Origin of the sequence: Hydrogenophaga sp., assembly GCF_018780385.1 — a bacterium.
Taxonomy (GTDB): domain Bacteria; phylum Pseudomonadota; class Gammaproteobacteria; order Burkholderiales; family Burkholderiaceae_C; genus Hydrogenophaga.
Genome location: NZ_JADMJO010000003.1, coordinates 394245 through 622626 on the forward strand (window position 1 = coordinate 394245; position 228382 = coordinate 622626).

Here is a 228382-nt window from a genome sequence, read left to right on the forward strand (position 1 = left end):
CGTTGTGCGTCCAGCACATCCAGGAAACTCGCCACCCCATTGCGGTAACGCAGCTCAGCCAGGCGGAAGCGTTCGGCCTCGGCCGTGGCCTGGATCTGCTGGGCCGTGAGCTGGTCGCCCAGCGTTGCGCTGCCGGCCAGTGCGTCAGCCACTTCACGAAACGCGGTCTGAATGGCTTTTTCGTACTGCGCCACGGCGATGCTGCGCGCGGCATTGGCGGAGTCGAGGTTGGCGTTGTTGCGCCCGGCATCGAAGATCGGCAGCAAGGCCTGCGGTGCCAGCGTGAATCCCCAAGAACCATCCTTGAACAGGCCCGAGAGGCTGCTGCTGGCCGTGCCCGCACTTGCCGTGAGCGAAATGCGCGGGAAGAAGGCCGCACGCGCGGCACCGATGTTGGCGTTGGCGGCGATCAGCTGCTGCTCGGCCTGACGGATGTCCGCGCGGCGCGTGAGCAGATCGGATGGCAAACCGGCCGGCACATCGCGCAACATGGGCGCGGCGGGCACGGGCGCGGTCGGCACCTTGACACCGCTGGCATTGGCCGAGACGACCTCGGGCAGGGTGGGCGGCGCTGGCAGCAACGCAGCCGGTGGTGACTGCCCCACCAGCAGCGTGAGTGCGTTCAGATCCAGCGCGCGCAGGCGGCGCTGCTGGGCCAATGCCGACTGCGCCGCCGCGGTCAGCGACTCGGCCTGGCGCAGGTCCAGCGCGGAGGTGGCTCCGTTGTCGAAGCGCAGCTTGCTCAGGCGAAGGGAATCTTCGCGTGTGGCCAGGGTGCGCTGGGTCAGGGCCAGCAGTTCGTCGTTGGTCTGCAAGCTCAACCAGGTGCTCGCCACGGAGGCCACCAGGCTGGTCTGCGCAGCGTGGCGCGCTTCCTCGCTGGCGAGGTACTGCGCCAGCGCCGCTTCTTTCAGGCTGCCCAGGCGACCGAAGAAATCGATCTCCCAGCTGCTCAGGGCCAAGCCCACGCTGTAGGTGCTCGCAATGCCACCGTCGGCGTCGGGCTGGCGGTTGCCGGCTGCTGCCAGCCCGATGGCGGGGAACTGGTCGGCACGGCGGATCTGGTATTGCGCGCGCACCTGTTCGATGTTGAGCGTTGCCACACGCAGATCGCGGTTGTTGGCCAACGCCAGCGCGATCAGATCGCGCAGCCGCGCATCGCCCACAAACTCGCGCCAGGCCATGTTGTCGGCCTGGGCTGCTGCGGCGGCGGTCTGATCAGGGAAGGTGCTGGCTACCGGGGCGGCCGGGCGCTCGTACTTCGGCGTGAAAGAACATCCGGAAAGCGCAAGCACCGTCAGGCCCAGGGCTCCCATGCGAAAGTGGGTCATCTCAATGCACTCCGTGTTGTTGCGCCTGTTCGGCATCACGGCGGTGTTGTCGTTCGCTGCCTTTGAACAGCGTGCGCACCACCACAAAAAAGATCGGCACAAACACGACCGCCAGCACGGTGCCGGTGAGCATGCCGCCGATCACGCCGGTGCCGATGGCGCGCTGGCTGGCCGAGCCTGCGCCCGAAGCCAGTGCCAGCGGCAACACGCCCAGCGTGAACGCCAGCGAGGTCATGACGATGGGGCGGAACCGCAGGTGGGCGGCGGCCAGCGCGGACTCGATCACGCCTTTGCCCTGCGCCTGCAAGTCCTTGGCGAACTCGATGATCAGGATCGCGTTCTTCGCCGACAAACCGATGATGGTGATCAGCCCGACCTGGAAGTACACATCGTTGGAATACCCCCTGAACAAGGTGCCGAGCAGCACACCCAACACGCCCAGCGGCACCACCAGGATCACCGAGAGCGGAATCGTCCAGCTCTCGTAGAGCGCGGCCAGGCACAGGAACACGGCCAGGATGGCGAAGGCGTACAAGATGATGGCCTGCGAACCCGCGAGCTTTTCCTCACGCGTCTGGCCGGTCCACTCGTAGCCAATGCCTTGCGGCAGCTGGGCAGCGAATCGCTCCATCTCGGCGATGGCTGCACCCGTGCTGGAGCCGGGCGCCGCGCTGCCGCTGATGCGCATCGACGGGTAACCGTTGTAGCGCACGGTCTGCATCGGGCCGGTGATCCAGCGCGTGGTGGCGAAGGCCGAGAGCGGCACGGCCTGGGCCTTGTTGTTCACCACGTTCAGGCGCAACAGATCCTCGGGCTGCATGCGCGCGGGGGCATCAGCCTGCACGACCACGCGTTGCAGGCGACCGGCATTGGGGAAGTCGTTCACATAGGTCGACCCCAGCGCGGTGCCGATCGCGGTGTTGATCGCATCAAACCCAACACCCAGCGCATTCGCCTTGTCGCGGTCGATGTCGATCTGCAATTGCGGCGCGTCTTCCAGGCCGTCGGGACGCACCTGCGTGATCACCTTGCTTTGCGACGCCATGCCCAGCAGCTGGTTGCGCGCGCTGAGCAGGGCATCCCGACCCAGACCGCCACGGTCCTGCAGACGGAAGCTGAAGCCGGACGATGAACCCAGCTCGGGAATGGGTGGCGGGCTCAGCGGGAAGATGAACGCATCGCGCACGCCCGAGAGCGCGCCGAAGGCCCGGCCAGCCACGGCTTCAGCAGAACTGCCGGGTGCGGTGCGTTCGTCCCAATCCTTGAGCGTGATGAACGCGAGCGCCGCGTTCTGGCCCTGGCCCGAGAAGCTGAAGCCCAGCACGCCGACCATGCTCTGCACTTCGGGTTGCTTGAGGATGAAGTCTTCCACCTGCTTGATCACCTCCAGCGTGCGCTCTTGTGTGGCGCCGGGGGGCAACTGCACGTTGACCAGCATCGTGCCCTGGTCTTCACCGGGCAGGAACGAGGTGGGCAGACGCATGTAGACCACCACCGCCGCGGCGACGATGGCCAGGTAAACCACGAGGGTGCGACCGGCGCGCGGCAGCAGTTTGGCCACGCCACCTTCGTAGCCCTTGGCGGTGCGCGCAAAGCCGCGGTTGAACCAGCCGAAGAAGCCCTTCTTCTCGTGGTGGTGACCGGCTTCCACCGGCTTGAGCAAGGTGGCGCACAGCGCGGGTGTGAGCGAGAGCGCGAGAAACGCCGAGAACGCGATCGACACACCCATCACGGCGGAGAACTGGCGGTAGATGTTGCCCACCGAACCGGCAAAGAAGGCCAGCGGCACGAACACCGAAATCAACACCACGGTGATGCCGATGATGGCGCCCGAGATCTGCGTCATCGCCTTGCGCGTGGCCTCCAGCGGCGGCAGACCTTCTTCGCTCATGATGCGTTCAACGTTCTCCACCACGACGATCGCATCGTCCACCACGATGCCGATCACCAGCACCATGCCGAACATGGTGAGCACGTTGATGGAAAAGCCCATGGCCAGCAACACGGCAAACGTACCCAGCAGCGCCACCGGCACCACGATGGTGGGAATGATGGTGTAACGAATGTTCTGCAGAAACAGGAACATCACCAGGAACACCAGCAGCATGGCTTCGCCCAGCGTGATGGCCACTTGCTGGATGGAAATCTTCACGAAGCGCGAACTGTCGTAAGGAATCGACCAGGTCATGCCTTTGGGGAAGAAGCGCTCGAGTTCGGTCATCTTCGCGCGCACTGCGGTCGCAGTGGCCAGCGCGTTGCCGCTGGGCGAAAGCTGCACACCGATACCGGTCGACGGTTTGCCGTTCAGGCGCGCCGAGGTGGCGTAGGCCTGCGCACCGAGTTCGATGCGGGCCACGTCTTTCAGGCGCACAGTGGCGCCATCAGCGCTCGCACGCAGCACCACGTTGCCGAACTGCTCGACGTTCGCAAGCTGGCCATTGACCACCACGGTGGCTGCGATGCTCTGCCCGCCCACGTTGGGCAAGGCACCGATTTCACCGGCAGAGACCTGCGCGTTCTGTGCGCGGATCGCGTTGGTGACGTCGGCCGCGCTGAGGTTGTAGCCCAGCAGCTTGGCCGGGTCGATCCAGATGCGCATGGCGCGTTCGGTACCGAACAGCTGCGCCTGGCCCACACCGGGCAGGCGTTGCAACTCGGGCACCACGCTGCGCGAGGCGTAGTCGCCCAGGGCCACCGGGTTCCAGGCCGGGTCGTCGCTGGAGAGGATGGCGAACAACAAAAAGTTGCTGCGCGACTTGTCCACGCGCACGCCCTGCTGCGTCACCGCCGAGGGCAGGCGCGGCGAGGCGCGCGAGAGGCGGTTCTGCACGTCCACCTGTGCCAGGTCGGCGTTGGTCCCGGTCTCGAAGCTCAGCGTGATGCTGCCGGTGCCGTTGGCCTGCGCCACCGACTCCATGTAGATCAGACCGGGCGAGCCGTTCATTTCCTGCTCGATCACCGACAGCACGCTGTTCTCCAGCGTGGCAGCAGATGCGCCGGGATAGGTGGCGTTGATGATGATGGCCGGTGGGGCCACGGGTGGGTACTGCGCGATCGGCAACTGCGTGATGGACACACCGCCCATCACCATGATGAAGAGCGCAATCACCCACGCGAAGATGGGCCGGTCAATGAAGAATTTCGCCATGTCGGGCGCTCCTTACTTCGTTGCCTCGGGCGCCGGCGCAGCGGCCGCGGGCGCGGCTGGTGCGCTGCCAGGCGCCTGCCACGGCACGGCCTTCACGGCGGTGCCCGGCGGCATCATCTGCAGCTTCTGGAAGCCGTCGACCATGACCTGCTCGCCCGCCTTCAAGCCGTCGAGGATCACCCAGCGACCGTTCTGCTGGCCGCCCACCTTCACGGTGCGTTTTGCAATCTTGCCCTCGGCATCCACCACCGAGACGGAATCACCCTGTGCCGAGCGCGTCACGGCTTGCTGGGGCAGCGTGATCGCATTGCCCGCCGTGGCCTGCTCCAGGCGCACGCGCACATACAGACCCGGCAGCAGCGTACCCTGGGGGTTGGGCACCTCGGCGCGCAGTGTCACCTGGCCGGTGGTGCTGTCCACGGTCAGGTCGGAAAACAGCAGGCGGCCCGGCTGCTCGTACACGCTGCCGTCTTCCATCACCACCTGCACGGCAGCGGCTTGCGCCCCCGCGCCCTTGAGCTGGCCACTGTCCATGGCCTTGCGCAGCTTGTAGACCTCGGAGGCGGACTGGGTGAAGTTCACGTACATCGGGTTGATCTGCTGGATCACCGCCAACTGGGTGGCCTCGCCCTGCCCGACCAGAGCGCCTTCGGTCACCAGCGCGCGGCCAATGCGCCCGGAGATGGGCGCTGTCACGCGCGCGTAGTTCAGGTTGATGTTGGCGGTCTGCACCGACGCCCTGCCTGCAGCCACATCGGCCTCGGCCTGCTTCTGGGCCGCCACGGCGCTGGCGTACTCCTGCTGGCTGATCGCGTTTTCCTTCACCAGGGGCGCATAGCGTTCTGCCAGCGCGGTGGCCTGCGTGAGGTTGGCCTGCGAACGGGCCAGCCCCGCCTGTGCGCTTTGCACAGCCGCCGCATAAGGCGACGCGTCGATGCGGAACAGCGCCTGGCCCGCTTTCACGTCGCTGCCTTCGCGGAACAACCGCTCTTGCAGGATGCCCGCCGCGCGCGCCCGCACCTGGGCCACCCTCGAGGCCTCCAGCCGGCCCGGCAGCTCCGTCATGAGACCCACGTCACCCGGTGCGACCGTGACCACACCCACTTCTGGCGCCGGCATGCCGCCACCGGCCGCAGCAGCGGGGGCTGCGGGCTTGTCGCAAGCGCTCAACACCACGGCAAGCGCCAGCACGGACAGTCCTCGCAACAAGTGGGTCGGTTGCATGGAAACAAACCGGGTGCGCGAAACGGGCGCAGACTTGATGGGGCTCAAGGCGGGCATGGGAGTCCTTGGGATGAAAGATGAGCGAGGCAAAAAGGCAGGGAATACCCTGACCACTTGCTCCCTCGCAAAACGGCGAAGTATACATACATACAAGAATGTATGTATAGTCCTGCAATCCCTCAAGGGGATGCAATCTGGAGACACAACCATGGTTCGACGCACCAAAGCCGATGCGCTGGTGACACGCAACACCCTGCTGGATGCTGCAGAGCATTTGTTTCAGGCCCATGGCGTTTCACGCACGTCACTCAACGACATTGCCACGGCCGCCGGCACCACGCGCGGCGCGATCTACTGGCACTTCAAGGACAAAGCCGACTTGTTCAACGCCATGATGGAGCGTGTGACCATGCCGCTGGAAGGCGCGCTGGCCAGCACGGCGCGCACGGCTGAAACCGCTGCCAATCCCCTGCTCTCGCTGCGCGACTTGATGATGAACGCGCTCAGGCAGACCGCCACGGATGAACAGACCCGCCGCGTGTTCGAGGTGGCCACGCACAAGGTGGAGTACGTGCCTGAAATGCAGGCGGTGCGCGACCGCCACCTGCAGGTGCGCAACGAGTGCGTAGCCATGACCGAGGAAGCCCTGCGCGAAGCGGTGCGCCGTGAAGACATCAAGTTGGCCATGCCGCTGTCCACCGCAGCGCTGGGTCTGCATGTGATCGTGGACGGCCTGATCCAGAACTGGCTGCTGGACCCTTCGGCGTTTGACCTGGAAAAGAGCGGGCGCCACACGGTGGACACCTACCTCGCCGGGCTGGGCTTCAACCTGCCGGCCACCCGCGCTGTGCGCCGCTCGGCGCCCAAGGACGCCAGGCAGTCCGCCCCCGTGGACTGACGTTACAACTCGCGCTGCGGCGGCTCGCCCGCGGGCGTGTGCAGGCTCCAGGCCAGTGGCGAGCCCGCACCCACGACGGCGCCCACGATCCAGAACACGGCGCCCACCCCCACCAGCGCACCCACCGAGCCAAACAGCAGCGGCATCACCACGCTCGATCCGTTGATGGCCATGGCCCGCAGGCCCAGCGCTTCACCATGGCGGTGGTGCGGGGTCATCTGATGCAATGAACTCATGATCATGGGCTGAACCGAACCCAGCGCCAGACCCAGCAGGATGGACAGCGCCCCCATGGCCCAGGCCGCGTGCACCAGCGGGTACACGGCAAACAGCAGCGCGGTGGCGCCCATGGCCGAGCCGATCACCACGGATTCGCGCAGGTGCGCGGCCAACCAGGGCATGAGCACGCGGATGGCGGTGGCGGCCAGCGCAAACGCGCCCAGGATGGAGCCGATCACGGTGGCGCTCAGACCGCGCTCGTGGCCCAGAACCGGCACGAGGAAGGTGTGCACGTCCCAGCAAGAAGACAGCATCCAGTTGATCATCATCAGCTTGCGAAAGCCTGCATCCTTCAGCAGGTTCCATGACGAGCCGCTCGACTGGCGCAGCTCGGGCGCCATCGGCTCGTGCTCGACCGTGTGGCGCACCCAGAACCAGGTCAGGGACGGCAGCAAAGCCAGCAGCAGGAAGGCTGCGCGAAAACCGAAGCTGTCGATCATCACGCCTGCGGCAAACGGGCCCAGGAAGTTGGAGATGGATGGGCCGATGGCCATCCAGCTGAACACCTGCTTGAGCTCGGTGGCGTTGTTCGCCAGACGCCCCACATGGCGCTGCAGCGCGATCATGGCCAGGCCGGTGGCCGCGCCGCAGGTGAGCGCGGTGACACACAGCACACCGAACACCGGGAAGACCACCGAGATCGCCGCGCCGGCGGAGGCGATTCCCACCGCCATGGCCACGGGCTTCTTGAGCCCGCGCCGATCGGCGTAGCGCCCGGCCGGCAATGCCATGAACACTGGCGCCAACGCAAACAAGGCCAGCAACATCCCCACCGCCGCCGGGCTGTAACCCTCGCGCAGCGCCATCAAGGGCGCGGCCATGCGAAAGCCGGTCATGCAGGCATGCAGACAGATCTGCGCCGCAATCAAGCGCGCCAGATCGGAGCGCAGCGTTGGGTTCAAGCGTCTCCGGGATCGTTGGGGTCCAGCGGCAGCAGCGCACTGGCCTGTTCCTGCGGCAGCGCCTCCACTGCCTTGAGCGCACGGCCCATGGCGCGGCTGCGCGTCTCGGCGCTGTCCAGGGTGTTGAGCACGGTTTGGGTCTGGCTCTTCACCCGCGCCAGCACATCGCCGAACTTGCCGAACTCGGTCTTGACCGCACCGAGCACCTGCCAGACCTCACTCGATCGCTTCTCCAGCGCGAGTGTGCGAAAGCCCATCTGCAACGAGTTGAGCATGGCCATGAGCGTGGTGGGCCCGGCCAGCGTGACCCGGTACTCGCGCTGCAGCACCTCCATGAGGCCCGGACGGCGCAGCACCTCGGCGTACAGCCCTTCGGTGGGCAGGAACAGGATGGCGAAGTCGGTGGTGTGCGGCGGCTCCAGGTACTTGTCGGCCATGGACTTGGCCTCCAGCTTGATGCGCTGCTCGAGACCGCGCGCCGCGATCTCGGCGCCTTCAGCGTCGGCGCGCTGCTGCGCGTCCAGCAGGCGCTCGTAGTCTTCGTTCGGAAACTTGGCATCGATCGGAAGCCAACACGGCACGCCCGCGTCGCCGCGACCGGGCAGCTTGATCGCGAAGTCCACCGTGAAGCGGCTGCCCGGTTTGGTCATGACCTGCGTGGCGTACTGATCGGGCGCAAACACCTGCTCCAGCAACGCGGAGAGTTGCGCTTCGCCGAACATGCCGCGCGTCTTCACGTTGGTCAGCAAGTGCTTCAAGTCGCCCACGCCTTGGGCCAGCGTCTGCATCTCGCCCAGGCCCTTGTGCACCTGCTCCAACCGGTCGGCCACCTGCTTGAAGCTCTCGCCCAGGCGTGCCTGCAGCGTGCTCTGCAATTTTTCGTCGACCGTGGCGCGCATCTCGTCAAGCTTGGCGGCGTTGCCTTGCTGCAGTTGCATCAACTGCGCTTCCAGCGTGGCGCGCACCTCGGCCAGGCGACGCGAGTTGGCCTCGCTCAGGTCCTGCAACTGGCGCGTGAGCGTGTCGCCCAGCGTGCCGCGCAGTTGCACCAGTTGCTGCGCAAAAGCGTCGATCTGCGCGTTCTGCGTGCGCGTGGCCTCTGCCCCCTGGCTGGTGAGGGCCTCCTGAAACGTGGCCAGGGTCTGCTGCAGTTCCTGGCGCGCCGTGCGTGAGCCATCGGCCATCTCGCGGCGCAGTTCGCTCTCGACGCGCTCCACGCGCGAGGTGGTCTGTTGCAGTTGCGCCAGCAGGGTCTGGCGGTGCGCCAGTTCGTCGGCATCCACCGCTGGCTTGCGCAGCCACAGCGCCACCTGCATCAGCACCCCGACGGCGGCGAGCACGAGCAGCGCGATGAGAAGCGCCGAGTCGGTCATCCCCGTGCGCCTTTGCCCAGGATGTCGGCGTTGATGGGTGTCAGCGGCTTGCCCTGAGTGAGGTAACCGATCAAGTTGTCGGCGGCCAGTCGGGCCATGGCGCGGCGCGTGGCGATGGTCGCACTGGCGATGTGCGGCGTGAGCACCACGTTGGGCACGGTCAACAGATCGGGGTGCACCTTGGGTTCGCCCTCGTACACATCCAGGCCGGCGGCGGCGATCACGCGGTTGCGCAAAGCCTGAGCGAGCGCTGCGTCATCCACGATGCCGCCGCGCGCGATGTTGACCAGCGTGGCGGTGGGCTTCATCTGCGCGATCTCGGCTGCGCCGATGGTGTGGTGGTTTTCCGGGCTGTAGGGCAGCACCAGGATGAGGTGATCGGCCGACTTGAGCAGCGTGGTCTTGTCCACGTAGGAGGCTTTGCATTCGGCCTCCAGCGCAGCATCCAGCCGCGAGCGGTTGTGATAGATCACCTTCATCCCGAAGCCGTGGGCGCCACGGCGCGCAATGGCCTGACCAATGCGGCCCATGCCCAGGATGCCCAGTGTGCTGCCGTGCACCTCGGCTCCAGCGAACATGTCGAGCGCCCAGCGGTTCCACTCTCCGGCGCGCAGGAAATGCTCGCTCTCGGTCAGGCGCCGGGCCGTGGCCATGAGCAGCGCGAAGCCAAAGTCGGCGGTGGTCTCGGTCAGCACGTCGGGCGTGTTGGTGGCCAGCACGCCGGCCGCACTCAGGGCGGGCACATCGAAGTTGTTGAAGCCCACAGCGATGTTGGCCACCATGCGCAGCTGCGGGCAGGCCGCCGCCACCGCGCCGTCTATGCGCTCGCTGCCGGTGGTGAGCGCGCCCACCTTGCCCTGCAGGCGTGCAATCAGCTCGGTGGGGGTCAACACGCTGTCGGTGTCGTTGGTGTCAACCTCGAAATGCTGACGCAGATGGTCAACAACGTCGGGGAAAATCTTGCGACTGACGAGGATGGAAGGCTTTTGTGCCATGGATGCGTCTCCAGAAAATCAGGTGAACCAGAACCAGGTCATGAGGGCGAACAGCGGCAGCAGAATGCCGACCGACCAGGCCATGTAGCCGAAAAAGCTCGGCATCTTCACCCCACGGTCTTCGGCGATGGCCTTGACCATGAGGTTGGGTGCGTTGCCGATGTAGGTGTTGGCGCCCATGAACACAGCGCCGGCCGAGATGGCCACCAGTGTGGACGCCATGGTCGTCATCAGCATCTGCGGATCTCCACCTGCGGTGTTGAAGAACACCAGGTAAGTCGGCGCGTTGTCGAGGAACGAACTGAGCGCACCCGTGGCCCAGAAGTACATGCCCGGATTCGGGGTGCCGTCTTGGTTGGTGACGGCGCCGACCACCGCGCCAAACGGACCGTTCACGCCCGCCTTGAGCATGGCGATCACCGGGATGATGGTCAGGAAGATCGCGGCAAACAGCTTGGCCACTTCCTGCATCGGGCCCCAGCCGAACTGGTTGCCGTCGTGCGCGCTGGCCGGCGTGATCTTCAGCGAAACGAGTGTCACAACGATCAGGCCGATGTCGCGCACGATGCCCGGCAGGCCGACATCGGTACCGGCGATGGTGAACATCACCGACGACTTCCACAAACCGCTGAGCAACACCAGAAAGACCACCACACCCAACAAAGCGAAATTGACCGAGCCATCGAACCCGAGGCGTTGCGTGTCTGGCGTGGGATCCGTCGGTTGGAACTCCTCGCGCCGGTGGTAGAACCACCAGTCGATGGCGTAAAACAGCGCGAGCAGCACACCGATGAGGAACAGCGTGTGGCCCCAGAGGTGCGTCACCGTCCAGAAAAAATCCACGCCTTTGAGGAAACCCAGGAACAGCGGCGGATCGCCCAGCGGGGTGAGCGCACCACCGGCATTGGAGACGATGAAGATGAAGAAGACCACCACATGCACCTGATGCTTTCGGTTGTCGTTGGCACGGATCAGTGGCCGTATCAGCAGCATCGACGCACCGGTGGTGCCCATGAAACTCGCCAGCAATGCGCCCAGGGCCAGCAAGCCGGTGTTGAGCAGCGGGCTGCCATGCAGGTTGCCCCGCACGAAGATGCCGCCGGCCACGGTGAACAGGGCAGTCAGCAGGATGATGAAAGGGATGTACTCGGCGAAAGCCGCGTGCACCACGGCCACCCCGGTTGCCGCCGGGCCGAAGGTGATCGCAAACGGCACCAGAAAGGCGAGACCCCAAGCGGCGGCCACCTTGCCGAAGTGGTGGTGCCAGAAGAGGGGCGCCACCAACGGCATCAGGGCGATGGACAGCAGCACGCCCGCGAACGGCACCCCCCACAACACCGACAACTGCGCACCATCGAGTTCGGCCGCGTGCGCAAGGCCGGGCAGCAGCGCACCGGCCAGGGCCAGCGCCTGCACGCTTTTCTTGTTCATGGGTTTCTCCGGATGGGAATCGCTCAGACCGCGAGCAGGTCCACTTCGAACAGCAGCGTGGCGTTGGGAGGAATCACACCACCGGCACCGCGCGCACCGTAGCCCAGCGCGGCTGGAATCACCAGACGGCGCGTGCCACCCACCGCCATACCCTGCACGCCTTCGTCCCAACCCTTGATCACATGACCCGCACCCAGCGGAAACTCAAACGGCTGACCACGGTCCTTGCTGGAATCGAACTTGGAACCCTGCACACCGTCGTTGAAGAGCCAGCCGGTGTAGTGCACCTGCACCGGGCGCCCGGCCTGGGCGACCTCGCCATTGCCGACCACGGTGTCTTCGTACTGCAGGCCGCTGGGGGTGGTGATCATGGTGTCTCCTGTGATTGAAAAGAAAAGGGAAAGAGGCGCGATTATTCCAGCCAGGTCGTGAACGACTCGACGGTCTCGCGCGGCGTGTGAAATCCGTTGACCTTGTCGCTTGGGTCGGCATAGCCCAGGGCCATGCCGCAGACCAGCATTTCGCTGTCGCCGGCACCGATGTGCGGCAGGATGATCTTGGCGAAACCATTCCACGCTGCCTGCGGGCAGGTATGCAGCCCATGACCGCGCGCGGCCACCATGATGTTCTGCAGGAACATGCCGTAGTCCACCAGCGAGCCGCGGCCCATGACGCGGTCCAGCGTGAACATCAGGCCCACTGGCGCGTCGAAGAAGCGGTAGTTGCGCTGGTGCTGCGCGTGCATCTTGTCCTTGTCGCCCTTGGTGATGCCCAGCAGGCCGTACAGGCTCCAGCCGTTTTCACGCCGGCGGTCGATGTAGGGGCTGACCCATTTCTCGGGGTAGTAGTCGTATTCCTCCCGGTACTCGGCGGCCAGCGACGGGTCGGCGCGCAGCGCGTCGTGCGCGGCACAGACCTTGTCTGCCAATGCGTCGCGGCTCTGGCCCTGCAACACATAGACCTTCCAGGGCTGCGTGTTGGTGCCCGACGGCGCACGGCTGGCTACCTGCAGCAAATGCTCGATGGTGGCGCGCGACACAGGTCGCGGCAGAAAGGCGCGCGCCGACATGCGGCTGGTGATCGCCGCGTCGACGCTGACGGCGTCGATCACGGTCGCGGTGGGGTTGTGGCTCATAGCAAGGTCTCCAGGGTTGTCTTCAAAGCGTCGGGCAAGGCCACAGGCCGGCGAGTCTGCCGGTCAACGTAGACATGCACGAAGTGGCCACAAGCGGCAGCCAGGTCTTCACCATCGGCGAACAGGCCCACCTCGTAGCGAACACTCGACTTGCCCAGGTGCGCCACGCGCAGACCGGCCCACACGGTTTGTGGAAAGGCCAGCGGCGCGAAGTAGTTGCACTGGGTTTCGATCACCAGCCCGATCACCGGGCCGCCGTGGATGTCGAGCGCGCCCTGCTCGATCAGGTGAGCGTTGACCACGGTGTCGAACCAGCTGTAGTACACCACGTTGTTCACGTGGCCATAGACATCGTTGTCGGCCCAGCGGGTGGTGATGGAACGCAGCACACGGTAAGCGCTGCGGGGCAAAGGTTGGGGGCGTGCGACCGGCGCTGGACTGCTCATGGCGCGGAATTGTGCCAGCGCGTGGCGCCCGCAACTGTCGCAGCCGTCATCGCGAACGGGGATGACCCTTGCCAGCGCCCGTGGTACTGCACCGCCGTGCGGTAGGTGTTCATCTGCACCTGCACGGTGGCCTCCATGTCGGTGCCATAGCCACCGGCCATCACGAAAGCCAGCGGCAGGCGGCGGGTCCAGGCCCAGTCCATCACGCGCCGGTCGCGCGCCTCCATGCCGTCGAACGTGAGCTTCAAGCGTCCCAGCCGGTCTCCTTCGTGTGGATCGGCTCCTGCAAGGTAGATCACCAGCCCAGGCTCGAAGCGTCGCTCCATTTCCTCCAGCGCACGCTCCAGCGCTTCGAGGTACTCTGCATCGCCACAACCATCGGGCAGCTCCACGTCCAGATCGCTCGGCTCCTTGCGAAAAGGAAAGTTCCTGGCACCGTGCAGCGACAGCGTGAACACCGAATCGTCGTTAGCAAAAATCCGCGCTGTGCCGTTGCCCTGGTGCACATCAAGATCGACGATGGCCACGCGCAGCATGCCGCGCGCACGGTTTTCGCGTGCGTGCTCGGCCTGCATCAGGCGAGCAGCCACGGCGGCATCGTTGAAGACGCAGAAGCCGCTGCCCTTGTCGGGGTAAGCGTGGTGGGTGCCTCCGGCCAGATTGGCGGCCAGGCCGCTGCCACTCAAGGCGCGACGGCAGGCCTGCACCGTGGCCCCCACCGAACGGCGCGCCCGCTCGGCCATGGCCGGGCTCCAGGGAAAACCGATCTCCCGCTGCGCGGCCGGCGCCAAGGTACCGGTGTGAACGGCTTTTATATAGAGCGGCGTGTGCACCAGTGCCAGCTCGCCGTCGCTGGCCGGATTGGCTTCCAGCAGCTCGACCTGCGGCAGCTCCCTGGCCAGGCGTTCGCGCAAGCGGCCATATTTGGCCATGGGAAAACGGTGTCCCGCCGGCAGCGGCAAGATGAAGTGGTCGGCGTAGAAGGCTTGCAAGTCGGTACGTGCTGTGGTCAGAAGGACCAAGGATTGTGTCCGCCATGGGTATTCGGTGGGCGTGTGCGTCTTTTAGGCCATGACATCTAGAATGGTGCAGCGCAGCAAAAACCGCTTGCGCTGTTGAGGGTTATCCCTATAATCGCGGTTATGTTGCAGTGCAGCAATGTGAACAAAAAGCAAAAGCGTCCAGACAGCGCCGTGTTCCCAGCAGCCTTCAACTAAACCCTGTTTTACCCAAGTTTAGGAGTACGAATAATGCTGACCGCCGAACAAATGATTGCCGCCCAGAAAGCCAACATCGAGACCATTTTTGGTCTGACCCAGAAAGCCTTCGAAGGCGTGGAAAAGCTGGTTGAACTCAACGTGCAAGCCACCAAGGCCGCACTGTCCGAGTCCGCCAACAGCACCCAGGCTCTCCTCAGCGTCAAGGACGCTCAGGAACTGCTGACGCTGCAAGCCAGCCTGATGCAGCCTCTGGCTGAAAAGACCGTGGCTTACAGCCGCCACCTGTACGACATCGCCCAAGGCACGACCGCCGAATTCGGCAAGGCCGCTGAAGCCCAGGCCAGCGACACCCAGAAGAAATTCATGGCTGTCGTTGACAACGCTTCCAAGAACGCACCTGCCGGTTCCGAAACCGCCGTGGCCGTGATGAAACAAGCCGTCTCCGCCGCCACCAATGCCGTGGAATCGGTGCAGAAAGCTGTCAAGCAAGCCACCGAAATGGCAGAAGCCAACTTCAATACCGTGACGACCTCGGCCGTCAACGCTTCGAAGTCGGTCGCCAAAAAGCGCTGAACAACCGGTTGATCGTGCCGTTGATCGGCCGCTTGAAGTTTTCATCCAGGCCGCAAACTAGCATCACTGCACGATCTGCCTGACTCTCATGGGAACAGGTTTCAGATCAAACCCGTTCTTCTGGTTGTCTCCTCGGGTCCTTTTCGAAATTCGATTTCATCGGACCCCTTAAGCCCCCGCCGCAAGGCAGGGGCTTTTTTTATGGTCGAGCGCCATTGACCGGTTTCAACCGGGCCAGCTGGGTCTTGAGTTGCGGCAGCGCTGCAAGCATCGCCGCCCTGCCCGCGTCGATGGAGCGTTTGCGCGAGGCGAAGTCGGCACTGCCCACGCCCGCCAGTGCCGGGCGCACCACCACGTCGGCGGTGGCCAGTTCGTGGCGGTTGATGCTCTGGCCCATGATCGCGAAGGTCTGCAGAAGCACGCGGATGTTGCCCACCGCCAGATTGCCTTCGGGGGCGCTGGAGATGTCCACCGCCAACACCACCTCGGCCCCCATGTCGCGCGCCTGCTGCACGGGCACGGGCGCCACCAGACCACCGTCCACATACTCTCGTCCGGCAATGCCCACGGGTGCGAACAGACCGGGCACTGCGCTGGAGGCGCGCACGGCCTGCGCCACGTCGCCCCGGCGGAACAGCACACCCTGCCCGGTGCCCAGATCGGTGGCCAGCACGCCCAGGGGCAACGCCATCTTCTCGATCACACGGCCGTCCACCGCCTGACTCACGTAGCGAGCCAGCGCCTCGCCCCGCAGCAGACCGCGCCCCAGAATGGGCAAGGCCCAGTCGGTCAGGGTCACCTCGTCCATGCGCATGGCCACGCGTTCGAGCTCGGTGGCAGTCTTGCCACTCGCGTAGAGCGCCGCCACCAGGCTGCCCGCCGAAGTGCCCGTCACCAGATCAGGCCGGATGCCGCTTTCCTCCAGCACCTGGATCACGCCCACATGGGCGAAACCCCGCGCTGCCCCACCGCCCAGCGCCAGACCCAGCCGGGGCGCCCGCATGACCGGCACCACCACGGGCTCCTGAATCCGCGGCGGTGACACGGGCGGCACGACCACAGGCCCCTGCACCGTCGAGCAAGCTGTCAGAAGAGCCGCGCCGAACACAAATCCCCAGGATTTGCAATACTTATTGAGAACAATTCGCGTTAGTGTTAGCATCATTCCCATTATCCGGCAAGCCCTGAGCGCGCGCGCCGGGCGAACAGCTCTTGTTTCCTTCATTTCAACTCCCGAGGATCCCCATGACTTCGTTCCGCAAACTCTCGATTGCCCTGGCCGCGGTGGCCGCCACGCTCGGCCTGCACGGCCAGGCGCTGGCACAGGACAAGGTGCTCAACCTTTACTCGGCTCGCCACTACCAGACCGACGAGGTGATGTACGACACCTTCACCAAAACCACCGGTATCAAGATCAACCGCGTGGACGCCGACGACGCCGGCATCGTGGCCCGCCTGCGCGCCGAAGGTGCCGCTTCGCCAGCCGACGTGATCCTGTTGGTGGATGCTGCCCGCATGGCCTCGGCGGATAGCCAGGGCCTGTTCCAACCGATCCAGTCTGCCAAGCTCGATGCAGCCATTCCCGCCAACCTGCGTGCCACCCCCGGCGAAGGCGGCGTGACCTGGACCGGCTTCTCAACGCGTGCCCGCGTGATCGTGTACGACCCGATGCGCGTGAAAGCCGCTGACGTGGCGACCTATGAACAACTCGCCGACCCCAAGCTCAAGGGCCTGGTCTGCACGCGCTCTGGCTCACATCCGTACAACCTCTCGCTGTTCGCCACCGTGGTGGAGCGCCTGGGCGACCAGAAGGGTGAAGCCTGGCTCAAGGGCGTGGTGGACAACATGGCCCGCGCGCCCAAAGGTGGCGACACAGACCAGATCAAGGCCGTGGCCTCCGGCGAATGCGGTGTGGCGCTGAGCAACACCTACTACATCGCCCGCCTGATCAAGTCGGACAAGCCGGAAGACCGCGCGACGATGGAAAAAGTGCGCGTGATGTTCCCCAACCAGGCCACCACCGGCACACACGTGAACATCGCTGGCGCGGCCGTGGCCAAGCACGCCAAGAACCGCGACAACGCCGTGCAGTTCATGGAGTTCCTGGCCAGCCCGTTCGCGCAGGACTACTTTGCCAACGGCAACAACGAGTTCCCGGCCGCCAAGGGCTTGAAGATCGCCAATCCAGCCATCAAGGCCATGGGCGGTGACAACTTCAAGGCCGAAACCGTGCCCTTGGGCGTGGTCGCCAAAAACATGACCAAGGTGCAACAGATGCTGGATCGCGTGGGCTACAAGTAAGCCCACTGACTCAACAAAAAGCCCGCAGTCGCGGGCTTTTTGTTTGGTGGTCAGTACACCTGGGGCACGTGAATTTCACCGGGTACCTGGTGGCGCCGGTAACCTTCGTGTCGCACGCGCTCGGGCAGCGTGATCGTGGCGCGCTCCACCTCGCCATAGGGCATCTGCTCCAGCAGATGGTGAATGCAGTTCAGGCGCGCCTTCTTCTTGTCGTCGGCCTGCACCACCCACCAAGGTGATTCCGGAATGTGGGTGCGCTCCAGCATCACCTCTTTGGCCTTGGTGTAAAGCTCCCAGCGACGGCGGCTTTCCAGGTCCATGGGGCTGAGCTTCCATTGCTTGAGCGGATCGTGTATGCGACCCAGAAAACGAAGATGTTGCTCTTCGTCGGAGATGGAAAACCAGTACTTGATGAGCTGGATGCCCGAACGCACCAGCATCTTTTCGAACTCGGGCACCGAGCGGAAAAACTCTTCGTACTGCTCGTCGTTGCAAAAGCCCATGACACGCTCAACGCCGGCGCGGTTGTACCAGCTGCGATCGAACAGCACCATCTCACCGGCGGCCGGCAGGTGGGCCGCGTAGCGCTGGAAATACCACTGCGTGCGCTCGCGGTCGTTGGGCGCGGGCAGCGCGGCCACGCGGCACACGCGCGGATTCAGGCGCTGGGTGATGCGTTTGATCACGCCGCCCTTGCCCGCCGCGTCACGCCCCTCGAAGATGATCACCACCTTGTGCCCGGTGGCCACCACCCAGTCTTGCAGCTTCACCAGCTCGGCCTGCAGCCGGAACAGCTCACGAAAGTACTGTTGCCGGGCCGCTTTGTGCTGCATCAGAGCCTCGGCATCCTGCGGTTCCTCCACCCGGTCCTCCATCTCCATTTCCAGCTCTTCGTCGTAGCCGTCCATCAAGTCGGTGTGGATGCGGCGCAGCAGCTCTTCCTGGCTGTCGAACATGGGGACTCCATTCGTGGCAAAAGATGTCCAGACTAGATCTACCCGATGACAATGCCGTGACAACAGCCTGCCGCATAATCGCCACCTGATTGACGTTTACGTCAACGTCAAACACCCTCAACGACACAGGAGCACAACATGGACATTCAAGGCAAGGTATTCATCGTCACCGGCGGCGCATCGGGCCTGGGCGAAGGCACGGCGCGCATGCTGGCGGCCAACGGCGGACGGGTCGTGATTGCCGACATGCAGGCTGAAAAAGGCGAAGCCGTGGCCAAGGAAATCGGTGGCACCTTCGTGAAATGCGACGTGAGCAGCGAAACCGACGGCCAGGCTGTGGTGGCCCAGGCGTTGTCGATGGGCAAGCTCATGGGCCTGGTGAACTGCGCGGGTATTGCCCCCGCTGAGAAGACCGTGGGCAAGAAGGGCCCGCACAACCTGGGCGTCTACACCAAGACCATCATGGTCAACCTGGTGGGCAGCTTCAACATGATCCGCCTCGCGGCCGACGCCATGTGCAAGAACGAACCCGAAGCCACGGGTGAGCGCGGCGTGATGATCAGCACCGCCAGCGTGGCGGCGTACGACGGGCAGATCGGCCAGGCGGCCTATGCGGCCAGCAAGGGTGGCATCGTCGGCATGACGCTGCCGATCGCGCGCGACCTCTCGCGCAACGGCATCCGCAACATGACGATTGCGCCCGGCATCTTCGGCACACCCATGTTGTTCGGCATGCCGCAAGAGGTGCAGGACGCGCTCGCCGCCAGTGTGCCCTTCCCCAGCCGCCTGGGCACGCCGGCCGACTACGCCAAGCTGGCCAAGCACATCATCGAGAACGACATGCTCAATGGCGAAGTGATTCGACTGGACGGGGCGATCCGGCTGGCGCCAAAATGAGCTCCCGCGCGCCGCACCTGCGGCGCGTCGCCCCCCAAGGGGACAAACACCTGCGGCCTGGCAAGCCAGTTCCACGGGGTTCTGGGTGGACTTCCCTTCGTTGACATGGATGGGGACTTGACATGAAACGTCTTGCATGGATCCTCGCCTTGGCACTGTTGAGCGCTTGCGCTGCGCCTCCCTCAGTGCAACAACCCGAAGGCGCTTCGGGCCTCACCGCCAAACCGGGCTGGACCTTCCAGCGCCAGGCCGTGGCCGCTGCCAATCCGCTGGCAGCTGAGACCGGTGCGCGTATCCTGCGCGCTGGTGGCAGCGCGGTCGACGCGGCGATCGCGGTGCAGATGGTGCTCACGCTGGTGGAGCCACAGTCCAGCGGCATCGGCGGGGGCGCATTCTTGCTGCACCACGACGGCAAACGCATCCAGGCCTTCGACGGCCGCGAAACCGCGCCCGCCGAGGCCGGTGAACAGTTGTTCCTCGACGCACAGGGCAAGCCCATGCCCTTCCTGGACGCCGTGACGAGCGGCCGCTCGGTGGGCGTACCGGGCGCGGTGATGATGCTCGCGCAGGCCCACCGCCAACACGGCAAGCTGCCCTGGGCGCGCCTGTTCGAGCCCGCCATCGCACTGGCCGAGCAAGGCTTCGGCATCAGCCCGCGCCTGCACACCCTGCTCCTGACCGAAACCGCGCTCAAGTCCGATCCAGTGGCCGCCGCCTACTTCTACCGGCCAGACGGCCAGCCGCATCCGATAGGGCACGTGTTGCGCAACCCCGAGCTCGCGCAGGTGCTGCGCAACATTGCCGCGCAAGGGCCGAGCGCGCTGCACGACGGACCCGTGGCCCGCGCCATCGTCGACAAGGTGCAGCAGCATCCCCTGCGACCCGGCCGCCTCGGCCTCGACGATCTCAAGCGCTACCAGCCGCGCGAGCGCGAAGCCCTGTGCCACGAGCACACGGCCGCGCGGCGCGCCTTGCGCATCTGCGGCTTTCCCCCACCAAGTTCGGGCGCGATCGCGGTGGGCCAGATCCTCGGGCTGCTCGCGCGCACACCGCAGGCGCAAGAGCCTCTGGTGCAGCTCAATGGCGCCGACCCAGTGCCCTCGGCCAACTGGCTGCACAGCTATGCCGAGGCATCCCGGCTGACCTTTGCCGACCGTGCACAGTACGTGGCCGACCCCGATTTCGTGGCCGCGCCCGGCGCTCGCTGGAGCAGCTTGCTCGACGCGCGCTACCTCGACGAACGCGCCCGCCTCATCACCCCGGCCCGCATGCCACAGGCGCCAGCTGGCCAACCAGGCGGCGCGCAGGTTGCCTGGGCACCCATGGTGGACCAACCCGAAGACGGCACCAGCCACATCAGCATCGTCGACTCATTCGGCAACGCACTGGCCATGACCACAACCATCGAGTCGGCGTTCGGCTCGCGCCTGATGGTCACCACCGACCCGAAGCGATCGGGCGGCTTCCTGCTCAACAACGAACTCACCGACTTCAGCTTTGCGCCGCGCGATGCCCAGGGCCAACCCGTGGCCAACCGGGTCGAGCCCGGCAAGCGGCCGCGCTCGTCCATGTCGCCCACACTGGTGTTCGACAAGGCTTCTGGTGAGTTGCTCATGAGCACCGGCAGCCCGGGCGGCGCCCTCATCATTCACTACACGGCCAAGGTGTTGCATGGCGTGCTGCAGTGGGGGCTGTCGCCGCAGGCCGCCATCAACCTGCCCAATTTCGGCACCACCGGCGGTCCGCTGCTGCTCGAGCAGAATCGATTCCCCGCCCTCAGCGTGCAGGCGCTGCGCGACCGCGGCCACACCGTGCAGGAAGTGGAGATGACGAGCGGTCTGCAGGCCATCCAGCGGGGCCAGCGCGCGTGGCTGGGTGGCGCCGATCCGCGGCGCGAGGGCATCGTGGCGGGTGACTAGATGTCAATCGCGGCGGCCGAGCCCGCCAGCTTGCGCAACTCGAACTTCTGAATCTTGCCCGTGCTGGTCTTGGGCAGTTCTCCGAACACCACCGCACGCGGCACCTTGAAGCCGGCCAGGTGTTGCTTGCAGTGCGCCACGATGGCCTCGGCCGTGGTGTCTGCACCGGCCTTCAGCTCGATGAAGGCGCACGGTGTCTCGCCCCACTTGGCGTCGGCCTTGGCCACCACCGCGGCTGCCAGCACCGCGGGATGGCGGTAGAGCACGTCTTCCACCTCGATCGACGAGATGTTCTCACCGCCCGAGATGATGATGTCCTTGCTGCGGTCCTTGATCTTGAAGTAACCGTCGGCGTATTGCACCGCCAGGTCGCCGCTGTGGAACCAGCCGCCCTCAAAGGCCTCCGCGGTGGCCTTGGGGTTCTTGAGGTAACCCTTCATCGCGATGTTGCCCTTGAACATGATTTCCCCCATGGTCTCGCCGTCCTGCGGCACAGGCTGCAAGGTCTCGGGATCGAGCACGCGCACGTCGCGCTGCAGGTGGTAGCGCACACCCTGGCGCGCGTTGAGCCGCGCACGCTCGCCGATCTCCAGCGCATCCCAGCTCTCGTGCTTCGCACACACCGTGGCCGGGCCATAGACCTCGGTCAGACCGTACACATGGGTGAGGTCAAAGCCCATCTGCTCCATGCCTTCGATCATCGAGGCCGGGGGCGCCGCGCCCGCCACCATGGCCTTCACGCCAGCCGGCAGCCCCACCTTCATCGCGGCTGGCGAATTGACCAACATGCCGTGCACGATGGGCGCGCCGCAGTAGTGCGTCACCCCGTGGTTGCGCATGGCATCGAAGATCGCCTGCGCTTCCACGCGGCGCAGGCACACGTTGACGCCTGCGCGCGCGGCCACCGTCCACGGAAAGCACCAGCCGTTGCAGTGAAACATGGGCAATGTCCACAGGTACACCGCGTGCTTGGGCATGTCCCACTCCATCACGTTGGACACGGCGTTCATGGCAGCACCCCGGTGGTGGTAGACCACGCCCTTGGGGTTGCCGGTGGTGCCGCTGGTGTAGTTGAGCGCGATGGCATCCCACTCATCGGCCGGCAGACTCCAGGCAAACGCCGGGTCGCCGCTGGCGAGGAAGGCTTCATAGGTGCTGCTGCCGATGCGCTCTGCTGCGCCGTTGAAGAGCACATCCTCCACGTCGATCACCAGCAAGGGCGTGGTCGCCTGGCGCATCGCCAGCGCCTTCTGCAGCGTGAGCGAGAACTCGGGATCCACGATCACCGCCTTGGCCTCGCCGTGGTCGAGCATGAAGGCAATGGCCTCCGGGTCCAACCGCGTGTTGAGCGCGTTGAGCACCGCACCCGCCATGGGCACCCCGAAATGCGCCTCCACCATGGGCGGGGTGTTGGGCAACATCACGGCCACGGTGTCGTTCTTGCCGATACCGGCGCGCTGCAAGGCGCTGGCCAGGCGCCGGCAGCGGGCGTAGGTCTCACCCCAAGTCTGGCGCAGCTCACCATGCACGACGGCCAGCCGCTGCGGGTAGACCTCGGCCGTGCGCTCGATGAACGAAAGCGGAGAAAAAGGCGCGAAGTTGGCCGCGGTGCGCGGGAGGTCCTCGTCAAAGATGCTGGTCATGGCGGTTGTCTCCTGGTGTTCTGGGGCCTTGCGAGAGAATACCCCCGTGGCCATCCCCCAGACCTTCATCCAGGAACTGCTCAACCGCGTGGACGTGGTCGACGTGGTGGGTCGCTATGTGCAGCTCAAGAAGGGCGGCGCGAACCTGATGGGCCTGTGCCCGTTCCATGGCGAGAAGTCGCCGTCGTTCAGCGTCAGCCCCACCAAACAGTTCTATCACTGCTTCGGCTGCGGAGCCAACGGCAACGCCATCGGCTTCCTGATGGAGCACGCCGGCATGAGCTTCATTGAGGCGGTGAAAGACCTGGCCCAGCAAACCGGCATGCAGATCCCTGAAGATGACGCGTCGCCGCAGGACCGCGAACGCGCAGCCCAACAGCGCCAGAAACAAGTCACGCTGACCGACGTGCTGGAAAAAGCCGCGCAGGCCTACGCCAAACACCTCAAGGCCGCGCCGCGCGCAGTGGACTACCTCAAAGGCCGGGGACTGTCGGGCCAGATCGCCAAGACCTTCGGCCTGGGCTACGCGCCCGAAGGCTGGCGGGCACTCGCCAGCGTGCTCCCGGATTACCAGGATCCGCTGCTGGTCGAGTCCGGCATGGTGATCGAGCACGAGGATGAAAGAGGAGCTGACGGGCAGTCCAAACGCTACGACCGCTTCCGCGACCGCATCATGTTCCCGATCCGCAACGTCAAGGGCGAGTGCATCGGCTTTGGCGGGCGCGTGCTCGACAAGGGCGAACCCAAGTACCTGAACTCACCCGAAACGCCTGTGTTCAGCAAGGGCCGCGAACTCTACGGCCTGTTCGAAGGCCGAACCGCCATCCGCGTGGCCGGCTACGCCCTCGTCACCGAGGGCTACATGGATGTGGTCGCCCTGGCGCAACTCGGCTTTGCCAACGCCGTGGCCACGTTGGGTACGGCGTGCACGGCCGATCACGTGCAAAAGCTCTTCCGCTTCACCGACTCGGTGGTCTTCAGCTTCGACGGCGACGGCGCCGGACGGCGCGCCGCGCGCAAGGCGCTCGACGCCGCCCTGCCCCTGGCCACCGACACGCGCAGCGTCAAGTTTCTGTTCCTGCCCGCCGAGCACGACCCCGACAGCTTCATCCGCGCCAACGGCGAGGCGGCGTTCGCCCAGTGCGTGAAAGAAGCCGTGCCGCTCTCGCGCTTCCTGATCGAAGCCGCCGGCGCCGACTGCGACCTCTCCACGGCTGAAGGCCGCGCGCGCATGGCCAGCCAGGCCCGCCCGCTCTGGGGAGCCCTGCCCGACGGCGCCCTGAAGCGCCAGTTGATCGGCGAGCTGTCCACCGGCATCGGCATCGGCAGTGCGGACCTGCTGCAGCTCTGGCAGCAAACCGGAGGCGGCTCGCGTGCGCCTCGCGCGTCTGGACATGCGCCAGCGCAACAGTCGCGCGACCCGGGTTACGACGGCGGCGCGGCATACGAATCATCTGGAAACGCATACGAGTCCAGTGGAGGCAGCAGCTTCCGCAGCGACAGCGGCAGCACCTACGGCAAGAAGGGCTACAGCAAGTGGCGCAAGGGCCCTCCCCCGCCGCCACGCATGCTGGGCACACGCCGCGCAGGTGGCAGTCGAGCTGACCGCGCCGTGGGCTTGCTGCTGGCCAATGCCCAGGCTTGGGACGGCCTCTCTGCGGACGACCACAGTCTGCTGGCCCACCTGCCCGCTCCCCACGGCGCGCTTTTCGCCTGGCTGGAGGCACAACTGCACGAGCACGGCCCGCAGCCCTGGGCCGCCCTGCGCGAAGCCCTGCGGGGACACGAGCACGAGGCGTTTGGCTGCACGCAGGTGGAACAGGTCCCGCCCAGCGACGATCCTGCCTCTGAACTCTCCGAGCTGACCGATGTGATGAACCGCCTGCGCCGGGACGGTCTGGAAGCGCAGGCACGCCAGTTGGCCGACCGTGTGGCCGCAGGCGACCCAAGCGCCCTGGAAGACTACAAGCGCGTGAGCACACAGCTGGCTGCCCTGAAAGCCAGCGCCTGAGACTGGCGAAATACGGGCAGCGCGGTATAATCCACGGTTTTGCACCGCAAGCGCGACAGCAGCACCTCCGGCATCGGCCCGGCCCTTCGACAAGGGCTACATGGACACTTCTCCTGGCCACCTCAGCGACCCGACCCGGGCCTGACGGAACCCCGCAAGGACTGCACACCAAATGTTCGCCCCAACAGCTTGCAGGCCCGCCCTTTCCGGCGAAAGGCGGGCGTTGTGCCCAACAAAATCACCGGGGTGGACCGCGTTGCGCGGCCTTCAGGCGTTTTTTGTGTGTTCTGCCGGTTCCAGTTCGACATTTTTCTGAGGTCCTCATGCCCGCGAAGAAATCCAGCACGCCCGTCTCGTCCAGCACAAAACCCGCCCAAAAGGCCGTTGCTCGCGCCACCGCCCCGGCTTTGCCCCCGAAGAAAGCTCCTGCTGTGACCGACAAGACCCCCGCCAAAGCCGCCGCCAAGGCCGCGCCCGCCAAAAAGACCGTTGCCAAGGCACTCGACACCGAGTTGCTGGACGACGCGCCAGCGAAAAAGAAGGCCGGTCGCCCGGCCAAGGCCGCCGCAGGCGACGACAAGCCCGCCGCCAAACGCGGCCGCAAGCCCAAGGTCGATGCCAAGGGCAAGTCGTCCAGCAGCGACATCGACGACGCCGACCTGAGCGACATCGAAGACGACCTGACGGGTGAAGTCGAAGTCGAAGCGGTCGACACCTCGTCGACCACGACCGAGAAGGTCAAGCCGCTGCGCATGAAGATCAGCAAGGCGAAAGAGCGCGCGCTGATGAAGGAATTCGGCCTGGACGAGACCGTCCTCTCCGAAGAGGAAGCGCGCAACCGCCGCGAACGCCTCAAGACCCTGATCAAGCTGGGCAAGACCCGCGGCTACCTCACGCACGGCGAAATCAACGACCACCTTCCCGACAAGCTGGTCGAGGCCGAGACGCTGGAAGTGGTGGTCTCGCTGCTCAACGACATGGGTGTGGCCGTCTACGAACAGACACCCGACGCCGAGACTCTGCTGCTGAACAACACCGGTCCCACCGCCGCCACCGAAGAAGAAGCCGAAGAAGAAGCCGAAGCCGCCCTGTCCACCGTGGACAGCGAGTTCGGCCGCACCACCGACCCGGTTCGCATGTACATGCGCGAGATGGGTACGGTGGAGCTGCTCACGCGTGAAGGCGAAATCGAAATCGCCAAGCGCATCGAAGGCGGCCTGAACGACATGATGGCCGCCATCAGCGAGAGCCCGGCCACCATCGCCGAGATCCTGGTGATGGCCGAAGACATCCGCAGCGGCAAGGTTGTCATCTCCACCGTGGTCGACGGCTTTGCCGACGCCGACGCCGCCGATGACTACGTGGCCGAAGAAGACTTCGACGATTACGACGAAGCCGATGACGACGATGGCAAAGGCGGCTCCAAGGCGCTGACCCGCAAGCTCGAAGAACTCAAGCGCGAAGCCCTCACCCGCTTCGACACCATGCGCGCGCTGTTCGAGAAGCTGCACAAGACCTACGACAAGGAAGGCTACGGCACGCCGAGCTACCTCAAGACGCAGAAGTCCATCACCGAGACGCTGATGTCGATCCGCTTCACCGCCAAGGCCATCGAGAAGCTGTCCAGCACCATGCGCAGCCAGGTCGACGACGTGCGCAAGAAAGAGCGCGAGCTGCGCCGGATCATCGTGGACAAGTGCGGCATGCCGCAGGAGAAGTTCATCGCCGACTTCCCGGCCAACCTGCTCAACCTGAAATGGGTGGAGAAGCAAGCCGCCGCCGGCAAGCCCTGGAGCGTGGTGATGGAACGCAACATCCCGCCGGTGCAGGAACTGCAGACCGGTTTGATGAACATCCAGAGCAGCGTGGTCGTGCCCCTGGCCCATCTCAAGGACATCCACAAGCGGATGAACTCGGGTGAATCCACCTCGCGCGACGCGAAGAAGGAGATGATCGAGGCCAACCTGCGCCTCGTGATCTCGATCGCCAAGAAGTACACCAACCGCGGTCTGCAGTTCCTGGATCTGATCCAGGAAGGCAACATCGGCCTGATGAAGGCGGTGGACAAGTTCGAATACCGCCGCGGCTACAAGTTCTCGACCTACGCCACCTGGTGGATCCGCCAGGCCATCACCCGCTCGATCGCCGACCAGGCGCGCACCATCCGCATCCCGGTGCACATGATCGAAACCATCAACAAGATGAACCGCATCAGCCGTCAGCACTTGCAAGAGTTTGGTTTCGAGCCCGATGCGTCCATCCTGGCCGAGAAGATGGAGATGCCCGAAGACAAGATCCGCAAGATCATGAAGATCGCGAAAGAGCCGATCTCGATGGAAACCCCCATCGGCGACGACGACGATTCGCACCTGGGCGACTTCATCGAAGACCAGGCCAACACCGCGCCCATCGAGGCCGCGATGCAGGCCGGCCTGCGCGAAGTGGTCAAGGAAATCCTCGACAGCCTCACGCCGCGCGAAGCCAAGGTGCTGCGCATGCGCTTCGGCATCGAGATGTCCACCGACCACACACTGGAAGAAGTCGGCAAACAGTTCGACGTGACCCGCGAACGCATCCGCCAGATCGAAAGCAAGGCGGTGCGCAAGCTCAAGCATCCGAGCCGCTCGGACAAGCTGCGCAGCTTCATCGACACGCTGTAAGGCGCGTCAGACAAACAACAAAAAGGGGAGCCAGCGGCTCCCCTTTTTGCTGGGTGCATCACGACGGCCAACGCCCGCCATCAACAAAAGATGCCAACCTGCACCGTGATCCAAATCCCACTGGGGGCATCCAACGAGCGCCAATGACTCACCACTTTCAGTGAAAATGCCTACATGAAACAACAGACTCAGCGCTCAATCGCCCACTCCTGCGGTCTCCATTCACTGGTGCTCGCGGCGGTGCTGTGTGCCACCAATGGCTTGGTATTTGCCCAGGGCAACACCGCGGCGTCACGCTTTTACGAAGACGCGCTGCAACGTTTCGAGAAAAAGGACTACGCCGGCTCCATCATCCAGCTCAAGAACGCGGTGAAGGACAACCCGAACAACTTGCCGGTGCAACTGCTGCTGGGCAAAGCCCTGCTCGAAAACGGCGATGTGGTGGCGGCCGAAGTTGCGTTCAACGAGGCCCTGAGGCTGGGCGTCAACCGGGCCGAGGTGGTGGAGCGACTGGGCCGGTCGATGGTTGCCCAGGGCAAGCAGCTGGACATGCTCGCCCACCCAGCCTTGCAACCAGCCGGACTGTCCAACGGACTTCAACTCCAGATGCACGTGCTGCGCGCAGGCGCTCAGGCCGACTTGGGACAAATCGCGCCCGCCCTGAAGTCCATCGATGAAGCACGAAGGCTGGACAGTCGCTCGCCCGAGGTGTGGCTGGCCGAAGTGCCCATCCGCATCCGCAGCAAGAAGTTCACCGAAGCCCTGGAGGCGGTGAATCACGCGCTGAGCATCGCACCCAACATGGCCGAGGCCCACTATCAGAAGGGCTCGATCCTGCATGTGCAGGGCGACCTGACCGGTGCGACGGCTTCCTACACCCGGGCGCTGCAGCTGGATGCCAACCATGCCGAAGCGCTGATTGCACAGATCGGCCTCCAACTGGATGCCAACCGGTTGGACGACGCGGCACGGGATGTGGTCACCTTGCAGCGTGTGGCACCCAAGGATCCCCGCGGCTCCTACTTCAAAGCCTTGCTCGCCGAACGACAGGGTCGGGTACCGGAGGCACAGACGGCTTTGCGAGAAGTGACCTCACTGCTCGATCCGGTCCCCATGTCCTTCATGCGGTACCGCTCTCAGCTGCTCATGCTCAACGGCCTGTCCCACCACGGGCTCAACGAACCCGAAAAGGCCCGGCAGTACCTCGAGGCGTACCTGCGCACCCAGCCCAACAGCCCGGTCACCCGACTGCTGGCGCGCATTTACCTGAGCACGGGGAGCGTGACCGAAGCGGCCAACCTGCTGGAGAACTACCTGAAAAACCAGCCTGGCGACGGTCTGGCCAGCAACCTGCTGGGTTCGGTGTACATCGCACAGGGCAAACACGCACGGGCGGCCACCCTCATGCAGCACACCCTCAAGTCGCAGGATTTGCCCGAGTACCGGACCACCCTCGGCATGGGTCTGCTGGGCTCGGGACAGACCGCCGGGGCTCTGACCGAACTGGAAGCCGCCTACAAGAAGGACCCCAAACAGCTGGCCGCAGCCATTGTGTTGTCGCAGCTCTACCTGCGCGAGGGCCAGCAGGCCAGGGGGCTGGCTTTGATCCAGACCCTGGTGAAGCAGCAGCCCGCCAACGCCGGCTTGCACAACCTGCTCGGCCTGGCCCAGGCTCAGAATGGCGAGGCCACGGCCGCGCGCGTCTCTTTCGAAAAAGCCGCCCAACTGTCGCCGGACTTGATCCAGGCCCAGCTCAACCTGGTGCGGCTCGACCTGGACGCCCGCGCACTTGATGCGGCAGAACAGCGACTCACCAACCTGCTCAAGACCAACCCGCGCAACACCGACGCCCTGGCTTCCATGGCCAGAGTGGCCGATCTGCGCGGCAAGGCCACCGAAGCGCAGACCTGGCTGGAGAAGGCTCGGGACAACTCCGGCCCGCGCGAACTTCGCTGGAACCTGGCACTGGTGGACCTACACCTGCGCGCCGGCCGGCCTGAGCAGGCGCTGGCCGAAGCCAAGATTGCGCAAGGAAAATCGTCCGACAACATCACGGGCCTGCTGTTCTACAGCCGCGCACAGTTGGCCATGGGTGACGCACAAGGCGCGCGAGGCACCCTCAGCAGAGCCACCCGCCTGGCCGACTTTGACGCCGATCTGCAGGTAGAGATCGCGTCCCAGCAACTCGCGGCTCAGAATCTCGATGGCGCGTACTACAGCCTGGACAAGGCACTCACAGGTCAACCCGACTCGATGCCCGCGCAAGTGCTCATGGCGCGGGTGGAGTTCCAACGGGGCGAGGTGGCCAAGGCCGAGCAGCGCGCGCGCAGCATCGTGCAAAAGTACCCGCGTCGCGCCATCGGCCACACGCTGATGGGCGATCTCGCCATGGCCCAGACCCGCCCAGGCCCCGCACTGGAGGCGTTTCGCAAGGCACATGCCGTGGAGCCTTCGAGCGGCACTACCCTGCGGCTCATGCAGGCGCTGGAAACGCAGGGCGGCGACAAGGGTGCACAAGAAGCCGCCGCACAGAGGCTCCGTCAGGCGCCCAAAGACACGGTCGTTCTCAACGCCTTGGCCAATCTGCATGCGCGGGCTGGGCGGTACGCCGATGCGGGGAGAACCTACGAGGCACTGCTGCTCCAGCAGCCACAGGACGTGGCAGCACTCAACAACCTGGCCAACGTCCAGCTGAAGCAGGGTGACAAGAGCGCCTTGCAAACCGCCGAAAAGGCCCATGGCCTGGCGCCCGCCAACGCCCTGGTGATCGACACGTTGGGATGGGCGCATCACCATTTTGGCCAGCAGGACAAGGCATTGAGCTTGCTGCGCGACGCCCGCCTGAGGGAGCCTGCCAACCCGGAGATCCGCTACCACCTGGCCAAGGTGCTGGCGCAGACCGGTCGACAGTCCGAGGCCCAGGACGAACTGCGTGAGGCGATGAAAACCGGGCGACCCTTCGAAGGCTCCAAGGAAGCGGAGCAGTTGCTGAAGACCCTGAACTGACGTCGGGTTTTTTTACAGCTACTCGTAGAAAAATCTTGCAAGACGATGTAACTGTTTGATTGTCCTTGTACTTGTTTGTCTGGCCCGATTAATGCTTTATCAAATCCAAAGTACTCCTTGAGTCTGCAAAAGGTCTTTGACATGAAACAACAAATTGCTTTTCCCTCCCCCTTTCGCGCCTTGGCTGCGGCTTGTCTGCTGACCGCAGGAGCGTCTGCGCAAGCCGCCACGAACTGGACGGCCTCGTACAGCGGGTGCGGTGACAGCGGCAACATTGTGGCTGCGGCCGGCAGTTTCGGCACCTGCGGCGGCAGTGGGGTGGACGTGCGCGCCACCTCGGTAATCGGCGGCAGCGTCACTGACGCCACCGTGAGGGCCTGGGGCGGCGGACTGGGTGTTCAAAACCAAAACGAATCCAACACGAATGGCCCGCACGCCCTGGACAATTACAACGGCTTGGACGCACTGATCTTCAAGTTCACCGAGTCAGTGTCCCTCACCAGCCTCACACTGGGATGGAACGGCTCTGACAACGCCACCAGTCACTACAACGATTCCGACGTGTCCATCTATGCGTGGACTGGTGCATCCGCCACGCCAACGAGTTATGCATCGTCTGTTGCCGGCTGGGTGTTGATTGGTGACTATCTCAACGTCGGCACAAAAACCGGAAACACCCAAGGTGTTGCCACCCCCGTCTTTTCGAGCTACTGGCTCGTGAGCGCGTACGGATCCAGCAACGGCAGCAGCACCGATGCATTCAAGGTCCTGTCGCTCGCCGGCACGTACTGCGGCGCCCTGTGCGCTCCTCCCGGTGGCGGAGTGCCCGAGCCCGGCTCGCTCGCTCTCATGGCGATGGGTGCCTTTGGTTTGATGGCTGCTCGTCGCCGCCAGAAGAACCAGGCGATCTGACTCCACTGGCCTTGAGCCGGTACATGAGAGGGAGCCCGAGTGGCTCCCTTCTTTTTTGTCTGTCGTTCGGGTGCGGCGATCACGCCTGCGGCAATGTCACCGTGACAGACAGCCCCGGCCTTGCATTGCGCACCGCAAATGTGCCGCCGTGGGCCTGCGCCACCAACCGGCACAGGTAGAGGCCCAGGCCCACACCGCCGGCGTTGCGCGTGCGGGCGGTGTCGGGCCGAAAGAATGCCTGGGCCAGATGCGGCAACTGATCGTCCGGCACGCCGGGGCCATGGTCGCGCACTTCCACCTCGATGCCCTGCCCTGCTTCGCCCATGCGGCGGATGTGCAGTTCGGGCGGCAGCGGGGCGCCGGCGCTGTGGCGCAATGCGTTGTCGAGCAGGTTGCGCAGCAGCAACCGGATGCGGATGCGGTCCAGTGGCAAGGTGGGCAGGTGCGGCGCGGCGTGCAAGTGGATGTGGATGGCCGCGGGCTGGGTGCTGGCGAGTTCGTCAATCAGCTCGCGAGCGAGCACTGCCACGTCGGTGGGCTCCCGGTGCAAGGCCTTGTGGCGACCGGCCAGGCGCTCGCTTTCCAGTAGATCACTGATGAGCCGGGCCATTTCCGCCAGATCGCGCAGCAGGGCATCGCGCTGCGGCGTGACGTCTGCGGTGTCGGGCAACAGTTCGGTGTTGAGGCGCGCGCGGGTGAGCGGGCTGCGCAGTTCGTGGCTGATGGCCAGCAGCAACGAGCGCTGGGCCTCCAGCATCTGGTGGATGTCGTGACCCATGGTGTTGATCGTGGCGGCGAGTTCACCCAGTTCGTCGGGTCCTTTGGGATGGCGCACCGGGATCGGTTGCCCGAACTCACCGGCGCCAAAACGCAGTGCGCCCTGGCGGATGTCGTCCAGCGGACGCAGCAGGCGGCGCACGTACAGAAATGCCAGCAGCGTGAGCAGCAGCAACACCGCAAGCGTGAAGCCAAACAGGCGCGGGCGGCGCTCGAACGCCGCTTCGTTCAAGCCGAATTCGAGGCGGTGCCCGTCGGCAGTGGTTCGTTGCAACAACTGCTGCCAGTCCTTGTCGTCGCCCCAGTCTTCAGGATCTCGGCCCTTCGCCCGGGGCGGTCCGTGCCGCCGCCAGTCCATCCGGGATTGCTCTGGATGGGAACGCCAGTTCACCACCGGGCCGGAGATGTCGATGGTGAGGGGAAGGCGCTGAATGATCGCCTGGGCGCGCTCGGTGCTGGGCGCACTGCCGGCGGGAGCAATGTCGGCGGCCAGTCGGTCCACGTAGTCCATGAGCAATGGGCGCGCCGCGTCGCGCCAGCCCACCGAAAACGCCTTCTGTGCACCGCCGATGAAAGCGAACGCGACGCCCAGCGCGAGCAACATGAACACCATCATCAAGCGCAGTTTCAGGGAACAACGCAGGGCGCTGAGCGCGCGGCGGAACCAGGGCTGACGCTGTGCGGCGGCGGCGGGGACTTTCATGGCGTCAGCTTGCGCAGTGCCAGCGAGTAGCCGGCGTTGCGCAGGGTTTTGATGCAGTCCAGAGGCTCGAGCTTCTTGCGCAGGCGGCTCACCACGATGTCCACCGCACGGGTGTAGAGATCGGCTTCGTGCCCACGCAGCTGGTTCAGGATGTCGTCTCGGGTGAACACGCGACCGCTCTCGCGTGCCAGCAGGTGCAGCAGTTCGAACTCGGTGCCGGTGAGTTCCACCGCAATTCCCTGGCGCGTCACGCTGCGGCGCGCCGGGTCGATGGTGAGGCCCTCGAAGGCCAGCAAGTCCGGCGCCGGGGCGCCGCTGGCCGGCCCGTTGTGACCGTTTCGACGCCGCAGCATGGTCTGAATGTGCGCCACCAGTTCGCGCGGCTCGAAGGGCTTGGGCAGGTAGGCGTCGGCGCCAAGTTCGAGGCCAACCACGCGGTCCATCACGTCGCCGCGTGCGGTGAGCATCACGATGGGAATGTCGCTTTCCTTGCGGATGGTGCGACAGAGCTCGAAACCGTCCATCTCGGGGAGCATCACATCGAGGATGGCCGCGTCGAACACGCCGCTGCGCAAACGCGCCAGACCCTCGCTGGGCTTGAGCGCATGGGTGAGTTCGAGCTCGAACCGCAGGAAGTACGTCGCCAGCGGTGGGCCGAGCTGTTCGTCGTCGTCAATCAACAATACGCGGTGCATGAGGCATTGTCACATTGCGCTCAGCGCGCGGTGGCGCACGATGAGGCGGCGCAGACGTTGCTGCGCGCCGTTGTCCAACCCGTCGAAGCGGTCCGCCACCGAGAGGATGGCCGGCAGCGTGAGCACCGCCTCGTGGGGCTGACGCCGCGACAGGCTGGCCCACAGGCCGAGCGCGTGCTCGCGGTCGAAACGCGGACCCCAGACCAGGGCCAGCAACTCATCGTGCGGGTCTTCCACGCCGGCCAGCAGCGCCGGACCGTGGTCGCGCAGCCGCTGGGCGATCGTTTGCAACGCGGGCGACATGGCGCTCACCCGGTTCAACCGCGCGAGAACCAACCCTTGCGCTTCTGCATGCGCTCGCGCACCTCGGCCTGCTGCGTCGGGTTGAGGCTGTCGTAGAAATCGGCCATGGCGTTGATCACCTCGGGGCTGCTCACCTGCACCACGCGGGTTTTCTCATCCAGCAGGCTCAGGGCGCGTGCGCGGTCGAACTTGTCACCCGCCACGAGCGCGCGCACCTCGGCGCGCGGGTCGGTGGTCTGGCCGATGAAAGCGGTGCGCTGGGCCTGCAGTTTGTCGGCCAGTACGCCGAGCTTCTGCTGCTGCTCGGCGTTGAGGTCAAGCTTCTTGGTCACGCGCTCGATGACCTTGCCGCGCATTTCCGTCATGCGCTCGGCGCTCATCGGGCCGCGTTCGTGGTGACCTTGCGTGCCGCAGGCGGTGAGGCCGCCCACAGCAATGGTGACGCCGGTCAGGGCAATGAGGGAGCGTTTGATCCAGGGTTTCATGACGGGGTCCTTTTGGAGGATGGGTTGAACATGACCGTGATGGTGCCGGCCTGCTCCCCTCCCGTCGTCTCGCGGCGGTTTCGGTTTGTTTCGTTTCATTTCAGACGGGGCCACTGCACAATCCGACCACCACGCCCCCCCGGCGCAGCGGAGCCCCTACATGCATGCCCCCTTGCTGAAAAGTCTGTTCATCCTGGGCCTGACGAGCCACTGCCTGCTGTCGTTGGCCACAGCCACTGGCACCAAAACCGAAGCAGTCGATTGCTCTCAGGTGCCACAGACGCAGTCGACGCTCAACGCCTGCGCCTACCAGGACTTCGAGAACGCCACCGCCGCCTACAGCGCGACCTACAGGACGCTCTCGCAGAGCGTGGGCAACAAGCAGCGCCAGTTGTTGCGCCAGGTGCAGACGGAGTGGATCCAGTACCGTGTGAAAGCCTGTGAATTCGAGAAAAGCGGCGTCGAAGGCGGCAGCGCCGCGCCGATGATCACCTGGCAGTGCCAGGCGCGCATGACACGCGAGCGCACCGCTGAACTGCAGCGGTTTCTGGACTGCAAGGAAGGCGACTTGAGCTGCGTGCGCCAGCCCAAATGAGCCTTCAATACGCTTCCGTATCGACTTCCCGGTTGGCCTGCTCGTTGTAGCGGTTGCCGCGCACGGTCTGCTGGTTGATCAGCGCTTCCAGCTTCGCCATCGTGGCTGCATCCAGCTTCACGTCCGCCGCGCCCAGGTTGTCGCGCAGATGGTCTTCGCGCGCCGTGCCTGGAATCGGCAGGATGTCGTTGCCCAGGTGCAGCAGCCAGGCGATGGCCAGTTGGGCCGGACTGCAACCCACGTCCCGCGCGATGGCCTGGAACGGCGCCAGCAGCTTCAGGTTGATCGAGTAGTTGTCAGCGGAAAAACGGGGCATGCTGCGGCGGATGTCCTTGGCGTCCAGTGTGCCCACATCGATCTCGCCGCAGAGGAAGCCGCGCGCCACCGGACTGAAGGCCACAAAGGCCACGCCCAGTTCGCGGCAAGCCTCAAGCACTGCGATCTCGGGATTGCGCGTCCACAGCGAGTACTCGGTCTGCAGCGCGGTGATCGGGTGCACCGCGTGTGCCTTGCGCAGTGTGGTGGCGGACACTTCACTCAAACCGATGGTCTGGATCTTGCCCGCGCGCACCAGATCGCTGAGCGCGCCCACGCTCTCCTCGATAGCAACCTGCTTGTCCCAGCGGTGCAGGTAGTAGAGATCGATCACGTCGGTCTTCAGGCGACGCAGGCTGTCTTCGCAGTTCGTGCGGATGGACTCTGGCCGACCGTCGATCACGCGCTTGATGCCGTCGTCGAACTGCACGCCGGCCATGCCGCCCTTGCTGGCCAGCGTGAAGCGGCTGCGGTGCCGGGCGAGCACGTTGCCCACATGGGTCTCGCTGGCGCCAAAACCATACAGTGCCGCGGTGTCGAAATGGGTCACGCCCTGGTCCAGCGCGGAGAGCAGCACCCGCTCGGCCTGCTCCTTCGACACGGCAGCACCATAGGCGTGGCAGATGTTCATGCAGCCCAGGCCGAGGGCCGAGACCTTGAAGGGACCGAGTTGGCGTTGTTGCATGGATTCAGCCGTTGGCGTTCAACTGCTGTTCAAGTTTGTGAAGGACTTCGTAGCAGGCGAACACCTTGGCCACGCTCGAATTGGGCTCACGGCCCTCTTTGATCGCAGCGAAAAACTCGCGGTCCTGCAGCTCAATGCCGTTCATGCTCACCGCCACCGTCGACACGTCGATCTTTTCTTCCTTGCCGGTGAACAGGTCGTCGTAGCGCGCGAGGTAAGTCGCGGTGTCACCGATGTACCGGAAGTAGGTGCCGAGCGGACCGTCGTTGTTGAAGCTCAGGCTCAACGTGCAGATCGCGCCGTTGGCCGCCTTGAGCTGGATGCTCATGTCCATGGCGATACCGAGCGCCGGGTGGATCGGGCCCTGGATGGCGTTGGCCTGCACGATCGGGCTGCCGCACTGGTAGGCGAACAAATCGACCGTGTGCGCGGCGTGGTGCCACAGCAGGTGGTCGGTCCAGCTGCGCGCCTGGCCCAGCGCGTTGGTGTTGGTGCGGCGGAAGAAATAGGTCTGCACATCCATCTGCTGGATGTTGAACCGGCCGGCCGTGATCTCGTTGTGCACGTACTGGTGGCTGGGGTTGAAGCGGCGCGTGTGGCCACACATGGCCACCAGCCCGGTCTTCTTCTGCTCTTCCACCACGGCCCGCGCGCCTGCCAGGCTGTCGGCCAGCGGAATTTCCACCTGCACGTGCTTGCCCGCCCTGAGGCAGGCCAGGGTCTGCTCGGCGTGCATCTGCGTGGGCGTGCAGAGGATGACGGCGTCCAGCTCCTTGAGCGCGAGCGATTCGGACAGCTCGGTGGTAACGTGGCCGATGCCGTATTTGGCCGCCACTTCCTTCGTCTTGTCGAGGTCGCGGCTGATCAACGAGATCACTTCCACGCCGTCGATGTTCTTGATGCCGTCCAGGTGCTTGATGCCGAAGGCGCCGGCACCCGCGAGGGCGACTTTGATGGTTTTGCTCATGTCAGGTGTTCTCCAGAATCAGGTGGCCCACGGCCGTGTTCGACGCAGGCACATGGTAGAAGCGGCGCACCGCTTTCGGCTTGGCACCGCCAGCCGCATCGGCCATGGCGCCACGGGCGATCAGCCACATCACGAGTTCGATGCCTTCGCTGCCGGCCTCGCGCACGTAGTCGATGTGCGAGATGTCGGCGGCGGCATCGGGGTCGTTGATGAGCCTGTCGAGGAAGGCGTTGTCGAAGTCCTTGTTGATCAGGCCCGCGCGCGGACCCTGCAACTGGTGGCTCATGCCACCCGTGCCCCAGATCTGCACGTTGAGGTCTTCGTCAAAGCTCGCCACCGCCTTGGCAATCGCCTTGCCCAGGTTGTAGCAGCGCCTGCCACTGGGCACCGGGTACTGCACCACGTTGACCGCGAACGGGATCACCGGGCAGGGCCAGGCCCCCTGGACCGGGTCCTGCTGACCACACATCAGTGAGAGCGGCACGGTCAGGCCGTGGTCCACGTCCATCTTGTTGACGATGGTGAGGTCGAAGTCCTGCTGGATCACCGACTGCGCGATGTGCGCCGACAGCTCCGGGTGGCCGATGACCTTGGGCACCGGGCGCGGACCCCAGCCCTCGTCGGCAGGCTGGTACTCGGCTGCGGTGCCGATGGCGAAGGTCGGAATCATGTCCAGGCTGAAGGCCGTGGCGTGGTCGTTGAAGACCAGAAAGATCACGTCGGGCTTGTTGTCCTTCAACCACTGCTGGCCGAACTCATAGCCCTGGAAGACCGGCTGCCAGTAAGGCTCGTGGGTCTTGCCCAGGTCGAGCGCCGCGCCGATCGCGGGCACGTGGGAGGTGTAAACGGATGCGGTGATGCGTGCCATGTCAGTTCACTTTCTGGCCAGCGGAGCCTTGCGGTTGGCGGTGTGCCTGGGCGCTGCCGTCTTCGCCGACCACGCGGTTGCCCTCTACCGATCGGCCGCCACCAATCATCATGTTGCGGTACTCCTCTTCGGTCATGCCGGTCATGGAGCCCGCCATCTGCTGGAAGCTCTTGCCGTCGGTGGCGCCGATCTTGGCCAGGAAGTAGATGTTGCCGCCCAGGCGGATGCACCAGTTGAGGTCGCGCGCAAGCACGGCCTGCTTCTGCTCTTCCGTCATGGCCCACTCGTCGAGGTAGGCGCGCTCGTCCTTCTTGAAGCGTTCGCGGTTCTCGGCTTTCATGAGGCTCATGCAGAACTGGTTGAGCCAGTAGCCTTTGCGGCTCTGCTCGGCGTCAAAGATGGTCGTGCCGGGCACGTCCAGGTAGGGTTTGTCCAGAGACATTGCGCGCTCCTTAACGGCTGCATTCAAAACTGGCGGCCGCGGCCGCGTCGCCACCCTTGTAGCGCGGCCACAGCGGCCACTCGCACAACGGACGGGCACGGGTCACGGCAAACGGGGGCTTGGCGGACTGTTCGACGAGTTGCAGGCCGGCGGGGGAACGACCTTGTTCGACCCAGGCCACCAGAGCACCCAGAAAATCGGCATTGGCCGGGCCGCCGGTGCCGACATGGTCCACCCCTGGCGCCGTGTACAAGCGCGCAAAGCCGGCCGTGCGATCGACGCCCAGGCGGCGCTGCACCGATTCGAAGTACTGGATGCCGGCGTACGGGCTTTGCGCGTAGTCGCCCATGTTCTCCAACAGGATCAGCTTGCCGCCACGTGCAGCAAAGGCCGACAGGTCGGGGTTGGTGCTGTCCATCAGCGCGGAGACTTCGCGGATCCGCGTCAGGTGGTCCTGCGGCCGGTAGGTCTTCAGGTCGGCGTTGGGGTTCTTCGCGTAGAAGTACTGGATGGCGCCGCCACCGTAGAGCCAGGCGATGCCGTTGGTGGGCACCGCCGGGAAGGCCGGTGCAGCCGTGCCGGTCCACCAGGACTGCCAGCCGCCGGTTGGGCCGGAGGATGCCAGGCCCTCGCCGCTGGGGCCGCGGCCAGGGTACTCGCGCAAGCCGTTGGCCAGGCCCACGTCGAGCTGCAGCGGGCTGTGCAACGTGCGCACGGCGTTCACCTGCGGCGGGGTCAGGCACTCCGGTGTGTCGGCACCCGCGCATTGCAGGCGACCCATGTCAAAACGCTGCCGGCAGCCCACGGGGTCGGACACCAACTGGTCTGCCAGACCGTCGGCGGCGTCGCAGGCGGCCAGCACGGCGCGGTGCACCAGCTGCACCTTGGCGGGTGGAATCCAGCCGTCGCCCACCAGGGCCAGGCCGTCGCGCAGGCCGGCGTGTTGCAGCCCGGTCCAATGCAGCACGGGCACGCGGCTGAAGATGCCGTCGAAATCGGTCGGGTAGCGCTGCGCCATCGTCACGCCTTCGCGGCCGCCTTCGGAGCTGCCTGCAAAGTACAGCTTGTCGGGCTGGCGGCCGTAGGCACGCTGCATCAGCACCACCGACACATCGCGCACCTTCTTGTAGGAAGCGTGGGCGAAATTGACCAGCGCTTCGTCGTTGAGCGCAAAGGCCTGGGGCGGCACACCGGGCTGGTTCTGGTGGCCGGAGTCGGTGCCCACGGTCACGAAACCCTGGGCCAACGGCGCCGGCTGCTCGAAGCGGGCGGCGGGCAGCAAGCCCACACCGGTGATCAACACGCCGTTGAAACCACCGCCGCCGTACTGCAGGGAGCGGCCGTTCCACTGCGTGGGCAGGTTGACCTGAAACTGGATGGCCGGCGCCGCCGGGTCCAGCGGTGCGATGCGGCCCAGCACCTGGCAGTGCTCGGGCGTGGCCGGCGTGATGGTGGCTGCGGGCGTGGGGCCGCGCTCGGCCACCGCCAGCGGCGCGGCGGGCATCAGCTTGGCCGAGGTGATGGTGGCTCCACCCGTGGCCAGGCCGATGGCCGCGGCGGCCACAGGACCGGTCAGCGCGGCGCAGCCGGCGGCTGCGTTGTCGGGGCGCAGCGGTGCCTGGCTGCAACCAGCGACTGCGGCGGCGGCTGCGAGCAGCAGCAGGGTGGTTGTGTTCATGCTGTCTCCTCGGGCCAATACAAACGCATGGGGTTGGTCACCAGCAGCTTCTTCTGCACTTCGGCCGTCGGCGCAATCTGCGGAATGAAGTCCACCAGCAGGCCGTCGTCGGGCATGTGGTCCTTCAGGTTGGGGTGCGGCCAGTCGGTGCCCCAGAGCACGCGGTCGGGGAACTCGTCCACCACACGGCGCGCGAACGGCACCACGTCCTGGTACGCGGCCTGCTCACCGTTCAAGGCCTTGGGGCCGGTGACGCTCAAGCGCTCGGGGCAGCTCACCTTGCTCCACACATTGGGGTGCTGGCGCATGAATTTGAGGAACAGCTCGAACTCGGGGCCGTCGACCGGTTTGCTCACATCAGGCCGGCCCATGTGGTCCACCACCACGGTGGTCGGCAGCGCCGTGAAGAAGTCCCACAGCTCGGGCAGGTCCACCGCCTCGAAATAGATGACCACGTGCCAACCCAGCTTCTGGATGCGCGCGGCAATTTCCATCAGTTCGTCCTTGGGCGTGAAGTCCACCAGGCGCTTGACGAAGTTGAAGCGCACGCCACGCACACCGGCGGCATGCAGGGCCTGCAGCTCGTCGTCGGTGACGCTGCGCTTGACGGTGGCCACACCGCGCGCCTTGCCGTCGCTGTGCACCAGCGCATCGACCAGGGCCCGGTTGTCGGCGCCATGGCAAGTGGCCTGCACCACCACGTTGCGCGCGAAGCCGAGATGGTCGCGCAGTGCAAACAGCTGCGCCTTGCTCGCGTCGCAGGGCGTGTACTTGCGCTCCGGGGCGTAGGGAAATTCGGCGCCGGGGCCGAACACGTGGCAGTGCGCGTCCACGCTGCCAGCAGGCAGTTGGAAGCGCGGCTTGCTCGGGCCCGCGTACCAGTCGAGCCAGCCAGGGGATTTTTCGAAATTCATGGGTGAGTTCTCTACAAAGCCCGTTCACCCTGAGCTTGTCGAAGGGTTCACCAACATGTGGGTGAGGGCTTCGACAGGCTCAGCCCGAACGGAGGTGGTTGGGTCAATCGATGTAGCGCAGTCCGGCCTTCTCAAGCGGTTCACGCATCTTGTACATGTCCAGCCCCAGCACCCCGCTGGCCAGTTTGGCGCGCTTCTCGCCCTCAAAGCTCTCGCGGTGCTGCGCAGCCTCCAGCGTGGTCACCGCACGCGCGACGGGCACACACACCACGCCATCGTCGTCGGCCACGATCACATCCCCCGGCGTCACCAGCATGCCGGCACACACCACCGGAATGTTCACCGAGCCGATGGTGGCCTTGATGCAGCCCTTGCTGCTGATGGCCTTGCTCCACACAGGAAAGCCCATCTTCTGCAGCTCCTTCACGTCGCGCACACCGGCGTCGATGATGAGAGCGCGCGCGCCACGCGCCTGAAAGCTGGTGGCCAACAGGTCGCCAAAGTAGCCATCGGTGCATTCGGCCGTGATGGCCGCCACCACGATGTCGCCGGGTTGGATCTGTTCGGCGGCCACGTGCAGCATCCAGTTGTCGCCCGGGTGCAGCAACACGGTGACGGCGGTGCCGCTGACCTGCTGACCCGCATAGATCGGGCGCATGTAAGGCTTGAGCAGACCCACGCGGCCCATGGCCTCGTGCACCGTGGCCGAGCCCAGCGCGGCCAGGCCGTCGGCGGCCGCGCGGTCGGCGCGCTGGATGTTGCGGTAAACAACGCCGAGTTCGTACATGTCAGATCCCCTTCGCCTTCAGGCGTGAATCGAGCCGTGAAAACACCCGTCGCACATTGCCTTCATAGATCTGGTGCTTGTCCTGCGCACTCAGGATCTTCGAGCCTTCGATGTAGCGCTTGGTGTCGTCGTAATAATTGCCCGTGGTCGGGTCGATGCCGCGCACCGCGCCAATCATCTCGCTGGCAAACAGCACGTTCTTCACCGGGATCACCGTGTTGAGCAGGTCGATGCCGGGCTGGTGGTAGACGCAGGTGTCGAAGAACACGTTGTTCATCACGTGCGTGTCCAGCAGCGGCTTCTTCATCTCCTGCGCCAGGCCACGGAAACGGCCCCAGTGGTAGGGCACAGCGCCGCCGCCGTGTGGAATCAGGAACTTCAACGTCGGGAAGTCCTTGAACAGATCACCCTGGATGAGCTGCATGAAAGCCGTGGTGTCGGCGTTGAGGTAGTGCGCGCCGGTGGTGTGGAAACAGGCGTTGCAGCTGGTGCTCACGTGGATCATGGCCGGCAGGTCGTGCTCCACCATCTTCTCGTAGATGGGGTACCAGTGTTTGTCGGTCAGCGGTGGGCTGGTCCAGTGCCCGCCCGAAGGATCGGGGTTGAGGTTGATACCGACCGCGCCGTATTCCTTGACGCATTTCTCCAGCTCGGGGATGCAGGTCTTCGGGTCGACACCTGGGCTCTGCGGCAGCATGGCCACGGGCACGAAGTGGTCCGGGAACAGTTCGCTCACGCGAAAGCAGAGCTCGTTGCAGATCGCCGCCCAGGTGCTTGACACGTTGAAGTCGCCGATGTGGTGCGCCATGAAACTTGCGCGAGGGCTGAACAGCGTGATGTCGCTGCCGCGCTCCTTCATCAGCTTGAGCTGGTTGGTCTCGATGGACTCGCGCAACTCGTCGTCGCTGATCTTGAGGTCCGCCACTTTGGGCATCACCGACGCGTCCTGGATGCCGGCGATCTGCTGGTTGCGCCAGGTCTCCAGCGCCTTGGGCGCCGTGGTGTAGTGACCGTGGCAGTCGATGATGAGGCTCATGTTGTCTCCTGGGTTTCTTGTTGTGGTGTGAAAGGGCTCACGCAGGCTCCATGCCCTGTCGTCGCTTGGCCTCGATGGCCTGCGGCGCGGTCATGTGGGCGAGCATCGCGCGCACCGCATCGGCCTGGGCAGCCTGCACGGGGATGCCGGCGGAAAAGGTGGTGATGATCTGGATGGCCGGGGGCAAAGGGCCGGCGATGGTGATGCCGGCCACGCCCAGCAGTTCGCTGAGCTGCTGAAAGCCCAGTTCCACTTCGCCGCTGGCCACCAGTGAAGCCACCGGCACGCCGGGTGGGGCTTGGACGATGCGCCCCTGGATCTGCTCGGCGATGCCCCAGCGTTCGAAGAGCTTGATCAGCGCCACGCCGCTGGGTCCGGTGGAATAGCTGATGCTGCGCGCGGCCAGCACGGCGCTGCGCACCGCGTCTTCCGATCCCAGGTCGGGCACCGGTGCGCCTTCGCGCACGGCCGCGGCCACCCCCGAGCGCACCAGGTCCACCCGGCTGCCGGGAAGCAGGTGCCCGCTGGCGATCAGCTTGTCGATCGCATCCAGCGACAGGATCACCACGTCGAAGGCTTCGCCGGCCTGCACCCGCTTCGCAGCGTCCACACCCCCCACCGATTCGATCACCACCGACACGCCGCTGACTGCCTCGAAGCCCGTCACCAGCTCGGCCAGCACCTGGCGCGTCGCCATGGACGAGATGCCTTTGAGGCGGGCGTTGATCGAGGTGGTGGCGGAGGTGTTCGGCATGGGCTTGGAAGAGAGTCGATGGATTGTGAACCGTGCCTCTGCGCGAGAAAAGTCATCGACCAGCTAGCAGCTAGAACGAAATTACATAACTATGATCAACACCTGTCTCCACCTTTCGTTCCCACGCCAGCACATGGACCTCAAGCAACTCGAATACTTTGTCCGCGTGGCCGAGCTCGGGAGCTTCACCCGGGCCTCGATGGCGCTGAACGTGGCGCAGCCCGCGCTGTCGCGCCAGGTGCGTCTGCTCGAGGTGGAGCTGCGGCAGAACCTGCTGGTGCGCAACGGCCGGGGCGCCACGCCCACGGAAGCGGGCAAGCTGCTGCTGGCGCACGGCCGCGGCATCCTGCACCAGGTGGAGCGCGCGCGCGAAGAGCTGGGCCGGGTGCGCGGCGCGCTCGCCGGGCGCGTGGCCATCGGCCTGCCACCCAGCCTTGCACGGGTGCTCACCGTGCCACTCACGCGCGCTTTCCGCGCGCAACTGCCCGAGGCCAGCCTGTCCATCAGCGAAGGCCTGTCGGTCACCATGCAGGAATGGCTGACCACCGGAAGGCTGGACATCGCGGTGCTCTACAACGCACAGCCCGCCGCCGAGATCGAGATCCACCCGCTGCGCGACGAAGAGTTGCTGCTGGTCGAGCCCCGCCCACCGGGCCTGAGCGAAGACCCGCCCACCGCCATCAGCCTGCGCGAGGTGGCCGACATGCCGCTGGTGATTCCGAGCCGGCCCAACGCGATTCGCATGCAGGTGGAAACCGAGATGGCCAACATCGGCTGCCGCCCCACGGTGGCATTGGAGATTGACGGTGTGTCCGCCATCCTTGATCTGGTGGCCGATGGCGCGGGTGCTGCCCTGCTCTCGCGCAACGCCGTGGCCAGCTCGATCCGCCCCTCGGCCTACCGCATCCGGACCGTCAACCCACCCCTGAAAACGCGGCTGTGCCTGGCCACCAGTTCGCAGCGCCCGGCCACGCTCACGCAGCAAAAGACGCTGGAGCTGATCCGCCAGACGCTGGAGGCACTGAACGCGCGCTGAGGGCCCCCCCCCCCCGCGCTGCGGCAGCGCTCATTGCTTCGGGATACCCGCGCGATCGATCACGGCACCCCAACGGCGGATGTCGGAGGCCAGCAGCGCAGCGGTCTGCTCGGGGGTGGATGAACGCGCGTCGATGTTCAGGCCACGCAATTTCTCGCGCACGGCCGGGTCGGCCAGGGCCGTGGCAATCTCGCGCTGCAGGCGGTCAACCACCGGGCGCGGAGTCTTGGAGGGCACGGCCAATGCGTTCCATGAGGAGGCGACGAAGTCCTTCACGCCGGACTCCACCGCGGTGGGCACCTCGGGCAACACGATGGAGCGCTTCTCGCCGGTCACGGCCAGGGCACGCACCGCGCCGCTCTTGATCTGCGTCAGCACCGGAGCCAGGATCTCGACCGCCACATCGACCTGCTTGCCGCGGATCGCGCCGATCAGCGCCGGCGAGCCGTTGAAGGGCACGACCTGCACGTTGATGTCGGCGGTGCTCTTGAACAGCTCGGCCGCCAGGTTCTGCGTGCTGCCGATGTTGATGCTGCCGACGTTGAGCTTGCCCGGGTTGGCCTTGGCATGGGCGACCAGTTCACCGAGGTTCTTGAACGGTGAGTCCGAGGGCACGACCACGACAATGTCGAAATAGCCGAGTGTGGAGACGGGCGTGAAGTCCTTGACCGTGTCGAACGGCAGGCTCTTGAACAGACCGGCGGTGACCGCCGTGCCGTTGGACATGAGGAACATGGTGTGACCGTCGGGTTCGGAGCGCGCCACCGTATCGGCCGCCACCACGCCACCAGCGCCAGGCCGGTTGTCGATCACCACCGACTGCGCGAGCAGCTCCGAGAGCTTCTGCGCCACGATGCGCGCGGTGAGGTCGCCCACGCCACCGGCGGCAAAGGGCACGACGATACGCAGCGTCTTCGACGGGAAAGCGGCTTGGGCGTGAACGGGCCCGGCCGCCAGAGCGGCCAGGGACAGGGCGACACCCAGCAGGGTGCGGCGATTCAGGTTTCGAATGTTCATCGTTTGTCTACCCCACAAATTGGACCAACCACAGGGAAATTCCCGGAAAACTCAGCAGCAGGAGCGTGCGGAACACATCGCTGATCAGGAAGGGCATCACGCCCTTGTAGCTCTCACTGATCGGCACGTCCCTGGCCATGCCGTTGACCACATACACGTTCAGGCCCACAGGCGGTGCCAGCAAACCGAAGCCCACCGTCATGAGCACCATGATGCCGAACCAGATCGCCACCGATTCCTGCGACATGCCGAAGTCCAGCCCGATGACCACGGGGAAGAAGATAGGAATGGTGAGCAGGATCATGGAGAGCTCGTCCATCACGGCACCGAGCACCACGTAGAACAGCATGATCCCGGCCACCACCATCACTGGCGAGACGTCCAGGCCCTGCACCACCTCGGCCAGCTGTGCCGGTACCTGGGTGAGCGCCAGCGAGGTGTTCATCATGTCCGCGCCGATGAAGATCAGGAAGATCATGGCGCTGGCCGCGGCGGTGGAATAGAAACACTGCCGCACCTTGGCCAGCGTCAGTTCGCGCTTGAACAGCGCGGCGATGAAGGTCGCCGCAGCACCGACACCCGCGCCTTCGGTGGGAGTGAACAAACCGCCGTAGATGCCGCCGAACACGATCAGGAACACGATGGCGATGGGCGCCACGGCAATGATTGCAGCCAGGGTCATGCGGGGATGGTCATCGTGCTCGGGCGCATGGCCCGGAACAACGCGCACGTAGACCGCGATGGCGATCATGTAGCCGATCATCGCGATGATGCCGGGCACCATGGCCGCGGCGAACAGCTTGGCGATGTTCTGCTCGGTCAGGATGGCGTAGATCACCAGCGGCACCGAGGGTGGAATCAGGATGCCCAACGTGCCGCCCGCGGCCAGTGTGCCCGTGGAGAGGCGACCGGAGTAACCGTGGCGCTTCATCTCGGGCAGCGCCACCGAGGTGATGGTGGCGGCCGTGGCCACAGACGAGCCGCAGATGGCGCCGAAGCCCGCACTGGCCAGCACCGCCGCCATGGCCAGACCGCCCTTGAACCGGCCCATGACCACACTGGCGAACTGAAACAGGGCCTTGGAGATGCCGCCCTGGGTGGCGAAGTTGCCCATCAGGATGAACAGCGGTATGACCGAGAGGTCGTAACTGGCGAAGCGCGCGAAGGTCGCACCGTTGAGGTTGTTGAAGAACGGCGGCCAACCGACCTGGAAGATGTAGCCGAAACAACCGGCGCAGAACATGGCGATGGCGATCGGCACACGGATGGCCATCAAGGCCAGCATGGAGGCGAAGATCATCCCCGCCAGTGACAAAGAACTCATGCGCCCTGCTCCGAAAAATTGCCAAAGATGGTTTGTGTCCAGGCAATCACGCCGGTCAGGATGAGGGGGGGCACCATGAGGGCGTAGACGATCCACTCGGGAAAGGCCAACATCATCGTGGTGGTTTGTGCGGTGTAGGCGCTCAGACCACCCACGGCGGTGCGCCAGGCCAGCAGCAGCATGGCGCCACCCAGCAGGAAGCTGCCGAAGCGGTCCAGCTGGGCGTTCGTGCTGTCAGACAACCTGGAGGTGAAGAAATCCACAATGATGTTCTCGCGCTTGAGCTGGCACCACGGCAGGAACATGGCGATGGCCGCGCCCGCCGTCACGGCGGTGAGCTCGTAGTCACCGACCAGCGTGACGCCGATGGTGTTTCGCCCGATCAGACTCACGCAGGTGATCAGGGTGATCACGGTCAGCAGAATGCCCGCCAGAATCGCGCTGGCCCGGGCCAGCAAGGACAGTAGCTTCAATTTTTCACCTTCAACAAAAAAGAAACCGGCCGCCATCCGCCTGCATCGGCAATGGAAAGCCGGTCATGCGGGCCCGGGTTCGGGCCGGCCGGAATTATCGCCGTCCGTTACTTCTGGTTTTTGGCGATCAGGGCGCGGGCTTCGGACACCAGCTTGGCGCCGTCGATGTTCTTGGCCTTCATCTCGTTGATCCAGTCGGTCTCCACCGTGGCGGCGGTGCGCCTCCAGCGCTGGGTTTCGGCCAGGTCGAGCGCCACGATGTTGTTGCCGGCTTTCTCGGCGATGGCGCGGCCGGCCTTGTCGCCGTCGTCCATGGCACGGCCGAACATGGCAGCCGTCTCGACCCCCGAGTTTTTGTCGATCACCGCCTTGAGGTCGGGTGGCAGCTTGTCGTACGATGCCTTGTTCATCGAGAACGCGAAGGTCTGCGTGTACAGGCCCTGAGCACCGGCGAAGGTGGTGTGGTTCTTCACCAGCTCACTCACCTTGAGGGCCGGCGTCACTTCCCACGGAATGGTCGTGCCGTCGATCGTGCCCTTGGAGAGCGCATCAGTCACCGCCGGCACGGGCATGCCCACGGGTGTGGCACCCAGCTTGGTCAACATGTTGCTGATGATGCGCGAGCCGCCGCGCACCTTCATGCCGCGCAGGCTCTCCAGGCCGGTCACCGGCGTCTTGGTGTGGAACAGTCCTGGGCCATGGGTGTGCACCGCAATCAGCTTGACGTCCTTGAATTCGTCGGCGGCGAACTTCTCCACGTATTCCTGCAGCGCGCGCGAAGATTGTTCGGCCGAACCGCTCATGAAGGGCAGCTCGAACACCTCGGTCTTGTTGAAGCGGCCCGGGGTGTAGCCCAGCACCGTCCAAGTCAGGTCCACCACGCCGTCGCGGGCCTGGTCAAACAGTTGCGGCGGCGCGCCGCCCAGTTGCATGGCATGGAACAGCTGCACCTTGATCTTGCCACCCGACTCGGCCTCGACCTTCTGGGCCCAGGGGATCAGCGCCTTGGCGGGAATGGTGGCTTGCTGCGGCAGCATCTGGTGCAGGCGCAGGGTCACGGTCTGGGCCATGGCCGAGCCGGCCAAGGTGGCAGCGGCGATCGCGCCCAGGGCCAGCAGGGTGGTGCGGCGTTTGAAAGAGGTCATGGTTTGTCTCCAGCTGATGGGATGGTTGAGCCCGGGTGACGGCAGAACATGGGTGAGAAGTCCCCGGCCCCGGATCGCTTCTGTATTCGAACACCCGGACTGTGCATGGGCCAGAGTGTTAACGCCAGTGTGTGAAGAGACTTTCAGTTATGCCGTTATTTTATGAAACGACCTCCTCTCGCCAGGCCGTGTCGAGCGTGATCCGCCCCACCACGCGTGACACACAGACGCAGATGCGCTTGTTTTCCTGCTTCTCGTGGGCACTGAGGAACACATCGCGGTGGTCGATCTCGCCGTCCAGTGCCAGCACGTCCAGCGCGCACAGGCCACATTCGCCCCGGCGGCAGTCGTTCATCACTTCGATGCCGGCGGCCTCCAGCACCTCGATGAGCGACTGGTCGGGTGCCACATGCAGTTCGGTCTGGTGGCGCGGCACGGCAACGTCGAACCCGGCGGGGGGCAGTTGACCACCGCTGCCGAAGGTCTCGAAGCGCAGGCTGGGTTCCGCTCGCCCGGCGTCGAGCCAGCGCCGGCGCACGGCGTCGAGCAGGCGCGAGGGACCGCACACGTACACCTGAGCGCCCAACGGCAGTTCATCGATGGCCCGCCCCAGGTCGAGCACTTCGCCCTGCTCCGAGACGCAGGTAACCAGGGCATCGCCCAGCAGGCTGCGCAGCGCTTCGGCGAACGCCAGCTCGGCGGTGGACCGGGCGGCATACAGCAGCTTGACCGGCAGACCGCGTTTGACCAGGGCATGCGCCATGGAGACCATGGGCGTGATGCCGATGCCGCCGGCCACCAGCAGCGTGGCCGGCGCCAGATAGGCCAACGGGAAATGGTTTTGTGGCGCACTCACTTCGATGCTGTCGCCCACCGCCAGTTGCCACATGGCACGCGAGCCACCGTGGCCGTCCATCAGACACTTCACGGCGATGCGGTAGCCCGCTGCGTCCTCGGGCAGCCCGACCAGCGAATACGACCGCGTCTGCGGTTGGCCCGCCACGTTCACCTGGACCATCAGGTGGGCTCCCGGCGCCCAGCGCTCGGCCGACCCTGCAGCCGGGGTGATGATGAATTCGCGCACGGTGGGGGTCACGTCGCGCAGGGCCGCGATGCGGGCGGTCTGCCAGTTGGGGTTGCTTTTCATGGATGGTCGTTCAGCGTCGTCGGATGAGTTTGATCGCAGGCATGGAGGCAGGCGTGTGGCCCAGGGCATGGCCGGCCAGCACCTCGCGCAGGTTGCGCTGGGCCAGGCGGGAGTGCTCGCGCATGATGGCTTCGGCCCGCGCGCCTTCGCGGCGTTCGATGGCGTCGAGCACCTGGCGGTGCTGGTCCTGCGCCACCACCAGCATGTCGCGCGCCTGCGGCGAATGCGCCTGCATCACCACGAAGCCCGAGGGCGAGGCAAACGGCAGGCTGGTCACGCGCTCGAGCTGGCGGGCGATGGTGGGGCTGTCGGCGAGTTCGTACACGAGGGTGTGGAAATGGCTGTTGAGCGCCACGTAGTCCGCAAAGCCTTCTTCGTTGAGGGCGGAGGCGGCGAGCACGGCGTCGATGCGGTCCAGGCACTGTTTGGCCTCGGCCAGCACCACGCCCGGGGCACCGCGTTCGGCGGCCAGCCTGGCGAGCAGGCCTTCGAGCGTGCCACGCAACTCGATGGCGTCCGCAATGTCGCGTTCGGAAAACGTCTGCACCACGTAGCCGCCGTTGGGCAGCGCCTGCAGCAAGCCCTCCTGTTCCAGGCGCATCAAGGCAGCGCGAATCGGCGTGCGTGAAACACCGAGGCGCTCCACGATGGCGAGTTCGGCGATGCGCGAGCCACCCGGCAATTCGCCCGAGAGGATGAGTTCGCGCATCTGCAGCAGCGCGCGGACCTGGGCGCTTTCGGTTGCGGGTTCAAGGGTCACGTTTGAAGTCATTGATTGCCTGCTTGGTCTGGTGTGTCAGCGGTGGGTGTGCGGCTGAGGCGGCTTCACTGCAGCGCCCCTCGCTGTGCGAGGGGTCCCCTGCGGTGCTCGGTGCCTCAGCCGCACACCCACCCCTGACGAGTGAGGCTTCTGGCACGCCAGCACGCCAATTGCCAACGGCGCGCCCCAAACCCTTGGCGCACTCAGGCAGGCCTGAGACCTTGGGGCCCATCAACCCGCCCGCCGAATCGGAATGACAGTGGAACCACCCCGCTCCGCATCCACCATGCGGTCGATCAAGCGCCGCGCCCACATCGCACCTGCGTCGATGTTGAGGTTGTAGAACTTGTGGTCCGGGTGCTCTTCAATGGCCTTTTGCTGGGCTTCAAGCACGAACTCGTCCTCTCGGAAGATGTTGGCCACGCCTTCGCGCAGCTGGTGCGTGAGGCGTTGCTCGCCCAATGAGTAGTTGCGAGCGAAGGCCCAGAAGTACAGGCAGGTGCCGTCGGTCTCGGGCGTGATCGTGTTGAGCACATAGCCGTTCACGCCTTTGCTGCGGTCACCCCCGTCCTGGGGAAGCGCGCCGCTGCCCGCAGGCGCCACGCCCACGTCGATGGTCACGGTGCACGGTGCCTCGAAGCGCACGATCTGCCAGCGGTCCACCAAGCCTTCATAGCCGCGCGCGTCCTTGATCTGACCGGCCCAAAACGGTGGCGCTTCGATGTTCTCCATCCAGCGTGTCACGGTGGCAAAGCGCTCGCCGTGCGTGGCCACGAACGGGGCTTCGGCCACCGCGCGGTTGCCGATGCTGCTGCCGTGCACGAAGGTCTCGTGCGTGAGGTCCATCAGGTTGTCGACCACCAGGCGGTAGTCGCACTGCACGCGGATCATCTTGCCGTCGCCAGCCCACGCGGGGTCGTCGTTCCACTGAAGGTCGGGCACGAGCGCCGGGTCGGCGAGCGCGGGGTCCCCTGGCCACACCCACACGAAGCGGTGCTTCTCCACCACCGGGTACGAGCGCACGCAGGCCGAGGGGTTGAGCGTTTCCTGGCTGGGCATGTGGGTGCAGCGGCCTTCGGCGTTGTAGACGAGGCCGTGGTAACCACACACCACCTCGTCGCCTTCCAGCCGACCCATGGACAGGGGCAGCAGGCGGTGCCAGCAGGCGTCTTCGAGCGCGGCCGCCACGCCCGTGGTCTGGCGGTAAAGCACCAGTTTCTGGTTGCAGAGGGTGCGCGCGAGCAGGTTGCGCCCGACCTCGACGTCATAAGCGGCGGCGTACCAAGCGTTCAATGGGAAATGGGACTTTTCAGTGTTCATGGATACGCAATGTATACAGAACAAGCGATTTTCGGAAGAAAAATCTCACTACAGGGCACTTTTCCCGATTGATGTATTCAATGAGGCTGGTCGTATTCGCTGTAAAGTCACCGCTCCACCCCAAAAACGAGGACGACACATGACATCGCGCAGCCACCCTCCCTTCCGCGCCGACCACGTCGGCAGCTTTTTGCGCCCGGCCTACCTGCTCGAAGCGCGCGACCAGTTCTTCAACCAGAAAAGCATCACCGCCGAGCAACTGCGCAAGGTGGAAGACCGCGCCATCACCGAGATCGTGAAGTTCCAGGCCGACGTGGGCCTCTCCTCGATCACCGATGGTGAATTCCGCCGCACCTACTTCCACATCGACTTCCTGGAACAACTCGGTGGCGTGAAGACCGACATCCCGGTCACCATCGTCAAACCCGACGGCACCGAGGAACTCGCGCCACCGGTGATCCGCGTGATCGACAAGGTGCGCCACGCCAAGAACATCCAGCTCGCAGACTTCCAGTACCTCAAGGCGCAGGTGGAAGCGCTGGGCCAACCGGGCCTCACGCCGAAGGTGACGATTCCTTCGCCAACCATGCTGCACTTTCGCGGCGGTCGCGCCGGCATCAGCAAAGAGGCTTACCCAGAGCTGGACCCGGTGTTCTACGACGACGTGGCCAAGGCCTACGGCGAAGAGCTGCAAAGCCTGGCCGACGCCGGCTGCACCTATGTGCAGATGGACGACACCAACATGGCGTACCTGTGCGACGAGCGCATGCGCGAAGCCGCGCGCAGCCGTGGTGACGACCCGAACGAACTGCCGCACCGCTACGCCCAGTTCATCAACAAGGTGGTGGCGCACAAGCCCGCCGGCATGACGCTGGCCATGCATCTGTGCCGCGGCAACTTCAAGAGCACGCACGCGGCGGCCGGCAACTACGAGCCGGTGGCCGAAGCCCTGCTCTCCGAGATGAAGCTGGACGCCTTCTTCCTCGAATACGACGACGAGCGCTCGGGCGACTTCCGCCCTCTGCGCTATCTGTCGAAGGACAAGATCGTGGTGCTGGGACTGGTGACCACCAAGTTCGGCCAGCTGGAGACCAAGGACGCGCTCAAGCGCCGCATCGAAGAAGCCGCGAAATACGCGCCGCTGGACCAGATGTGCCTCTCGCCGCAGTGCGGCTTCTCCAGCACGGTGCACGGCAACAACATCGCCATGGAAGATCAGCGCAAGAAGCTGGCGCTGGTGGTGGAAACGGCGAATGAGGTCTGGGGTTCTGTTTGAAGGCACCCCTGAAGTTCCACTTCGACTTCATCTCGCCCTTCGGCTACTTCGCTTCGCTGCGCATCGAAGACCTCGCCGCGCGGCACGGGCGAGGTGTGGAGTGGCATCCCATGCTGCTGGGCGTGTCGGTGCTGAAGGTGATGGGCATCAAGCCCTTGATGGAGACACCGCTCAAGGGCCCGTACACCGAGCGCGATGTGCTGCGCTACGCGCGTGAGCACAGCGTCCCATTGCAGCGGCACCCGAACGACACGGTGATGAACCCGCTGGCCAGCGGACGTGCCATGGCCTGGGTGAACCGCCACCAGCCGCAGCGCGCGGCCGAGGTGGCGCACGCCATCTACGGTGCCTACTGGGGCCAGGGGCTGGACCTGTCCACCCCCGCCTCACTGATCCCCGTGGTGGGCGAAGAGCTTGCCCAAGCTGCCGCCAGCGACGAGGCCGCAGCACTGCTGCGCGCCGAGGTCGACGCCGCGTTGCAGGCTGGCGTGTTCGGCTCGCCCACGGTGGTGGTGGACGGCGAGCCCTTCTGGGGCATCGACAAGTTCGAGCAGATTCACCGCTGGCTACAGCGCGGTGGCTGGTGAGCTTCAGCCGAAGCGGATATCGACCGGGACCGCGATGGCGGCCAGTGCCGCGCGCAACCGCTGCGACAAGCCCTCATCGGGAGCACCACCGAGCGTGATCAGCGCGCGCTGGCGGCCACCCTCGTCGCGGGCCTCGACGCGCGCCGCACGATCGGGCGCCAGCTCCTGCGCGATCTCGCTCAGGCGGATCTCGATGGCCCGCAGTCGCAGCGTGGGTTTGAACACCTTGCCGATGGCGGTGAGCGGCAAGGCCTCGACCAGCACCACGCGCTTCGGGCAGGCGGGCCGCTCGTACACGTGCGGCGCCACTTCGCGCAAGAGCACCTCGGCGTCCAGGCCCACACCGGCGCGCAGCACCACAAAAGCCACCGGCACTTCGCCCGCGTAGGCATCGGGCTCGGCCACCACCGCGCACTGCAGCACGGCTGGGTGCGCCATGAAGGCGTCTTCCACCAGGCCGGGGTCGATGTTGTGCGAGCCACGGATGATCACGTCCTTGGCGCGGCCGGTGATGTGGACGCGGCCGGCCTCGTCGAGATGGCCAAGGTCACCGGTGACGATCCAGCCCTGCTCGAACATGCCTGCATTGCGCTTCGCGTTCAGGTAGCCCGGGCTCACGTGCGGCCCGCGCAGCACGAGCACGCCGGTCTCGCCCGCGGCACAGCGCTCTTCCAGTTGGGTCTCGCCATCGCGCCAGGGCACGGCATGCACCTCGGTGAAGGGCAGGCGCAGACCGGCTGAGCCGGGCGTGCGTGGCCCGAGAAGCGGCTCGATGCTCACCAGCCCGGCGCATTCGGTCATGCCCAGGATGTTGCGCACGGGGATGCCGGTGGTGGCTTCAAAGCGCTGGGCCAGCTCGGCCGGCAGCGGTGAGCCGCCGGTGAAGGCCGCGCGCACGCTCGAGATGGTCGCGTTCAGCGGCACGCCCAGCAGGCTGGCCAGCACGGTGGGCACGCAGGCCAGGTGCGTCACGCGCTCGCGTTCGCAGAATTGCCAGTAGCGCTGCACGAAGCCGGTGTTGCGCATGCCGCCGAGCGTGGGCAATACCTGGCGCGCGCCGATGGCCAGCAGGGCCAGGCCATACACAAAGGCACCGGCCACGTGGAACAGCGGAAAACCGTTGACCTCCACCGACGTCTCGTCCATGTCGTAGAACGCATGCGCGAACCAGGCGGTGTGCGCTTCGTTGCCAGCGGTGTGCTGCGCGAGCTTGGGCGCGCCGGTGGTGCCGCCGGTGTGGAACAGCGCCACCACACGGTCGGGGTGCAGGTCGGGCTCGAAGGTGAGCACCTCTGGCTGCGCGGCCATGAGGTCCTGCATCGATGGTCTGTTGGCCACCGCCGCATCCACCTCGATGGGCACGAGCACGGTGGCGTGCAGCGCCTGCACAGCCAGTGCCGTGGGCCACACCGCCAGCTCCGCGTTCGGCCCCAGGGCCACCAGCACCTTGGCGTTCGAGGCCTGCAGCAACGCGGCGATGTGATCGGGCTGCAGCAGGAAGTTGATCGGGCACACGCGGCCCGCCAGTTGCGCGCCCCAGAGCACGGCGTGTGCCTCTGGCGTGTTGGGCGCGAGCATGGCCACGGCATCGGCTTCGTGCACACCGAGCGCACGAAAGGCGTTGGCCGCGCGGTGGATGTTGGCCAGCAACTCGCGGTAGGTGACGCGCTTCGGCGGTGTGTCCAGCGACGCGTCGGGCAGAAAAGTGAAAGCCTCGCGCTCGGGGAAACGCTCAGCGGTAGCGCGGATGAGCGCGTAAGGGCTTCGGTGCGGTGCCACCGTTGCCAGCGGCGCACGCTCCAACACTTGAATGTCCGCAAGTGTTGCAAACGCCTTCATGCCAGACCTAGAAGACGCACCGCGTTGCCTTTCAAGATGCCGGGCATCACCTCGGGTTTGAAGCCCGCGACCTCAAAGTCCTTCATCCAGCGCTCGGGCGTGATCAGCGGGTAGTCGCTGCCGAACAGGATGCGGTCCTTGAGCAGCGTGTTCGCGTACTGCACGAGTTGCTTCGGAAAGTACTTCGGGCTCCAGCCGCTGAGGTCGATCCACACATTGGGCTTGTGCGTTGCCACACTCAGCGCCTCGTCCTGCCACGGAAAGCTCGGGTGCGCCATGACGATCTGCATGTCGGGGAAATCGATCGCCACGTCGTCCAGGTGCATGGGGTTGCTGTACTCCAGCCGCAGGCCACCGCCGCAGCGCATGCCCGAGCCGATGCCGCTGTGGCCGGTGTGGAAGATGGCCGGGAGTTTGTGGGCGTTGATCACCTCGTAGATCGGCCAGGCCATCTTGTCGTAGGGGTGGTAGCCCTGCACCGTGGGGTGGAACTTGAAGCCCTTGATGCCCTCTTCCTTGATCAGCCGCTCGGCCTCGCGCGCGCCCATCTTGCCCTTGTGCGGGTCGATGCTGGCGAAGGCAATCATCATGTCGCTGTTCTCGCGCGCGGCCTGTGCAATCTCTTCGTTCGGAATGCGCCGGCGGCCCAGTTGCGACTCGCTGTCCACGGTGAACATCACCAGGCCGATCTTCTGCTCGCGGTAGTAGGTCACCGTCTCGGCGATGGTGGGTCGGCGGTTGCTGCCGAAGAACTTGTCGGCTGCGCGGTCGTACTCCTCGCCGTAGTTGTCGAAGGGGTTGCGACAGCTCACTTCGGCGTGCGTGTGGATGTCGATGGCGATGAGGTTTTTGTGGTCCATGGTTGTCTCTCGATGGTGGGTCAGACCTAGGGAAAACACGGGGGTTGGTCGGACGGGTTTGGCTTGTTTTGGTTATTGTTTATAACCATAATCGACCTTCGATTCAAGCGCAAAAACCCCGAACAGACGGCCGACGCCGACACCCGACATGCCCATCCATTCCACCGACATCAGCCTCAGCCTGCAAGGCGCTTCGTCAGAAATCGCCGTCATCACGCTCAACCGCCCGGCCAAGCGCAACGCTCTCAATGATGGACTGATCCTCGCGCTGCGCGACATCTTTCAGGCCATGCCGCACGGCGTGCGTGCCGCGGTCATCCACGGCAGTGGCGACCATTTCTGCGCCGGCCTGGACCTCTCCGAACTCAGCGAACGCGACGCCGGCCAGGGCCTGCACCACTCGCGCATGTGGCACAGCGCGCTGGAGTGCGTGCAGTACGGCCCGGTGCCGGTGGTGGCCGCGCTGCACGGCGCGGTGGTCGGTGGTGGCCTGGAGCTGGCCAGCACCTGCCACATCCGCGTGGCCGACGAGTCCGCCTTCTTCGCGCTGCCCGAGGGCTCGCGCGGCATCTTCGTGGGGGGTGGTGGCTCGGTGCGCATCCCGCGCCTGATCGGCGCCGCGCGCATGGCCGACATGATGTTCACCGGCCGCGTCTACAAGGCGCCCGAGGCCGAGCGCATCGGCCTCACACAGTACCTCGTACCGCAGGGCACGGCGCTGGAGAAGGCCATGGAGCTGGCCGCTCGCATCGCGCAGAACGCGCCATTGACCAACTACGCGCTGATGCACGCGCTGCCGCGCATCGCCGAACAACCGGCCGACCAGGGCTACCTCACCGAAGCCATGATGGCCGCCATTGCACAGAGCGACCCCGAGGCCAAATCGCGCGTGCGCGCTTTCCTGGAAGGCCGCGCGGCCAAAGTGAACAAAGAGTGAGAGCGCCATGAGCCAGAACCCGACCACGGCCCGCTACCGCCCCCTCACCTTCGGCGTCACGCGCGCCACCTTGCGCGACGGCGCGCAAGGCACGCACTACCTGCGCGCCGACCAGGACCTGCCTCCTTTCCCCGAGCGCATCACCGACCGGCTGGTGCACTGGGCAAAAACGCGCCCCGACCAGACCGTGTTTGCCCGCCGCGAGAAGAACACCGACGGCAGCACCGGCGACTGGCGCCACATCACGTTTGCGCAGGCACTCGACGCCGCGCGCCGCATCGGCCAGGGCCTGCTGAACCGTGGCCTCTCGACCGAGCGCCCGGTGCTGATCCTGAGCGAGAACGACATTGAACACGCGCTGCTCGCGCTGGGCTGTGTGTACGCCGGCATCGCGTATTGCCCCACCTCGCCCGCCTACTCGCTGGTGAGCCAGGACTTCGACAAGCTGCACCACGTGGTGAAGACGCTCACACCCGGCCTGGTGTTCGCCAGCGACGCGCAGCGATACAGCCGCGCCATGCTGGCCACGCTGGGTGAAGGCGTGGAGCTGGTGACGACCGAGGGCACCGTGCCCGGCCGCGCCACCACGTCTTTTGCTTCGCTGCTCGCCACCGAGGCCACGCCGGCCGTGGACGCAGCGATGGCCGCCACCGGCCCGGACACGATCACCAAGTTCCTCTTCACCTCGGGCTCGACCAAGATGCCCAAGGCCGTGATCAACACGCAGCGCATGTGGTGCGCCAACCAACAGCAGATGATGGCGTCGATGCCGGTGCTGGCCGAGAGCCCGCTGGTGCTGGTGGACTGGCTGCCCTGGAACCACACCTTCGGCGGCAACCACAACTTCGGCATGGTGATGTACCACGGCGGCACGCTCTACATCGACGACGGCAAGCCCACGCCCGCGCTGATGGGCGAGACGCTGCGCAACCTGCGCGAAATCGCGCCCACGGTGTACTTCAACGTGCCCACCGGCTTCGAGGCGATCGCCAACGCCATGAAGACCGACGACGCATTGCGCAAGATGCTGCTCTCGCGCGTGCGGATGTTCTTCTACGCCGGCGCCTCGCTGGCGCAACCGGTGTGGGACGCACTGCACGCCGCGCAGGAAAGCGAGATCGGCGAGCGCATCGTCATGGGCACGGGTCTGGGCATGACCGAGTCCGGCCCCTTCGGCATCTTCGTGACCAGCCCCAACGTGAAGGCCGGCGACCTTGGCCTGCCCACACCGGGCCTGGAACTCAAGCTGGTGGATGCCGGCGGCAAGACCGAGGTGCGCTACAAGGGCCCCAACATCACGCCTGGCTACTGGCGCATGCCGGCCGAGACCGCCGAGGCATTCGACGAAGAAGGCTTCTTCAAGACCGGCGACGCGGTGAAGTGGATCGACGAGACCGACATCCACCTGGGCCTGAAGTTCGACGGCCGCATCGCCGAAGACTTCAAGCTCGCCACCGGCACCTTCGTGAGCGTGGGCCCGCTGCGCGCGAAGATCATCGCGGCCGGCGCGCCCTACATCCAGGACGTGGTGATCACCGGTCTGGACATGAAGGAAGTTGGCGCCATGGTGTTCCCCACGCCGTTGGTGCGCACACTCGCCGGCCTGCCGGCAGAAGCGCCGATGCACGACGTGCTCAACAGCGCACCGGTGCTGGCGCACTTCCAACGCGTGGTGACCGAACTCGCCAAGACATCCACCGGCAGCGCCAGCCGCATCGCGCGCCTGTGCCTGCTGGCCGACCCACCCACCATCGACCGTGGCGAAGTCACCGACAAGGGCTCGATCAACCAGCGCGCCGTGCTGGCCCACCGCGCCGAGACCGTTGAACGCCTGCACGCGGACACGCTGCACGCGATCCTGAAACCCCAGTAAAGACAAGACATGGCATCCCGCGGATTCTTCAACGCCTTCGACGACGTCTGGCTGCTGGCCGGCGTGCGCACGCCCATGGTCGACTACTGTGGCGCGCTCGGCCACATCTCGCCGACCGACCTCGGCATCAAGGCCGCGCGAGAAGCGCTGGCCCGCGCCGGCGTGCCGGGCGAGCACATCGGTTCGGTGGTCACGGGCAACATGGCGCCCGGCGACTTCGACCAGTTCTTCCTGCCGCGCCACATCGGCCTGTACGCGGGCGTTCCCGTGGAGGTGCCGGCCATCATGGCGCAGCGCATCTGCGGCACCGGCTTCGAGCTGTTCCGCCAGGCCGGCGAACACATCCAGGGCGGCGCGTGTGATGCCGCGCTGGTGGTGGGCACCGAGAACATGACGCGCAACCCCATTGCCGCCTTCGACCACCGCACCGGCTTCAAGCTCGGCGCGCCGGTGGGCTTCAAGGATTACATGTGGGAGGCGCTGAAGGACCCGGCGGCCGGCATCAACATGATCCAGACCGCCGAGAACCTGGCGAAGCAATACGGCATCACGCGCGAAGAGGTGGATGCGTTTGCCTCCGCCTCGTTCTCCAGGGCCGTGGCCGCGCAGGAAAGCGGTTTCCTCGCTGGCGAGATCGTGTCCGTGATCAGCGAAAAGTTCGAACTCGCCGGCTACAAGGCGCGTGGCATCAAGCTGCAGGGCAAAGCCACCGAGGTGACCACCGACACCCACCCGCGCATCTCGCCGGTGGAGGTGCTGGCCAAGCTGCGCGCGGTGTTTGAAGGCGGCGTGCAGACCGGTGGCAACAGCTCGGCGCTGGTGGACGCGGCCGCGGCCTGCGTGGTCGCCTCAGGCACGTATTCGAAAGGATGGGCCAAGGCGAACGGCAAGCAGCCGCTGGCCCGTGTGGTGGCTGCCTCGGCCGTGGGCGTGCCACCCGAGACCATGGGCATCGGCCCCGCGCCCGCCATCCGCCTGCTGCTGGAGCGCACCAGCCTGACGCTGGCCGACATCGCCCGCTTTGAAGTGAACGAAGCGCAGGGCGCACAAACACTCGCCGTGGCGCGTGAACTGGGCATGGACCTGGACCGCCTTAACGTCAACGGCGGCGCCATCGCACTCGGCCACCCGCTGGCCGCCACCGGCGTGCGCCTCACGCTCACGCTGGCGCGCGAACTGCAGCGCAGCGGCCAACGCTACGGCATCGCCAGCGCCTGCGTGGGCGGCGGCCAGGGCATGGCCCTGCTGATTGAAAACACAACAGCCTGAAACAGAAGGACAACACCATGAACATTCAAGGACACGCCGCCCTCGTCACCGGTGGTGGCTCGGGCCTCGGCGAAGCCACGGCGCGCGAACTCGCGCGCCTGGGCGCCAAGGTTGCGGTGCTCGATGTGAACCTGGACAACGCCAAGCGCGTGGCCGGCGAGATCAACGGCATCGCGTACCACTGCGACATCACCAACACCGAGAGCCTGCAATCCGCCATGGACGCGGCAGCCGCCGCCCACGGCCCGGCGCGCATTCTCATGAACATTGCCGGCATCGGCAGCGCCAAACGCGTGGTCGGCAAGGACGGCACGGCCGCCCCGCTGGAAGATTTCGCCAAGGTGGTCACGGTCAACCTGATCGGCACCTACAACGCGAGTCGCCTGTTTGCCGCCGCCTGCGCCAAGCTCGATCCACTCGAAGACGGCGAGCGCGGCGTGATGGTGTTCACCGCCAGCGTGGCGGCGTTTGACGGCCAGGTGGGACAGCAGGCCTACAGCGCCTCCAAGGGTGGCCTGGTGGGCATGACGCTGCCGATGGCACGAGACCTCGCGCAGCACGGCATTCGCGTCTGCACCATCGCACCGGGCCTGTTTTCCACACCGCTCATGCGCACCCTGCCCGAGCCGGTGCAGGCGTCGCTCGCGGCCAGCATCCCGTTCCCACCGCGCCTGGGCAAGCCCGAGGAGTTCGCCGCGCTTGCCGCGCACATCGTCACCAACACACACCTGAATGGCGAAGTGATCCGCCTGGACGGTGCCCTGCGGATGGCGCCCCGATGAGCAAAGTTGTCGTTTACGAAGTGGAAGTGATGTTCGGCGACTGCGACCCGGCCGGCATCGTCTTCTTCCCCAACTTCTCGAAGTGGATGGACGCGTCCTCGCTGAACTTCTTCGTCAAGTGCGGCGTGCCGCCCTGGCGCGAACTGGTGAAGACGCGCGGCATTGTCGGTACGCCGCTGCTGGAGATCCACACCAAGTTCATGCGCCCCGCCACCTACGGCGAACGCCTGCAGATCCACACCAGCGTGACCGAGTGGCGCGAGAAGGTGTTCATGCACAAACACGTGGTGAAACGCGGCGACGACCTGCTGTGCGAAGGCACCGAGACGCGCGCCTTCGTGATCCACCCGCCCGAAGCGCCCGAGCGCATCAAGGCCATTCCCGTGCCCGAGGACATCAAGGCCCTCTGTTCCTGATCCCGTTCCCCAACTCACCACCACCCCAGAAGGAGACAACACATGAAAGCCGTCAAAACCCTCGTTGCCCTGGCCATCACGGCCCTGAGCAGCACCGCCGCCCTGGCCGACATCAACATCGGTGTGAGCCTGGCGCTCACCGGACCCGGCTCCGGCCTGGGCATCCCGATGCAGAACCAGTTCAAGCTGTTCCCGCAAACCATCGGCGGTGAGAAGGTCAACCTGATCATCCTGGACGACGCGACCGACCCGGGCAAGGGCGCGGCCAACGCGCGCCGCTTCGTGACCGAAGACAAGGTCGACATGATCATCGGCTCGTGCATCACGGCCGTGGCCGCCGCCATGAGCGACATCGCGACCGAAGCTGGCACGGTGCAGCTCACCGGCTCGCCGGTCGGCCTGCCTCCGGGCAAGGACAAGTGGGTGTTCCGCCTGCCGCAGTCCAACACCGTGATGGGCCACGCCGTGGTCGAGCACATGAAGAAGCAGGGCATCAAGACCATCGGCTTCCTCGGCTACACCGACGCCTACGGCGAGCAGTGGCTGAAGGAAAGCGCGCCGCTGCTGGAGAAAGCCGGCATCAAGGTGGTGGCCACCGAACGCTTCGCGCGCACCGACACCGGCGTGACCCCGCAGGCGCTCAAGATCACCTCCGCCAACCCCGACGCGGTGCTCATCGTGGCCTCCGGCAGTGGCGCGGCCATGCCGCACATGGCCATGATCGAGCGCGGCTACAAGGGCAAGATCTACCAGACACACGCTGCAGCCACGCAAGACCTGATGCGCGTGGGCGGCAAGTCTGTTGAAGGCGCGTTCGTGGTCTCCGGCCCGGCCGTGATCGCCGAGCAGTTGCCCGACAGCCACCCGTCCAAAGCGGTCGCAATCGACTTCGTGCAGAAGTATGAGAAGTCGGTCGGTGCCGGCCTGCGCAACCAGTTCGCCGGCCACGCCTACGACGCACAGATCGTGCTCGAGAAGGTGATCCCGATGGCGTTGAAGAAGGGCAAGCCTGGAACCCCTGAGTTCCGCGCCGCGCTGCGCGACAGCATGGAGACCATGGGCCGCACCATCTTCTCGCACGGCGTGATGAACTGGACGCCATCGGACCACTGGGGCTTCACCAACGAAACCGGTGTGATGCTCAAGGTTGTCGACGGCAAGTTCCGAGTGGAGTAAGCACCCCCCGCGTCGCCTTCGGCGCCTCCCCCCTCTCTCGCCTTCGGCGGGAGGGGGGCGACACCTCGGGCCGGCGGAGCCGGACCCTTGGTGTCCCTGGCTTTGGCGCGTCGCGCTCCGAGGGCGCTTCTTTTTATCGTTGAGGGTTTTATGGACTTTTCGATTGCCAGCATTCTTTTGCTGGACGGTCTCACCAACGGCGCGGTGTACGCGCTCTTGGGCCTGGCCACCGTGCTGGTGTTCACCGTCACGCGGGTCATCTTCATTCCCCAGGGCGAGTTCGTCGCGTACGGCGCGCTCACCCTGGCCATCTTTCAAACCGGCAAGGTGCCCGGCACCGTGTGGCTGCTGCTGATCCTCGCCGGTGTGGCCGCGCTCATGGAGCTGTCGGGCCGCTGGCAGCACCACCGCAATGCGCTGGTGGCCGCCAAGGCCGCGGGCCGCATGTTGATCGCACCCATCGTGGTCTCGGCCGTGGCCATCTGGGCCGCACCGCAGCAGTTTCCGCTCGCCGTGCAGGCCGCGCTCAGCGTGGCCATCGTCACCGTGTACGGACCGCTGGTCTACCGCGTGGCCTACCAGTCGCTGGAGAGCGCCACGCCGCTGGTGTTGCTGATCGTCTCGGTCGGCGTGCACTTCGCCATGACCGGTCTGGGCTTGCTGTTCTTCGGCGCCGAGGGCTTCCGCAACCCGGCGTTCTGGGACGTGCGTTTCACCCTCGGCCCGGTCATGCTCTCGGGTCAGGCCATCATCACCGCGCTGGCCACGGTGGCGCTGATCGTGCTGCTGTGGCTGTACTTCGAGCGCTCGCTGCGCGGCAAGGCGCTGCGCGCCACCGCCGTCAACCGCACCGGCGCGCGCCTGATGGGCATTTCGTCGCAGGCCTCGGGCCAGCTCACCTTCACCATGGCGGCCTTCATCGGCGCGCTCTCGGGCCTGCTGATCGGCCCGACCACCACCGTGTTCTACGACTCGGGTTTCCTGATCGGCCTGAAGGGCTTCGTGGCTGCTGTGGCCGCGGGCCTGGCCAGCTACCCCGGTGCGCTGATCGCCGCGCTGTTCGTCGGCGTGATCGAGGCCTTCGGCTCGTTCTGGGCCAGCGCGTTCAAGGAAGTGATCGTGTTCACCCTGATCCTTCCCGTGTTGTTGTTCAGATCCCTGCGCAGCAAACATTCCGACGAGGACCATTGAGATGCCGAAGCTGCAAAACATCGGCCTGCTGATCCTGGCCCTCGCGATCCCGCTGATCGTCGCACTGCCCCTGCCCGACTTCTGGATCGCGCAACTCAACTACATCGGCATGTACAGCATGACGGTGCTTGGTCTGATCCTGCTCACCGGCGTGGGAGGCCTCACCTCCTTCGGACAGGCGGCGTTCGTCGGCATCGGCGCCTATACCACCGCCTGGCTCACGCTCAACACCGGTCTGTCGCCCTGGGTCACGCTGTTCATCGGCATGGGCCTCACCGCCGGCAGCGCGCTGCTGGTCGGGCTGATCACGCTGCGCATGTCGGGTCACTACCTGCCGCTGGCCACCATTGCTTGGGGCCTGTCGCTCTACTACCTCATGGGCAACCTGGACGCGCTGGGCAAGTACGACGGGCTGCTCGGCATCCAGAGCCTCTCCATCGCCGGTTTCGACATCGGTCAGGGGCGCGCCTTCTTCGTGCTGACCTGGGTCATCCTGCTGGCCTTTGCCGCCGCCCTGCTCCACCTGCTGGACTCGCGCCCGGGTCGCGCCATCCGTTCGCTCAAAGGTGGTTCGCAGATGGCCGAGGCCATGGGCATCAGCACCTTCCGCTACAAGGTCACCATCTTCGTGCTGGCCGCGCTGTTCGCCTCCGTCGCCGGCTGGCTGCTCGCGCACTTCCAGCGCACGGTGAATCCGTCTGCGTTTGGCCTGAAGATGGGCATCGAGTACCTGTTCATGGCGGTGATCGGGGGCGTGGGCCACGTGTGGGGCGCCATCGTCGGCGCCGGCCTCATCCGCGTGCTCGAGGACCAGTTGCAGGTGCTGCTGCCCAAGCTCATCGGCACCAGCGGCAGCTACGAGGTGATCGTGTTCGGCATCGCGCTGGTGGTGGTGCTCAAGTACCTGCCCGACGGTCTGTGGTCGCTGGTCGGGCGCAACCTGCCCAAGCCACCGCGCAAGGTGGATTGGGCCGATGCCGCCGCCCTGCCCGAACGCGCCAGGCCCGCCACCGGTGCACTGGTGCTCGACGTGCAGAAAGCGCGCATGCAGTTCGGCGGCCTGGTGGCCGTGAACGACATCAGCTTCCAGATCCACGCTGGCCAGATCGTGGGCCTGATCGGCCCCAACGGCGCGGGCAAGTCCACCACCTTCAACCTCATCACCGGCGTGCTGCCGGCCACCAGCGGCGAGGTGCTGTTCCAGGGCGGCAACGTGATTGGCAAGCCCTCGCGCGAGATCGCGCAACTGGGCATGGCGCGCACCTTCCAGCACGTGAAGATGATCCCGGACATGACGGTGCTGGAAAACGTGGCGCTGGGCGCGCACACGCGGGGTCGCAAAGGCGTGTTGCCGGCCATGCTGCGCGCCAACCGCACCGAAGAGAAACAACTCTTCCGCGAAGCGCAACGCCAGCTGGAGCGGATCGGCATGGGCGCGTATCTGCACGAGCAGGCCGGCAACCTGGCCATGGGTCCGCAGCGGCTGATGGAGATCGCGCGCGCGCTCTGCGCAGACCCCACCCTGCTGCTGCTCGACGAGCCCGCCGCCGGCCTGCGCCACCAGGAGAAGCAGGCCCTGGGCGGCGTGTTGCGCCAGCTCAAGGGTGAAGGCATGAGCATCCTGCTGGTGGAACACGACATGGATCTGGTGATGCAGATCTGCGACCACCTGGTGGTGATGGAGTTCGGCACGCTGCTCACGCAAGGACCGCCCGAGCAGATCCAGCAAGACCCGAAAGTGCGGGCGGCCTACCTCGGCACGGAGCATTGACATGAGCACGACAACCCCCATTCTTCAAGTCAAGGGCCTGCGCGCCGGCTACGGCCGCGCCGAGGTGCTGCACGGCATCGACATCCAGGCCCAGCCCGGCGGCGTGATCACCGTCATCGGCCCCAACGGCGCGGGCAAGTCCACGCTGCTCAACACCCTCATGGGCATCCTGCCCGGCCAGGGAAAGATCGAATTCCGCGGCCAGGACATCACCACGCTCACCCTCGAAGAGCGCGTGATGAACGGCATGGCGCTGGTGCCCGAGAAACGCGAACTCTTCGGCACCATGCCGGTGGAAGACAACCTGCTGCTCGGTGGTTTCCGCCAGATGCGCCTGGGCAACGCGAAATGGCGCAGCAAGCTCGACGACGTCTACACCATCTTCCCGCGCCTGCAGGAGCGCCGCACCCAGCTGGCCGGCACGCTTTCGGGCGGTGAGCGCCAGATGCTCGCGGTGGGGCGCGCCCTCATGTCCAGCCCCGACCTGCTCATGCTCGACGAGCCCAGCCTGGGCCTGGCGCCGCTGATCGTGCGCGAGATCTTCACCATCATCGAACGGCTGCGCCAGACCGGCGTGACCATCGTGCTGGTGGAGCAGAACGCCCGCGCCGCGCTGCAGGTGGCCGACCACGGCTATGTGCTGGAGATGGGCGAACTCAGCGCGCAGGGCCCGGCCCGCGAACTCGCCAGCGATCCACGCGTGATCGAGACCTACCTGGGAAGTGCGCGCAAGGCTACAACCGTATGAGCGCCGCGCCGGGCCGCCCCAAGCCAGCTCGCACCGCGGTGCGAAGCACGAAGGTTTCCGAATGAATGCCTACCAGCCCCACGCCGCCGACCACGCCTTCGTGCTGTTCGACGTGCTGCGCGCGCATGAGCGCCTGGCAGAACTGCCGGCGATGGCGGAGCACGCCGACACCGCCTTGCTCACCCAGGTGATCGACGAAGCCGGCAAGTTCGTTGGCGAGGTGGTGGCGCCCCTCAACCGCAGCGGCGACGAGACCGGCGCGCAGTGGAAGGCCGGCGTCGTCACCATGCCGCCGGGGTTCCGAGATGCCTACCAGGCCTTCTGGCAGGCGGGCTGGCCGTCGCTGGCGTGCGCGGTGGACGATGGTGGCCAGGGCTTGCCCACGGTGGTGGAGGCCGTGCTGCACGAAATGCTGAACGCCGCCAACCACGGCTGGACCATGGCGCCCGGCCTGCTGCACGGCGCCTACGAATGCATCCGCCACCACGGCAGCGTTGAGCTGAAGGCGCGCTACCTGGAGAAGCTGGCCACGGGCGAGTGGCTGGCCACCATGTGCCTGACCGAACCCCACGCCGGCAGCGACCTGGGCCTGGTGCAGACCAAGGGCGTGCCGCTGGCCGATGGGCGTTTTGCGCTGTCAGGCACCAAGATCTTCATCTCCGGCGGTGAACACGATCTGAGCGACAACATCGTGCACCTGGTGTTGGCCCGCCTGCCCGATGCACCGCCTGGCCCCAAGGGTTTGTCGCTGTTCCTGGTGCCCAAGTTTCACGAAGACGGCGAGCGCAGTGCGGTTCATTGCGAGCGCATCGAAGAGAAGATGGGCATCCACGCCAGTCCCACTTGCGTGATGCGTTTCGACCAGGCCGCGGCCTCGATCGTCGGCGAGCCTGGCAAGGGCTTGAACGCCATGTTCGTGATGATGAACGCGGCGCGGCTGCTGGTGGGCCTGCAAGGCATCGGCCTGCTCGACGCGGCGTGGCAGAAGGCCAATGCCTATGCGCAGGAGCGCCGCCAGATGCGCGCACCCGGCAGCACCAGCAAGGCCGGTGCTGCCGACTTGATCGCGCTGCACCCCGCCATCCAGCGCATCCTGGGCACCCAGCGCGCCTGGATTGACGCCGGGCGCGTGATCGCCTACCGCACCGCGCTCGAAATCGACACCCAGAAACACCACCCCGATGCCACCCGCCGCGAAGCCGCTGCGCGCTGGTGCAGCCTGGTCACACCGGTGCTCAAGTCGGCCTGGACCGACCAGGCCTTTGTGGGCGCGAGCGCCTGTCTGCAAGTGTTCGGCGGTCACGGCTATGTGCGCGAGTGGGGCATCGAGCAGCATGTGCGCGACGCGCGCGTGGCCATGATCTACGAGGGCACGAACGAGATCCAGGCGATCGACCTGCTGGTGCGCAAGACCCTGCCCGACGGGGCCGCCGCGCTGCAGGCACTGCGGGGCGAACTGGCGGCAGACAGCGCGCAAAGCCCCCGCACCCGGCAGGCGCTGCAAGCCTTCAGCGCCTTCGTGCGCGAGCAGGTCGTGCCGCACACCAGCGCGGGTGACACAGCGCCCGACCAGCCGTTCTGGCTGGCCGACGATTTCCTGCGCGCCCTGGCCTTGCTGCTCATGGCCTGGGCCTGGGACCGCCTGGCCGCCGCACCCGACGTGGATGCCACCGCCCATGCGGCCTTCTGGCGCTGGGTGTGGCCCGAGTTCGACATGCGCATGGCCATGATGAACACCACCTTGTCGGTCGGGCAGCAACGCCCGGCTATGCTCTGACGATGCCTGAAACCTCCACCGCCAACGCCATGCGCCGCCCCCGCGGGCCGCGCAAAAACGCCGCGGGCGACAGCCTGCAACTCGACGCCGGAGCAGGCAACAATGCAACGGGCGATGCGCCCGAGGTCGACACCTCGTACCTGGAGACCCTGCTGGGCTACAACGCCCGGCGCGCGGCGCTCACCATCATTGCGCTCTTCCTGCGCCGCATGGAGCCCTACGACCTGCGACCCGTGGACTTCTCGGTGCTGACCGTGGTGGCGCACAACCCCGGCGTGACCTCGCGCCAGATCTGCGCGGCTCTCGACATCCTGCCGCCCAACCTGGTGGGCATGGTCAAGGCGCTGCACAAGCGCGGCCTGATCGAACGCCAGCCCCACCCCACCGACCGGCGTGCCCAGGGCCTGCACCTCACCCCGGCCGGGCAGCGCCTGCACGCCCAGGCCAAGACCACGGCGACCAACCTGGAACAGGAAGCCACACACGCCCTGAGCGCGGCCGAACTGCAGACCCTGACCGCCCTGCTGCGCAAGGTCTACCGCCGCTAGACCCTGGCAATCAGGGTAAATCCGTAGCGTGGGCCTTTGCGCCACATTTGCGCCGCACGCAGCTAGCAAACTGGTAGCACCCCGGCTTCGTGTCTATAGTTCTCATTCGGGCTTTCGCCAGGCCTCCCAGGAGAATCCGCATGAGTGCCAAAGACAACGCTGCCGTGATCCAGCTCTTCGACCTGCTCGAATCACGCTACGCCATGCGGGTGATCTGGGCCCTCTCCGACGGCCACCCCCAGACCTTCCGCCTGCTGCAGGACAGCGTGGGCGGCGTGACGCCCAACACCCTGAACACCCGCATCAAGGAACTGCGAGCGGCGCGGCTGGTGGACCACAGCGGCCACGGCTACCGCCTCACCACGCAGGGCGCTGAACTGGCTCGCCGTCTGAGCGATGTGCAGCAGTTCGCCACCAAGTGGTCGCACCAGCAGGCGCGGGTCGCGGCCAGCGCCACGCTGCACCAGCAGGGCGCCTGATCAGGCGGCGGGGCTGGTTACGACGGTCTGGCGCTGCTCGCCAAGCCCTCTCGCACCAAGCGTCATCACATCCCCGGCCTTCAGGTACTGCGGCGGCTTGTGGCCCATGCCCACGCCCGGTGGCGTGCCGGTGGGAATCACATCACCGGGCTGCAGCGCCATGAAGCGGCTCAGATAACTCACGATGGTCTTCACGCCGAAGATCATGGTGCGCGTGTTCCCGGTCTGGCGGCGCTCGCTGTTCACATCCAGCCAGAGATCCACGTCCTGCGGGTCGCCCAGCTCGTCCGGTGTCACCAGCCACGGGCCCAGGGGGCAGTGGGTGGGGTAGCTCTTGCCCTTGGCCCACTGGCCTTCGTATTCCATCTGGTAGGCGCGCTCGGACACGTCGTTGACCAGGCAGAAGCCAGCCACGAAGTCCATGGCCTCGTTTTCACTCACATGGAAGGCCCGGCGGCCGATCACGATGCCCAGCTCCACTTCCCAGTCGAGCTTCTGCGCGCCCGGCGGCAGCCACACGTCGTCGTTGGGACCACAGACTGCGCCGCTGTGTTTGTTGAACACGATGGGCTGGCCCGGCGGCTTCAGGCCGGCCTCGGCCGCGTGGTCGGCGTAGTTCAGGCCGATGCCGATCACGTTGCCCACACCACCCACGCAAGGGCCGAAACGGGTGCCGGGCGGCACAGCGGGCAGACCGGTCGGATCGAGCGCGGCCAGCCGGGCCATAGAATCACGCCCCAGGGTGGCTGGATGGATGTCGGCCACCACCCCCGAGAGATCGCGCAGCGTACCGCTTGCATCGATCAGACCGGGTTTTTCGGCACCCGCGGGTCCATGGCGAAAGAGTTTCATGGGTTCAACCTGTTGAGTCGTCTGTTGGAAAGGGGCCGATTGTGACCCCCGACCCCGTCAAACGCCTGTCGCCTCCTTGAAACCGGGCCACGTGCCCCCATGTGCCTGCCTGCGGCCAGCGTTGCCCACCCTTTTTCAGAAACTTTTCCATTCACTTCCATGAGCCACGACAACCAGCCCGCTGACAACGCCTTCCCGGACCCCAGTGCGCCTGTGAGCGCCGAAGAAGCGATGGCAGCCGCCTCGGCCAACGAGGCCGATGCCCTGACCGCTCTGACCCAGGAGGTGTCCACACTCAAGGCGCAGAACGCCGACCTGGCCGAGCAGTTCCTGCGCGCCAAGGCCGAGGCCGAGAACACCCGCCGCCGCGCTGAAGAAGAAATCAGCAAATCGCGCAAGTTCGCGGTCGAAAGCTTCGCCGAGAGCCTGCTGCCCGTGGCAGACAGCCTGGAAGCCGGGCTGGCGATCTCCGAGGCCACGCGCGAGCAGCTGCGCGAGGGCTCCGAGGCCACGCTCAAGCAGCTCAAGAGCGCGCTGGAGCGCCACCGCGTGATGGAGATCAACCCGGCGGGTTCGACGAAGTTCGACCCGCACCAGCACCAGGCCATCAGCATGGTGCCGGCCGAGCAGGAGCCCAACACCGTGGTGAGCGTCCTGCAAAAGGGCTACTCCATTGCCGACCGCGTGCTGCGCCCGGCCCTGGTCACGGTCACCGCGCCCAAATAAGCATCCGGTGCGGTCGCGCTCTTGAAAAGAGCCCGACTTATCCACACCTCATCCACATCGTTTTCAACAATTTTTTCTAGACGGAGTCACAACATGGGACGAATCATCGGCATTGACCTGGGCACCACCAACTCTTGCGTGTCCATCATGGAAGGCAACACCACCAAGGTGATCGAGAACTCGGAAGGTGCACGCACCACGCCCTCGATCGTGGCTTACCAGGAAGACGGTGAAGTGCTGGTGGGCGCCTCCGCCAAGCGCCAGGCCGTGACCAACCCGCGCAACACGCTGTACGCGATCAAGCGCCTGATCGGCCGCAAGTTCACCGAAAAGGAAGTGCAGAAGGACATCAACCTGATGCCCTATTCCATCGTGGCGGCCGACAACGGCGACGCCTGGGTGGAAGTGCGCGGCAAGCAGATCTCGGCCCAGCAGGTCAGCGCGGACATCCTGCGCAAGATGAAGAAGACCGCCGAGGACTACCTGGGCGAGCCGGTCACTGAAGCCGTGATCACCGTGCCCGCGTACTTCAACGACGCGCAGCGCCAGGCCACGAAAGACGCTGGCCGCATCGCCGGCCTCGATGTGAAGCGCATCATCAACGAGCCCACCGCCGCGGCCCTGGCCTTCGGCCTGGACAAGCAGGAAAAGGGCGACCGCAAGATTGCTGTGTATGACCTGGGTGGTGGCACGTTCGACGTGTCCATCATCGAGATCGCCGACGTCGATGGCGAGAAGCAGTTTGAAGTGCTGTCCACCAACGGCGACACCTTCCTGGGCGGCGAAGACTTCGACCAGCGCATCATCGACTACATCATTGGCGAGTTCAAAAAGGACCAGGGCGTCGATCTGTCGAAAGACGTGCTCGCGCTGCAGCGCCTGAAAGAAGCCGCGGAAAAGGCCAAGATCGAGCTCTCCAGCTCGGCCGCGACCGACCTGAACCTGCCCTACATCACCGCCGATGCCTCGGGCCCCAAGCACCTGAACATCAAGCTCACGCGCGCCAAGCTCGAAGCCCTGGTGGAAGAGCTGATCGAACGCACCATCGCGCCTTGCCGCATGGCCATCAAGGACGCCGGCATCAGCGTCTCCGACATCCACGACGTGATCCTGGTCGGCGGCATGACCCGCATGCCCAAGGTGCAGGAGAAGGTCAAGGAGTTCTTCGGCAAGGAGCCGCGCAAGGACGTGAACCCCGACGAAGCCGTGGCCGTGGGCGCCGCCATCCAGGGCCAGGTGCTCTCGGGTGACCGCAAGGACGTGCTGCTGCTCGACGTGACCCCGCTGTCCCTGGGCATCGAGACCATGGGCGGCGTCATGACCAAGATGATCCAGAAGAACACCACGATCCCGACGAAGTTCGCTCAGACCTTCTCGACCGCCGAAGACAACCAGCCGGCCGTGACCATCAAGGTGTTCCAGGGCGAGCGTGAGATCGCCTCCGGCAACAAGCTGCTGGGCGAGTTCAACCTCGAAGGCATCCCTGCTTCGCCGCGCGGCATGCCTCAGATCGAGGTGTCGTTCGACATCGACGCCAACGGCATCCTGCACGTGGGCGCCAAGGACAAGGGCACCGGCAAGGAAAACAAGATCACCATCAAGGCGAACACCGGCCTCTCCGAAGCCGAGATCCAGCAGATGGTGAAGGACGCCGAGCTCAACGCCGCCGACGACAAGAAGAAGGTCGAACTCGTGCAGGCGCGCAACCAGGCCGAGGCCATGGTGCACAGCGTGAAGAAGAGCCTGGGCGAACACGGGGACAAGCTCGACGCCGCCGAGAAGGAAGCCATCGAGACGGCCCTGAAGGACGCGGAAGAAGCGGCCAAAGGCGAGGACAAGGAAGCCATCGAGGCCAAGACCGAAGCGCTGATGACCGCCAGCCAGAAGCTCGGCGAGAAGGTGTACGCCGCCTCGCAAGCCGAGCAGGCGGCCACCGCCGAGAGCGCGCCGCAAGGCAACAGCAAGGCGAACGACGACGATGTCGTCGACGCCGAAGTCAAGGAAGTGAAGAAGTCCTGATTCGCTGAAGCTTCGATCATCCGCCGCGTCAGGGAAGCCTGTCGCGGCGTTTGTGTTCCAACCGAACCCCCAGGGGCTGTTCCCTAAAGACCATGGCTAAACGCGATTTTTACGAAGTGCTGGGCGTGCCCAAGAACGCCGCAGACGAAGAAATCAAAAAGGCGTATCGCAAGCTTGCGATGAAGCACCACCCCGACCGCAACCAGGGCGATGCATCCAAGGCGGCGGAAGAGCGGTTCAAGGAGGCCAAAGAAGCCTACGAGATGCTGTCGGACCCGCAGAAAAAAGCGGCTTACGACCAGTATGGCCACGCCGGCGTGGACCCCAACCTGCGCGGTGGCGCGGCCGGCGCCGAGGGCTTCGGTGGCTTCTCGGAGTCGTTCGGCGACATCTTTGGCGACATCTTCGGTGGTGCGCGCGGCCAGCGCAGCGGCCGCCAGGTCTACCGCGGCGCCGATCTGTCGTACGCCATGGAAATCTCGCTCGAAGAGGCTGCCGGCGGCAAGGAAACGCAGATCCGCATTCCGAGCTGGGACGACTGCGAAACCTGCACCGGCACCGGCGCCAAGCCCGGCACCAGCGTGAAGACCTGCAGCACCTGCCACGGCCAAGGCTCGGTGCAGATGCGCCAGGGTTTCTTCAGCGTACAGCAGACCTGTCCGCAGTGCAGCGGTACCGGCAAGATCATTCCCGAGCCCTGCCCCACCTGCCACGGCCAGGGCAAGATCAAGAAGCAGAAAACGCTGGAGATCAAGATCCCCGCCGGCATCGACGACGGTCAGCGCATCCGCAGCACCGGCAACGGTGAGCCCGGTCAGAACGGCGGCCCCTCAGGCGACCTCTACATTGAAGTGCGGCTGCGCAAGCACGACATCTTCGAACGCGAAGGCGACGACCTGCACTGCCAGGTGCCGGTGAGCATGACGGTGGCCGCCCTGGGCGGCGAGATCGACGTGCCCACGCTCGCGGGCAAGGCCACCATCGACCTGCCCGAAGGCACACAAAGCGGCAAGACCTTCCGCCTGCGCGGCAAGGGTGTCAAGGGCGTGCGCAGCAGCTACCCCGGCGACCTGTACTGCCACGTGGCGGTGGAAACCCCCATCAAGCTCACCGAGCACCAGCGCAAGCTGCTCAAGGAACTCGACGAGTCGTTCAAGAAGGGTGGTCACAAGCACAGCCCGAACGACAAGGGGTGGTTCGAGAAGGCGAAGTCGTTCTTCAGTTGATCTGAAGCCCGCTCCAAGAAAAAAGCGACGCTGGGGCGTCGCTTTTTTCATTGGGGTGAAGGGACGGCGCTTCAAGTGATTCGGACCAGCGAATGGGCACGGCGCGTCAACCTTTGAATTCTTGATCGCTTCGCTGCGCATTCGGAAGCTGCTCGTCCAGAGATTGGCGGTACTTGATACAGCCTCTCATGAACTGCGGCCAGGCCGGGACTTCCAGCGACGGAGCCACTTCCTCCGGCAACAGCGCCCACAGATCGGGATGGTGCCAACACAGATCATGGCCGCTGGCGTCTCGATGGGATCGAATGGCGCCGCGCAGTTTTTTGACCTCTGCAACAAGTTGGTCGCGCGACCGGGATTCAAGATCCTCGTCCATGGGGACCTCCAGACTGAGCAGAACGATACCGAGCTTGTACAAGGCTTTGGGTCCCCCCGCTATCTCGATCATTGCCAACATCGATTGGTCTTGCTTGATAGTTTTCGCCAAACTGCCAACTCCTTTCGATTCCAGCAGGAGCCCTCCATGGCCGAACTGATCCGCCAAGTCCGCCCCGTCTGGGCCCAGGTGCAGCAACTGGAGCTGCCGGTGCCGCCGCACGCCTTGCGCAACGCCCTGCTCGCCCTGGGCACGGGTTTGTTGTTGATGGCGGGCCTGGCCTCGCTCAGCACCTTCTGGGCGCCCACACGCGCCTGGTGGGATGCCGCCGAACACGGCAGCGCCATGGCAGCAGGTGTGCAGGCCTCGCTGCTGGCGGCCGTGGCCACGGCCGTGGGTGCCTTGCCGGTTTTCCTGGTGCAGCGCGTGAGCAAGTTGCAAGAGGCAGCGCTGATGTCGTTCTCGGCCGGCATCATGCTGGCCGCTGCGATCTTCGCGCTCTTGCTGCCCTCGCTCGACGCGGGGCAGGCGCTGTTCGGTGGAGGCACCAGCGCCGCTGCGCTCAGCGGGGTGGGCCTGGCGCTGGGCATGGGGCTCATGCTGGCTGTGGACCGCTTCACGCCGCACGAAAACGCCGTGCTCCCACCCGCCGCGCCAGGCCACGCCGTTGCCCACACCGCCAGCGCAGTGCAGGGCGCGAAGCTGATGGTGCTCGCCATCCTGATCCACAACGTGCCCGAAGGCCTGGCGGTGGGCGCGGCCTATGCAGGGCCGCAGGACGCAACGGGGGCGCAAGCGGGCGCCTCGGTGGCCCTGGCCATCGGCCTGCAGAACATGCCCGAGGGCCTGATCGTCGCGATGGCACTGCGCACGCTGGGACGCAGCGCGGCGCAGGCCTGGGGCGTGGCCGCGCTCACCGGCCTGGCCGAGCCGCTGGGCGCCATCGTGGGCCTTGCGGTGCTGGGCAGCGTGCCGGTGTTCTTCCCGCTCGGCCTGGCTCTGGCGGCCGGTGCCATGCTGTTCGTGGTAAGCCACGAGATCATTCCCGAGACGCACCGCAACGGCTTCGAGACCATGGCCACCGGCACCTTGCTGGCGGGCTTCATCTTCATGCTTCTGCTGAACGCAGCACTGGCCTGAGCAACGTCAGCGGCTCGGGCATGCGTTGAGCGCATGTTCGATCTTGAAGGCCTTGTCGGCGCCTGGATCGGGCATCAACGGCCCGTTCAGCTCAAGCCAGTAGCTCAGGGCCAGCTGGCGCAGTTGGGGGCTGTGGATCGCGAATGCCCCTTGACGTTCAAGTTCAAGAATCATCACTCGCATCGCGTCGAAGGCCTCTGTGCCCATCTGTTGAAAGCGCAACCGACCGCCACCGTGCTGCTCGTAGATGTGACGCTGCAGCTTGAGGTTCGACACCATCCATTCTGCAAACGACGGGTCTTCTGGTTCGTCGGCCTCCCCCCGGCACTTGCGGTACTCGCGGTCAATCTGCATGAACCGCTGGATCTCCTGCTTGGTCGGCTTCAGGCGCTGCTGATGTGGCTGCAAGTGGGCCCTGACGGCGGGAACCACGACGAGGTCGTGGAGGTGGGCGGCCCGCGTCTTATCGTCCGTTCCTTTCAATTGGCTCTCCAGCACGGGTTGGTGGCCCACGTGTCCGATGACGCGGTCCTGGGCAAGCGCACTGGTGAGCAGGAACAGAGACAGGCAAACAATGATGTGTTTCATGACAAGACTCCAAAAAGGTATCGGATCTGCATTCACGCATGGGGTCAGGGTCGGTACTCCCCCCGGTCTGCGGCGGTGACGGTGCGCTCGCCCGAGGTGCGCCGAGGTGCGGCGTAAGATGGCTCGCATGAGCGTTCACATCCGATTTATCGGCGGTGCCGTTACCGTCACCGGCTCGAAGCACCAGCACCTGGCGGCCTGAAACACCCGCACACACGGCCGAGGGAACGCGGCCGATCTTCACCACTCCCACACCGATGAAACCTCAAACCTCCCTGCTCCTGTGCGCAGCCTTGCTGGCCGCACCCGCATGGGCCCAGTCGCCCCCACCCGCCCCCACATCGGCCCCCAACCCCGAATTCGACAACTGCCTGAACACGCTGCGCGCACCGGCGCGCGCGGCCGGCGTGCGCGACGAGACCTTTGCGATGCACACGCAGAACCTCGCGCCCGACATGAGCGTCATCGACAAACTCAACTTCCAGCCCGAGTTCCGCACGGCCATCTGGGACTACCTGGCCGGCCTGGTGGACGAAGAACGTGTGGCAGAAGGCCGTGCCCTGCTGGAGCGCCACGCCGAGACACTGGCGCGGGTCAGCGACAAGTACGGCGTGGATCCGGCCACGGTGGTGGCGGTCTGGGGCGTGGAGAGCAACTTCGGCCAGACCTTTGGCAAATCGCCGCTGGTGCAATCGCTGGGCACGCTCTCGTGCTTCGGGCGGCGGCAGGCCTATTTCCGCACCGAGCTGTTTTCGGCGTTGCGCATCCTGCAGGCCGGCCACATTGCGCCCGAGCGTTTTGTCGGTTCGTGGGCCGGCGCCTTTGGCCACACGCAGTTCATGCCCAGCACCTTCGAGCGGCTGGCGGTGGACTTCGACGGCGACGGCAAGGCCGATCTGATGGACAGCACGAGCGACGCGCTGGCCTCGACCGCGAACTTCCTGGCCAAGGCGGGCTGGCAGACCGGCCAGCCCTGGGGTTTTGAAGTGAAGCTGCCCGAGGGCTTCAGCGCCGCGGGCGAAGGCCGCCGCACCAAACGCGGCATGAGCGAATGGGCCGCGCGCGGCCTCAAACGGGTTGACGGATCGCCCCTGCCCGCCACGGGCAGCGCCGGCCTCATGACCCCCGCCGGCCCGCAAGGCCCGGCCTTCCTGGTGCTGCGCAACTTCGACGCGATCTACGGTTACAACGCCGCAGAAAGCTACGGCCTGGCCATCGCGCACCTGTCGGACCGGCTGCGTGGTGGCGGCCCCTTCGCCACACCGTGGCCCACCGACGACCCGGGCATCTCACGCGCCGAGCGCCGCGAGGTGCAGACCCTGCTGATCGCGCGCGGCCACGACATCGGCGCGGTGGACGGCATGCTCGGCGACAAGAGCCGCGTGGCGATCCGCGCCGAGCAGGAACGACTGGGCCACGAGGCCAGCGGGCGCGCGGGGCAGAAGCTGCTGAAGGCCTTGCGCGGCGGTTGAGGTTCAGGCCCCGCCGCCATCGGCGCGCGCCAGGTTGCGGGCCAGGCGAACGTTCGCCGCGCGCATCCGTTCCTTGAGCGCGGGCGGCTCCAGCACATCGAAGTCCACGTCCAACGCCATGAGCCAGTAGACCAAGGCGTCCAACTGGTGGGCACCGCACAGCATGAGGCAGCGCGTGTCGTCGATGGGTTCAAGCGTGGCGGCCGAGTGCGCGATGCTGCGCGCCATCTCGGCGTGTGGCCGGTGCAGCACCACCCGCGCCTGCTCACCCGGCACGCCCAGGACCGAACGCGAGACGTAGGCGCGCAGGTCACCCGCCGGCGCGGCGCGCGGTGCGAAATGCGCACCGTTGCTCGGCGCGCCCTCCACGCGGTCGATGCGAAAAGTGCGCCAGTCGTCGCGCGCCGGGTCCCAGGCCACGAGGTACCAGCGGCTGCCGGTGTGCACCAGACCCTGCGGCTCCACCGTGCGCACCGAGCTCTGGCCGTGCATGTCGCGGTAGGCAAAGCCCACCTGCAACTGGTCGCGGCAGGCCGTGGCCAGCGTGGCCAGCACACCGGCGTCGATGGTGGGCCCCATGCGCTGCATCGGCAGGATGGCCGAGCGCAGCGCATGGGTGCGGCGGCGCAAGCGGGTGGGCATCACCTGTTCGAGCTTCACCAGCGCGCGCAGCGAGCTTTCTTCGACTCCGCTCACGGTGCCTGCGGCCGCAATTTGCAACGCGATGGCCACCGCCAGCGCCTCTTCGTCGTCGAGCATCAGAGGCGGCAACGATTGCCCCGCGCGGAACGCGTAGCCCCCCGCCACGCCACTGCTCGCGTGAACCGGGTAGCCGAGTTGGCGCAGCCGGTCGATGTCGCGGCGCAGGGTGCGTGGGTGCACCTCCAGCCGCTCGGCCAGTTCGGGGCCCGCCCAATGGCTGCGGGTCTGCAGCAGCGACAGCACCCGCAGCAAGCGTGAAGATGAAGAAAGCATGGTCGGACTCTACCCCTTGTCGAGGGCAGAATGTGTCCGCAATGAGCGCGACATTGCAGACACGGGATCGACGCGGTGTCGAACCGGCCTTCAACCCTTTCAAGGAGCCCCTCATGTCCAGCATCGTTCTCTACTGGCACCCCATGTCCAGCGCCACACCCGTCGCCTGCGCCCTCGCCGAACTCGGCGTACCGCACGAACGCGTCAAGGTCGACATCACCACCGGCGAACAGCGCCGGCCCGACTTCCTCGCGCTCAACCCCAACGGCAAGGTGCCCACGCTGACGGTGGACGGCGCGCCGATGTTCGAGGCGCTGGCGATCGAGATCTGGCTGGGCGAGCAGTACGGCGTGAAGAGTGGCCTGTGGCCGGCAACCGGCACGCCCGCACACCTGCAGGCGGTCTCGTGGAGCACCTGGTCATACGTGACCTACGGCGCACAGCTCGTGCGCCTACAGGCCGCGAGCGACCTGGGCACACCCGACGATGCCCACGGCACCGCGGCGCGCAAGAGCCTTGATGAACTGCTGGCCCTGCTCGATGCCCGCCTGAGCCAGCAGCCCTGGATGCTGGGCGAAGCGTACTCGCTGGTGGACCTGATCGTGGGCTCGGTGATCGGCTACAGCGCCTACATCGGCGCGCCGGTGGCTGCGCACCCGACGACGCTGGCCTGGCTGCAAAAGGTGCAGGCGCGCCCCTCGATGCAAATTCAGGCGTGACGCCCTACCGCCGAACAACGCCCCCGGAGCGAAGCGCCTTCGACCAGAGCACTCACGGAACCGGCTTCGCCGGGCCGTAGAGAGCGCCCCCCTTGAGGGGGGACGCGCGCAGCGCGGCGGGGGTGCTCACAACCTCACCGCTGTGCCGCTCACGGCAACCATCATCATCCCGTTGGTCTCGCCAAGCACTTCGTAATCGAAGTCGATGCCGATCACGCCGTTGGCGCCCATCTCGCGGGCGGCTTCGATGAGGTCTTCCACCGCCGCGTCGCGCGCACCCGAGAGTGCCCGCTCGTAGCCACCAGCACGCCCGCCCACCACGTCGCGCACGGACGAGAACATGTCTCGAAAAATGTTGGCACCGATGATCGCTTCGCCATTGACCACGCCCACGTACTGCGAGCGCTCAATGCCCTCGGGCGTGGTGGTGCTGAGGAAGAAGCCGTCTTTCGCTTTGGAGAACCAGCCCATGTGAACACTCCCGCTGACGCACCGCCCGGCGGGTGCCCGGGCATTGTGCCTGCTGCCCCGCGCGACGGTGTGCAACTCCAGAACAGGGGAGCAAGCGCATGGCTCAGGCGCCGCAGCGACAAGCACGACATCAGACCGGCAACGACGGGCCAGCACAACCACAGGAACCGCGCATCCCACTCGCCGAATGCCGATGCCGTCATGACAACCATGCCCGCCAGGGCAATGTTCAGGCCCAGGGCTGTTGCCAGCAGTTCGAAACGGGCGGCTCTGGAAGGGTTCCTGCGGGTGTGCATCAGCGCCTCACTTCCAGAACCATGTTGAAGGGTGTCTCGGCGGCACGCCGAAAGCGCGTGAACCCCGCCCGGCGAAACACCTCCGCCAGACGCGATTCGCCAGCTTGTGCCCCGAGCACGAGCTTGCCGCCCTCGGAGATGGCGTGGGCGCAGCACAGCACCGAGGAAGCGGCGTAGTAGAGGCGCCCCACCGGCGAGATGTTGTCCTCCACCCGGTCGCTGGCGAGCGGCTCGATCAGCATCACCGTGCCGTCGGGTGCCAGCACCTCGGCCGCATGCCGCGCCGCCGCGACCGGGTCCCCCATGTCGTGCAGCGTGTCGAAGAAGCAGATGAGGCCGTACTGCCTGTCCGGGTAGTTGACGGCACTCGCCACGTCAAAGCTCACTTGCTGCGACAGGCCAGCCTCCGTCACGTGGCGCCTGGCCTCGGCGATCGACAACGCATGCGTGTCGATGCCGTGAAAACGCGACTTGGGAAAAGCCTGTGCCATCAGCACCGTCGAGTGACCGTGGCCACAGCCCACGTCGGCGACCTCGATGCCGGCCTCGAGCCTGGCCACCACGCCGTCCAGAGCGGGCAGCCACTCCGGCACAAGGCTGGCCCGGTAGCCGTTGCGGTAGAAAGCCGCCACGCCGCAAACCATGCGCTCGGCGTGATCGCCCCAGGCAACACCCTCGCCGGTGCGAAAAGCGTGGATGGCCTTGTTCTCGTCAGCCCACATCGATGCCGGCACGTTCCACGCGTAGGGGATGTAGGCAGGGCTGTCCTCGTCGGCCAGCACCATCGCCTGCTCGGGCGTGAGCTCGTAGGTTTCGCTCCTGGCGTGGTATTCAACGTAGCCGCCCGCGGCTTGCGCATTCAGCCACTCACGCACGTAGCGCTCGGCACAACCGGCGCGCGCCGCCAGTTCCTTGGGGCTGATCGGGCCTGCCCCGGCCATGGCCTTGTACAGGCCGAGCCTGGTGCCCAGGCTGACCATCACACCGGCGTAGCCAGCCGACAGGTCGCCGACGGCGCGCATGAAGAAGGCTTCGAGCTTCACTGAATCGATCACGGGTGTGTCCATGGCTTTCGTCGGCAGGTGCGCGTGCGACGCGGCGCTCATCGAGCGGCTCCCACCGGGCCGAGCATGTCCCGAGCCGCCTGCTGGCCGATCTGCTCGCCCAGCTGCAGCCCCGCGGTGGTGGCGAAACGGAAATGCAGGCCGGCACGCACCCGCGAGTCAGCGTTTTCCTTCGCGGCCTCGCTGAAGCTCGCGAATGTGCGCGCGGGGGCATCGGGCAGCGCGCTGGGTGAAGCCATCGTGAACGTCACACGGTCTCCTCCAAACGCGTGCGCCAGCGCCACGGCGGCCGCCGCACCGAGCGCGCTGTGCGTGGACGGATGGTCCTGGACCGGTGGCGTGGTCAGCATGGGCACCCAGTGGGCGGCGGCGGTGGTGGCCGGGTTGCCGTCGGCGTCCGCCTGCTGGATCGCCGTGACCGGGCGCCACAGGTTGTAGTGCATCTTGGAGTCCCATCCCGCGATGTAGGCATCGGCCATCACGGCGTTGAGCAGCGCGAAGGTGCGTGCGCGCTGCCACAGATCCTGCGGTTTGTCACGGGCCACAGCGCGGGCAATGCGGTTCCAGCCGCTGTCGGAGAACTCGTACCAGTAGGCGGCGTACTGCGTCTGATCGGTGCTGCGCCGGGCATTGGCGGCCTTGCTGCCGGTGGCCTTCACTTCGTTGAAATCGGTGGCGTAGGCCGCGCTGGCCAAGGCCGGTGGTGCGGCCACGCGGAACTGTTGCGGCGAGCGCATCGTGAAAGGTTTGACGGCGCGCCAATGCGGTGCCGCCACAAAATCGAAGCCGGGCACAAACCGGTATTCGCCGGGGCGCGTGCCCGGCCGGTAGGCTTCGTCGGCCTGGCTGCCGTCGTCGGCGCGCCGGACGAGCATCGCGGCCGCGGCTTCGGCGCCCAGCCTCTTGCCTTCACCGACGGCGGCACCGATGCCCGCGTCGTGCAGCGAGGCGTCGAGCGTGGCGCGCAGCATCTCCTTCTGCTTGGGGAACAGGGCGGCGAGCACGTCGTGTGCGGCCACGGCGGCGGCCACGGCCGCGTCAGCCGGGGTCTTGCCTGCGGGCGTCCGGGGCTGGTAGGCGTAGGCGCGGTAGCGCGGCTGCGTGGCGTTCACCGCGTCGTGCATTGCGAGGTGCACCATCGCCAGGATGCGCGAGGCAGCCACGGGGTCCTGGTAGCCGGTGGCTGCCTTGATGACCTGGTGGGTCTGCTGGTTCCAGTCAATGACGATCTGATCGCAACGGTCGGCGCACCAGGTCTTGGCGGGTTCGGCGGCCTGTGAGGTCGCAGCCAGCGTGGCGAAAGCGGTCGCCGTGAGCCAGCTTGCTGCGTGGAACCGGGAGGGGTGGGACATGGTGTTTCTCCAGTGAAGATGCGTTGTTGGTGAGGGGTTCATGATCGATTTGCGGCGGTGTTGGGAACAGAGCCGGAATCACCCAGGAAAGGGCTGTTCGTGCCAGTTCGGGCATTCGCTGCGGCAACGAGTACGCGACCTGCGAACAACCTCCAGAGGGTCAACACGGTGGTGAGCAAGGTGCCCGCGCTGAGGCCGATCCAGACCCCGGTGATCCCCAGGCCCTGGACCTCGCAGAGGTAGATGGCGATGGGCGCGCCCACGGCCCAGTGCCCGATCAGCCCGTACACCATCGGGGCGCGGGTGAGCTTGCGTCCGCGCAGCAGGCCCGCCGCGGCCGAGCCGGGCCCGACGATGAGCTCCATGACGCCCAGCAGGATCAGCAGCCCCGCAGCAAGACCGGCCGCGGCGATCCCCGCCGCGCTGCTGTCGAAGAAGCCGTGCGCCAACGGCCCGGCACCGATCACCAACGCGAGGCAGATGACAAGGCCGAAGCCAAGCGACAGCACGAGGCTGCTCAAGGTGACGGCGCGCTGCATGGCCAGGTCGCCCAGCGTGTGCGCCCGCGCCATGCGCACCATCGAGGCCTGCAGCAGCGCCGCCGGCACGGCATAGGCCACGCCCGCTGTCCTCAGCGTCAGCGTGTGGGCTGCCACGTCCGCTGCGCTCAGCGTCGCTGCATAGATCGTTGCGCCCAGGAAGATGCCCACCTCGGCCACCGTTGCGATGCCGATGGGCAAGCCGACGCGCAGCACGGCCGCCATGCCGGCCCAGTCGACCCATGGGCTCGACGAAAGCAGGCTGTATCGCCCGGTGGCGTTGCGTGCGACCAGCACAAGAATCACCAGGCTGGCAGTCGCCACGATGAGCGTGGAGTAGCCCGCTCCTGCCGGCCCGAAGGCCGGGATCGGGCCCGCACCCACCATCAGCACCCAGTTCAACGCGGCGTTCAGCGGCAGCATGGCGAGCGTGACCTTCAGGAACACCTTGGGCTTCTCCGCCGCGGTCAGGATCGTGCGGTAGAGCATCACCCCCAGCATCGGCAGCAGGGTCAGGGCCATGGCGCGCGTGTAGCCACGGCCTTCGTGCAGCAGCGCGGGGTCAAGCCCGAGCAACGAGAGCCAGTCGGGCGAAGTCCAGACCAGCGGCACGAGCAGCACGCCCAGCCCCAGCACGACCATGCGGCCGATGCGCTCGACGCGCAGCCGCTCGATCAGGTCGACCCGCACCACGGCCGCGGTGTAGAAAGGCACGAGGCCACCGAGCACGCCAGCGCCCAGGTAGAAGAGGATGGAGTAGAGGTCGCTGCCGACAGCCACCGCGGCCAGCGCCTGCGCACCGAAGAGCGCAGAGACCATCGCGGTGTCGGTGATGCTCATGCCCATGTTGACCAACGCGATCAACATGATGGGCGCGGCCAGGCGCAAGAGAGATTGCCCCTCCTCGACCATGAGGCGAGGCGCGGCGCGCTGGGCAAGCGTGGCTGAATGTGCGGTGTGCGTGTGAGAGATGGACATGTTGAATTCCCTGTGTGGTGTCAGAAGCGCAGCGCCGCTCGCGGGGAGCGGCGCACGGTGAGGATTCACACGCTTATGATCAAAGTGCGGGCGCGCAGGGAACAGAGCCGGAACCGCTCGGGAACGGGTCGTTCATGCCACTTCAGGAGGACTTCGAACCATGTTGGCCAAGCCCAAGACCCACGCCGGACTGGGTCCGATTCACGTCAGCCTCGTGGCCGTGCCCGATGCGGTGGCCTCCACGCTCTTCGGCATCTTCGATGTGATGAACGCCTTCACGCTGATGCGCATGTCCAGCGAAGGCAAGCGCCCGCCGTTTCAGGTGGAGATCGTGGGCGAAGCCGCGGGGCCCCTGGCACTGGCCAGTGGCGTTCCCATCACGGTGCAACGCTCGGTTGCCGACGTCGAGACCACCGACATCGTCATCGTCCCGTCCATCCTGCTGAAGGCAGACGGCTGGCACAAGGACCGTTATCCCGCTCTGGTCGCCTGGCTGCACCGCATGAATGACCGTGGCGCGCTGCTGGGCTCGGCCTGCTCGGGCATCTTCCTGCTGGCCGAGACGGGCCTCTTCGACGGCAAGGACGCCACGGTGCACTACGGCTATGCGCCCGCGTTCACAGCGGCCTTTCCGGCCGTTTCGGTGCACCCGGAGCGGGTGCTCGTGATCTCGGGTCTGCACGACGATCTGGTGAGCTCGGGGGCATCAACCACCTGGCACGACATGGTGCTGTACCTGATCGCCCGCTACCTGGGCGCCACCGATGCGCAAGAGGTCGCGCGCATGTTTGCGCTGCAGTGGCACCAGGATGGACTCACGCCGTTCATGGTGTTCGAAGGCAAGAGCGACCACGGCGACGCCGAGATCCAGAGCGCGCAGCAGTGGTTGGCGAAACACTTCTCGACCGCCAACCCGGTCGAGGAGATGATCAAACAATCGAAGCTGGCGGAACGCACGTTCAAGCGCCGTTTCACCGGGGCCACCGGGCTTGCCCCGATCTCGTATGTGCAGCGCCTGCGCATCGAGGATGCCAAGCGCCGGCTCGAACGCACCGACGCCTCGGTGGACGACATCAGCTGGCGCGTCGGCTACGAGGATTCGGCCTTCTTCCGGCGCCTGTTCAAGCGCACGACCGGGCTGGCGCCGGGCGCCTACCGCAAGCGTTTTCGGATTCCGGAGTTTGCGCGTCGCCAGTGATGTCGGGCGCGTGGTACCGTGCCCCACAATCCCAACGAAAGCCTCCCATGCCAGGCTACCAGGTCCGAACCGAGACGCTTCGCCTCGGCGGCGAAGACTGGCACATCCGTCGGCTCGTCGACGACCAGCAGTACAGCGACACCCACCACGCCGCCGCCGACATCGGCCTGCCCTCGGCCGGCTGGTCGCACTTCGGTCAGGTGTGGCCTTCTTCGCGCGTGCTCGCGCTCGCCATGCTCACGCAACCCCTGGCGGGACTGCGCGTGCTGGAGATCGGTGCGGGCCTGGCACTGGCCAGCCTGGTGATGCACCGGCGCGGTGCCAACGTGACCGTGAGCGACTGGCACCCGCTGACCGAAGAATTCCTCCAGCACAACCTCGCCCTCAACAGCCTGGGACCCCTGCCCTACCAGGCAGGCAACTGGGAGAGCGTGGCGGCCACCGACAACCCGGCATTGGGTCTGTTCGACCTGATCGTGGGCAGCGACCTGCTGTACGAGCGCCAGCAGCCGGCGCAGCTGGCCGCCTTCATCCACCGTCACGCGGCCGTGGGCGCGCAGATCGTGATCGTCGACCCCGACCGGGGCAACCGCGCCGCCTTTGGTCGCGACATGGGCATGCTGGGCTTCGAGATGACCATGCAGGCGGCTGATCGGCAGCTGGAGGACGGCACGGCCTACAAGGGACGGTTCCTGAGCTTCGTGCGCTGAAGCGGCGCCGAAATGCAAAAAGCCCGCAGTGCGGGCTTTTTGCATTTCAGCGAGGTCGGCCGCCTGGGCCGGCCCGATCAGCCGCCCTTCTTGGAGCGCTTGCCGGGGTTTTTCTTGCTGCGGGTTGCCACGCCACGCTCCAGGCTCACGCGCTGACCACGGCCAGGGGAGGTCAGGGACACGCCTGCGACGGGCGTGGGGCGGGGGGTGGCTTTGCGGTCGGCTTCGGTGACGATTTTGTTGCCCATGACTGGATCCTGAGAAAGTTGCAAAAGTGACGGAATGCGCTATTAGGCCACAAGGCTCCGCAGGCGTCAGGTGGCGTCGACCGCGTTCCAGGTGAAGGCGGAGTCGGTGGACAAGGCCTCGGGGCGGCGCACCGGCATCTGCCAGCCATGGCCGGGGTGGGTCTGTGCCGAAATGTCGATGCGTGGGGCGTGGGCCGTGACCGGGCCGAAGATGGTGGCAAATGACGCGTCGGCCGCGTCGCGCCCGGTACCGATGCGCACGAAACCCATGGGGATGGCGGTGCCCGAGGGATCGAACAGGTACCAGCGGTGGCCGAGGTAGGCCTCCACATAGGCGTGAAAGTCCGTCGGACCCAGGGCCGGGTCGGCTCCAAAGTCGATCGCGGTGGTGAAGCGCGCCGGGATGTTGAGCGCGCGGCAGAAGGTGATCATGAGGTGGGCAAAGTCTCTGCACACCCCTTTGTGGTCGTTGAGCGTGTCCAGCGCCGAGGTCATGGAGTTGCTGGTGTTCGACTCGAACTTCACCTGGCTCTGCACCCAGTCCCGGATCGCTTCCACGCGGCGGTATCCCGGCGGCATCTGGCCAAACAGGTCGTTGGCCATGGCGGTGACGCAGTCCGACTGGCAGTAGCGGCTGGGGTAGATGTAGGTCAGCACCTCGGCCGGCAGTTGGCTGATGGGCGTTTCGAACACGCTGTCGGGCTGGGCCACGTGGTGCACGATGTCCAGCGTGGCGCGGTAGCGCAGTTGCAGCGGGCCGGGGCTCGCGGTCAGGCGCAGGATGCGCGTGCGGGTCGCGGGATCGGTGTGCATGACCATGGGCACGGGCTGACTGACTTGCAGCTCTTCCCAGACCACGGTCTGCTGCGGCGAATGCGCGGCCTGCACGTTGAAGATGAAATCGCCGCTGGGCTGGTTGACCTCGTATTGCAGGTCGATGGCGAGGTGGATGCGAACCATGGAATCACCGTGAAGAAAAGAGTGGACGGGCCTGAGGCCTGTGGGACGGTGAAAAAAACGTCGCTTGATGCTACGCGCCCGAACCGGTGGCGTCTGTGCGCCATAACACCTTGCCCCGCCTCGCTGCCGGGCAAGGGCTTCCGCGTAAGCTTGAACGCCATGCGCGCGCTGCTCTCCACGTTCTCCTTGCAAGAGTTGCGCCACCACCCCTGGCGCAACGCCACGGCCGTGGTGGCGGTGATGCTGGGCGTGGCACTGGCGTTCGCGGTGCACCTCATCAACGCCTCGGCACTCGCGGAGTTCTCCAGCGCGGTGAGTTCGATCAACGGTCAACCCGACGTGGAGCTGCGCGCCCGCCAGGGTCTGCTGCCCGACACCCTGCTGGACCAGGTGGCCGCCCATCCCGAGGTAGCGCTGGCCAGCCCGGTGCTGGAGCTGCCCACCCAGGCCGTGCTGCCCGGTGGCGAACGCGTGGCCGTCAAGCTGCTGGGCGTGGACGCGCTGGTGGTGGCGGGCCTCTCGCCCGCGCTCATGCCGGTGCCCGAGACCACCCCACAAGACACCGCAGGACGGCGCTTCGATCTGTTCGCACCCGATGCGGTGTTTCTCAACGCCGCCGCGCAGCAAGCGCTGGGCAGCGCCCACACGCTGCAGTTGCAAAGCGGCCTTTCCCTGCGCAGCGTGCGTGTGGCCGGGCGGGTGAACGCACCGGGCGCACCGCTGTTGGTGATGGACGTGGCGGCCGCTCAGGTCTTGATGGACCGCGCGGGACAGCTCAGCAGAATCGACATGCGGCTGGCACCCGGTGCGCAAGCCGACGCGGTGCTGGCCTCGCTCGCCCTGCCCGCCTCGGTGATCGCTCAGCGACCCGAGCAGTCGGGCGAGCGGGTAGACAACCTGTCGCGCGCCTACCGGGTCAATCTCACCGTGCTGGCGCTGGTGGCGTTGTTCACCGGTGCCTTCCTCGTGTTCTCGGTGCTGTCGCTCTCGGTGGCGCGGCGCCAGCCGCAGTTCGCTTTGCTCGGCGTGCTGGGGCTCTCGGGCAACGAGCGCCTGCGCCTGGTGCTGGCCGAGTCGGCGCTGCTGGGCCTGCTGGGCAGTGCCCTCGGCGTTGTTCTGGGCACGGCGCTGGCGGCGCTCGCCCTGAGACTCCTCGGTGGTGATCTGGGCGGTGGTTATTTCTCCGGCGTGACGCCGCCCCTGCAATGGAACGCCTGGGCCGCCCTCGTGTACGGTGGCCTGGGTGTGGTGGCCTCGGTGGTGGGTGGCTGGTGGCCGGCGCGAGCCACAGCCCGCATGGCGCCTGCGCTGGCCTTGAAAGGCCTGGGTGCGCCGGTGCGCCCGGGCGCGCGCCGGCACACGTTGGCCTTGGCGCTGGTGGTGCTCGCGGCGGCCCTGGCCTGGGCGCCTCCGGTGGGGGGCATTCCACTGGCCGCCTATCTCTCGGTGGGGTTGCTGCTGGTGGGCGGCATTGCGGCGCTGCCGCTGGCCGTCGGTTGGCTGCTCGACCGCATCGCACCGCACATCGCCAGGCACGCGCTGCCGGTGCTGGCGGTGGAGCGCGCGCGCCGCCTGCGCGAGACCGCCGCCGTGGCCACCAGCGGGGTGGTGGCCAGCCTGGCCTTGTCGGTGGCGCTCACGGTGATGGTGGCGAGCTTCCGCGACTCGGTCACGCAGTGGCTCGACGCGGTGCTGCCCGCCCAGCTGTATGTGCGCAGCAGCGGGAGCACCGGCAACGACACGGCCCATCTGCCGTCGAATTTTGTGGCCGCGGTGGCACGCGTGGACGGCGTGGAGCGCATGGACACGCTGCGCGCCACGCCGGTGCAGCTGGACCCGGTGCGCCCGGCCGTGGTGCTGCTCTCGCGCCCGCTCAACATGGTGCCCGGCTCGGCGTTGAGCTTGCCGCTGGTGGGGAATCCGCTGCCCGCCCCGCCGGCGGCCGAGGGAGAAAGCGTCATCACCGTGTATGTGAGTGAAGCCATGGTGGACCTCTACGGCGCGCAACCTGGCGGCTGGCTGCCGGGTCTGGCGCAGGCTTTTGCAGGGTCGAAGGTGCGCGGGGTTCGCTTCTTCGTGGCGGGCGTGTGGCGCGACTACGCGCGCCAGCACGGCAGCGTGGCGATGGACCGCGACGACTTCGTGCGACTCACGGGGGATGCGCGCGTGAACGACCTCGCGTTGCACTTGACCGCAGGCGCGGACGAGAACGCGGTGCGCGAGCGCGTCCGCGCCCTGGCCTCCAGCGAGGGCGCGGGCGGCCTGATCGAATTCGCTTCGTCGGGCCAGATCCGCGCGGTGTCGCTGCGCATCTTTGATCGAAGCTTTGCCGTCACCGTGTGGCTGCAGGCGGTGGCCATCGGCATCGGCCTGTTCGGCGTGGCAGCGAGCTTCAGTGCGCAGGTGCTGGCGCGACGGCGCGAGTTCGGCCTGCTGGCGCACCTGGGCCTCACGCGCCAGCAGATCCTGGGCGTGGTCGCGCTCGAAGGCCTGGCCTGGACGCTGCTCGGCGCCCTCGCCGGCCTGGCGCTGGGCCTGGCGGTGAGCCTGGTGCTGGTGCACGTGGTGAACCCGCAGAGCTTTCACTGGACCATGGACCTGGTGCTGCCCTGGGCGCGGCTGCTCGCGCTGTGCGCGGCCGTGGTGGTGGCGGGCACGCTCACCGCGTGGCTGGCCGGGCAGGCGGCGGCGAGCCGCGACGCGGTGCGCGCGGTGAAGGAGGACTGGTGAACATGACAAAAGCAAACCCACCCGTTCAAGCTGTGCCCACCTCCGTTCGGGCTGAGCCTGTCGAAGCCCTCACACGACGCAGCTTGCTGCTTGCAACCGCTGGCGCCCTCGCCTTCCCCGCTTCCCATGCACAGACACCGCACCGCCCGGGCGACGCACTCCAACCGCGCCCGCTCGTGTTCCCGCGCGACCACGGCACGCACAACGACACCCGCACCGAGTGGTGGTACCTGACGGGCCACGCCAAGGACGAGAAGGGTCGCGAGTTCGGTTTCCAGGTCACGTTCTTCCGCAGCCGCGTCGACGGCACACAAAGCCTGCCCAGCCGCCTGGCGGCCAGACACCTGCTGTTCGCTCACGCCGCCATCACCGACGTGCAGGGCGGCAAGCTGCTGCACGACCAGCGCATCGCACGCTGGAACGGCGAGCCGCCCATCCACGCCGAGCGCGGCGTGTTCGCCAGCGAGGCCGACACCCGCGTGGTGCTGCGCGACTGGCACATCGAGCGCACACCGGACGGCCGCTACAACACGCGCATCGACGGCGGCGCGCTGAGCATCGACCTCACCGCGCAGCCGCTGCAGGCCTGGTTGCTGCAGGGCGACGAAGGGTTTTCTCGCAAGGGTCCAGACGCCTCACAAGCGAGCTTCTACGTGTCTCAGCCGCACCTGGCGGTACAAGGCACGCTGGGCATCGGCAGACAACGGTTTGAAGTGCAGGGCACCGCCTGGCTCGACCACGAATGGAGCGAAGCGCTGCTGCACCCCGAGGCCGTGGGCTGGGACTGGATCGGCATGAACCTGTTTGACGGCCACAGCGTGACCGCGTTTCAGCTGCGCCGCGCGGACGGCAGCAAGCTCTGGGCGGGTGGTTCGTTTCGGGCTGCGGGCAGCGCACAAAGCCCTACCGACATTGACCACTTCCGGCCAGGCGAAGTCGACTTCAAACCGCAGAGGTTCTGGACCAGCCCACTCACCCGGGCGAAGTACCCGGTGGAATGGCTGATCCGCACACCGGCCGATTTCTATACCGTCAAAGCGGTGATCGATCCACAGGAACTCGACAGCCGTCAGGGCACCGGGACGGTGTACTGGGAGGGCCTGTCGGACCTGTTTGACAGCAACGGCCTGCGCGTGGGGCGTGGCTATCTGGAGATGACGGGGTACGCGCAACGGCTGGTGTTGTGAGCCGCTGCGCGGCGGATCATCGTTGCGGAACGACGATGACCGTGCCGCCTTGGGGCACCGTGGTGCTGCCAGTGGCACCCGTGGCGCCCGTGTAGCCAGTGCTGCCGGTGGCGCCTGTAGCACCGGTGTAGCCCGTGCTGCCAGTGGCGCCCGTTGCGCCAGCACCACCTGTGGCACCCGTGTCACCGGTGTAGCCCGTGGCACCAGTGGCACCGGTGGCTCCGGGGGGACCCGCTGGGCCCATGGGTGCCGAAATGCAACCGGCGAGCGCGAGCGACAGCGCGCCAGCCAACAGCAGTTTTGAATGGTTCATGGTGATTCCTTTGTTTCATCCACCGAAAGGGTGGTGTGAACAAAGCTTAAGCAAGCCCCGGACGCGCGTCGGTACGTTGACGGACATAGACCAACGGGCGCTTTCAGGGGGGCGTGGGATCGGCCTGCCATTCGCGGAAGAAGCGGATGCGCTCGCCGTGGTCGGGGTGGCTGGAGATGGCGATCGGCAATCGGGCGTTGCCCTGGCCATCGTCGTCCGGGCCGGCTTCCTCTCGCTGGATGCGCTCGAAGAACGCGACCATCACCGACGGAGAGACACCGCTTTCATCAAGCAGTCGTGCCGCGAAGGCATCGGCCTCGCGCTCGGCATCGCGTGAATAGGCCTGCGTGGCCAGCATGGCGGGCACCGTGGCCAGGAAGCCGCTGGCATCGCCCAGCACCACGCCCACCAGCGCACTGACCAGACTCGCGCGCACCATCAGGTCAAGCCCATGGCGGTGGTGCACGTGACCGAGTTCATGCGCCAGCACACCCACGATGGCGTCGGGCTGGTCGAGCAGCATTTTCACCAGATCGTCCGTGATCACGATGTAGCCACCAGGCAGGGCAAACGCGTTGGCACCCAGGGCCTTGGACCGGTGAAACGAAAGCTGCCAGACCGGTGCATCGCCCTGCGGATGGGCGCGCTCCACCACCGACTTGAATCGGGCGCGCAGCGTTTCCTGTTGCTGCGCGGGCAGCGCGCTGGGCTGCAGGAACACGCGGTCCAGCTGCTGCATGCCTTGCTCGCCCAGGCGGGCCTCCAGTGACCGTGGCACCTGGTGCGCCAGGATCTGGCTCAGCCAGGGCACGCCCCAGGTCCAGGCCGCACCCAGAAACAGCACCGTGGCGCCCATGGCCACCAGCGTGGCGCGCCAGCTCTGCATCCAGCCCACCACCGCACCGTCGCGCTGGCCGCTGGCCTGCCGCCAGGCGTCCCACTCACCGGCGTCGGCGTGCTGGATCAGGCTGCCGTCGGGCAACTCACTCTGGCGCTGGCCGTGCGAACGGCGTTCGGCCCAGCGCACCCGCCGCACCGGGTAGCGGCGCTCGCTGCCCACCAGCGTGAGCACGAGTTCATCACCCTCGATGCACAGCTCGCAGACCTGCGCGCGCGGGCTGTGGCCGTCAAACCAGATGCTGAGCAGCCGGGGCGCTTCGCTCATCACAGGCCCATGTCGATGCCGAAAAAGTCGCCCGCCGCATCACCCAGGAGGCCTTTGTCGCCGCCTTGTGCCTGCGCGAGCCAGGCGTTCACGTCACCCCTCACCGCGATCTCCATGGCCTCCAGCCGCAGGCGTGCGGTGTGTACTTTGGCAAACGGCCAGTAGAGACCCAGCGTGAGCGCAATCAACAGCCAGTTCTTCGCCGTCAGACTCATCAAGGGGGCGAATTTCAACTGGCTGTCAAAGTGGATGCGTGCGCTGCGGGTGTTGGACCACAGGAGGTTTTGCAAGCGCGACGTGGTGTACGGCACGAGCACCAGCGGGAACACCAGGTAGCCCAGGGCCAGCAGGAGCGGCAGCACAACCATGGTCGCGCCCGTGGAGCTGCCGAGCATCAAGACCACGATGCCACCCACGCCAGCGAGCACCGCCGTGCACAGCAGGGACACACCAGCCACCCGGAACGAGAAACCGTAGAAAGCACCGGCGCCGGCCTTCAGTTGCGCATGTTCCTGTGCGAACACATAGCCACCATGCTGGTACTGCTTGACGCGCGCCATCAGCCAGGGTGACATCGCGACCATCGCCATGACCAGCAGGCTCATCGCCGAGGCGATCATGGCGCCTGCCGCGCCATCCTTGGAAGCCTGCAGGTCAGGCACGATCAGTGCGACCACCAGCCCGAACGCCAGCACCGGAATGAAGAAGGGCAGCATGCACAGATAGGCGCCCTTCAGGTCGCCTTCGAACGACATGCGCACGCCACGCCAGCTGGTGTTGCGCAGTCGAAACTGCAGCGATGCGCGCCACAACGCGGGCCACAGCCCCGCCAGCACCAGCAGGGGAATCCACGACAAGGCCGGCGCGAAGTTGGACACAACCCAGTAAGAGACACCGAACAGCAGCATGAGCAGGTAGCCGCGGAACATCTTCCAGGGGTCGCCATGAAAACCCAGCGGGTCTTTTCCCACCAGGGTGTTGTTCTGGAAATAGGCCAGGCGCCGGGCCCGGGCAAACGGCCAATAGAGCGTGAGGGTGATCAGCGTCAGCAGGAGGTTGACGATCCAGATGCGGAAGTACTCGCTGCCCGAACCGGTGAAGCGGATGTCAAGCGTCTGCGTCGGTTCGCTCACGGGGGAACGCGTGTCAGACAAGAATTCCGTCGCCTCAAAATCATGTTGCTGTGCCATCCCCATCCCTCCTGGTTGTTGAAAATTTGGTCGCGATCCTAGCATCAAAAATTTGTACCAATGACCTACTGCTGCCGAGCGTGAGCACTGCGAACTGCGGTTCAAAACGGGCGCGCTCAAAACCCGGCACACTCCCCTGCATGAGCTCCCCCTCCCCCACCGACCGTCCCAAAGCCACCACCCCCACATCGCTCAGCGGCCTGCTGCCGTTTCTGCGGCCTTACCGTTTGCAGATCGGTCTGGCGATCCTGTTTCTGGTGCTCGCCGCAGCCGCCACGCTGGTGTTTCCGCTGGCATTGCGCTTCCTTGTCGACAGTGGTCTGGCCCCGGCCGGGCGCGGCGAGCAGGCGCTCGCGTTGCGCGGCCACTTCGCCGCCCTGTTCGGCGTGGCGGTGGCGCTCGGCATTTTTTCCGCGATGCGCTTCTACCTCGTGAGCTGGCTTGGTGAACGCGTCACCGCCGACCTGCGCAACGCGGTCTACAGCCATGTGCTGCGGCAGAGCCCGCAGTTCTTCGAGACCACGCAGACCGGTGAGGTGCTCTCGCGCCTGACCACCGACACCACGCTGGTGCAGACGGTGGTGGGCTCGTCGCTCTCCATGGGCCTGCGCAATGCCGTCATGGGCATCGGCGCACTGATCATGCTGGTGTGGACCAACCCCTATGTGATGCTGCAGGTGCTGCTGATCATCGTGCTGGTGGTGCTGCCGAGCATGTGGTTCGGGCGGCGCGTGCGCAAACTCTCGCGCGCCAGCCAGGACCGCGTGGCCGACTCCAGCGCCATTGCGGCCGAGGTGCTCAATGCGATTCCCGTGGTGCAGAGCTACACGGCCGAAGACCGCGAGGCGGCGCGCTTCGACGAGTCCACCCAGTTCGCCTTCGAGACCGCGATCCGGCGCACACGCGCACGCTCGGTGCTGGTGGCCTTCATCATCATCAGCACGGCCGGCCTGCTGCTGTGGGGTCTGTACCAGGGAACGCAGGCCGTGCTGGCCGGCACGATCACGCCCGGCCACCTGGGGCAGACGGTGCTCTACATCATCATCCTGGCCGGTGCGGTCGCCGTGCTCGGTGAGGTGTACGGTGACTTGTTGCGCGCCGCGGGTGCGAGCGAACGCCTGATGGAGTTGCTGGCCAGCGCCTCGCCGGTGCAGTCACCGGCGCAACCGCTGAAGGCCGCGTCCCCACAAGGCGGCAGTGCGCTGGTGTTCGACGACATCACCTTCCACTACCCCTCGCGCCCCGCGCAGGCCGCCCTCACGGGCTTCAACCTGGCGATTGAACCCGGCCAGACGGTGGCGCTGGTGGGACCGAGCGGCGCGGGCAAGACGACCGTCTTCGGCCTGCTGCTGCGCTACTACGACCCGGCGCTGGGCACGATCCGGCTGGACGGCGTGCCGATCCACCAGATGAGCCTGCACGACCTGCGCAACCGCGTGGGCATCGTGCCCCAGGACCCGGTGATCTTCTCCAGCAGCGCGATGGAAAACATCCGCTACGGCAAGCCGGGTGCGAGTGACGCCGAAGTGCGCGCAGCAGCTGCCGCGGCGTTTGCCGACGAGTTCATCGACCAGTTGCCCGAGGGCTACAACACCTTCCTGGGCGAGCGCGGTGTGCGGCTCTCAGGCGGTCAACGCCAGCGCATCGCGATCGCGCGCGCCATGCTCAAGAACCCGCCGCTGCTGCTGCTGGATGAAGCCACCAGCGCGCTGGACGCGCAGAGCGAACGCATGGTGCAGGCGGCGCTCGAGTCGGCCATGAAAGACCGCACCACCCTGGTGATTGCCCACCGGCTGGCCACCGTGCAGCAAGCCGACCTGATCGTGGTGCTGGACCACGGCAAGCTGGTGGAGCAAGGCACGCATGCCGAGCTGGTGACCCATGGCGGCGTGTACGCCGGCCTTGCGGCCTTGCAGTTTCAGGTTTGACCGGTGAGCTAGGCCAGCTGGCGCAGTTCGCGCAGCGCCACTGACACGGGGGCGAGATCCGGCGCCAGGTTGGCGATGCTCTCGTGCATGGCGTTGACGCGTTCGATCGCCTTGGCATGCTGGTCCTGCCACTCGGCCAGCGTCTGCTGGCTGCTCAGCAGCGACAGCACGAGTTGCCCGGCGATGGAATACACGTCGTCGCGCGCGCTGGCTCGAGCCTGGGTCTGCCACAGCGAGTCCGTCGGCAGCTTGCCGATGTGCTGGCGCCAGTGGCCCAGACCCAGCGTGTTCTCGATCGCGTAGTAGGTGCGCGCGGCCTGTTCCAGCGTGCTGCCGGCCTTGGCCGCCACGTCGACGAGATCGAGCACCGGGTACAGGTGGTCGAGCACGGTGAGGTCATCGGCGAGCTGCGCATCCACGCCCGCCTCCACCAGGCGGGCGCTGGCCGCTTTCCACTGCTCCAGAGCCGTGGCGGGCAGCCATTGTTCGACGTGCTGGCGCAGCGTGCGGGCCGCCGGGCGGTACTTGGCGATCAGCGTGGGCAGGTCGCCCTGGCCACGGTGGCGCAGCATCCAGCGGCTGGCGCGCTGCGCAATGGTGGCCAGCTGGGTGAGCAGGCTCAGCTGCAGCTCGGTGGTCACCTTGTTGTCCAGCGCATCGATCTGGTCCCAGATCGGCTCCAACGCAAACACCTCGCGCGCCAGCGTGTAGGCGCTGACCACATCGGCCGCCGTGCACGAGGCTTCGTTGGCCAGATAGTTGACGAAGGTCGCGCCGACGCGGTTGGCGACCGTGTTGGTCATGAAGGTCGCGATGATCTCGCGCTTGAGCGGATGCCGCTCGATGAAGTCGCCATGGCGTTCACCCAGCACCACCGGGAAATACATCTTGAGCACACGCGCGTAGAACGGATCGTCGGGCAGGCTGCTGGCGCACAGCTCGTCGAAGAGGTTCATCTTGGCGTAGGCCAGCAGCACGGCGTTTTCGGGGCGGGTGAGTCCCCGGCCTTCGCGCTTGCGTTTGCCCAGCTCTTCGTCGCTGGGCAGGAATTCGATGGGGCGTTTGAGCAGGCCGATCTGCTCCAGCCATCGCATCAGGTTTTGCTGTCCGTCCAGCAGGTAGACCGGCCGGGTGGCGGCCAGTTCGATCTGCTGCGTCTGGTAGTAGTTGTCCTGCAGCACAAGCAGGCCGACCTCGTCGGTCATGCTCGCGAGCAGGTCGTTGCGGCTCTCCAGCGTGAGCCCGCCGGCTTCCTGCACAGCACCCAGCAGGATCTTGATGTTGACCTCGTGGTCGGAGCAGTCCACGCCGGCGGAGTTGTCGATCGCGTCGGTGTAGATCAGGCCACCGGCCTGGGCGAACTCGATGCGGCCGTTCTGCGTGCAGCCGAGGTTGCCGCCTTCGCCGAACACCTTGCAGCGCAGCTCGTTGCCGTTGACGCGGAAGGCGTCGCCCGCCTTGTCGCCCACCTGCGCGTGGCTCTCGTAGCTGGCCTTCACATAGGTGCCGATGCCACCGTTGTAGAGCAAGTCCACCGGGGCCTTGAGGATGGCGTTGAGCAGTTCGTTGGGCGCCATCTGGGTGGCCTCGGTGCCGATCACGGCGCGCGCCTGCTCGCTCAACGGGATGGACTTGGCACTGCGCGGGAACACGCCGCCGCCTTCGCTGATGAGGCCCTTGTCGTAGTCGTCCCAGCTGGAGCGTGGCAGCTTGAACAGCCGATCGCGCTCGGCGTAGCTGGCAGCGAGATCGGGATTGGGGTCGATGAAGATGTGGCGGTGGTCGAACGCCAGCACCAGCCGGATCTGCGTGGACAGCAGCATGCCATTGCCGAACACGTCGCCCGACATGTCGCCGATGCCTGCCACGGTGAACGGCTGGGTCTGCGTGTCCACACCCAGGCCGCGGAAATGGCGCTTGACCGATTCCCAGGCGCCGCGCGCGGTGATGCCCATCTTCTTGTGGTCGTAGCCGACCGAGCCGCCGGAGGCGAACGCGTCGCCCAGCCAGAAGCCGTAAGCCGCGCTCACGCTGTTGGCGATGTCGCTGAAGGTGGCCGTGCCCTTGTCGGCGGCGACCACCAGGTAGGGGTCGTCCTCGTCGTGGCGCACCACGTCGGACGGAGGCACCACCGCGCCCTTGACCAGGTTGTCGGTGATGTCGAGCAGGCCTGACAGGAAGGTCTTGTAGCAGGCCACACCTTCGGCCAGGTAGGCTTCGCGCTCGCTCGCCGGCGGGGCCTTCTTCAGCACGAAACCGCCCTTGGAACCCACCGGTACGATCACCGTGTTCTTCACCATCTGCGCCTTCACCAGGCCGAGGATCTCGGTGCGGAAATCTTCGCGCCGATCGGACCAGCGCAGGCCACCGCGCGCGACCTTGCCACCGCGCAGGTGCAGGCCTTCGACGCGCGGCGAATAGACCCAGATCTCGAACAGGGGCTTGGGTTCGGGCACGTTGGGGATGTCGCGCGGGCTGAGCTTGAAGCTCATGTAGTCATGTCCGCGCTGGTAGGCATTGGTGCGCAGCGTGGCCTGGATGGTGCTGAGGAACTGGCGCAGCACGCGGTCTTCCTCCAGGCTGGCCACGTCGGCCAGCAGGGCTTCCAGGGCCTGCGCCTGGGCTTCAATGCGCTCCGCACGGCGGTCCGCTTTCGCCGGGTCGAAGCGGATCGCGAACAGCTCGGCCAGGCCCTGCGCGATGGTGGGGTTCTTGTTGAGGGTGTCTTCGATGTAGCTCTGGCTGAAGGCGAAGCCGAGCTGTTTGAAGTAGCGCACGTAGGCGCGCAGCACGGCAATGGCGCGGGCATCGAGCTCCGTAGAGAGCACCAGGCGGTTGAGCGCGTCGCTTTCCACCTCCTGGCGCCAGACCGCCTGGAACAGTTCCTCGAAGCGGAACTTGAGGCGCTCCACATCCAGCGGCTGGGCAAACTGCAGGCCCCAGTCGTGGATCCAGTAGCCCGGTGCGGCCAGGTGGTAGGGGTGCTCGTCGAGCACCCGCGCGCCCATCGACTCCATCACCGGCATGGCGTCCGACAGGGTGATCTTCTGCGTGGCGTAGGTCTTGAAGCGCACCTGTCCCTGGCGGTTGTAGAGCTTGAGCGCAAGCGGCCGCTGCTCACCCAGGCCGCTGAGCACGGCCGCGTCGCTGGCGGCGGTGTCGGCGTCGAAGTGCTCGCGGTAGGCGGTCGGGAACGCCGCCACCAGGGCCTCCAGGCCGCTGGCACTGCGGCCGTTCTGGCCCAGCAACACGGCGTTCACGCCGTCGACCCAGCGCTTGCAGGCCTGGGCCACGCGGGCCTCGAGCTGGGCGAGGTCCACCTGCGCGGGCAGCTTGTCCTTGGCGCGCACGATGTAGTGGATGCGCGCGAGCGCGCTGTCGGTGAGCATGGGCGTGAACTCGATCGATGCCGCATCGAACGCCTCGGTGAACAGGGCGCCGAGCTTCACGCGCAGCTCGGTGGTGTAGACATCGCGCGGCACATACACCAGCAGGGATGCCAGGCTGCCGTAGGCGCCACGGCGCACGAACAGGCGCACGCGCTGGCGCTCCTGCAGCCGCAGGATGCCCATGGCATGCTGCTCCAGCGTGGCGGCATCGATCTGCAGCATCTCGTCGCGCGGGTAGGTCTCAAGGATCGCCTGCAAGGCCTTGTGGGCATGGCTGCCCGTGACCACACCGGCATTGGCCATGACCTGCGCCACATGCTGGCGCACCACCGGGATCTGTTCCACCGAGGCGGCGTAGGCTGCCGACGTGTACAGCCCGAGGAACCGGCTTTCGCCCACCAGTTTGCCGGCGGCGTCCAGCCGTTTGACGCTGATGGCGTCCATCCAGGCCGGGCGGTGCACGGTGGAGCGGCTCATGGCCTTGGTGGACAGCACCAGGTCGGGGTTGGACGCGAACTGTTCCGCGGGCTGGGCCGGCAGCACCCGGGTACCCGGCGCCTTGAGCAGGCCCAGCGCGGTGCCCGGCACGGGCACCAGCACCTTGCCCTTGAGTGCGTAGTCTTCGGCCGCCAGGAAGGTGAAGTGGCCTTGTTCGAGCCAGGTCAGGAAGGCCTTGGCTTCGTCGGCGACGGACGCGTCCAGCGCGGTGAAGCTGGCGTTGAGCACCTGCACGCGCGAGAGCATGGCGCGCCAGTCCTGGACGGCCAGGCGCACGTCCTGCAAGGTGTCCTCGATCACGCGGCGCAGCATTTCGCCCTCGGGGTCGGAGGCCAGCCGGTCGCACTCGACCAGGATGCACGAAACGACCTGCCCGTCGCCTGCGCCTTGTTGCGCGGCACCAAGAATCTCGACCACATGGCCGGCAGCATCGCGTTTGACGCGCACCAGGGGATGGACGATCCAATGCAGGGTGCGCCCCGTCCGGTTGACGGCCATGCCGACCGAGTCCACCAGAAAGGGCATGTCGGGGTGCACGATCTGCAGCACGTGTGTGCCACGGTCCTGCGTCGGATCCGTGGGCAGGTCCAGGACCTGCACGATGACTTCACCCGGCGCCGATGCGCTCAGCATGGCCTGGTGCGCGGCGGCCATGGTCTTGAGCAGGGCGGGGTCGCGGTTGCGCATTTCCTCGGGGTCGGCGGCAGCGAAATACAGGTCCTGAAAGCTCGGGTTCATGGTCGGCATCCGGTCAAGGAGAGTGGTTGGCGGGGGAGAGATGTGCGCGATTCTAGGAGTGCCAAAGCGCGCACAACAGCCCCAGACAAGGATTGCATGGACCCATGCCATGCCTTCATGCGTAAAGCGCATGATGCGCTCCCGCCGCCCAACCGTGCATGAAAAAAACCCCGCCAAACGGGGTTTTGCAGGCGCCGGGGATCGCGCTACTGCAAGGTTTCCTTGACCGCCGGAAGCATCGGCAGAGCGATCACCTCGATGCCCTCTTCCAGCATCGCCAGGGCCTCCTGAGGGCTGGCTTGGCCGCGAATGTTGCGGTGTTCGGCCTCGCCGCTGTGCATGGCGCGCGCCTCGTCCGCGAAGCGCTCACCCACATCTTCGGTCTGCGCCACCACCTCGCGCAGCGCCTTGAGAACGCGGGCCTGCAAGGCGGCCAGTTCGGGATGCATCGCGTGGTTGCTCATCGCCACCACCGCACCGGCGGGCGCCGCGAAGTCGGGGGCGTCTGTGTCATTGCGCCCGCTGCGCAGGTTCAGGCGCGGAGCCGAGAGCGTCTTGTGGATGTGGGCGTCGCCGCACATCGGACACGTGAGCAACCCGCGGGCAAGCTGGCTCACGAAATCGTCTTCCGAACCGAACCAGCCTTCGAAGTCGTGCTGGTGGGCACATTGCAGGTTGAGGACCTTCATGGCAGGGATTGTCCTGCCAAAGGTGCTGCAGCGTCTCGCTTCCAGTCCAGTGTCCATTCGCCGGCCTGCACGTTCTGCAACCACATCGAGCCGACCAGGGTCTTGCAGTCGATCACCTCGCCGCTGAAACACCAGGCCCGCAGCTGGGCGGGTGTGGCGGTGAACACGTCGAGGAACTCACCGTCGTCGAGCTGCCGCTCCCCGAGCGTGAGGCCGCGTGCGAACCAGATGTCGATGGTCTCGTCGGAATACGCCACCGTGGGCGCCAGCCGCCCGGCGAACGCCCACTCGCGCGCGCTGTAACCGGTTTCCTCGAACAATTCCCGCTGGGCACACGCCAGGCTGTCTTCGCCTTCGTCGAGCTTGCCGGCCGGAAATTCGATCATCACAGCCTGCATGGGGTGGCGGAACTGACGCTCCAGCACCACCTGCCCATCGTCCAGCAATCCGATGACCATGACCGCACCCGGATGCAGCACGTACTCGCGCGTGGCCTCGGCACCGCCGGGAAGGCGCACCGTGTCGCGCACCACGTGCAGGAAGTTGCCACGCAACAGCTCGGTGCGTGACAGCGGTGTTTCGATCAGGTGAAGATCGTCGGCCATGTCAGTGCCGATGGCGATAGAGATAGCGGTACACGAAGCCGGGGAAGGCGAGCGTGATGAACAGCGCACCGGTGGTGGCATAGAACTCCCAGCCCTGGGGTGCAATCTGCCCGGCGCTCTGCTCCAGCACAAGACCGAGGGCTCCCACGAGGAAATACAGCAGCACCATCTCGGTCAACCGCATCCACAAGGTCTTGGGCAGGTTGCGCGGAATCACCGCCAGCCACCGCTCATTGATGAAGGGCAGGTTGGCGGCCACCAGCGCAGCGATCAACACCAGCCAGACGGAAAAACTGTGGTTCATGGGGAAGGGTATGAGCCAGCCACGCCGGCCAAGTTCACCGGAGACGGCCTGCAGGCTTCAGACGAACAGTGCCGCCACCGCTTGGGCGCAAAGACTCATGAGGCCGCCAGGCACGATGCCCAGCAGCAGCACCAGCGCACCGTTGATGGAGAGCACCGAGCGAGCATCCATGCCAGCCTCGATGTCGGCGGTCTGCGTGGGCGCGTCAAAGTACATCAACTTCACCAGGCGCAGGTAGTAGAAGGCGCCGATCAGCGACATGATGACCGCGAACACGGCAAGGCCTACGTAGAAAGGCCCGCCGGAGGCCAGCAGCGCCTGCAGCACCGAGAGCTTGGCGTAGAAGCCCACCAGCGGCGGGATACCAGCCAGCGAGAACATGCAGATGGCCATGACGCCGGCGTACAACGGGCTGCGCTGGTTCAGGCCAGCCAGATCGCTGATGTTCTCGGACTCAAAACCGCTGCGCGACAGCAGCAGGATCACGCCGAAGGTGCCCAGCGTGGTCAGCACATAGGTGATGACGTAGAACATGGACGAGCTGTAGGCGTTGGCCATGTTGCCCGTGTCGCCGTTCACCACGCCAGCCAGCAAGCCGAGCAGCATGAAGCCCATCTGTGCGATGGTGGAGAACGCCAGCATGCGTTTGAGGTTGGTCTGCGCGATGGCTGCGAAGTTGCCGACCAGCAGCGACATCACGGCCAGCACCGCGAGCATTTGTTGCCAGTTGAAGGCCAGCGGCTGCAGACCTTCAACCAGCAGGCGGATGACAATGGCGAAGGCCGCCAGCTTGGGCGCGCCACCGATCATGAGCGTGACGGCGGTGGGTGCACCGTGGTACACGTCGGGCACCCACATGTGGAAGGGCACCACGCCGAGCTTGAAGGCCAGACCGGCGACCACGAACACCAGACCGAGCGTGAGCACCTGGGCCGAACCCTTGAGCGTGGCCTCGCCGCCGGCGATGGACTTCATCACCTCGGACAGGTCCAGCGAACCCGTGGCACCGTACACCATGGACAGGCCATAGAGCAGAAAACCGCTGGCCAGCGCGCCCAGCACGAAATACTTCATGGCCGCCTCGGTCGCCTGCACGTCGTCGCGGCGCAATGCCACCAGCGCATAGCTGGACAGCGTGAGCAGCTCCAGGCCGAGGTAGATCACCAGGAAGTTGTGGCCCGAGATCATGACAAACATGCCCAGCAGCGCAAACATGGACAGCGTGAACATCTCACCGCCGCGCAGCATGTCGCGTTGGCTGGCGTAGTCGCGGCCATAGACCAGCGTGACCATCATGGCGATGGTGGCAAAACACTTGAGCCAGTTGCCCATGGGGTCGCTGACGATCATGCCGCCGAAGCCCGGGGTGGTGGTGCCCGAGACGGCCGCCATGCCGAGCAACGAGGCAACCGAGCCCAGCGACAGCAACGTGAGAACGTAGGTGGCGCCGCGTTGGGGCGTCTTCACCGTCAGATCGGCCAGCGCGATCACGCAGGCCATCGTCAGCAGGAGGATTTCAGGGTAGGCCGCGACCCAGCTGAGCTTGTCAATCATTGTTCGTTCTCTTGTGTCGTGTGGCGGGCCGGGCTCATTGGGGCAGCTTGGAGACGGCCACGTGGCGCAGCAACTCCGCCACGGAGGCGTCCATCACGTCGGTGAAAGGCTTGGGGTACACGCCCATGAAAAGCACCGCCACAGCCAACACCGCCATCACTAGGAATTCGCGCGGGTTGAGGTCGATCAGGGCCTTCACGTTGTCGTTGCCCACGGCGCCCAGGTACACGCGCTTGTACATCCACAGCGAATAGGCCGCGCCGAAAATCAGCGCCGATGCAGCGAGCAGACCTATCCAGAAGTTGGCCTTCACCGCAGCCAGGATCACCATCCATTCGCCCACGAAACCGGCCGTGCCCGGCAGGCCGCAGTTGGCCATGGTGAACAGCAGCGCAAAAGCCGCGAACTTCGGCATGGTGTTCACCACACCGCCGTAATCGGCAATCTCGCGCGAATGCACGCGGTCGTACAACACGCCGATGCCCAGGAACATGGCGGCCGACACAAAGCCGTGGGCAATCATCTGCACAATGCCACCCGACACACCGAGGTCGCTGAAGACGAAGAAGCCCAGCGTGACGAAGCCCATGTGGGCGACCGACGAATACGCCACCAGCTTCTTCATGTCCTGCTGCACCATGGCCACCAGACCGACGTAGATCACTGCGATCAGCGAGAGCGCGATCATGAGCCAGGCCCATTCGTGCGAGGCGTCGGGCAGGATGGGCAGCGAGAAACGCAGGAAGCCGTAAGCACCGAGCTTGAGCATGATGGCCGCCAGCACGGCGGAGCCGCCGGTGGGCGCTTCCACGTGCACGTCGGGCAGCCAGGTGTGCACCGGCCACATCGGCACCTTCACCGCGAAGGCCGCGAAGAACGCGAAGAACAGCAAGGTCTGCGCGGTGCCGCTCAGAGGCAGCTTGTACCAGTCGGCCAGCGCGAAACTGCCACCCGACACGGTGTACAGGTAGATCAGCGCGACCAGCATGAGCAGCGAGCCCAGCAGCGTGTACAGGAAGAACTTGAAGGCCGCGTAGATCTTGTTCGGGCCGCCCCAGATGCCGATGATGAGATACATCGGAATCAGTGTGGCTTCGAAAAACACGTAGAACAGCATCGCGTCTTGCGCGCTGAACACACCGATCATCAGACCCGAGAGGATCAGGAAGGCGCCCATGTACTGGTTGACGCGCGTCGTGATCGACTCCCAGCTGGCCACGACCACCACCACGTTGATGAAGGCGGTGAGCAGAATCAGCCACAACGAAATGCCGTCCACGCCGAGGTGGTAGTGGATGTTGAAGTTTTCGATCCAGGGGCTTTTTTCAACAAACTGCAGCGCGGCTGTGCCGAGCTTGAACCCGGTGTAAAGGGGCACGGTGACCGCCAGACCCGCCAGCGAACCCACCAATGCGATCCAGCGCACCATCGGTGCCTGGTCGACACGGCCCAAGGCCAGCAGCACGACGCCAAAAAAGATGGGCGTCCAGATGGCAAGGCTCAGCAAACCCATGATGTTCTTCTTCCTCTTGTTTTATTTGGCGAGCCAGACGAAGTACGTCATGAACAGCAGCACACCCACGATCATCATCAGCGCGTAGTGGTACAGGTATCCGGTCTGCGCACGGCGCACCACGCCTGAGACCACGCCCACGAGCTTCCAGCTGGCATTGACCACGCCGCCTTCGATGACACCGCGGTCACCACCCTTCCAGAGACCGATACCCAAGCCGCGTGCGCCTTTGGCCAGCACGTTCTCGTTGAACCAGTCCATGTAGTACTTGTTCTCGAGGATCACCACCAGCGGACGCAGCGCGCGGCCGATGGCGACCGGCACGGCCGGGTTGATCAGGTACATGTACCAGGCGCTCAAGGCACCGGCCAGGGCCAGGTACAGCGGCGGCGTGGACAAGGCGTGAGCCGCCATCGACAGCGGGCCATGGAAGATCTCCGCGAACTTGGCCATGGCCGGGTGGGCGGCTGCGTTGATGGCGATGGCGTCCTTCAGGAAATCACCAAACAGCATCGGCTGGATCGTCATGAAGCCGATCACCACCGAGGGAATGGCCAGCAGCACCAGCGGCACGGTGACGACCCAGGGCGATTCGTGCGGCTTGCCGTCGCCATGTCCGTGGTCATCGTGGTGACCATGGTCGTCGTGATGAGCATCGGGATTCTGGTCGTAGCGTTCCTTGCCGTGGAACACCAGGAAGTACAGACGGAACGAATAGAACGAGGTGACAAACACACCGGCAAGCACCGCGAAATAAGCGAAGCCGGAGGCCGGCAGGTTGCTGAAGTGCACCGCCTCGATGATGCTGTCCTTGGAGTAGAAGCCCGAGAACAGCGGCGTGCCGATCAGCGCCAGCGTGCCCAGCAGCGAGGTGATCCAGGTGATGGGCATGTACTTGCGCACGGCGCCCATCCAGCGGATGTCCTGGTTGTGGTGCAGGCCCATGATGACCGAGCCCGCGGCCAGGAACAGCAGCGCCTTGAAGAAGGCGTGGGTCATGAGGTGGAACACCGCCACCGAGTAGGCGGAAGCACCGAGCGCCACCGTCATGTAGCCCAGTTGCGACAGCGTGGAGTACGCGACGATGCGCTTGATGTCGTTCTGGATGACGCCCAGGAAGCCCATGAACAGCGCGGTGATGGCGCCGATCACCATGATGAAGTTCAGCGCCGTGTCGGACAACTCAAACAGCGGCGACATGCGCGCCACCATGAAGATGCCGGCCGTGACCATGGTGGCGGCGTGGATCAGCGCCGAGATGGGCGTTGGGCCTTCCATCGAATCGGGCAACCACACATGCAGCGGGAACTGCGCGCTCTTGCCCATGGCGCCAATGAAGAGGCAGATGCAGATGACGGTGATCAGCAGCCAGTCGGTGCCTGGAAAGCCCAGCGCGCCGAGCTCGGGCGCCTTGGCGAACACCTCGGCGTAGTTGAGCGTGCCGGCATAGGCCACGATCAAGCCGATGCCGAGGATGAAGCCGAAGTCGCCCACCCGGTTGACCAGGAAGGCCTTCATGTTGGCGAAGATCGCCGTGGGCTTGTTGAACCAGAAACCGATCAGCAGGTAGGACACCAGGCCCACGGCTTCCCAGCCGAAGAACAGCTGCAGCAGGTTGTTGCTCATGACCAGCATGAGCATGGAGAAGGTGAACAGCGAGATGTAGGCGAAGAAGCGGTTGTAGCCGTCGTCCTCTTCCATGTAGCCGATGGTGTAGAGGTGCACCATGAGCGAGACGAAGGTGACCACCACCATCATCATGGCGGTGAGGCCGTCGACCAGGAAACCGATCTCCATCTTCAGACCACCGACCACCATCCAGGTGTAGAGGGTTTCGTTGAAGCGGGCGCCGTCCATGGCCACGCTCTTGAGCGTCATGGCCGACAGGATGAACGCGATCAACACACCCAGGATGGTGAGCGTGTGCGAAGCACGGCGACCGATGACATTGCCACCGAAGGTCGTGCCCAGAATGCCGGCCAGGGCCGCGCCGATCAGCGGCGCCATGGGGACGGCGAGCAGGGTGCTGGCAGAAAGGGTTGTGCTCATGATGTTCTTGTCTTGGGGCTGGGACTCAGCCTTTGAGCGTGTTGAGCTCTTCGACGCTGATCGAATTCTTGTTGCGGAACAACAGCACGAGAATGGCCAGACCGATCGCAGATTCGGCGGCGGCCACGGTCAGGATGAAGAACACGAACACCTGGCCGTGCATGTCACCCAGAAAATGCGAGAAGGCCACGAAGTTCATGTTCACGGCCAGGAGCATCAGCTCGATGGCCATGAGCAGCACGATCAGGTTCTTGCGGTTCAGGAAGATGCCGACGACCGAGATCGCGAAAAGGATCGCGCCCACGGCGAGGAAATGGCCCAGGGTCACGTTCATGATGGTTTGCCCTCTTCGGCGGTCTCCGCAACGACCGCGGGTGCGGCTTTCTGCGTGGCGTTCATTGGCAGCACCACCAGCCGGTCCCGGGCGCGCACGTGCACCTGCAGACCCGGGTTGATCGCCTTGCTGTCCTTGCGCTGGCGCAGAGTGAGCGCAATGGCAGCGACCATCGCCACCAGCAAGATCACAGCCGCCACCTCAATCGGATAGAGGTACTCGGTGTAGAGCAGCAAGCCGAGTTCACGGGTGTTGGAGTAGTTGGCCGCGTTGATGCCGGCACCGGTCGCGTCGGGGTTGGCGGCCAGGCTCGGGAAGCCGGCGAACAGCACGGCAATCAGTTCAGCCGCCACAAAACCACCCAGGATGGCGGCAAGCGGGAAGTGTTTCCAGAAACCCTTGCGCACGCCGTCCATGTTGATGTCGAGCATCATCACCACGAACAGGAACAGCACCATCACCGCGCCCAGGTAGACCAGCACCAACGTGATGCCGAGAAATTCCGCCTTGAGCAACAGCCACAGCGCAGACGCCTGGGAGAACGCCAGCATCAGGAACAGCACGGCATGCACCGGGTTGCGCGCAGTGACGACGCGGAAGGCTGCAAACAGCAGCACTGCGGCGAAGAGATAAAAAAAGCCGGTCTGGTAATCCATGGCGTTGTTCTTGTGTCGTCTGTTCCGGTCGGGCTCCGGGATCAGAACGGATCAGCGATAAGGGGCGTCAGCGGCCCGGGCAGCGGCAATCTCGGTTTCGTAGCGGTCGCCCACGGCCAGCAGCATTTCCTTGGTGAAGTACAAGTCGCCGCGCTTCTCGCCGTGGTATTCGAAGATGTGTGTTTCGACGATGGAGTCGACCGGGCAACTCTCTTCGCAGAAGCCGCAGAAGATGCACTTGGTCAGGTCGATGTCGTAACGGGTCGTGCGGCGCGAGCCGTCCTCGCGAACGTCGGACTCGATGGTGATCGCCAGGGCCGGGCACACCGCTTCGCACAGCTTGCAGGCAATACAGCGCTCTTCACCGTTCTCATAGCGACGCAGGGCGTGCAGACCTCGGAAACGTGGTGACAGCGGCGTCTTTTCTTCGGGAAACTGCACCGTGATCTTGCGCTTGAAGGCGTAGCGACCGGTCAGGGCCATGCCCTTGAACAACTCCACCAGCAGGAAGCTGTTGAGGAAGTCACGGAATGAAAACGGCGCCACAACCACGGGGGATGCGACGGGATTGGCGGTGATGGTGGACATGGTCAATCGCCCTCTTATTTCCAGAGGTTCCACGACGTCTGCATCAAGCCGCCGACGAGCAGCAGGTAGATGAGCGTGACGGGAATGAAGATCTTCCAGCCCAGACGCATGATCTGGTCGTAGCGGAAGCGCGGGAAGGTGGCGCGGATCCAGATGAACATGGACACCACGACAAAAGTTTTCAGGCCCAGCCAGATCCAGCCTGGGATCCAGTTGAACAGCACGCTGTCGATGGGCGACAACCAGCCGCCCAGGAACATCAGCACCGCCAGGATCGAAATCAGCCACATGCTGGCGTACTCGGCCAGGAAGAAGATGGCGAAGCCCATGCCCGAGTACTCGACCATGTGGCCGGCCACGATCTCGGCCTCACCCTCGACCACGTCGAACGGATGGCGGTTGGTTTCGGCCACGCCGGAGATCAGGTAGACGAAGAAGATGGGCAGCAGCGGCAGCCAGTTCCACGACAGGAAGTTCAGGCCTTCGGACGCCGCCATGCCGCGTCCCTGCGAGTTCACGATGTCGACCAGATTCAGGCTGCCCGAGACCATGACAACCACCAGGAAGCAAAAGCCGATGGCGATCTCGTAGCTCACCATCTGGGCCGACGCGCGCAGTGCACCGAGGAAGGCGTACTTCGAGTTGGAAGCCCATCCCGCGATGATCACGCCGTAGACCTCGATCGAGGTGATCGCCAGGATCACCAGCAGGCCGGCGTTCACGTTGGCGAGCACGGCTTCAGGACCGAAAGGCACGCACACCCAGGCGGCCAGCGCCGGCATGATGGCCATGATCGGACCGAGGCGGAACAGGCCGTTGCTCGCAGCGCTCGGGCGGATCAGTTCCTTGGTCAGCAGCTTGAGCGCATCGGCGATCGGCTGCAGCAGACCGAAGGGGCCCACGCGGTTGGGTCCGTGGCGCACCTGGATCCAGCCGAGCAGCTTGCGCTCCCACAGCGTCAGGTAAGCCACGGCGCCCATCAGGGGCGCCAGCACGGCCACGATCTTGATCAGGTTCCAGACGACCGGCCAGGCCGCGGTGGTCCACCAGGGTGCGGCGATCAGACCCAGGCCGCCGTTGTACATCGCGTCGATCATGCGTGCACCTCGTCAGCAATGCGGCGCACGCGCGCATCGGCCGTCACTTGCAGCGCCGGGGCACGGCGCACGAGGCCATCGAGTTGGTAGATGCTGGCCACGCAGGGCTCAGTGCTGGCGGGCGCCATGTCGATCGATGCAACGCTGGTGTTGTTGAGACGGGCTGCATCCACCACGGCACCGCTGGCCACGCCGGGCAGCGCGCTGGCCAGCACGGCCTGGGAAGAATCGGCGTCGAAGCCGGCCAGACCGAGCAGGTTGCCCAGCACACGGATCACCTTCCAGGCAGGACGCGTGTCACCCAGGGGGCGAACAACGGCATGGAAGCTCTGCAGGCGGCCTTCGGCGTTCACGAAAGAGCCCGAGGTTTCGGTGAACGGCGCGATCGGCAGCAGCACGTCACTGATATCCAGGTTGGTCTTGAACGGGCTGAGCGTGACGACCATGCCGGCCGAGGCCAGGCCTCGGGCGCCCGCCGCGCTGTCGTGCGCGGGTTCGGTGTTGAGCAAGACCAGTGCCTTCAGCGCGCCACACAGCATCTGACCAGCGTTCAAACCGCCCTGCCCTGGCACGGCGTTGACGAGCTGCGCACCCACGGTGTTGGCGGCTTCGCTCAGGTAACCCACGGAAGCGCCGGTTTGTTGCGCAATCCAGCTGGCCAGCGACAGCAGGCTGGCCGCTTTCTCGTGGTGTGCGGCGCCGTTGCCGAGCAGGATGGCCTTGTGCTCACCGCCCAGAAGCGACTTGGCCACGGCGCGGTGTGCGTCGGTCACGTCAGCATGCACCGGTGCGCTCACTCCGGTATCGGCAGCAATGGCCGCGGCGATGCCGGCCAGTGCGGACACCCAGTTCGCGCTGTCGTTCAGCACGGTGTTTTTCACAGGCATGGCCCAGTCCTGCCGCTCGGCGCCGAGCACATTCACCTGGCAACCCTTGCGAGCAGCCTGACGAATGCGTTGCGCGAACAGCGGGTGGTCCTTGCGCAGGTTGGCGCCCACCACCAGCACGCGTTGCAGGGTGGAGAGCGACGCGATCGGCAGACCCAGCCAGCGCGCCGAACCCGCGGGCGCAGCGTTGGCGAAATCAGCGTGACGCAAACGGCTGTCGATGTTCTGACTGCCCAGGCCGCGCACCAGGGCGCCGGCCAAGGCCAGCTCTTCGAGCGTGCTGTGCGGGCTGGCCAGCAGACCGATGGCAGCGGCGCCGTGTTCGGCCTTGACCTGCTTGAGGCCATTGGCAACGTATTCGAGAGCGGTTTGCCAGTCAACCGTGTGCCATTCGCCGCCCTGCTTGAGCATGGGCGCGGTCAGGCGGTCTTCGCTGTTGACGGCTTCGTACGAGAAGCGGTCGCGGTCGGCGATCCAGCATTCGTTGACGGCCTCGTTCTCCAGCGGCACCACGCGCATGACCTTGTGGTTCTTGACCTGAACGATCAGGTTGGCGCCGGTGGAATCGTGCGGGCTCACGCTCTTGCGGCGCGAGAGCTCCCAGGTGCGGGCGCTGTAGCGGAACGGCTTGCTGGTGAGCGCGCCGACCGGGCAGATGTCGATCATGTTGCCCGAGAGTTCGGAGTCGACCGTGTCGCCGAGCACCGTGGTGATCTCGGAATGCTCGCCGCGGTGGATCATGCCCAGCTCCATCACGCCGGCCACTTCCTGGCCAAAGCGCACGCAGCGGGTGCAATGGATGCAGCGGCTCATCTCCGCCATGGAAATGAGCGGGCCCACGTCCTTGTGAAAGACGACGCGTTTCTCTTCTTCGTACCGCGAACCCGAGCTGCCATAGCCCACGGCCAGATCCTGCAGCTGGCATTCGCCTCCTTGGTCGCAGATGGGGCAATCCAGCGGGTGGTTGATGAGCAGAAACTCCATCACCGACTGCTGCGCCTTGATCGCCTTGTCGCTCTTGGTGCGAACGATCATGCCCTGCGTGACGGGCGTGGCGCAGGCCGGCATGGGTTTGGGCGCCTTCTCCACATCGACCAGGCACATGCGGCAGTTGGCCGCGATGGAGAGCTTCTTGTGATAGCAGAAGTGCGGGATGTAGGTGCCGGCCTTTTCGGCTGCATGCATGACCATGCTGCCCGGGGGCACTTCCACCTTTTTGCCGTCGAGTTCGATTTCGATCATGGTGTTCTTGTCTTCAGACGGCCGGTGCGTTGGCCGAGGCGATCTTGGCCTCGAACTCGTGCCGGAAGTGTTTGATCATGGCGCGCACCGGCATGGCTGCTGCATCGCCCAGGGCGCAGATGGTGCGGCCCATGATGTTCTCGGCCACGTTGTCGAGCAGCGCCATGTCGGCGGGGCGGCCCTCGCCCTGGTCGATGCGGCTGACCATGCGCCAGAGCCAACCCGTGCCTTCGCGGCACGGCGTGCACTGGCCACACGATTCGTGCATGTAGAAATACGAGAGGCGCTTGAGCGACTCGACCATGCAACGGCTGTCGTCCATCACGATCACGGCGCCCGAGCCCAGCATGGAGCCAGCCTTGGAGATCGAGTCGTAGTCCATGGTGCAGTCCATCATGATGGACGCGGGCAGGACGGGTGCGGACGAACCACCGGGGATCACGGCTTTGAGCGTGCGGCCCTTGCGCACGCCACCGGCGAGTTCGAGCAACTTGCTGAAAGGCGTGCCCATGGGCACTTCGTAGTTGCCGGGCATCTCCACATCACCACTCACCGAAAAGATCTTGGTGCCGCCGTTGTTGGGCTTGCCGCAAGCGAGGTAGGCCGCGCCACCGTTGCGAATGATCCAGGGCACCGCCGCGAAGGTTTCGGTGTTGTTGATGGTGGTGGGCTTGCCATACAGGCCGAAGCTGGCGGGGAACGGCGGCTTGAAACGCGGTTGCCCTTTTTTGCCTTCGAGTGATTCGAGCAGCGCGGTCTCTTCGCCGCAGATGTAGGCGCCGAAGCCGTGGAAGGCGTGCAATTGGAAACTGAATCCGCTGTCCAGGATGTTGTCGCCCAGAAGGCCTGCGGCGCGGGCTTCTTCCAGCGCGGCTTCGAAGCGGTCGTAGGCCTCGAAGATCTCGCCGTGGATGTAGTTGTAGCCCACGCTGATGCCCATCGCGAAGGCGGCGATGGCCATGCCTTCGATCACGATGTGCGGGTTGTACATCAGGATGTCGCGGTCCTTGCAGGTGCCCGGTTCGCCTTCATCGGAGTTGCACACCAGGTACTTCTGGCCAGGGAACTGACGCGGCATGAAGCTCCACTTCAACCCGGTGGGGAAACCCGCACCGCCGCGACCGCGCAGCGCCGATTCCTTCAGGGTGGCAATCACCTGGTCCTGCGTCATGCCGACCACCGGTGGATCCCCCGCCGGTTCGGCGCCGTCCTTGCCAAGCACCTTGCGCAAAGCCTGGTAACCCCCGCGCGCCACGTAGTCCTTGAGCGACCAGTTGCCACCGTCGAGGTCGGCATAGATCTGGGGGTTGATGTGGCGGCCGTGGAAGCAGGTCTGCACGCCGTTGGCGCGGAACTGCGAGAGGATCTGTTCGGCGTTCATGGCTGTCCTTCCGAAGCACGCAAGCCGTCGATCAGCTGATCGAGCTTGTCGTTGCTCATGAAGCTGCACATGTGGCGGTCGTTGACCAGCATCACGGGCGAGTCGGCGCAAGCGCCCAGGCATTCGCTCTGTTGCAGGGTGAACAATCCGTCGGCTGTGGTCTGCCCCATGCTGATACCGAGTTTGTGCTCCAGATGGTGCAACGCACTCTGGCCGTCGCGCAGTTGGCACGGCAGGTTGGTGCAGACGTTGAGCTTGAACTTGCCCGTCGGCTGCTGGTTGTACATGTTGTAGAAGGTCGTCACCTCGTGCACGGCGATCGGTGCCATGCCCAGGTAGGCGGCCAACGACTCTTCGGCCCCGGTGCTCACGAAGCCCATCTCCTGCTGGATGATCGCGAGACACGCCATCACAGCCGACTGCGCCTGGTCGGCCGGGTACTTGGCGACTTCGCGCGCGAAGCGCTGCTGGGTGGCGCCGCTGAATTCCACAGCGGCAACTGGGTGGCCGGTGCTCATCGGTCGATCTCCCCGAAAACAATGTCCATGGTGCCGATGATGGCCACGGCGTCGGCCAGCATGTGGCCGCGCGCCATCTCGTCCATCGTGGCGAGGTGCGCAAAACCGGGCGCGCGGATCTTCAGGCGGTAGGGCTTGTTGGCGCCATCGCTCACGAGGTAGATGCCGAACTCGCCCTTGGGGTGCTCGACCGCCGCATAGGCTTCGCCCTCAGGCACATGGAAGCCTTCAGTGAACAGCTTGAAGTGGTGAATCAGCTCTTCCATGTTGGCCTTCATGGCCTCACGGGCGGGCGCTGCCACCTTGTGGTTGTCGGTGATCACGGGGCCGGGGTTGGCGCGCAACCACTTCGAGCACTGCTCGATGATGCGATTGGACTGCTTCATCTCTTCCATGCGAACGAGGTAGCGGTCGTAGCAGTCACCGGTCTTGCCCACGGGAATGTCGAAATCCATCTGGTCGTACACGTCGTACGGCTGTTTCTTGCGCAGGTCCCATGCGATGCCGGAGCCGCGCAACATGGGGCCGGTCATGCCGAGGTTGAGCGCGCGCTCGGGCGTGACCACGCCGATGCCCACGGTGCGCTGCTTCCAGATGCGGTTGTCGGTCAGCAGCGTGTGGTATTCCGCCAGATACGTGGGGAAGCGCTTCGTGAAGTCGTCGATGAAATCGAGCAGCGAACCCTGGCGGTTGGTGTTCATCTCTGCAAGAGCGCGTGCGTTGCGGATCTTGCTGTGCCGGTACTGCGGCATGGTTTCGGGCAGGTCGCGGTAGACGCCACCCGGGCGGAAATAAGCCGCGTGCATGCGCGCACCCGACACCGCCTCGTACATGTCAAACAGGTCTTCGCGCTCGCGGAACGCGTAGATCAGGATGGTGGAACTGCCGCAGTCGTTGCCATGCGAACCCAGCCACATGAGGTGGTTGAGCAGGCGCGTGATCTCGCTGAACATCACGCGGATGTACTGCGCACGGATCGGCACTTCGATGCCGAGCAACTTCTCGATGGCCAGGCAGTAAGCGTGCTCGTTGCACATCATCGACACATAGTCGAGCCGGTCCATGTAGGGCAGCGACTGGATGTAGGTCTTGTGCTCGGCAAGCTTTTCGGTGGCGCGGTGCAGCAGCCCGATGTGTGGGTCGGCGCGTTGCACGACTTCGCCGTCGAGCTCGAGTACCAGGCGCAACACGCCGTGCGCGGCCGGATGCTGTGGACCGAAGTTGAGGGTGTAGTTCTTGATTTCAGCCATATCAGTGCAATCCGCCGTAGTTGTCTTCGCGGATGATGCGCGGCGTGATTTCGCGGGGCTCGATGCTCACCGGTTCGTAGATCACACGCTGGCGCTCGGCGTCGTAGCGCATCTCGACATGCCCCGACAGCGGGAAGTCCTTGCGGAACGGGTGGCCGATGAAACCGTAGTCGGTGAGGATGCGGCGCAGGTCGTCATGACCTTCGAAAACGATGCCGAACAGGTCGAACGCTTCGCGCTCATACCAGTTGGCCGCAGCCCACAGTGGCGTGACCGAAGCCAGCACGGGGAAGTCGTCCTCGGGGCAGAACACACGCACGCGAACGCGGTGGTTGTGGCTCACCGACAGCAGGTGCACCACAGCAGCGAAGCGTTGGCCTTCCCAACGACCGTCGCCGTATGTCTGGTAGTCCATGCCACAGAGGTCGATGAGCTGCTCAAAAGCAGCTTGAGGCGCGTCACGCAGGGTTTGCATGACGTCGAAATAGTGGGCGGCCGCAACGGTCAGCGTGAGCTCTTCGCGGACCACTTCAAGCGAGGCCACGCGGTCCCCCAGCAACTCGGCCAGGGAAAATTTCAGGGCTTCCGGCGCAACGGCGTAGTGGGTCGTTGAGGTGTCGGTCATGGATGCGTCTCGTGGGACTCGGTTCGCCGTTGTGCAGCGAGCGCTCAGGCGCGGGCAATGGTCTGGGTGCGGCGGATCTTCTGTTGCAGCTGGATGATTCCGTACAGCAAGGCCTCGGCCGTGGGCGGGCAGCCGGGTACGTACACATCCACCGGCACGATGCGGTCACAACCGCGCACCACCGAATAGCTGTAGTGGTAGTAACCGCCGCCGTTGGCGCAAGAACCCATGGAGAGCACCCAACGCGGCTCGGCCATCTGGTCGTAGACCTTGCGCAAAGCGGGTGCCATCTTGTTGCACAGCGTACCGGCCACGATCATCAGATCGGACTGGCGCGGGCTGGCGCGAAACACCTCGGAGCCGAAGCGGCCGATGTCGTAGCGCGCGGCGGCCGCATGCATCATTTCCACCGCGCAACAGGCCAGACCGAAGGTCATCGGCCAGAGCGAGCCTGTCTTGGCCCAGTTCACCACCGAGTCGTAGCTCGTGGTGACAAAACCTTCCTTGAATACGCCTTCAATCATGAACCGCTCCGGTGCATTCGTGTGTCGTTGTGTCGCTCATTCCCAGTCCAGCGCGCCCTTCTTCCACTCGTAGGCAAAACCCACGGTGAGAATGACAAGGAACACGACGCCGGCGAGGAAGCCCGTCATGCCGATGTCGGAGAAGGCCACGGCCCAAGGAATGAGGAAAGCGATTTCGAGGTCGAACAGGATGAAGAGAATGGCCACGAGGTAGTAGCGCACGTCGAACTTCATGCGGGCGTCTTCGAAGGCTTCGAAGCCGCACTCGTACGGGGAGTTTTTCTCGGCGTCCGGGAGGTTTGGACCAAGGATGTAACCCAGGACCTGCGGGATGATCCCGATGGAAATACCCACCAAGATGAACAGGAGCACAGGTAGGTATTGTTCGAGACTCATCTTGGTCTGTTCCACTGACACGGCGTGGGGCCGTGTTTGTCCAAAGATTGGTGCCGACGGCGAGACTCGAACTCGCACAGCTTTCGCCACTACCCCCTCAAGATAGCGTGTCTACCAATTTCACCACGTCGGCTGGTCTGCATTGCCGGCTCACGAGGTCTGTGTGAGCCTTGCTGACAAGCATTGGAGTTTACCCTGAAACCACCCCTCTTTTGAGGGGCAGCGGGCCTTTTTCAACTCGAATGGAAGATGAATCGGCGTGCACATGAAGCTCGCACGCCGCCATGATCATTTCACCGGGATTTGCGCCGGGCCCGTGGGGGCTGGTGTGGCGGCAGCGGGCGCCGGAGCGGTGCCCGTTGCAGGAGCTGCGCCGGGAATCTGTTGCGAAGCATCGGCAGGCTGCGCGGGCGTCACCACGCCTTCGAGCACACTGCCCGAACTCGGCGCAACAGTGCGCAGGTTGCCGAAGTAAGCCAGGCCCAAAGTGCAGCTCAGGAAAATCGCCGCCAGCACAGCGGTGGAGCGCGACAGGAAGTTGGCACCTCCCGATGCACCGAACAGGCTCGCAGAACCCGCACCGCCGCCGCCGAAGGCAGCGCCTGCATCGGCACCCTTGCCGTGCTGCATGAGGATCAGGCCGATCATGGCCAGCGCCGAAAGAATCTGCACGGCCAGCAGGATGGTCAACACAACGTTCATTTTTTACTCCGGAATCACAGTTATCGATGTGCCGATGAAGGCACGAAAAAGGTCAATGGGCCAAGGCCACGATCTGAAGGAAGTCGGCCGCCTTGAGTGACGCGCCGCCGATGAGGCCGCCGTCGATGTCGGGCTGGGCCAGCAGGCTGGCGGCATTCGCCGCGTTCATGCTGCCGCCATAGAGGATGTGCACGCGCTCGGGATGCTGCGTGGCCGCGGCAATCTGGGCGCGAAGCACCGCATGCACTTGCTGCGCCTGTTCGGGCGACGCGGTCTTGCCGGTGCCGATGGCCCAGACAGGCTCATAGGCCACCACGATCTCACTGGTGCAATGCGCCACCGCATGGATGACCGCTGCCAACTGGCGCTTGACCACCGTCTCGGTGTGCCCGGCCTCGCGTTCGGCCAGGGTCTCACCCACGCACACGATGGGCGTGATGCCGTGGGCCAACGCCACCTTGGCCTTGTCGGCCACCAACAGGTCGGACTCGCCGTGGTACTGGCGTCTCTCTGAATGACCCACGATCGCGTAGCGGCAGGCGAAGTCGTTGAGCATGGTCGCAGACACCTCACCGGTGTAGGCCCCCTGCTCATGACTGGACACGTCCTGCGCACCCCAGGCGATCGGACTGCCTGTCAACAGCGATTGCAGTTGAGCCAGAAAGGGCGCTGGCACGCACAGGGCCATGTCGGCACCCGGCGCCTGCCCGCCCAGGCCATCGAGCATGGCTTTCACCAGCGCCTCGTTGGACGCCAGCGAGCCGTTCATTTTCCAGTTGCCTGCGATCAGTGGTTTCATGTCTGTGGAGCCGTCATGCCCAGGTCAGGACGAGCTTGCCGATGTGGCGATTGGATTCCATGAGCGTGTGTGCAGCCGCAGCCTCGTTGGCGGGAAACACCTGGTGGATCACCGGCTTGATGTGCCCTTGAGCCAACAACGGCCAGACACGTTCGCGCAGCGCTTGCGCGATCGCGGCCTTGAATGCAATCGGACGCGGGCGCAGGGTCGAGCCGGTGATGGTGAGGCGTTTGCGCAGCACCATGCCGGCGTTGAACTCGGCCTTCACACCACCCTGCACCGCGATGATGACCAGGCGGCCATCTTCGGCCAGACAGTCGACTTCACGCGCCACGTAGGCACCAGCCACCATGTCGAGCACCACATTGACACCCTTTCCGCCCGTGAGGTCGGCAACAGTGGCAACAAAGTCCTGCGTCTTGTAGTTGATGGCGTGATCCGCACCCAGTGCCAGGCAGGCCGCGCATTTGTCGTCGCTGCCCGCGGTGGCGATCACGCGAGCGCCCAGCGCTTTCGCCATCTGGATCGCGGTCACACCGATGCCGCTGGTGCCACCCTGGATCAACAGGGTCTCGCCCGCTTGCAGACGCGCACGGTCGAACACATTGCTCCAGACGGTGAAGAAGGTCTCGGGCAGCGATGCAGCGGCGATGTCGTCCAGCCCTTCGGGCACCGGCAGGCACTGGCCCACGGGTGCCACGCACCACTGGGCGTAACCGCCACCCGCCACCAGGGCGCACACGCGGTCACCCACCTTCAGGCCGGCGGCGGCCATGGCCGCTGCGTCACCCGAGGCGATCACACCCGCCACTTCGAGGCCGGGAATGTCGGACGCGCCGGGCGGCACGGGGTAGTTGCCGGTGCGCTGCAGCACGTCAGGGCGATTCACGCCCGACGCGCTGACGCGGATCAGCACCTCGCCCTCGGCCGCCACCGGCACCGGGCGTTCACCCAGACGCAGCACCTCGGGCGCACCGAAGCTGCTGATCTCGACCGCTTGCATCACCGACGGGATCACGACTGGGGCTGCTGCTGCGGCTCGACCGCACTGCGATCGGCCAGCGCCTTCATGGACAGCTTGACGCGGCCTTTTTCGTCGGTCTCGAGCACCTTCACGCGAACGATCTGGCCTTCGGTCAGGTAGTCGGTGACGCGCTCGACGCGCTCGTGCGCGATCTGGCTGATGTGCAGCAGGCCGTCCTTGCCGGGCAGCAGGTTGATCAGGGCACCGAAGTCCAGGATCTTGGTGACCGGGCCTTCGTAGACCTTGCCCACTTCCACTTCGGCGGTGATCTGCTCGATACGGCGCTTGGCCTCATCGGCCTTGGCCGCGTCGGTCGAGGCGATGGTGATGGTGCCGTCTTCATCGATGTTGATCTGCGTGCCGGTCTCTTCGGTCAGCGCGCGGATGACGGCGCCGCCCTTGCCGATCACGTCGCGGATCTTCTCGGGATTGATCTTCATGGTGAAGAGTTTGGGCGCGAAGTTGGACACCTCGGTCTTGGCTTCGCCCATGGCTTCCTGCATCTTGCCCAGAATGTGCATGCGGGCTTCCTTGGCCTGGGCCAGTGCCACCTGCATGATTTCCTTGGTGATGCCCTGGATCTTGATGTCCATCTGCAGCGCCGAGATACCGTTGGTGGTGCCGGCGACCTTGAAGTCCATGTCACCCAGATGATCTTCGTCACCCAGGATGTCGGTCAGCACCGCGAAGCGGTTGCCGTCCTTGATCAGGCCCATGGCGATACCGGCCACGTGGGCTTTCATCGGCACGCCGGCGTCCATCAGCGCCAAGCAGCCGCCGCAGACGGAAGCCATCGACGAAGAACCGTTGGATTCGGTGATTTCGGACACCACACGCATGGTGTAGGGGAAGTCTTCCTTGCTCGGGAGCGCTGCGATCAGCGCGCGCTTGGCCAGACGGCCGTGGCCGATCTCGCGGCGCTTGGGCGTGCCGAAGCGGCCGGCTTCGCCGGTGGCGAAGGGAGGCATGTTGTAGTGCAGCATGAAGCGGTCTTCGAACTCGCCAGCCAGCGCGTCGATGCGCTGCGCGTCGCGGTCGGTGCCGAGCGTGGCCACGACCAGCGCCTGGGTTTCACCCCGGGTGAACAGGGCCGAGCCGTGGGTGCGGGGCAACACGCCGTTGCGGATTTCGATGGCGCGCACGGTGCGCGTGTCGCGGCCGTCGATGCGGGGCTCGCCGGCCAGGATCTGGCCACGCACGATCTTCGCTTCGATCTCGAACAGCAGGGCTTCGATGGCCACGCTGTCGAAGGCCACGCCTTCGGCTTTCAGGGCAGCGAACACGTCGGCGTAGGCAGAGCGGCAAGCTTGCGTGCGGGCCTGTTTGTTGCGGATCTGGTAAGCGGCTTCGAGCTTGGCTTTGGCCAGCTCGTCGATCTTGGCGATCAGCGGCTCGTCCTTGGCGGGCGCCTGCCAGTCCCAGGACGGCTTGCCGGCGTCGCGCACCAGTTCATTGATGGCAGCAATCGCAATGTTGCCCTGCTCATGGCCGAACACCACGGCGCCCAGCATGATCTCTTCGGACAGCTGATCGGCTTCGGACTCCACCATCAGCACGGCGGACTCGGTGCCGGCGACCACGAGGTCGAGCTGGCTGTCCTTCAACTGGGTCTGGCCCGGGTTGAGCACGTACTGGCCATTGATATAACCCACGCGGGCAGCACCGATCGGGCCGTTAAACGGGATGCCGCTGACGGACAGCGCGGCGGAGGTCGCGATCATGGCGGCGATGTCGGCCTGCACTTCAGGGTTCAGGCTCACCACGTGCACGATCACCTGGACTTCGTTGTAGAAGCCTTCGGGGAACAGCGGGCGGATCGGGCGGTCGATCAGGCGGCAGGTGAGCGTCTCGAGTTCGCTCGGGCGGCCTTCGCGCTTGAAAAAGCTGCCGGGGATCTTGCCGGCGGCGTACGACTTTTCGGTGTAGTCGACGGTGAGGGGGAAGAAGTCCTGGCCGGCCTTGGCTTCGGTCTTGGCGACCACGGTGGCGAGCACCACGGTGTCGTCGATGTTGACCAGCACGGCGCCGGTGGCCTGGCGTGCCATTTCGCCGGTTTCCATGGTGACCGTGTGGGGGCCCCACTGGAAGGTCTTGGTGACTTTGTTGAACATGCTCATGGTTTATCTCCTGGAATTTTTTCCGCCACTCGGCAGAAAACACAGCGTGCGGCAAACCCGCACAAAACCCGGAAACACAACCCAGAACACGATGCCATTCCAGATGGATTGAGTGGCCCGCTGATGGCGCTCAACCCGCTTGGAATGACACAGCTTCGCTCTGTAATCAATGCTCCGGAATCAAAAATGGGGATCAACAAGCAAAAAACGCCCGAGCCAGCGAACCAACTCAGGCGTTTTGTGTGTCAACCCGGGCTCAATTACTTGCGCAGACCCAGTTTCGCGATCAGCGCGACGTAACGCTGGGCGTCCTTGGACTTCAGGTAGTCCAGCAACTTGCGACGGCGGCTCACCATGCGAAGCAGGCCGCGACGACCGTGGTGGTCTTTGGCGTGCGTCTTGAAGTGGGGAGTCAGTTCGTTGATGCGTGCGGTCAGGATGGCGACCTGCACTTCTGGGCTGCCGGTGTCATTGGCGGCGCGGGCGTTGGCCGCGACGACTTCGGCTTTGATGGATTGGGCAATCATGGAAATTTCCTTGGGGTTACATGCGTCCCGGCGCAGCAGGTCGGCCTCTGGAGTTGCTCCAGAGCCGGCCGCCGCATCGGGCGTGGGTATGCTGTCCTTTCGAACGGCAACCGCAGATTATAGGGCAGAAGGTGTCAGACGCCGCCACCCGGCTGGGCGGCGATCCACCGGCGCAGGCGCAGGACGCCCTCTTCCAGTCGGTGGGTGTCGCGGCTGGCAAAGCACCAGCGCAACCAGCCGGCCGCTTCCAGGCTGAAGGCGCTGCCAGGCGCCAAGCCAATGCCGGCCTCGCGCACCAGCCGCTTGGCCACGGCCAGGCAATCGTCCTGCCCTTGCAGCTTGAAAAAGGCGTACATGCCGCCCAGCGGCTCGGCCAGCGTCACGCCCGGCACGGCGCGCAGCAGGGGCACCAGGGTGTCTCGGCAGGTTTTCAGGTGGGCCACCAGAGCAGGTGTGACCTCGGCGCCGCGCTGCAGCGCCACCGTGGCCCCGCGCTGCACGAACACCGGTGCGCACGAGGTGTTGAACTCGATCAGCTTGCCCATCGCTGGCGTGAGCGCAGCGGGCAGCACCAGCCAGCCCAGGCGCCAGCCGGTCATGAGGAAACTCTTGGAAAAACTGTGGGCGACGACGACCCGGTCGTCCGGCTCGGCCACGTCGAGAAAGCTGCTGGCCGCGCCGTTGGCGGTGTCGCCGGCGTAATACAGGCGCTCGTAGACCTCGTCGGCCAGGATCCAGGTACCTGTGCGGCGGCAGTGCGCCAGGATGGTGGCCTGCTCGTCGCGGGTCAGGGTCCAGCCCGTGGGGTTGTTGGGCGCGTTGACGATGAGCAGGCGCGTGGCCGGCGTGATGGCCGACAGCAAGGCGTCCATGTCCAGCGCCCAGGCGCCAGCGCGCGGGCCGGTGCTGAGCACGCGCAGCGGCACGCTTTTCACGTTCGCGCCCATGATCAGCGGCTGCGCCACGAGGTTGGGCCAGGCCGGCGTGACCACCACCACCTCGTCGCCCGCCTCCACCAGCGCCTGCGACGCCAGCATCAGCCCGTTGACACCACCCGAGGTGACGGCCAGCCGGTCCAGCCAGTGCGCAACACCCCGGCCCGGGTGCAGGCCGTCGGTGTACACCGCGAGCGCTTCGCGCAACTCGGGCAGGCCGAGGTTGTGCGCGTAGAAGGTCTCGCCGGCCTGCAGCGAGGCCATGGCGGCTTCGCGAATGAAGTCGGGCGTGACTTCGTCGCTCTCGCCAAACCAGAACTTGAGCACGTTGTCGCGGCCCAGGCCTTCGTTGGCCACCTCGCGGATGCGGGAGGCTTCAAGGTTTTCAACGACGGGGCGCATGAAGGGAGCGTGTGGGGACATCAGGGTCGGATCATGTTGCAGCGGTGAGGCTGTTCGGCTTGTTGGGGAGCCAGGTTGCGGATGACGCGAAAGCCGTAGCCCGAGCCTTCGACGTCGAATTTCGCGCCAGGCGCACCCTGACGGTCCATCACGGCCACCGCCAGCGGTTGCTGGAACTGGTGGTCGGCGGCGCGCATGCGGGCGGTCTGGCCGGCAAGGGTGACTTCGGCTTTCTCCAGCTGGGCGGCGATGGTAGCCGCATTGACCGAGCCCGCAGCGCCGGCGCGTTCGATCGCCTGCGTGAGCGACTCGATCATGAGCTGCATGCGCATGTGCACGTAGTCGTCGGCGGGGTTGGGGAAGCGTTGGCGGAACGATTGATAGAAAGCTTCGGACTCGCGCGTGGGCACGTTGGGGAACCAGTCGGCCACCGCGATCACCTTGCCGATGCCGGCCTCGCCCATGGCCGCCGGTGCACCCAGCGCGTTGCCGTAGAAGGTGTAGAACGCGCCCTCGAAACCGACCTCGCGCGCGGCCTTCACCAGCAGCGTGAGGTCGTTGCCCCAGTTGCCGGTGAGCACCGCCTGTGCCCCACTGGCCTTGATCTTGGCGGCGTAAGGGAGGAAGTCCTTCACACGCGCCATGGGATGCAGCTCTTCGCCCACGATCTTCACGTCAGGCCGCTGCGCGGCCAGCTGGCTGCGGCCCTCGCGCAGCACGGCCTGGCCAAAGCTGTAGTCCTGGCCGATCAGATAGATGCTTTTGAGCTGCTGGTCTTCCCGCAGCACGCTCATGAGCGCGGTCATTCGCATGTCGGCGTGGGCGTCAAAACGGAAATGCCAGTAGCTGCACTTCTCGTTGGTCAGAGCCGGGTCCACCGCCGAGTAGTTGAGAAACAGCATCTGGCGCGCCGGCTCGCGCTCGTTGTGCTTGTTGATGGCCTCGATCAGGGCGCTGGCCACGGCCGACGAGTTGCCCTGCGTGACGAAGGTGATGTCGCGGTCCACCGCCGAACGCAGCGCCGACAGCGCCTCTTCGGTCTGGCCCTTGCTGTCGAAACGTTCGATCAGCAGCGGGCGGTTGCCTCCGGGCAGCTTCACGCCACCGCGGGCATTCACCCGCTCGGTCGCCCAGACCAGGTTGCGGTAGACGGCCTCGCCGGTGTTGGCAATCGGGCCGGACAGACCTTCGATCATGCCGATGCGGATCGGCGCAGGCACCTGGGCCAGCGAGACGGTGGCCGAGAAAGCGCCGATCAACAGGCCCGCCAGAGCGCGGCGGCGCTGGGAAAAAACGGAATCAAGCAGGTGTTTCATGGGGGAGTGTTGTTCATGGGTATCCGAACGCGGACGCTCGGTCTTTCTGGCATCTTGGCGCCAGCGCCGGAACTCGAATGGATCAATGTCAGCTGGCGCCGACCGGCACGGCCGGCCCGAGTTCCGACAGCGGCCAGCGCGGCTTCACATCGAAGCTGTATCCGTTGCCATCGGCTCCGGCGGCCAGGTCCAGGCTGACCAGTCCGGCCTGCACGCGCATGCCGCCGGCCAGCGCGATCATGGCGCCGTTGTCGGTGCACAGGTGCAGCTCGGGATAGTGCACGCGAATGCCTGCCTTGGCGCACGCGGCACCCAGTTGCTCGCGCAACAGGGTGTTGGCTCCCACACCGCCGGCCACCACCAGGCGGCGCAAACCGGTCTGGCGCACCGCCGCCATGGACTTCTTCACCAGCACCTCGACGATCGCGGCCTGCACGCTGGCGGCCACATCGGCCTTTTGCTGCGGCGTCAGCGGATCGGCCAGGTGCAGCGTGGCCGGGCCGTCCAGGCTGGCGTGGGCCAGCCTCTTCACCTGGGTCAGCACCGCCGTCTTGAGTCCGGCAAACGAAAAATCGAGGTCACCGCTGTGCAGCAGCGGGCGGGGAAACTTGTAGGCCTGGGCGTCGCCCTGCAGCGCCAGGCGGGCCAGAGCCGGTCCGCCCGGGTAACCCAGGCCGAGCAGCTTGGCCGACTTGTCGAAGGCCTCGCCGGCCGCGTCGTCGATGGTTTCGCCGAGCAACGTGTAGCGCCCCACCCCGTCCACCCGCATCAGCTGGCTGTGGCCGCCCGACACCAGCAGCGCCACAAAAGGAAACTCGGGTGGATCGGCACTCAGGAATGGCGACAGCAGGTGGCCTTCCAGGTGGTGCACGCCGATCACCGGTTTGCCCAGTGCAAAGCCCAGCGCGCAGGCCACGCCCGAGCCCACCAGCAGCGCACCGGCCAGGCCAGGACCGCGGGTGTAGGCCACCGCGTCCACCGCCGACAGCGGCAGGCCGGCCTGGGCCAGCACCGCGTCGGTGAGCGGCAGCACGCGGCGGATGTGGTCGCGGCTGGCCAATTCGGGCACCACACCGCCATAGGCACGGTGCATCTCGATCTGGCTGTGCAGCGCATCGCCCAGCAGCCGCGGCGTGTGACCGCCACTGGCGTCGACCAAGGCCACGCCGGTTTCGTCGCAAGACGACTCGATTCCCAAAATCAGCATCGCCCAAGTGTACGGGCGGCATGTTTGTTGCTCACACTAGGCGCATGTGTGCACAACTCTCTCGAACATGAAATCGGGCCTGAACTTTCTGGTGGCGGCCAAACGCTGCGAAATCGCCGAGCTGCAGCAGCTCGCGCTCACCAGTGCGTTGGTGAATGTGACCGGGCGTCTGGTGCATGCCCTGCAGCGCGAGCGAGGCCTGTCCAACCTGTTTCTCGGCTCACAGGGCCATCAGTTTGGCGAGATGCGCACGAACCAGATCAGGGAATCCCGGCAGATTGAAACTGAACTGCGCGCCTGCTTTGACGAGCTGGACACCGAGTCGGCCCTGGTGGGCAACGGCGCTCGCCTGTTCAGTCGCATCGCCTACGTGCTGCACGGGCTGGATGCGCTCGACGGTTTGCGCTCGTGCGTGCAGGCGCTGCAATGGACGACCCAGCAGGCCACCGAAGCCTATGTGCGGCTGATCTCGGGCCTGCTGGCCGTGGTGTTCGAAGCGGCGGACACCGCCAGCGATCCCGAGATCTCACGCTTGCTGGTGGCCTTGTTCAACTTCATGCAAGGCAAGGAGTTCGCCGGCCAGGAGCGTGCGGCCGGGTCGGCGCTGTTCGCCGGGGGGCGCGCCGAGGCGGGCGACCAGCAGCGTCTGCTGCACCTGATCGAGTCGCAGGAACGCTGCCTGGAGGTGTTCATCGAGTTTTCGAAAGCCCAGGCGGTGGAGCTGTGGCATGCCACCCAGGCCAGCGCCACACTGGCCGAGCTGGAACGGCTGCGCCGCGTGCTGTGCACCGCCGCCCACGGCTCACCGCTCAATGCCCAGATGAGCCAGGCGTGGTTCGACTGCTGCAGCCGGCGCATTGACCGCATGAAAACGGTGGAGGAGCGTCTGGCGCTGGACTTGTTGCAAGCCTGCGAGCAGAAGATCGTCGCGGCCCATGCCGAGCTGAACAGTTTTCACGCGCTGCAAACAGCCCCCGCCACCGAGGCGGACGTTCTGTCGTTCTTCCGGGCGCCGAACGCTCGGGACAGCAGCGGTTTCGGCACCGGCACCCAGAGTTACGGCCTTCACCTGGAGCGCTCGATCCTGGAACTGGTGCAGGAGCAGGCGCGGCGCCTGCAGACCATGAGCGAGGAGCTCGACACCGTGCGGGCCAGCCTCAACGAGCGCAAGCTGATCGAGCGCGCCAAGGGTCTGCTGATGGCACACCGCCACCTCAGCGAGGAAGACGCCCACAAGACCATCCGCCAGATGGCCATGAACCAGAACCGCCGGCTGATCGAGGTGGCCGAGGCCGTGCTGGCCATGGCCGACGTGCTGCCCGATCGGCAACGCTGAGCGCACGGCGTGTTGCTGCAGCGCACAAATACCGTGCCAAGGCAGCATCGCGCACCAGATTGAGGCGCGCTGCGACCATGGCCAGACCGCCGTCTGGCCTCTGAGGCGACGGCGATCCTGTCGATTTCTGTTTTGAAATCAAGCCTCTTGCAACCGCTTCCCGGGTCGACCCTGATGCTGGCACACAAACTGCTGTAAGCAAGACAAAGCGATTCGAGCCAACGGCGGCCCGGGTTTCGACAGTCTCCCCGACACGAGGACAACGGCGTCCATTTCCGGCTTGCGAAGCACAGCCACGGAAATGGGCGCCGTTGTGTTTTGGGGCACCGATTTTTTAATCAGCAAGGAGTTGGACATGAACGCAGACACCACCGGCGCAACCGTTCCCCACGCCGCGACCGACACGACCACCGACACCGCAGCGGCTTCGCGGCGCGACTTCATCAAGAAAAGCACCGCCATCGGCGGCGCCGCCTTCTTCTCCACGCTGGGTCACAGTGGCGTGTGGGCGGCCGGCTCCGATGCTCCCGAAAAGACCGAAGTCAAGATTGGCTTCATCCCGCTGACCGACTGCGCCAGCGTGGTGATGGCCGCTGAGCTCGGCATCGACAAGAAGTACGGCGTGAAGATCGTGCCGACCAAGGAAGCCAGTTGGGCCGGTGTGCGCGACAAACTGGTCAATGGCGAACTCGACATGGCGCACGTGCTCTACGGCCTGATCTACGGCCTGCAGCTGGGCACCGCTGGCCCCAAGAAGGACATGGCGATCCTGATGAACCTGCAGCAGAACGGCCAGGCCATCACGCTGTCGAAGAAGCTCGCCGAAAAAGGCGCTGTGGACGGCCCCTCGCTCGCCAAATTGATGGCCAGCGAGAAGCGCGAATACACCTTCGCCCAGACCTTCCCCACCGGCACCCACGCCATGTGGCTCTACTACTGGCTGGCCGCCGCCGGCATCGATCCGATGAAGGACGCGCGCGCCATCGTGGTGCCGCCGCCGCAGATGGTGGCCAACATGCGCGTGGGCAACATGGACGGCTTCTGCGTGGGCGAGCCCTGGAACCACCGCGCCATCATGGACGGCATCGGCATCACCGCCAACACCACCCAGGACATCTGGAAGGACCACCCCGAGAAGGTGCTGGGCACGACGGCCGACTTCGTGGCCAAGAACCCCAACACGGCGCGCGCCGTGACGGCCGCCATCCTGGAAGCCGGCAAGTGGATCGACGCCGGTCTGCAGAACAAGAACAAGATGGCCGAGACGATCGCCCAGCGCGCCTATGTGAACACCGGCGTGGACGCGATCAACCAGCGCATCCTGGGCCGCTACCAGAACGGCATGGGCAAGACCTGGGACGACCCCAACCACATGAAGTTCTTCAACGACGGCCTGGCGAACTTCCCCTACCTGAGCGACGGCATGTGGTTCCTCACGCAGCACAAGCGCTGGGGCTTGCTCAAGTCGCACCCCGACTACCTGGCCGTGGCCAAACAGGTCAACCGCATCGACATCTTCAAGCAGGCCGCAGCGGCCAGCAAGACCTCGTTGCCCAAGTCCGAAATGCGCAGCGCCAAGTTCATCGACGGCGTGGTGTGGGACGGCAAGGACCCGGCGAAATACGCCGACAGCTTCAAGATCAACGCGGCCTGATCAGGCCTGCAGCACCGGAGAAACACCATGGTCAGCGCCGTCTTTCATTCGCCTCTGGAGGGGCTCGCCTCCACCAAGACCGAGCCGACGACCACCGCTGCGGCGGTGCCCCGGCCGGCGCCTGCACCGGTGGCGCAGGTCAAGCGCGGCCGGGACCTGCGCTTCCTCTGGACCAACGTCTTGCCACCCGTGCTGGGCCTGGTCTTCCTCATCGCCGTGTGGGCGGTGGTGGCTGGCACCGGTGCGAGCGGCATTCCCACACCGCTGGAGACCTGGAAACAGGCGATCGAGGTGTTCTCCGATCCGTTCTACCAGGTGGGCCCGAACGACCAGGGCGTGGGCTGGAACGTGCTCATGTCGCTGCAGCGCGTGGCCATCGGCTTCGGCCTGGCCGCAGCGGTGGGCATCCCCGCGGGCTTTGCCATCGGCCGCTTCGAGTTCTTGAGCCGCATGTTCAATCCGCTCATCAGCCTGCTGCGCCCGGTGTCCCCACTGGCCTGGCTGCCGATCGGTCTGCTGGTCTTCAAGGGCGCCAACCCGGCGGCCATCTGGACCATCTTCATCTGCTCCATCTGGCCCATGATCATCAACACCGCGGTGGGCGTACAGCGCGTGCCGCAGGACTACATGAACGTGGCGCGGGTGCTCAATCTGAGCGAATGGAAGATCTTCACCAAGATCCTGTTCCCCGCCGTGCTGCCCTACCTGCTGACCGGCGTGCGCCTGGCGGTGGGCACGGCCTGGCTGGTGATCGTGGCCGCCGAGATGCTGACCGGCGGCGTGGGCATCGGTTTCTGGATCTGGGACGAGTGGAACAACCTCAATGTGGCCAGCATCATCATCGCGATCTTCGTGATCGGCATCGTGGGCCTGGTGCTCGAATTCGGCCTCATCAAGCTGGCCACCCTGTTCACGTTTGAGGAAGTCAAATCATGAGTCATGCATCCAAATACATCGAGATTCAGGGCGTCGAACAGACCTTCAAGACCAAGAAGGGCAATTTTCCTGCGCTGCGCGACATCAACCTGGCGGTGGCCAAAGGCGAGTTCGTCACGCTGATCGGCCACTCGGGCTGCGGCAAGTCCACCTTGCTCAACCTCATCGCCGGCCTGACCGTGCCCACCAGCGGCGTGTTGATCTGCGCCGACAAGGAGATTGTCGGGCCCGGCCCAGAGCGCGCGGTGGTGTTCCAGAACCACTCACTGCTACCGTGGCTCACCTGCTTCGAAAACGTCTATCTGGCGGTCGAACGCGTGTTCTCGACCACCGAGACCAAGGCACAGCTCAAGGCCCGCACCGAGGCCGCGCTGGCCATGGTGGGCCTCACGCCCGCCGCCCAGAAACGGCCCGGTGAAATCTCTGGCGGCATGAAGCAGCGCGTGGGCATCGCCCGCGCCCTGTCGATGGAACCCAAGGTCTTGCTGATGGACGAGCCCTTCGGCGCGCTCGACGCCCTTACCCGCGCCAAACTGCAGGACGAGCTGCTCGAGATCGTGGCGCGCACGCACAGCACAGTGGTCATGGTCACGCACGACGTGGACGAAGCCGTGCTGCTGTCCGACCGCATCGTGATGCTCACCAACGGACCGGCCGCCACCATCGGCGAAGTGCTCACCGTGGACCTGCCGCGCCCGCGCAACCGCGTGGCCCTGGCCGACGAACCGCGCTACCAGCAATGCCGCAAGGCGGTGATCGACTTCCTCTACACACGCCAGGCGCACGTCGAAAAAGTCGCCTGAGCCCCAAAAGGGGGCGTGACTCCCGGCATGGAATTTGCGTGGTGAAACGTCAAGGCTAACGACGGCCTTTCAGTTGCAACAGGCTGCCGGTTCCGGCGGTCTGGTGCGCCCCATGCACCGCACCCGGCATTGCGATCCGGAGGTCTGCGGCGTGGGTTCGATCTCTTCCCCACATCCCTCTCACAAAGGTCCACGCCATGGCGGGTTTCCGTACGTTCCTGAAAGCAGGCCACAGCCCCACGCTGCTGGCCTCCTTCATCTACTTCACCTACTGCTGTGGCGTCTGGGTCACCAACGGGGCCATGGCCCCGTTCATCAAGGACTCGCTCAACCTGAGTCCGGCCCAGCTCGGCGTCATGCTCTCGGTGCCGATCTTTGCGGGCGCCCTGATGCGGTTTCCGCTGGGCATCCTCGCGCAGTACATCGGCCGCAAGAACGCCACACTGGTGGAAATGGGCGGCATCGCACTCGCGCTGCTGTTCGGCTACTTCTACGTGGAGACCTTCAACCACCTGATCGCCATGGGCGTGCTGCTGGGCATTGCCGGCGCCAGCTTCGGTGTCGCGCTCTCGCTGGGCTCGGGTTCGTTCCCGGCGCGCTACAAGGGCCTGGCCATGGGTCTGGTGGGTGCGGGCAACGTGGGCACCTCGCTGTCGGCCCTGCTGGCGCCGCAACTGGCGCAAGCCTATGGCTGGAAGGCCGTGTACGGCATCGCCGCGCTGGGCCTCATGGTGCCGGTGCTGGTGATGATCTTCCTGGCCAAGGAACCCGATGACGTGGACAAACATGCTGGCCTGCGCGAACACGTCGCCTGCCTGTTCGAGAAGGACGGCTGGGCCTTCAGCGTCATCTACGCCGTCACATTCGGCGGTTTCATCGGCCTGGCCACCTTCCTGCCGAGCTACTACTACGACCAGTTCGGCGTGAGCAAGGTGCAGGCCGGTCAGCTCACCATGCTGGCGGCCTTCATGGGCGCGGCGCTGCGCATCTTCGGCGGCTGGATCTCCGACCACTGGGGCGGCATCAACACCTTGACGACGGTGCTCGTCATCATCTCGGTCTCGCTGCTGGCCTGCGGCCTGGCCGGTGGTTCTCTGGTGATCACCACGCTGCTGATGATGTTGTGTTTCGCGGCACTGGGCGCGGGCAACGGCGCGCTGTTCCAGCTGGTGCCCCTGCGCTGGCCGCTGTCCACCGCCGTGGCCGGCTCCATGATCGGCGAGATCGGTGCCCTCGGTGGGGGCTTGGTGCCCAACGCCATGGGCCTGTCGCGCCAGTACGCCGGCACCTACTTCTGGGGCTTCGCGCTGTTTGCGGTGCTCGCGCTGCTGGTGTTGCTGATGATGCGCTCGATGCAGATGCGATGGACGCGCACCTGGGCAGAGAAAGGTGGCCGCGCGCGCAGCGTGTGAGATTGCCTTACTTCGGCAGAAACAGCAGCCAGTAGATCAACAACACATTGAACAAGGCGCTGAGACCCAGCAGCAGCTTCCACAGCATCGTCGGATCCCGCTGCAGCAGCGCCGATGCCGGCGGCATGGTCAGCGGTCGGGACGCACCGCGCTCCAGCGCCAGCAAAAACTCTTCCGCGGTCTCGAAGCGCAGCGACTGGTCGCGCGCCACGGCCTTCTGCACCACATGGTCCAGCCAGATCGGCACCTCGGGGTTGTGGCGGCTGGGCGGCGTCGGGTCGCGGTAGTAGCGGCCCACCTGGTAGGGCAGCACCTGGCCATAGGGCAAGCGGGCGGTGAGCAACTGATAGAGCGTCACGCCCAGCGCGAAAAGATCGCTCCGGGCATCGGGCAGCTCCTTCGTCTCGGCGTCGGAGGCACCGGTTGCCTGCCGCGTGTTGTAGCCCCACTGCTCGGGGTTCACATAGCTCGGCGTGCCGGCGTGCAGCCGTCGCATGCTCTCGGGCTCGCGCCCGCTCAGGGCCACACCGAGATCGAGCACGCGCAGCACGCCGTCCTCGCCCTGGTGCAGATTGGCGGGCTTGATGTCGCGGTGAATCACACCCTGGCGGTGCATGCGGCCGAGCACCCGCAGGGTCTGCATGGCAATCTGCACCGCCTGGCCGGGCGCGAAGCGCTGTGACCGGTCCAGCATCTGCTGCAGGGTCTCGCCGCTGTGCCAGTCGTACAACAGGTAGTAGGCGCTGCGCGGCCGCTGCGTGGGCAGGCTCTGGTGCAGACACACCAGGTTGTCGGCCGCGCGCGAAGACTGCATGCGCCGCGAGAGCCAGGCCTCGTGCGCGAGCATGGCGCGCTCGTCCTGGTCGTGCGCGCGCGCGGGGTGCAGGGTTTTGAGCGCATACAGCGTCTGCGTGGCGGGATCGCGCACCTGGTAGAGCAGGTTGATGCCGTTGTCGGCCACCGGCGCAGTGACGACGAAGCCGTCGATCAGGTCGCCCACCTTCAGGCGCGGCGCCATGGGCAGGGCGTGGGCCAGGCGGCTGGCGTCCTCCAGGTTGGGGTCGAGCAGGCCCAGCACACGCACCACCATGGCGGTGAGGTTGTCGTCGCTGCCCGCGGCCAGCGCCGCCTCCACCAACCGTTCGCAAGCGACCTGCGCTCGCACGGAAGGGTCGGCGCAGTCGGCGAGACGGCGCTCCGGCAACTTGCCATGGACGCCGTCGGTGAGCAGCACGAAAATGTCGCCCACCTGCAGGTCGCCCTGCACATAGTCGACCACGAGGTGGTCTTCCAGGCCCACCGCGCGCAGCAGCTGGTGCCGCAGGTCGGGGTGGTTGACCACGTGGTCGTGCGTGAGGCGCAGCGTCTGGCCCTCGCGCAGCAAGTAGCAACGCGAATCGCCCACGTGGGCCAGCGTGTAGGACTGACCGCGCAGCACCAGCGCGGTGAGCGTGGTCAGGCCCATGGCGGGCTGGCGGCTTCGGTTGAGCCCGGCCAGCCAGGCGTTCTGCGCGCCGATGATGCGGTCCAGCGCCACCGTGGTGTCCCAGGTTTCGGGCGTGCTGTGGTAGTCGCGCACCAGGCTGGTCACCGTGGTCTGGGCCGCTTCCCGCCCCATGCCGCCGGTGCTCACTCCGTCGGCAATGGCCACGATGGAGCCCATGTCCTCTTGTCCCTCGGGCGGCAGCATGGCGGCGCAGAAGTCTTCGTTGTTCTCCTTGCGGCCCGCCAGACACACAAAGCCGATGTCGATGTCAAAGGCCATGCGGCGTCACCCCATCAGCATCTGCATGCTGCGTTCGTATTCGGCCGAGAGCTGCTCGAAGGCTTCAAGCAGGCTTTCGCTGGCCGCCGCCAGGCCTTCGAGCCGCAGCAGCCGGTCGCGACCCGCGGGGCGCTGGATGTGGGCGGCACCGGCGAGCACCTGCTCCCATTCCAGGGCCGCGGCGTCGAGCGTGCGGCGGATCTCGGGTGTGGACAGGGGCAGGCCGTTGAGCAAGGCCAGACCCGACTCGAATTCCCGCTGCGCCCCGACCAGGGCAGCGTCACTGCCCGGCGCGCGCGCATCGGCCTCCACCAGCTCCATCAGCGCGCACTTGGCAAAACGCTGGGACAGCATGCGCTGGCGCCCGGCGATGTTGAGCAGCTTCAGCGGCGGGGCCGAGCCCGCGCTCTCCAGGCTCGCCGTCAGGCGCTCGGCTTCCTGCAGCAGGCGCTCGGCGAGTTCGTCCACCGGCAGCACCTGCGCTGCGGCGGGCTTGCCCTTGAGGGCTGGCTTGAGGCGTTGCCAGGTGGCTTCCACCTGGGCCAGCAGGTCGCCGAAGGTGGGGGCCGAGAGTGTCTTGCCCAAGAGCGCGATGTTGGCGTCGATGCGCTGGATCGAATCGTCCAGCAGCGCCTGCTGCTGGCGCGTCTGCACCTCGGCCAGACGCAACAGGTACAGCTTGACCAGGCGCTGCGAGAGCATGCGCAACTGCCCGGCCCGGTTCACCCCTTCGGCGAAATGGGCCGACTGGATGATGTGCTGCGACACCTGGCCCAAGCGCTGGTTGCTGTGCATGGAGGCGGTGCGCAGGATCTGGAAGGCGTCGTCGTCGGACACCTGCCGCGCGCGCATCAGGATGCCCTTGGCGCGCTCCACCATCTTGCGGTCCTCGAAACGCTGGGACACATCGCGCAGTTGCTCCTGCAGCGCCTGCTCGCGCCGAAAGCGCGCCTGCGCGAGGTGGATGAGCGGGCGCAGGCGCTGCGCTCCGTAACCGTTGACCACATAAGCGTGGATGCCGGCGGCCATGGCCTGTTCGATGTGGCCGGCATCGCTGTCGGTGGTGAACACGATCACCGGGCAGGGTGCGGTGTCGGCCAGCGCCTGCGTGGCCTTGAACAGTGCATCCGCGGGCGCCGACACCTCACCGATCACCAGATCTGGTGCATGGCGCACGACGCCCTGCACCAGTTTGCTGCAGCCCTCTTCCTGCGCCAGGACATCGATGCCCATGGCCTCCAGGTCGACTGCGAGGGGCAGCGTGGTGTGGGGACCGCTCCGAAAAACCAGCACAGATGTCATATGAATCAAGAGCTTGAGAGTGAAAACCGGGTCCGGCTCCAGCGGCGGTTGCATGCCGCGTGCCGGGTCGCGGAGCGCCGCGCGCGCGCCGCCACACGGGTTTCGATGATATGGCACACGTTTTGCATGGTTCACCTCAGACGTGACGAAGCGTCTGACCCCGACCGCAGTGTCGCGGGACTGCTCACAACGACGTGCGCAGCGAGACAACGGGGCCCGCCATGTGGCGCGCCTCAGCCCGGCTTCTCGGCCGGAACAACCGAATATCCCTGTCTTTTTTCTGGTGACCCGGCTCACGGCGCGCGTGCGCGCACCGGTCACTGGCACGGGGTATGCACCTGACCCCTAGCGAATCACAACTGGAGTAGCCGCGATGAAGAAATCAAAACTGGTGATGGTGGGCAACGGCATGGCCGGTGTGCGCACGATTGAGGAGCTGCTCAAGATCGCGCCCGACTTTTACGACATCACGGTGTTCGGCGCAGAGCCCCACCCCAACTACAACCGCATCCTGCTCTCGCCGGTGCTCGCGGGTGAGCAGACGCTGGACGAGATCGTGCTCAACGACTGGGCCTGGTACACCGAGAACGGCGTCACGCTGCACGCAGGCAAGACCGTGACCGAGGTGGACCGCATCAAGCGCATCGTGCGCGCCACGGATGCGGACGGCAGCGTGATCGAGGCACCGTACGACCGCCTCATCATGGCCACCGGCTCCAACCCCTTCATGCTGCCGCTGCCCGGCAAGGATCTGCAAGGCGTGCTGGCCTACCGCGACATCGCCGACACGCAGGCCATGATCGACGCAGCCACCAAATACAAACACGCGGTCGTCATCGGCGGCGGCCTGCTCGGCCTGGAAGCGGCCAACGGGCTGATGAAGCGCGGCATGACGGTGAGCGTGGTGCACGTGGCGCCCTGGCTCATGGAGCGCCAGCTCGACGACGTGGCGGGCAAGCTGCTGCAGCAGTCGCTGGAGACGCGCGGCATGAAATTCCTGATCGGCGCGCAGACGCAGGAGCTGGTGGGCAACGAAGAAGGCCGCGTGAAGGCGATCCGCTTCAAGGACGGCACCGAGCTGCCCGCCGACCTGGTGGTGATGGCCGTGGGCATCCGCCCCAACACCGCGCTGGCCGAGAGCATGCGCCTGCACGTGAACAAGGGCATCGTGGTCAGCGACACGCTGCAGACCGTGACCGACCCGCGCATCTACGCGGTGGGCGAATGCGCGGCGCACCGCGGCATCGCCTACGGCCTGGTGGCGCCGCTGTTCGAGCAGGGCAAAGTGCTGGCCACGCACCTGGCCGAGTTCGGCATTGGCCGCTACACCGGCTCGCTCACCTCGACCAAGCTCAAGGTCACCGGCATCGACCTGTTCTCCGCCGGCAACTTCACCGGCGGCGCCGACACCGAAGAGATCGTGATGAGCGATCCTTCGGGCGGCGTTTACAAGAAACTGGTGATCCAGGGCGACAAGCTGGTGGGCGCCTGCCTGTACGGCGACACGGTGGACGGCTCCTGGTACTTCAAGCTACTGCGCGACGGCCGCAGCGTGGCCGACATCCGCGACAAGCTGATGTTCGGCGAATCCAACATCGGCGACGTGGGCCACCAGGGCCAGAGCAAGGCCTCGGCCATGGGCGATTCCGACGAGGTGTGCGGCTGCAATGGCGTGACCAAAGGTGCGATCTGCAAGGCCATCAAGGACAAGGGCCTGTTCACGCTCGAAGAAGTGCGCAAGCAGACCAAGGCCAGCGCCTCCTGCGGCTCGTGCACCGGTCTGGTCGAGCAGATCCTGATGTTCACCGCGGGTGGCGACTACTCGGCCACGCCGAAGATGAAAGCCATGTGCGGCTGCACCGAACACGGCCACGCAGCGGTGCGCGAAGCCATCCGCACGCCGCTGCCCGACGGGGGCAAGCTGCTGACCACGGCCCAGGTGTTTGCCCACCTGAACTGGAAGACGCCCAACGGCTGCGCGAGCTGCCGCCCCGCCATCAACTACTACCTGATCAGCACCTGGCCCAAGGAGGCCAAGGACGATCCGCAATCGCGCTACATCAACGAGCGCTCGCACGCCAACATCCAGAAAGACGGCACGTATTCGGTGATCCCGCGCATGTGGGGCGGTGAGACCACGGCCGACGAGCTGCGCCGCATCGCCGACGCGGTGGACAAGTACAAGATCCCCACCGTGAAGGTCACGGGCGGCCAGCGCATCGACCTGTTGGGCGTGAAGAAGGAAGACCTGGTCAATGTCTGGAAAGACATCGGCATGCCGTCGGGTCACGCGTACGCCAAGGCCCTGCGAACGGTGAAAACCTGCGTGGGCTCCGAGTGGTGCCGCATGGGCACCCAGGACAGCACCCAGATGGGCAAGGACCTGGAGCGCGCCATGTGGCGCATGTACGCGCCGCACAAGGTGAAGTTCGCCGTCTCGGGCTGCCCGCGCAACTGCGCCGAGGCCGGCATCAAGGACGTGGGCGTCATCGGTGTCGACTCCGGCTGGGAGATGTACATCGCCGGCAACGGCGGCATCAAGACCGAGGTGGCGCACTTCTTCGTCAAGGTGAAGACGGCGGCCGAGGTGCTGGAGTACACCGGCGCATTCTGCGAGCTCTACCGCCAGGAGGGCTGGTACCTGGAGCGCACGGTGCACTACGTGAACCGCGTCGGCCTGGACTACGTGAAGAAGCGCATTCTGGAAGACCACGAAGGCCGCAAGGCCCTCTGGGAGCAGCTGCAGTTTGCGCTGGACGGCGAGCCAGACCCGTGGTTCGACTTCAAGGAAGCCGCGGTGGACACACGCCAGTTCGAACCCGTGAGCACCCTCTCGTGAACATCAGTCGCAGAACCATCATCGCCGCCGCCGCGGGGCTCCCGCTGTTGAACGCGCGGGCCCAGGTGCTGGACCTCAACGACGCCATCAACAAGGCCGGCCGCCAACGCATGCTGTCGCAACGCATGGGCAAGGGCTGGCTGGCGCTGGTGCACAAGACCGAAAGCGGCAGCGCTCAGGCGGTGCTCGACAAGTCGATGGCCTTGTTCGACCGCCAGCTCGTCGAGCTCAAGGCCTTCGCGCCCTCGACCGACATCCGCGACACCTACGTCAAGCTCGAAGCGGCCTGGAGCGACTACAAGACCGCGCTCGTGGGCGCCACGCCGGGCAAGCCGGGCGCGGCCGCCGTGCTGCAGGCCGATGCGCGGGTGCTGGCGCTGGCCCACCAGGGCACGCTGCAGTACGAAGCGGCCTCGGGTCGCCCGGTGGGCAAGCTGGTCAACGTGGCCGGGCGCCAGCGCATGCTCTCGCAGCGCATGGCCAAGTTCTACTTCGCCGCCACGCTGCCCATCGACGTGCCCACCGCCACGGCTGAAATCGGCAAGGCGCGCACCGAATTCCTGAGCGCCATGGAGCTGCTGCGCAACGCCCCCGAGGCCACCGAACGCATCCGCTCGGAACTGCAACTGGCCGATGGCCAGTGGTTCTTTTTCGACCAGGCGCTGCAGCGCATGCAAACCGCTGGCGCCGCCGCCAAAACGCTGTCCGACGTGTTCGTGACGAGTGAAAACCTGCTCAGCGTCATGGACCGGGTCACCGGTCTGTACGCCGCCATCAAAACCTGAGGACTGGAAGCATCATGAGTCAATGGAAGCCCATCTGCCGCGTCGACGACATCCCCGTGCTGGGTTCGCGCCGTGTGGCGCGCGAGCAAGGCCTGGACGTGGCCGTGTTCCGCAACGACCAGAACGAGGTGTTCGCCCTGCTCGACCGCTGCCCGCACAAGGGCGGCCCGCTCTCGCAAGGCATCGTGTTCGGCACCAGCGTGGCCTGCCCACTGCACAACTGGACCATCGGCCTGTGCACCGGCCAGGCCGCCGCGCCCGACGAAGGCTGCACGCCGAAATTCGCGGTGAAGGTGGAAGATGGCCAGGTGTTCCTGGATGCGAACGAACTGGCCACCCAGGCCACCGATCTGACCCGCCCGATCGCCGGCCCGGCACGCCGAACCGTCACCGCATGAACCCGACCACCACCCGCTCAACCTGCCCCTACTGCGGCGTGGGCTGCGGGGTGCTGATCGACAGTGTGGGCAGCCAGATCACCGACGTGCGCGGCGATCCCGATCACCCGGCCAACTTCGGCAAGCTCTGCACCAAGGGCCAGACGCTGCACCTCACCGCGTCGCCCGCGATCGCGCTGCAGACACGGCTGCTGCAACCCATGCAGCGCCTGCAACGCGGCGCACCCGCGCAGCCCCTGGCCTGGGACGCCGCGCTCGACCTCGCCACCGAGCGCTTTGCGTCGGTCATCGAAAGCCATGGCCCCGATGCGGTGGGCTTCTACATCAGCGGCCAGTTGCTCACCGAGGACTACTACGTCTTCAACAAACTGGCCAAGGGCCTGATCGGCACCAACAACGTCGACACCAACTCACGCCTGTGCATGAGCAGTGCGGTGGCCGGCTACAAGCTCACGCTGGGCGCCGACGCGCCGCCTGCCTGCTACGACGACGTGAACCACGCCAGTTGCCTGTTCATCGTCGGCAGCAACGCGGCCTTTGCGCACCCGGTGCTGTTCCGCCGCATCGAAGAAGCGAAGAAGGCCAACCCGGCCATGAAGGTGATCGTGGCCGACCCGCGCCGCACCGACACCGCCGGCTTCGCCGACCTCTACCTGCCGCTGCAACCCGGCAGCGACGTGATGCTGTTCCACGGCCTGCTGCACATCATGCTGTGGGAAGGCTGGCTGGATGCGGCCTACATCGCCGCGCACACCACCGGGTTCGATGCACTCAAGGCGCTGGTGCGCGAGTACACGCCCGAGCACGTGGCGCAGGCCTGCGGCGTGCCGAAGGAAGACCTGTTCACAGCCGCGCAATGGTTTGCGCAGTCGCCTGCCACGCTCAGTCTCTACTGCCAGGGCCTGAACCAGAGCAGCAGCGGCACCGCGAAGAACGCCACCTTGATCAACCTGCACCTGGCCACCGGCCAGATCGGCAAGCCCGGCGCCGGCCCCTTCAGCCTGACCGGCCAGCCCAACGCCATGGGCGGGCGCGAAGTGGGTGGCCTGGCCAACCTGCTCAGCGCCCACCGCGACCTGGCCAACCCGCAGCACCGCGCCGAAGTGGCCGCGCTCTGGGGCGTGCCCTCGGTGCCCGAGAAGCCGGGCAAGAGCGCGGTGGAGATGTTCCAGGCCGCGGCCGACGGCGAGATCAAGGCGCTGTGGATCGCCTGCACCAACCCGGCCCAGTCCATGCCCGACCAAGCCACCGTGCGCCGCGCGCTGCAGCGCGCCGAGTTCGTGGTGGTGCAGGAGGCCTATGCCACGGCCGCCACCTGCGACTTCGCCGACCTGCTGCTGCCCGCCACCACCTGGGGCGAGAAGGACGGCACCGTGACCAACAGCGAGCGCCGCATCAGCCGCGTGCGCCCGGCCGTGACCGCGCCAGGTGAGTCCCGCCACGACTGGCGCATCGTGGTCGACTTCGCGCAGCGGCTCGAAGCCCGCTTGCGGCCCAACGAGGCCACGCTGTTTCCCTACCCGTCACCCGAGCCCATCTGGAACGAACACCGCGAATCCACCCGCGGGCGCGACCTCGACATCACTGGCCTGAGCTACGCCATGCTGGAACAACAAGGCCCGCAACAATGGCCGATGCGCACCGGTGAGACCGTGGGCCGGGAACGCCTGTACGAAGACGGCATCTTCCCCACGCCCGACGGACGCGCCCGTTTTGCCGCCCTGCCCTTCGTGCCGCTGGCCGAGCCGCGCGAATCGCGCTACCCCTTCTCGCTCACCACCGGCCGCCTGCGCGACCAGTGGCACGGCATGACGCGCACCGGCACGCTGGGCCGCCTGTTCGGCCACGTGGCCGAGCCGGCGGTACAACTCAACCCGCAAGACATGGTCCGCCGCGGCTTGAAAGAAGGCGATCTGGTGCACGTGACCAGCAAGCGCGGATCCATCCTGGTGCCGTTGCACGGCTCGGCCGACATCGGCCTGTCGCAGGCTTTCATCGCCATGCACTGGGGCGCCGAATACCTCAGTGGTCTCAGCAGCACCGGCACGGCGCTGGCGGGCGTGAACGCGCTCACCACCTCGGCCTACTGCCCCTCGTCCAAGCAGCCTGAGCTCAAGCACGCGGCGGTGAAAGTGCTCAAGGCCGAGCTGCCCTGGACACTGCTGGCCATGGCCTGGCTGCCCGAGGCCGGCGCTTTAAGCGCCCTGCAAGGCCTGCGCGAACTCATGGCGCAGTTTCCGTTTGCCTCGTGCGTGCCGTTCGGCAGAGACCGCACCGGTGTGCTGTTCCGCGCGGCTGCGCACGATGCGCCCGACACAGCCCTCATGGAGCGCATCGAGGATCTGCTGGGCCTGAACACACCGGATGCCCTGCGCTACGCCGACAAGCGCCTGGGCCAACGCCGCGCCGCACGGCTGGTGCGGGTGGGTGAGGTCACGCAGCTCGACGGTTTCATGCTCGCTGGCGACACGCGCGCCGAGGCCTGGCTCAAGCCGCTGCTGCAGGACGAACTGCCCGCCGACGCCTACGGTCGCCGCCTGCTGATGCCGGGTGCCAAGCCGCCGGTGGCCATCGAGGCCAAAGGCCGGCAGATCTGCACTTGTTTCAACGTGACCGACCTGGCCATCACCGAGCGGCTCACCACCTGCGAGGGCAGCGAGGACGAGCGCCTGGCCACCCTGCAGGCCAGCCTGCGTTGCGGGACCAACTGCGGCTCCTGCGTGCCCGAACTCAAACGCCTCGTGCGCGCCACCCCGGCGTTGCTGGCCGCCTGAACCCTCGCTTTGGCCATATAACGCCGAGTCATCAAACTTGCCGGACAATCGCGCGCCATGGGGATCAGCCAATACATCAAGGAAATCGGCCGCGGCAAGGACGGTGCGCGTTCGCTCACGCGCGTCCAGGCCACGGACCTGCTCGGCCAGGTGCTCGACGGCACGGTGACCGATCTGGAGGTCGGTGGTTTCTGCCTGGCCATGCGCATCAAGGGCGAAACCGCGGACGAGATGGCCGGCTTCCTGGATGCGACGCACGCCCGTCTGCACAAGCTGCCCGACAACGACCACACCACCGTGGTGCTGCCCAGCTACAACGGTGCACGCAAGCTGCCGGTGCTCACGCCGCTGCTGGCCTTGCTGCTGGCGCGCCGCGGCGCGGCGGTGCTGGTGCACGGCACGGCCACCGAAGACAAGCGTGTGTTCGCGGCCAGCGTGTTCGCCGAACTGGGCGTGTTGCCTGCCACCCGCATGACTGCACTCGCGACTGGCGAAGTGGCCTTCGTGCCCACCGAGGTGCTGTCCCCCGGCCTCAAGCGCCTGCTCGACGTGCGCCGCGCGGTCGGCCTGCGCAACCCGGCGCACAGCCTGGTCAAGCTCATGAATCCGTGCGAAGGCAAAGCCTTCATCGTGGGCAGCTACACCCACCCCGAATACGCCAGCTCCATGGCCGCCACCTGGGCCCTCACCGGCGCGCACGCCCTGCTGCTGCGCGGCACCGAAGGTGAACCGGTGGCCGATGCACGTCGCACACCGCGCATGGAAATCTTTCAAGATGGCGAACGCACCGAGGTGCAGCCGCAACAAGACGGACCGCTGGCGAAGCTGCCTTCGCTGCCTCCAGTGGACGCATCGAACACAGCGCATTACATCCGCGCCGTGCTCAACGGTTCGTTACCAATTCCCACACCGATCGCATTGCAGGTGGAACACATCTTGCGAGCGGTTCAACACCATGATTCCCCAGCCCATGCACACGCCATCTGAGTTCCTGCCCGGCACCGTCGCACTCGTGGGCGCGGGCCCGGGAGACCCGGAGTTGCTCACGCTCAAAGCCGTCAAGGCGATCAGCGCGGCCACCGTGCTGCTGGTCGACGATCTGGTGAGCGATGCGGTGCTGGCCCACGCTCGCCCCAGTGCGCGCATCGTGCACGTGGGCAAGCGCGGTGGCTGCAAGAGCACGCCACAGGCCTTCATCGAAAAGCTCATGGTCATGGCCGCGAGCGAGGGCGAGGTGGTGGTGCGTCTCAAAGGGGGCGACCCGTTCATCTTCGGGCGCGGTGGTGAAGAGGTGGAGCACCTGCGCGCTGCCGGCATCGAGGTGCAGGTCATCAACGGCATCACGGCGGGCCTGGCCGGTCTCACCTCATTGGGTGTGCCGCTCACCCACCGCGAGCATGCCCACGGCGTGGTGTTCGTCACCGGCCATGCCAAGCCCGGCGACAAAGGCACCGACTGGCCTGCCCTGGCCGCCACCGCGCGCGACGCCAAGCTCACGCTGGTGATCTACATGGGTGTGAGCGGCTCGGAGCAGATCCAGACCGAGCTGCTCACCGGTCTGCCGGCCCACACGCCGGTGGCCGTGATCCAGCACGCCAGCCTGCCCCAGCAACGGCACGCCGTCACCACGCTGGGGCAATTGCGCGCCACCATCGAGCGCGAGGGACTGGGCAGCCCGGCCGTGATCGTGGTGGGCGATGTGGTCAGCGGAATCGCCGCACTCGACATGCCCCATCAGGTCGTTCGCACCGCCTGATTCCGCGCTCTCGCGCACCGCGCTGCGGGGCAGGCTGAGCGAGCCACGTTGGTGCGCACGACGTCGGCAGCCCACGAACTGCGGTGGCCCGGCGATTGCTTGGTGTCCTGCATGACATCACTCACCGCTCACTCCACCGCCCTCCATCGCAATGACACACCGGCCCACATCGCGGGTCTCTCGCTGGTCAACCTCGCGGCGCGTCAGCGCATGCTGTCGCAACGCATGATCCTGCAGACCGTGCTGGCCGCTCACGGTGACACCGGGCGGCTAGCGGCCGCGCAACGCAGCTTGCAGATGTTCACCGAAAGCCAGCAGCACCTGCTGACCACCGCCGCGCACCTGGAGCCCGCCAGCGCCCGCAAGATCACCGACACCTACCAGGGCACGCGCGGCGTCGGCACCGTGGTGCAGGCATTCATGCAGCTCGTGCGCAGCGCACTCGATCAGATCGAAGCCGCCAGTCCGCGCGCGAGTGCGTCAGCTGCCGAGCTGGTTGGCCACACCGACCGAATCCTCGAAGCCCTCAACACTGCCACCACCGCCTTCGACGATGTCGCCAGGCTGCGCTCCGACGCCATGATGAAAGAGCTGGCAGGCATCGTCGACGACATCCAGAGCGTGGCCAAGGAAGCCAAGGTGGTGAGCTTCAACGCGCAAGTGATGGCCGCGCGGGCCGGACAGCACGGCCGTGAATTCGCGGTGGTCGCCAATGTCCTGTCGGACATCACCGGCGAAATCGACAGGCTCACCAGAAAGGCCGCGGTGCTCGCGGAGCGAAGCAGAAGCAACGGCTGAACGGCGCTGCGCCTACACTGCGCGCCATGCAAAACTTCGACGCCATCGTCATCGGCGCTGGCGCCGCCGGCCTCTTCTGCGCTGGCATCGCCGGCCAACGCGGCCTGCGTGTGCTGCTGCTCGACCACAGCGACAAGGTGGCCGAGAAGATCCGCATCTCGGGAGGCAGCCGCGCCAACTTCACCAACCGCGATCTCGACCCCCACGCACCGCACAAGCACTTCATCAGCGGCAACCCCAACTTCTGCCGCTCCGCGCTCTCGCGCTACACGCCGACGGATTTCATCGAGCTCCTGCAGCGCCATGGCATTGCCTTTCACGAAAAGCACAAGGGCCAGCTGTTCTGCGATCGCTCGGCGGAAGACCTGATCCAGATGCTGCTGCGCGAGTGCGATGCCGGCGGCGTGCAGCGCTGGCAGCCGTGCGGCGTGAAGGCCATCCGGGTGGATGGCGACGGGGTGTACGAACTCGACACCGACCGCGGCCCGGTGCGCAGCCCTGCGGTGGTGGTCGCCACCGGGGGCCTGTCCATCCCCAAGATCGGTGCCACCGACTTCGGCTACCGCGTGGCCAGGCAGTTCGGCCTGCGCATGGTCGAGCCCCGCCCGGGCCTCGTGCCCATGACCTTCGACGGCGAGGGCTGGGCGCCCTATGCCGGGCTGTCCGGGCTGGCGCTGCCGGTGCGCATCGAAACCGGCGACAAGAAGGCTCGCATGGCGTTCAACGAAGACCTGCTCTTCACCCACCGCGGCCTATCCGGCCCGGCCGTCCTGCAGATCTCCAGCTACTGGCACGACAACACCCCGATCCGCCTCAACCTGGCGCCCGAGGTCGATCTGCCGGCCGCGCTCGCACGCGCCAAGGCCACCTCGCGCAAGCTGATCACCAACGAGCTCGCCAGCCTGGTGCCCAGCCGCCTGGCCGACGCCTGGGTGCAGCAGGACGCCGACTGGCAACGCCCCGTGGCCGAGGCGTCCGACAAGGCGCTGGCCCGGCTGGCCGAGCGCCTGTCGCGCTGGGACATCACCCCCACCGGCACCGAGGGCTACAAGAAGGCCGAGGTGACACTGGGGGGCGTGGACACGCGCGAGCTGTCGTCACAAAGCCTGGAATCGAAGCAGCCGGGGCTGTATTTCATTGGCGAAGTGGTGGACGTGACCGGTTGGCTGGGCGGCTACAACTTCCAGTGGGCCTGGGCCAGCGCGCACGCGTGTGCGCTGGCTCTGCCAAGCCCCTAGCCACCCACGAGGTCGCGCCAGCGTGCAGTGCCCAGCCAGTCGCGCAGTGCCAGGGCACCCGGCGGCGTGATGGTGAGGGCGCGTGTACCCTGGCCGCGCAAAAGCCAACCCTGCTCCAGGCAGTGGTGGCAGATCAGCGCTCCCAGCCGGCCGGCCAGGTGCATGCGCCGCTCGCTCCAGTCCAGACACGGGCGGCAGTGAGGACGCCCGCTCGCGCGACCCGCCACCGCTGCATCGGCATCCAGCCCCAGGCCCCGCAAAACATCCGCGACGCGGTCGGTCACATGGCCCGCGCCGGCTTCGTCGTCAAACACCACAGCCCCCGACACCACCAGATGATCCGCAATGGCCACACCGAGGCGACCAGCCAGGTGGTCGTAACAGGTGCGGGCGGCGCGCAGCGCGGCATCGCGCGGGCCCACGACCACACGCCGCGGCGCCAGCGGCGCCTGGGGTGACACCGCCAGCTGCATCAAGCCTTCGAGCACGCGCGCCACCTCGGGCGAGGCCAGGCGGTGGTATCGGTGGCGCCCTTGGCGCTCCACGCGCAGCAGCGCGGCTTCCACCAGCAGGCCCAGGTGGCGGCTGGCGGTGGCGGGCGTGACGCGGGCCGCATCGGCGAGTTCGCGTGCGGTCAGCGCGCGCCCGTCCATCAAAGCCAGCAGCATGGCCGTGCGGGCGGGCTCACCGACAAGCGCGGCCACGTGTGCGATGCGGTTGGTGTTCATGCGGCGAGTGTGCGGCAAACGCCCTTCAACATGCTTCGCTCCACAGCGAAGCATGCATGAGCACAAGCGCGGCAGCATGGCGGCTTCCAACCCATCAAAGACCTCGCATGACCATCACCTGCTTCATCCGCTACCAGCTCGATCCCTTCCAGGTCGAGGCCTTCCGCACCTACGCCGAAAACTGGGGCCGCATCATCCCGCGTTGTGGCGGGCACCTGGTGGGCTACTTCCTGCCCAGCGAAGGCACCAACGACGAAGCCTGGGGACTGATCGGCTTCGACAGCCTGGCCGCCTACGAGGCCTACCGCGCACGCCTGCGCGCCGACGACGAGGGACGGGCGAACTTCGAGATGGCGCGCCAGCGGCGCTTCATCCTGCGCGAGGAACGCACCTTCACCGAGCTGGTGGCGGGCACATATGACCGCAAGGCGGCGTCATGATCGCCGTGATCTTCGAAGTCATCCCCAGCGAAGCCGGCAGACAGGCCTACCTGGACATGGCCGCCGCGCTGCGCGCCGAACTGGAGGGGATAGACGGTTTCGTCTCCGTGGAGCGCTTCGAGAGCCTGAGTCAGCCCGGAAAGCTGCTTTCGTTGTCGTTCTGGCGGGACGAGGCCGCCGTCGCGCTCTGGCGCACCCTCCCATCCCATCGCCAGGCCCAGGCAGCCGGCCGTGCCGGCGTGTTCTCGGATTACCGATTGCGCGTGGCCCTGGTGCAACGCGACTACGGCCTGAACGCGCGAGAACAGGCACCAACCGATGCCCGGGCCTTTCACACCAGGACCGCTGGCTTGCCCGAGGTACCGAAGTGGCTATAATCCAAGGCTTTGCTGGCAAATACCCGTCTGCCAATACTAGTTAACGACGGGACATTTTGCGGAAACGACGCTTGGGCCCGATCTTCCCGAACATCCTCTTTCCGCGCATTCTGGACATCTCTCGCCCATGACGACCATCCGTGTAAAAGACAACGAACCCTTTGACGTCGCCCTGCGCCGTTTCAAGCGCACCATCGAAAAGCTCGGTTTGCTGACCGACCTGCGCGCCCGTGAGTTCTACGAAAAGCCCACCGCCGAGCGCAAGCGCAAGAAGGCTGCCGCCGTCAAGCGCCACTACAAGCGTGTGCGCTCGATGCAGTTGCCCAAGAAGCTGTACTGAGCCTGTGCCGCCGGGTTCGCCCGGTTGCCCAAAAGCCCGCTGGAAGACGTTCAGGCGGGCTTTTTTGTTGTCTGAATTTGCCTGAACCCCCGTTTCACCGCCCACAGGAGCCCCCCATGAGCCTCAAGGACCAGATCATCGAAGACATGAAAAATGCCATGCGCGCCAAGGACAGCGAGCGCCTGGGCACCATCCGCCTGCTGACCGCAGCCATGAAGCAGAAGGAAGTGGATGACCGCGTGGAGCTCGACGACACCATGGTGGTGGCCATCGTCGACAAGCTGATCAAGCAGCGCAAGGACAGCATCGAGGCCTTCACCAAGGCCGATCGGATGGACCTGGCCGACAAGGAAAGCGCTGAATTGAAGGTGTTGCAAGCCTACCTGCCCGCACGCCTGTCGGCCGATGAAGTGACCGCCGAAGTCAAAGCCATCGTGGCCGAGCTGGGCGCCACAGGCCCTGGTGACATGGGCAAGGTCATGGGCGCGGTGAAAACACGCCTGGCCGGCAAGGCGGACATGGGCATGGTGTCGGCTGCCGTGAAGGCTGTGCTTGCGGGCTGATTGAATTGTTGCAAGATGAATGCTTTGAAGCAGACAGTTCGCAACAACATGCAATCAGGGGGAAACAAAATGCCAGCATTGAACGGGCAAGCCAAGGTACGCGTGCTGCTCATGCTGGGCCTTATGACCGTATGGTCAACGCCCACATGGGCTCAGGTTTACTCGTGCACCACATCCAACGGCACCCGATACCAGTCGAGGAATCCTTGTCCGAAGGGATCCAAACCCCCTCCCTTTACCTACCACGGACCCAAGACGGCACGACCACATTACGGAAGCCCTGCTGCACCCTCAGTGCCTCGGGCTGGAGAAGAGCTGGCGTACATGGGGTCCCGTTGTGCGTCAATGCAGGAAGCAGTACGCACAGCCCCGGCTCGGGGCATCGATGCCTTGACCATCCGGGAACTGCGACGGAACTTTGAATTGGAATGCCAGGACGAGCGGCGACGGGCGCAGCAACAGCTGTCGCGCGAAAAGCGCGACAGCCGCCAACTGGCTGACGAGAGGCTCAAGACCGAGAAGCAGCATGAAGTTGAAGTGGTTGAGGCCGGTCAAAAGCTGCTCGAACAGTGCGCGGAAATGCGCCGATCCCTCCAGCAACGCAAGCAACGGCCCTCCTTGAGCGAAGGTGAGACTCGGGACCTTGCGCTGTTTCAGGATCGCTACCAACAACGTTGCGTTCAGACCGCGGCGCGCTGATTCAAAGGATCAGTGCGGTGCCCAGCACCGCCAAAACCGCGCCCAGCCAGGCTCCTGCCGCCGGCCGGCGCCGATAAACCAGCCACAGCAGCGGCAGGATCAGGATCGGCGAGACCGAGGACAGCACGGCCACGAGACCGGCCTGACCGAGCCGCATGGCGGCGAGGATCAGCGTCATGCCCAGGGCCATGGCCACGGCGGCGCTCAGGAAGGTCAGCCCGGCGTCTTTCCACTGCAAGGGCGCCTTGGCGCGTGCGCCCGGCCATCCGCTGGCCAGCAGCACGGTGTGGGCCAGCAGAGCCATGCTCATGCGCGCCGCGCTGGCCGCCACCGCATCCACGCCAGTGGTCATGAGGGGTTTGAGCATGAGCGTGGCCACCGACTGGCACAGCGCGGCCGCCAACCCCAGACCCACACCGATGATCAACGGGCCATGTGTCTGTTCCCAGCCATGAAACTCGTCTCTGCGCCGTCCCAACACGATGGCCAGCATCACGCCACCGACCAGCAACCCGCTACCAAGCAGCGCCCAGCCCCAGAGCACCTCGCCCAGAAAGGCCCAGGCGAGCACCGCCGAGAACAGCGCGTGGCACGCAAACAGCACACCCGAGCGACGGGGCCCCAGGCGGTTCATGCAGGCGAAGAGCGCGGTGTCGCCGATGAAAATGCCGATCACGCCCGAGAGCGCCAGCAGGCCGATGGCAGAGGCATCCAGGCTGCGCCAGCCACCACCCGCCAAGGCCAGCGCCCACAGCAGCAGGCTGGCGAACAACATGCGCCAGCGGCTGAAAGCAAAAGCACCCAGGCGTTGGGCAGGACCTGCAGAAAAAAGACTGGAGACCGCCCAGCAGGCTGCGGCGAGCAGCGCAAGCGCTTCCGGGCGGAAATTCATCAACTGCCAGCGATTTTCATCCTGTTGACGAGGATCGAGCCGACCGTCTTGGCGCCGAAGTTGTACGCATCCGCGCCCACGGCATCGATCCCCTGGAACATGTCCTTGAGGTTGCCGGCGATGGTGATCTCGTGCACCGGGTAGGCGATCTCGCCGTTTTCCACCCAGTAGCCCGAGGCGCCGCGCGAGTAGTCACCGGTCACGTAGTTCACGCCCTGGCCCATGAGCTCGGTGACCATCAGGCCGCGGCCAAGCTTCTTGAGCATGGCGCGCAGGTCGTCGCCGGGTTGGGTGAGGCGGCTGGTGAGTGTGAGGTTGTGCGAGCCGCCGGCGTTGCCGGTGGTGCGCATGCCCAGCTTGCGCGCCGAGTACGTGGACAGGAAATACCCCAGCACCTTGCCGGCAGAGACCACCTTGCGCTTGGCGGTGCGCACACCTTCGTCGTCAAACGGTGAGCTGCCCTTGCCGTTGCGCACGTGCGGGTCTTCCAGGATGTCGATGTGCCTGGCCAGCACGCGCTTGCCCAGGCTGTTGGGCAGGAAGGTGGTGTTGCGGTAGAGCGCACCGCCGCTGGTGGCCTGCACATAGGCGCCCAACAGGCCAGCAGCCATGGGCGACTCGAACAGCACCGGGCATTCGGTGGTGGCGATCTTGCGGCCGTTCAGGCGCGCAAGCGTGCGTTCGGCGGCGTAGCGGCCCACGGCCTGGGGCGTGGCCAGGTCTTGCGGCGAGCGCTGCGAGCTGTACCAGTAATCGCGCTGCATGTTGGCACCCCGGCCGGCGATGGGCGCCACCGACAGGCTGTGGCGCGAACTGGCGTAACCACCGCTGAAGATGCCAGCACCCGAGCGTGCGCCTTCGCGCATGTGGGCGGTGAAGAAATGCGACTGCTGGGCCGACACGCCGGCGCCTTCGCTGTTGTTGATCTTTTTGCTGGTGGCAAAGGCCGCGGCTTCGCATTCCAGCGCGATACGCATGGCCTCTTCGGAGTTCAGCACCCAGGGGTGAAAGAGGTCGAGATCGAGGTAGCTGTCGGCCACGTCGGCGGCGTCGGGCAGGCCGGCCATGGGGTCATCGGCGGTGAAACGGGCAATGTCATAGGCTGCTTGCACCGTCTGGCGCACGGCGGCGGCAGAAAAATCGGAGGTGGACGCGTTGCCGCGCTTCTGGCCCAGGTACACGGTCACGCCGAGCGACTTGTCGCGGTTGCGCTCCACATTCTCCAGCTCGCCCTTGCGCACCGACACGCTCAGGCCCGCGCCCTCGGACACCTCGGCCGCTGCATCGGCCGCGCCGAGCTGTTTCGCATGGGAAAGCGCCAGATCAACCAGCTCTTCAAACTGGCTGCGGGCGTACTGGAAACCGGGGAGCGGGGCGTTGGCCGAGACCGAAGGGGTGGGCTGGGCCGGGGTGTGGGGGGCATTTTTCATATCGACGGCTATGATACTGGCCGCCCTACCCGGGCGCTGCATCGCGCGCAGATGCCCATGCTGCCGAGCGTGCAGCCCTCCCCTTTCGAGTACCCACATGTCCCGCAAACCCACCAAAGGCTATTTCGTCCGTGGCCAGTTCGTTGCCCTCGGCAGCGAACTGGACCTGGAACTCAAGCGCGAGCTCAAAGGTTCGGACGACATGAGCAAGACCGACCTCAAGAAGTACAGCGACCGCCTGCAGGAGCTCGGCGAGAGCCTGCTCACGCTGCGCGCTGATCTGATGAAGCGGCTCGACCTGTCCGAAAAACTGGTGGATGCGGTCAACGACTGCAAGAAGATCACCAACTTCGAAGGCCGCCGCCGCCAGATGCAGTACATCGGCAAGCTCATGCGCGGCGTCAACGAGGCGACGCTGGCCGAGGTGGAAGCCGCGCTCGACGAACAGAACAAGGGCTCTGCCAAAGGCACGCTGTCCTTGCATCTGGCCGAGCAGTGGCGCGACCAGTTGATCGCCAACGATGACGCCCTCACGCGCTGGCTGGAGCAGGTGCCGGACACCGACGTGCAGCAGTTGCGCGCCCTGATCCGCCAGGCCCGCAAGGACGCACAGGCCAACGAGGCCCAGGAACGACCGGGCGAGGCCGTGCGCCACGGCAAGGCTTACCGCGAGATCTTCCAATTGGTCAAGACCGCGCTGAATCAGGGCTCGGACGAACCCGACGCGCCCGTTGAGGAAGATCCCGCATGAACGAAAAAACCCGTTTGCCTGAAGACCCGGTGCGCATCGGCATCGTGTCCATCAGCGACCGCGCCAGCACCGGCGTGTACGAAGACAAGGGCCTGCCCGCGCTGCAGGAGTGGCTCACGCGGGCGCTCAAGAATCCCATCACCTTCGAGCCCCGCCTGATCCCGGACGAAGTGGAGCGCATCAGTGCCACGCTGATCGAACTGGTGGACGCGGGCTGCTCGCTGGTGCTCACCACCGGCGGCACCGGCCCCGCGCTGCGTGACGTGACGCCCGAGGCCACGCTGGCCGTGGCGCACAAGACCATGCCAGGCTTTGGCGAGCAGATGCGCCAGATCAGCCTGACGTTTGTGCCCACCGCCATCCTCTCGCGCCAGGTGGCCGTGATCCGCGATCAGAGCCTCATCATCAATTTGCCGGGCCAGCCCAAGGCGATTGCCGAAACGCTCGAAGGCCTGAAGAATGCCGACGGCACGCAGAAGGTCAACGGCATCTTTGCCGCCGTGCCCTACTGCATCGACCTCATCGGCGGGCCCTACCTGGAAACGAACGACGAGGTCTGCAAGGCCTTCCGCCCCAAATCCGCCGTGCGCCCCGCGCGCTGACATCTCCAAGAGACACCCCATGAAGATCACCAAAGACACCATCGTCACCCTCACCTTCCGCGCCACCGATGCCCAAGGCAAGGTGCTTGAAGACGGCAAGGAGCCACGCGCCTACCTGCACGGCGGCTACGGCAACACGCTGCCGGGCATCGAGAAAGCCCTGGAAGGCCAGGAACCCGGCTTCGCCGCCACCCTGGTGTTGCCGCCCGAAGACGCGTTTGGCGTGCGCGACGAAAGCCTGGTGACCACCATGCCCAAGCGCGACTTTCCGCCGGGCGTGAAGGTGGGTGGTCAGCTCGAAGGCAGCGACGACAAGGGCCAGCAGCACGTGTTCACCGTCATGAAGATCAAGGGCGACACGGTGCACCTGGACGGCAACCACCCGATGGCCGGGCAAACGCTGAAGTTTGCGGTGAAGGTGGTGGATGTGAAAGCGGCTTCGGCCGAGGAGATTTCACACGGCCACGCTCACGGTGCGCACGGACATCATCACTGATCGCGATCTCCGTTCGCCCTGAGCCTGTCGAAGGGCTCGTGCGGTGCATCGCGTGAGGGCTTCGACAAGCTCAGCCCGAACGGCTAGAGGTTCAGTCGGAAATGGTGGAACTCACTTACCGATGAGTTGATTGAGCTTCTCGGCCTCGAAGTTTTCTTCACGCGCCGCGTCCTGCGGCACGCAATCGCGCTTCTTCGTTTCAGCCAGGGTCTCGATCGCCTGCCAGAGCAGCGCGATCTGGTGTTCCTGGCCTGCGGCGTTGTCGATCAAGCCGCGCATGGCCTGTGACAGCGGGTCGTCTTCCTGCGTGATGCCGTAGGCCTGAAATTTGGGGTCGGTCACGTCGGCGCTCTCGCCGGTCTTGCTCGGGATGATGCGGGCCGGGATGCCCACGGCAGTCGCACCAGCCGGCACCGGTTTGATCACCACCGCGTTGCTGCCGATCTTGGCGCCATCGCCCACCAGGAAGCCGCCCAGCACCTTGGCGCCCGCGCTCACCACCACGTCCTTGCCCAGGGTGGGGTGGCGCTTGGTGCCCTTGTAGAGCGAGGTGCCACCCAGCGTCACCCCCTGGTAAATCGTGCAGCCGTCGCCGATCTCGGCCGTTTCGCCCACCACCACGCCCATGGCGTGGTCGAAGAACACACGCTCACCCACCTTGGCACCGGGATGGATCTCGATGCCGGTGAAGAAGCGCGCGATGTGCGAGATGAAACGGCCAAGCCATTTGAGCCCGTGCGTCCAGCACCAGTGCGCGGGGCGGTGCAGCCAGACCGCGTGCAGGCCGGGGTAGCAGGTGACGACTTCCCAGACGCTGCGCGCAGCGGGGTCGCGGTCAAGAACGCACTGGATGTCGGAGCGGATGCGGGCAAACATGGCGGCAGTCTAGCGCCTGGCCTTGTCGGCCACCTGCAGCATCGCCTTGGCAACACCTCGCAGGATGTGGATTTCTTCCTCGCTGGGTGCAGCGCGGTTGAAAAGCTGGTTCAGGCGCGGCATCAGCTTCTTGGGTGCGGCGGGGTCGAGAAAATCCACCGCCACCAGTGCCTGTTCCAGGTGCGTCAGCATGCCGCCGATGGCCTGGGCGTCGGCATGCTGGCGCGGCGGCGCGCTCGGCAGCGGGGCGAAACCGCCGAGCGCCTGGCGCCAGTCGTAGGCAATCAGCTGCACCGCAGCGGCCAGGTTGAGCGAGCCGAAATCGGGTGCGGTGGGAATGCTGAGCGCCGCGTGGCAGCGGTACACGTCTTCGTTGCGCATGCCGAAGCGCTCGGAGCCAAACAAAAAGGCCACGCCTTCGGGCGGCTCGGGCGTATCCAGCAGGGTCTGGAAATGTTCGCGTGGCGCCAGCGTGGGCGGACCGAAGTCGCGCGGCGTCATGGCGGTGGCACACAGGTGGGTCATGCCGTCCAGGGCCTCATCGAGCGTGTCGACCACGCGCGTGTTCGCCAGCACGTCGTTGGCGCCGCTCGCGCGCTGGATGGTTTCCTCGCGGCGAAGCACGTTGGCCCAGCGCGGCTGCACCAGCACGAGGTCGTCAAAGCCCATCACTTTCATGGCGCGGGCCACGCCGCCGACGTTGCCGGCGTGGCTGGTCTGGATCAGGATAAAACGGGTGCGCATGCTGGGGTGGGTGGGGGGCGGTAAAATCACGGGTATTGTCGCCGCCCCGCATCGCCGGGGCGTTTCTGTCTGCTCTTCCACTGCCGCGCGCCGCTACCCGTGTCGCGCCGAGGTTCACAATTCATGTCGTCCACGCTCCACCCCATGCTCAACGTGGCCATCAAGGCCGCGCGCCTTGCAGGCACCATCATCAACCGCGCTGCCCTGGATGTGGAATCGGTCCGCGTTTCGGTCAAGCAGACCAACGATTTTGTGACCGAAGTCGATCAGGCCGCCGAGGCCGCGATCATCGACACCTTGCTCACCGCCTACCCCGACCACGCGATCTGGGCCGAGGAATCGGGCAAACGCGAAGGGCGGCATGGCGGCGCAGACCACGTCTGGATCATCGACCCGCTGGACGGCACCACCAACTTCATTCACGGCTTCCCGGTTTACTGCGTGAGCATCGCGCTCATGGTGGGCAACAAGCTCGAACAAGCCGTGATCTACGACCCGACCCGCAACGACCTCTTCTGCGCCACGCGCGGGCGCGGTGCGTACATGAACGACCGCCGCATCCGCGTGGCCAAGCGCACCACGCTGCGCGAGTGCCTCATGTCCACCGGTTTTCCGTTCCGCCCGGGGGACGCCTTTCAGACCTACCTGCAGATGCTCGGAGACGTGATGCCCCGTGTGGCCGGCGTGCGTCGCCCCGGTTCGGCCGCGCTCGACCTGGCCTACGTGGCCGCGGGCTTCACCGACGGATTCTTTGAAATGGGCCTCTCGCCCTGGGACGTGGCCGCGGGTGCGCTGCTGGTGACCGAGGCCGGTGGCCTGGTGGGCAACTTCACCGGTGAAGCGGATTTCCTGGAGCAGAAGGAATGCCTGGCCGCCAACCCCAAGATCTACGGCCAACTGGTCAGCGTGACCGGCAAATACAGCAAGTTCGCGAGCGCCGGCGACAAGGCCTCGGTGCGCCAGGCACGCACATTGGGCACACCCGCCGCCGATGCAGCGGCGACCGAAGCTCCGTCGCCCGACGCCGCCCCCCAAGGCGACGCGCCGTTCTGAAACTCAGGCCCGCGGCACACGAAACCAGAAGCAGGCGCCCTGCCCGGGTGCCGACTCGGCCCAGATGGTGCCGTTGTGGCGCTCGATGATGCGGGCCACGATCGCCAGCCCCACCCCCATGCCCGGAACATCGGTGCCGGCGTGCAGGCGCTGGAACAAGCCGAACAGCTTGTTGGCCCGGGCCATGTCGAAGCCCATGCCGTTGTCGCGCACGAAATAGGCCCCTGCTTCGGCATCAAAGCCCACGCTCACCACCGGCTCGGTCTGGTGGCGCGAATACTTCAAGGCGTTGTCGAGCAGGTTGCTCAGCACTTGCCGCAGCAGTGTGGCGTCTCCCAAAGCATCAGGCAGGTCGCCCACATCGATGCGGGTATTGGGCACCTGCGGTGCCAGCGCATCGGCCACCGTGCTGGCCAGCGACGCCATGGGCACCGGTTGGGCCACGAGCTCGACCTGCACTACGCGCAGCAGCTCCAGCATGTCGGTGATCATCTGGCCCATGTTGCGTGACGAGCGCGCGATGCGCTCGAACATCTGGCGCCCGTTCTCGCTCAGCCCCTCGCCCTCCTCTTCGGCGATCACCTGCGCAAAACCATTGACCGAACGCAGGGGCGCGCGCAGGTCGTGGGCAATCGAATACGAGATCGCTTCCATGTCCCGCATCGATCGTTCCAGCTCGGCCGTGCGTGCCTGCACCCGCTGCTCCAGGCTGGCATTGAGCGCATGGATCTGCTCCTGCGCGGCAACGCGCTCGCTGATGTCCAGGTGCGTGCCCGACATGTAAAGCGCGCGTTCGTCGTTGTCGAGCTGGTGCACTCGACCTCGTGTGTTGATCCAGACCCAGTGACCGTCCTTGTGGCGCATCCGCAGGTCGCAATCATAGAAAGGCAGTTCGCCGCTCAGGTGCTTCTCGCGCACCACATTGGCTTTCACCAGATCGTCGGGGTGCACGCGACTGCGCCAGGTCTCATAGTCGATCGGCTCAAGTTCCTGCAGCGTGTATCCCAGCATTTCGGCCCAGCGCTCGTTGATGGTCAACGTCGAGTTGGTGAGGTTGGTTTCCCAGATGCCGGGGCGTGTGGCGTCGAGCACCCAGGCCAGCCGCTGGCGCTCCTCCCGCAGCGCTTCCTGGGTCGAGATGTAAGACGTCACGTCGGTGAAGGTACGGACCACACCCCCATCGGGCAAGGCACGGGACCGGATCTCCAATGTGCGCCCGTCCCTCATCTTGCGCCAGTAGTGATCGGGCATGTGGATCGGATCGGGCTCTCCCAGGTAGCGACGCGCCAGGGGATCCACCAGCTGCAGCTGTGCGCCGAAATCGCCCCGATCGCGCTGGAACTGCACCACCTCCTCGTGCGTGGGTCGCCGGGCCAGCAACTCATCGGGCAAATCCAGCAGCTCCAGCACTCGCCGGTTGTAGAACAGCACCCGACCCTGGGCATCGATCTTGGTCAATCCCTGGGTGATGCTGTCCAGCGTGGCCTGCAAGGCTGCGCTCTTTTCTGCCAGCAAGGCGCTGGTGGCCTCCAACTGGCTGCGCGTGCGCGTGCGCTCCACGAAGCCGCGCCAGGCCAGCACCAGCTGACGCACGGCGCCCAGCAGAGGCTGCAGGAATTCGATGTCGGCTTCGCTGTAGCCGTCGGGCTGATTGGCCAGCCCGACCATCGCCACCAGGCGATCGCCAACGGCCAGCGGAATGCCCAGGAACGCGTCCATGGGTGGATGCCCGGAGGGCATGCCGGCGGCCCGCCGATCGCTGGAGGGATCGTTGGCAATCACCGGCTGCCCGCTCGTCATCGCGTGCCCGAACAAGGTCTTGAGATTGCTGAAGATCATGCCGGCATCGAGCTGGTCGGTGTACATGCGCCTGGATTCGGCGTCCCAGGAGATGTCGGTGATCGCGTGGGTCTTCAGATAGGGGTTGTCGTTGACGTCGTACAGCACCTCGCCCACGAATCCGTAGCCACTGTTCGTGAGCTGCAGGAACGCGTCCAGCAAGCCCTGGAAAGCCTCGCGTTTGTCTTCAGTTTCAATGAACACCGCCTGCGCCCCGCGCACCGCCTCCAGCATGCGCTGTTGCCGCTCCACGCGCTGCGCGGCCGTGCGTGCCTCGGTCACGTCGGTGGTGAATCCGTGCCAGACCACCGAGCCATCGGGCTCCAGCTGGGGCACCGCTTCCACGCTGTACCAGCGCGTTCCGCGCCGGGGAAGCACCACCCGGTAGGTCTGTCGCCACAGGACCAGATCGAGGGATGCGGCATTCAACGATGCCACCACGGTGGGCCGGTCGTCGGGGTGCACCCGATCAAACAGGATGCGCGCATTGCGCAACAATTCTTCGGGCTCCACCTCGAGCATGTCGCGGACCGCGTCGTTCACATACGAGACCGTGCTCTTGCCGCCCGGTGTCAGACGGGCCCGGTACATCATGCCGGGCACGCGAGCGGCAACGCCCTGCAGCAGATTGAGCTGCTCGGCGAGCCCTTGGGTGGCCTCGCGCTCGGGCGTGATGTCCTGCACCACGCCAAAATCGGTCTGGGGATTGCCCGCCACCATGGTCTGTCCAATGCGGGTGCGAAACCAGCGTTGCCGGCCATCCGGACGCAACCAGCGGAACTCCACCTCGCGCCCATCCATCGCGGCGCGGGCGGCTGACCAGGCGGGCTGGTCGTCCGGGTGGATGCCGGAACGCCCCTCCATCCGCCCGATGCGGTCGCTCGGCTGCAGCCCGGCGATCTCGTACAGCCCGAGAGACCAGATCACCTCGTCTTGGTTCTCGGCGTTGGTCCAGTGGCCCACTCGGGCCATCTTCTCGATCGCGGCATGGAGTTCCACCCGCTGCTGCAAAGCCACGTTCGCCAGTTTGAGAGCTTCGTTCGTTTTGACGAGCGCTGCCTCGGCTTCAAGCTCGCGCGTGGTTTCGGTGAAATAGACCAGCAGCAACTTGTCGGAGCCGGTTTCCAGCGCGGTGGCATGCATCCGCACCCGGTGCGCCAGTCCCCCTTTGAGATGCAGCACCTGCACCTCGTCCGGGCCGGGCAGATCGCGCAGATACCGGTCTCGGTGGGCCGTGTCCCGCCAGTGACCGAGCTCGATCGTGGTGCGCCCGATGGCCTCTTCCCGTGACAAGCCGGTGATGTTCAGCCAGGCCTCGTTGACCGCCAGCAGCCGGCCGTCGTGCCAACGGGACACCGACGCCGGCAGCGGTGCGGCCATGAAAATGGCATCGAATGGGAGGACGGAAGCCCCGGCCGACGCGGGAGCCGACAGTTGGACGACCTGCTCGTTGGAGGCAGGATCTGAGGCAGCTTCGGACATGCGTGCTCTGTGGTGTGAGTCAACGGGTACCGGTGTCCAGCACGATAGCTGGGTGACCATTGTCAGGCGGCAACCCCGGGCATCCGACATCCGACGCGCCCGTGGAGCACGCTGCCACCCTAATGTACGCCTCCACGCAGGCGGCGGACAGCGCCCGGTCGCGGATGCGCACAAGGCTGCCCGGGTTGCAATCTGGGTGACTCAGCGAGAACCGCGCCCCTGCGCGGCCTGCGTCAAGGGGCGTCGTTGCCCGAAATCAGCAGTTGAGCCAGTCCATCGGGCGCGCGCACCGTGGCCGCCTGCACCCGCCACACCTGCCGCACCAGCGCGGGCGTCAGCACACGTGCCGGATGCCCGCTCGCTTGCAGCACACCACCATCCAGCACCCAGACGCGATCGGCGTAGCGCAGCGCCAGGTTGAGGTCGTGCAGCACCGCAACCACACCCACGCCCCGTTCGCGCGCCCAACGCTGCACGGTGCGCAGCGTTTCGTGCTGGTGGTGCAGGTCGAGGGCTGCCGTGGGTTCGTCCAACAGCAGCCAGCGCGGCGCGCCCTCGGCATCCGTGTCCCAGATCTGCGCCATCACACGCGCCAGCTGCACGCGCGCTCGCTCGCCACCGCTGAGGCTGGCGACGGTGCGCTCGGCCATCATGGCCACGCCGGTGGTCTGCATCGCCGCCTCCACAATCCCCGCCTCGTCGCGAGAGGGCTGCTGGCGGTGTGGGTAGCGGCCCAGCGCCACCACCTCATGCACGCGAAAGTCGAAGGCCACGGCGGTCTCCTGCGGCAACACGGCGCGCTGGCGCGCCATGCGGTGCGCCAGGGCCGAATTCACGAGCTGACCATTGATCCAGACCGCGCCCGTATCTGGCGCACGCAAGCCGGCCAGCACGGACAACAGGGTCGACTTGCCCGCGCCGTTGGGGCCGAGGATCGCGCCCACCTCACCCGCCGCAAGCCGCAGGTGCACGCCTTCAAGCAGGGTGCTCGTGTCGGCACGCACACCCACGCCACTGGCCCACAGACCCGCAATGCCGCCACGCCCGGCGGGGCTGTCTTGCTCGTCGTCGTCCAGCCAGAGTGGGCGTTCGCCGGCGGGCAGCCCGTCGCAGGCGCTGCGCCAGTCCGCGTCGAGCAGGCGCGCGTTCACAGCCGCCTCCCGTGCGCACCGCGCAGCAACAGCAGGAAAAAGGGCACGCCGACCATGGCGGTGATCACGCCCAGTGGCAACTCGGCTGGCTGCAGCACGGTGCGCGCGACCGCGTCGGCCAACAGCACCAGCACCGCGCCCAGCAGCGCCGATCCCGGCAGCACCCAGCGGTGGTCGGGCCCACCCAGCAGGCGCACCATGTGCGGCGCAACCAGACCCACGAAACCGATGATGCCGGTGGTGGCCGTGACGGCGCCCACCACCAGCGCGGTGACCACGATGGCGATCAACTTCACACGCTCCACCGGCACGCCCAGCAGCACCGCCTGCGCTTCGCCCAGCGCGAGTGCGTTGAGCGCGCGCGCCAGACCCAGGCCGGCGCCACCGGCGATCAGCGTAATGGCGCCCACCAGCGCGACCGCACTCCAGCGCGCGCCGCCCAGGCTGCCGAGCAGCCAGAACTGCAGATTGCGCAATTGCTCGTCCGTCGCGAGGAAGCTGAGCAGGCCCAGGCCGGCGCCGGCCAGTGCGTTGACCGCGATGCCGGCCAGCAGCATCAGCCCCACACGAGTGCCGCCCTCGCCTCGCGAAAGCAGGTAGATCAGCACAGTGACCGACAGGCCGCCGGCAAAGGCCATGAGCACCAGCGTCCAGCTGCCCAGCGCGCGCGGCAAATCGGGGAACCACAGGCTGCCCATGACGATGCTCACGCCGGCGGCCAGCGCCGCGCCACTGCTCACACCGATGAGCCCCGGGTCGGCCAGCGGATTGCGGAACAGACCCTGCATGAGCGCGCCGGCCAGACCCAGCCCGGCGCCGGCGGCCAGGCCCAGCACCAGGCGCGGCAGGCGGATGTTGAAAAACACCAGCTCGGCGCCGCGCTCCGCGCCGTCAACGCCGAGCAACACGCCAGGCAAGGCGCTCAGCGGCAGGCTGTAGGCTCCCTGCCCGGCTGCCCACAACAGCGTGGCGAGCAACAGCAGGCCGAGCAAGGCCAGCAGGCCTGGGCCCCTGAGGCGGCGGGGCGTGCGCTGCTGCCATGCGGTGACCTCGGTCTCTGACGTGTTCATTCGGTCACCTCCGTGCCGGGCGGGTGGCGGGCAGGTGCGCCGGGGCGCCACGGTGCCCGATCGATCAGGTGCAGCACATGGCCGTCGATGTCGAGCAAGGTGCTCTCCCAGGCACACCAGTCCATCCATTGCGGTGAGTCGGAACCCAGGCGCTGCGCGTGCAGCAGCGTGCGACCGGCCAGACGCGTGCGGCAGGGTCGCAGCAAGGCGCAGCGCAGGCTGGCGTGCAAGGCGTGGAGGCCGACCACCTCGACCCGGTGGTGTTGGGGCGCGAACGTGGTCTCACCGGGCGTGGGCTGTTCCCAGCGCCCGGGCGTGGCGCCGAAGGCCCAGAGCTGCACGCACAGCGGCCCGTGCAGCAGGCGCGCGAACACACCCGGCACGTGCTGCTGGCCATCGAAACCCAGCACCTGCGTGTAGTCGGCCAGGGCGCGCTGCAAATCCGGGGTGCGCAGGTTGACGGTGGTCATGCTTTCACCATGCGCTCGTGCAGGCGCTCCACCACATCGGGCAGTCGCGGGCCGAAGCCCAACAGTTCCAGCGCGTCCAGGTGCACCATGGCGCGGCGGGCGTGGGCGGGCGTGAGCGCGAGTTCGGGCCGTTGCCAGAACTTCGCCTCTCCGCCGATGGCTTCAATGCCTTGCGTGGTGGTCAGGATGATGTCAGGCGCGGCCTGGGCCATGGCTTCGGCCGTCATGGGCCGGTAACCCTTGAAACCCGCCAGCGGATTGCGCGCACCGATGAAACGGATCAGCGCATCGGCAGCGGTCTGCTCACCCGCGACCATGGGACTGCCACTGTGCGAGAGCACGAACAACACGCGTGGCCCGGGATTCTTCGCGGCCTGCACACGCGCGATCACGGCCTGCCAGCGCGCATCCAGCCGCGCCTGCAACTCGCGTGCCGCCGCCTCACGGCCCGAGGCACGGCCCACCGCCGCCACCTTGCGCCGCACCTCGTCCCAGCTGTGGTCCGAGTTCACCAGCTCCACGCGCACGCCAGCGCTGCGCAGCTGGTCGATGACCACCGGCGGGCCGGCGTCGGTTCCGGCAATCAAGGCGTCGGGCCGCAGCGCGAGCAGGCCTTCGGCCGAGAGCTGGCGCATGTAGCCCACCTTGGGTGTGGCCTGCGCCGCGGGCGGGTAGAGGCTGGTGGTGTCCGTGCCCACCAGCTGGTCTTGCGCGCCCAGCGCATAGACCACCTCGGTGATGCCACCGCCCACGGTGACCAGGCGGGGCAGCGCTTTGCGTTCAGCGCCGGGCGCGGCGCCGCTCGGGCTGTTCGCAGCCGCAGGCGCAGCCATCAACAGCGATGGCCATCCAGCGGTTGCCGCTGCCGAGCCAGCCAGTGCGGCGCTCGACAAGGCGCGCAGCGCGCTTCTGCGCGAGGTGTTCGCGAATGTTGAGGATGGCGACAGGTGCTTCATGGGGTGTTCTGGTGAGGTTCATGGGGAGGGCCGTTCAGGGCAGGCGGCCCACAGGCTCGAAGCCGGGCGTGTTCTGTCCGATGTGCCAGCACACACCCGACGGGTCGATCACCACGAACTCGGTGATGCCCCAGGGCTGCGCCTCCAAGGGCGTGATGCGCACGCCGTAGCGCCCGGCGAGGTCTTGCGCGTCGACGTGTGCTCGCCACACCTGCACGTCGGGCACCAGCAGGTGCATGACCAGGTTTTCTGCGAGCGCCTGGTCGTAAAAGTCCTGCAGCAGGAAGGCACATCCCTCGACACAGAAGTACGCCACGCCACCGCCCTGCGAGCGCTGGGTGAAGCCGAGGTCGGCATAAAAGCGCTGTGACAGTGCGAAGTCTTTCGCCGGCACGAAAGCCTTGAGCTCGACGGCCTTGAGCGCGCTCATGCGGCCACCGTGTCGTGTGGCTGGCCTGTGGCCTGCAGGTGGCTCACGATGTGGCGCCACGCGGCGAGTTCGCTCTGGCCGGGTTTGCGCGCACCGAAAAACATGGCCATGAGTTCGCCCTGGGCATCGAAGGCTTCCACCGAGGTCACCACGCCATCGCTGGTGGGTTTCTCCACCACCCACACGTCCTGGATCAGGTCTTCGCGCAGGTGCAGGTTGAAGCCGGGGTCGAGCACGTTGAGCCAGGTCTTGCCCTGCATTTCCATGGGCTCGATGCGCAGGACCGGGCCGGTGTGAATCTGGATGCACCCCGGGCTGCCGACGAACACCATGATGGGCGTGCCGTCGAAGGCGGCCTCCATGAGCAGGCCGCGCACGGCGCTGGTCTGCACGCGGTGCGTGTAGCGGCCCTCCACTAGGTGAAAGCCTTGCTGGCGCTCGATACCGAACTGTTTGAGCAGCGGAAAGAACTGGTGCGTGTCGGTCATCGCACCCCACGCGGCGGCAAACGCCGCAGCATCGGGCGCTGGCTGAGGCGCGGCCACGGCGGGCGTGGTGCGCGGCACGAAGTCGCGCGCGGCCTGCGTGTCGGTCTGCTGCGCTATGACCTGCAGCCAGGCGACCAGGTCGGTCTGCTCGCGCACGAAGATCTTGTGTACCGCCACGCCGTGGCGGTCGAAGAACTGCAAGCTGGGCGGCGCCGTGCCCAAGCCGGACTTCAGCGCCTCGGTGACCGCGAAGCCCGCATGCCACTGGTGGAAGAACAGGCGCAGGTCGATGTGTTCACCCAGCGCCAGGCCCACATGGCCGCTGGCCGAGACCTTCTGATACACGCCGGTCTTCTCGTGCACCACGGTTTCGTTGCGCGTGAGCGCCATCAGCGGACCACAGGCTTCGAGCGACTGCAGCAGACCCAGCCAGTCGGGCTTGAGCGCGGCGGCGTGCAGGGGCGCGTTGACAGCGCCCTGGTGCGCGGCGATGGCAGCGCCTTCGCTCACGCCGATGGCTTCGGCCGCTTCCCTGGCCCGCAAGCCCCGGTTGCGTGCGGTCTGGAAAGCGGTGCGGATGTCCTGGATGCTCATGGTGGGTTCCTCGGTGATGGAAAAGTGGGTCAGAAAGTCGTGACCAGCGCCACCGACAGGCTGCGACCGGGTGCGGTGTAGCTGTCGAGCGCGATGTCGTTGGCGGAGATGCCGCGCACGTTGGTCCACTCCCAGTACTTGCGGTCGGTCAGGTTGTGGACCGCGGCGCTCAGGCGCGTGGCCCGGCTGAGCTGCCAGCTCGCGCGCAGGTCCAGCGTGGTGTAGGCCGGCGAGGCGAACTGGTTGGCCGCGCCGGTGGTGTCGATGTCGCTGGCCGCCTTCTTCGCGCTGTGCGCCAGCGAAGCGCCCACCGACCAGTCGCCCATGCGGTGATCCACGCCCAGCACCAGCTTGGCGGGGTTGACCGAGTTCAGCGGCAGGCCGCGCGCCGTGTCGGTGCCCGTGGTCTGCCCGTAGGCCGCGCGCAGTGTGGTACTGGCAGTGACGCGGGCCGAGCCCTTGAGTTCGAAACCGCGCAAGGTGACCGCCTGGCGGTTGACCGACTGGAACTGGATCCTTGGCGTGGTCTGCACCGTCACCAGGTCTTCGATGAAGTCCTTGTAGCGCCCAGTGAAGGCCACCGCCTCCCAGTCAAAACCACCGACCAGCCCGCGCGTGCCCAGCTCCAGCGTGCGGCTCTTCTCCGGGCGCAGGTTGGGGTTGGGGATGGTCTCGTAATTGCCAATCGGGTTCTGGAAGTAGTTGTTGAGTTGCAGCGGGCTGGGCGACTTGAAGCCCGCTGCAAAGTTGCCGAACAGGCTCCATTGATCGCTGCCGCGAAAGATCACGCCCAGCTTGGGGGTGACCGCATCGCTGGACAACGAGGCCGGCTGCAACGGATAGAGCGGGCTGGTGCGCGCGTCCAGCGACACGCGGTCGTAGCGCAAGGCTGGAATCACGCTCCAGCGGCCGCTGGCGTACTCGCTCTGCACGAACAGCGCCGAGGTGGTCTCGATGGTTTCGGGAAAGCGCTGCAGCGGGTAGGACTCATACGCCGGACCGTTGACGCCGGTGACGAGGTTGTCCAGGCTGGCACGCGAGAGGTCGACCCCGTACACCAGTTTCTGCGACCAGTCGCCGCCGAGCGGGCGCAGCTTTTCGGCCTGCAGCACGGCTTGCACGATGCGCTCGCTGTAGGTCACGTCGCGCACCCGGTTCCGGGTGGCCGCGGGCTGCAGCGGGCGGAACTCGTGCGTGGTCTCCTGCGATTCGGAGGACTGCAAGCCCACCATGGCGCGGATGTCGTCGGCCCAGGCCGAGACCACCGGGAAACGGCCATCCCAACTCACCCGGGTGCGCGTCATGTCGGAGGTGCCGTCCAGATCGCCCACATGGGCGGGCGCCGAGACGACGGGCGCGCGCCCGGTGTAGGCCTCCACATCGCTGCTCTTGTCCACGTGCTCGGCGGTGAACACGTGGCGCTGGCCGCCGCCCGGCGTGAACACCAGCTTGCCCATGAGCGAGGTGTTTTTGTCTTTCTGCGGATTGGGTGCGGTGCGGGTGTTGTTGGGCGCGAAGTTGCGGCCCTGGTTGTCCAGTGCTTCGCTGCGCCCCACCTGCACGCTGCCCAGCCACTGCAGGCTGTCGCTGGCCACACCGGCCAGGGTGAGCCCGAGGCGGCGCGTGTCGTCCTCCCCGTCGTAGGTCAGACCGACGCGCCCACCCAGCGTCTGGCCTGGTTTGAGCAGGTCCTTGGGCTCGGTGGTGAACATGGCGACCATACCGGCCAGACCGTCGGAGCCATACAGCGCCGAGCTCGCGCCGCGCAAGATTTCCACGCGCGAGATCAGGCCGAGGTCGTAGTAGTCGCGACCGAACGCCGCCGGGCCGAAGACGCCACTGCTGAGTTCGCGCGGCACGCGGATGCCGTCGATGGTGAGCAGCACGCGGTTGCCCTCCAGCCCGCGGATGTTGAAGCCCGCATTGCCGTCGCGCCCGACGTTGCCGGTGACACCGCCGAAACGCACCGGGGCGCGCTTCACACTCACGTTGGGCAGCTCCTGCACCAGATCGCGGATGTTCTGTACTCGCGCGGGGTCCAGGTCTTCACCATCGAGCACGTCGATGGCGGCGGGCACTTCGTCCAGCACGCGCTCGCTGCGCGCGCCACTGATCACGACCTCGCGCAGGGCGCTGGCGTGGCCGGCTTGTGCAACGGTGGTGGTGGCAGCATCGGGTGCGCTTTGCGCCTGTGCAGGCCCGGCCATGAGCACGGCGCAGGCCACGGCGAGCGGGCTGAAAGCAAAAGGAGAGGTGGGAACAGCGAAGCGGGGAACGGCAAAGCGGGTGAGGGTCACGACGGCACCTGGATCCAAGGTTGGAGGACAAGGCTGGCGTCACGACCGCGGATGCTGTGCCCGGGTGCTGGCTGGCTGGGAAGCACGCATCATATACGAACGATTCTCATTTGCGAAAAGTTCGACTCCCCGCACGCAGCCGGCACTGCGTTGAGCGCCCGGAGACCCATCGCGGTCCATCTACAATTCGCGCCCCCTTCCCCCCGAACCCCGACCCATGCACATCACCGTCAACCCGGACCTCAAAGCCTACATAGACCCCCTGACGCCAGACGAATTCGAAGCGCTGGAGCGCAGCATCCTGAGCGAGGGCTGCCGCGATGCGCTGGTGCTGTGGGGCGACGTGCTGATCGACGGGCACAACCGCTACGGCATCTGCCAGCAACACGGCCTGCCGTTTCAGACCGTGCAGAACACCCACTTCCAGTCAATGGAAGACGTGCACCTGTGGATGATCGACCAGCACCTGGGGCGGCGCAGCGTCTCGGACTTCCAGCGCGGCGTGCTGGCGCTGCGCAAGCGCGAAATCATGGCCGAACGGCGCTCGCGTTTTCTGGCGGCGGCCCCGGCGCCCGACGACGTGGCGGCCGACGAGACGATGCCCACCCCGCCACCAGACTACCCGGTGGCGCCTGCGCCCAGGCCGCTGCACAGCCGCGAAGACATTGCCAAGGCCGCGCGGCTGAGCAGCAGCCAGGTGGTGCAGATCGAAAAGATCCAGAAGCAGGCCGCGCCCGAACTGGTGGAGGCGCTCAAGGCGGGCGCGATTTCGCTCAACGCCGCAGCCGCCGTGGCCGGCCTGCCGGTGGACGAGCAGAAAGCCGCAGCCCTGGCCGGCAAGGACGAACTCAAGCTGGCGGCCAAACGCGCGCGCGAATCCCGCCGCAAGCCGCCGGAAACCGGCGACGAGGCAGCGTCGCTCTCACCCTCCGATGAACTCGCGGCCCTGCGCCTGCAGGTGGTTGAGCTGCAGGCAGACAACACCGCGCTGCGCGAAGAAGTGACTGCGCTGCGCCTGCAGCTGGACGCGCAGTCCGCCTGAGCCAGCTGGCAGCGGCGGGCGGTGCGGGCGGAGCCGCCTGGGTGAGGGTTGATTCAAATCCCGTTGGGGCCGGGAGCCTGGATGCTGGCCGCGGCAGGACGCAGCGGAAGGCGCCACAGGCGCGAGGCGCGGCCAACGAAGACGCCGGTGAATGCACCGTACAGTGCAGCAACGCACAGCACGTACGGTGTTTCCTGGACCAGTTGCGGCTCCATGGCGAGATCCACCCCGACCACATACTTCACCAGAAAGATCCCCACGATCAGCAACAGGGGGACGACGCTGCCCGGCAGGAGATACAACCCCCGCGCCGGGTCGTAACGCGCGGCGTTGCGGCCACGCGCGAGCAGGGCGAGCGCAAGAGCTGCGGCGACGAGCCAAGCCGCGATGGAAATGGCCCAATGGGGCGTTCCGCCCAAGGCCGAGATCGTGCCCGACACCGAGACGATGGTCATCAACAAGGGCAGCAGCGACACACGCGCCAGGCTGGCTGTGCGCTCGCGCAGCTGGCTGATGCCCAGCGCGAGCAGACCAGCGAGCAGGCCCCACACCCATATCGGCGTACTGCGCACGATCGGTACCAAGGCTTCGGGATGATTCACAACGAGTTGCAGCAGCATGGGGTTTCCCAGAGGAGATGGATTGAGGGGAAGGCCGAGGCCGCACTGTGCATGGCGCGACCGCTCATGGACATGGCGCTGCGACGAAACCCCGGCATCGTGCCGCGAACCGCCTCAAAACTGGAGTGAGTCGCGTTGCCCGCGCCTGAGATCGCGGGTCGTTGTCAGATGCGCCCTGCCACGCGGCGACGAAAGGCTTCCTCATCGATCAACGCACTCAGCGTGCCGGGATCGGCCGGTTTGACGAAGTGGAAATCAAAACCGGCCGACTTTGAGGCTTCTCCGGCCTCTTGCTGTCCCCAGCCAGTGAGAGCTATCAACAACAAGTCGCCGCTTGCACGCGTCTCGCGCAAGCGTTGAGCCAACTCGACGCCCGACATTCCGGGCATTCCAAGATCGAGAACTGCAACGTCAGGCTTCGCCATGCCGATAGCGTCGAGCGCCTCCGCGCCATCGAAAGCCACCAGGGTCTGATAGCCGTAGTACTCCATGGCTTCACCAAGCAGGTTCGCCGCGTCCTCATTGTCATCAACGATGAAGACCTTGATCTGCCCCCGTTCCGCCCTGCTCATGTGCCATCCCCTGCCAAGCTGTTTTGACTGACTGTCTGCGTACAAAAAATCGATGCTCGGGCGCTCATCGGTGCGGGCCCGCAATAACTCCATTTTTAGAAGCCGTGAGAGATTCACCATCGAATTCGCTCCGTTGTTCTTGAGACGCTTGTTCGAGGGGCTGCGCTCTGGCGCCTGCCTTGAAAACAGCTTCTTGCCAATGCTTCAGTTCGCCGCTTTCACGTGGACAGTGAGACCGACCAACGCAAGTCGATCGACCTCGGCGTACTCGGGCAGGGCCAGTTGGTGTGCAGAAACGTCGACCTCGAGCACCTGGTAGCGCAGGGTGGCCGGGCGGGCTGCACGTGTGCGCATGATCCGCGGCTCGACGCTGCGCAGCAGAATGTCCACCCCCCGTACGATGGGCGCCACCGCACACATCATCAGCGTACCTCCGGGCAATAGTCGGTCAAGGCATTCGTCCACAATTCGCACGGCAGGCCCGGTGCCGAGTTCACCGCCGCCGTGCTGTGAAGTGCGCCGCTGTCTATTGATCAATCCCGGCGGATTCGCGAGCACCAACAGGGGTGGTTCGGTCACAGCGCCCAGCAAATCCGATCGACGACATTCGAAGTGAGACAGGTTCGCGAGCCGGGCGTTCACTTCAGAAAAACGCAGCGCGCGAGGATTCTGGTCGATCAACAACACCCGTGTCGGACGCTCGCCAGCCATGGCCGCCCACATGCGCGCCGCAAGGATGCCTGCAGCGCCGCTGCCGCAGCCCAGGTCCACCAGCGTGAAGGGTCGTGTGGGCGAGGCCGAAGGCGCGGACGGACCCAGCAACTCACGCGCGACAAATGACCCGAATCGCTGCGTATCGGGTCCGACAACCACATCCTGATCCGCATGGGCCGGCAAGGCCGAGTGCGCGAGCAAGGTATCGGCAAAGCTGGAGAAGCGCACGCGACTGCGCACGCTTTCGCCATCGGTGATCTGCAACACGCCGGCTTCGCACAGAGACTCGATCAGCCCCGCTGGCAACTGGCGCGCCAATGTGTCGAACGTGCCGACACGGTTCCAGCCGAAGAGGTCGGTGAGACCGAGCGCGCGGCGGTTGGTGAAACGTCCGTTGACCAAGGTCTGGGTTTCTATCGAGGGACAGACCCAGGAGTAGTTCTGCCGCATCAGTTCCCGGCCCAGTTCCACCAGCGCGGCTATCGTTGTTGCTTCGTCGTGCGTTCGCGACGCGACGATCGGCATGGGGTTCAAGCTCGGGGAGAGCAATTCAGGATGAAGCGAAGAATGGGTTCCAGCGAAGGGCGCCCAGTCCGCTGTCCGCTGTCGGGGTTCTGATCTTGAAGCATCGTGAAGGGGAGACATGCAAAGGTCCAGGAAGATGGAGGGAGGTGTCAAGACACTCGCAGCGCGGGGCAAACGGTGTGCCCGCGTCTCGCACCTCCTCAGTGCATCGCCCATGTGGTTCGGAGCCAAGCCCCCTGGGCACACCCATTGCCCCGCAGTGGAGGTTCCTGGAGTTCAACTGGTGCACGTACTGCTTGCCGATGATGACCGCGACTCGGCCGAAACTTTGGCGGAGCTGCTCCTGCTTGCCGAATCGCGCCAGGTCACGATCGTCTTTGATGGTGTCGAGTTGTTGGCGGCAGCGACAGGAATCGGCACACATCCTGATGTCATCGTCACCGATATCGAAATGCCCAGGATGGATGGGTTCACGGCGGCCAAAAGAATCAGGAGCGCGCTGGGCGCTGCCACCCCGCTCCTCATCGCTGTCACGGGACACATGGGTCTGGCAAAACTTGCCGCACTCCACAAGGTCTTTGATCATGTCCTTCTCAAGCCATTCAAGATCCAAGACTTGGTAAAGCTGCTGCCAGACCTTTAGCTTCCAGGGCTTCTGTCGAGTTGGTTTCCAACGAGGCTGTTCATCCCGGAACCACTCTCGGCGCCGCGGCAGTTCGCTCAACGGGTAGAGACGTCCAGGTACGCATCAGCTGTGGCACCGGCTTGCTTCGCCCCGCCTCCGGGAACAGCACTCGCGCCGTGTGCTCCGGGTCCAACCGGAACGCCTGGGCGCATGCCGCTGCGATCAGCGAGTCCAGCGCGAGGGTCGGCTGGAGGTCGCGGCCTTCGAACAGGTTTCCCGGCGCGAGGCCCGGCCAGTCGGTGACGATCCGCCCACCCTGCACGGCGCCACCGATCACCATGGCCGCAGCCGCGGTGCCGTGGTCGGTGCCGCCGGTGCCGTTGACCGCGACAGTGCGTCCGAACTCGGTCGCGACCAGAACCACCGTTTGCGACCAGGCCGCGCCCATGCCGTCGCGCAGCGCGCCAACCAGTCCGTCCAGTCCGCGCAGCTGCGTGGCGAGGCGGGCGTCCTGCCCACTGTGCGTGTCCCAGCCTCTGGTTTCGATCATCGCAACACGCGGCCCGTCCGCACGGGCCAGGAACCCCGCTGCGATACGTCCGAGCGCCGCCGCATCCTGTCGGTTTCCGCCACCGCCCATTCTTCCGCCCGCCATGCCGCGCGCTTCGAGGGCCGACGTCCACAGGGGCCGCAGTTGCCTGTCAGGTGCATAAAGCTGCTCCACCCGCATGAGCAGGTCTTCGTTGGCCTCGGGCAATGTGGACGGTGCATAGGTCGTGACATCGACCGCACCCTGCAACGCCAGGGGTACGGCGGGTGAGAACGCGATCGCATCCTTGCCGCTGCGTGGCAGCAGGCCCAGAAGCCTGTTCATCCAGCCGTCCTTCAACTGGTAGGGCGCCTCGCCTCCGGTTTCCAGCACGTTCTGGCCATCGAAATGGGAGCGGTCACGGTACGGCGACGCGACCGCGTGGAGAAACGTGGCCTCGCCCCCCGCATAGAGTTCACGCAGCCGCGTCAGTGCCGGGTGCAGTGCAAACGTGCCGTCCAGCTTGAGGGCGGCATCCGGGTCGATGGCCAGCTTGCCGCGCAGCTTGGCATAGGCCGGCTCCGCGTAGGGGATGACGATGTTCAAACCGTCCGCCGCACCACGCTGGATGATGAAAACGAAGCGTCGCTCGGTGGCGGCCTGCGCGAAAAGCATCTGCGGTGCAGCGAGCAACGAGGCCGCTCCCAGAAAGCTGCGTCGGTCCAGATCCATCCCTATCTCCTCAAAAATTCCGGAGAAACCAGCAGCAGTGCGATCGCCGTGCCACCACTCTCTGCGCGCGCGATGGCGCCTGCAGTGGCATCGCTCAGCACACCGGGCAGCACACGCGGCGCAAGACCGCGTGCGTCCACCGTGTCGCCCGCTTCCTGCGCGAGCCGTTGTGCGACCTCCACGCGGCGCATCAACGCATCGGGCGCGGCCCAGGTTGCGGCGGCATCGTTGTAGCCCGCAGGCGAGCCAGGTCGCCATACCGGCTGGCCCAGTTGGGTCAGCAGACTCGCGGCCTGCGCCGGCGCCACCGTGCGGCGGTCAAGTGCTCGCAGGCTGGAGATCGACCAGTCCCAGGGAGACTTGAACTTGGTGGCGACCGATTGCCAGACTTCTTGCGATGCGATCAATTCGCGGTAGACACTCGCCAGATCACCGCCTGTGCGCCCGAAAGTGTCGGCCAGGCGCTGCACCAGCGCTTGTGGGGGATCGTCCGCGACGAAGTGTCGTGCGAGCTTGCGCGCGATGTGAAGCGCGGTGGCTGGTGCTGAGACCAGCTCGTGGATCACGGCGCGCGCCTGCCCTTCTCCGTCGTCGGCATACGCCTTGCCGAGGAGGGTGCGCGTGCCGGGCTCGTGCAGCGCAGGTGCAAAGCGGAAAGTGGCGCCGCCGCTGGTTCCGCCATCGCCGGGCAAGGTCCAGCCGGTGAGCGCGCGCGCGAACTCCTTCACGTCTTCCTGCGTGTAGCCGCTGCGCACGCCCAGCGTGTGCAGCTCCAGGATTTCGCGCGCGAGGTTCTCGTTCAGGCCCCGGCCGCGCGAGCCCATCATGCTGCCGGGACCGGTCGATTGCGCCTGGTCCAGGTACAGCAGCATGGCCGGGTGCCGCACAACCGCCAACAGCAGATCCTCGAACCGGCCCAGCACATTCGGGCGGATCGCATCGGCCTCGAAACATCCCGCCAGGCCCACGATCAGCAGCTTGTCGACGGACACCGCGAAGTGGTTGGCCCAGAAGTGCACCAGGCGTTCGACGAAGGGGGTGGAGGTCTGCAGCGCGCTGACGGTGCGCGCACCGACCGCCGCCTGGTAAACCCGGCTGCCCTCGCGCAGGTACTCCTCGCGGATACCGCTGCGCTGACCCTCGGGCGCCTGCCGCACCGAGCGCTGCATGTTGTTCCATACCTCCACGAGCGCGGCCGTGCGTGGCAGCGGCTTCCAGGCCGCCGGCAGTGGCTCATAGTTCTCCAACTGCGAAAACAGCCAGCGCTGCGGGTTGGCCGGTGGCGCGTCGTCAGGCCGCGCCCCGAGGCCGAAGCGGTTCAGGGCAAGTGCAGAGGGCGTCATGGCGTTGATTCTTCCAGACAACGCGGCGCCAGCGTTGTCTGGCACGTTACGAACGTGTAAAGCGACCGCTCAGACCGTGATCAGCACCAGGGTGACGCACTGTTTCCTCATGATTGAGGGAGGCGCTCAGGCTCTCCCCAGCCAGCGCGGGCTCAGCGCCGGGGCTGCCGGCGCAAGAGGCCGAGCCCGGCCATGCCCACCCCCAGCAGGGCGAGGGTGCCGGGTTCCGGCACGGGCAGGATCTGGCCGCGAATCTCGCCGGCGGGGAATCCTGCGGTGTGGAAATTGGCGTAAACCAGGCCGGCCAGCAAGCTGGGCAGCTGCGCGGTCAGCGTCGTGCCGTTGCCTTCAAGGGCGTCCCATTTACCGGTGATCGTGCCGCCGACGTCGCTGGCGAAGGGCGTGACAACGATATCGTTGGGAATGGTGTCGTTGAACGGCGCACCGAAGAAGCCGAACACCACCCCGGCGTTCGACCCGGGAGGCGCCGCAGCATGCAGATGAGCCGCGAGGAGGTTATCCGTAATGCCGGGAGTCTGCCCCCCCGTGAAGTCCAGACCGTAGATGGTGAAGCTGAAAGTCAGCGCATTCTGAGCGTCGTTGAGGACAAAGCTGCCCGTGCCGTAGGCCGTCGATGCATTCGGGATCGACTCCTGGCTGCCGCTGAGCTGGGCCGAGAAGACGATGCCCGCTTGCACGGCCGAGGCGCCGACCAGCAAACCGAGGGCGATGAGGCAGTTGTGCAACTTGGACATGGCGGAAAGCTCCCCAACAGTGGTTGGCCGACGCGCGATCGCGTGGCGAGCAAAAGTCAAGCATGGAATGCGCCAGTTCAACAACTCCGTTGCCGATCAACACCTTCGCGATGGCCACCGACGCCGGACCCCATCGGCCTGTCAAGTTCTTCGACAGCCCGCGAAGGGGCCCGGGTTCACGGGACGGGGTCTTTGGTGGCCGTCACATCCTCGATGCGCGCATCGCGCCATTCGGTACGCTCGACCTGGTGCATGGCTGCGCCGAAAGGATCGTCTGCCATCTCATGACCCTTGACGTGCCACTCATGCTGGAGCACGACAACGGGTGAGCGGAGCAGTGTCTTGTGGTGACGGTAACGGTAGCGGCCGGTCAGGGTTCCAATGGTCATGGATTCATCGAGCTGGGGTGCCCAGCCATAGGTAGGTGATTCAGAAGCGGTGCATGTGACAAAACGTTTCAGATTGTAAGCATACATCCCTTTGAGGACGCAGCCGGCAAGCTCAGTTCGCATCGTTGATGCCCCTTGACGACTCCTGGTTCCAGCGCTCGCACGTGCGTGACCCGATCAGCTCGCCCATCTGGAACAATCCCCGCATGACCGACACCCCCACTCCCGACGGCCGACCGGACGATCCGGCCGCTGCTCCCGACACACCCTACGCGCTGCAATACCCCTGTGGCGAACCACCGGCACCTGGTGAGGTGCGCGAAGTCGCGCCTGGCGTGCTGTGGCTGCGCATGCCCTTGCCGTTCGCGCTCAATCACATCAACCTCTGGGCCGTGGCCGACGAGGATGAACAGGGCCCGGGCTGGGCCGTCATCGACACCGGCACCAAGACACCCGAGGCGCTGAGCGCCTGGCGCCAGCTGATCTCACCCGAGGGCCCGCTGGCCGCCACGCCCCAGGGCGCGCGCATCACGCGCATCTTCTGCACCCACATGCACCCCGACCACGTGGGCATGGCCGGCTGGCTCACGCGCAAGTTCCAGTGCCGGCTGTGGATGACACGGCTCGAATACCTCACCTGCCGCACCCTGGTGGCCGACACCGGTCGCGAGGCGCCGGAAGAGGCCATCAGCTTCTACCGGCAGATGGGCTGGAACGAGGAGTCGCTGGACATCTACCGCACCCGCTTCGGCGGCTACGGCAAGTACATGCACGCGCTGCCCGACAGCTTTCGCCGCCTCACCGATGGCGAGACGGTGCGCATCGGCGCGCACGACTGGCGCGTGATCGTCGGGCGTGGCCATTCGCCCGAACACGCCTGCCTGGTGAACGACGAGCTGGGCGTGATGGTCTCGGGCGACCAGGTGCTGCCGCGCATCTCGTCGAACGTGAGCGTCTTCCCCACCGAACCCGACGCCGACCCGCTGGCCGACTGGATCCACAGCATCGAGCACCTGCGCGCCACGCTGGGCGATCACCTGCTGGTGCTGCCGGCGCACGGCGAGCCCTTCCGCGGTCTGCACGCGCGGCTGGACCGCCTGGCCCACGGCCACGAGCGCGGCCTGCAACGCCTGCGGCGCAGCCTGGCCGAATCGCCCAAGCGCACGGTCGACGTGTTCGGGGCGCTGTTCGCCCGCTCGATCGACGCCAACGGCGAGCTGCTGGGCATGGCCACTGGCGAAGGCGTGGCCCACCTGAACCACCTGCTGGTGCGCGGCGAGGCCGCGCGCGAGGTGGGTGCGGACGGCGTGTACCGCTATCGCATGAAATGAGGCCTTGGGCAGGAACGCCGCTTGCCCGTTATGGCCATCACGATTTCAGGAGTAGCGCCATGAGCAGTCGAACCCTGAGGCGAGGCGTGCAGGTTCTTGCCGTGCTGATCGCAGGTGCAGCGTTTGCAGACAACCTGGCGCCCCGCGATCAAGTGTTCCTTGAGCAAGCAGCGCAGCATGGGCACGCCGAACAATCGGCCAGCCGCCTGGCGCTGACGAAGACGCGCGACGCGCGGGTGCGTGCATTGGCCCAACGCATGATCGACGACAACGCCCGTGTGGTGGAGGAATTGCGCACCCTCGCCGCGTCAAAAAACTACACACCGCCCCGGGAACCTTCGATGCTGCAGAAGGGCAAGGAAATGCTGGTAGGCGGCCTCAGCGAGGACCACTTCGATCGGCGCTACGTCCATCAGATGGGCGTTGTGACGAATGAGACGACGGTTCAACTGTTTGAAGAAGCAGCCCGCGAGGCTCGAGACCCTGACGTGAAGGCCTTCGCCACAAGGCATCTGCCCACGGTGCGCGACCACCTGCAGACCGCACGGGAACTCAAGGTTGCGTTCGAGCCGGCGCGTTAACCGACAGCGCAGGCCAGGTATCCAGTAACCCGGATACCCGGCATGCAGCGCTCCCCGGAAGCTTTCGTTAAAAAGCTTCGCGGCCCTTAGCGGTAGATGTCAGCGCCACGAGCGCCGCGCCAGTGGCCCTCGAGGTGCGTGGCATCGTCATCGTTGCGTGGGCGAACGCCCATCAGGATGCCCCCCTCGCGAATCCCGGCGTCGTATTTCTTGATGCGCTCCTCCGGAATGCCCCAACCCACGAGCGCTCCCACCAGACCACCGGCGGCGCCTCCTGCGCCTGCGCCAGCCAAGGCTGCTGCAATGGGCCCGGCGATCACCAGTCCCAAACCCGGGATGGCGATGCTGGTGCCCACGGCCGCGATGGCAGCACCCACCGCGCCGATGACGCCGCCAATGCCCGCGCCGATGCCCGCGCCCTCGGACGCCTTGTTGCCGAGTTCGGTTTCACGACCGTCATCGTTGGCGAAATGGCGCTCTCGCGTCTCCTCCGACATCACGAGGTTCACTTCGTCCTTGTCGTAGCCCCGATCGAGGACGCCCTGGTATGCGATCTCGGCGCTCTCGCGGTCGGGAAAAATGCCTGTCAGATATCTGTTGTCGGTGGCCATGATTGCTCCTGTTTCAGTGTGTGGATCGGTATCGCTATGACCTCGATGGAGATCGATGAACACATGGCAATCGCCGCGCCCATGCGTCACGTTCTCGCTTCTGAAGGGCAGGCATCGGGAACGGGGCTTGCCTCGGTTCGACAGGTGATGCGGCTCCCGCCAGGACTGGTGCCTGCATGCCTGAACCGATCCATTGAAAGGACACAGGACATGTCTGAACACGACAACGCGGCTCGTCAACGTGCGCAACACGAGAGCAACTATGGTTATGAGTCCGACCACCCGTCCTACCGCGCACGCGGCGCTGGAGACTGGAGCGGACGCACGGGCAGGAGAGAACGCTTCGAGCAGGGAAGCACCGATCAAAGCGTTGATGACACCCTCAACTCCCGCGAAGCCAACCGGCGGGAGAAGGACACGAAGAAGTGACGCTGCCGAATCGTCAGGCGTCGTGCCGGCGGCGGCGGCCCACCGCTTCGATGCGAAGCATCTGCCGGTATTTGGTGACGGTGCGCCGGGCCACCACCAAACCTTGCTGAGCCAACTGGCGCTTGATCTCCGCATCAGACAGGGGCTTGTCGGTCGCCTCTTCCGTGATGAGATCCTGTATCAACCCACGGATGGCCGTGCCCGAGCAAGCCTTTCCGCTGGCACTTACCATGGCACGCGAGAAAAAGTGCTTGAGCTCGAACACGCCCAGGGGTGTGGCCATGTACTTGTTGTTGGTCACGCGCGATACGGTGGACTCGTGACTGCCGATCTCCTCGGCGATTTCCCGCAAGCCCAGCGGCTTCATGGCCATGGGTCCGAACTCCAGAAAATGGCGCTGTCGTTTCACGATGGCCCGGGCCACGTCCAGAATGGTGGAGAAGCGCTGCTCGACATTGCGCAGGGTCCACTTCGCTTCCTGCAGGTGCGCGCCCATCTCCGACGTTTCGGCCGTGTGGTGGCGCTGGTAGAGATCGGCGTACATCTGGTTCAGCCTCACCCGCGGCACGATGGCCGGATTCAACTGCACATTCCATTCGCCACGGATCTTTTTCACGATCACATCGGGCACCACGTACGCGATGTGCGACGAACCCCAGCGCCACCCCGGGCGGGGATCGAGCCGGCGAATGCGGTCACAGACACTTTCGATGAACGCGGGCGTCTTGCCCAGCTGGCGCGCCAGGCCCTGAACGTCTCTGGCGGCGAGCGCGCTGAGATGAGCGGCAACGATGGTGTGGGCCACCGCCCTCATCTCCACGCACTCGATCTCGTGCAACTGAAGCTCCAGGCATTCGGCCACGCTGCGCGCGCCGACGCCCGCGGGCTCCAGCGACTGAACCATCTTCAGCGCGATCTGCATGTCCGCCAACTCCGCAGGCGGGTCCGTGGTCACCACGTCCAGCAGATCAGCCAACGGCGTCCTGAGGTATCCATCGTCGTCCAGAGATTCGACAATCACGCGGGCCAGGCTCAGGTCGCGCTCACACAAGGGCATGGTGTTGAGCTGGCTGGTCAGGTGCATGCTGAGTGAGCTGTCGGCCGTCATCAGATCCAGCGCGGAGGTGTCGCCGTCTGACGACTGGCGGGAACCCGAGCCTGCATCGGCATGCCACAGATCACGATCGCTCTCCAGGCCGGCATCCGAAGATTCACTCTCCACCCGGGTGTACTCGTCATCCTGGTCCGATCGGTCCTGCTCTGCGGACACCTCCGCATCGGACGCGTCGAACTCTTCGGGGTCGTCGGCGCCCTCTTCAACTTCCAGAAACGGGTTGCGGCCCAGGGTGTCTCGCACCACCTGACCGAAGTCGAGAGAAGACATCTGCAACAGGCGAACTGCATGCTGCAACCGGGGAGACAGCGTCTGGCTTTGGCGCTGGTCGGCGCGAACGTCCATGTGGATCACAGGTACCTCCTCGTTGTTGGTGTTGTTTTGGTCCGCTGGCAGGCCAAGAAATCAGCACGCTTGCAACCACCATGCCGGAAAGGCCGTGTTGACACAAATTCAAACAACTGCCGACGCTCACGGGCGTGGAGTGCGAGGGGCACAAGATTCGCCAGCCACGTGGTGTTTCATTCAGATGCGAATGAGGCATCTCTTCACCGATCGGCGGCCGTTTGCCGTAAAAGATGCCGAAACGAGGCACGCCTACCCTGCTGTTTCGGGTTCAGCGCTGCGGGTAAATCGCACGCGTGATGTCAAAGCCTTGCTGGTGGGCCTGCGCGAGCAGAGCCTGGAGGCGGTCCTGCGGCATCGTGGGCTGGCGAGACAGCACCCACATGAAACGCCGCCCGGGCTCACCGACCAGCGCCTCGGTGTAGTCCCCGTCCACATGCAGGATCCAGTAGTCCGCCCAGGCCAGTGGCAACCAGCGCAACCACGCGGGCCACAGACTCACCTTGAGCCGCGCGCCTCCGCCACCCAGCATGGGCACCGCCACCCCCCGGGCCTGCCGCACCCGCCCCGAACGGTCCGTGCACCGGTTGACCACATCCATGCGCAGCCTGCCCGGCGCCTCCCCACGGCGTCGGCGGTACTCGGCCGTGGGTTGTCCCTTGCACGCACCTTCAAATGGCGCGGGGAGACGGGCCACCTCATACCAGACGCCAGCGTAACGGTCCAGATCCACCATGGGTGCCGTGGTCAGAGGTGGGAGCACCTGGCGACCACCGACCACGCGCTCCAGTGCCGGTGCGAGCAAGCCTGCGACTGCCAAGGCTGCGGTGGGATGAATGCGCGATCGCCACTGGGCGGGCAACAACGGCAACGCCAGGCCGACATAGCGCATCCAGGATGAACCAGGCTTGGATGAAGCGGTGCGTGCTTGAACCGGGGTGGAACGACGACGCGAACGCATCATCCAGAACAGACCGACCAGCGCGGCCAGTCCCACCGATGCCGGGCCGACGAGTCGCCGCGACTCCACCTCCGCACGCTGGCGCAAACTCACCATGCGCCGGTGCAGGCCCTCTTCCCGCGCGATCAGACGGTGCTCGACGTCCAGGATCTGCTGATCCAGTTCGGACAGCCCGCGCTCTGTCAGCGGGGGCGTCGCCTTGTCCGAAACCCGGATTTCACGGGATGAAGACTCGGTCATGATCGCTGCGCTCTGTTGGGAGGCCGTCGTGGGTGCGCGGTGTAGGGGTGACCGGACCGGGAGAAGATGAAAACATCAGGTGCCGCCGCGTGGCTGGCAGGCGCAGTTTGGGCAGCAGTGTCTTCACCCGCAGCACCAGCCATGTGCCGATCATCACGTGCACCGCGAGCGCCAGGGCAAAGGCGCCCATCCAGTGAAGGCCGACCAGGGTGAGTCCCGTGATGATCAGGCTCCACAGGATCAGCCAGGCCGTGATGCCCACCACCGCCAGGCCGATGCCCAGCACCACGATCTGCAACAACGCCAGGCCCGCGCGGTGCAACTCCAGCGAGAGCAATTCCACGCGATCACTGAACAAGCGGGGAATGTCATGCCAGAGGCTCCTCAAGGTGTCCATCAAGGAGTCGGGCGTTTCACCCGGTTCCTTGAAGGACGTTGGCGCGGCCCTGCTCATGGCCTCACCGCATGAGGCGCGAAAACAGGACACCTGCCGCCAGTGCCGTCGCGACCGCACCCAGCGGGTTGTCTCGAATGGACCGACGTGCTTGCGTCACCCACTCAGGAACTGCGTTCTCGTGGTCGGCCAACTCCGCATGGCGCGCTGAAGCCCGGTCGGGGCTGGCCAGACCAGCGAAGTCCCCCGGATTGGGAACTCTGAAGTACTCCGACGATTCCTGGTTCATGGGAACTCCTTGTTGAGCGGAAGTTGACTCGGCGCAACGGGATCAGCGCACGGTGCCTCGACGGAACAGGTTGACGACCGCCAGGAGAATGACCGCGCCCAGGAACGAGACGAACAGTGCGCCCAGGCTGAACGCATCCTGGTTGATCGTGCCCACGCCCACCAAGGGCGAAATGAGCAAGCCACCCAGCGCAGCTCCCACGATGCCGACCACGATGTTGAGAAAGACGCCTTGCTGCCCGTCCGTCTTCATGGCCAGGCTGGCCAGCCAGCCAATGACACCGCCCACGACAAGCCAGATGATGAGGTTGATCATGCGAGTTCTCCTAAGGTTGAAACATGAGGCAAGGGCCCCGGGGTGAAGAGACCTGACGGTGGCAAACGGCATGCCAGCATGCGCAGCACCCGCCTGCGCAACGGCTGGGCACATGGGTTGCCGCCCCTTGTGACTGCCGTTTCACGAGGGCCCATGACCATGGCTCAGCGCTTTCTCCCCCCCTCCTCACCCGCCGCCACCCGCATCCTGCGCATGGACCATGCGCACGTGCTGGCGGATTTCCACAAGCTGCGCGCTGACACACCCGCTGCTGCACGGGCTGCCATCTGCCGCAGGATCTGCACGGCCCTGGAGCTGCACACGCAGCTGGAGGAAGAACTTTTCTATCCCGCCCTGCGAGAACTCACCACCCATCTGCCCTCGCTTGACCACAGCCAGACGGTACATGCGGACATGCGGCGTCAGATGGAACGGGTGCGCCAGCTGGATGAACATGCCGCAGAACAAACCGCCGCGCTGCATGCGCTGATCACGCAGATGCTTCAACACGTGCACCTGGAGGAGACGCTGCTGCTGCCGGCAGCCGAAGAACTGCTGGGAGCCGAGCGTCTGAATGAACTGGGTGTGCGGATGACGCGTCGACGCGTCGAACTGGCCAGGCCGCATGCGGTGGACATGGCGGCTGACGCGGTCCGCGCCGCCCCCCTGAAGTCCGCCCTCTACGCCGCTGGCACCCTGCTCGCGAGTGGCCTGGTCTTTCAGCACCTCAGGCGCCGCCGCATCACGAGGCATTGACCTAGATGGCTTCGACACTTCCCGTGATCGGGAGCACGACACCGGTGATGTACCCCGAGCAGGATGGTGCGGCCAGGAACACATAGGCTGGAGACAGTTCTTCGGGCTGCGCGGGCCTTTTCATGTCGGTCTTTTGGCCGAATTCGGCGACCTTCTCCGCCGGCAGATCGGCGGGATTGAGCGGTGTCCACACGGGGCCCGGTGCCACCGCGTTGACCCGGATTCCCCGCTCCAGCAGGTTGCTCGCCAATGATTTGGTGAACGCATGGATGGCGCCTTTGGTGGAAGCGTAGTCGAGCAAATGGGCACTGCCCTTGAGGCCTGTCACCGACCCGGTGTTGATGATGCACGCGCCCGGCTTCAAATGCGGCAACGCGGCGCGCGTGAGCCGGAAGTAACCGCCCAGGTTGGTTTCCCAAGTATCGCGCAGGCGTTCGTCGTCGATCTCGTCGATGGAGTCGGCATGCTTTTGCACAGCGGCGTTGTTGATCAGAATGTCCAGGCCCCCGAGGGTCTGCACGGTCTGCTCCACCGCCTCCTCGCACCATGCCTTGTCTTTCACATCGCCTTGCAGCAACAGGCAGCGCTGCCCCTCCTCTTCCACATGGCGCCGTGTTTCCTCGGCGTCTTCGGTGGAAGAGAGATAGGCGATCGCCACATCGGCGCCTTCGCGCGCGAACAACACGGCCACCGCGCGGCCGATGCCGGAGTCACCTCCGGAAATCAATGCCACCCGGCCCAGCAGCTTCTGGCTGCCCTTGTAGTCGGGCGCCATGAACCGGGGCTTGAGCTCCAGATCGGCTTCCTGCTCCCCGTCGGAGAGATGCTGGCTCGGCATGTGGGTGGGCTCTGGACGCGGGCTGGTCTGTACGGCCTCGTCTTCAATGGTGCTGGTGGGGTCCGTCATGGTGAGCTCCTTGCAAGGGAAATGAGAAGAGACTTCACCCTTGGCATGGGGCGTGCCGGCAACCGAAACCAGGGATGACCGGCGAGTGGAAAAAATTGCCGAAGGTTTGCGCGCGCGGGCCTGACGGGGTTGGCATCATTTCACGGGATGTGGGAGCGCCGTTTGCCGCAGCCCCTGCATCAAGGAGCCCATCATGAAACAGGTCAAGGATGTGATGACGCGGGACGTTCGCTCAATGTCGCCGCACGACTCCCTGCTGGAAGCAGCAAGGGCCATGGAGGCACTCAACGTGGGCGCGCTGCCGGTGTGTGAGGGTCCACGCGTGATCGGTGTGATCACCGACCGCGACATCGTGGTGCGGGGTGTGGCGCTGGAAATGCCGATGGCCACGACCCCGATCAGCGAGGTGATGACGCAGCAGGTGCAATGCGTATTCGAAGATGAAGGGCTCGACGAGGTGATCGCCAAAATGCAGGAGTCACAGATTCGTCGTCTCCCGGTGCTGGACGACGTGGAGCGGCTCGTGGGCATGCTCTCGCTGGGTGACATGGCGGCCAAATCCGACCCTGCCGTGGCAGGCTACATGTTGGCCGACATTTCCGAACCCGCGCAACCGACGCGCAATGGTCTGTCGGATGCCAGTGGAGGTGTCGGTGCCGGCGCTTCCTGAGGCGCAACACGGCTCGGCAAGCGGTTGATGATCTGGGGTCTCCTCACCTCGACGGTGAACGCGTGGCTTGACGACTTCGCGCCCAGCATGGGTGCTGCACTGGCGTTCTACACGCTCTTTTCCGTAGCGCCACTGCTGCTGATCGTGATCTCGGTGGCGGGCCTGTTCTTTGGTGAAGCTGCCGCGCGCACGGAGATCTTTGCGCAGATTTCCCACCTGGTGGGCGACGACAGTGCCCGAACGGTGCACACCCTGCTGGAGAGCCTGGACCGGCCTGCCGCCAGCGTGGTGGGCACCTTGATCGGCCTGGTCACGATGCTGGTGGGCGCCACCACCGTGTTTGCCGAACTGCAGAACGCGATGGACCGCATCTGGCAGGTACCCGCGCGCCCGGGCTCGAGCGGTATTCTGGACTTCTTTCGGGTGCGCCTGCTCTCGCTCGGTCTGGTGCTGGGCATCGGATTTTTGCTTCTGGTCTCGCTGGTGCTCAGTGCTTCACTGGCAGCCCTGGGCAAATGGTGGGCGCCCTGGTTTGGAGAACTGGCCGTCATCGCCGACATGGTCAACTTTGCAGTGACACTGGCGTTCATCACCGCGGTGTTCGCCATGATCTACAAGTGGATGCCCAGAACATCCGTGGCCTGGCGCGATGTGTGGTTCGGCGCGTTCATCACGGCCTTGCTGTTCACGGTGGGCAAGACCTTGATCGGCTTGTACATCGGCCGCAGCGGCGTGGCCTCGGTGTTCGGGGCAGCGTCGTCCCTCGTGGTGCTGCTGCTGTGGGTGTACTACTCGGCGCAGGTGTTTCTGCTCGGGGCGGAGTTCACCTGGGTGTTCGCGCAACGCAGAAAGCCGGCTTCACCCAAGCCTGCGGCTTTGCCAGTGCAGGAACGCGCCTGAGCACTCTGCGTGCCTGTCACGGGCATCTGCCTTGCCCTCTGGCTGCCATGTCCACCCTGTCCACCCCTGCGCGCTCCTCGCCCGCCTCTCCCACACCACAGCCTCACGCGTCCGACCGAATCAACGTGAACCGTTCGTTCACCTGCCGTTGCGGGCACCCCGTGTTCTTTCGCAACAGCATCTGCCTGGCCTGCATGGCTCCGCTGGGCTACGACCCGCAGCGCGGTGTGTTGATTCCACTGAGTCCCCTGCCCGATGAGGCAGGGGACACGGAGCTTTGGCAGAGCGCCGAACCCTCGCAGCACGAGGGGCGGTACGCACGCTGTCGCAACCTCAACTCGGCCGCTGCCTGCAACTGGCTGATCCCGCTCGGTGATGCCACATCGGTGGAGCAAGACCTGTGTCTGTGCTGCCGGCTCACGCGCCGGCTGCCCGATCTCGGCATCGCCAGCAACGCGGTGTGGTGGGGTCGCATCGAGACCGCCAAAAGGCGGATGCTGTCGTCGATGCTGGGCATGCATCTGCCCGTGGTCCCGCTGGCCGACGACCCCCAGCAGGGCCTGGCGTTCGACATCCTCACGTCCACCAATGGCATGCCCGTCATCACGGGCCACGAGAACGGTGTGATCACGCTGGATGCCCAGGAAGCGGACGACCCCACCCGTGAACTGCGCCGCACCCAGTTGCTGGAGCCGTACCGCACCTTGCTCGGACACCTGCGGCACGAGGCCGGGCACTACTACTGGCACCGCCTGGTGGAGCACACCGAGTGGCTCCCGGCTTTCAGGCTTGAGTTCGGCGACGAGCGCGAAGACTACCGGGGCGCGCTTCAAAGACACTACGCGCAGGGGCCACGCACCGACTGGAGCCTGCACCACGTCAGCGCCTATGCGAGCTGCCATCCCTGGGAGGACTGGGCCGAAACATGGGCCAACTACCTCCACATGACCGACACGCTGGACACGGCCCAGAGCTTCGGCATCGATGGGGAGCGGCTGGAACTGACCTATGAGCCCTTCACCGCCGAAGCGTTCGACGACACCGGTGCCGACAGTGCCGAATTCCTGCGCCTGCTCAACCAGTGGATGCAGCTCACCGGTGTGCTCAACGAGCTCTCGCGCAGCATGGGCGTTCCCGACTTCTACCCGTTCGTGCTCTCGGCACCCGCCGTCCGAAAGCTGCATCTGGTGCACCGCATCATCGACGCGGCAGATGCGCGGTGGAACGCCGGTGAGGGATACATGGCATGACGCTTCCCGACATCACCACGATCAGGCGCCCGAGTGAGCCTCACCTGGGCCCTGTCCAGCCACCGCGGGCGCACCATCGTTGGTGGTGGCGGGGTGGGACAAGTACTGTTTGGGCAACAGGATCTGAAAGCGCGTGCCTGCACGCCCGGACTCAACCTGGATGGTGGCATCCAGCAGCTCACACAACCGCTTGACGATGGCCAGGCCGATGCCTTCGCCATGGCCGGACGGCGCACTGGTGTCGTGGCCATCCTCGGCATTGGACGCAGACAAGCCTGCATCTTCGGACGACACATGGGCCACATCACCACTGCGCGCGGCCCGGGCCATGTCGCGTGCGTTGTCGGTGGCGACTTCCAGTGCATCCAGCACGTCGGACGCCGGGCTGGGCCCCAGGCCCGGCCCCGTGTCTTCCACCTGCAGCGACCAGCGCGCACGATCATTGGGACCCGCATTCCCCCACGACACCCTCACACCCCCCACCGGGGTGTACCGGATGGCGTTGAGCACAAGGTTCTGCACGATGCGATGGAGTTTGACCATGTCGCTCTCGACCCAGAACACGGGTTCCCCGGACAGTTCCAGGGACAGTCCCTGCGCTGCGGCGAGTGGTCGAAGGTTCTCGCCCAGATCGGTCAAAAGTGCTGCAACATCTACCGTCCCCAGCCGCCGCGGCTCCTGTCCACCTTGCAGCCGAGCCAGGCAGGTGATGTCGTCCAGCAGCTTGTGCAGCGAATGGACGTTGCGTTCAAGCATGCGCACGAAGTTCTCGCGCCCCGACCCATCCAGGTTGGGATACCCCAGTCCTGCCGTGACGTTGGCCACCACGCCCAGGTTGCCTCGCAGGTCGTGGGCGGCTTGTTGCCAGAGCAATGCGCGCTGCCGTTCCAGGCTGCGCAGGTCGTTCAACGCGGCCTCGAGTTCGCTCACATAGCTGGCCGCCTCCATCTGTTGCAGTTTGAAGTACTGGGACGTGCTGCCACTCACGGCCACGCTGAAAATGGAGGCCCACAGCTGCCGTGCGCGGGCCAGGTCCTCGGGCATGGGAGCAGGCTTCAAAAGGGCGCAAGCGTCGAGCTCCCTCACCACGCATTCGTTGAGATGGCCGAGTTCGCGCGAGACTTCGGCCAACCCGAACCCTTGCTGCCATCGGTGCAAGCCGTGCGCGGCGGCGTCGCCCAGGTGGGAAACGTCGGCATCGGGCTCACGCAGCTGGGTTTCGAAACCCTCCAGCAACGACGGAATGTGGTCGACCAACTGGGCACGTGGCAAGGAGTTGCCCGTGGTCAGTGTGACGTCGGCTTCCACCGAAGCGCGCCACGCTCCCACGATGAGATCGCGGCGCAAAGCCATGTGGTCGGCCAGTGCGGGAAGTCCTGAATCGAGCGACGGCATCGGTTACTTTCGGCAAACGAAGTTATCAATTCTGCACGGCTTGACTCGTCTGAGCCGCGATTATTTGCCCGGACGCTGTCTCCCGGGATGCCGTTGATCATTCGGCATCGCGCTGCGCAGGCTCCGGGCGATCTGACGGAGTGATCACAACACTGTGGGTGCGCGCCTTGCGCACTTGCAGGCGCCTGAGCCACACGAGCACCAGGAGAATGAACGCGGTGGCCAGCATGGCCGTGCCTTCACGTCCCAGTCCGGCCGACATGCCCACGGCGGCGGTCGCCCAGATGGTCGCAGCCGTGGTCAGCCCATGAATACGCCCTTCGTTGCCCATCTTGAGCACGGCGCCAGCACCCAGGAAACCGATTCCGGACACGAGGCCCTGAACGACGCGGCTCAACGCATCGGGGCTCATGCCGGCTTCGGCAGGCACCAGCACGAAGAGCGCGGCTCCCAGCGAGACCAGCATGTGGGTGCGCAGACCCGCGTCGGCATCGCGGCGCTCGCGGTCCCAGCCGATCACCGCCCCCAGCAACAGGGCCACCGTCATGCGCGCGGTCACCCGGGTGACCTGCTCCACCTGCAGCAGATCGGAAAACTCGGCACGCAGCGTGGCTCCGATGATCTCGAGTACTGGCATGGACGACCCTTTCGCGAATGGACTTCTAGGTGTTGTTGGGGGATGACGTCCTGGCATGTTGCCAGGACGCGATGTGCTGGAGCAATCGGGCAGGGTCCACCGGTTTGGTGAAATGCTCATCGAAGCCCGCCGCGTGCGCGCGCAGCTTGTCCTCTGCCTCGCTGCGACCGGTCAGCGCGAGGATCAGCATGTGCAAACCGTCCGCGGACTGGCGGATGCGCCGGGCGACCGCGTGCCCATCCAGTCCCGGCATACCGATGTCCAGAATGCTGACGTGGGGATGGAAGCGCGCCACCTGGTCCAGTGCTTCAAGGCCATTGCGCGCAACTTCGACGGCATGGCCTTCCAGGCTTATCAGCATGGCCAGGGTTTCCACGGCGTCAGCGTGGTCGTCTGCGATCAACACCCGCAGCGGGCCACCGTCCGTGGACAGCCAAGGTGAAGGCGAATGGGGGGCGGGCATGGGGGAGACGGAAGGGGATGAAATCAAGAGGATGTCGAAAAGTTACGCTGCCGCATTCAAGCACGGCGCTCACGGGAAGGTATGGACGTAGTCGAGCTGTATGGACCCAGGCATGCCGATTGCCACACTGGTTTTTCCATCACCCCTCTGGAGGCCCTCATGAAATCCCTTCTTCTAGCCGTGGCTGTCGCCATCGGATCTCTCGTGTCGACCGGTTGCTCCGTGACCAGCGGCCAGAGCAGCGTGGGCCAGTTTGTCGACGACACCACCATCACGACCCGGGTGAAGGCCCGATTCGCCGAAGACAAGCAGGTGAGTGCCATGCGCATCGGCGTCGAGACGCTCAATGGCACGGTACAGCTCTCCGGCTTTGCCACCACACAAGTCGAAAAAGACAAGGCCGGTTCCATTGCCCGCGCGGTGCCCGACGTGCGCAATGTGCAAAACAACATCGTCGTTCGGCCCGCCAACTGAGCCTGTAACGCTGTCCTGTCCAGCAAGAAGACGGCAGAGGTGGCACACAGGACGGCCACCTCTCTTCGCTTGTCGCTCAGGCCACGTTCAAAAGCGATGCACGTAACCCAGGCTGGTGGTGGTGATGTCGCGTCGTCCGACCCCGACAAAGTTCAGGTCGTAACGATTCCATTCCAGAACCACGGACGATCTTGGCGACAGGTTGAAGCCCACGCCCACACCGTACGAGCCTTCCCATCCGCTGTCGCTGCCGGAGCCTATGCCCGCCAACGGACTGGCGTTCACCTTGGTACGACCGTAGAGCGTGCCCACTTTGGCAAACAGATTGAGACCTCCCAGAGGCAAGTGGCCCACCAGGCTGATGTTCACGCCGTGCGCGTGCGTACGACCACCGCCGCGGTCGGAACGACCGAAGTCCACATAGCCCAGCTCGGCGCCGAAGTGCTCGTTGAACATGCCGCCGGTGTAGATGTTGTACGAGGTGTTGCTCTCCGAGCATGCAAACCCGCCACCACCGCAAGGCGTGTCCCAGTCAGGTTTGCCGACATTCAGACCGATGTAGCCATTGGTCGCGTACGGAATGACCGAATAGGAGCCTGTGGACGAGTCGTACATACGTCGTTGACCAGTGGAATTCGACGTAGTAGCCTGCGCCATCGTCGCGTCGCTGCTGGACGCGCCGGGTACTGTGGAGCCCTGCATGGTCTGGGCATGGCCAGCACCCGCACATGCCAAAACAAGTGCTGCCAACGGCCATGTTCTTGAGGAATGGATTGAACGATTCATGGTGCAGTCCTGAAGTAGGTTGATGAAAACTGCGTAAAGACTGGCGCAGTCGACTTTCAGGGCAAGCCGCGTGCCCTGATGTTCGAATGCGGGACACAAGGACCATGACGACATGAAACAGTGGATGCGTTTGCGCTTGAAGCCCCAGTCGATCCGATCGCGCCTGATTCTGTTGGTGCTGGCCATCCTTTTGCCGTCCCTCGTGGCCGGGTTGTGGGTGGTGGGTCTCACCTTCAGGCTGGCGCGCGACACCAACGAGCGCCATCTTGAAGACACCGCGCGTGCGCTGTCGATGGTGCTGGACCTCGAACTCGCGAAACGATCGGGGGTGGTGCGTGGCCTGGCGCTCTCACGCATGCTGGATGCCGCACCCAACATTGCCCCCGGCACGCTGCGCGCATTCGACGAACAGGCGCGTCGCACGCTCACCGGCCTGGAGGGCTGGCTGGAGATGCGCAGCGCCGATCGCGTGTTCATCAATACCCGCTTGACTCCCGGCGAACTGCCTCGCTCCCTGGCGACAGGGGCCTTGGTGCCGTTGGTCGACACCCCCCAGATCCTGCCGTTGCGGGAAAGCGAGCAACTCGGGATCTACCACGCTGCGCTGGTGCAACCGGTGCTGCGCGAAGGTCGCGCCGTGCTCAATCTCACCTTGACCGTGATGCCGCATGAATTCCAGCGCATCATCGACCAGCAAAAGATCAACGAACAGTGGGTGGCGGCGATCCTTGACAGCGAAGGCCGTCTTGTGGCGCGGCACCCCGGCGGTGCGGCGCATGCCGGACGCTATGCGACCGAGGAACTGCGCCAGCGTTTGTCCACCGAACGGGAAGGCCTCCTGCACACGAAGTCGCTCGAGGGCAACGACATCACCATCTTCTTCAGCACGTCCGCACAAGGCTGGACGTACGTCACCGGCATGCCCACGGCGCGCTTCGAAGGTGTGGTGCCGGAGGACGTGCGCAACGCGGCGCTCGCCACCTTGCTGATGCTGACGCTGGCCATCGCCGCTGCCCTGGGGGTTTCGCGCAGCATCGTGCGCCCGATCCACGCCATCAAGCAACTCGCACTGGGCATGCGGGACGGGGGAGCCGTGCACGCGGATGCCACCGGCATCACCGAGTGCGACGACGTGGCCCAGGCCCTGGAGCGGGCCAGCGTATCGATTCGAGGTGCTCAGGTCGAGTTGGAGCAGCGCGTGGCTGAGGCCGTCGCCCTCACCCGCAACGCCGAACAGCGGATGTCGCACAGCCACCGGCTTGAGGCCCTGGGCCGGCTCACGGGTGGCGTGGCACACGACTTCAACAACCTGCTGGGCGTGATCAGCAACAGCGCGCACCTGATGCTGAGAATGACAAGCGACCCGGAGTTCATCTCGGCACTGGAGGCCTCCCTGCGGGCGGTGGGCGCCGGGAGCCGCCTGACCCAGCACCTGTCCCGGTTCGCCGGACGCCAACCAGTACGTCCTTGCGTCATCCACCTGGCGATCTTTCTGCCCGAAGCCGCCGATCTGATTCGCGCGTTGATGGGTCGCCATATCAAGCTCACGGTGGTGATCGACCCGTCGATGCCGACGTTGTTCGCCGATCCCAACGAGCTTGAACTTGCCCTGATCAACCTGGCGCTCAATGCCCGCGACGCCATCGCCGAACGTGGCCATGTCGAGCTTCGGACCTTGCGGGCCGAGCCCGACGACTGTGCGGAGCTGGATCAGGAAGACTGCGTGGTCGTGTCCGTCACCGATGACGGACACGGTATGGGCGAGGACATCATCAAGCGGGTGTTCGAGCCCTTCTTCTCCACCAAGGACCACCTGCAGGCCACTGGGCTGGGGCTCAGCCAAGTGTACGGCTTCTGCCACCAGTCGGGGGGCACCGTCCGGATCAACAGCACGCCGGGGCTGGGCACCACGGTGAGCATGGTTTTGCCGGCGTCCGGTGCCAGCGAGCCCGCTGTTCCCCCCACCGGTGCCCGCCCATCCATCATCGGCGCCCGTGTGCTGCTGGTGGACGACAACGAGGAACTTCGCGGTGTCACCGCAGCGCTGCTGGCCACCTTCGGCTGTGAAGTGATTTCCAGCCCATCGCCCCAGGAGGCACTGCGCATCCTGCAGAACAACGGAAGCATCGACGTGGTGCTCACCGACGTGCTCATGCCCGGCCCCATGGATGGCGTCGCCCTGGCCAAACAAGTGCGCGAACTCATGCCTGCGTTGCCGGTGGTGTTGATCAGCGGCCACCGGGGCAACGCCGAGGACCTGGACTTCCCTTTCATCCAGAAGCCGTGCACGCCTGAGGCCCTGGTGGCTGCGCTTGAGAAGGCGATGGCTTTGCAGCGTGAGGGATGCACACCTCCCTGACGCGTTGTTTCGGGAACGCCATGTGCCCATTGAAGGAGGGTCGAACACGACCAGACAGCCGGCTGACAGGCCCGGTTTCTACCCCAACCTTCAAAGGAATGTCATGGACAACAAAGACGTGATCAAAACACTGAACTCACTGATCGAAACTTCGAAAGATGGTGAGTATGGTTTTCGACTCTGCGCCGAGCACGCTCAAACCAGTCAGATCAAGGAGCTCTTTCTGACGAGGGCTGGCAGCTGCGCCCGGGCTGCCTCGGAACTTCAAACCCTGGTGATCCAGTACGGTGGCAAGGCGGAAACCGAAGGCTCCACGGCAGGCTCTCTGCACCGCGGCTGGGTCGCGGTCAAAGGCACCTTGGCGGGCTATTCCGATCTGAAAATGCTGGAAGAAGCAGAGCGCGGCGAAGACGCTGCATTGGACGCGTACCGCGATGCCCTGCGTGATGAGGACCTGCCTTCGGACGTTCGCGCCGTGGTGGAGCGCCAGTACCAGGGGGTCAAGGAAAACCACGATCAGATGCGCAACTTGCGCAACCGTGCGCGCGAGAGCAGCCACTGACCGATCTTGCCGGCCTTGGCCGGTTTCACCCTCTCAACGCCGTGAAGGGCCTTCGCGGGGTTGAGGTGGTCGTTCCCGCTTCGGCTGTTCGGCGGCCAGTTCCGCATCGCTGTGGCCATCGCCCACCGGGTCGGCCGATTCGTCTTCCACCCCCGGACTTGGGAGCGCCGTGCCACCCTCCTCGGGAACAACCGGGGAGGGTGGCACGGTGGCCAGAGGGGCGTGAGGATCCAGCAGCGCGCAGGGCGGGGACTCCGAACCAGGCTGATCTTTGCGGGTGGCCTGGCACACCACTTCTTCCACACTGGCGCACTCCAGAGCGCTGAGTTTCTTCTCGGTCATCTCAACGGGTCACGCGCGCCACAAGCGCACCGACAGCGAAGGCCAGCAGAACAGACGACAACGGATGCTGACGCACCGTCTCGCGCACGCTCTGCGTCCACTCATCGCCGCGTTCGCGCAAATGTTGTGCCTGTTCATGCAAGGCTTCGCTTGCGTGGGCAACGCCCGACTCCAGTTTCTGCACTGCCGGGCCGGCCTTGTCTGCGAAGCGATCCACAGCGCTGTGTGCACTATCGGTCACACGGTTCAGGATGTCCTTGCCCTGGCCTTCCACTGAGGTTTGTCCAGCGGGCCGGGAGAAATCTGATGAGCCCATCGGGGTGGGGCGAGTTGTGCTGTCAGCCATTGCGGTCTCCTAAAAGGACGTGAAGGAAAAGAATCTCGCGGGGGCGGCGCTTGGGCCATCCCCGGAGACCCTTTGTCACGGCAATCGGCATGCCGGGACCAAGCCCCGATCGAGGAAATCTCAGCCTTCGCCGCCCTCGGTACCTTTGTCGGCCGTGTACTGTTTGAGACGGTTGTAAAGCGTCTTCAAACTGATCCCCAATGCCGCCGCCGTGCGCTCCTTTTGATGCCGGTAGTGGCGAAGCGTGGCCAGAATGATGGTCTGCTCCGCCTCGGCGAGCGTCACCCCCATCGAGATGACGATCGAATCGCCCTGCGCGCGCGGCTCGGCGGGTGCGGGCTCGGGCTCGCGCGTGCTCACCTCCACGGGCACCGGTGTGGCGGCCGGGACATGGGCATGATCGTCCACCTGCCGGGGCAGCCACTGTGCGTCAATGTGTGAGTCCAGCGACATCACGTAAGCCCGGTACACCGCGTTGCGCAGCTCCCTCACATTGCCTGGCCATGGGTAGCGGGCGAGTTGCTCGAGCGCCTCGGGTGTGAAGGTCTTGCTCTTGCCCTCCTGCGTGCTGACCATGCGCAGAAAGTGCTCTGCCAGCAGACCCACGTCCGAGAGTCGCTCACGCAGCGGCGGCAACTCGATGGGAAACACATTGAGTCGATACATCAGGTCTTCGCGCAGGCGCCCGTTGGCCACCGCTTGTGCCGGAGGTCGGTTGGTGGCGGCGACGATGCGCACGTCGGTCTCCTGGGTCTGGGTGGCGCCCACCCGCATGAAACGCCCGGTCTCCAGCACACGCAAGAGCTTCACCTGCAGGTCCAGGGGCATTTCCGTTATTTCATCCAGAAACAGGGTGCCGCCCGCGGCACGTTCGAAGAAGCCCTGGTGTTGGCGCTCGGCGCCCGTGAAGCTGCCCTTCTCGTGGCCAAAGATTTCACTTTCGATCAGGTTGGGCGAGATCGCTCCGCAGTTGACCGCCAGGAACGGCATCTTGCGCCGGCGGCTCAGCTCGTGAATGGTCTGGGCAACCACTTCCTTGCCGGTTCCACTTTCCCCCGTGATGAACACGGTGACGCCGGTGCCCGCCACACGGGAAATCTGCTCATACACGCGTCTCATGTTGGGAGCGCGCCCCCAGAGCTGCCCGAAATGCCCGTCGCTGGCAAGTTTTTCCGTCAAATCTGCCACTTCGGCCTGAAGCACGGCAGGCTTCGTCACGCGCGAGAGCACGCCTTGCAGATGCTTGAGGTTGATGGGTTTGACGATGTAGTCCACCGCACCCAGACGCAGCGCAAGAATGGACGTTTCCAGACTCGCGTGGCCGGTGATGAGCACCACCTCGGAATTGGACAGGAGCTCAGGATCCTTGAACAGGTCCATGCCGCTCCCGTCGGGCAGGCGCAGATCGAGCAGCACGATGTCGGGCTGTTGAAGCGCGAGCTGTTTGCGCGCATCCAACAAGTTGGAGGCGGTGGACACCGTGAGGCCTTCGCTGGCGATCAACGCCTTGAGCGACGCGGCCGAATCCACATCGTCCTCGACGATCAAGGCGTGAGTCATGCATTCACCAATCTGGAAGTTTTCAAGGCGACCCGCCGCACAGCCGGCGGCAAAGTGGACGGGCGCGCAAGCCGCAGCTTGCAGACTGTTCCGTTGGCCCCGACCCTACCGCCCTTCAAGCGAAGCGACATGATGCCACTTTCCGCACGATTTCTGAATCCTCAGAGCGCGGCAACGAGCTCTTTGATGATAGGGCGAGCCGGCACTGGCTGATGTGCGCCAGCGCACCAACCCAGACGTTTGAAGGAGGGGGCGGCAAATATTACCGACAGTTTTTCAAGTCCATCGGGCCATTCCCACGATGATTTGCCCAGGTGTGCTGGGTGGCTCCTGAACGGGTGCATGTTCGGGTGACACCGGTGGATCGTTCACATCGGGAGGCAACTCCGTCGGCAGCTCTGGCGGTGCCTCGGGAAAAGGTGGTGTGGGAGAAGGAACACCGGGAGTGGGTGACGGCACGTCTGGTGAATGGTCCATTCGCGCGGGGAAGAACATCGCTTCCTGGTCCGTCGGTGAACCGGGCACGCGCTGGGCGTGCAAAAACCCGATGGTCATGGTGTTCTCCAGTGACCACGAACACGGAGATGTCCACGGGCACGCGGTTGAGTTGGGGAGGGGGCCCATATCGCGGCAACTTGCGTGCCCGCGCACGATCCGCTGAAAGGTCGCCGCTGTTGGCACCTCGATTGCCACACGCAGGAGCCCCTCGCGAAAAGTCAAACAAGGGCATCTCCCTACCCCACAGGAAACCCATATGTCACAACACTCCAGCCCCTTCGACAACCGCCTGCTTGCCGCCCTCGGGAAGGTTGAATGGTTGCGCTTGCAGCCCTATGTGGAACGTGTGGAGCTCCATCGACATCAACCTTTGTATGCGCCGGGCGAAACCATGTCACACGCCTATTTCCCCACCACGGCCATCGTTTCCATGATGCACGTGACAGAAAGCGGTGCCTGCGCAGAATCAGCGCTGGTGGGCAATGACGGCATGCTGGGCGTGTGCCTCTTCATGAGTGGTGGATCCACCTGCGGCAGCGCCCTGGTGATGACCGCGGGCGAGGCCTGGCGTCTGCCGGCAGGCGTGCTCAAGCATGAGTTCAATCTGGCCGGCTCGACCATGCGCATCCTGCTGCACTACACCCAGGCATTGCTCACACAGACGTCGCAGCGTGCGATTTGCACGCGGCACCACCTGATCACGCAGCAGGTTGCGGTCTGCCTGCTGCAACAGGCCGACCGCACCACCAGCGCCGAGGTGCTCATGACGCAGGAGCAGATCGCCGCTCGACTGGGCGTGCGGCGCGAAGGCGTCACGGAGGGTGCGGGGACGCTTCAGAAGCTCGGTCTGATTCGATATGCCCGCGGTCATGTCGAAGTGCTCGACCGGGAAGGCCTGGAAGAACAAGCCTGTGAGTGCTACGCCCTGCTGCGCGACGAATACCAGCGCCTGCTGCCGATGGCAGCTTGCCAGCAGTGCCTGGAGGTCGCCGCTTAGCGTCTCCCATCCACCCACTCAAGCGCGCCGCTTGTTGGCGGCCTTGGTTGCGGCGCGGCGTTTCGGCGTCGCAGCTGCACTGGGTGGTTCGGGTTTCTCCTTGCGCTGCGCCAGGCTGCGCGCCAGCAGTTGGGTGAGGTCGACGACATTGGACGGCGCGGCATTTTGCGGCGCGTCTTCCACGGGCGTGACGGATTTCGTGTCGCCTGACGCCAGCTTCTGGTCCACCAACGCCTGCACGGCGTTGACGAACCGGTTCTCGTACTGCTGCGCGTCCCAGGGCTGGATCATGTCGCTGATCAACTGGGTGGCCAGCTTCAGTTCGGCCGCCTTCACGCCCGCCGCGGTCTTGCCCGCGGGCGGCAGCTTCAGCTGGTCCACCGGGCGGATCTCGCTGGCCCAGCGGATGGTGTTGAGCACCAACGCAGACCCCATGGGAATCAGCGCCGCCAGGTGTTCCTTGGTGTGCATCACCACGCGCGAAATGCCGATCACCCCGGCTTCGAACATGGCTTCGCGCAGCAGCGCGTAAACCTTCTCGCCCTTGCCGATCGGCTCCAGGTAATACGGCTTCTCCAGCAGCAGGAAAGGAATCTCGGCCGCGGTGACGAAGGCCTCGATCTCGATGGTTTGGGTGGAGTTGGGGAGCGCGGCCTTGATCTGCTCGTCGCTGATGAGCACGTACTCGCCATCGTCCTGCTGGATGCCCTTGACCACATCGTCGCCGGTGATGGGCTTGCCGGTGCGCTTGTTGATGCGCTGGTAGCCCACCGGGTCCATCGAGCGCCGGTCGAGCCAGTCGAAGTCGATGCCGGCGTCTTGCGACGCCGGGTACACCGCCACCGGCACATGGACGAGTCCAAAGCTGATGGCGCCTTTCCAGATCACGCGTGGACTCATGGTGTGTACCCCAATTTTTTCATGGCGGATGTGAGGGCGCGCGCCGAGCGGGCGTAACCGCTCCACGGCGCATTGCCCGTGGGCAGACGCTCCTGCACGCTGCGGATGTTCCAGTGGTCCCCACCGCGCAGCGAGGCCAGCTCGCCCCACTCCACCGGCACCGAGACGCCCAGCCCAGCCCGCGCTCGCGCAGACCAGGCACTCACCGTGGTGGCGCCGCGACCGTTGCGCAGGTAGTCAACAAAAATCTTGCCCACCCGGTTCTTCGGACCGCTCCTGGCGACGAATCGCTGCGGAATGACCTGGCTCATGTGTTGCACCACCGCCTGCGAGAAACCCTTGGCCTCGTCCCAGGTGTGTTGCAGACGAATGGGCACGACCACGTGCAGGCCCTTGCCGCCGCTGGTCTTCAAAAAACACGTCAGGCCCAACTGCTCAAGGAGCGATTGCGTGAGCAGCGCCGCCTCCTGCACTTGCTCCCAGCCAACACCCTCCCCCGGGTCCAGATCGAACACCAGGCGATTGGGTTTCTCGAAGCTCTTGACCACCGCGTTCTGGGTATGGAACTCGACCACATTCCATTGCGCGGCCGACAACAGCCCTTCACGTTGGTCCACGGCGATCCAGGGTGCCTTGCCGGGTGACGACGTGAGCTCGAGTTGCGTGATGCCGGGCAGCGGGTTGGTGAGGTGCTTCTGGAAGAACATCTCACCATCGATGCCCTCGGGCGCCCGCAGCAGCGCAACCGGGCGCTGCTTGACGTGCTCGATCATCAAGGCGGCCACCGCTTCGTAGTGCTGGAACAGATCGAGTTTGGTCGCGCCGGTGGTGGCGTCGATGACGCGTTCAGGGTGGCTGATGCGCACCGGGCGCGATGAGGTGGGGGCTTTGGCAGGCACGGGAGCTTTGTCGGGTCTGGGGGTTGGCGCAGGGGGATCTGCCGGTTGCGGCAACTCCCGTTCCACGGTGTGGGCGGGTTTGTCTTCGCGCAACCCCACAAACACACCATGGCGAACGTGCCCGTCGTGGGTCCAATCGGAAAAAGTGACTTCTGCCACCAGCGTGGGCTCGATCCAGTGCGCCTTGCCGACCAAGGTCGGTCGCGTGGCGAAAGGGCTGGACGGCCGGGTGAGAGGCTCCATGCGGCGACGCAGGCTGGTGAGTGTCTTGGTGCTGAAGCCGGTGCCCACGTTGCCCACGTGGCGCAACTCACCCTGCTCATTGAAAACGCCCAGCAGCAATGCGCCAAAGCCGGTGCGGGCACCCTTGCCTTCGGTGTAGCCACCGATCACGAACTCCTGACGCTGGCCGCACTTGAGCTTCAGCCAGTCGGTGCTGCGCGTGGTGCGGTAGGTAGAGCCCTTGCGCTTGGCGATCACCCCTTCAAGCCCGAGTCGGCAGGCCGAGAGCAACACCGTGTCCGCCGCTCCGTCAAACGCGGCGCTGAACTGCACCTCACGCACCGGCGAGCGTGCCAGCACACGCTCCAGAACTTCCCGACGCTCAACCAAAGGAGCAGCCCTGAGATCGTGTCCATCCACAAAAGGCAGATCAAACAGATAAAACACCACGTCGGACGTGCGTCCGTTGTCGAACGACTGCTGCAGGGCGCCGAAATCGGGCAGGCCTTTGGCGCCGGGAACCACGATTTCGCCGTCGTACCACCCATTGGGCAAAGCCATGCCCACCAAGGCGTCGTGCAAGGGCTTCAGGCGCGAGGTCCAGTCGTGTCCGTTTCGGGTGAACAGCTTCACCGCCCCGCCGTCGATGCGGGCCAGCATGCGGTAGCCGTCGAACTTGATCTCGTACATCCAGTCGGCGTCGTCGGTCGGCGGCCGCTCGACCCGGGTGGCCAGTTGGGGCGACAACTTGTCTGGCAGTTCGCTGGCCACAGCCTTTGAGGGCAAGGTCGGCTGAGCGGAGGCATTGCCGGCCTTGCTCTTTTTCGGCTTCACGGCAGGGGTGGTGGCCGCTGCGGAAGACACGCTGTCCGGCGCAGCCTCGACAACGCTGTATTCCCGCTCGTCCCGGGCAAACGCATCACGCTCTTTCAACAGAAGCCAGGCGGGCTTGGCCTCGTTGCCCTTCATGCGCACCAATGCCCAGCGCCCTTGTAGTTTGTGGCCCACGAGATCGAACTTCAGACTTCCCTTGCGAAGCCCCTCCATCGGATCGCCCAGCGGCTGCCACAGGCCCTTGTCCCACACGATGACGCGGCCCGCGCCGTATTGACCGGCAGGAATGGTGCCTTCGAAGGCGGCATAGGCGACCGGATGGTCTTCCACCTCCACGGCCATGCGCTTGACCGACGGATCCAGGCTCGGTCCCTTGGGCACGGCCCAACTCTTCATCACGCCATCGAGCTCCAGGCGGAAGTCGTAATGCAGGTGACTGGCCCAGTGCTTCTGCACCACAAAGCCCAAGGCGTCGGACGCCGTGACCGCCTCACCCGCAGGCTCGGGTGTGACGGAGAAGTTGCGCTTGGACGTGTAGGGCTGCAGCAGCTCCTGCGATTGCAGCGGCTGGGAGGGCTTGGCGTGTGTTCGCCGGAGTGTGGGGGCCATGCCCTTGCGGGGCAAACGGCGAGCCCGGGTTTGCGACCCTCCTTACCCGTTCGTCACTGCGTTCCCGTGCCGCTTCGAGGCGGGGTAGCGGTTCCGTCCGGCGAGCTCGCCGGCGGCATCGGGGTGGCAGCGGGCGGACGAACGGTGTCATCCCCGGTGGTGGGCCTCGGTGGGTCCGAGGGGTTGCGGTCGCACGCGGTCAGCAGTGATCCGGATGCCGCGACCAGCACCGCGCAAAGACAAGCTCTGAAAGTGGCAGTGGCGTGCATAGAGAGTCCTCCTGGTTGCCCAACAACAGCGTTGGAAACACGAGGCGGGCAATTCAGGTGCCTGTCACACGACACGCCCATGCCCACCTCGCGTGCTCCGCTACGGCCTCGAAATGCCCACCAGCGCCTTGGCCGTCACCTCGAGGTCATTCACCTCCACGGCAAAGTCCCCGAGCGACACGATCCCGACCAGGCGCTTGTCGGCATTCACCACCGGCAATCGCCGGATCTGGCACATGCTCATCTTTTTGGCGCCTTCATCCACGGGTTCGTCCTCGTAGGCCCAGACCACCTCTTTGGACATCACTTCACGAACCAGGGTGTCGCAGCCCATGCCCTCGGCGACGGCACGCACCGCGATGTCGCGGTCCGTCACCGCGCCGATCATCCGGTCGTTCTCGCTCACGGGGAGCATCCCGAAGCCTTCGTCGCGCATCATCGCGGCGGCATCCCGCAGCGTCGCGTCCGGGCTGATCACCTGAACGTCGCGACTCATCACGTCTTTCATTTGCTGCATGTTCGTCTCCTTGGAACAGCTGATTGCGGCTTGGTGCCTTACACCGCCGGCGGGTCGGTTTCGCGTTCGGGGTGGCGGTGTTTCGCCATGGCCTGAATGAAGGCATCCACGCCGGCGTCCGTCACGATGCCCGGATCGGGGTCCCCCGACGGCAACACCACAGCCACGCCCGCCGCATCGAGCAAGCTCATCGACGCAGGCATCACCATGATGGCCTTGCAGTGGCGGTGCTGATCGCGGATGAACTCCATCGTATGGCCGTCGCGCGCCAAAGCGGCAACCCCAGCATCTCCGTCCGGCAGCACCAGCGAGTCGAACAGGAAGCCCGGCTCGTTTTCCAGGGACGCGTCGGCGTCGATGGCCACGCCGTCACTGGTGGTCACGGGCCCGATGCGTGGGGCCACGAAGCGCGGCACGGCACCTTGTGCGAAGAGCGCCGCGTGCACGTTCATGACGCTTTGGCCTTCGACCCCGTCGGCCACCAGAATCGCCACCTTCCTGGCTTTGATCGAACCATCGCCCGGACGGGCCAGCAGCGACAGCGTGGGCGACTTGCTCACTTCGGGCTTGGCCGGGTTGTCCAGCGCCCGGGGCATGGGCGGTGGCATCTGCGCCATGCCCAGGCCCTCGGCCACTTGGGCCGCCAACTTCTCGGAGGCATTGCGCAGTGAAGAGATCATGCGCTCCCGAATGGCAGGCACCGTCACCTTGGACAGCTCGAAGCGGAAGGCGGCAGCGATGTGCGCCTGCTCCACCGCGCTCTGGCTCTCGAAGAAGAGCGTGGCCTGGGTGTAGTGGTCGGCAAACTTCTCGGGCTTGGCGCGCACCTTCCCCTGCTCTTCCTTGGCTTGGATGCGCGCTGGAACCGACACGAAGCCTTGCTGGGCGCCGGCCTGGAACGGGCAACCACCTCCCAGCGAATTGGGTTCGTAGTTGGCGCGGCCCCGGTGAATGGCTTGACGGTGCATGCCGTCGCGCTGGTTGTTGTGCACCGGCGCCAGGGGGGAGTTGATGGGAATCTCGTGGAAGTTGGGACCACCGAGCCGGGTGATCTGCGTGTCGACATAGGAATGGATGCGCCCCGCCAACAAGGGATCGTTCGAGAAATCCAGCCCGGGCACGATGTGCGCCGTGCAGAACGCCACCTGCTCGGTCTCGGCAAAGAAGTTGTCGGGGTTGCGGTTGAGCACCATGCGCCCCACCGGCCGCACAGGGACCAGTTCTTCGGGAATGATCTTGGTTGCGTCCAGGATGTCGAAGCTGAACTCGTCGGCCTGTTCTTCGGTGAACACCTGAAGGCCCAGTTCCCACTCGGGGAATGCGCCGGATTCAATGCGCTCCCAGAGGTCGCGACGGTGGTAATCCGGATCGGCACCGGAGATCTTCACCGCCTCGTCCCACACCAGCGAGTGCGTGCCGTAGATCGGGTTCCAGTGGAACTTCACGAAAACGGAATCACCCGCCTCGTTGACCATGCGGAAGGTGTGCACGCCAAACCCCTGCATGGTGGCATAGCTGCGCGGAATCCCGCGATCGGACATCGCCCACATCAGCATGTGCGTCGACTCGGGCATGAGCGAGACGAAGTCCCAGAAGGTGTCGTGAGCGCTGGCGGCCTGAGGCATCTGGTGATGCGGCTCGGGCTTCACCGCGTGCACCAGGTCCGGGAACTTCATGGCGTCCTGGATGAAGAACACCGGCATGTTGTTGCCCACCAGATCCCAGTTGCCCTCGTCGGTGTAGAACTTCACCGCAAAGCCCCGCACATCGCGCGCGGTATCCTTCGAGCCCCGCTCGCCCTGCACGGTGGAAAACCGCACGAACACCGGCGTGACCTTGCCCGCTTCCTTGAAGGGCGCAGCCTTGGTGATGTCGGTCAGCGGTTCGTAGCACTCGAAGAAACCGTGCGCACCCGAGCCGCGTGCATGCACGATGCGCTCCGGGATGCGCTCGTGGTCAAAGTGCGTGAGCTTCTCGCGCAGGATGAAGTCTTCCAGCAGCACCGGACCCCGCACGCCGTATTTCAGCGAGTTCTGGTTGTCAGCGATGGGCACGCCCTGGTTGGTCGTGAGCATCTGCCCGGAAGAATCCACCCGCACGCGGTCGAGCGATTCGATGGTCCAGTTCACGCCTTCGGTCGCCACACCACCCGTCTTCTCGGAGTGATTCTCCTCAGACAGCGTGCTGCCCGAGGGGAGTCGCGATTCCGGCTCCACAGTGGCGCCAGGCGCGGGCGAGACACCATTCTGGAAACCATGCTCCCCAGCCTTGTTCGGGTTGAAGGGCATGGATTCGGCAAGGTGTCCGGTCTGCACGGCTTTGGCAGACGCCTGATCGCCCGCTGCCTCGACCTTGGAAGGTGCACTGTCGGTGTTGCGGGTGGCGGCTTTGGCGGCACTGTTGGCGCCCTTGGAGTCGCCACGGGAATCGGTGTTGCTGGATCTGGGCACGGTGAGGCTCCTGAAATGGGGTCTATCGACAGGCCGTCAGGCCACTTCCACGCCCATGAGCGCTTCCTTGCGTGCCATCAGTTCCTCTCGCATGGCCACCAGGTCGAGTTCACGTGCAGCCCTCGCCTTGGGGAACATCTCGTTGCGCTCTTCCTTGACGTGGTGGTCGATGTATTCACCGAGCACCTTGACCTTGGCGTCAAACATCTCGTCGGCTTGCTCCATGGACCCGATCTGCGCGATGAGGTCTTTGGCGCTGGCGTGCTCCACCTCGGCCTCGGCCAGCAGGTCGGTGTCTTTGAGCGCCGCGCGCAAGGCGGGATAGAAAATTTCTTCCTCGATGGTGGCGTGAACGGTCAGCTCATGGCAGATCTGGTGCGCCAGATCGAGCTTCTTCTGGTCCACGCCGCGGGCCTTGGAGCCCACGAGTTCTTCATAGGCTTTGAACATTTTCTTGACCGCCTTGTGGTCGGAATCGAGCAAGGTGCATGCGTCTGCTTCTTGGCGAATGGTGGCCATTGGGATCTCCTGGATCGGTGTGTGTGGTGGGGGTAAGGGAATCGGGTGATTTGCGTCGGTCGTGTTGCAACCTGGCGCACGGCTCGGTGGCAAGCCGTGTGCCTGATCACCCTCCCGGTGAGGTCCGAGCACCGGGGGCGAGCCCTGGCGTCGGCCCTTCCCTTTGCCGCAAATTTTTCTGAACGAGCCGGCACGCGGCGGGTTTTTACAATCGCCAGAATCCCCAGCCACTACGATGTAACCCCATGAAACTGCCCCACAAGCTCACCGGCATCGCGTTCGCCGCCTACATGGCCGGGATCATTGCCTTCGTGATGAGTGCTGTGCTGACGGCCATCAACACGGGCGTGGCCGCGGGGTTCTTCTCACGTGTGCTTCATGCCTACGCGGTTGCATTCCCGGTCGCCTTCACCTGCGTGGTGATCTTCAGACCCCTTGTCGTCTTGCTGGTGAAGAAGACGGTGCAGGCGCCACCCTTGCGGTGACCGATGCGCTTGGCCACGCCCCTCGGATGCGGCTGCACCTTGGGATGACAAGGATGCCTTCGTAAACACGGGGGCGTCGGACGCCCGGGTGCGCCATGGCTCACCCGGGCGACCCGCTCACTTGCGGCGACGCCGCTGTGCGGTGGCCCCCATCAAGACCAGACCGGCCAGCAACATGGCGTAGGTCTCTGGCTCCGGCACGGGCGCCGCCAGCACGAACAGCCGCGAATTCCCGGTTCCCGAGTCTTCAGCGACCAGATACAGGTTGCCCAGATCGTCCACGGTCACGCCTTCAATGGCCTGCGAGGTGATGCCCGACAAGTCCAGGCTGCTGAGCACCTGACCGCTGCGGGTCACCTCAAGCAGCTTGCGCGAGTCCAGGCTCAGGATCAGCAGGTTGTCGGCACCGTCGGTGCCGGCCAGCGCCGTGACGGGTGAGAGCGTCTGCACGTCGGACAGGCTGACCACGCCCAGCAGCGCCGGATCGAACAAGGCACCCATGGTGGACGCACCCGTGGCGAAGTTCAGCGTGCCGCCCAACACGCCTTGGGGTACAGCCTGCTTCACCGACACGAAGCTGCCGTTGCGGGGGTCGTACGAAAGGCCTTCGAGGCCGTTGTTGCCCACGCTGCCGCTGCCGATCGAGGCCGACGGCGCGGTGGCCAGGTTGATGCTGCCGCCCGCCACATAGCCGAACCTGAAAGCGTCCTGCAAGCGCTCTTCGGCCACCACCAGAACACCGTTGCCCAGGTACGTCAGGCCTTCAGAATCCCGGTTGCTGCTGGTGGTGGGCCAGCCGAGGTTGGTGCCACCACTGAACGACATGCTGCTCAACGTCTGGCCGGTGAGCGATATTTCGACCACACCGGTGCCTTCATCACCCACGAAGAACAGGGTTCCGTTCGTGCCACGGTCGCGCGCGAACGTGACGGCAGAAGCCTCAAGGCCAGAGACCCCGTTGCCCGGATTGGCGTCAAGCGTGTAGTTGCCCGTGACCTGATAAGCCGACAGATTGATGCTGCTGGCCGCGAAAGCATTGAAGCCGAGCGCGCACGTGGCGGTCAGCAGGATGGAGACGAGTTTCATGGGTGTTCCAGGTGACGTTCAAGCCTTGCGGCGGCGGGTGGCCGCACCGATCAGACCCAGGCCTGCCAACAACATCGCATAGGTCTCGGGCTCGGGTACCAGCGAGGGTGAGCCGATCTCCAGGCCGGAAGCGATCACGAATGCGCCGTTGGTGCCAGCCGTGCTGAGCGTGCCGAGCAACACATTGTTCAGGCCTGCCGAGTTGTCGAAGGTCTGGAAAGGTGACGAGGCGTCGGAGGCGCCAAAGTCCACACGGGCCTGCAGTGCGCCCGCGGCGTTGAAGATGTTCAGCGAGTCACCACCCGTGCCCAGGCCGATGCCCGCGCCGCTGTAGGTGCCCACCACCACGCCCGCGAAGGACGGGGAGCCGAACCAGTTGCTCCGGAAGCTGCTGGCGGTGGCTGCGGAACCTTCAATGAAGATCACCGACTGACCAGCGCCGATGGTGGACACGCCGGAGAGGTTGATGGCCGAGGCAAACGCGTTGGAGCTGTCGTCCACCTTCCAGCCCGCGATGTTGACGGCGGCATTGCCAAAGTTGGTCAACTCGAACCAGTCAGCGGAGACCACGGAGTTGCCGCTGCTCCAGGGCGCGACTTCGGTGATGCGGACCTGGGCGGTGGCGGCGGTGGCCGTCAGGACAAGCGCAGAAAACACGGTGGACAGGGAGAGTGCGGAACGCAGCGACATGGGGGCCTTTGCTGGGGGGATGGGATGAAATGAAATGGCGAAAAACCGCCGTGCTTGACCCCCTTAGGCTAAGCAGGGTGTGCAACGGCGGTTTGACAAGGTTCCCTCACCGGCATGGTCCGAATGGACAACGACCGGAGACCCGGAGAAGGGGCCAACGAGCCGCGAACGCGCGAGGCACCCGTGCTCCGTGTTTGAACTCAGGCCTTGCGGCGGCGGCGCGTGATCCAGCCCACCATGCCCAGGCCGCTGAGCAGCATGGCCAGGGTCTCGGGCTCCGGCACGGCCGACGTCACGGTGATGTTCAGGGTGTCGCCCACATTCAGACCCGCAATGGTCCAGTTCACACCACCATGGCCCAGCGGGTCACCGATCTCAACGTCCAGAAACTCCAGTGGCGAAAACGTCACGATGGCATCTGCGCCATTGAACGCAATGCTGCTGCTGTAACCGAACTGGCGCGTCACGGTGCCCAGGTCGCCGAAGCTGCCCGAGCTCAGGCCGAACGTGTAGCGGCCGATGCCCCCGCCCGTGTAGTTGCGCAGCACAGCGTTGAAGGACAGGCCGCCCAGCACATCGGCGTCGTCGATCGTGTAGCCCAGCGTGGCCGAGGTGAGCGAGGAGAAGTCGATGTCGAAGGAGATCAGGCCATCGGTGCTGAAGTCGGCAACGTCGGCTGAGGTGCTGCCGACAACACCGGTAAAGGTGGCAGCTTGGGCGGGAGCAAGACCAGCCAGCGAGGCCGCCGCAACCAGGGCGAGAAGGTGTTTGTTCATGGTGTTCGTTTTTCTGGTGAGAGGGTTCAAAGGGTGCCCTTGGTCCACGGGCCGGTGATGGCCAGCGTGACGCCGGTGTAGATGTTCACGAACAGCACACGGCCATCGGGGCTGAACACGCTGCCGGCCCATTCGGTGTTGAGCTGGTTGCCACTGCTGGCACCCGTCTTGCCCACCGCGTCGAGCTGGGCGCGCGTGAAGTTGTAGTTGTTCTTGGCGAAGATGTAGCTGCGGCCGTTGGGCGCCAGCACCTTGAGGTGTTGCGAGGCGATGGGGGCGCTGGTGGGGCTGCCGTCGCCACCGTCTTCGTTGAACAGCAAGCCACCGCGTGGGCTGATGCAGATGTTGTCGGGCGAGTTGCCCACGACACGATCGCGGCTCACGAAGATGGCCTTGAGCACCATGGTGGCCAGGTCCAGCGACCAGATCACGCCGGCGCGGGCAGGGGCGGTGGCGGTGGCGGAGCTGGTGGCCTTGTCGGTGAAGAACACCACGCCGTTGGCAACCCAGCAACCTTCGTTGGCGCCGAAGATGGCGCCTCCGTTGGCATAGGCGCCACGGAAAGGGCCGCTGCCCGTCACCGATCCGATGGTGGTGCTGATGGAAGCGCGGTCCGCATCGGGATCGGCCACTTCAACCCATTCGCACTGGAATTCCTGGCACAGCGTGGGATAGCGCAGATCGGCACCTGGCTGACCGGTCACGGCCAGACCTTGCATGCGGCCGCCTTCGTGCAGCGAGCCCAGACCACCCTCGATGTTGTTGGGCAAGAAGCGGTACAGGGTGTTCGCGCTGCCTTGATCTTCGGTGAGGTACCAGTAGCCGGTGTCGAGGTCGAGCGCGCTGGCCTCGTGCGCCATGCGGCCCATGGCAATGATGGGGTTCACGTTGGCCGCGTTCTCGCTGGTGTCGGCCGGAATTTCAAAGATGTAGCCGTGCTTCTTGCCGGTGGAGCTGATGCTGTTGCTGCCGATTTCCTCGTTGCTGAGCCAGCTGCCCCAGCTCGACGAACCCCCTGCGCAGGGGCGGTAGATGCCACCGAAAGATGCGTAGCTCTCCACCCAGTTGCCGTCGCGGAACACCAGGTTGGTGTTGCCACCGATCTGGTAGCTGCCGCCCGTGAGGCCGGTGTCGTACTTGGCCACGTTGGCGCGGCCGTTGCCGATGATGTTGTTCACGTTGGTGGACAGCGACTGCTCGTGGTTGCGCACGAGGATGATCTCGTTGCTGCGACCCACACGGCGCGACACCACCACACCCATGCCGTCGTGCGCACCCGGCGTTGGCAAGCCGTCGCTCATGATGTCGCCGCGCCAGCCGTAGCTCTTGTAGGTGAAGCCAGCGGGCAGCTCGATCAGGGGCAGGCCGGTGGTCAGGTCTTTCACTGGCGCCGTGGGGCCGTAGGGGCTGGTCATCAGTGAGGAAGCATCGGCCGGCGCGCAGTTGGTGTTGTAGCCTTGGTCGATGGTGCTGGCCATCGCGGTGACGGGACCGGTGAACGCTGCGGTGATGGCCGCAGCGCCTCCGCCGATCAGCAGATGGCGGCGGGAGAGTTCGGGTGTTTGGTCGGACATGGGACTGACTCTTTCTGTGGGTTGAAAACAGCCACAAGCTTGATGTGGCGTGTTGAAACCGCAGTGACATGCCCGATGTCGTTTGGACCCGCTCTTTAACAGGATTTCACACTGCATGAGCCGATCGGCTCATGCTGAAGCGCCCCTCACGTGCTCAACGGACGCTGGCGTTGAGCGCCTGTTCGATCGCTGGCGCACCCACAGCACCGTCAATCCGAACGCCACCGGCGGTGAAGAGCGTGGGTGTGCCGGCCACGCGGTATTTGCTGGCCAGTTCGCTGTTGCGATCCAGCGCGTGCAGGTCGCACTTGGACCCATCCAGCGAAGGAGGTATGTCCCTCATCACGTCGTTCCAGGCTTTGCTGCGGTCCGACGCGCACCAGATCGCTTCGTTCATCGCACGCGATTGGGGCCCCAGGAACGAGACCGGAAAGGTGTAGAGCACCAGATCGGGAACGTCACTGAGCGTTTGATGCAGCCGCTTGCAGAACCCGCAGCGCGGATCTTCAAACGTGACCAGCACACGCCCCGGCATCTCGCGGCCCTTGACGGTCTTGATGGCATCGGCCAGGTTGAGTTGGGCGATGTCCATCACCGGTGTGGTCGCAATTTCATGCTCTTGCTTGCGCCTGGCTGTCACCGATGTTCGGGTGGCCACCTCCAGCACCTGCCCGTCCACGAGGTGGGTGCCGGTGGAGTCGATGTAGAGGATGTTGCCCTTGACGATGACTTCAAAAAGTCCCGCCACCGGGGACGGCGCGATCGACTCCACCTTGGCGCCCACCAGGCGCTCGACGATGGCGGAGAGCGCCTGGGTGTCTGGCGCAACGGTCTGTGCCGTGGCGGGCGCCGCCATGAGAAGGGACGCGCAGGCCAGTGCAGCGCCGCAGAGCGCGGCCCACCGCGTTCTGCAATGGAAGGAAGAAAAGTTCATGGTGCGGATCGGGTGGGAGCTCACAAGCGAGCGGTGGCTGAATGCTGCTCCGCCGATGTGACACCCGCTCGAAGACCGCGGCAGCGCCATGGTCCAAACGGATGGTGGCCATGGGCCGAACGGCCCATGTCAAACCACCGGGCTGCGTCCGTACACGTCTTCGAACCGCACGATGTCGTCTTCGCCCAGGTACGAACCCGACTGGACTTCGATCATCTCCAGATCGAAGCGGCCCGGGTTCTCCAGCCGGTGCACCTTGCCCAGGGGAATGTAGGTGGACTCGTTCTCGGTGAGCAGGAACTGCCGCTCACCACAGGTGACCTGGGCGGTCCCCTTCACCACGATCCAGTGTTCAGCACGGTGGTGGTGCATTTGCAGCGACAAGGACGCACCGGGCTTCACCAGGATGCGTTTGACCTGGAAACGCGCTCCCGCATCCACGCTGTCGTACCAGCCCCAGGGACGGTGAACCTTGCGATGGGTCTGCCATTCGCCCCGGCCCTCGCGCTTGAGGCGGTCCACCACCTGCTTGACGTCCTGCGCGCGGTCCTTGTGCATCACCAGGACCGCATCGGCGGTTTCCACCACCACCAGATCGTCCACGCCGCAGCAACTGACCAGGCGACGCTGCGACAACACCAGTGAATTGTGCGAATCCACCATGAGCACGTCACCCGCCACCGCATTGCCTTGTGCGTCCTTGGCCATGGCCTGCCAGACCGCGTTCCACGCCCCCACATCGGACCAGCCGGCATCCAGCCTGACCACCACGCCGGCGGGCAGTGCCGGGTCACGAGGGCCGTCACCCGCCAAACGCTCCATCACCGCGTAGTCGATGGAGTCGCTCGGGCAGGCGGCAAAGAGCGCGGCGGGCACACGCACGAAATCCTGGTCGGCGCTGCGCGCGCTCCATGCGGCCTGCACCGCCGAGGCCATGTCGGGCCGGCAGATGCGCAGCGCGGACAACCACACCGAAGCGCGCACCATGAACAAGCCGGCGTTCCACAAATGATCGCCTGAGCGCAGCAGCCGCTCGGCTGTCGCACTGTCGGGCTTCTCGGTGAATCGTTGGATCGTCCAGGCGATCCCGGCCTCCCCCTGTTCCGAGGCGGTCAGCGCCTCCCCACACTGGATGTAGCCGTAAGCCGTTTCAGCGGAAGTCGGATGGACACCAAAGGTCACCATGGCGCCAGACATGGCCATCGGAACAGCCATCTGGATGGCTCGGCAGAAGGCCGCGGTGTCCTGCACGATGTGGTCGGCCGGCATCACCAGAAGCACGGGGTCTTCGTGATCCTCCATTGCCTGGAGTGCCGCCAGGGCCATGGCGGGCGCGGTGTTGCGCCCCATGGGTTCCAGCACGATCCGGCCCGGTCGCTTCATCTGCAACAGCTGTTCGGCGATCACGAAACGGTAGTCCTCACCGCAGACGATCAGCGCGGGGGCCACGTTCATGCGCGGCAGATCGTCCACCCGCCGCAGCGTGGCCTGCAACAGCGAATCGGTGCCGATGAGGGACAGCAGCTGCTTTGGAAACTGGTCGCGGGACAGCGGCCACAGGCGGGTCCCGGAGCCACCCGAGAGCACCACGGGCAAGACAGAAATGGAGGTCATGGGGAGATCCGTCGAAATCCGCCAATCTAGGACCTCCGCGTGTGTGCTTGATGACAAGGGCGTCCACAGCGGCATGGGCCGTTTGGACCAGCCCGCATGTCGCGCGACCGAATTCAAGGTGTCACATACGGCCTTCAAACTGCCTGCTCGGATTCTGCCGTCGTTGACGACAGAGACCTGGATTCCCGTCCGTTGCGAACGTCCGCTGTACCGAGGGAGCGCCCTTGAACCACACAACTTCCTCAGCCCCCCCCTCCGGCACCATTGCACGCGGCGCACAAGGCGCGTCCAGCCGGGGCAGCCTGTTGCACGCACTCGAGACATCACTGAGCCCCCTGATGGGCGTGAGCTGCCTGTGGGCGCTGGCCATGGGCATGGACGGGGGCATCCACACGGAGTACTTCCTGCTCGGCTTGGCGGTGTTCGCGCTCACCTATCCAGGACCATCGCGCCTCAACCTGTCGGCACAGGCCACGTTTGTCGACCTGCTGCTCAGCTGGATCACGACGATGGGCCTGCTGTTTGCCGCGGGCTGGGTGACCGGCTATGTGCGCATCTTCCCGCTGGACGTGATCCTCACCTGGCTGGCTGTCACGCCCGTGGTCGACTTCGCGGCCTGGATGCTGCTGCGCTGGACAGCACCGACGCTGGTGCGCCTGCAGGGTCCTGCGGAGCGTGCACTCGTGGTGGGGATGAACCACCAGGGTCTGGCACTCGCCAGCAACCTCGCGGCCACCCGATTCAACAACATCGAGGTGGTCGGCTTCGTGGACGACCGCAGTCGCGAGCGGTTGGAAGCGGGCGACCGGTTCACCCTGCTGGGCCGCTTCGATCACCTGGTCGAAGTGATCAACAGCCAACGCATCAGCCTGATCTACATCTCGCTGCCCATGGCCTCGCAGCCACGCATCCTGAAGATTCTCGATGACCTCAAGGACACCACGGCGTCGATCTATTTCGTGCCCGACATGTTCGTGACTGACCTCATTCAGAGCAAGCCCACCGTGCTGTGTGGTGTCCCCGTCATCTCGGTCTGCGACACACCCTTTCACGGCATCAACGGCGCGCTCAAACGAGGCAGCGATGTGGTGCTCTCGTCGTTCATCCTGCTGGCACTGGCGCCGGTGCTGCTGGCGATCGCAACCGCGGTCAAGCTCGGCTCGCCCGGGCCCGTGATCTTCAAGCAGCGCCGCTACGGCCAGGACGGTGAAGAGATCGTTGTCTACAAGTTCCGCTCGATGACGGTGGCCGAAGACGGCCCCGAAGTCCGCCAGGCGCAACGCGACGACAAGCGCATCACCGCCCTGGGCGCTGTCCTGCGCAAGACCTCGCTCGACGAACTGCCCCAGTTCATCAACGTGCTGCAGGGGCGCATGAGCATCGTGGGGCCGCGCCCGCACGCCGTGGCGCACAACGAGCTCTACCGCAAGCTCATCAAGGGTTACATGGTGCGTCACAAGGTCAGGCCGGGCATCACCGGCTGGGCCCAGGTCAACGGCTTTCGCGGCGAGACCGACACCCTGGAAAAGATGGAGGGGCGCATCGAGCGCGACCTCGACTACCTGCGCAACTGGTCGCTCAAGCTCGACGTGTTGATCATCCTCAAGACCATCCGCCTGGTGTTCCGCGACCAGCAGGCTTATTGAATGAAACACCCCACGCATCGCCTCCGGCCGCTCGGTGTCTGCCGGACCATCTGGGTACCCGCACTGCTGGCCTGCGGCGCCCTGGGCACGGCCACCGCCCAGGAAACCGACGGCCTGACCCTTCGGGCGGGCTATTCGCTGCAGCGCGACGACAACCTCTTTCGCTTGCCCGACGGGGTGGATCCGCAGACCGTGCTGGGACGCCCCAGCGCGGCCGAAAGCGTCGGCATCAGCACGCTGGGCATGAGCTATGCGCACAACTACAGCCTTCAGCGACTGGAACTGGATGTCAGCCTGATGGACTACCGTTACCGCACCTACAGCCGCCTGAACCTGCTCGCCACCAACTACGACGTCACCTGGCGCTGGGCCCTCACGCCGCGCTTTCGCGGGACCCTGACCGCCGAACGCGATGAAAGCGTCAACAGCTTTGATGACACCAGCGTCCTCACGCGCGGCAACCAACGCGTTCGCCGCCATGAAGGCTTCGATGCGCTCTACGAGCTGGACGGCGTCTGGCGGCTGGTCGCGGGCGTCCAGAGCACTCGCCACCAGAACGAGCAACCCCTGGTCGGGGAAGACAGCTACGTGTCCAGATCGGCCGACGTGGGGCTGCGCTTTGACGCGCGCTCGGGCAGCTCGGTCACCGCGAGGTTGCGAAACGGCAGCGGCAACACCACCACGGGCGCGGCGCTTCCCGCCCCGCTGAGCGATCCGGATTTCAATCAACGCGAGCAGGTGCTCGACGTCCGGTGGCTGCTAACCGAGAAGGCCACCGCCGACCTCAGCCTGGTGCGAATCGATCGCACACACGCACGCCTGGCCACCCGCGACTACAGCGGCACCAACTCGGCGCTCTCGCTGCGCTGGGCCGCCACCGCCAAGACCCAGTGGACGCTGCAGTGGGCTTCCGATCTCTCCAGCTACCAGACCACCAACGCCAGCCACGCACGCACCGACCGCATCACCGCTTCCCACGTCTGGCAGATCGCGGCACGAACCAGCCTGCAAGCCAGCGTGAGCGAATCGCGCCGCCGGTTCCTGGGCCCGCCTCCCGGGCAGCGCCCCGACCCTCAGCGCGACACCACCCGCGACGCGTCGCTGGGCCTGCGCTGGAACGCCACCCGCAACGTCGCACTCAACGCCTCGGTGCAGCACACGCAACGCCGCAGCAACCGGCCCGGGCTGGCGTTTTCGAGCACGCAGGCGGTGGTGGGTGTGAGTGTCTTCACGAACCAGTGACGACAGCGCGGCCTCGGGCCCCTCCAAACGGATCAATTCGGTGCCGGGCGCATGCAAGCACCCACGCAACAAAACGTAAGCAAACTTACAAGCAAGACCATGTCTTCCCGTCTTCCTGTTTGTTAGGCCGAGCCAGAAACCTACGCCATGCTGTTGGCCGGTCTGGGCTTGATGGGGGCTGTCGCACGCCGCCGCAAGAACCGGTCGGCGTGAGCGGGTACAGATAAGGGTTTACCCTGTTAGCATACAAACGGGAGACAGGAGCCCCGCTCCGCACAATGCATCCCCCTTGTTCTCAGAGGAGTCCCCATGCTTGCTGTCAAGAAAGTCCGCAAACTCATTCAAACCAACCCCGAGAGCCCCAGTGCCAAAGTGCTGTCTGCGCTGGTGATTGCGCTGGAATCCAACCAGGCATTTCCCCTGAACCAGCTCTACACCTTGAACTACTCGCAGTTCGAACTGGCGCTTGAAATTCTGTCGGAGTGGCGACTGGACCGCTACTACAGCAGCAAAGGTCGGTTGCTGGATCTGTCGGTGCATGCTGCGGAACTTCACAGCGCCTGAACCTGTGGGCCCGGTGAGTTCCATTCAGTCCCGTCGAGCTGCCACCCCTGCGTCAGAACGAAGCGGCGACAGCACCAACGGACCGAACCATGCACTGACCCGCTCACCGGTGTTGTTGGAGTCGGTCATCACCCCCACGGCCGTCACGGGGCCGGGCAGTTCGCCGAACACCAGACGGTAGTCGGCCTCGATGTCGCGTTCGTGGTCGACCCACTGGTTGAGCCGCCCCGGCCCCGAGTCGATCACCAGCTTGCGGATGCGCTGGGTGTGTGGGTTGGGAATCACGCTGCCCACGGGGTAGCGGTGGTCCCACACGTACATGAGCGTGGCGAACGGCAGAGGCTCGCCCGTGACCAGGTTCGCCAGCTCCGACAGCATGTTGTCCCGCATGCTCAGGCGATCACGGTCGCCGTCGAAGGTGACGATCACCCGCACCACCGCGTCGTCGATGTCCTGGTCCCGCAGGTCGGCCTTTTCGTTGAGCGCGGGCACGAACCACGAGAACGCCAGGCGAGCAGGTGCGGGCTGGCCATCAGCGGGCAGGCGAAGGCGCAAGGTGCTGTTGCCGGCGTCGCTGCTCGCATGCACCGCCACGCGCCCCTCGTGCACGGTGGATTGGTAGCGGGTCGGCCTGTGATTGCCGTAGCGCCGATGCACCCAGGTGCCCGTGGTCTCGTTGCCCAGGCTCTGGCTGGCTCTGGCCCAGGCCGACCCGGCCAGTTCGGCGGCCTCAGCCTCTCGCAAGGCGTGTTGCGCGGCGTCGTCGGCTTCGTCCGAATTGTCGTTCGGCAACGACGCACAACCGGCCAGCAGGGTGAGTGCCACGGCGGACACCCACCGCAGGCACCCCACGCGCATCAGGGAAGCGGGTGTGCCATGCATGGGCCTGCAGGTCTCAGGGGGCCGCGCGGCTGGCGGCCGGCGTCTTGTGCTCGTCGAGCTTGTCGCGGTGCGTCTCCAGCATGTTCTCGATGCCCACGCGGCTCATGCCGGTGAAGGGCTCCAGGCGCAGAACGGTGTCCTTGGCGCTGCGGTCGCGGCATTGTTCGATCAGCGAGCGGCCCGTGGCGTACAGCTGCGTGTTGCGAACCTCGCAGGCCGCCACCTGCTCGCGAAGCCCGGCACCCTGGGTGTCGAGCTGCTGGCCGCGTTGCCGTGCGCTGGCCAGGTCGCGATCCAGTTGCGCGAGCTTGGCGGTGAGTTCCTGCAGCTTGCGCTCCTGCTCGGCGTTGCGCGCCTGCAGCGCATCGCGTTCGCTGGTCGCGGTCTTCAGGTCGCGTTGCAAGCGCTGGGCTCTCGCCGATTCGTTTTGGGCGCGGCTCTGTGCGCCACCCACCTCCTCGGTCAGTTTGGTGCGCTCCAGTTCGGCCGCGTCAAATTTCTGCTGCAGCGCGCTCAGGTCTTGAGTGGATTTCTGCACCTGCTGCTGGGCGCGGCGCAAAGCCTCACGCTCGCGGCTGGCCCGTTTGTCTTCCTGCGCCATCGCGGGCAACGCCAGACTGGTGGAAAGCAGCGCGAACAGCAGGGCACGCATGACGGTGGGCAACATCAGAAATCCTCCTTGGGATAGGGACGGCTGGCACGCAAAACCACGCGCGGCCGATCGCCTTGGGCGCCTGCCTGCACGAGCTGCTGGGCCAGCGTTTCGCGTTTGAGCTGGTGGGCCCAATACAAAGGCGTGAGGCCATCGGCATCGGGTTGGTTCGGATCCAGCCCATGGCGGAGCAACACCGCCAGCACCTCGGGCAGGTTGTCGTTGATGGTCACCAGCAGCAGGCCGGCACCGGTGCGGTCCTTCACCCGCGTGTTCGCGCCCGCTTTGAGCAGCAGGCCGACCACCTCGGGGTGGTTGAGCTTGGCCGCGTTCATCAGGGGCGTGTGTTCGTTCAGCCCACTCGCGTCCACCCGCGCACCGGATCGCAGCAGCAGACGCGCCATGTGCGTGTGGCCGCGCAGCGCCGCTTGACCCAGCGGCGTGAGTGGTCCACCGCGTCCGTCCACATCGGCGCCCGCGCGCAGCAGCGCACGCGCGGTCTCCACATCCCCTTCACGCGCGGCCAGCAGCAAGGCGGTGTTGCCCCATTCGTCCACCGCATTCACCTGCGCGCCGTCCTTGATGAGCTGGCGCAAGGCCACCACGTCGGCCCGACCGGCTGCGCCGATGAGTTGCTGGTCGATCCCGCTGGCCAGACGGACCATGGGGTCGTTGGCGCTGGCCACGGCCGCCTGCCGCTGCCGCTCGGAGGTTGGGTAACGCTCGCTGTCTTCGGGCGTGAGGGCGCCCTGCTCGATGCGATCGCGCAGCGCGAGCTGATCGGGCGCGTGCCGCGCGCAGCCCACCAGAGCGACACACACCGCGCCGACAAGCCATGCCCGCCCGACGTGGGTCACCAGGTCAGAACTTCGCATTGAGGTACACCTGCAAGGTGTTGATCGACAACGGCAGACCCCTGATCTCGCGGCTGGAAAGCCAGCGTGCGTTGATCCAGGTGTTGCGGCTCAGACCGTACTGCGCACCCACGATGAAGCCCTTGTTGTTGGTGCCACCCAGGTGGAAGTCGGAATCGTTGAAGGCATCCAGCGTGGCATCGGCTTCCAGGTAGCGGTAGGCCAGCGAGAGCTGCCAGTCGTTCTTGAGCAGCATGGCGGGCATGCCCACCGCGACCCGCACCATGTAGCCGGTGGTCTGCGGCGTCACAGTCAGGCCGGAGCGCGCGAGCGCCTTGCTGCTGCTGAAGCCGATGTTGCGCACATAGTCGCCACTGACGATCAGGTGAACCGGGTTGTAGAGGTTGAAGTCCACCGCGCCGGTGAGGTTGAGCACCTGGTAGTCGGCAGCCAGCCCGTACAGATTGGTGTTGGGATTGCCGTCGTTGTCGATGTTGAAGAGCGTGTTGCCCTTCTGCCGGTAGTCGGGCGCGGTCTCGTTGGTGGTGGTGCTGTTGAAGGCATTGCGCACACCGCTGATGTTGCGGTAGTCGTACACGCCCAGACCCACCTTGGCACGCAGGTCGTTGCTCGGCACCCATTCCACACCGCCCTGCGCACCGATCAGCCACTTGCTCTTGGCCTCGTTGCTGAGCGAGCGCTGCACCTCCTGCAGCGGAAACAGGCCCAAGGTGGCGAACGGTCGCCATACCCGGGCCGACGCCGTGGGGTCTTCGTACTGCAGCGCCAGACCGTCCAGGTTCAGGTCGTCGTCCCACACCAGGTCGGTGCTGAAAAACGGATTGGGCATGCGCCCGGCCGTGGTGGTCAGCCACGGCAGGAAGTCCTGTGAGCGGCCTTTGAGGAAAGCGCGATCGAGCGAGAAGTTGGACTTGTTGTTGAAGTTGCCCAGTGTCTGGTTGGTCGACACCGGTTCGAACTGGCTGCCGGTGGCCAGGCGCAAGCCGGCCGTGATGTCGGGGGTGACGCGCGCGGTGAAGCCGAAGCGGGCACGCAGGCGGGCGCGGTCGCGGTCTTCAAGGGTGTTGTCGATGTCCTGGCCTTGCACCTGGAAGAACACCTCGGGCGCATTGGATTGGGAGAACATGTCGCGCTGCAGACCCAAGCGCAGGTCGCCCTCGAACTTGAACCGGTCCACCCACTCCGGCACGGCGTTCACGTCGCCCCAGCGCTCGGCCTTGGCCTGGGCCACCACCTCTTCGCGCACCTCGTCAGCGATCTGCTTGCGCACGGACTCGGGCACAAATTGCACGCGCACGGTGGACTGCTCGGTCTTCTTGGCCTCGGCCACCGAGGCCTTGGCCTTGGCCTCGGCTTGTTTGACCAGCGCATCGGCCTTGTCGGCCGGCAACACACCTTGCTGCACCAGTGCCTGGATGAGGTTGATCGTGGTCTGCTTGAGCGTCTCGAGATCTTCTCGCTCGTCGGCCTGGGCGGCACCGAGGCCAACGGTGATCAAGGCAGCCAGGGTCACTTGGCGCATGGCGTGGTGCAAAGGTCGTTTCATGGGATGTCTCGCAAGGGGCGGTGTTTGAATGGAACTCAGGACCGCGTGTGTCAGGAGCGGGTGGAGATGCGCAGTCGAATGGGTTGCGGCATGTCGCCCGGCGCGCCCTCGCGCACGGGTGGGAGGTTGCGCAGGGCAACGCGCAGCGCCTCGTCGAGTTCGGGTTTGTCGCCGGCGCCCACCAGCTCGACCCGGGTGACCAGACCGCTGCTGTTGACCCACACATTGACCACGCGCTGGTACTCGGCGGCTTCGCGCAACTTCTTGTCGCGCTGCACGGCGTCACTGATGCGGTCCTTCACGAGCGCGCCGTACCAGGCGAAGCGGTTGCCACCACCCCCGCCACCACCGCTGCCGATCAGGTCGCCACCGCCCGGTTTGCCCACCAGGCCGAAGTTGTCGCCACCACCGCTGCCGGCGGCATCCACGCCCAGGTTGGGACCCGGGGGCGGCGCCTCTGAAGGCTGGTCGGGTGCGGCTTCCGGCTTGGGCACGTCGATCTTTTCCTGCTTCTGCTCGGGTGGGGGCGGAGGCGGCGGTGTCTTGGGCGGGGGTGGTGGCGGCGGCGGCTTGAGCAGCGAGATCTCCTGCACCGTGCGCTTCTTCGTCGGCTCGGTGGGTTTGGACATCACGCCATAGAGCCACACGGCACCTGCGATCAACAGGGCCACTAGCAGCACCAGCGCCACCGCGCGGCCATGGCGCCGCAGGAACGAATCGTCCGGTTTCACTTGACCAGCCGCTGCGTGACGAGACCGATCTGGTTGAGTTCGAGCCGCCCGAGAAGATCGAGCACCTCGACCACCTTTTCGTACTGCACAGCGGAGTCGCCTTTGACCACGATGGGGAACTCGGGCGTGCCCGCCTTGAACTGCAGCAGGCGCGCCTCCAGATCGGCCAGCGTGGCCATCGGGTAGGCGTCGAGGTACAGCGCACCGGTCTCGGTGATGGTGATGGCGCGCGTGGCCGGCTTGGCGAGGCTGGGGGTGTCGCTGGCCTTGGGCAGGTTCACCTTGATGCCCTGCACCGAGGCTGTCGTCATGAGAATGAAAATGACCAGCAGCACATACGACAGGTCCAACATCGGGGTGATGTTGATGTCGTCGTAGATCGCGCCGTCTTCCTGGGCTTTGGACATGTTCGTGTTCCTCAGTCGCCGTAGGTTTCGGCCATCTTGGTCACGAACTCGTCCACGAACACATTCATGTCGTTGGAGATCGACTTGATGCGCGTCTGCAGGTAGTTGTAGCCAAACAGCGCGGGGATCGCCACGCCCAGGCCGGCCACCGTGGCCACCAGCGCGGCGGCAATGCCGGGCGCAATCGCGTTCACGTTCACGTCGCCCGCCGCGGCAATGGCGGCGAAGGTGATCATCACGCCCACCACCGTGCCCAGCAGGCCCAGGAACGGGCCGCCCGAGATGGCAATGGTGAGCATCACCATGCCCTTGTCCAGGCGCTGGCGTTCGCGCGTGAGCTGCGCGTCCAGGCTGGAGCGCACCGCGAGCATGGCGCGCTCGCCCACCGAAGGTGCCACCACGCCGTCGTGTTCCACCGTGGCGCCGTCGGCATGAAAGCGCGACTTGAGTTCGCGCGCACCGACCTGGAAGATGCGGTGCAGCGGCGAGTCTTTGTATTGATCGCCCTGCGAGGCAAGCTGGTCGAGCTGGCTGGCGTGCAGGGACGGGCCACCTTCGAGCGTGCGCAGGCGGGTGGCGAGCTGGTCAAAGGCCTCGGTGAAGCGGGGATTGCTGCGGTCCTGGCGCGTCAGCAGCACCGCCTTGGCCCACATGATGTAGATCGCGATGAAGAACATGAACACGCAGATCACCACCACCACCCAGCCGTCAACGGTGAGGTTGTTCATGGTGGCCATGAAGTAACCGGTCTGTGCGCCCTGCTTGGTGGTCTCTTCCTCACCCATGCGCACCAACTTGCCCGACTGGCCCTGGCTGTCGGCCTGCGCGGCGATCCAGGCCTCGGGGCGCTGTTCGGTGGAGATCTGCACCTCGTCAATCTCGCCCACCAGGCCTGCGCCCACGCGCAGGGCGCCCGCGGGTGCAAAGGCGGTGGCGACATTGGCGACGGCTTTGCCGTCGACGTACAGCACGGCATTGGTTCCAGAGCTCACGGCCACATGGCGCCAGGCATTCAGCGCCAGTGGCGCCCCGCCCTGGGCCACCGTGCCGCCCGCGCTCAGCACCGGAACACCGCCCCGAAGCGACAGCGTCAGGCCGCCAAAGGCCAGCAACTCGCCGTCGACCCGCTCCGGCTTGATCCAGGCCGAAAACGTGAAGCCGGTGGCCGCCTGCAATGTGGCGTCGCCGACCTGCAAACCGCCGTCGGCATTGAGCCGCGCCGATCCACCGATCAGGCCGCTGGGCACGAAGGTGGCGGTGCCACCCGACATGTGATGGCCTGCGGCGGTGGCGTCTTGCGGCAGGCCGCTGGCGTCACCGAGGTGGTACACGGCCCACTGCGCGGCGTCGTACAGGCCCGATGCCGGCACGGGTTGCGCCGATTCGTTGCCGTAGTACAGCCACACGTGCTGCACGGCGCTGCTGCCCGCCACGCGCGGCACCTGCACCCACACGAAGGCCAGTTCATTCGTGCTGTCGAAGCGCTCGATGTGGTGCGCGAGCACCGTCTTGTCGTCCTCGGCCACGAAACGCAGGTCGGAGCCGTTTTCGTTGGAGGCGAGGAAGTCGAAGTTGCCGGTGGACAAGCGCACCAGCACGGGCACGCCCGTGGCCTCGGCCGTGATGCCGGCGGCCTGCGTGTCCAGCGTGATCTTCTTGCGGATCGTCCAGCCCTCGTCCCACCAGGCGTGGGCGGAGAGCGGCAACATCAACACGCAAAGGGCGAGAGCAAAAAAGCGTTTCATGGGAAGACAGAAAAGATGGCGTGCTGCCCGCGGCGCGGGTCATGCACGAAAGGTACGAAGGAACGATGGCGGTGGCGTTACAAAAGTGGGAAGACCATCCGTTCGGACTACTCGCCAAAGCCCAGCACGTCGACCCGCACCACCGATGGACGCATCGCCGAAGCCATCTCTTGCGCCGCCTTGGCCGATTCGGCCGCCGCCTGGTTGAGCGCTTCGACCACCTTGCCGGTGTCGTCACCACCCGAGGTGGCGCCCGACGAGGCTGCCGTGACAGCACTGGTGTCGGCGATCGGCGTACCCGCCGAGGTGCCCGAGACCGATATGTTGTCGGCGCCCAGCACCACCAGCGCGGCGATGTTGAGGTTGCCGGCACGGATGCCGGCGTCGCCGGCGTTGACCGTGCCTTTGGGTGCGATCAGGTCGACGTCGCCAGCGACCACGCCGCCGGACGACAGTGCACCGATGCCGCTGCCCGACACGGCACCTTGAAGCACCTGCGTGACGTTGCCCTCGTCGTCCACCGAGATCAGCGGCGGGGGCACGGCCGTGGCCGTCTTCTTGCCCTTGCCGGCGTCGATGTCGCCTTCGCTGGACCACAGCAACACGTCGCCACCACCCACGGTGAGAATGCGCGACTGGTTGACCAGCATGTCGTCGCGCGCGAAGCCCCGCACGGTGCCTTCAGCCGCCGCCACGATGCCCAGCACGTTGCTGCCGGTCTTCACCAGGTCTGCGGGCGTGTTGGCCAGGCCGACGATCAGATTGCCGCCGGGGATGAGGAACTCGATGTTGCCGTTGCGCTCGGTCTTGATGCGGCTGGCGAACAGATCGATGTTGCCAACGTAGGCGGCACCCGCACCGCCCGCGGTGGTGTCGGAAACGCCCGGGAACAACACCTCCAGAGCCGCGTAGCCCCGGCCGTAGTCGCCCGCAAACCCGCTGCTGACCTGGTTGGAGTCGCGCCCGGTGGTGCGCAGCGCGGTGAACACCATGCTGCGCACGCGCTCGCGCTGGGCTTCGGGTGTGAGGGCTGCCACCGCCTGCACGGCGCCGGGCGCAGCGCTGGCGGACAGCGTGTCGTCACCCGCCAGCCAGCGCGCCAGCCACAGGTGGGTCGTTGAGCCGGGCTCGGCTTGAAGACGCGCCGCCAGGCGGTTGACCGCAGCGGTGTAGTCCACACCCGCCGGGCCGCTGCCGGCCAACAGTTGCAGATCGGCGCCCGAGGCGGCCAGGTTGTTGTTGTCCAGGTCGCCCCGGCTGACCACCCCACCCGACGTGCCCAGGTCGATGTTGCGCCCGGCATTCACCTCCAGCCGACCCTGGCCACCGATCCAGATCTTCGAGTTGTCGCGCCGGTTCACACCGGAGAACTTCACGTCCCGACCGGCCTCGACGCGGCTCACTTCGGAAGCGCTGCTGTGCTGCACCACCAGATTGAAGTCCTTCACGTCGCGCCCGGCGCGCACCAGCGTGGCCTTGGGCGCCGTCACACCACCATAGAGATGCTCGGACCGGCTGTCGTAGAAGCCGCTCACATCACCCTGCACGGCGTACAAGCGCGCAGGGGTGGTGTCGCCGGTGTGCACCGGCACGGATGCATGGTCGATGGCAGCCGGATCCTCGGGGTTCACGATCAAACCGGGGATCAGCAACTCGCTCGTGGTCGGGTTCACCGTGTTGGCCGGACGCAGTGGCGAAGGCACCAGCGCCGGGTCCTGATCGCCCATCGTGAGCGTGGAATTCACCTGGACCGATTGGGCGGCAAGCACCGACAGCTGACCGGTCGCCGATGGACTCATGGTCAGGTTGCGGGTGTTGGTGCCGATCGAGACACTGCCCTGGAACGCCGTGGTCGACAGACTGGATGGCAGCAGGAAGGCGAGGTTGAAGAGTCCGTCGCGTTTGCCTTCGGACGTTTGCAACAACGTGGTGCCGAAGGCCGTGGTCAGATCTTCCTCGTTCTCGCGCAACACCACCTGGCCGGTCAGGCTCGACATCGAGACCGCGCTGGCATCGCCATAGGTCGAAAACAGACTGCGAGCAGGCTGAACGCCTACGCCCGGGAGGAGGTTGCGCTGCGTCTGCACCAGCAGGTGCGGATTGAGCAGATTGCTCACGATGACATCGCCATTCGCCACCACGCGGGCTTGGGCATTGCCCAGCGCGATCAGGGGCGCCAAGGGCTGCGAGACGCTGTTCACCGTCTGGTCGCTGGTGCCGACCTTGCCCTGCGCCTTGACCACCAGTTCGTCACGCGCCGCGTAGTACTGGCCACCGAGCACATCACCGCCCGCTTCCACGCGCAGGTCACCGCCACCGGTTTCAGTGAGCTGGGCGGTCTGCGGATTCGTGCCCGACACCCTGCCCTGCGTCGGCGTGCTGGCCGACACGTCCTTGATGTCCAGTCCTGCGCGAAGCGTCACATCACCGCCGCCGAGCGCGCCCACGCCTTGCTCGAACTGGTCGTAACGCACCCACCAGGCGGGCTGGCGGGTGTAAGCACCGGTCGTGCTGTTGAGCGCGCCCTGGCGAAACAGCCACTGCGAGTACAGCTGCGCCGACGGCTTGCCCTCGATGCTGCCAAGCGCCCGCAAATCGACATCACCCCCACCCTGAGCAAACACCGGGTTCAGGTTCGTCTGTGGCGTGGTGAAACCCGCCACCGCGTCGGCCACACGGCCGGCCGTGTAGATCACCGATTTGTTGCTCTCCAGCACGATGTTGCCGCCCGCAGCGACCTGGATGTCACCGGTGCCCGTGCGCACCAGTTTGCCGCCAGCCAGTGTCACGTTGCCCGCGTCCCGGACGACCGCCAGTGGATCAGCCGCAGCCGAATCGGCGCCGGCCACCAGGCGGTACGACCACGAGTTGCCCGCCCGCAGGGCAGCCGGGGAAGGCGTGGTGGCATTGCACGGGGTCGTGGTGCACGCCGTGGCGGTGCTGAAACCGTCGGAGAGGTTGTTGTTGAGCTTGAGATCGCCCTGCGCACGCAAGGTCAACACACCCGGCTCGCCCGCGGCGCGCGCCGGGTCCAGGTTCCAGTCCTCGGCCAGGGTCAGGTCTCGGCCAACGCCCCCATCGGTGCGCACCTCCACACCGCTGAGCACGTGGAATCCGGCCTGTCCGGTCTGGCCCAGCTTGGTCTTGATGGCTGCGTGGTACTGGGCGAAACCGGTGGTGCCGGCGGCGTTGCCGTTGTCGGCACGGATCGTGTCCAGCGACAGCGTATTGGCCACGCCGCTGCCCGTCTTCGTCAGGGTGTTGATCTTGTCGTACACCCGCACCGCCTCCACCGACACCGAGCGCGCGCTGCTCATCGCACTGTCGAGCGCGCCCGGCTCTGCCGTCACCGCCACATCGGTGTACCCGGCAATGCGCGGTGCGCGCAGCAGCACGGTACCGCCCTGGCCGCCCACGCCGCCACCCACCTGAATGGTTCCGCCATTCAAGCGGACGGTGCCATCGCGGGTGCCGATCACCACGTCGCCGCCGTCCTGGCCTTTGCCGCTGGACACCGCGACCATGCGCGCGCCGGCTTCCACCGTCACGTCGTTCTTGGCAAACAGCTCGACGCGGCCCGCATCACCACCCGAAGCATCGAGCTGGCCGGCCAAGGTCAGTGCACCGTCATCCACCGACACTCGGATGTCCTTCGCTTTCGTGGTGTCGCCCGCGGCAATGTCCACACTGCCCTGGCGCACGCGCAGGGTGCGCTCGCCGTCGAAGCCGGCCGTGAAGCTGCCGCTGCTCTCGACACCGCCCTGGTTCAGCGCCCGGTTGAGGTCGCTGTAGCTGGCCAGGGTGCCGATGTCGATGTCGACCCGGGCGCCATCGCCACGCTGGCCCGATGCATCGGCCACCGCCGCCCCGCGCACCGTGCCATCGGCCAGACCGACCGTGCCGTTGACGGCACGAACGACCAGTGCGCCCGCATCACCGCCGGCCGCCGATGACACGTCCAGGCGCGCACCGCTCTCCACGGTCACGTTGCCGGCGGTGCTGTCCAGCGTGATCTGGCCCGCCTGGGCAGCCTCGCTGGCATCGAAGAAGCGGACCGTGCGCCCGGCCACGTCCACCACCGCGTTCGCGCCAACGGTGAGGTCGCCGCCAGTGGCTTTCAGGCTCACCGAACCCGAGGGCAACGTGGCCAGCGTGTTGAAGTCAACCGATGCGCCAGAGAACGCGAGCTTGGCGCCGAGCGCGGTCACGTCGGCCAGCGCGGCCGTGGCCGCGATGGGGTTGGCCACCAGGGCTCCCGTGCTGGCAATTTCCTGGCTCGACAGGCTCTCGCCGCTGAACCGGGCTACGTTGAAGGTGGTGGGTGCGCTGAAGCGGGTCTTGCCCTTGCCGGCTGTGGCCACCACCTCGTTGCTGGTCACATTGACCTGTCCGAAGCCCTGGATGTCCTTGTCGCCGGCGCCCAGCTTGAGTTTGTCGGTCACCACATTCAGCGTGCCGTTGCCCAACACACCGCCAGCGACGAAGTCGACCGGCGATGTGTTGTTCAGCGTGAGCTCCCGGGCCCGCACGGTGGCGGTGGCACCGGTGTTGTCGACGCCGGCCAGCCCGGCGCCTTGCAGGGTCAGGCTTTGCAGGGTGGCTTTGCCATCGCTGCCCACGCCACCGACCTCCACATCACCGTACAGATCGAAGGTGCTGTAGCTGGTGAGCACCAGATTTCTGGTGTTGGTCAACGCCTTCAGATCGTCCTCGCTGTAGGTGATGCCCTCGGCGGCCGCGGGTGCCGCGCCGAAATTGATCCGGGTGGCGCCCACCGACAGGTCGGCCGCCACCTCCACGCCGTTCTTGCGGAACTCGGTGTTGCCCTTGAAGGCGTTGTTGCGCGTGGCGTCGATGGTGATCGCGCCCGCCGCGCGCACCAAGCTGCCGGTTTCGACGACCTTGCCATTGCTGTCGATCACGTCGGCCTCGCCAATGAGCGTTCCCTGAGAACGGTCCGGGCTGCCGGTGCGCTGGAAGCGCGCCGAGGTGGACGCGGCACGCACCAGGGCACCATTGCCCGCCGTGGTGTAGGTGCCCGCGTCGCCCGCGTCGCCCTGGGCATCGATCACGCTGCCTTTCCTGAGCGTCAACGTGTCCTTGGCCGCCAGGATCACCTCGGGCGCCGCCAGCGCATGGCCGGCATCGTTCGCGAGGATCACGTTGTCGGCGCCCACGGTGATCACCGTGGCGTCGTTCCCCACCGAGCGCGTGCCACCAATCAGCAGACTGCCCGCGCCCAGGGCATTGAGCTTGTCCACATCGATCACCGTGGTGGTGGATGGAATGCCGCTCGGTGTGCCGCTGGTCACAGCCAGGTTGGTGGCGCTGATGTCCACCGCCGCGGCCCGCCCACCCTGGCCTGCTGCGAGATTGAAGCTGGCGTCCAGCTTCAGGCTTTCACTGCCCGCGCCGGTGGTCGCCACCGACAGCAGGCCCGCGTCTTGCGGGCGGTGCTTGGTGCCGGCGAAAAAGTTCGAGGCTGTGGAGAGCGTGAACTCCGAACGCTCCCTCACCTGGTCGCCGGTGAGCACCTGCACACCTTGCCAGCGCGCATCGCGCGGGGCGCCACCGCGGCTGTCGGTCAGGTACCCGGCGGCCACACGCACGCCGTCCTGAGCGGTGTAGGCCTGCCCAGGCATCAGGTCTTGCACACCCATGTTGACCTGCACCGCCATGGCACCGGGCAGCAGCGCGTAGTGGGCTGGCAGCAGGGTGTAGACCCCATCGGCCAGGCCCGGCACGCCCGAGAGGTACACCGCGTCGCCGGCCTTGCGGTCGAAACCCTGCCCCTCCTGAACCTCGCTCGGTGCGATGCCGCCTTTGTAGCCAGGCAGGATGGCGTAGGTGTCGGGCAGCGCGAGGATGTCGCGCAGACCGCCCGGCCCCACGGTCCATTCGTAGGCCTGCAGGTCGCCACCGCCGGCCAGATCGACCTTGGCGCCAGCCTGCAGATTGACCACGCGGCCGCTGGTTCGAATGGACTTTTCGCCCAGTGCGGTCTGTTCGAGTTGACCCGCCGGCACCCGGTCGGCATCCACGTCATACACCCAGGTGCGGCCGTTGAGCACCTTGCCGAAAGGCAGCACGGAGCCCGGCAGGGCAGACACCGCGGTGGTGCTACCGGCCGTCAGGGTCACCGTGTCGGTGGCCTGCAGGTCGATGCGCCCGAACGGCGCCCACAGGTTGCCGCCCTGGGTGATGTTGGCAGCCTGCACCGTGAGTGCGCCCAGGGCCGACATCGGTTGTACCGGCGCGTCGGTGTTGCGGCTGAACGTGACATCGCGTCCGCTGGCCACCACCGTGTAGTCGCTGTAAGTGGTGGGAGACACCACCGCACCGCTGAAGCTCAGGTCGGCCGTGGTGCGGAGTTCACCGATCGGGCGGGTGGTGCCCGCGCTCACACCCGCCAGCGCGATCTGCTCGGTGCCCTGCAGCTGCGCGCTCTGCATGCCTTCCAGGCGCAGTTTGCCGGCGAGCTCGAGTTGTTGCGCCTGCAGCGTGAGCGTGCCGGTGCCCGTGATGGCGCCGCGGTTGCTCACGCGAGACGGGTCCTGGTTGCCCACGCGCAGGGTTTCGGCCTGGATCGATGCATTGCCACCCTCGGTGCGGATCAGCGCCGCGTCGAGTGTGACTTCCCGCAACGCCTGGGCCGGGCCGGCACCCAGCGCCACGCCGTCCTTGATCTCGATCGCATCGCGGCTGACCAGGCGAATGCGGTCGAAACCGGCCGCCTCCAACGCTTGTGCGCCGAGCTTGACGCGTTCCACATCCGCATTGGGCACGGCCGAATCGGCCGTCAAGCCGGTGGCCTGGGGGCCCACACTGGCTGCCAGACTCAGCGTGATGTCGGGTTGCGGCGGTTGGCCCAGCCCGGGCGCAACGTATTGGCTGAGCGTCAGGTCAAAGTCGCCGCCCCGCTGGCTGGCGCTGCCACCCGCGGCACGGATTTCCCCATCCAGCAATGCACCCTGCTCGACGAACATCTTCACCGTGCCGGCGTCACTGCCCACCGGGCGGCCCAGGCCACCAGCGTCGTTGGTCATACCCAGCACCACCGGTGCCGCGCCGGACACATCGATGCGCGATCCGGCCTGGGTGATCACATAGCCACTGCGGGCATTGAGTTCGACGATTCCGCCGTTCACCACCTGGCCTTGCGTAAGTCCCCGGTCATCGACCGTGGTGAGGGCCCGGCCCGCCACGTCGAGCACCGCAGAACTGCCCAGGTAGATCGCATTCACATTGGTCGCGCCGTTCACCTGTCCCTGCGTGCGATCCAGCGTGGCCGTGATGCTGCCGCCTGCGGCCTTCACCGTTCCCAGGATTTCGATCTTGTTGCGCGCTGCAAATGCAACGCTGCTCAGCGGATCGGTTTCGATGCGCGCGCCCTCGCCCACCACCACCTCGCCAGTGCCCCGTGCGCTTTGCTGAGCAGTGAGGGTGAGCTGGGTGGTCTGGCGCTGCAGGTCGTCGCGCCGCACCACGTTGGCGATCTGCTCGATCGGTGTCCCCGTGACCACCACAGGGTGGTTGCCCTGCAGTTCCAGGCTTTGCACGGTGGGTCGGATCACGGCGCCGGCCTCCACGCTGAGCCGATTCAACGCATTGAGATTGACCTGGGCAAAGCCACCGGTCTGAAAGAATCCTTCGTCCAGGTTGAGCACGCCGGCCGTGGCGTCCGGCGTGCCGCCGATGCGGATGTCGTTGCTGCCGAGGGTCAGCGTGCCGCCCTTCTCCGTGCCATGGGCGCGCAGATTGCGGTCCACGCCGTTCACCTCGAAACCCGACACGCCGATGTCGCCGCCGTCACCCAGCGCCAGTTCGCCTTGAGCATTCAGGCGGGCACCCCCGGTGACATCGAGCACGGCGCCCTGCCCCAGCGACACCACGCCGCGAGACACCACGTCGGTGCCACTGGTCTGCGACTCTGCAGACAGAGCGATGCGCCCACCGTTGATCAGCGCTGCACCCGTGCCTGGCGCCTGGCCCACCGACTCGTTGATCCACGCACCACGGGCCGAGAGTTGCACTCCGTCGGCGATGTTCACGCGGGGGTCCGCCAGATTGCCCGTCAGCGCGGGTGGCACGGTGGCCACGGTGTTGCGCGCGGCCAGACTGATGCGGCCACCGTCCGCGGCAATGTTGGCCGCCACGTCCACGCCACTGCCAATGATGGAGACGCGCCCGCCCGGCGCGGCGCGCAGCGCATCCCGCACCGCCACCGCCTGGTTGCTGAACACCTCGAGCTCCGCCACTTTGTCTTTGCCCAGCAGCTGCGCGTCCAGCGTCAGCATGGCGGCCAGCTCGGCGGGCAGCGCGTCCCCGAAGCCGAATCCGCCCGGCAATGACATGGTGGCGTTCGAGATGGAAACCGCCTGGTTGATCTTGTAGTCGCGTGTGCGCACCGCCAGATCCACCGCGTTCCGGTTGGACACCACGTCGTCGTAGCCCACCGTCAACCGAGCCCCCTGGGGTTGGGTTCCCGA

At 65.7% G+C, this 228382-nt stretch carries 206 protein-coding genes, 1 tRNA gene and 1 pseudogene (2 of these 208 only partly in view); 75 read left to right on the forward strand and 133 right to left on the reverse strand.

Annotated elements, in window-relative coordinates; genetic code table 11:
- The 3 genes in view from IV113_RS02440 to IV113_RS02450 are tightly spaced (at most 12 nt apart) and all read right to left on the reverse strand, a layout consistent with a single transcriptional unit that may run on beyond the window.
- Positions 1-1331 carry the 5' portion of an efflux transporter outer membrane subunit gene (locus IV113_RS02440; protein ID WP_291080450.1) on the reverse strand. It extends 103 nt beyond the left edge of the window, so the window shows 1331 of its 1434 coding nt (coding positions 1-1331); it begins with the start codon at positions 1329-1331; its stop codon lies beyond the left edge, outside the window.
- 1 nt (position 1332) lies between these two features.
- Positions 1333-4479, reverse strand: coding sequence for an efflux RND transporter permease subunit (locus IV113_RS02445; protein WP_291080452.1), 3147 nt, complete (start codon positions 4477-4479; stop codon positions 1333-1335).
- A 12-nt stretch (positions 4480-4491) separates the two neighbouring features.
- Entirely contained in the window at positions 4492-5703 is a 1212-nt protein-coding gene (locus tag IV113_RS02450; RefSeq protein ID WP_291080454.1) for an efflux RND transporter periplasmic adaptor subunit, read from the reverse strand.
- A gap of 208 nt (positions 5704-5911) precedes the next feature.
- Here IV113_RS02450 and IV113_RS02455 point away from each other — a divergent pair, with 208 nt between their 5' ends.
- Positions 5912-6601 carry a TetR family transcriptional regulator gene (locus tag IV113_RS02455; RefSeq protein WP_291080456.1) on the forward strand — a complete coding sequence of 230 codons (690 nt, stop codon included), beginning with the start codon at positions 5912-5914 and terminating at the stop codon, positions 6599-6601.
- Between the two features lie 2 nt (positions 6602-6603).
- Here IV113_RS02455 and IV113_RS02460 read toward each other — a convergent pair whose 3' ends face one another.
- Genes IV113_RS02460 through IV113_RS02495 form a run of 8 tightly spaced genes read right to left on the reverse strand, consistent with a single transcriptional unit; the run spans position 6604 to position 14154 of the window.
- Positions 6604-7770 (reverse strand): MFS transporter, encoded by a 1167-nt coding sequence (locus tag IV113_RS02460; protein ID WP_291081166.1) that lies wholly within the window; start codon positions 7768-7770, stop codon positions 6604-6606.
- An 8-nt stretch (positions 7771-7778) separates the two neighbouring features.
- Complete coding sequence (gene rmuC, locus IV113_RS02465) at positions 7779-9155, reverse strand: DNA recombination protein RmuC (protein ID WP_291080458.1); 1377 nt, start codon at positions 9153-9155, stop codon at positions 7779-7781.
- Positions 9152-10150 carry a D-glycerate dehydrogenase gene (locus IV113_RS02470; RefSeq protein WP_291080460.1) on the reverse strand — a complete coding sequence of 333 codons (999 nt, stop codon included), beginning with the start codon at positions 10148-10150 and terminating at the stop codon, positions 9152-9154. The genes rmuC and IV113_RS02470 overlap by 4 nt, the downstream gene beginning before the upstream one ends.
- Positions 10151-10168: 18 nt before the next feature.
- Positions 10169-11581 carry a sodium:proton antiporter gene (locus tag IV113_RS02475; protein WP_291080462.1) on the reverse strand — a complete coding sequence of 471 codons (1413 nt, stop codon included), beginning with the start codon at positions 11579-11581 and terminating at the stop codon, positions 10169-10171.
- 23 nt (positions 11582-11604) lie between these two features.
- The gene (locus IV113_RS02480; protein WP_069046865.1) at positions 11605-11952 is read right to left on the reverse strand and encodes an FKBP-type peptidyl-prolyl cis-trans isomerase; all 348 of its coding nucleotides are present in this window, start codon (positions 11950-11952) and stop codon (positions 11605-11607) included.
- 41 nt (positions 11953-11993) lie between these two features.
- Positions 11994-12716 carry a nitroreductase gene (locus tag IV113_RS02485; RefSeq protein WP_291080465.1) on the reverse strand — a complete coding sequence of 241 codons (723 nt, stop codon included), beginning with the start codon at positions 12714-12716 and terminating at the stop codon, positions 11994-11996.
- On the reverse strand, positions 12713-13162 hold the full coding sequence (locus IV113_RS02490; protein WP_291080467.1) for a thioesterase family protein: 450 nt from the start codon (positions 13160-13162) through the stop codon (positions 12713-12715). Before IV113_RS02490 ends, IV113_RS02485 begins: the two co-directional genes overlap by 4 nt.
- Positions 13159-14154 (reverse strand): histone deacetylase, encoded by a 996-nt coding sequence (locus IV113_RS02495; protein ID WP_291081168.1) that lies wholly within the window; start codon positions 14152-14154, stop codon positions 13159-13161. The genes IV113_RS02490 and IV113_RS02495 overlap by 4 nt, the downstream gene beginning before the upstream one ends.
- A gap of 255 nt (positions 14155-14409) precedes the next feature.
- On the opposite strand from IV113_RS02495, the gene IV113_RS02500 reads away from it, so the two are divergent.
- Complete coding sequence (locus IV113_RS02500; protein WP_291081170.1) at positions 14410-14955, forward strand: phasin family protein; 546 nt, start codon at positions 14410-14412, stop codon at positions 14953-14955.
- Between the two features lie 199 nt (positions 14956-15154).
- On the opposite strand, the gene IV113_RS02505 is transcribed toward IV113_RS02500, so the two are convergent.
- Entirely contained in the window at positions 15155-15958 is an 804-nt protein-coding gene (locus tag IV113_RS02505; protein ID WP_291081172.1) for a patatin-like phospholipase family protein, read from the reverse strand.
- A 242-nt stretch (positions 15959-16200) separates the two neighbouring features.
- Between IV113_RS02505 and IV113_RS02510 the strand changes: the two genes are divergently transcribed.
- Entirely contained in the window at positions 16201-17256 is a 1056-nt protein-coding gene (locus IV113_RS02510) for an extracellular solute-binding protein (RefSeq protein ID WP_291080469.1), read from the forward strand.
- Between the two features lie 50 nt (positions 17257-17306).
- Here IV113_RS02510 and ppk2 read toward each other — a convergent pair whose 3' ends face one another.
- The gene (gene ppk2 / locus IV113_RS02515; RefSeq protein ID WP_291080472.1) at positions 17307-18212 is read right to left on the reverse strand and encodes a polyphosphate kinase 2; all 906 of its coding nucleotides are present in this window, start codon (positions 18210-18212) and stop codon (positions 17307-17309) included.
- Positions 18213-18350: 138 nt separating this feature from the next.
- On the opposite strand from ppk2, the gene IV113_RS02520 reads away from it, so the two are divergent.
- Entirely contained in the window at positions 18351-19109 is a 759-nt protein-coding gene (locus IV113_RS02520) for a 3-hydroxyacyl-CoA dehydrogenase (protein WP_291080474.1), read from the forward strand.
- A gap of 122 nt (positions 19110-19231) precedes the next feature.
- Positions 19232-21028: a gamma-glutamyltransferase family protein gene (locus IV113_RS02525; protein WP_291080476.1), complete on the forward strand. Its 1797-nt coding sequence runs from the start codon at positions 19232-19234 to the stop codon at positions 21026-21028.
- On the opposite strand, the gene IV113_RS02530 is transcribed toward IV113_RS02525, so the two are convergent.
- Entirely contained in the window at positions 21025-22671 is a 1647-nt protein-coding gene (locus tag IV113_RS02530) for an acyl-CoA synthetase (protein WP_291080478.1), read from the reverse strand. The two genes, IV113_RS02525 and IV113_RS02530, sit on opposite strands and share 4 nt — an antisense overlap.
- 46 nt (positions 22672-22717) lie before the next feature.
- Here IV113_RS02530 and dnaG point away from each other — a divergent pair, with 46 nt between their 5' ends.
- The 4 genes from dnaG to xdp1 all read left to right on the forward strand — a co-directional run bounded on the left by dnaG (position 22718) and on the right by xdp1 (position 31260).
- Positions 22718-24682, forward strand: coding sequence for a DNA primase (gene dnaG / locus IV113_RS02535; RefSeq protein ID WP_291080480.1), 1965 nt, complete (start codon positions 22718-22720; stop codon positions 24680-24682).
- A 323-nt stretch (positions 24683-25005) separates the two neighbouring features.
- Positions 25006-27342 carry an RNA polymerase sigma factor RpoD gene (rpoD, locus tag IV113_RS02540; protein ID WP_291080482.1) on the forward strand — a complete coding sequence of 779 codons (2337 nt, stop codon included), beginning with the start codon at positions 25006-25008 and terminating at the stop codon, positions 27340-27342.
- Between the two features lie 174 nt (positions 27343-27516).
- Positions 27517-30348, forward strand: a complete 2832-nt coding sequence (prsT, locus tag IV113_RS02545) for an XrtA/PEP-CTERM system TPR-repeat protein PrsT (protein WP_291080484.1) — start codon at positions 27517-27519, stop codon at positions 30346-30348.
- 141 nt (positions 30349-30489) lie between these two features.
- Positions 30490-31260 carry an exosortase-dependent surface protein XDP1 gene (gene xdp1 / locus IV113_RS02550; RefSeq protein WP_291080486.1) on the forward strand — a complete coding sequence of 257 codons (771 nt, stop codon included), beginning with the start codon at positions 30490-30492 and terminating at the stop codon, positions 31258-31260.
- Positions 31261-31339: 79 nt separating this feature from the next.
- On the opposite strand, the gene IV113_RS02555 is transcribed toward xdp1, so the two are convergent.
- The 4 genes from IV113_RS02555 to IV113_RS02570 are packed head-to-tail and all read right to left on the reverse strand — an operon-like array spanning position 31340 to position 34223.
- Positions 31340-32740 (reverse strand): HAMP domain-containing sensor histidine kinase, encoded by a 1401-nt coding sequence (locus IV113_RS02555; RefSeq protein ID WP_291080488.1) that lies wholly within the window; start codon positions 32738-32740, stop codon positions 31340-31342.
- Positions 32737-33435 carry a response regulator transcription factor gene (locus IV113_RS02560; RefSeq protein ID WP_291080490.1) on the reverse strand — a complete coding sequence of 233 codons (699 nt, stop codon included), beginning with the start codon at positions 33433-33435 and terminating at the stop codon, positions 32737-32739. The genes IV113_RS02555 and IV113_RS02560 overlap by 4 nt, the downstream gene beginning before the upstream one ends.
- A gap of 9 nt (positions 33436-33444) precedes the next feature.
- Positions 33445-33738, reverse strand: a complete 294-nt coding sequence (locus IV113_RS02565; protein ID WP_291080492.1) for a hypothetical protein — start codon at positions 33736-33738, stop codon at positions 33445-33447.
- A 14-nt stretch (positions 33739-33752) separates the two neighbouring features.
- Entirely contained in the window at positions 33753-34223 is a 471-nt protein-coding gene (locus IV113_RS02570; RefSeq protein WP_291080494.1) for a Spy/CpxP family protein refolding chaperone, read from the reverse strand.
- Positions 34224-34383: 160 nt separating this feature from the next.
- Between IV113_RS02570 and IV113_RS02575 the strand changes: the two genes are divergently transcribed.
- A complete protein-coding gene (locus IV113_RS02575; protein ID WP_291080496.1) occupies positions 34384-34818 on the forward strand; it encodes a lysozyme inhibitor LprI family protein in 435 nt (144 codons plus the stop codon).
- 4 nt (positions 34819-34822) lie between these two features.
- Here the strand turns inward: IV113_RS02575 and IV113_RS02580 are convergent, their stop codons facing one another.
- The 9 genes from IV113_RS02580 to IV113_RS02620 form a co-directional block, all read right to left on the reverse strand.
- Entirely contained in the window at positions 34823-35818 is a 996-nt protein-coding gene (locus tag IV113_RS02580) for an aldo/keto reductase (RefSeq protein ID WP_291080498.1), read from the reverse strand.
- A gap of 4 nt (positions 35819-35822) precedes the next feature.
- A complete protein-coding gene (locus IV113_RS02585) occupies positions 35823-36785 on the reverse strand; it encodes a Gfo/Idh/MocA family oxidoreductase (protein WP_291080500.1) in 963 nt (320 codons plus the stop codon).
- Between the two features lies 1 nt (position 36786).
- Positions 36787-37653: a class III extradiol dioxygenase subunit beta gene (locus IV113_RS02590; protein ID WP_291080502.1), complete on the reverse strand. Its 867-nt coding sequence runs from the start codon at positions 37651-37653 to the stop codon at positions 36787-36789.
- 1 nt (position 37654) lies between these two features.
- On the reverse strand, positions 37655-38095 hold the full coding sequence (ligA, locus tag IV113_RS02595) for a protocatechuate 4,5-dioxygenase subunit alpha (RefSeq protein ID WP_291080504.1): 441 nt from the start codon (positions 38093-38095) through the stop codon (positions 37655-37657).
- Positions 38096-38105: 10 nt separating this feature from the next.
- Positions 38106-39773 (reverse strand): tannase/feruloyl esterase family alpha/beta hydrolase, encoded by a 1668-nt coding sequence (locus tag IV113_RS02600; RefSeq protein ID WP_291080506.1) that lies wholly within the window; start codon positions 39771-39773, stop codon positions 38106-38108.
- Positions 39770-40687, reverse strand: coding sequence for an amidohydrolase family protein (locus IV113_RS02605; RefSeq protein WP_291080508.1), 918 nt, complete (start codon positions 40685-40687; stop codon positions 39770-39772). Before IV113_RS02605 ends, IV113_RS02600 begins: the two co-directional genes overlap by 4 nt.
- A 103-nt stretch (positions 40688-40790) precedes the next feature.
- A complete protein-coding gene (gene ligK, locus IV113_RS02610; protein WP_291080509.1) occupies positions 40791-41474 on the reverse strand; it encodes a 4-carboxy-4-hydroxy-2-oxoadipate aldolase/oxaloacetate decarboxylase in 684 nt (227 codons plus the stop codon).
- Position 41475: 1 nt separating this feature from the next.
- On the reverse strand, positions 41476-42510 hold the full coding sequence (locus tag IV113_RS02615) for an amidohydrolase family protein (protein WP_291080511.1): 1035 nt from the start codon (positions 42508-42510) through the stop codon (positions 41476-41478).
- Between the two features lie 37 nt (positions 42511-42547).
- Positions 42548-43264 (reverse strand): substrate-binding domain-containing protein, encoded by a 717-nt coding sequence (locus IV113_RS02620; protein WP_291080513.1) that lies wholly within the window; start codon positions 43262-43264, stop codon positions 42548-42550.
- A gap of 133 nt (positions 43265-43397) precedes the next feature.
- Between IV113_RS02620 and IV113_RS02625 the strand changes: the two genes are divergently transcribed.
- Positions 43398-44300, forward strand: a complete 903-nt coding sequence (locus IV113_RS02625) for a LysR substrate-binding domain-containing protein (RefSeq protein WP_291080515.1) — start codon at positions 43398-43400, stop codon at positions 44298-44300.
- 30 nt (positions 44301-44330) lie between these two features.
- Here IV113_RS02625 and IV113_RS02630 read toward each other — a convergent pair whose 3' ends face one another.
- The 7 genes from IV113_RS02630 to IV113_RS02660 all read right to left on the reverse strand — a co-directional run bounded on the left by IV113_RS02630 (position 44331) and on the right by IV113_RS02660 (position 51486).
- The gene (locus IV113_RS02630) at positions 44331-45317 is read right to left on the reverse strand and encodes a tripartite tricarboxylate transporter substrate binding protein (RefSeq protein ID WP_291080517.1); all 987 of its coding nucleotides are present in this window, start codon (positions 45315-45317) and stop codon (positions 44331-44333) included.
- Between the two features lie 7 nt (positions 45318-45324).
- Positions 45325-46641, reverse strand: a complete 1317-nt coding sequence (locus tag IV113_RS02635; protein WP_291080519.1) for a TRAP transporter large permease — start codon at positions 46639-46641, stop codon at positions 45325-45327.
- Positions 46638-47114 (reverse strand): TRAP transporter small permease subunit, encoded by a 477-nt coding sequence (locus tag IV113_RS02640; RefSeq protein WP_291080521.1) that lies wholly within the window; start codon positions 47112-47114, stop codon positions 46638-46640. Before IV113_RS02640 ends, IV113_RS02635 begins: the two co-directional genes overlap by 4 nt.
- A 107-nt stretch (positions 47115-47221) precedes the next feature.
- On the reverse strand, positions 47222-48259 hold the full coding sequence (locus tag IV113_RS02645) for a TRAP transporter substrate-binding protein (RefSeq protein WP_291080523.1): 1038 nt from the start codon (positions 48257-48259) through the stop codon (positions 47222-47224).
- Between the two features lie 160 nt (positions 48260-48419).
- Positions 48420-49406 carry a PDR/VanB family oxidoreductase gene (locus tag IV113_RS02650; protein WP_291080525.1) on the reverse strand — a complete coding sequence of 329 codons (987 nt, stop codon included), beginning with the start codon at positions 49404-49406 and terminating at the stop codon, positions 48420-48422.
- A gap of 10 nt (positions 49407-49416) precedes the next feature.
- Complete coding sequence (locus tag IV113_RS02655; protein WP_291080527.1) at positions 49417-50178, reverse strand: GntR family transcriptional regulator; 762 nt, start codon at positions 50176-50178, stop codon at positions 49417-49419.
- A gap of 219 nt (positions 50179-50397) precedes the next feature.
- Complete coding sequence (locus IV113_RS02660; RefSeq protein WP_291080528.1) at positions 50398-51486, reverse strand: aromatic ring-hydroxylating dioxygenase subunit alpha; 1089 nt, start codon at positions 51484-51486, stop codon at positions 50398-50400.
- Positions 51487-51625: 139 nt separating this feature from the next.
- Here IV113_RS02660 and IV113_RS02665 point away from each other — a divergent pair, with 139 nt between their 5' ends.
- The gene (locus IV113_RS02665; RefSeq protein ID WP_291080530.1) at positions 51626-52762 is read left to right on the forward strand and encodes a 5-methyltetrahydropteroyltriglutamate--homocysteine S-methyltransferase; all 1137 of its coding nucleotides are present in this window, start codon (positions 51626-51628) and stop codon (positions 52760-52762) included.
- The gene (locus tag IV113_RS02670; RefSeq protein WP_291080532.1) at positions 52759-53349 is read left to right on the forward strand and encodes a 2-hydroxychromene-2-carboxylate isomerase; all 591 of its coding nucleotides are present in this window, start codon (positions 52759-52761) and stop codon (positions 53347-53349) included. The genes IV113_RS02665 and IV113_RS02670 overlap by 4 nt, the downstream gene beginning before the upstream one ends.
- Before the next feature lie 3 nt (positions 53350-53352).
- Here IV113_RS02670 and IV113_RS02675 read toward each other — a convergent pair whose 3' ends face one another.
- Both IV113_RS02675 and IV113_RS02680 read right to left on the reverse strand, forming a co-directional pair.
- Complete coding sequence (locus tag IV113_RS02675; protein ID WP_291080534.1) at positions 53353-55188, reverse strand: AMP-binding protein; 1836 nt, start codon at positions 55186-55188, stop codon at positions 53353-53355.
- Complete coding sequence (locus IV113_RS02680) at positions 55185-56048, reverse strand: amidohydrolase family protein (RefSeq protein ID WP_159605169.1); 864 nt, start codon at positions 56046-56048, stop codon at positions 55185-55187. Before IV113_RS02680 ends, IV113_RS02675 begins: the two co-directional genes overlap by 4 nt.
- A 148-nt stretch (positions 56049-56196) precedes the next feature.
- On the opposite strand from IV113_RS02680, the gene IV113_RS02685 reads away from it, so the two are divergent.
- The 12 genes from IV113_RS02685 (at position 56197) to IV113_RS02740 (ending at position 69015) form a co-directional block, all read left to right on the forward strand.
- Complete coding sequence (locus tag IV113_RS02685; protein ID WP_291080538.1) at positions 56197-56985, forward strand: crotonase/enoyl-CoA hydratase family protein; 789 nt, start codon at positions 56197-56199, stop codon at positions 56983-56985.
- 7 nt (positions 56986-56992) lie between these two features.
- Complete coding sequence (locus tag IV113_RS02690; protein WP_291080540.1) at positions 56993-58858, forward strand: feruloyl-CoA synthase; 1866 nt, start codon at positions 56993-56995, stop codon at positions 58856-58858.
- A gap of 9 nt (positions 58859-58867) precedes the next feature.
- Positions 58868-60127 carry a thiolase family protein gene (locus IV113_RS02695; RefSeq protein ID WP_291080542.1) on the forward strand — a complete coding sequence of 420 codons (1260 nt, stop codon included), beginning with the start codon at positions 58868-58870 and terminating at the stop codon, positions 60125-60127.
- 17 nt (positions 60128-60144) lie between these two features.
- Positions 60145-60909: an SDR family NAD(P)-dependent oxidoreductase gene (locus tag IV113_RS02700; protein WP_291080544.1), complete on the forward strand. Its 765-nt coding sequence runs from the start codon at positions 60145-60147 to the stop codon at positions 60907-60909.
- Positions 60906-61325 carry an acyl-CoA thioesterase gene (locus IV113_RS02705; RefSeq protein WP_291080546.1) on the forward strand — a complete coding sequence of 140 codons (420 nt, stop codon included), beginning with the start codon at positions 60906-60908 and terminating at the stop codon, positions 61323-61325. Before IV113_RS02700 ends, IV113_RS02705 begins: the two co-directional genes overlap by 4 nt.
- Before the next feature lie 42 nt (positions 61326-61367).
- Complete coding sequence (locus IV113_RS02710) at positions 61368-62501, forward strand: ABC transporter substrate-binding protein (protein ID WP_291080549.1); 1134 nt, start codon at positions 61368-61370, stop codon at positions 62499-62501.
- Positions 62502-62651: 150 nt separating this feature from the next.
- The gene (locus IV113_RS02715) at positions 62652-63692 is read left to right on the forward strand and encodes a branched-chain amino acid ABC transporter permease (protein WP_291080552.1); all 1041 of its coding nucleotides are present in this window, start codon (positions 62652-62654) and stop codon (positions 63690-63692) included.
- Between the two features lies 1 nt (position 63693).
- Complete coding sequence (locus IV113_RS02720) at positions 63694-65463, forward strand: branched-chain amino acid ABC transporter ATP-binding protein/permease (protein ID WP_291080554.1); 1770 nt, start codon at positions 63694-63696, stop codon at positions 65461-65463.
- 1 nt (position 65464) lies between these two features.
- On the forward strand, positions 65465-66211 hold the full coding sequence (locus tag IV113_RS02725) for an ABC transporter ATP-binding protein (RefSeq protein WP_291080556.1): 747 nt from the start codon (positions 65465-65467) through the stop codon (positions 66209-66211).
- 61 nt (positions 66212-66272) lie between these two features.
- Positions 66273-67988 carry an acyl-CoA dehydrogenase family protein gene (locus IV113_RS02730; RefSeq protein ID WP_291080558.1) on the forward strand — a complete coding sequence of 572 codons (1716 nt, stop codon included), beginning with the start codon at positions 66273-66275 and terminating at the stop codon, positions 67986-67988.
- Between the two features lie 2 nt (positions 67989-67990).
- Positions 67991-68536 (forward strand): MarR family transcriptional regulator, encoded by a 546-nt coding sequence (locus IV113_RS02735; protein WP_291080561.1) that lies wholly within the window; start codon positions 67991-67993, stop codon positions 68534-68536.
- A 140-nt stretch (positions 68537-68676) separates the two neighbouring features.
- The gene (locus tag IV113_RS02740; RefSeq protein ID WP_291080563.1) at positions 68677-69015 is read left to right on the forward strand and encodes a winged helix-turn-helix transcriptional regulator; all 339 of its coding nucleotides are present in this window, start codon (positions 68677-68679) and stop codon (positions 69013-69015) included.
- Here IV113_RS02740 and IV113_RS02745 read toward each other — a convergent pair whose 3' ends face one another.
- Positions 69016-69867: a fumarylacetoacetate hydrolase family protein gene (locus IV113_RS02745; RefSeq protein ID WP_291080565.1), complete on the reverse strand. Its 852-nt coding sequence runs from the start codon at positions 69865-69867 to the stop codon at positions 69016-69018.
- Positions 69868-70026: 159 nt separating this feature from the next.
- On the opposite strand from IV113_RS02745, the gene grpE reads away from it, so the two are divergent.
- From grpE to dnaJ, 3 genes are all read left to right on the forward strand, one after another.
- The gene (grpE, locus tag IV113_RS02750; protein WP_291080567.1) at positions 70027-70593 is read left to right on the forward strand and encodes a nucleotide exchange factor GrpE; all 567 of its coding nucleotides are present in this window, start codon (positions 70027-70029) and stop codon (positions 70591-70593) included.
- Between the two features lie 69 nt (positions 70594-70662).
- A complete protein-coding gene (gene dnaK, locus IV113_RS02755) occupies positions 70663-72612 on the forward strand; it encodes a molecular chaperone DnaK (protein WP_291081173.1) in 1950 nt (649 codons plus the stop codon).
- Positions 72613-72704: 92 nt separating this feature from the next.
- Positions 72705-73838, forward strand: coding sequence for a molecular chaperone DnaJ (gene dnaJ / locus IV113_RS02760; RefSeq protein ID WP_291080568.1), 1134 nt, complete (start codon positions 72705-72707; stop codon positions 73836-73838).
- Positions 73839-73944: 106 nt separating this feature from the next.
- On the opposite strand, the gene IV113_RS02765 is transcribed toward dnaJ, so the two are convergent.
- Entirely contained in the window at positions 73945-74214 is a 270-nt protein-coding gene (locus IV113_RS02765; protein ID WP_291080571.1) for a hypothetical protein, read from the reverse strand.
- Between the two features lie 147 nt (positions 74215-74361).
- Here IV113_RS02765 and IV113_RS02770 point away from each other — a divergent pair, with 147 nt between their 5' ends.
- Entirely contained in the window at positions 74362-75354 is a 993-nt protein-coding gene (locus tag IV113_RS02770; protein ID WP_291080573.1) for a ZIP family metal transporter, read from the forward strand.
- Between the two features lie 6 nt (positions 75355-75360).
- Here IV113_RS02770 and IV113_RS02775 read toward each other — a convergent pair whose 3' ends face one another.
- Positions 75361-75942, reverse strand: coding sequence for a hypothetical protein (locus IV113_RS02775; RefSeq protein ID WP_291080575.1), 582 nt, complete (start codon positions 75940-75942; stop codon positions 75361-75363).
- A 257-nt stretch (positions 75943-76199) separates the two neighbouring features.
- On the opposite strand from IV113_RS02775, the gene IV113_RS02780 reads away from it, so the two are divergent.
- Positions 76200-77414, forward strand: a complete 1215-nt coding sequence (locus IV113_RS02780) for a lytic murein transglycosylase (protein ID WP_291080577.1) — start codon at positions 76200-76202, stop codon at positions 77412-77414.
- Positions 77415-77417: 3 nt separating this feature from the next.
- Here the strand turns inward: IV113_RS02780 and IV113_RS02785 are convergent, their stop codons facing one another.
- Complete coding sequence (locus IV113_RS02785; RefSeq protein WP_291080579.1) at positions 77418-78389, reverse strand: YafY family protein; 972 nt, start codon at positions 78387-78389, stop codon at positions 77418-77420.
- Between the two features lie 113 nt (positions 78390-78502).
- Between IV113_RS02785 and IV113_RS02790 the strand changes: the two genes are divergently transcribed.
- Complete coding sequence (locus tag IV113_RS02790; RefSeq protein ID WP_291080581.1) at positions 78503-79108, forward strand: glutathione S-transferase family protein; 606 nt, start codon at positions 78503-78505, stop codon at positions 79106-79108.
- A gap of 126 nt (positions 79109-79234) precedes the next feature.
- Here the strand turns inward: IV113_RS02790 and IV113_RS02795 are convergent, their stop codons facing one another.
- The 4 genes from IV113_RS02795 to IV113_RS02810 form a co-directional block, all read right to left on the reverse strand.
- The gene (locus IV113_RS02795) at positions 79235-79579 is read right to left on the reverse strand and encodes a heavy metal-binding domain-containing protein (RefSeq protein ID WP_291080583.1); all 345 of its coding nucleotides are present in this window, start codon (positions 79577-79579) and stop codon (positions 79235-79237) included.
- Positions 79580-79874: 295 nt separating this feature from the next.
- On the reverse strand, positions 79875-80981 hold the full coding sequence (locus IV113_RS02800; protein WP_291080585.1) for a class I SAM-dependent methyltransferase: 1107 nt from the start codon (positions 80979-80981) through the stop codon (positions 79875-79877).
- Entirely contained in the window at positions 80978-82291 is a 1314-nt protein-coding gene (locus IV113_RS02805; RefSeq protein ID WP_291080587.1) for a vanadium-dependent haloperoxidase, read from the reverse strand. Before IV113_RS02805 ends, IV113_RS02800 begins: the two co-directional genes overlap by 4 nt.
- Before the next feature lie 38 nt (positions 82292-82329).
- The gene (locus IV113_RS02810; protein ID WP_291080589.1) at positions 82330-83808 is read right to left on the reverse strand and encodes an MATE family efflux transporter; all 1479 of its coding nucleotides are present in this window, start codon (positions 83806-83808) and stop codon (positions 82330-82332) included.
- Positions 83809-83968: 160 nt separating this feature from the next.
- On the opposite strand from IV113_RS02810, the gene IV113_RS02815 reads away from it, so the two are divergent.
- Positions 83969-85006, forward strand: coding sequence for a helix-turn-helix domain-containing protein (locus IV113_RS02815; RefSeq protein WP_291080591.1), 1038 nt, complete (start codon positions 83969-83971; stop codon positions 85004-85006).
- A gap of 47 nt (positions 85007-85053) precedes the next feature.
- Positions 85054-85716, forward strand: a complete 663-nt coding sequence (locus IV113_RS02820) for a methyltransferase domain-containing protein (RefSeq protein ID WP_291080593.1) — start codon at positions 85054-85056, stop codon at positions 85714-85716.
- A 77-nt stretch (positions 85717-85793) separates the two neighbouring features.
- Here the strand turns inward: IV113_RS02820 and IV113_RS02825 are convergent, their stop codons facing one another.
- Both IV113_RS02825 and IV113_RS02830 read right to left on the reverse strand, forming a co-directional pair.
- Positions 85794-85964: a hypothetical protein gene (locus IV113_RS02825; protein ID WP_172823098.1), complete on the reverse strand. Its 171-nt coding sequence runs from the start codon at positions 85962-85964 to the stop codon at positions 85794-85796.
- Between the two features lie 66 nt (positions 85965-86030).
- Positions 86031-86924 (reverse strand): transglutaminase family protein, encoded by an 894-nt coding sequence (locus IV113_RS02830; RefSeq protein ID WP_291080597.1) that lies wholly within the window; start codon positions 86922-86924, stop codon positions 86031-86033.
- A 159-nt stretch (positions 86925-87083) separates the two neighbouring features.
- On the opposite strand from IV113_RS02830, the gene IV113_RS02835 reads away from it, so the two are divergent.
- Together IV113_RS02835 and IV113_RS02840 are read left to right on the forward strand one after the other, a co-directional pair.
- The gene (locus IV113_RS02835) at positions 87084-89654 is read left to right on the forward strand and encodes an ABC transporter permease (protein ID WP_291080599.1); all 2571 of its coding nucleotides are present in this window, start codon (positions 87084-87086) and stop codon (positions 89652-89654) included.
- A gap of 2 nt (positions 89655-89656) precedes the next feature.
- Positions 89657-90841: a carotenoid 1,2-hydratase gene (locus IV113_RS02840; RefSeq protein ID WP_291080601.1), complete on the forward strand. Its 1185-nt coding sequence runs from the start codon at positions 89657-89659 to the stop codon at positions 90839-90841.
- 16 nt (positions 90842-90857) lie between these two features.
- On the opposite strand, the gene IV113_RS02845 is transcribed toward IV113_RS02840, so the two are convergent.
- The 3 genes from IV113_RS02845 to IV113_RS02855 all read right to left on the reverse strand — a co-directional run bounded on the left by IV113_RS02845 (position 90858) and on the right by IV113_RS02855 (position 93452).
- Positions 90858-91154 (reverse strand): hypothetical protein, encoded by a 297-nt coding sequence (locus tag IV113_RS02845; protein WP_291080603.1) that lies wholly within the window; start codon positions 91152-91154, stop codon positions 90858-90860.
- A 103-nt stretch (positions 91155-91257) separates the two neighbouring features.
- Positions 91258-92319 carry a M48 family metallopeptidase gene (locus tag IV113_RS02850; protein ID WP_291080605.1) on the reverse strand — a complete coding sequence of 354 codons (1062 nt, stop codon included), beginning with the start codon at positions 92317-92319 and terminating at the stop codon, positions 91258-91260.
- Positions 92319-93452 (reverse strand): YjgN family protein, encoded by a 1134-nt coding sequence (locus IV113_RS02855; protein ID WP_291080607.1) that lies wholly within the window; start codon positions 93450-93452, stop codon positions 92319-92321. The genes IV113_RS02850 and IV113_RS02855 overlap by 1 nt, the downstream gene beginning before the upstream one ends.
- A gap of 197 nt (positions 93453-93649) precedes the next feature.
- On the opposite strand from IV113_RS02855, the gene IV113_RS02860 reads away from it, so the two are divergent.
- Entirely contained in the window at positions 93650-95437 is a 1788-nt protein-coding gene (locus IV113_RS02860; protein WP_291080609.1) for an ABC transporter transmembrane domain-containing protein, read from the forward strand.
- Positions 95438-95445: 8 nt separating this feature from the next.
- Here the strand turns inward: IV113_RS02860 and IV113_RS02865 are convergent, their stop codons facing one another.
- The 27 genes from IV113_RS02865 to tsaD all read right to left on the reverse strand — a co-directional run bounded on the left by IV113_RS02865 (position 95446) and on the right by tsaD (position 125303).
- Positions 95446-100062, reverse strand: a complete 4617-nt coding sequence (locus tag IV113_RS02865) for an NAD-glutamate dehydrogenase (RefSeq protein ID WP_291080611.1) — start codon at positions 100060-100062, stop codon at positions 95446-95448.
- Between the two features lie 206 nt (positions 100063-100268).
- Positions 100269-100751 (reverse strand): DUF1178 family protein, encoded by a 483-nt coding sequence (locus IV113_RS02870; protein ID WP_291080613.1) that lies wholly within the window; start codon positions 100749-100751, stop codon positions 100269-100271.
- Complete coding sequence (locus IV113_RS02875) at positions 100748-101356, reverse strand: NUDIX hydrolase (RefSeq protein ID WP_291080615.1); 609 nt, start codon at positions 101354-101356, stop codon at positions 100748-100750. Before IV113_RS02875 ends, IV113_RS02870 begins: the two co-directional genes overlap by 4 nt.
- 1 nt (position 101357) lies before the next feature.
- On the reverse strand, positions 101358-101660 hold the full coding sequence (locus IV113_RS02880) for a DUF2818 family protein (protein WP_291080617.1): 303 nt from the start codon (positions 101658-101660) through the stop codon (positions 101358-101360).
- A 57-nt stretch (positions 101661-101717) separates the two neighbouring features.
- Entirely contained in the window at positions 101718-103214 is a 1497-nt protein-coding gene (nuoN, locus tag IV113_RS02885) for an NADH-quinone oxidoreductase subunit NuoN (RefSeq protein ID WP_291080619.1), read from the reverse strand.
- 34 nt (positions 103215-103248) lie between these two features.
- Entirely contained in the window at positions 103249-104727 is a 1479-nt protein-coding gene (locus IV113_RS02890; RefSeq protein ID WP_291080621.1) for an NADH-quinone oxidoreductase subunit M, read from the reverse strand.
- Between the two features lie 21 nt (positions 104728-104748).
- Positions 104749-106776, reverse strand: coding sequence for an NADH-quinone oxidoreductase subunit L (nuoL, locus tag IV113_RS02895; RefSeq protein ID WP_291080623.1), 2028 nt, complete (start codon positions 106774-106776; stop codon positions 104749-104751).
- 25 nt (positions 106777-106801) lie between these two features.
- A complete protein-coding gene (gene nuoK / locus IV113_RS02900; RefSeq protein ID WP_056273739.1) occupies positions 106802-107110 on the reverse strand; it encodes an NADH-quinone oxidoreductase subunit NuoK in 309 nt (102 codons plus the stop codon).
- Positions 107107-107766: an NADH-quinone oxidoreductase subunit J gene (locus IV113_RS02905; protein ID WP_291080626.1), complete on the reverse strand. Its 660-nt coding sequence runs from the start codon at positions 107764-107766 to the stop codon at positions 107107-107109. The genes nuoK and IV113_RS02905 overlap by 4 nt, the downstream gene beginning before the upstream one ends.
- Before the next feature lie 51 nt (positions 107767-107817).
- Positions 107818-108354, reverse strand: coding sequence for an NADH-quinone oxidoreductase subunit NuoI (gene nuoI / locus IV113_RS02910; protein WP_291080628.1), 537 nt, complete (start codon positions 108352-108354; stop codon positions 107818-107820).
- Between the two features lie 14 nt (positions 108355-108368).
- Entirely contained in the window at positions 108369-109451 is a 1083-nt protein-coding gene (nuoH, locus tag IV113_RS02915) for an NADH-quinone oxidoreductase subunit NuoH (protein WP_291080630.1), read from the reverse strand.
- Entirely contained in the window at positions 109448-111580 is a 2133-nt protein-coding gene (nuoG, locus tag IV113_RS02920; protein WP_291080631.1) for an NADH-quinone oxidoreductase subunit NuoG, read from the reverse strand. The genes nuoH and nuoG overlap by 4 nt, the downstream gene beginning before the upstream one ends.
- Before the next feature lie 13 nt (positions 111581-111593).
- On the reverse strand, positions 111594-112961 hold the full coding sequence (nuoF, locus tag IV113_RS02925; protein WP_291080633.1) for an NADH-quinone oxidoreductase subunit NuoF: 1368 nt from the start codon (positions 112959-112961) through the stop codon (positions 111594-111596).
- Positions 112958-113479: an NAD(P)H-dependent oxidoreductase subunit E gene (locus IV113_RS02930; protein WP_291080635.1), complete on the reverse strand. Its 522-nt coding sequence runs from the start codon at positions 113477-113479 to the stop codon at positions 112958-112960. The genes nuoF and IV113_RS02930 overlap by 4 nt, the downstream gene beginning before the upstream one ends.
- Entirely contained in the window at positions 113476-114729 is a 1254-nt protein-coding gene (locus tag IV113_RS02935; protein ID WP_291080637.1) for an NADH-quinone oxidoreductase subunit D, read from the reverse strand. The genes IV113_RS02930 and IV113_RS02935 overlap by 4 nt, the downstream gene beginning before the upstream one ends.
- A gap of 1 nt (position 114730) precedes the next feature.
- Entirely contained in the window at positions 114731-115354 is a 624-nt protein-coding gene (locus IV113_RS02940; RefSeq protein ID WP_291080639.1) for an NADH-quinone oxidoreductase subunit C, read from the reverse strand.
- Positions 115355-115398: 44 nt separating this feature from the next.
- Entirely contained in the window at positions 115399-115878 is a 480-nt protein-coding gene (locus tag IV113_RS02945) for an NADH-quinone oxidoreductase subunit B (RefSeq protein WP_056273769.1), read from the reverse strand.
- A 36-nt stretch (positions 115879-115914) separates the two neighbouring features.
- A complete protein-coding gene (locus tag IV113_RS02950) occupies positions 115915-116274 on the reverse strand; it encodes an NADH-quinone oxidoreductase subunit A (protein ID WP_056274315.1) in 360 nt (119 codons plus the stop codon).
- Positions 116275-116322: 48 nt separating this feature from the next.
- Positions 116323-116407, reverse strand: a tRNA-Leu gene (locus IV113_RS02955).
- Positions 116408-116562: 155 nt separating this feature from the next.
- Positions 116563-116976, reverse strand: a complete 414-nt coding sequence (gene secG, locus IV113_RS02960; RefSeq protein WP_291080643.1) for a preprotein translocase subunit SecG — start codon at positions 116974-116976, stop codon at positions 116563-116565.
- 52 nt (positions 116977-117028) lie between these two features.
- On the reverse strand, positions 117029-117775 hold the full coding sequence (tpiA, locus tag IV113_RS02965; protein WP_291080645.1) for a triose-phosphate isomerase: 747 nt from the start codon (positions 117773-117775) through the stop codon (positions 117029-117031).
- Between the two features lie 13 nt (positions 117776-117788).
- Positions 117789-118778 carry an NAD(P)H-quinone oxidoreductase gene (locus IV113_RS02970; RefSeq protein ID WP_291081175.1) on the reverse strand — a complete coding sequence of 330 codons (990 nt, stop codon included), beginning with the start codon at positions 118776-118778 and terminating at the stop codon, positions 117789-117791.
- An 11-nt stretch (positions 118779-118789) separates the two neighbouring features.
- Positions 118790-120916 carry a polyribonucleotide nucleotidyltransferase gene (pnp, locus tag IV113_RS02975; RefSeq protein WP_291080647.1) on the reverse strand — a complete coding sequence of 709 codons (2127 nt, stop codon included), beginning with the start codon at positions 120914-120916 and terminating at the stop codon, positions 118790-118792.
- Positions 120917-121176: 260 nt separating this feature from the next.
- Entirely contained in the window at positions 121177-121443 is a 267-nt protein-coding gene (gene rpsO, locus IV113_RS02980; RefSeq protein WP_056273781.1) for a 30S ribosomal protein S15, read from the reverse strand.
- 134 nt (positions 121444-121577) lie between these two features.
- Positions 121578-122801: a pyridoxal phosphate-dependent aminotransferase gene (locus IV113_RS02985; RefSeq protein ID WP_291080650.1), complete on the reverse strand. Its 1224-nt coding sequence runs from the start codon at positions 122799-122801 to the stop codon at positions 121578-121580.
- Entirely contained in the window at positions 122801-124096 is a 1296-nt protein-coding gene (locus IV113_RS02990; protein WP_291080652.1) for a branched-chain amino acid ABC transporter substrate-binding protein, read from the reverse strand. The genes IV113_RS02985 and IV113_RS02990 overlap by 1 nt, the downstream gene beginning before the upstream one ends.
- Positions 124097-124184: 88 nt before the next feature.
- Positions 124185-125303, reverse strand: coding sequence for a tRNA (adenosine(37)-N6)-threonylcarbamoyltransferase complex transferase subunit TsaD (tsaD, locus tag IV113_RS02995; protein ID WP_291080654.1), 1119 nt, complete (start codon positions 125301-125303; stop codon positions 124185-124187).
- Positions 125304-125370: 67 nt separating this feature from the next.
- On the opposite strand from tsaD, the gene IV113_RS03000 reads away from it, so the two are divergent.
- The 5 genes from IV113_RS03000 to IV113_RS03020 all read left to right on the forward strand — a co-directional run bounded on the left by IV113_RS03000 (position 125371) and on the right by IV113_RS03020 (position 131444).
- The gene (locus IV113_RS03000) at positions 125371-126639 is read left to right on the forward strand and encodes a nitrate regulatory protein (RefSeq protein WP_291080656.1); all 1269 of its coding nucleotides are present in this window, start codon (positions 125371-125373) and stop codon (positions 126637-126639) included.
- Positions 126640-126994: 355 nt separating this feature from the next.
- Positions 126995-128293, forward strand: a complete 1299-nt coding sequence (locus IV113_RS03005) for an ABC transporter substrate-binding protein (RefSeq protein WP_291080658.1) — start codon at positions 126995-126997, stop codon at positions 128291-128293.
- A gap of 27 nt (positions 128294-128320) precedes the next feature.
- Positions 128321-129229, forward strand: coding sequence for a nitrate ABC transporter permease (ntrB, locus tag IV113_RS03010; RefSeq protein ID WP_291080660.1), 909 nt, complete (start codon positions 128321-128323; stop codon positions 129227-129229).
- A complete protein-coding gene (locus IV113_RS03015; protein WP_291080662.1) occupies positions 129226-130032 on the forward strand; it encodes an ABC transporter ATP-binding protein in 807 nt (268 codons plus the stop codon). Before ntrB ends, IV113_RS03015 begins: the two co-directional genes overlap by 4 nt.
- A gap of 197 nt (positions 130033-130229) precedes the next feature.
- Positions 130230-131444 carry an MFS transporter gene (locus IV113_RS03020; RefSeq protein WP_291080664.1) on the forward strand — a complete coding sequence of 405 codons (1215 nt, stop codon included), beginning with the start codon at positions 130230-130232 and terminating at the stop codon, positions 131442-131444.
- Between the two features lie 7 nt (positions 131445-131451).
- Here IV113_RS03020 and IV113_RS03025 read toward each other — a convergent pair whose 3' ends face one another.
- Positions 131452-133209, reverse strand: a complete 1758-nt coding sequence (locus IV113_RS03025; RefSeq protein WP_291080666.1) for a bifunctional protein-serine/threonine kinase/phosphatase — start codon at positions 133207-133209, stop codon at positions 131452-131454.
- A 6-nt stretch (positions 133210-133215) separates the two neighbouring features.
- Positions 133216-134442: a type IV pili methyl-accepting chemotaxis transducer N-terminal domain-containing protein gene (locus tag IV113_RS03030; protein ID WP_291080668.1), complete on the reverse strand. Its 1227-nt coding sequence runs from the start codon at positions 134440-134442 to the stop codon at positions 133216-133218.
- Between the two features lie 442 nt (positions 134443-134884).
- Between IV113_RS03030 and nirB the strand changes: the two genes are divergently transcribed.
- The 8 genes from nirB (at position 134885) to IV113_RS03070 (ending at position 145099) form a co-directional block, all read left to right on the forward strand.
- A complete protein-coding gene (gene nirB / locus IV113_RS03035; RefSeq protein ID WP_291080670.1) occupies positions 134885-137350 on the forward strand; it encodes a nitrite reductase large subunit NirB in 2466 nt (821 codons plus the stop codon).
- A 2-nt stretch (positions 137351-137352) separates the two neighbouring features.
- A complete protein-coding gene (locus IV113_RS03040; RefSeq protein WP_291081177.1) occupies positions 137353-138135 on the forward strand; it encodes a type IV pili methyl-accepting chemotaxis transducer N-terminal domain-containing protein in 783 nt (260 codons plus the stop codon).
- Positions 138136-138149: 14 nt separating this feature from the next.
- Positions 138150-138533, forward strand: coding sequence for a nitrite reductase small subunit NirD (gene nirD / locus IV113_RS03045; RefSeq protein WP_291080672.1), 384 nt, complete (start codon positions 138150-138152; stop codon positions 138531-138533).
- Positions 138530-141307, forward strand: a complete 2778-nt coding sequence (locus tag IV113_RS03050; protein ID WP_291080674.1) for a nitrate reductase — start codon at positions 138530-138532, stop codon at positions 141305-141307. The genes nirD and IV113_RS03050 overlap by 4 nt, the downstream gene beginning before the upstream one ends.
- Positions 141308-141364: 57 nt before the next feature.
- Positions 141365-142294 (forward strand): DNA-binding protein YbiB, encoded by a 930-nt coding sequence (gene ybiB, locus IV113_RS03055; protein ID WP_291080676.1) that lies wholly within the window; start codon positions 141365-141367, stop codon positions 142292-142294.
- On the forward strand, positions 142278-143063 hold the full coding sequence (gene cobA / locus IV113_RS03060; RefSeq protein ID WP_291080678.1) for a uroporphyrinogen-III C-methyltransferase: 786 nt from the start codon (positions 142278-142280) through the stop codon (positions 143061-143063). Before ybiB ends, cobA begins: the two co-directional genes overlap by 17 nt.
- A 111-nt stretch (positions 143064-143174) precedes the next feature.
- Positions 143175-143861 carry a type IV pili methyl-accepting chemotaxis transducer N-terminal domain-containing protein gene (locus tag IV113_RS03065; RefSeq protein WP_291080680.1) on the forward strand — a complete coding sequence of 229 codons (687 nt, stop codon included), beginning with the start codon at positions 143175-143177 and terminating at the stop codon, positions 143859-143861.
- 26 nt (positions 143862-143887) lie between these two features.
- Entirely contained in the window at positions 143888-145099 is a 1212-nt protein-coding gene (locus tag IV113_RS03070) for an NAD(P)/FAD-dependent oxidoreductase (RefSeq protein WP_291080683.1), read from the forward strand.
- Here the strand turns inward: IV113_RS03070 and IV113_RS03075 are convergent.
- On the reverse strand, positions 145096-145827 hold the full coding sequence (locus tag IV113_RS03075; RefSeq protein ID WP_291080684.1) for a helix-turn-helix transcriptional regulator: 732 nt from the start codon (positions 145825-145827) through the stop codon (positions 145096-145098). The two genes, IV113_RS03070 and IV113_RS03075, sit on opposite strands and share 4 nt — an antisense overlap.
- Before the next feature lie 107 nt (positions 145828-145934).
- On the opposite strand from IV113_RS03075, the gene IV113_RS03080 reads away from it, so the two are divergent.
- The 4 genes from IV113_RS03080 (at position 145935) to IV113_RS03095 (ending at position 147547) form a co-directional block, all read left to right on the forward strand.
- Positions 145935-146267: an NIPSNAP family protein gene (locus tag IV113_RS03080; protein WP_291080685.1), complete on the forward strand. Its 333-nt coding sequence runs from the start codon at positions 145935-145937 to the stop codon at positions 146265-146267.
- Positions 146264-146644: an antibiotic biosynthesis monooxygenase gene (locus IV113_RS03085; protein WP_291080686.1), complete on the forward strand. Its 381-nt coding sequence runs from the start codon at positions 146264-146266 to the stop codon at positions 146642-146644. Before IV113_RS03080 ends, IV113_RS03085 begins: the two co-directional genes overlap by 4 nt.
- A gap of 127 nt (positions 146645-146771) precedes the next feature.
- Positions 146772-146984, forward strand: coding sequence for a 30S ribosomal protein S21 (gene rpsU / locus IV113_RS03090; protein WP_056273869.1), 213 nt, complete (start codon positions 146772-146774; stop codon positions 146982-146984).
- A gap of 116 nt (positions 146985-147100) precedes the next feature.
- A complete protein-coding gene (locus IV113_RS03095) occupies positions 147101-147547 on the forward strand; it encodes a GatB/YqeY domain-containing protein (protein WP_291080688.1) in 447 nt (148 codons plus the stop codon).
- 342 nt (positions 147548-147889) lie between these two features.
- Here the strand turns inward: IV113_RS03095 and IV113_RS03100 are convergent, their stop codons facing one another.
- The 3 genes from IV113_RS03100 to pmbA form a co-directional block, all read right to left on the reverse strand.
- Positions 147890-148156, reverse strand: a complete 267-nt coding sequence (locus IV113_RS03100) for a hypothetical protein (protein WP_291080690.1) — start codon at positions 148154-148156, stop codon at positions 147890-147892.
- A gap of 91 nt (positions 148157-148247) precedes the next feature.
- Positions 148248-149138, reverse strand: a complete 891-nt coding sequence (locus IV113_RS03105) for a DMT family transporter (RefSeq protein ID WP_291080692.1) — start codon at positions 149136-149138, stop codon at positions 148248-148250.
- A complete protein-coding gene (pmbA, locus tag IV113_RS03110; RefSeq protein WP_291080694.1) occupies positions 149138-150568 on the reverse strand; it encodes a metalloprotease PmbA in 1431 nt (476 codons plus the stop codon). Before pmbA ends, IV113_RS03105 begins: the two co-directional genes overlap by 1 nt.
- Positions 150569-150665: 97 nt before the next feature.
- On the opposite strand from pmbA, the gene yjgA reads away from it, so the two are divergent.
- The 3 genes from yjgA to IV113_RS03125 are packed head-to-tail and all read left to right on the forward strand — an operon-like array spanning position 150666 to position 152417.
- A complete protein-coding gene (gene yjgA / locus IV113_RS03115; RefSeq protein WP_291080696.1) occupies positions 150666-151319 on the forward strand; it encodes a ribosome biogenesis factor YjgA in 654 nt (217 codons plus the stop codon).
- The gene (gene mog / locus IV113_RS03120) at positions 151316-151921 is read left to right on the forward strand and encodes a molybdopterin adenylyltransferase (RefSeq protein WP_291080698.1); all 606 of its coding nucleotides are present in this window, start codon (positions 151316-151318) and stop codon (positions 151919-151921) included. The genes yjgA and mog overlap by 4 nt, the downstream gene beginning before the upstream one ends.
- 19 nt (positions 151922-151940) lie before the next feature.
- Positions 151941-152417, forward strand: coding sequence for a peptidylprolyl isomerase (locus IV113_RS03125; RefSeq protein ID WP_056273892.1), 477 nt, complete (start codon positions 151941-151943; stop codon positions 152415-152417).
- Positions 152418-152528: 111 nt separating this feature from the next.
- Here IV113_RS03125 and cysE read toward each other — a convergent pair whose 3' ends face one another.
- Both cysE and IV113_RS03135 read right to left on the reverse strand, forming a co-directional pair.
- Positions 152529-153293 (reverse strand): serine O-acetyltransferase, encoded by a 765-nt coding sequence (gene cysE, locus IV113_RS03130; RefSeq protein WP_291080700.1) that lies wholly within the window; start codon positions 153291-153293, stop codon positions 152529-152531.
- Positions 153294-153302: 9 nt separating this feature from the next.
- Positions 153303-154037: an RNA methyltransferase gene (locus tag IV113_RS03135; RefSeq protein ID WP_291080702.1), complete on the reverse strand. Its 735-nt coding sequence runs from the start codon at positions 154035-154037 to the stop codon at positions 153303-153305.
- Positions 154038-154160: 123 nt separating this feature from the next.
- Here IV113_RS03135 and IV113_RS03140 point away from each other — a divergent pair, with 123 nt between their 5' ends.
- Entirely contained in the window at positions 154161-155090 is a 930-nt protein-coding gene (locus IV113_RS03140) for an inositol monophosphatase family protein (RefSeq protein ID WP_291080704.1), read from the forward strand.
- A 3-nt stretch (positions 155091-155093) separates the two neighbouring features.
- Here the strand turns inward: IV113_RS03140 and IV113_RS03145 are convergent, their stop codons facing one another.
- The 9 genes from IV113_RS03145 to IV113_RS03185 all read right to left on the reverse strand — a co-directional run bounded on the left by IV113_RS03145 (position 155094) and on the right by IV113_RS03185 (position 165867).
- On the reverse strand, positions 155094-158411 hold the full coding sequence (locus IV113_RS03145; protein ID WP_291080707.1) for a PAS domain-containing protein: 3318 nt from the start codon (positions 158409-158411) through the stop codon (positions 155094-155096).
- Between the two features lie 233 nt (positions 158412-158644).
- Entirely contained in the window at positions 158645-159562 is a 918-nt protein-coding gene (locus IV113_RS03150; protein WP_291080708.1) for a heme ABC transporter ATP-binding protein, read from the reverse strand.
- Positions 159559-160632 (reverse strand): iron ABC transporter permease, encoded by a 1074-nt coding sequence (locus tag IV113_RS03155; RefSeq protein WP_291080710.1) that lies wholly within the window; start codon positions 160630-160632, stop codon positions 159559-159561. The genes IV113_RS03150 and IV113_RS03155 overlap by 4 nt, the downstream gene beginning before the upstream one ends.
- On the reverse strand, positions 160629-161102 hold the full coding sequence (locus IV113_RS03160; RefSeq protein ID WP_291080712.1) for a hypothetical protein: 474 nt from the start codon (positions 161100-161102) through the stop codon (positions 160629-160631). Before IV113_RS03160 ends, IV113_RS03155 begins: the two co-directional genes overlap by 4 nt.
- A complete protein-coding gene (locus tag IV113_RS03165) occupies positions 161099-161935 on the reverse strand; it encodes an ABC transporter substrate-binding protein (RefSeq protein ID WP_291080714.1) in 837 nt (278 codons plus the stop codon). Before IV113_RS03165 ends, IV113_RS03160 begins: the two co-directional genes overlap by 4 nt.
- A complete protein-coding gene (locus tag IV113_RS03170; RefSeq protein ID WP_291080716.1) occupies positions 161883-162080 on the reverse strand; it encodes a hypothetical protein in 198 nt (65 codons plus the stop codon). The genes IV113_RS03165 and IV113_RS03170 overlap by 53 nt, the downstream gene beginning before the upstream one ends.
- A gap of 12 nt (positions 162081-162092) precedes the next feature.
- Positions 162093-162488, reverse strand: a complete 396-nt coding sequence (locus tag IV113_RS03175; protein ID WP_291080718.1) for a glyoxalase — start codon at positions 162486-162488, stop codon at positions 162093-162095.
- Positions 162485-163570, reverse strand: a complete 1086-nt coding sequence (locus IV113_RS03180; RefSeq protein WP_291080720.1) for a ChuX/HutX family heme-like substrate-binding protein — start codon at positions 163568-163570, stop codon at positions 162485-162487. Before IV113_RS03180 ends, IV113_RS03175 begins: the two co-directional genes overlap by 4 nt.
- 29 nt (positions 163571-163599) lie before the next feature.
- A complete protein-coding gene (locus IV113_RS03185; RefSeq protein ID WP_291080722.1) occupies positions 163600-165867 on the reverse strand; it encodes a TonB-dependent hemoglobin/transferrin/lactoferrin family receptor in 2268 nt (755 codons plus the stop codon).
- Between the two features lie 217 nt (positions 165868-166084).
- Between IV113_RS03185 and IV113_RS03190 the strand changes: the two genes are divergently transcribed.
- Positions 166085-166909 (forward strand): plasmid replication/partition related protein, encoded by an 825-nt coding sequence (locus tag IV113_RS03190; protein ID WP_291080724.1) that lies wholly within the window; start codon positions 166085-166087, stop codon positions 166907-166909.
- 53 nt (positions 166910-166962) lie between these two features.
- Here the strand turns inward: IV113_RS03190 and IV113_RS03195 are convergent, their stop codons facing one another.
- From IV113_RS03195 to IV113_RS03205, 3 genes are all read right to left on the reverse strand, one after another.
- Positions 166963-167529 (reverse strand): DUF6622 family protein, encoded by a 567-nt coding sequence (locus tag IV113_RS03195; protein WP_291080726.1) that lies wholly within the window; start codon positions 167527-167529, stop codon positions 166963-166965.
- Positions 167530-167693: 164 nt separating this feature from the next.
- Positions 167694-168221: a response regulator gene (locus tag IV113_RS03200; RefSeq protein ID WP_291080728.1), complete on the reverse strand. Its 528-nt coding sequence runs from the start codon at positions 168219-168221 to the stop codon at positions 167694-167696.
- 84 nt (positions 168222-168305) lie between these two features.
- Positions 168306-169340: a methyltransferase gene (locus tag IV113_RS03205; RefSeq protein ID WP_291080730.1), complete on the reverse strand. Its 1035-nt coding sequence runs from the start codon at positions 169338-169340 to the stop codon at positions 168306-168308.
- Between the two features lie 283 nt (positions 169341-169623).
- On the opposite strand from IV113_RS03205, the gene IV113_RS03210 reads away from it, so the two are divergent.
- Positions 169624-169983, forward strand: a complete 360-nt coding sequence (locus IV113_RS03210) for a response regulator (RefSeq protein ID WP_291080732.1) — start codon at positions 169624-169626, stop codon at positions 169981-169983.
- Between the two features lie 40 nt (positions 169984-170023).
- Here the strand turns inward: IV113_RS03210 and IV113_RS03215 are convergent, their stop codons facing one another.
- The 4 genes from IV113_RS03215 to IV113_RS03230 all read right to left on the reverse strand — a co-directional run bounded on the left by IV113_RS03215 (position 170024) and on the right by IV113_RS03230 (position 173836).
- Entirely contained in the window at positions 170024-171226 is a 1203-nt protein-coding gene (locus IV113_RS03215) for a DUF1501 domain-containing protein (protein WP_291080734.1), read from the reverse strand.
- Positions 171227-171228: 2 nt separating this feature from the next.
- Complete coding sequence (locus IV113_RS03220; RefSeq protein WP_291080736.1) at positions 171229-172569, reverse strand: DUF1800 domain-containing protein; 1341 nt, start codon at positions 172567-172569, stop codon at positions 171229-171231.
- A gap of 152 nt (positions 172570-172721) precedes the next feature.
- Positions 172722-173324, reverse strand: a complete 603-nt coding sequence (locus IV113_RS03225) for a CHRD domain-containing protein (RefSeq protein WP_291080738.1) — start codon at positions 173322-173324, stop codon at positions 172722-172724.
- A 176-nt stretch (positions 173325-173500) separates the two neighbouring features.
- Complete coding sequence (locus IV113_RS03230; RefSeq protein ID WP_291080740.1) at positions 173501-173836, reverse strand: hypothetical protein; 336 nt, start codon at positions 173834-173836, stop codon at positions 173501-173503.
- 83 nt (positions 173837-173919) lie between these two features.
- On the opposite strand from IV113_RS03230, the gene IV113_RS03235 reads away from it, so the two are divergent.
- Together IV113_RS03235 and IV113_RS03240 are read left to right on the forward strand one after the other, a co-directional pair.
- Positions 173920-175044: an MBL fold metallo-hydrolase gene (locus IV113_RS03235; RefSeq protein ID WP_291080742.1), complete on the forward strand. Its 1125-nt coding sequence runs from the start codon at positions 173920-173922 to the stop codon at positions 175042-175044.
- Between the two features lie 59 nt (positions 175045-175103).
- A complete protein-coding gene (locus IV113_RS03240; protein ID WP_291080744.1) occupies positions 175104-175625 on the forward strand; it encodes a DUF4142 domain-containing protein in 522 nt (173 codons plus the stop codon).
- An 86-nt stretch (positions 175626-175711) separates the two neighbouring features.
- Here the strand turns inward: IV113_RS03240 and IV113_RS03245 are convergent, their stop codons facing one another.
- Entirely contained in the window at positions 175712-176236 is a 525-nt protein-coding gene (locus tag IV113_RS03245) for a hypothetical protein (protein WP_291080746.1), read from the reverse strand.
- A gap of 210 nt (positions 176237-176446) precedes the next feature.
- Here IV113_RS03245 and IV113_RS03250 point away from each other — a divergent pair, with 210 nt between their 5' ends.
- Positions 176447-176665: a hypothetical protein gene (locus tag IV113_RS03250; RefSeq protein WP_291080748.1), complete on the forward strand. Its 219-nt coding sequence runs from the start codon at positions 176447-176449 to the stop codon at positions 176663-176665.
- A 13-nt stretch (positions 176666-176678) separates the two neighbouring features.
- Here IV113_RS03250 and rpoN read toward each other — a convergent pair whose 3' ends face one another.
- From rpoN to IV113_RS03275, 5 genes are all read right to left on the reverse strand, one after another.
- Positions 176679-178133 (reverse strand): RNA polymerase factor sigma-54, encoded by a 1455-nt coding sequence (rpoN, locus tag IV113_RS03255; protein WP_291080750.1) that lies wholly within the window; start codon positions 178131-178133, stop codon positions 176679-176681.
- Positions 178134-178395: 262 nt separating this feature from the next.
- The gene (locus IV113_RS03260) at positions 178396-179325 is read right to left on the reverse strand and encodes a lipocalin family protein (RefSeq protein WP_291080752.1); all 930 of its coding nucleotides are present in this window, start codon (positions 179323-179325) and stop codon (positions 178396-178398) included.
- Positions 179303-179779, reverse strand: coding sequence for a phage holin family protein (locus IV113_RS03265; RefSeq protein ID WP_291080754.1), 477 nt, complete (start codon positions 179777-179779; stop codon positions 179303-179305). Before IV113_RS03265 ends, IV113_RS03260 begins: the two co-directional genes overlap by 23 nt.
- Positions 179780-179783: 4 nt before the next feature.
- On the reverse strand, positions 179784-180008 hold the full coding sequence (locus IV113_RS03270) for a hypothetical protein (protein WP_291080756.1): 225 nt from the start codon (positions 180006-180008) through the stop codon (positions 179784-179786).
- 42 nt (positions 180009-180050) lie between these two features.
- On the reverse strand, positions 180051-180320 hold the full coding sequence (locus tag IV113_RS03275) for a GlsB/YeaQ/YmgE family stress response membrane protein (RefSeq protein WP_291081179.1): 270 nt from the start codon (positions 180318-180320) through the stop codon (positions 180051-180053).
- A 162-nt stretch (positions 180321-180482) separates the two neighbouring features.
- Between IV113_RS03275 and IV113_RS03280 the strand changes: the two genes are divergently transcribed.
- Positions 180483-181079 carry a hemerythrin domain-containing protein gene (locus IV113_RS03280; protein ID WP_291080758.1) on the forward strand — a complete coding sequence of 199 codons (597 nt, stop codon included), beginning with the start codon at positions 180483-180485 and terminating at the stop codon, positions 181077-181079.
- Between the two features lies 1 nt (position 181080).
- On the opposite strand, the gene IV113_RS03285 is transcribed toward IV113_RS03280, so the two are convergent.
- Positions 181081-181986: an SDR family oxidoreductase gene (locus IV113_RS03285; protein ID WP_291080760.1), complete on the reverse strand. Its 906-nt coding sequence runs from the start codon at positions 181984-181986 to the stop codon at positions 181081-181083.
- Positions 181987-182179: 193 nt separating this feature from the next.
- Between IV113_RS03285 and IV113_RS03290 the strand changes: the two genes are divergently transcribed.
- Genes IV113_RS03290 through IV113_RS03300 form a run of 3 tightly spaced genes read left to right on the forward strand, consistent with a single transcriptional unit; the run spans position 182180 to position 184806 of the window.
- Positions 182180-182656: a CBS domain-containing protein gene (locus IV113_RS03290; protein WP_291080762.1), complete on the forward strand. Its 477-nt coding sequence runs from the start codon at positions 182180-182182 to the stop codon at positions 182654-182656.
- 27 nt (positions 182657-182683) lie between these two features.
- Entirely contained in the window at positions 182684-183556 is an 873-nt protein-coding gene (locus IV113_RS03295; RefSeq protein ID WP_291080764.1) for a YihY/virulence factor BrkB family protein, read from the forward strand.
- Positions 183557-183603: 47 nt separating this feature from the next.
- Positions 183604-184806 carry a putative zinc-binding metallopeptidase gene (locus tag IV113_RS03300; protein WP_291080766.1) on the forward strand — a complete coding sequence of 401 codons (1203 nt, stop codon included), beginning with the start codon at positions 183604-183606 and terminating at the stop codon, positions 184804-184806.
- Positions 184807-184827: 21 nt separating this feature from the next.
- On the opposite strand, the gene IV113_RS03305 is transcribed toward IV113_RS03300, so the two are convergent.
- From IV113_RS03305 to IV113_RS03315, 3 genes are all read right to left on the reverse strand, one after another.
- Complete coding sequence (locus tag IV113_RS03305; protein ID WP_291080768.1) at positions 184828-186201, reverse strand: HAMP domain-containing sensor histidine kinase; 1374 nt, start codon at positions 186199-186201, stop codon at positions 184828-184830.
- A 97-nt stretch (positions 186202-186298) separates the two neighbouring features.
- Positions 186299-186838 carry an MgtC/SapB family protein gene (locus IV113_RS03310; protein WP_291080770.1) on the reverse strand — a complete coding sequence of 180 codons (540 nt, stop codon included), beginning with the start codon at positions 186836-186838 and terminating at the stop codon, positions 186299-186301.
- Between the two features lie 25 nt (positions 186839-186863).
- Positions 186864-187301, reverse strand: coding sequence for a response regulator (locus tag IV113_RS03315; protein WP_291080772.1), 438 nt, complete (start codon positions 187299-187301; stop codon positions 186864-186866).
- A 159-nt stretch (positions 187302-187460) separates the two neighbouring features.
- Here IV113_RS03315 and IV113_RS03320 point away from each other — a divergent pair, with 159 nt between their 5' ends.
- Positions 187461-187775 (forward strand): BON domain-containing protein, encoded by a 315-nt coding sequence (locus IV113_RS03320; RefSeq protein ID WP_291080774.1) that lies wholly within the window; start codon positions 187461-187463, stop codon positions 187773-187775.
- A gap of 87 nt (positions 187776-187862) precedes the next feature.
- Here the strand turns inward: IV113_RS03320 and IV113_RS03325 are convergent, their stop codons facing one another.
- Positions 187863-188477: an outer membrane beta-barrel protein gene (locus tag IV113_RS03325; RefSeq protein ID WP_291080776.1), complete on the reverse strand. Its 615-nt coding sequence runs from the start codon at positions 188475-188477 to the stop codon at positions 187863-187865.
- Positions 188478-188673: 196 nt separating this feature from the next.
- On the opposite strand from IV113_RS03325, the gene IV113_RS03330 reads away from it, so the two are divergent.
- Both IV113_RS03330 and IV113_RS03335 read left to right on the forward strand, forming a co-directional pair.
- On the forward strand, positions 188674-190920 hold the full coding sequence (locus IV113_RS03330) for an ATP-binding protein (RefSeq protein WP_291080778.1): 2247 nt from the start codon (positions 188674-188676) through the stop codon (positions 190918-190920).
- 103 nt (positions 190921-191023) lie between these two features.
- A complete protein-coding gene (locus IV113_RS03335) occupies positions 191024-191482 on the forward strand; it encodes a PA2169 family four-helix-bundle protein (protein WP_291080780.1) in 459 nt (152 codons plus the stop codon).
- A gap of 33 nt (positions 191483-191515) precedes the next feature.
- Here IV113_RS03335 and IV113_RS03340 read toward each other — a convergent pair whose 3' ends face one another.
- The 3 genes from IV113_RS03340 to IV113_RS03350 all read right to left on the reverse strand — a co-directional run bounded on the left by IV113_RS03340 (position 191516) and on the right by IV113_RS03350 (position 193730).
- Positions 191516-191824 carry a hypothetical protein gene (locus IV113_RS03340; protein WP_291080782.1) on the reverse strand — a complete coding sequence of 103 codons (309 nt, stop codon included), beginning with the start codon at positions 191822-191824 and terminating at the stop codon, positions 191516-191518.
- Between the two features lies 1 nt (position 191825).
- Positions 191826-192098 (reverse strand): hypothetical protein, encoded by a 273-nt coding sequence (locus IV113_RS03345; protein ID WP_291080784.1) that lies wholly within the window; start codon positions 192096-192098, stop codon positions 191826-191828.
- Between the two features lie 192 nt (positions 192099-192290).
- Entirely contained in the window at positions 192291-193730 is a 1440-nt protein-coding gene (locus IV113_RS03350) for a sigma-54 dependent transcriptional regulator (protein WP_291080786.1), read from the reverse strand.
- 754 nt (positions 193731-194484) lie between these two features.
- Between IV113_RS03350 and IV113_RS03355 the strand changes: the two genes are divergently transcribed.
- Positions 194485-195225 (forward strand): Crp/Fnr family transcriptional regulator, encoded by a 741-nt coding sequence (locus tag IV113_RS03355; RefSeq protein WP_291080788.1) that lies wholly within the window; start codon positions 194485-194487, stop codon positions 195223-195225.
- 18 nt (positions 195226-195243) lie between these two features.
- Here IV113_RS03355 and IV113_RS03360 read toward each other — a convergent pair whose 3' ends face one another.
- The 5 genes from IV113_RS03360 to IV113_RS03380 all read right to left on the reverse strand — a co-directional run bounded on the left by IV113_RS03360 (position 195244) and on the right by IV113_RS03380 (position 202444).
- Positions 195244-196125 (reverse strand): Ku protein, encoded by an 882-nt coding sequence (locus IV113_RS03360; RefSeq protein WP_291080790.1) that lies wholly within the window; start codon positions 196123-196125, stop codon positions 195244-195246.
- Positions 196122-198689 (reverse strand): DNA ligase D, encoded by a 2568-nt coding sequence (ligD, locus tag IV113_RS03365; RefSeq protein WP_291080793.1) that lies wholly within the window; start codon positions 198687-198689, stop codon positions 196122-196124. Before ligD ends, IV113_RS03360 begins: the two co-directional genes overlap by 4 nt.
- Before the next feature lie 369 nt (positions 198690-199058).
- Positions 199059-199475 carry a CBS domain-containing protein gene (locus IV113_RS03370; protein ID WP_291080795.1) on the reverse strand — a complete coding sequence of 139 codons (417 nt, stop codon included), beginning with the start codon at positions 199473-199475 and terminating at the stop codon, positions 199059-199061.
- A gap of 38 nt (positions 199476-199513) precedes the next feature.
- On the reverse strand, positions 199514-201925 hold the full coding sequence (locus IV113_RS03375; RefSeq protein ID WP_291080797.1) for a catalase: 2412 nt from the start codon (positions 201923-201925) through the stop codon (positions 199514-199516).
- A 36-nt stretch (positions 201926-201961) separates the two neighbouring features.
- Positions 201962-202444, reverse strand: coding sequence for a hemerythrin domain-containing protein (locus IV113_RS03380; protein ID WP_291080799.1), 483 nt, complete (start codon positions 202442-202444; stop codon positions 201962-201964).
- Positions 202445-202689: 245 nt separating this feature from the next.
- On the opposite strand from IV113_RS03380, the gene IV113_RS03385 reads away from it, so the two are divergent.
- A complete protein-coding gene (locus IV113_RS03385) occupies positions 202690-202929 on the forward strand; it encodes a DUF2798 domain-containing protein (RefSeq protein ID WP_291080801.1) in 240 nt (79 codons plus the stop codon).
- 117 nt (positions 202930-203046) lie between these two features.
- Here the strand turns inward: IV113_RS03385 and IV113_RS03390 are convergent, their stop codons facing one another.
- From IV113_RS03390 to IV113_RS03415, 6 genes are all read right to left on the reverse strand, one after another.
- Complete coding sequence (locus tag IV113_RS03390) at positions 203047-204015, reverse strand: SdiA-regulated domain-containing protein (RefSeq protein ID WP_291080803.1); 969 nt, start codon at positions 204013-204015, stop codon at positions 203047-203049.
- 18 nt (positions 204016-204033) lie between these two features.
- On the reverse strand, positions 204034-204705 hold the full coding sequence (locus IV113_RS03395) for a lamin tail domain-containing protein (RefSeq protein WP_291080805.1): 672 nt from the start codon (positions 204703-204705) through the stop codon (positions 204034-204036).
- Positions 204706-204905: 200 nt separating this feature from the next.
- Positions 204906-205481, reverse strand: a complete 576-nt coding sequence (locus IV113_RS03400; RefSeq protein WP_291080807.1) for a PEP-CTERM sorting domain-containing protein — start codon at positions 205479-205481, stop codon at positions 204906-204908.
- Positions 205482-205507: 26 nt separating this feature from the next.
- On the reverse strand, positions 205508-207055 hold the full coding sequence (locus IV113_RS03405) for an alkaline phosphatase PhoX (protein WP_291080809.1): 1548 nt from the start codon (positions 207053-207055) through the stop codon (positions 205508-205510).
- A gap of 154 nt (positions 207056-207209) precedes the next feature.
- A complete protein-coding gene (locus IV113_RS03410; protein WP_291080811.1) occupies positions 207210-207989 on the reverse strand; it encodes a DsbC family protein in 780 nt (259 codons plus the stop codon).
- 129 nt (positions 207990-208118) lie between these two features.
- On the reverse strand, positions 208119-209603 hold the full coding sequence (locus tag IV113_RS03415) for a mannose-1-phosphate guanylyltransferase/mannose-6-phosphate isomerase (RefSeq protein WP_291080813.1): 1485 nt from the start codon (positions 209601-209603) through the stop codon (positions 208119-208121).
- Between the two features lie 224 nt (positions 209604-209827).
- Between IV113_RS03415 and IV113_RS03420 the strand changes: the two genes are divergently transcribed.
- From IV113_RS03420 to IV113_RS03435, 4 genes and pseudogenes are all read left to right on the forward strand, one after another.
- Positions 209828-211249, forward strand: coding sequence for an undecaprenyl-phosphate glucose phosphotransferase (locus IV113_RS03420; protein ID WP_291080815.1), 1422 nt, complete (start codon positions 209828-209830; stop codon positions 211247-211249).
- Positions 211250-212491: an XrtB/PEP-CTERM-associated polysaccharide biosynthesis outer membrane protein EpsL gene (epsL, locus tag IV113_RS03425; RefSeq protein WP_291080817.1), complete on the forward strand. Its 1242-nt coding sequence runs from the start codon at positions 211250-211252 to the stop codon at positions 212489-212491.
- A gap of 132 nt (positions 212492-212623) precedes the next feature.
- Positions 212624-212704, forward strand: a pseudogene (locus IV113_RS03430) (PEP-CTERM sorting domain-containing protein); the annotation flags it as partial.
- A gap of 96 nt (positions 212705-212800) precedes the next feature.
- Positions 212801-213055, forward strand: a complete 255-nt coding sequence (locus IV113_RS03435; protein ID WP_291080819.1) for a hypothetical protein — start codon at positions 212801-212803, stop codon at positions 213053-213055.
- A gap of 24 nt (positions 213056-213079) precedes the next feature.
- Here IV113_RS03435 and IV113_RS03440 read toward each other — a convergent pair whose 3' ends face one another.
- From IV113_RS03440 to IV113_RS03475, 8 genes are all read right to left on the reverse strand, one after another.
- Complete coding sequence (locus tag IV113_RS03440; RefSeq protein ID WP_291080821.1) at positions 213080-213937, reverse strand: DUF3047 domain-containing protein; 858 nt, start codon at positions 213935-213937, stop codon at positions 213080-213082.
- Between the two features lie 13 nt (positions 213938-213950).
- Positions 213951-214604 (reverse strand): hypothetical protein, encoded by a 654-nt coding sequence (locus IV113_RS03445; RefSeq protein ID WP_291080823.1) that lies wholly within the window; start codon positions 214602-214604, stop codon positions 213951-213953.
- A complete protein-coding gene (locus IV113_RS03450; RefSeq protein ID WP_291080825.1) occupies positions 214604-215464 on the reverse strand; it encodes an ankyrin repeat domain-containing protein in 861 nt (286 codons plus the stop codon). Before IV113_RS03450 ends, IV113_RS03445 begins: the two co-directional genes overlap by 1 nt.
- Positions 215451-217010 carry a putative porin gene (locus IV113_RS03455; RefSeq protein ID WP_291080827.1) on the reverse strand — a complete coding sequence of 520 codons (1560 nt, stop codon included), beginning with the start codon at positions 217008-217010 and terminating at the stop codon, positions 215451-215453. The genes IV113_RS03450 and IV113_RS03455 overlap by 14 nt, the downstream gene beginning before the upstream one ends.
- A gap of 50 nt (positions 217011-217060) precedes the next feature.
- The gene (locus tag IV113_RS03460; protein ID WP_291080829.1) at positions 217061-217741 is read right to left on the reverse strand and encodes an energy transducer TonB; all 681 of its coding nucleotides are present in this window, start codon (positions 217739-217741) and stop codon (positions 217061-217063) included.
- Positions 217738-218148, reverse strand: a complete 411-nt coding sequence (locus tag IV113_RS03465; RefSeq protein ID WP_291080831.1) for a biopolymer transporter ExbD — start codon at positions 218146-218148, stop codon at positions 217738-217740. The genes IV113_RS03460 and IV113_RS03465 overlap by 4 nt, the downstream gene beginning before the upstream one ends.
- A gap of 11 nt (positions 218149-218159) precedes the next feature.
- The gene (locus IV113_RS03470) at positions 218160-219893 is read right to left on the reverse strand and encodes a DUF2341 domain-containing protein (RefSeq protein ID WP_291080833.1); all 1734 of its coding nucleotides are present in this window, start codon (positions 219891-219893) and stop codon (positions 218160-218162) included.
- Positions 219894-220000: 107 nt separating this feature from the next.
- A protein-coding gene (locus IV113_RS03475; RefSeq protein ID WP_291080835.1) for a filamentous haemagglutinin family protein crosses the window boundary here: on the reverse strand, positions 220001-228382 show its 3' portion. The gene runs 1983 nt beyond the window's last position; the window shows 8382 of its 10365 coding nt (coding positions 1984-10365); the start codon falls outside the window, past its right edge; its stop codon occupies positions 220001-220003.

Excerpts from the sequence above, each read along its gene's own strand:
- IV113_RS02445 (WP_291080452.1), bottom strand. The coding sequence starts at position 4,479 with ATGGCGAAATTCTTCATTGACCGGCCCATCTTCGCGTGGGTGATTGCG.
- IV113_RS02450 (WP_291080454.1), bottom strand. The coding sequence starts at position 5,703 with ATGCAACCGACCCACTTGTTGCGAGGACTGTCCGTGCTGGCGCTTGCC.
- IV113_RS02455 (WP_291080456.1), top strand. The coding sequence starts at position 5,912 with ATGGTTCGACGCACCAAAGCCGATGCGCTGGTGACACGCAACACCCTG.
- rmuC (WP_291080458.1), bottom strand. The coding sequence starts at position 9,155 with ATGACCGACTCGGCGCTTCTCATCGCGCTGCTCGTGCTCGCCGCCGTC.
- IV113_RS02470 (WP_291080460.1), bottom strand. The coding sequence starts at position 10,150 with ATGGCACAAAAGCCTTCCATCCTCGTCAGTCGCAAGATTTTCCCCGAC.
- IV113_RS02475 (WP_291080462.1), bottom strand. The coding sequence starts at position 11,581 with ATGAACAAGAAAAGCGTGCAGGCGCTGGCCCTGGCCGGTGCGCTGCTG.
- IV113_RS02480 (WP_069046865.1), bottom strand. The coding sequence starts at position 11,952 with ATGATCACCACCCCCAGCGGCCTGCAGTACGAAGACACCGTGGTCGGC.
- IV113_RS02485 (WP_291080465.1), bottom strand. The coding sequence starts at position 12,716 with ATGAGCCACAACCCCACCGCGACCGTGATCGACGCCGTCAGCGTCGAC.
- IV113_RS02490 (WP_291080467.1), bottom strand. The coding sequence starts at position 13,162 with ATGAGCAGTCCAGCGCCGGTCGCACGCCCCCAACCTTTGCCCCGCAGC.
- IV113_RS02505 (WP_291081172.1), bottom strand. The coding sequence starts at position 15,958 with ATGCGGGCGCCCCGGCTGGGTCTGGCGCTGGGCGGTGGGGCAGCGCGG.
- IV113_RS02510 (WP_291080469.1), top strand. The coding sequence starts at position 16,201 with ATGACTTCGTTCCGCAAACTCTCGATTGCCCTGGCCGCGGTGGCCGCC.
- ppk2 (WP_291080472.1), bottom strand. The coding sequence starts at position 18,212 with ATGTTCGACAGCCAGGAAGAGCTGCTGCGCCGCATCCACACCGACTTG.
- IV113_RS02520 (WP_291080474.1), top strand. The coding sequence starts at position 18,351 with ATGGACATTCAAGGCAAGGTATTCATCGTCACCGGCGGCGCATCGGGC.
- IV113_RS02525 (WP_291080476.1), top strand. The coding sequence starts at position 19,232 with ATGAAACGTCTTGCATGGATCCTCGCCTTGGCACTGTTGAGCGCTTGC.
- IV113_RS02530 (WP_291080478.1), bottom strand. The coding sequence starts at position 22,671 with ATGACCAGCATCTTTGACGAGGACCTCCCGCGCACCGCGGCCAACTTC.
- rpoD (WP_291080482.1), top strand. The coding sequence starts at position 25,006 with ATGCCCGCGAAGAAATCCAGCACGCCCGTCTCGTCCAGCACAAAACCC.
- prsT (WP_291080484.1), top strand. The coding sequence starts at position 27,517 with ATGAAACAACAGACTCAGCGCTCAATCGCCCACTCCTGCGGTCTCCAT.
- xdp1 (WP_291080486.1), top strand. The coding sequence starts at position 30,490 with ATGAAACAACAAATTGCTTTTCCCTCCCCCTTTCGCGCCTTGGCTGCG.
- IV113_RS02555 (WP_291080488.1), bottom strand. The coding sequence starts at position 32,740 with ATGAAAGTCCCCGCCGCCGCCGCACAGCGTCAGCCCTGGTTCCGCCGC.
- IV113_RS02560 (WP_291080490.1), bottom strand. The coding sequence starts at position 33,435 with ATGCACCGCGTATTGTTGATTGACGACGACGAACAGCTCGGCCCACCG.
- IV113_RS02565 (WP_291080492.1), bottom strand. The coding sequence starts at position 33,738 with ATGTCGCCCGCGTTGCAAACGATCGCCCAGCGGCTGCGCGACCACGGT.
- IV113_RS02570 (WP_291080494.1), bottom strand. The coding sequence starts at position 34,223 with ATGAAACCCTGGATCAAACGCTCCCTCATTGCCCTGACCGGCGTCACC.
- IV113_RS02575 (WP_291080496.1), top strand. The coding sequence starts at position 34,384 with ATGCATGCCCCCTTGCTGAAAAGTCTGTTCATCCTGGGCCTGACGAGC.
- IV113_RS02580 (WP_291080498.1), bottom strand. The coding sequence starts at position 35,818 with ATGCAACAACGCCAACTCGGTCCCTTCAAGGTCTCGGCCCTCGGCCTG.
- IV113_RS02585 (WP_291080500.1), bottom strand. The coding sequence starts at position 36,785 with ATGAGCAAAACCATCAAAGTCGCCCTCGCGGGTGCCGGCGCCTTCGGC.
- IV113_RS02590 (WP_291080502.1), bottom strand. The coding sequence starts at position 37,653 with ATGGCACGCATCACCGCATCCGTTTACACCTCCCACGTGCCCGCGATC.
- ligA (WP_291080504.1), bottom strand. The coding sequence starts at position 38,095 with ATGTCTCTGGACAAACCCTACCTGGACGTGCCCGGCACGACCATCTTT.
- IV113_RS02600 (WP_291080506.1), bottom strand. The coding sequence starts at position 39,773 with ATGAACACAACCACCCTGCTGCTGCTCGCAGCCGCCGCCGCAGTCGCT.
- IV113_RS02605 (WP_291080508.1), bottom strand. The coding sequence starts at position 40,687 with ATGAATTTCGAAAAATCCCCTGGCTGGCTCGACTGGTACGCGGGCCCG.
- ligK (WP_291080509.1), bottom strand. The coding sequence starts at position 41,474 with ATGTACGAACTCGGCGTTGTTTACCGCAACATCCAGCGCGCCGACCGC.
- IV113_RS02615 (WP_291080511.1), bottom strand. The coding sequence starts at position 42,510 with ATGAGCCTCATCATCGACTGCCACGGTCACTACACCACGGCGCCCAAG.
- IV113_RS02620 (WP_291080513.1), bottom strand. The coding sequence starts at position 43,264 with ATGCCGAACACCTCCGCCACCACCTCGATCAACGCCCGCCTCAAAGGC.
- IV113_RS02625 (WP_291080515.1), top strand. The coding sequence starts at position 43,398 with ATGGACCTCAAGCAACTCGAATACTTTGTCCGCGTGGCCGAGCTCGGG.
- IV113_RS02630 (WP_291080517.1), bottom strand. The coding sequence starts at position 45,317 with ATGAACATTCGAAACCTGAATCGCCGCACCCTGCTGGGTGTCGCCCTG.
- IV113_RS02635 (WP_291080519.1), bottom strand. The coding sequence starts at position 46,641 with ATGAGTTCTTTGTCACTGGCGGGGATGATCTTCGCCTCCATGCTGGCC.
- IV113_RS02645 (WP_291080523.1), bottom strand. The coding sequence starts at position 48,259 with ATGACCTCTTTCAAACGCCGCACCACCCTGCTGGCCCTGGGCGCGATC.
- IV113_RS02650 (WP_291080525.1), bottom strand. The coding sequence starts at position 49,406 with ATGAAAAGCAACCCCAACTGGCAGACCGCCCGCATCGCGGCCCTGCGC.
- IV113_RS02655 (WP_291080527.1), bottom strand. The coding sequence starts at position 50,178 with ATGACTTCAAACGTGACCCTTGAACCCGCAACCGAAAGCGCCCAGGTC.
- IV113_RS02660 (WP_291080528.1), bottom strand. The coding sequence starts at position 51,486 with ATGAACACTGAAAAGTCCCATTTCCCATTGAACGCTTGGTACGCCGCC.
- IV113_RS02665 (WP_291080530.1), top strand. The coding sequence starts at position 51,626 with ATGACATCGCGCAGCCACCCTCCCTTCCGCGCCGACCACGTCGGCAGC.
- IV113_RS02675 (WP_291080534.1), bottom strand. The coding sequence starts at position 55,188 with ATGAAGGCGTTTGCAACACTTGCGGACATTCAAGTGTTGGAGCGTGCG.
- IV113_RS02680 (WP_159605169.1), bottom strand. The coding sequence starts at position 56,048 with ATGGACCACAAAAACCTCATCGCCATCGACATCCACACGCACGCCGAA.
- IV113_RS02685 (WP_291080538.1), top strand. The coding sequence starts at position 56,197 with ATGCCCATCCATTCCACCGACATCAGCCTCAGCCTGCAAGGCGCTTCG.
- IV113_RS02690 (WP_291080540.1), top strand. The coding sequence starts at position 56,993 with ATGAGCCAGAACCCGACCACGGCCCGCTACCGCCCCCTCACCTTCGGC.
- IV113_RS02695 (WP_291080542.1), top strand. The coding sequence starts at position 58,868 with ATGGCATCCCGCGGATTCTTCAACGCCTTCGACGACGTCTGGCTGCTG.
- IV113_RS02700 (WP_291080544.1), top strand. The coding sequence starts at position 60,145 with ATGAACATTCAAGGACACGCCGCCCTCGTCACCGGTGGTGGCTCGGGC.
- IV113_RS02705 (WP_291080546.1), top strand. The coding sequence starts at position 60,906 with ATGAGCAAAGTTGTCGTTTACGAAGTGGAAGTGATGTTCGGCGACTGC.
- IV113_RS02710 (WP_291080549.1), top strand. The coding sequence starts at position 61,368 with ATGAAAGCCGTCAAAACCCTCGTTGCCCTGGCCATCACGGCCCTGAGC.
- IV113_RS02715 (WP_291080552.1), top strand. The coding sequence starts at position 62,652 with ATGGACTTTTCGATTGCCAGCATTCTTTTGCTGGACGGTCTCACCAAC.
- IV113_RS02720 (WP_291080554.1), top strand. The coding sequence starts at position 63,694 with ATGCCGAAGCTGCAAAACATCGGCCTGCTGATCCTGGCCCTCGCGATC.
- IV113_RS02725 (WP_291080556.1), top strand. The coding sequence starts at position 65,465 with ATGAGCACGACAACCCCCATTCTTCAAGTCAAGGGCCTGCGCGCCGGC.
- IV113_RS02730 (WP_291080558.1), top strand. The coding sequence starts at position 66,273 with ATGAATGCCTACCAGCCCCACGCCGCCGACCACGCCTTCGTGCTGTTC.
- IV113_RS02735 (WP_291080561.1), top strand. The coding sequence starts at position 67,991 with ATGCCTGAAACCTCCACCGCCAACGCCATGCGCCGCCCCCGCGGGCCG.
- IV113_RS02740 (WP_291080563.1), top strand. The coding sequence starts at position 68,677 with ATGAGTGCCAAAGACAACGCTGCCGTGATCCAGCTCTTCGACCTGCTC.
- IV113_RS02745 (WP_291080565.1), bottom strand. The coding sequence starts at position 69,867 with ATGAAACTCTTTCGCCATGGACCCGCGGGTGCCGAAAAACCCGGTCTG.
- grpE (WP_291080567.1), top strand. The coding sequence starts at position 70,027 with ATGAGCCACGACAACCAGCCCGCTGACAACGCCTTCCCGGACCCCAGT.
- dnaJ (WP_291080568.1), top strand. The coding sequence starts at position 72,705 with ATGGCTAAACGCGATTTTTACGAAGTGCTGGGCGTGCCCAAGAACGCC.
- IV113_RS02765 (WP_291080571.1), bottom strand. The coding sequence starts at position 74,214 with ATGGACGAGGATCTTGAATCCCGGTCGCGCGACCAACTTGTTGCAGAG.
- IV113_RS02770 (WP_291080573.1), top strand. The coding sequence starts at position 74,362 with ATGGCCGAACTGATCCGCCAAGTCCGCCCCGTCTGGGCCCAGGTGCAG.
- IV113_RS02775 (WP_291080575.1), bottom strand. The coding sequence starts at position 75,942 with ATGAAACACATCATTGTTTGCCTGTCTCTGTTCCTGCTCACCAGTGCG.
- IV113_RS02780 (WP_291080577.1), top strand. The coding sequence starts at position 76,200 with ATGAAACCTCAAACCTCCCTGCTCCTGTGCGCAGCCTTGCTGGCCGCA.
- IV113_RS02785 (WP_291080579.1), bottom strand. The coding sequence starts at position 78,389 with ATGCTTTCTTCATCTTCACGCTTGCTGCGGGTGCTGTCGCTGCTGCAG.
- IV113_RS02790 (WP_291080581.1), top strand. The coding sequence starts at position 78,503 with ATGTCCAGCATCGTTCTCTACTGGCACCCCATGTCCAGCGCCACACCC.
- IV113_RS02795 (WP_291080583.1), bottom strand. The coding sequence starts at position 79,579 with ATGGGCTGGTTCTCCAAAGCGAAAGACGGCTTCTTCCTCAGCACCACC.
- IV113_RS02800 (WP_291080585.1), bottom strand. The coding sequence starts at position 80,981 with ATGAGCGCCGCGTCGCACGCGCACCTGCCGACGAAAGCCATGGACACA.
- IV113_RS02805 (WP_291080587.1), bottom strand. The coding sequence starts at position 82,291 with ATGTCCCACCCCTCCCGGTTCCACGCAGCAAGCTGGCTCACGGCGACC.
- IV113_RS02810 (WP_291080589.1), bottom strand. The coding sequence starts at position 83,808 with ATGTCCATCTCTCACACGCACACCGCACATTCAGCCACGCTTGCCCAG.
- IV113_RS02815 (WP_291080591.1), top strand. The coding sequence starts at position 83,969 with ATGTTGGCCAAGCCCAAGACCCACGCCGGACTGGGTCCGATTCACGTC.
- IV113_RS02820 (WP_291080593.1), top strand. The coding sequence starts at position 85,054 with ATGCCAGGCTACCAGGTCCGAACCGAGACGCTTCGCCTCGGCGGCGAA.
- IV113_RS02825 (WP_172823098.1), bottom strand. The coding sequence starts at position 85,964 with ATGGGCAACAAAATCGTCACCGAAGCCGACCGCAAAGCCACCCCCCGC.
- IV113_RS02830 (WP_291080597.1), bottom strand. The coding sequence starts at position 86,924 with ATGGTTCGCATCCACCTCGCCATCGACCTGCAATACGAGGTCAACCAG.
- IV113_RS02835 (WP_291080599.1), top strand. The coding sequence starts at position 87,084 with ATGCGCGCGCTGCTCTCCACGTTCTCCTTGCAAGAGTTGCGCCACCAC.
- IV113_RS02840 (WP_291080601.1), top strand. The coding sequence starts at position 89,657 with ATGACAAAAGCAAACCCACCCGTTCAAGCTGTGCCCACCTCCGTTCGG.
- IV113_RS02845 (WP_291080603.1), bottom strand. The coding sequence starts at position 91,154 with ATGAACCATTCAAAACTGCTGTTGGCTGGCGCGCTGTCGCTCGCGCTC.
- IV113_RS02850 (WP_291080605.1), bottom strand. The coding sequence starts at position 92,319 with ATGAGCGAAGCGCCCCGGCTGCTCAGCATCTGGTTTGACGGCCACAGC.
- IV113_RS02860 (WP_291080609.1), top strand. The coding sequence starts at position 93,650 with ATGAGCTCCCCCTCCCCCACCGACCGTCCCAAAGCCACCACCCCCACA.
- IV113_RS02865 (WP_291080611.1), bottom strand. The coding sequence starts at position 100,062 with ATGAACCCGAGCTTTCAGGACCTGTATTTCGCTGCCGCCGACCCCGAG.
- IV113_RS02870 (WP_291080613.1), bottom strand. The coding sequence starts at position 100,751 with ATGAAGGTCCTCAACCTGCAATGTGCCCACCAGCACGACTTCGAAGGC.
- IV113_RS02875 (WP_291080615.1), bottom strand. The coding sequence starts at position 101,356 with ATGGCCGACGATCTTCACCTGATCGAAACACCGCTGTCACGCACCGAG.
- IV113_RS02880 (WP_291080617.1), bottom strand. The coding sequence starts at position 101,660 with ATGAACCACAGTTTTTCCGTCTGGCTGGTGTTGATCGCTGCGCTGGTG.
- nuoN (WP_291080619.1), bottom strand. The coding sequence starts at position 103,214 with ATGATTGACAAGCTCAGCTGGGTCGCGGCCTACCCTGAAATCCTCCTG.
- IV113_RS02890 (WP_291080621.1), bottom strand. The coding sequence starts at position 104,727 with ATGGGTTTGCTGAGCCTTGCCATCTGGACGCCCATCTTTTTTGGCGTC.
- nuoL (WP_291080623.1), bottom strand. The coding sequence starts at position 106,776 with ATGAGCACAACCCTTTCTGCCAGCACCCTGCTCGCCGTCCCCATGGCG.
- nuoK (WP_056273739.1), bottom strand. The coding sequence starts at position 107,110 with ATGAACGTGACCCTGGGCCATTTCCTCGCCGTGGGCGCGATCCTTTTC.
- IV113_RS02905 (WP_291080626.1), bottom strand. The coding sequence starts at position 107,766 with ATGGATTACCAGACCGGCTTTTTTTATCTCTTCGCCGCAGTGCTGCTG.
- nuoI (WP_291080628.1), bottom strand. The coding sequence starts at position 108,354 with ATGTCCACCATCACCGCCAATCCCGTCGCATCCCCCGTGGTTGTGGCG.
- nuoH (WP_291080630.1), bottom strand. The coding sequence starts at position 109,451 with ATGATCGACGCGATGTACAACGGCGGCCTGGGTCTGATCGCCGCACCC.
- nuoG (WP_291080631.1), bottom strand. The coding sequence starts at position 111,580 with ATGATCGAAATCGAACTCGACGGCAAAAAGGTGGAAGTGCCCCCGGGC.
- nuoF (WP_291080633.1), bottom strand. The coding sequence starts at position 112,961 with ATGAACGCCGAACAGATCCTCTCGCAGTTCCGCGCCAACGGCGTGCAG.
- IV113_RS02930 (WP_291080635.1), bottom strand. The coding sequence starts at position 113,479 with ATGAGCACCGGCCACCCAGTTGCCGCTGTGGAATTCAGCGGCGCCACC.
- IV113_RS02935 (WP_291080637.1), bottom strand. The coding sequence starts at position 114,729 with ATGGCTGAAATCAAGAACTACACCCTCAACTTCGGTCCACAGCATCCG.
- IV113_RS02940 (WP_291080639.1), bottom strand. The coding sequence starts at position 115,354 with ATGACCGACACCTCAACGACCCACTACGCCGTTGCGCCGGAAGCCCTG.
- IV113_RS02945 (WP_056273769.1), bottom strand. The coding sequence starts at position 115,878 with ATGATTGAAGGCGTATTCAAGGAAGGTTTTGTCACCACGAGCTACGAC.
- IV113_RS02950 (WP_056274315.1), bottom strand. The coding sequence starts at position 116,274 with ATGAGTCTCGAACAATACCTACCTGTGCTCCTGTTCATCTTGGTGGGT.
- secG (WP_291080643.1), bottom strand. The coding sequence starts at position 116,976 with ATGAACGTTGTGTTGACCATCCTGCTGGCCGTGCAGATTCTTTCGGCG.
- tpiA (WP_291080645.1), bottom strand. The coding sequence starts at position 117,775 with ATGAAACCACTGATCGCAGGCAACTGGAAAATGAACGGCTCGCTGGCG.
- IV113_RS02970 (WP_291081175.1), bottom strand. The coding sequence starts at position 118,778 with ATGCAAGCGGTCGAGATCAGCAGCTTCGGTGCGCCCGAGGTGCTGCGT.
- pnp (WP_291080647.1), bottom strand. The coding sequence starts at position 120,916 with ATGAGCATGTTCAACAAAGTCACCAAGACCTTCCAGTGGGGCCCCCAC.
- rpsO (WP_056273781.1), bottom strand. The coding sequence starts at position 121,443 with ATGATTGCCCAATCCATCAAAGCCGAAGTCGTCGCGGCCAACGCCCGC.
- IV113_RS02985 (WP_291080650.1), bottom strand. The coding sequence starts at position 122,801 with ATGTCCCCACACGCTCCCTTCATGCGCCCCGTCGTTGAAAACCTTGAA.
- IV113_RS02990 (WP_291080652.1), bottom strand. The coding sequence starts at position 124,096 with ATGAAACACCTGCTTGATTCCGTTTTTTCCCAGCGCCGCCGCGCTCTG.
- tsaD (WP_291080654.1), bottom strand. The coding sequence starts at position 125,303 with ATGCTGATTTTGGGAATCGAGTCGTCTTGCGACGAAACCGGCGTGGCC.
- IV113_RS03000 (WP_291080656.1), top strand. The coding sequence starts at position 125,371 with ATGAAATCGGGCCTGAACTTTCTGGTGGCGGCCAAACGCTGCGAAATC.
- IV113_RS03005 (WP_291080658.1), top strand. The coding sequence starts at position 126,995 with ATGAACGCAGACACCACCGGCGCAACCGTTCCCCACGCCGCGACCGAC.
- ntrB (WP_291080660.1), top strand. The coding sequence starts at position 128,321 with ATGGTCAGCGCCGTCTTTCATTCGCCTCTGGAGGGGCTCGCCTCCACC.
- IV113_RS03015 (WP_291080662.1), top strand. The coding sequence starts at position 129,226 with ATGAGTCATGCATCCAAATACATCGAGATTCAGGGCGTCGAACAGACC.
- IV113_RS03020 (WP_291080664.1), top strand. The coding sequence starts at position 130,230 with ATGGCGGGTTTCCGTACGTTCCTGAAAGCAGGCCACAGCCCCACGCTG.
- IV113_RS03025 (WP_291080666.1), bottom strand. The coding sequence starts at position 133,209 with ATGGCCTTTGACATCGACATCGGCTTTGTGTGTCTGGCGGGCCGCAAG.
- IV113_RS03030 (WP_291080668.1), bottom strand. The coding sequence starts at position 134,442 with ATGGGCATCGATGTCCTGGCGCAGGAAGAGGGCTGCAGCAAACTGGTG.
- nirB (WP_291080670.1), top strand. The coding sequence starts at position 134,885 with ATGAAGAAATCAAAACTGGTGATGGTGGGCAACGGCATGGCCGGTGTG.
- nirD (WP_291080672.1), top strand. The coding sequence starts at position 138,150 with ATGAGTCAATGGAAGCCCATCTGCCGCGTCGACGACATCCCCGTGCTG.
- IV113_RS03050 (WP_291080674.1), top strand. The coding sequence starts at position 138,530 with ATGAACCCGACCACCACCCGCTCAACCTGCCCCTACTGCGGCGTGGGC.
- ybiB (WP_291080676.1), top strand. The coding sequence starts at position 141,365 with ATGGGGATCAGCCAATACATCAAGGAAATCGGCCGCGGCAAGGACGGT.
- cobA (WP_291080678.1), top strand. The coding sequence starts at position 142,278 with ATGCACACGCCATCTGAGTTCCTGCCCGGCACCGTCGCACTCGTGGGC.
- IV113_RS03065 (WP_291080680.1), top strand. The coding sequence starts at position 143,175 with ATGACATCACTCACCGCTCACTCCACCGCCCTCCATCGCAATGACACA.
- IV113_RS03070 (WP_291080683.1), top strand. The coding sequence starts at position 143,888 with ATGCAAAACTTCGACGCCATCGTCATCGGCGCTGGCGCCGCCGGCCTC.
- IV113_RS03075 (WP_291080684.1), bottom strand. The coding sequence starts at position 145,827 with ATGAACACCAACCGCATCGCACACGTGGCCGCGCTTGTCGGTGAGCCC.
- IV113_RS03080 (WP_291080685.1), top strand. The coding sequence starts at position 145,935 with ATGACCATCACCTGCTTCATCCGCTACCAGCTCGATCCCTTCCAGGTC.
- IV113_RS03085 (WP_291080686.1), top strand. The coding sequence starts at position 146,264 with ATGATCGCCGTGATCTTCGAAGTCATCCCCAGCGAAGCCGGCAGACAG.
- rpsU (WP_056273869.1), top strand. The coding sequence starts at position 146,772 with ATGACGACCATCCGTGTAAAAGACAACGAACCCTTTGACGTCGCCCTG.
- IV113_RS03095 (WP_291080688.1), top strand. The coding sequence starts at position 147,101 with ATGAGCCTCAAGGACCAGATCATCGAAGACATGAAAAATGCCATGCGC.
- IV113_RS03105 (WP_291080692.1), bottom strand. The coding sequence starts at position 149,138 with ATGAATTTCCGCCCGGAAGCGCTTGCGCTGCTCGCCGCAGCCTGCTGG.
- pmbA (WP_291080694.1), bottom strand. The coding sequence starts at position 150,568 with ATGAAAAATGCCCCCCACACCCCGGCCCAGCCCACCCCTTCGGTCTCG.
- yjgA (WP_291080696.1), top strand. The coding sequence starts at position 150,666 with ATGTCCCGCAAACCCACCAAAGGCTATTTCGTCCGTGGCCAGTTCGTT.
- mog (WP_291080698.1), top strand. The coding sequence starts at position 151,316 with ATGAACGAAAAAACCCGTTTGCCTGAAGACCCGGTGCGCATCGGCATC.
- IV113_RS03125 (WP_056273892.1), top strand. The coding sequence starts at position 151,941 with ATGAAGATCACCAAAGACACCATCGTCACCCTCACCTTCCGCGCCACC.
- cysE (WP_291080700.1), bottom strand. The coding sequence starts at position 153,293 with ATGTTTGCCCGCATCCGCTCCGACATCCAGTGCGTTCTTGACCGCGAC.
- IV113_RS03135 (WP_291080702.1), bottom strand. The coding sequence starts at position 154,037 with ATGCGCACCCGTTTTATCCTGATCCAGACCAGCCACGCCGGCAACGTC.
- IV113_RS03140 (WP_291080704.1), top strand. The coding sequence starts at position 154,161 with ATGTCGTCCACGCTCCACCCCATGCTCAACGTGGCCATCAAGGCCGCG.
- IV113_RS03145 (WP_291080707.1), bottom strand. The coding sequence starts at position 158,411 with ATGTCCGAAGCTGCCTCAGATCCTGCCTCCAACGAGCAGGTCGTCCAA.
- IV113_RS03155 (WP_291080710.1), bottom strand. The coding sequence starts at position 160,632 with ATGAACACGTCAGAGACCGAGGTCACCGCATGGCAGCAGCGCACGCCC.
- IV113_RS03160 (WP_291080712.1), bottom strand. The coding sequence starts at position 161,102 with ATGACCACCGTCAACCTGCGCACCCCGGATTTGCAGCGCGCCCTGGCC.
- IV113_RS03165 (WP_291080714.1), bottom strand. The coding sequence starts at position 161,935 with ATGGCTGCGCCTGCGGCTGCGAACAGCCCGAGCGGCGCCGCGCCCGGC.
- IV113_RS03170 (WP_291080716.1), bottom strand. The coding sequence starts at position 162,080 with ATGAACCTCACCAGAACACCCCATGAAGCACCTGTCGCCATCCTCAAC.
- IV113_RS03175 (WP_291080718.1), bottom strand. The coding sequence starts at position 162,488 with ATGAGCGCGCTCAAGGCCGTCGAGCTCAAGGCTTTCGTGCCGGCGAAA.
- IV113_RS03180 (WP_291080720.1), bottom strand. The coding sequence starts at position 163,570 with ATGAGCATCCAGGACATCCGCACCGCTTTCCAGACCGCACGCAACCGG.
- IV113_RS03190 (WP_291080724.1), top strand. The coding sequence starts at position 166,085 with ATGCACATCACCGTCAACCCGGACCTCAAAGCCTACATAGACCCCCTG.
- IV113_RS03195 (WP_291080726.1), bottom strand. The coding sequence starts at position 167,529 with ATGCTGCTGCAACTCGTTGTGAATCATCCCGAAGCCTTGGTACCGATC.
- IV113_RS03200 (WP_291080728.1), bottom strand. The coding sequence starts at position 168,221 with ATGGTGAATCTCTCACGGCTTCTAAAAATGGAGTTATTGCGGGCCCGC.
- IV113_RS03205 (WP_291080730.1), bottom strand. The coding sequence starts at position 169,340 with ATGCCGATCGTCGCGTCGCGAACGCACGACGAAGCAACAACGATAGCC.
- IV113_RS03215 (WP_291080734.1), bottom strand. The coding sequence starts at position 171,226 with ATGGATCTGGACCGACGCAGCTTTCTGGGAGCGGCCTCGTTGCTCGCT.
- IV113_RS03220 (WP_291080736.1), bottom strand. The coding sequence starts at position 172,569 with ATGACGCCCTCTGCACTTGCCCTGAACCGCTTCGGCCTCGGGGCGCGG.
- IV113_RS03225 (WP_291080738.1), bottom strand. The coding sequence starts at position 173,324 with ATGTCCAAGTTGCACAACTGCCTCATCGCCCTCGGTTTGCTGGTCGGC.
- IV113_RS03230 (WP_291080740.1), bottom strand. The coding sequence starts at position 173,836 with ATGCGAACTGAGCTTGCCGGCTGCGTCCTCAAAGGGATGTATGCTTAC.
- IV113_RS03235 (WP_291080742.1), top strand. The coding sequence starts at position 173,920 with ATGACCGACACCCCCACTCCCGACGGCCGACCGGACGATCCGGCCGCT.
- IV113_RS03240 (WP_291080744.1), top strand. The coding sequence starts at position 175,104 with ATGAGCAGTCGAACCCTGAGGCGAGGCGTGCAGGTTCTTGCCGTGCTG.
- IV113_RS03245 (WP_291080746.1), bottom strand. The coding sequence starts at position 176,236 with ATGGCCACCGACAACAGATATCTGACAGGCATTTTTCCCGACCGCGAG.
- IV113_RS03250 (WP_291080748.1), top strand. The coding sequence starts at position 176,447 with ATGTCTGAACACGACAACGCGGCTCGTCAACGTGCGCAACACGAGAGC.
- IV113_RS03260 (WP_291080752.1), bottom strand. The coding sequence starts at position 179,325 with ATGACCGAGTCTTCATCCCGTGAAATCCGGGTTTCGGACAAGGCGACG.
- IV113_RS03265 (WP_291080754.1), bottom strand. The coding sequence starts at position 179,779 with ATGAGCAGGGCCGCGCCAACGTCCTTCAAGGAACCGGGTGAAACGCCC.
- IV113_RS03270 (WP_291080756.1), bottom strand. The coding sequence starts at position 180,008 with ATGAACCAGGAATCGTCGGAGTACTTCAGAGTTCCCAATCCGGGGGAC.
- IV113_RS03280 (WP_291080758.1), top strand. The coding sequence starts at position 180,483 with ATGGCTCAGCGCTTTCTCCCCCCCTCCTCACCCGCCGCCACCCGCATC.
- IV113_RS03285 (WP_291080760.1), bottom strand. The coding sequence starts at position 181,986 with ATGACGGACCCCACCAGCACCATTGAAGACGAGGCCGTACAGACCAGC.
- IV113_RS03290 (WP_291080762.1), top strand. The coding sequence starts at position 182,180 with ATGAAACAGGTCAAGGATGTGATGACGCGGGACGTTCGCTCAATGTCG.
- IV113_RS03295 (WP_291080764.1), top strand. The coding sequence starts at position 182,684 with ATGATCTGGGGTCTCCTCACCTCGACGGTGAACGCGTGGCTTGACGAC.
- IV113_RS03300 (WP_291080766.1), top strand. The coding sequence starts at position 183,604 with ATGTCCACCCTGTCCACCCCTGCGCGCTCCTCGCCCGCCTCTCCCACA.
- IV113_RS03305 (WP_291080768.1), bottom strand. The coding sequence starts at position 186,201 with ATGCCGTCGCTCGATTCAGGACTTCCCGCACTGGCCGACCACATGGCT.
- IV113_RS03310 (WP_291080770.1), bottom strand. The coding sequence starts at position 186,838 with ATGCCAGTACTCGAGATCATCGGAGCCACGCTGCGTGCCGAGTTTTCC.
- IV113_RS03315 (WP_291080772.1), bottom strand. The coding sequence starts at position 187,301 with ATGCCCGCCCCCCATTCGCCTTCACCTTGGCTGTCCACGGACGGTGGC.
- IV113_RS03320 (WP_291080774.1), top strand. The coding sequence starts at position 187,461 with ATGAAATCCCTTCTTCTAGCCGTGGCTGTCGCCATCGGATCTCTCGTG.
- IV113_RS03325 (WP_291080776.1), bottom strand. The coding sequence starts at position 188,477 with ATGCAGGGCTCCACAGTACCCGGCGCGTCCAGCAGCGACGCGACGATG.
- IV113_RS03330 (WP_291080778.1), top strand. The coding sequence starts at position 188,674 with ATGAAACAGTGGATGCGTTTGCGCTTGAAGCCCCAGTCGATCCGATCG.
- IV113_RS03335 (WP_291080780.1), top strand. The coding sequence starts at position 191,024 with ATGGACAACAAAGACGTGATCAAAACACTGAACTCACTGATCGAAACT.
- IV113_RS03340 (WP_291080782.1), bottom strand. The coding sequence starts at position 191,824 with ATGACCGAGAAGAAACTCAGCGCTCTGGAGTGCGCCAGTGTGGAAGAA.
- IV113_RS03350 (WP_291080786.1), bottom strand. The coding sequence starts at position 193,730 with ATGACTCACGCCTTGATCGTCGAGGACGATGTGGATTCGGCCGCGTCG.
- IV113_RS03355 (WP_291080788.1), top strand. The coding sequence starts at position 194,485 with ATGTCACAACACTCCAGCCCCTTCGACAACCGCCTGCTTGCCGCCCTC.
- IV113_RS03360 (WP_291080790.1), bottom strand. The coding sequence starts at position 196,125 with ATGAGTCCACGCGTGATCTGGAAAGGCGCCATCAGCTTTGGACTCGTC.
- ligD (WP_291080793.1), bottom strand. The coding sequence starts at position 198,689 with ATGGCCCCCACACTCCGGCGAACACACGCCAAGCCCTCCCAGCCGCTG.
- IV113_RS03370 (WP_291080795.1), bottom strand. The coding sequence starts at position 199,475 with ATGCAGCAAATGAAAGACGTGATGAGTCGCGACGTTCAGGTGATCAGC.
- IV113_RS03380 (WP_291080799.1), bottom strand. The coding sequence starts at position 202,444 with ATGGCCACCATTCGCCAAGAAGCAGACGCATGCACCTTGCTCGATTCC.
- IV113_RS03385 (WP_291080801.1), top strand. The coding sequence starts at position 202,690 with ATGAAACTGCCCCACAAGCTCACCGGCATCGCGTTCGCCGCCTACATG.
- IV113_RS03390 (WP_291080803.1), bottom strand. The coding sequence starts at position 204,015 with ATGAAACTCGTCTCCATCCTGCTGACCGCCACGTGCGCGCTCGGCTTC.
- IV113_RS03395 (WP_291080805.1), bottom strand. The coding sequence starts at position 204,705 with ATGTCGCTGCGTTCCGCACTCTCCCTGTCCACCGTGTTTTCTGCGCTT.
- IV113_RS03400 (WP_291080807.1), bottom strand. The coding sequence starts at position 205,481 with ATGAACAAACACCTTCTCGCCCTGGTTGCGGCGGCCTCGCTGGCTGGT.
- IV113_RS03405 (WP_291080809.1), bottom strand. The coding sequence starts at position 207,055 with ATGTCCGACCAAACACCCGAACTCTCCCGCCGCCATCTGCTGATCGGC.
- IV113_RS03410 (WP_291080811.1), bottom strand. The coding sequence starts at position 207,989 with ATGAACTTTTCTTCCTTCCATTGCAGAACGCGGTGGGCCGCGCTCTGC.
- IV113_RS03415 (WP_291080813.1), bottom strand. The coding sequence starts at position 209,603 with ATGACCTCCATTTCTGTCTTGCCCGTGGTGCTCTCGGGTGGCTCCGGG.
- epsL (WP_291080817.1), top strand. The coding sequence starts at position 211,250 with ATGAAACACCCCACGCATCGCCTCCGGCCGCTCGGTGTCTGCCGGACC.
- IV113_RS03435 (WP_291080819.1), top strand. The coding sequence starts at position 212,801 with ATGCTTGCTGTCAAGAAAGTCCGCAAACTCATTCAAACCAACCCCGAG.
- IV113_RS03440 (WP_291080821.1), bottom strand. The coding sequence starts at position 213,937 with ATGCATGGCACACCCGCTTCCCTGATGCGCGTGGGGTGCCTGCGGTGG.
- IV113_RS03445 (WP_291080823.1), bottom strand. The coding sequence starts at position 214,604 with ATGTTGCCCACCGTCATGCGTGCCCTGCTGTTCGCGCTGCTTTCCACC.
- IV113_RS03450 (WP_291080825.1), bottom strand. The coding sequence starts at position 215,464 with ATGCGAAGTTCTGACCTGGTGACCCACGTCGGGCGGGCATGGCTTGTC.
- IV113_RS03455 (WP_291080827.1), bottom strand. The coding sequence starts at position 217,010 with ATGAAACGACCTTTGCACCACGCCATGCGCCAAGTGACCCTGGCTGCC.
- IV113_RS03465 (WP_291080831.1), bottom strand. The coding sequence starts at position 218,148 with ATGTCCAAAGCCCAGGAAGACGGCGCGATCTACGACGACATCAACATC.
- IV113_RS03470 (WP_291080833.1), bottom strand. The coding sequence starts at position 219,893 with ATGAAACGCTTTTTTGCTCTCGCCCTTTGCGTGTTGATGTTGCCGCTC.